Origin of the sequence: Paenibacillus sp. FSL R5-0908, from assembly GCF_038006245.1 — a bacterium.
Lineage (GTDB): Bacteria > Bacillota > Bacilli > Paenibacillales > Paenibacillaceae > Paenibacillus_AQ > Paenibacillus_AQ odorifer.
The window spans coordinates 2075666-2306351 of the sequence record NZ_JBBOUV010000001.1 but is presented as its reverse complement, the minus strand read 5'-3'; the positions used below and the strand labels follow the sequence as shown (position 1 = coordinate 2306351).

The 230686-nt window shown below is 44.4% G+C and carries 187 protein-coding genes, 1 pseudogene, 1 riboswitch and 1 other annotated feature (2 of these 190 cut by a window edge); of the genes and pseudogenes, 46 read left to right on the top strand and 142 right to left on the bottom strand.

All coding sequences use genetic code 11. From position 1 onward, the window contains the following. Positions 1 to 105 carry the beginning of an aldo/keto reductase family protein gene (locus tag MKZ09_RS10000; RefSeq protein ID WP_076202934.1) on the bottom strand. Its footprint begins 828 nt before the window's first position, so the window shows 105 of its 933 coding nt (coding positions 1–105); the start codon lies at positions 103 to 105; its stop codon lies beyond the left edge, outside the window. A gap of 174 nt (positions 106 to 279) precedes the next feature. On the opposite strand from MKZ09_RS10000, the gene MKZ09_RS09995 reads away from it, so the two are divergent. Then, positions 280 to 624: a winged helix-turn-helix transcriptional regulator gene (locus tag MKZ09_RS09995; protein WP_076202931.1), complete on the top strand. Its 345-nt coding sequence runs from the start codon at positions 280 to 282 to the stop codon at positions 622 to 624. A 602-nt stretch (positions 625 to 1226) separates the two neighbouring features. Here MKZ09_RS09995 and MKZ09_RS09990 read toward each other — a convergent pair. The 8 genes from MKZ09_RS09990 to MKZ09_RS09955 all read right to left on the bottom strand — a co-directional run bounded on the left by MKZ09_RS09990 (position 1227) and on the right by MKZ09_RS09955 (position 8448). Further along, positions 1227 to 2228, bottom strand: coding sequence for an anti sigma factor C-terminal domain-containing protein (locus MKZ09_RS09990; RefSeq protein WP_076202928.1), 1002 nt, complete (start codon positions 2226 to 2228; stop codon positions 1227 to 1229). Further along, complete coding sequence (locus MKZ09_RS09985; protein WP_076202925.1) at positions 2225 to 2716, bottom strand: RNA polymerase sigma factor; 492 nt, start codon at positions 2714 to 2716, stop codon at positions 2225 to 2227. The genes MKZ09_RS09990 and MKZ09_RS09985 overlap by 4 nt, the downstream gene beginning before the upstream one ends. 143 nt (positions 2717 to 2859) lie before the next feature. Continuing rightward, positions 2860 to 4074 (bottom strand): S-layer homology domain-containing protein, encoded by a 1215-nt coding sequence (locus MKZ09_RS09980; protein WP_179089530.1) that lies wholly within the window; start codon positions 4072 to 4074, stop codon positions 2860 to 2862. 200 nt (positions 4075 to 4274) lie between these two features. Then, on the bottom strand, positions 4275 to 5411 hold the full coding sequence (locus MKZ09_RS09975) for an ABC transporter permease subunit (RefSeq protein ID WP_076202918.1): 1137 nt from the start codon (positions 5409 to 5411) through the stop codon (positions 4275 to 4277). Positions 5412 to 5416: 5 nt separating this feature from the next. Then, positions 5417 to 6280, bottom strand: coding sequence for an ABC transporter ATP-binding protein (locus MKZ09_RS09970; RefSeq protein WP_076202914.1), 864 nt, complete (start codon positions 6278 to 6280; stop codon positions 5417 to 5419). Further along, the gene (locus tag MKZ09_RS09965) at positions 6270 to 7094 is read right to left on the bottom strand and encodes a hypothetical protein (protein ID WP_076202911.1); all 825 of its coding nucleotides are present in this window, start codon (positions 7092 to 7094) and stop codon (positions 6270 to 6272) included. Before MKZ09_RS09965 ends, MKZ09_RS09970 begins: the two co-directional genes overlap by 11 nt. Further along, positions 7091 to 7621, bottom strand: a complete 531-nt coding sequence (locus MKZ09_RS09960) for an RNA polymerase sigma factor (RefSeq protein WP_076202908.1) — start codon at positions 7619 to 7621, stop codon at positions 7091 to 7093. The genes MKZ09_RS09965 and MKZ09_RS09960 overlap by 4 nt, the downstream gene beginning before the upstream one ends. A gap of 455 nt (positions 7622 to 8076) precedes the next feature. Beyond that, the gene (locus MKZ09_RS09955) at positions 8077 to 8448 is read right to left on the bottom strand and encodes a hypothetical protein (RefSeq protein WP_076202904.1); all 372 of its coding nucleotides are present in this window, start codon (positions 8446 to 8448) and stop codon (positions 8077 to 8079) included. Between the two features lie 303 nt (positions 8449 to 8751). On the opposite strand from MKZ09_RS09955, the gene MKZ09_RS09950 reads away from it, so the two are divergent. The 3 genes from MKZ09_RS09950 (at position 8752) to MKZ09_RS09940 (ending at position 11581) form a co-directional block, all read left to right on the top strand. Beyond that, positions 8752 to 9660, top strand: coding sequence for an ROK family protein (locus MKZ09_RS09950; protein ID WP_076203268.1), 909 nt, complete (start codon positions 8752 to 8754; stop codon positions 9658 to 9660). Positions 9661 to 9697: 37 nt separating this feature from the next. Further along, positions 9698 to 10315, top strand: coding sequence for a sugar O-acetyltransferase (locus tag MKZ09_RS09945; protein WP_076202901.1), 618 nt, complete (start codon positions 9698 to 9700; stop codon positions 10313 to 10315). Positions 10316 to 10381: 66 nt separating this feature from the next. Then, a complete protein-coding gene (locus MKZ09_RS09940) occupies positions 10382 to 11581 on the top strand; it encodes an MFS transporter (protein ID WP_076134077.1) in 1200 nt (399 codons plus the stop codon). Positions 11582 to 11899: 318 nt separating this feature from the next. On the opposite strand, the gene MKZ09_RS09935 is transcribed toward MKZ09_RS09940, so the two are convergent. Then, positions 11900 to 12652, bottom strand: a complete 753-nt coding sequence (locus MKZ09_RS09935; RefSeq protein ID WP_076133907.1) for an HAD-IIB family hydrolase — start codon at positions 12650 to 12652, stop codon at positions 11900 to 11902. An 80-nt stretch (positions 12653 to 12732) separates the two neighbouring features. Here MKZ09_RS09935 and MKZ09_RS09930 point away from each other — a divergent pair, with 80 nt between their 5' ends. Next, positions 12733 to 13422 (top strand): Crp/Fnr family transcriptional regulator, encoded by a 690-nt coding sequence (locus MKZ09_RS09930; RefSeq protein WP_076133906.1) that lies wholly within the window; start codon positions 12733 to 12735, stop codon positions 13420 to 13422. A 16-nt stretch (positions 13423 to 13438) separates the two neighbouring features. Here MKZ09_RS09930 and MKZ09_RS09925 read toward each other — a convergent pair whose 3' ends face one another. The 3 genes from MKZ09_RS09925 to MKZ09_RS09915 form a co-directional block, all read right to left on the bottom strand. Beyond that, complete coding sequence (locus MKZ09_RS09925; RefSeq protein WP_076133905.1) at positions 13439 to 13777, bottom strand: hypothetical protein; 339 nt, start codon at positions 13775 to 13777, stop codon at positions 13439 to 13441. A 410-nt stretch (positions 13778 to 14187) separates the two neighbouring features. Continuing rightward, the gene (locus MKZ09_RS09920) at positions 14188 to 14661 is read right to left on the bottom strand and encodes an SMI1/KNR4 family protein (RefSeq protein WP_076202898.1); all 474 of its coding nucleotides are present in this window, start codon (positions 14659 to 14661) and stop codon (positions 14188 to 14190) included. A gap of 18 nt (positions 14662 to 14679) precedes the next feature. Continuing rightward, positions 14680 to 16857: an HNH endonuclease signature motif containing protein gene (locus tag MKZ09_RS09915; protein ID WP_341040814.1), complete on the bottom strand. Its 2178-nt coding sequence runs from the start codon at positions 16855 to 16857 to the stop codon at positions 14680 to 14682. 397 nt (positions 16858 to 17254) lie between these two features. On the opposite strand from MKZ09_RS09915, the pseudogene MKZ09_RS34400 reads away from it, so the two are divergent. Next, positions 17255 to 17392: pseudogene (locus MKZ09_RS34400) on the top strand (IS256 family transposase); the annotation flags it as partial. Positions 17393 to 17998: 606 nt separating this feature from the next. Here MKZ09_RS34400 and MKZ09_RS09910 read toward each other — a convergent pair. The 24 genes from MKZ09_RS09910 to essC all read right to left on the bottom strand — a co-directional run bounded on the left by MKZ09_RS09910 (position 17999) and on the right by essC (position 44781). After that, entirely contained in the window at positions 17999 to 18415 is a 417-nt protein-coding gene (locus MKZ09_RS09910; RefSeq protein WP_076208755.1) for a hypothetical protein, read from the bottom strand. A gap of 29 nt (positions 18416 to 18444) precedes the next feature. Then, positions 18445 to 18864, bottom strand: a complete 420-nt coding sequence (locus MKZ09_RS09905; RefSeq protein WP_076208756.1) for an EndoU domain-containing protein — start codon at positions 18862 to 18864, stop codon at positions 18445 to 18447. Between the two features lie 106 nt (positions 18865 to 18970). Then, positions 18971 to 19738: a transposase gene (locus MKZ09_RS09900; RefSeq protein ID WP_076208757.1), complete on the bottom strand. Its 768-nt coding sequence runs from the start codon at positions 19736 to 19738 to the stop codon at positions 18971 to 18973. Between the two features lie 551 nt (positions 19739 to 20289). Next, the gene (locus tag MKZ09_RS09895; protein ID WP_076208758.1) at positions 20290 to 20688 is read right to left on the bottom strand and encodes a hypothetical protein; all 399 of its coding nucleotides are present in this window, start codon (positions 20686 to 20688) and stop codon (positions 20290 to 20292) included. Positions 20689 to 20700: 12 nt separating this feature from the next. Then, positions 20701 to 22773 carry a hypothetical protein gene (locus MKZ09_RS09890; protein WP_341040812.1) on the bottom strand — a complete coding sequence of 691 codons (2073 nt, stop codon included), beginning with the start codon at positions 22771 to 22773 and terminating at the stop codon, positions 20701 to 20703. Positions 22774 to 22882: 109 nt separating this feature from the next. Beyond that, the gene (locus MKZ09_RS09885; protein ID WP_076135786.1) at positions 22883 to 23179 is read right to left on the bottom strand and encodes a WXG100 family type VII secretion target; all 297 of its coding nucleotides are present in this window, start codon (positions 23177 to 23179) and stop codon (positions 22883 to 22885) included. Between the two features lie 197 nt (positions 23180 to 23376). Further along, positions 23377 to 26604 carry a DUF5704 domain-containing protein gene (locus MKZ09_RS09880; RefSeq protein ID WP_081394414.1) on the bottom strand — a complete coding sequence of 1076 codons (3228 nt, stop codon included), beginning with the start codon at positions 26602 to 26604 and terminating at the stop codon, positions 23377 to 23379. Between the two features lie 96 nt (positions 26605 to 26700). Further along, positions 26701 to 27876: a copper amine oxidase N-terminal domain-containing protein gene (locus MKZ09_RS09875; protein ID WP_081389016.1), complete on the bottom strand. Its 1176-nt coding sequence runs from the start codon at positions 27874 to 27876 to the stop codon at positions 26701 to 26703. A gap of 88 nt (positions 27877 to 27964) precedes the next feature. Beyond that, complete coding sequence (locus MKZ09_RS09870) at positions 27965 to 28945, bottom strand: hypothetical protein (RefSeq protein WP_076135788.1); 981 nt, start codon at positions 28943 to 28945, stop codon at positions 27965 to 27967. After that, positions 28932 to 29483 (bottom strand): hypothetical protein, encoded by a 552-nt coding sequence (locus MKZ09_RS09865; RefSeq protein ID WP_076135789.1) that lies wholly within the window; start codon positions 29481 to 29483, stop codon positions 28932 to 28934. The genes MKZ09_RS09870 and MKZ09_RS09865 overlap by 14 nt, the downstream gene beginning before the upstream one ends. A gap of 14 nt (positions 29484 to 29497) precedes the next feature. Then, a complete protein-coding gene (locus tag MKZ09_RS09860; protein ID WP_076208273.1) occupies positions 29498 to 29860 on the bottom strand; it encodes a hypothetical protein in 363 nt (120 codons plus the stop codon). Further along, the gene (locus MKZ09_RS09855) at positions 29857 to 30390 is read right to left on the bottom strand and encodes a hypothetical protein (protein WP_076135792.1); all 534 of its coding nucleotides are present in this window, start codon (positions 30388 to 30390) and stop codon (positions 29857 to 29859) included. Before MKZ09_RS09855 ends, MKZ09_RS09860 begins: the two co-directional genes overlap by 4 nt. A 59-nt stretch (positions 30391 to 30449) precedes the next feature. Beyond that, a complete protein-coding gene (locus MKZ09_RS09850) occupies positions 30450 to 30953 on the bottom strand; it encodes a hypothetical protein (protein WP_076135794.1) in 504 nt (167 codons plus the stop codon). Between the two features lie 57 nt (positions 30954 to 31010). Further along, the gene (locus MKZ09_RS09845; RefSeq protein WP_076208271.1) at positions 31011 to 31514 is read right to left on the bottom strand and encodes a hypothetical protein; all 504 of its coding nucleotides are present in this window, start codon (positions 31512 to 31514) and stop codon (positions 31011 to 31013) included. 13 nt (positions 31515 to 31527) lie between these two features. Continuing rightward, on the bottom strand, positions 31528 to 33609 hold the full coding sequence (locus tag MKZ09_RS09840) for a hypothetical protein (RefSeq protein WP_076208268.1): 2082 nt from the start codon (positions 33607 to 33609) through the stop codon (positions 31528 to 31530). Then, positions 33606 to 35453: an ATPase, T2SS/T4P/T4SS family gene (locus tag MKZ09_RS09835; RefSeq protein WP_081389017.1), complete on the bottom strand. Its 1848-nt coding sequence runs from the start codon at positions 35451 to 35453 to the stop codon at positions 33606 to 33608. The genes MKZ09_RS09840 and MKZ09_RS09835 overlap by 4 nt, the downstream gene beginning before the upstream one ends. Beyond that, entirely contained in the window at positions 35446 to 36279 is an 834-nt protein-coding gene (locus MKZ09_RS09830; protein WP_143767394.1) for a hypothetical protein, read from the bottom strand. The genes MKZ09_RS09835 and MKZ09_RS09830 overlap by 8 nt, the downstream gene beginning before the upstream one ends. Before the next feature lie 6 nt (positions 36280 to 36285). Further along, complete coding sequence (locus MKZ09_RS09825; protein ID WP_076135801.1) at positions 36286 to 36855, bottom strand: hypothetical protein; 570 nt, start codon at positions 36853 to 36855, stop codon at positions 36286 to 36288. Positions 36856 to 36860: 5 nt separating this feature from the next. Beyond that, entirely contained in the window at positions 36861 to 37910 is a 1050-nt protein-coding gene (locus MKZ09_RS09820; RefSeq protein WP_076208263.1) for an SAF domain-containing protein, read from the bottom strand. A gap of 21 nt (positions 37911 to 37931) precedes the next feature. Beyond that, positions 37932 to 38285, bottom strand: coding sequence for a hypothetical protein (locus tag MKZ09_RS09815; protein ID WP_076135805.1), 354 nt, complete (start codon positions 38283 to 38285; stop codon positions 37932 to 37934). Positions 38286 to 38306: 21 nt separating this feature from the next. Continuing rightward, on the bottom strand, positions 38307 to 39767 hold the full coding sequence (locus MKZ09_RS09810; RefSeq protein ID WP_076208260.1) for a hypothetical protein: 1461 nt from the start codon (positions 39765 to 39767) through the stop codon (positions 38307 to 38309). Positions 39768 to 39794: 27 nt separating this feature from the next. Then, on the bottom strand, positions 39795 to 40046 hold the full coding sequence (locus tag MKZ09_RS09805; protein WP_076104573.1) for a hypothetical protein: 252 nt from the start codon (positions 40044 to 40046) through the stop codon (positions 39795 to 39797). Positions 40047 to 40066: 20 nt separating this feature from the next. Continuing rightward, on the bottom strand, positions 40067 to 40774 hold the full coding sequence (locus tag MKZ09_RS09800) for a hypothetical protein (RefSeq protein WP_076135808.1): 708 nt from the start codon (positions 40772 to 40774) through the stop codon (positions 40067 to 40069). Positions 40775 to 40794: 20 nt separating this feature from the next. Further along, a complete protein-coding gene (essC, locus tag MKZ09_RS09795) occupies positions 40795 to 44781 on the bottom strand; it encodes a type VII secretion protein EssC (protein ID WP_076208257.1) in 3987 nt (1328 codons plus the stop codon). Positions 44782 to 45363: 582 nt separating this feature from the next. Between essC and MKZ09_RS09790 the strand changes: the two genes are divergently transcribed. Further along, the gene (locus tag MKZ09_RS09790) at positions 45364 to 45699 is read left to right on the top strand and encodes a potassium channel family protein (RefSeq protein WP_076124810.1); all 336 of its coding nucleotides are present in this window, start codon (positions 45364 to 45366) and stop codon (positions 45697 to 45699) included. 117 nt (positions 45700 to 45816) lie between these two features. On the opposite strand, the gene MKZ09_RS09785 is transcribed toward MKZ09_RS09790, so the two are convergent. Both MKZ09_RS09785 and MKZ09_RS09780 read right to left on the bottom strand, forming a co-directional pair. After that, entirely contained in the window at positions 45817 to 46410 is a 594-nt protein-coding gene (locus MKZ09_RS09785; RefSeq protein ID WP_076208254.1) for an NAD-dependent epimerase/dehydratase family protein, read from the bottom strand. Between the two features lie 6 nt (positions 46411 to 46416). Then, positions 46417 to 46797: an ArsR/SmtB family transcription factor gene (locus tag MKZ09_RS09780; RefSeq protein ID WP_076135812.1), complete on the bottom strand. Its 381-nt coding sequence runs from the start codon at positions 46795 to 46797 to the stop codon at positions 46417 to 46419. Positions 46798 to 47063: 266 nt separating this feature from the next. Between MKZ09_RS09780 and MKZ09_RS09775 the strand changes: the two genes are divergently transcribed. Further along, positions 47064 to 47693 (top strand): LysE family translocator, encoded by a 630-nt coding sequence (locus tag MKZ09_RS09775; RefSeq protein WP_076135814.1) that lies wholly within the window; start codon positions 47064 to 47066, stop codon positions 47691 to 47693. Between the two features lie 135 nt (positions 47694 to 47828). Here MKZ09_RS09775 and MKZ09_RS09770 read toward each other — a convergent pair whose 3' ends face one another. From MKZ09_RS09770 to MKZ09_RS09705, 14 genes are all read right to left on the bottom strand, one after another. Beyond that, on the bottom strand, positions 47829 to 48437 hold the full coding sequence (locus MKZ09_RS09770) for a hypothetical protein (protein WP_076208252.1): 609 nt from the start codon (positions 48435 to 48437) through the stop codon (positions 47829 to 47831). A 115-nt stretch (positions 48438 to 48552) separates the two neighbouring features. Continuing rightward, on the bottom strand, positions 48553 to 49122 hold the full coding sequence (locus MKZ09_RS09765) for a manganese catalase family protein (RefSeq protein ID WP_076135817.1): 570 nt from the start codon (positions 49120 to 49122) through the stop codon (positions 48553 to 48555). 50 nt (positions 49123 to 49172) lie between these two features. Then, the gene (locus MKZ09_RS09760; RefSeq protein WP_036684069.1) at positions 49173 to 49439 is read right to left on the bottom strand and encodes a spore coat protein CotJB; all 267 of its coding nucleotides are present in this window, start codon (positions 49437 to 49439) and stop codon (positions 49173 to 49175) included. Between the two features lie 3 nt (positions 49440 to 49442). Continuing rightward, positions 49443 to 49661, bottom strand: a complete 219-nt coding sequence (locus MKZ09_RS09755) for a spore coat associated protein CotJA (protein WP_036684070.1) — start codon at positions 49659 to 49661, stop codon at positions 49443 to 49445. Positions 49662 to 49868: 207 nt separating this feature from the next. Continuing rightward, positions 49869 to 50894: an AI-2E family transporter gene (locus MKZ09_RS09750; RefSeq protein ID WP_076208249.1), complete on the bottom strand. Its 1026-nt coding sequence runs from the start codon at positions 50892 to 50894 to the stop codon at positions 49869 to 49871. 47 nt (positions 50895 to 50941) lie between these two features. After that, positions 50942 to 51436, bottom strand: coding sequence for a DedA family protein (locus tag MKZ09_RS09745; protein ID WP_036684072.1), 495 nt, complete (start codon positions 51434 to 51436; stop codon positions 50942 to 50944). Between the two features lie 7 nt (positions 51437 to 51443). Continuing rightward, positions 51444 to 51968, bottom strand: a complete 525-nt coding sequence (gene pssA / locus MKZ09_RS09740) for a CDP-diacylglycerol--serine O-phosphatidyltransferase (protein WP_076208246.1) — start codon at positions 51966 to 51968, stop codon at positions 51444 to 51446. Between the two features lie 42 nt (positions 51969 to 52010). Then, positions 52011 to 53765 (bottom strand): sensor histidine kinase, encoded by a 1755-nt coding sequence (locus MKZ09_RS09735; RefSeq protein ID WP_076135823.1) that lies wholly within the window; start codon positions 53763 to 53765, stop codon positions 52011 to 52013. Continuing rightward, on the bottom strand, positions 53762 to 54442 hold the full coding sequence (locus tag MKZ09_RS09730) for a response regulator transcription factor (RefSeq protein ID WP_076135825.1): 681 nt from the start codon (positions 54440 to 54442) through the stop codon (positions 53762 to 53764). The genes MKZ09_RS09735 and MKZ09_RS09730 overlap by 4 nt, the downstream gene beginning before the upstream one ends. 164 nt (positions 54443 to 54606) lie before the next feature. Beyond that, positions 54607 to 55965 carry a hemolysin family protein gene (locus MKZ09_RS09725; RefSeq protein WP_076135925.1) on the bottom strand — a complete coding sequence of 453 codons (1359 nt, stop codon included), beginning with the start codon at positions 55963 to 55965 and terminating at the stop codon, positions 54607 to 54609. 20 nt (positions 55966 to 55985) lie between these two features. Next, on the bottom strand, positions 55986 to 57122 hold the full coding sequence (yfkAB, locus tag MKZ09_RS09720) for a radical SAM/CxCxxxxC motif protein YfkAB (RefSeq protein ID WP_076208244.1): 1137 nt from the start codon (positions 57120 to 57122) through the stop codon (positions 55986 to 55988). Between the two features lie 221 nt (positions 57123 to 57343). After that, complete coding sequence (locus tag MKZ09_RS09715; protein ID WP_076208241.1) at positions 57344 to 58456, bottom strand: HD-GYP domain-containing protein; 1113 nt, start codon at positions 58454 to 58456, stop codon at positions 57344 to 57346. A 144-nt stretch (positions 58457 to 58600) separates the two neighbouring features. Then, the gene (locus MKZ09_RS09710) at positions 58601 to 59428 is read right to left on the bottom strand and encodes an undecaprenyl-diphosphate phosphatase (RefSeq protein WP_076124791.1); all 828 of its coding nucleotides are present in this window, start codon (positions 59426 to 59428) and stop codon (positions 58601 to 58603) included. A 73-nt stretch (positions 59429 to 59501) separates the two neighbouring features. Then, positions 59502 to 60941, bottom strand: coding sequence for a bifunctional metallophosphatase/5'-nucleotidase (locus MKZ09_RS09705; protein ID WP_076135829.1), 1440 nt, complete (start codon positions 60939 to 60941; stop codon positions 59502 to 59504). Between the two features lie 137 nt (positions 60942 to 61078). Between MKZ09_RS09705 and MKZ09_RS09700 the strand changes: the two genes are divergently transcribed. From MKZ09_RS09700 to MKZ09_RS09690, 3 genes are all read left to right on the top strand, one after another. Next, the gene (locus MKZ09_RS09700; protein WP_076208239.1) at positions 61079 to 61792 is read left to right on the top strand and encodes a molybdenum cofactor biosynthesis protein; all 714 of its coding nucleotides are present in this window, start codon (positions 61079 to 61081) and stop codon (positions 61790 to 61792) included. A 77-nt stretch (positions 61793 to 61869) separates the two neighbouring features. Further along, positions 61870 to 62910, top strand: coding sequence for an HD-GYP domain-containing protein (locus MKZ09_RS09695; RefSeq protein WP_076208237.1), 1041 nt, complete (start codon positions 61870 to 61872; stop codon positions 62908 to 62910). 776 nt (positions 62911 to 63686) lie between these two features. Then, positions 63687 to 63935, top strand: a complete 249-nt coding sequence (locus tag MKZ09_RS09690; RefSeq protein ID WP_076135838.1) for a DUF7667 family protein — start codon at positions 63687 to 63689, stop codon at positions 63933 to 63935. 261 nt (positions 63936 to 64196) lie between these two features. Here the strand turns inward: MKZ09_RS09690 and MKZ09_RS09685 are convergent, their stop codons facing one another. Both MKZ09_RS09685 and MKZ09_RS09680 read right to left on the bottom strand, forming a co-directional pair. Beyond that, complete coding sequence (locus MKZ09_RS09685) at positions 64197 to 66035, bottom strand: ABC transporter ATP-binding protein (protein ID WP_172628886.1); 1839 nt, start codon at positions 66033 to 66035, stop codon at positions 64197 to 64199. Positions 66036 to 66061: 26 nt separating this feature from the next. Then, entirely contained in the window at positions 66062 to 67822 is a 1761-nt protein-coding gene (locus MKZ09_RS09680; RefSeq protein ID WP_036684103.1) for an ABC transporter ATP-binding protein, read from the bottom strand. Between the two features lie 452 nt (positions 67823 to 68274). Here MKZ09_RS09680 and MKZ09_RS09675 point away from each other — a divergent pair, with 452 nt between their 5' ends. Continuing rightward, a complete protein-coding gene (locus tag MKZ09_RS09675; RefSeq protein WP_256719319.1) occupies positions 68275 to 68820 on the top strand; it encodes a hypothetical protein in 546 nt (181 codons plus the stop codon). Positions 68821 to 68914: 94 nt separating this feature from the next. Further along, the gene (locus MKZ09_RS09670; RefSeq protein ID WP_076135840.1) at positions 68915 to 69355 is read left to right on the top strand and encodes a hypothetical protein; all 441 of its coding nucleotides are present in this window, start codon (positions 68915 to 68917) and stop codon (positions 69353 to 69355) included. Between the two features lie 146 nt (positions 69356 to 69501). Here MKZ09_RS09670 and sufB read toward each other — a convergent pair whose 3' ends face one another. The 7 genes from sufB to MKZ09_RS09635 form a co-directional block, all read right to left on the bottom strand. Then, the gene (sufB, locus tag MKZ09_RS09665; RefSeq protein WP_036684335.1) at positions 69502 to 70899 is read right to left on the bottom strand and encodes a Fe-S cluster assembly protein SufB; all 1398 of its coding nucleotides are present in this window, start codon (positions 70897 to 70899) and stop codon (positions 69502 to 69504) included. Positions 70900 to 70923: 24 nt separating this feature from the next. Continuing rightward, positions 70924 to 71355 carry a Fe-S cluster assembly sulfur transfer protein SufU gene (gene sufU, locus MKZ09_RS09660; RefSeq protein ID WP_036684339.1) on the bottom strand — a complete coding sequence of 144 codons (432 nt, stop codon included), beginning with the start codon at positions 71353 to 71355 and terminating at the stop codon, positions 70924 to 70926. Continuing rightward, positions 71342 to 72568 carry a cysteine desulfurase gene (locus tag MKZ09_RS09655; protein ID WP_076135842.1) on the bottom strand — a complete coding sequence of 409 codons (1227 nt, stop codon included), beginning with the start codon at positions 72566 to 72568 and terminating at the stop codon, positions 71342 to 71344. Before MKZ09_RS09655 ends, sufU begins: the two co-directional genes overlap by 14 nt. Next, a complete protein-coding gene (gene sufD / locus MKZ09_RS09650; RefSeq protein WP_036684344.1) occupies positions 72565 to 73866 on the bottom strand; it encodes a Fe-S cluster assembly protein SufD in 1302 nt (433 codons plus the stop codon). Before sufD ends, MKZ09_RS09655 begins: the two co-directional genes overlap by 4 nt. A gap of 26 nt (positions 73867 to 73892) precedes the next feature. Then, entirely contained in the window at positions 73893 to 74675 is a 783-nt protein-coding gene (gene sufC, locus MKZ09_RS09645) for a Fe-S cluster assembly ATPase SufC (RefSeq protein WP_076135844.1), read from the bottom strand. A 280-nt stretch (positions 74676 to 74955) separates the two neighbouring features. Further along, positions 74956 to 75417, bottom strand: a complete 462-nt coding sequence (locus tag MKZ09_RS09640; protein WP_076135846.1) for a Dps family protein — start codon at positions 75415 to 75417, stop codon at positions 74956 to 74958. A 239-nt stretch (positions 75418 to 75656) separates the two neighbouring features. Then, on the bottom strand, positions 75657 to 75959 hold the full coding sequence (locus tag MKZ09_RS09635; protein WP_036684352.1) for a YunC family protein: 303 nt from the start codon (positions 75957 to 75959) through the stop codon (positions 75657 to 75659). A 214-nt stretch (positions 75960 to 76173) separates the two neighbouring features. Between MKZ09_RS09635 and MKZ09_RS09630 the strand changes: the two genes are divergently transcribed. After that, positions 76174 to 76701 (top strand): hypothetical protein, encoded by a 528-nt coding sequence (locus MKZ09_RS09630; protein ID WP_076135847.1) that lies wholly within the window; start codon positions 76174 to 76176, stop codon positions 76699 to 76701. Positions 76702 to 76777: 76 nt separating this feature from the next. On the opposite strand, the gene MKZ09_RS09625 is transcribed toward MKZ09_RS09630, so the two are convergent. Continuing rightward, on the bottom strand, positions 76778 to 77161 hold the full coding sequence (locus MKZ09_RS09625; RefSeq protein ID WP_036684358.1) for a DUF423 domain-containing protein: 384 nt from the start codon (positions 77159 to 77161) through the stop codon (positions 76778 to 76780). 170 nt (positions 77162 to 77331) lie between these two features. Here MKZ09_RS09625 and MKZ09_RS09620 point away from each other — a divergent pair, with 170 nt between their 5' ends. Further along, positions 77332 to 77793, top strand: coding sequence for a hypothetical protein (locus MKZ09_RS09620; protein ID WP_076124771.1), 462 nt, complete (start codon positions 77332 to 77334; stop codon positions 77791 to 77793). 783 nt (positions 77794 to 78576) lie between these two features. On the opposite strand, the gene MKZ09_RS09615 is transcribed toward MKZ09_RS09620, so the two are convergent. After that, on the bottom strand, positions 78577 to 79065 hold the full coding sequence (locus MKZ09_RS09615) for a hypothetical protein (RefSeq protein ID WP_076135849.1): 489 nt from the start codon (positions 79063 to 79065) through the stop codon (positions 78577 to 78579). A 200-nt stretch (positions 79066 to 79265) separates the two neighbouring features. Here MKZ09_RS09615 and MKZ09_RS09610 point away from each other — a divergent pair, with 200 nt between their 5' ends. From MKZ09_RS09610 to yhbH, 4 genes are all read left to right on the top strand, one after another. Then, positions 79266 to 79910 carry a methyltransferase domain-containing protein gene (locus tag MKZ09_RS09610; protein ID WP_076208719.1) on the top strand — a complete coding sequence of 215 codons (645 nt, stop codon included), beginning with the start codon at positions 79266 to 79268 and terminating at the stop codon, positions 79908 to 79910. A 118-nt stretch (positions 79911 to 80028) separates the two neighbouring features. Continuing rightward, complete coding sequence (locus MKZ09_RS09605; protein WP_143767409.1) at positions 80029 to 86766, top strand: DUF7507 domain-containing protein; 6738 nt, start codon at positions 80029 to 80031, stop codon at positions 86764 to 86766. Then, positions 86763 to 88448: a DUF11 domain-containing protein gene (locus MKZ09_RS09600; protein ID WP_076208720.1), complete on the top strand. Its 1686-nt coding sequence runs from the start codon at positions 86763 to 86765 to the stop codon at positions 88446 to 88448. Before MKZ09_RS09605 ends, MKZ09_RS09600 begins: the two co-directional genes overlap by 4 nt. Before the next feature lie 173 nt (positions 88449 to 88621). Continuing rightward, complete coding sequence (gene yhbH / locus MKZ09_RS09595; protein WP_076208722.1) at positions 88622 to 89785, top strand: sporulation protein YhbH; 1164 nt, start codon at positions 88622 to 88624, stop codon at positions 89783 to 89785. A gap of 1220 nt (positions 89786 to 91005) precedes the next feature. Here the strand turns inward: yhbH and MKZ09_RS09590 are convergent. From MKZ09_RS09590 to MKZ09_RS09565, 6 genes are all read right to left on the bottom strand, one after another. Beyond that, positions 91006 to 92511: an alpha-glucosidase/alpha-galactosidase gene (locus MKZ09_RS09590; protein ID WP_076135854.1), complete on the bottom strand. Its 1506-nt coding sequence runs from the start codon at positions 92509 to 92511 to the stop codon at positions 91006 to 91008. A gap of 118 nt (positions 92512 to 92629) precedes the next feature. Further along, complete coding sequence (locus MKZ09_RS09585; protein ID WP_076206358.1) at positions 92630 to 93547, bottom strand: AraC family transcriptional regulator; 918 nt, start codon at positions 93545 to 93547, stop codon at positions 92630 to 92632. A 167-nt stretch (positions 93548 to 93714) separates the two neighbouring features. Beyond that, the gene (locus MKZ09_RS09580) at positions 93715 to 95769 is read right to left on the bottom strand and encodes a methyl-accepting chemotaxis protein (protein WP_081389020.1); all 2055 of its coding nucleotides are present in this window, start codon (positions 95767 to 95769) and stop codon (positions 93715 to 93717) included. A 97-nt stretch (positions 95770 to 95866) separates the two neighbouring features. Beyond that, positions 95867 to 96709, bottom strand: a complete 843-nt coding sequence (locus MKZ09_RS09575) for a sugar ABC transporter permease (RefSeq protein ID WP_036684372.1) — start codon at positions 96707 to 96709, stop codon at positions 95867 to 95869. Beyond that, a complete protein-coding gene (locus tag MKZ09_RS09570) occupies positions 96706 to 98019 on the bottom strand; it encodes a sugar ABC transporter permease (protein ID WP_036684375.1) in 1314 nt (437 codons plus the stop codon). Before MKZ09_RS09570 ends, MKZ09_RS09575 begins: the two co-directional genes overlap by 4 nt. 107 nt (positions 98020 to 98126) lie before the next feature. After that, on the bottom strand, positions 98127 to 99458 hold the full coding sequence (locus MKZ09_RS09565; protein WP_076206297.1) for a sugar ABC transporter substrate-binding protein: 1332 nt from the start codon (positions 99456 to 99458) through the stop codon (positions 98127 to 98129). Between the two features lie 819 nt (positions 99459 to 100277). Here MKZ09_RS09565 and MKZ09_RS09560 point away from each other — a divergent pair. Then, the gene (locus MKZ09_RS09560; protein ID WP_076206299.1) at positions 100278 to 102023 is read left to right on the top strand and encodes an alpha-glycosidase; all 1746 of its coding nucleotides are present in this window, start codon (positions 100278 to 100280) and stop codon (positions 102021 to 102023) included. A 163-nt stretch (positions 102024 to 102186) separates the two neighbouring features. On the opposite strand, the gene MKZ09_RS09555 is transcribed toward MKZ09_RS09560, so the two are convergent. Continuing rightward, positions 102187 to 109944, bottom strand: a complete 7758-nt coding sequence (locus tag MKZ09_RS09555) for a pullulanase (protein ID WP_076206301.1) — start codon at positions 109942 to 109944, stop codon at positions 102187 to 102189. Positions 109945 to 110630: 686 nt separating this feature from the next. Here MKZ09_RS09555 and MKZ09_RS09550 point away from each other — a divergent pair. From MKZ09_RS09550 to MKZ09_RS09525, 6 genes are all read left to right on the top strand, one after another. Continuing rightward, a complete protein-coding gene (locus tag MKZ09_RS09550; protein ID WP_076126466.1) occupies positions 110631 to 111677 on the top strand; it encodes a LacI family DNA-binding transcriptional regulator in 1047 nt (348 codons plus the stop codon). Between the two features lie 222 nt (positions 111678 to 111899). Beyond that, complete coding sequence (gene pgmB, locus MKZ09_RS09545; RefSeq protein ID WP_076135860.1) at positions 111900 to 112556, top strand: beta-phosphoglucomutase; 657 nt, start codon at positions 111900 to 111902, stop codon at positions 112554 to 112556. Positions 112557 to 112875: 319 nt separating this feature from the next. Further along, entirely contained in the window at positions 112876 to 115194 is a 2319-nt protein-coding gene (locus MKZ09_RS09540; protein ID WP_076135862.1) for a glycoside hydrolase family 65 protein, read from the top strand. A gap of 88 nt (positions 115195 to 115282) precedes the next feature. Next, positions 115283 to 116965 carry a glycoside hydrolase family 13 protein gene (locus MKZ09_RS09535; protein ID WP_076206304.1) on the top strand — a complete coding sequence of 561 codons (1683 nt, stop codon included), beginning with the start codon at positions 115283 to 115285 and terminating at the stop codon, positions 116963 to 116965. Positions 116966 to 117109: 144 nt separating this feature from the next. Beyond that, positions 117110 to 117973 (top strand): AraC family transcriptional regulator, encoded by an 864-nt coding sequence (locus MKZ09_RS09530; RefSeq protein ID WP_170914210.1) that lies wholly within the window; start codon positions 117110 to 117112, stop codon positions 117971 to 117973. 151 nt (positions 117974 to 118124) lie between these two features. After that, the gene (locus MKZ09_RS09525; protein ID WP_076135865.1) at positions 118125 to 118976 is read left to right on the top strand and encodes a DegV family protein; all 852 of its coding nucleotides are present in this window, start codon (positions 118125 to 118127) and stop codon (positions 118974 to 118976) included. Between the two features lie 64 nt (positions 118977 to 119040). On the opposite strand, the gene MKZ09_RS09520 is transcribed toward MKZ09_RS09525, so the two are convergent. The 5 genes from MKZ09_RS09520 to MKZ09_RS09500 all read right to left on the bottom strand — a co-directional run bounded on the left by MKZ09_RS09520 (position 119041) and on the right by MKZ09_RS09500 (position 124262). Further along, positions 119041 to 120678 carry a PAS domain-containing protein gene (locus MKZ09_RS09520; RefSeq protein WP_076206307.1) on the bottom strand — a complete coding sequence of 546 codons (1638 nt, stop codon included), beginning with the start codon at positions 120676 to 120678 and terminating at the stop codon, positions 119041 to 119043. Positions 120679 to 120887: 209 nt separating this feature from the next. After that, positions 120888 to 121589, bottom strand: coding sequence for an ABC transporter permease (locus MKZ09_RS09515; protein ID WP_232061220.1), 702 nt, complete (start codon positions 121587 to 121589; stop codon positions 120888 to 120890). Next, on the bottom strand, positions 121573 to 122493 hold the full coding sequence (locus MKZ09_RS09510; protein WP_076206309.1) for an ABC transporter ATP-binding protein: 921 nt from the start codon (positions 122491 to 122493) through the stop codon (positions 121573 to 121575). The genes MKZ09_RS09515 and MKZ09_RS09510 overlap by 17 nt, the downstream gene beginning before the upstream one ends. Before the next feature lie 117 nt (positions 122494 to 122610). Continuing rightward, positions 122611 to 123546: a sensor histidine kinase gene (locus tag MKZ09_RS09505; protein ID WP_076206312.1), complete on the bottom strand. Its 936-nt coding sequence runs from the start codon at positions 123544 to 123546 to the stop codon at positions 122611 to 122613. Continuing rightward, complete coding sequence (locus tag MKZ09_RS09500) at positions 123546 to 124262, bottom strand: response regulator transcription factor (RefSeq protein ID WP_036684414.1); 717 nt, start codon at positions 124260 to 124262, stop codon at positions 123546 to 123548. The genes MKZ09_RS09505 and MKZ09_RS09500 overlap by 1 nt, the downstream gene beginning before the upstream one ends. Positions 124263 to 124407: 145 nt before the next feature. Between MKZ09_RS09500 and MKZ09_RS09495 the strand changes: the two genes are divergently transcribed. From MKZ09_RS09495 to MKZ09_RS09485, 3 genes are all read left to right on the top strand, one after another. Then, the gene (locus MKZ09_RS09495) at positions 124408 to 125379 is read left to right on the top strand and encodes a phosphodiester glycosidase family protein (protein ID WP_076206317.1); all 972 of its coding nucleotides are present in this window, start codon (positions 124408 to 124410) and stop codon (positions 125377 to 125379) included. Beyond that, positions 125376 to 126389 (top strand): bifunctional glycosyltransferase family 2/GtrA family protein, encoded by a 1014-nt coding sequence (locus MKZ09_RS09490; protein ID WP_076206319.1) that lies wholly within the window; start codon positions 125376 to 125378, stop codon positions 126387 to 126389. The genes MKZ09_RS09495 and MKZ09_RS09490 overlap by 4 nt, the downstream gene beginning before the upstream one ends. A 614-nt stretch (positions 126390 to 127003) precedes the next feature. Then, positions 127004 to 128395 (top strand): SpoVR family protein, encoded by a 1392-nt coding sequence (locus tag MKZ09_RS09485; RefSeq protein WP_076206321.1) that lies wholly within the window; start codon positions 127004 to 127006, stop codon positions 128393 to 128395. 114 nt (positions 128396 to 128509) lie between these two features. Here MKZ09_RS09485 and MKZ09_RS09480 read toward each other — a convergent pair whose 3' ends face one another. Beyond that, the gene (locus MKZ09_RS09480; protein ID WP_232061219.1) at positions 128510 to 129436 is read right to left on the bottom strand and encodes an AraC family transcriptional regulator; all 927 of its coding nucleotides are present in this window, start codon (positions 129434 to 129436) and stop codon (positions 128510 to 128512) included. Between the two features lie 558 nt (positions 129437 to 129994). Next, the gene (locus MKZ09_RS09475; protein WP_036684429.1) at positions 129995 to 131890 is read right to left on the bottom strand and encodes a PrkA family serine protein kinase; all 1896 of its coding nucleotides are present in this window, start codon (positions 131888 to 131890) and stop codon (positions 129995 to 129997) included. 194 nt (positions 131891 to 132084) lie between these two features. Between MKZ09_RS09475 and MKZ09_RS09470 the strand changes: the two genes are divergently transcribed. Further along, positions 132085 to 133059 (top strand): DUF2161 family putative PD-(D/E)XK-type phosphodiesterase, encoded by a 975-nt coding sequence (locus MKZ09_RS09470; RefSeq protein WP_256719235.1) that lies wholly within the window; start codon positions 132085 to 132087, stop codon positions 133057 to 133059. Positions 133060 to 134330: 1271 nt separating this feature from the next. Here the strand turns inward: MKZ09_RS09470 and MKZ09_RS09465 are convergent. Continuing rightward, a complete protein-coding gene (locus tag MKZ09_RS09465) occupies positions 134331 to 135548 on the bottom strand; it encodes an aminotransferase-like domain-containing protein (protein ID WP_076206323.1) in 1218 nt (405 codons plus the stop codon). A 144-nt stretch (positions 135549 to 135692) separates the two neighbouring features. Continuing rightward, entirely contained in the window at positions 135693 to 136349 is a 657-nt protein-coding gene (locus tag MKZ09_RS09460; RefSeq protein WP_036684433.1) for a response regulator transcription factor, read from the bottom strand. A gap of 284 nt (positions 136350 to 136633) precedes the next feature. On the opposite strand from MKZ09_RS09460, the gene MKZ09_RS09455 reads away from it, so the two are divergent. Both MKZ09_RS09455 and MKZ09_RS09450 read left to right on the top strand, forming a co-directional pair. After that, positions 136634 to 137041, top strand: coding sequence for a hypothetical protein (locus MKZ09_RS09455; protein ID WP_036684435.1), 408 nt, complete (start codon positions 136634 to 136636; stop codon positions 137039 to 137041). Beyond that, the gene (locus MKZ09_RS09450) at positions 137038 to 138102 is read left to right on the top strand and encodes a phosphodiester glycosidase family protein (protein WP_143767346.1); all 1065 of its coding nucleotides are present in this window, start codon (positions 137038 to 137040) and stop codon (positions 138100 to 138102) included. The genes MKZ09_RS09455 and MKZ09_RS09450 overlap by 4 nt, the downstream gene beginning before the upstream one ends. Positions 138103 to 138451: 349 nt before the next feature. On the opposite strand, the gene MKZ09_RS09445 is transcribed toward MKZ09_RS09450, so the two are convergent. The 8 genes from MKZ09_RS09445 to MKZ09_RS09410 form a co-directional block, all read right to left on the bottom strand. Beyond that, on the bottom strand, positions 138452 to 138706 hold the full coding sequence (locus tag MKZ09_RS09445) for an AbrB/MazE/SpoVT family DNA-binding domain-containing protein (RefSeq protein ID WP_036684437.1): 255 nt from the start codon (positions 138704 to 138706) through the stop codon (positions 138452 to 138454). 127 nt (positions 138707 to 138833) lie between these two features. Continuing rightward, a complete protein-coding gene (gene trmL, locus MKZ09_RS09440) occupies positions 138834 to 139298 on the bottom strand; it encodes a tRNA (uridine(34)/cytosine(34)/5-carboxymethylaminomethyluridine(34)-2'-O)-methyltransferase TrmL (RefSeq protein ID WP_076206325.1) in 465 nt (154 codons plus the stop codon). A gap of 124 nt (positions 139299 to 139422) precedes the next feature. Continuing rightward, positions 139423 to 140511 (bottom strand): 3-phosphoserine/phosphohydroxythreonine transaminase, encoded by a 1089-nt coding sequence (gene serC, locus MKZ09_RS09435; protein ID WP_076206327.1) that lies wholly within the window; start codon positions 140509 to 140511, stop codon positions 139423 to 139425. A 106-nt stretch (positions 140512 to 140617) separates the two neighbouring features. After that, positions 140618 to 141505 (bottom strand): hypothetical protein, encoded by an 888-nt coding sequence (locus tag MKZ09_RS09430; RefSeq protein ID WP_036684443.1) that lies wholly within the window; start codon positions 141503 to 141505, stop codon positions 140618 to 140620. 111 nt (positions 141506 to 141616) lie between these two features. Continuing rightward, the gene (locus MKZ09_RS09425) at positions 141617 to 144355 is read right to left on the bottom strand and encodes a GH36-type glycosyl hydrolase domain-containing protein (protein WP_076206329.1); all 2739 of its coding nucleotides are present in this window, start codon (positions 144353 to 144355) and stop codon (positions 141617 to 141619) included. A 29-nt stretch (positions 144356 to 144384) separates the two neighbouring features. Next, the gene (locus MKZ09_RS09420) at positions 144385 to 145221 is read right to left on the bottom strand and encodes a carbohydrate ABC transporter permease (RefSeq protein ID WP_036684447.1); all 837 of its coding nucleotides are present in this window, start codon (positions 145219 to 145221) and stop codon (positions 144385 to 144387) included. Further along, the gene (locus tag MKZ09_RS09415; protein ID WP_076126435.1) at positions 145221 to 146114 is read right to left on the bottom strand and encodes a carbohydrate ABC transporter permease; all 894 of its coding nucleotides are present in this window, start codon (positions 146112 to 146114) and stop codon (positions 145221 to 145223) included. Before MKZ09_RS09415 ends, MKZ09_RS09420 begins: the two co-directional genes overlap by 1 nt. A 127-nt stretch (positions 146115 to 146241) precedes the next feature. Next, a complete protein-coding gene (locus tag MKZ09_RS09410) occupies positions 146242 to 147612 on the bottom strand; it encodes an ABC transporter substrate-binding protein (RefSeq protein WP_076135882.1) in 1371 nt (456 codons plus the stop codon). 374 nt (positions 147613 to 147986) lie between these two features. On the opposite strand from MKZ09_RS09410, the gene MKZ09_RS09405 reads away from it, so the two are divergent. Next, positions 147987 to 149021, top strand: coding sequence for a LacI family DNA-binding transcriptional regulator (locus MKZ09_RS09405; protein ID WP_036684452.1), 1035 nt, complete (start codon positions 147987 to 147989; stop codon positions 149019 to 149021). Between the two features lie 676 nt (positions 149022 to 149697). Here the strand turns inward: MKZ09_RS09405 and glnA are convergent. The 17 genes from glnA to metA form a co-directional block, all read right to left on the bottom strand. Beyond that, complete coding sequence (gene glnA, locus MKZ09_RS09400; RefSeq protein WP_036684454.1) at positions 149698 to 151122, bottom strand: type I glutamate--ammonia ligase; 1425 nt, start codon at positions 151120 to 151122, stop codon at positions 149698 to 149700. 283 nt (positions 151123 to 151405) lie between these two features. Further along, entirely contained in the window at positions 151406 to 152452 is a 1047-nt protein-coding gene (gene aroF / locus MKZ09_RS09395; RefSeq protein WP_036684456.1) for a 3-deoxy-7-phosphoheptulonate synthase, read from the bottom strand. 263 nt (positions 152453 to 152715) lie between these two features. Further along, positions 152716 to 153672, bottom strand: coding sequence for a 4-hydroxy-3-methylbut-2-enyl diphosphate reductase (locus MKZ09_RS09390; RefSeq protein ID WP_036684457.1), 957 nt, complete (start codon positions 153670 to 153672; stop codon positions 152716 to 152718). 59 nt (positions 153673 to 153731) lie between these two features. After that, positions 153732 to 155198: a sensor histidine kinase gene (locus MKZ09_RS09385; RefSeq protein WP_076126425.1), complete on the bottom strand. Its 1467-nt coding sequence runs from the start codon at positions 155196 to 155198 to the stop codon at positions 153732 to 153734. Position 155199: 1 nt separating this feature from the next. Next, the gene (locus MKZ09_RS09380) at positions 155200 to 155889 is read right to left on the bottom strand and encodes a response regulator transcription factor (protein WP_036684461.1); all 690 of its coding nucleotides are present in this window, start codon (positions 155887 to 155889) and stop codon (positions 155200 to 155202) included. 105 nt (positions 155890 to 155994) lie between these two features. Beyond that, positions 155995 to 157668: a S1C family serine protease gene (locus tag MKZ09_RS09375; protein ID WP_076135884.1), complete on the bottom strand. Its 1674-nt coding sequence runs from the start codon at positions 157666 to 157668 to the stop codon at positions 155995 to 155997. A gap of 236 nt (positions 157669 to 157904) precedes the next feature. Further along, a complete protein-coding gene (locus MKZ09_RS09370; protein WP_036684464.1) occupies positions 157905 to 158558 on the bottom strand; it encodes a response regulator in 654 nt (217 codons plus the stop codon). Positions 158559 to 158561: 3 nt separating this feature from the next. Further along, positions 158562 to 159638, bottom strand: a complete 1077-nt coding sequence (locus tag MKZ09_RS09365; RefSeq protein WP_076126420.1) for a HAMP domain-containing sensor histidine kinase — start codon at positions 159636 to 159638, stop codon at positions 158562 to 158564. Next, positions 159639 to 160715, bottom strand: coding sequence for a cell wall-active antibiotics response protein LiaF (gene liaF, locus MKZ09_RS09360; RefSeq protein ID WP_305953777.1), 1077 nt, complete (start codon positions 160713 to 160715; stop codon positions 159639 to 159641). 236 nt (positions 160716 to 160951) lie between these two features. After that, entirely contained in the window at positions 160952 to 161095 is a 144-nt protein-coding gene (locus MKZ09_RS09355; RefSeq protein ID WP_156113077.1) for a hypothetical protein, read from the bottom strand. A 146-nt stretch (positions 161096 to 161241) separates the two neighbouring features. Then, positions 161242 to 161841, bottom strand: a complete 600-nt coding sequence (locus MKZ09_RS09350) for a 3D domain-containing protein (RefSeq protein ID WP_172628885.1) — start codon at positions 161839 to 161841, stop codon at positions 161242 to 161244. A gap of 385 nt (positions 161842 to 162226) precedes the next feature. Beyond that, complete coding sequence (gene thrS / locus MKZ09_RS09345) at positions 162227 to 164167, bottom strand: threonine--tRNA ligase (RefSeq protein WP_076135889.1); 1941 nt, start codon at positions 164165 to 164167, stop codon at positions 162227 to 162229. A 506-nt stretch (positions 164168 to 164673) separates the two neighbouring features. Continuing rightward, a complete protein-coding gene (locus MKZ09_RS09340) occupies positions 164674 to 164844 on the bottom strand; it encodes a toxin-antitoxin system HicB family antitoxin (RefSeq protein WP_036684471.1) in 171 nt (56 codons plus the stop codon). Between the two features lie 11 nt (positions 164845 to 164855). Beyond that, the gene (locus MKZ09_RS09335; protein ID WP_036684473.1) at positions 164856 to 165698 is read right to left on the bottom strand and encodes an SPFH domain-containing protein; all 843 of its coding nucleotides are present in this window, start codon (positions 165696 to 165698) and stop codon (positions 164856 to 164858) included. Positions 165699 to 166225: 527 nt separating this feature from the next. Beyond that, a complete protein-coding gene (mqnC, locus tag MKZ09_RS09330) occupies positions 166226 to 167362 on the bottom strand; it encodes a cyclic dehypoxanthinyl futalosine synthase (protein WP_036684474.1) in 1137 nt (378 codons plus the stop codon). Between the two features lie 627 nt (positions 167363 to 167989). Further along, a complete protein-coding gene (locus tag MKZ09_RS09325) occupies positions 167990 to 169162 on the bottom strand; it encodes a PLP-dependent transferase (RefSeq protein ID WP_076103991.1) in 1173 nt (390 codons plus the stop codon). 36 nt (positions 169163 to 169198) lie between these two features. After that, positions 169199 to 170119, bottom strand: a complete 921-nt coding sequence (gene metA, locus MKZ09_RS09320; protein ID WP_076126410.1) for a homoserine O-acetyltransferase MetA — start codon at positions 170117 to 170119, stop codon at positions 169199 to 169201. 115 nt (positions 170120 to 170234) lie between these two features. Continuing rightward, positions 170235 to 170364, bottom strand: a riboswitch (SAM riboswitch). 397 nt (positions 170365 to 170761) lie between these two features. Between metA and corA the strand changes: the two genes are divergently transcribed. After that, a complete protein-coding gene (gene corA / locus MKZ09_RS09315) occupies positions 170762 to 171697 on the top strand; it encodes a magnesium/cobalt transporter CorA (RefSeq protein WP_036684479.1) in 936 nt (311 codons plus the stop codon). Positions 171698 to 171783: 86 nt separating this feature from the next. Here the strand turns inward: corA and MKZ09_RS09310 are convergent, their stop codons facing one another. The 11 genes from MKZ09_RS09310 to MKZ09_RS09260 form a co-directional block, all read right to left on the bottom strand. After that, entirely contained in the window at positions 171784 to 172800 is a 1017-nt protein-coding gene (locus tag MKZ09_RS09310) for an HRDC domain-containing protein (RefSeq protein WP_076206362.1), read from the bottom strand. Positions 172801 to 173010: 210 nt separating this feature from the next. Beyond that, positions 173011 to 173892, bottom strand: a complete 882-nt coding sequence (locus tag MKZ09_RS09305) for an ROK family protein (protein ID WP_076206333.1) — start codon at positions 173890 to 173892, stop codon at positions 173011 to 173013. A 163-nt stretch (positions 173893 to 174055) separates the two neighbouring features. Next, on the bottom strand, positions 174056 to 174955 hold the full coding sequence (locus tag MKZ09_RS09300) for a 5'-3' exonuclease (RefSeq protein ID WP_076135939.1): 900 nt from the start codon (positions 174953 to 174955) through the stop codon (positions 174056 to 174058). Positions 174956 to 175015: 60 nt separating this feature from the next. Next, positions 175016 to 175381: an arsenate reductase family protein gene (locus MKZ09_RS09295; protein WP_076206335.1), complete on the bottom strand. Its 366-nt coding sequence runs from the start codon at positions 175379 to 175381 to the stop codon at positions 175016 to 175018. Positions 175382 to 175573: 192 nt separating this feature from the next. Beyond that, the gene (locus MKZ09_RS09290) at positions 175574 to 176560 is read right to left on the bottom strand and encodes an RluA family pseudouridine synthase (protein ID WP_076206337.1); all 987 of its coding nucleotides are present in this window, start codon (positions 176558 to 176560) and stop codon (positions 175574 to 175576) included. Between the two features lies 1 nt (position 176561). Further along, the gene (locus MKZ09_RS09285) at positions 176562 to 177128 is read right to left on the bottom strand and encodes a cob(I)yrinic acid a,c-diamide adenosyltransferase (RefSeq protein ID WP_076126402.1); all 567 of its coding nucleotides are present in this window, start codon (positions 177126 to 177128) and stop codon (positions 176562 to 176564) included. Between the two features lie 171 nt (positions 177129 to 177299). Then, positions 177300 to 177488 carry an aspartyl-phosphate phosphatase Spo0E family protein gene (locus MKZ09_RS09280; RefSeq protein WP_232061510.1) on the bottom strand — a complete coding sequence of 63 codons (189 nt, stop codon included), beginning with the start codon at positions 177486 to 177488 and terminating at the stop codon, positions 177300 to 177302. Between the two features lie 250 nt (positions 177489 to 177738). After that, positions 177739 to 178959, bottom strand: a complete 1221-nt coding sequence (locus MKZ09_RS09275) for an aminotransferase class I/II-fold pyridoxal phosphate-dependent enzyme (RefSeq protein ID WP_036683526.1) — start codon at positions 178957 to 178959, stop codon at positions 177739 to 177741. Positions 178960 to 178972: 13 nt separating this feature from the next. After that, a complete protein-coding gene (locus MKZ09_RS09270; protein WP_036683529.1) occupies positions 178973 to 179473 on the bottom strand; it encodes an Lrp/AsnC family transcriptional regulator in 501 nt (166 codons plus the stop codon). A gap of 259 nt (positions 179474 to 179732) precedes the next feature. Continuing rightward, positions 179733 to 180116, bottom strand: a complete 384-nt coding sequence (locus MKZ09_RS09265) for a spore coat protein (RefSeq protein ID WP_076126401.1) — start codon at positions 180114 to 180116, stop codon at positions 179733 to 179735. Between the two features lie 30 nt (positions 180117 to 180146). After that, the gene (locus MKZ09_RS09260) at positions 180147 to 180380 is read right to left on the bottom strand and encodes a spore coat protein (RefSeq protein ID WP_036683535.1); all 234 of its coding nucleotides are present in this window, start codon (positions 180378 to 180380) and stop codon (positions 180147 to 180149) included. 176 nt (positions 180381 to 180556) lie between these two features. Here MKZ09_RS09260 and MKZ09_RS09255 point away from each other — a divergent pair, with 176 nt between their 5' ends. After that, positions 180557 to 181807: an NAD(P)/FAD-dependent oxidoreductase gene (locus MKZ09_RS09255; RefSeq protein WP_076135895.1), complete on the top strand. Its 1251-nt coding sequence runs from the start codon at positions 180557 to 180559 to the stop codon at positions 181805 to 181807. 441 nt (positions 181808 to 182248) lie between these two features. On the opposite strand, the gene MKZ09_RS09250 is transcribed toward MKZ09_RS09255, so the two are convergent. The 3 genes from MKZ09_RS09250 to MKZ09_RS09240 all read right to left on the bottom strand — a co-directional run bounded on the left by MKZ09_RS09250 (position 182249) and on the right by MKZ09_RS09240 (position 185824). Next, entirely contained in the window at positions 182249 to 182794 is a 546-nt protein-coding gene (locus tag MKZ09_RS09250; protein WP_051491295.1) for a hypothetical protein, read from the bottom strand. A gap of 212 nt (positions 182795 to 183006) precedes the next feature. Beyond that, on the bottom strand, positions 183007 to 183426 hold the full coding sequence (locus MKZ09_RS09245) for a DUF350 domain-containing protein (RefSeq protein WP_036683543.1): 420 nt from the start codon (positions 183424 to 183426) through the stop codon (positions 183007 to 183009). A gap of 31 nt (positions 183427 to 183457) precedes the next feature. Continuing rightward, entirely contained in the window at positions 183458 to 185824 is a 2367-nt protein-coding gene (locus MKZ09_RS09240; RefSeq protein ID WP_076206339.1) for an endonuclease MutS2, read from the bottom strand. Positions 185825 to 185976: 152 nt separating this feature from the next. Here MKZ09_RS09240 and MKZ09_RS09235 point away from each other — a divergent pair, with 152 nt between their 5' ends. Then, a complete protein-coding gene (locus MKZ09_RS09235) occupies positions 185977 to 186324 on the top strand; it encodes a phage holin family protein (RefSeq protein WP_036683548.1) in 348 nt (115 codons plus the stop codon). Positions 186325 to 186394: 70 nt separating this feature from the next. Here MKZ09_RS09235 and MKZ09_RS09230 read toward each other — a convergent pair whose 3' ends face one another. Then, complete coding sequence (locus tag MKZ09_RS09230) at positions 186395 to 187330, bottom strand: diguanylate cyclase (protein ID WP_076206341.1); 936 nt, start codon at positions 187328 to 187330, stop codon at positions 186395 to 186397. 446 nt (positions 187331 to 187776) lie between these two features. Between MKZ09_RS09230 and MKZ09_RS09225 the strand changes: the two genes are divergently transcribed. After that, entirely contained in the window at positions 187777 to 188130 is a 354-nt protein-coding gene (locus MKZ09_RS09225; RefSeq protein WP_256715140.1) for a cupredoxin domain-containing protein, read from the top strand. 140 nt (positions 188131 to 188270) lie between these two features. On the opposite strand, the gene zapA is transcribed toward MKZ09_RS09225, so the two are convergent. The 3 genes from zapA to pheS form a co-directional block, all read right to left on the bottom strand. Continuing rightward, a complete protein-coding gene (gene zapA / locus MKZ09_RS09220; RefSeq protein WP_076206343.1) occupies positions 188271 to 190361 on the bottom strand; it encodes a cell division protein ZapA in 2091 nt (696 codons plus the stop codon). Between the two features lie 199 nt (positions 190362 to 190560). Then, positions 190561 to 193005, bottom strand: a complete 2445-nt coding sequence (pheT, locus tag MKZ09_RS09215) for a phenylalanine--tRNA ligase subunit beta (protein WP_076206345.1) — start codon at positions 193003 to 193005, stop codon at positions 190561 to 190563. Positions 193006 to 193124: 119 nt separating this feature from the next. After that, the gene (gene pheS / locus MKZ09_RS09210; RefSeq protein WP_076126387.1) at positions 193125 to 194159 is read right to left on the bottom strand and encodes a phenylalanine--tRNA ligase subunit alpha; all 1035 of its coding nucleotides are present in this window, start codon (positions 194157 to 194159) and stop codon (positions 193125 to 193127) included. Between the two features lie 60 nt (positions 194160 to 194219). Continuing rightward, positions 194220 to 194505: a binding site (T-box leader), on the bottom strand. Positions 194506 to 194770: 265 nt separating this feature from the next. On the opposite strand from pheS, the gene MKZ09_RS09205 reads away from it, so the two are divergent. The 5 genes from MKZ09_RS09205 to MKZ09_RS09185 all read left to right on the top strand — a co-directional run bounded on the left by MKZ09_RS09205 (position 194771) and on the right by MKZ09_RS09185 (position 202592). Then, a complete protein-coding gene (locus tag MKZ09_RS09205) occupies positions 194771 to 197332 on the top strand; it encodes a hypothetical protein (protein WP_076206348.1) in 2562 nt (853 codons plus the stop codon). A gap of 24 nt (positions 197333 to 197356) precedes the next feature. Further along, a complete protein-coding gene (locus MKZ09_RS09200; RefSeq protein WP_076206350.1) occupies positions 197357 to 198700 on the top strand; it encodes an efflux RND transporter periplasmic adaptor subunit in 1344 nt (447 codons plus the stop codon). Then, positions 198697 to 199395: an ABC transporter ATP-binding protein gene (locus MKZ09_RS09195; protein WP_076135911.1), complete on the top strand. Its 699-nt coding sequence runs from the start codon at positions 198697 to 198699 to the stop codon at positions 199393 to 199395. Before MKZ09_RS09200 ends, MKZ09_RS09195 begins: the two co-directional genes overlap by 4 nt. Continuing rightward, the gene (locus tag MKZ09_RS09190; RefSeq protein WP_111503141.1) at positions 199392 to 200564 is read left to right on the top strand and encodes an ABC transporter permease; all 1173 of its coding nucleotides are present in this window, start codon (positions 199392 to 199394) and stop codon (positions 200562 to 200564) included. The genes MKZ09_RS09195 and MKZ09_RS09190 overlap by 4 nt, the downstream gene beginning before the upstream one ends. A 414-nt stretch (positions 200565 to 200978) precedes the next feature. Further along, on the top strand, positions 200979 to 202592 hold the full coding sequence (locus MKZ09_RS09185) for a sensor domain-containing diguanylate cyclase (RefSeq protein ID WP_076206352.1): 1614 nt from the start codon (positions 200979 to 200981) through the stop codon (positions 202590 to 202592). A 61-nt stretch (positions 202593 to 202653) separates the two neighbouring features. On the opposite strand, the gene pulA is transcribed toward MKZ09_RS09185, so the two are convergent. The 7 genes from pulA to MKZ09_RS09150 form a co-directional block, all read right to left on the bottom strand. Next, on the bottom strand, positions 202654 to 205041 hold the full coding sequence (gene pulA, locus MKZ09_RS09180; protein ID WP_076206354.1) for a type I pullulanase: 2388 nt from the start codon (positions 205039 to 205041) through the stop codon (positions 202654 to 202656). Positions 205042 to 205420: 379 nt separating this feature from the next. Further along, a complete protein-coding gene (gene ptsP / locus MKZ09_RS09175; RefSeq protein WP_076126376.1) occupies positions 205421 to 207133 on the bottom strand; it encodes a phosphoenolpyruvate--protein phosphotransferase in 1713 nt (570 codons plus the stop codon). Next, a complete protein-coding gene (locus tag MKZ09_RS09170; protein WP_036683569.1) occupies positions 207126 to 207401 on the bottom strand; it encodes an HPr family phosphocarrier protein in 276 nt (91 codons plus the stop codon). Before MKZ09_RS09170 ends, ptsP begins: the two co-directional genes overlap by 8 nt. A gap of 98 nt (positions 207402 to 207499) precedes the next feature. Beyond that, positions 207500 to 209566: a glucose-specific PTS transporter subunit IIBC gene (gene ptsG / locus MKZ09_RS09165; RefSeq protein ID WP_076206356.1), complete on the bottom strand. Its 2067-nt coding sequence runs from the start codon at positions 209564 to 209566 to the stop codon at positions 207500 to 207502. Between the two features lie 265 nt (positions 209567 to 209831). After that, the gene (glcT, locus tag MKZ09_RS09160) at positions 209832 to 210710 is read right to left on the bottom strand and encodes a glucose PTS transporter transcription antiterminator GlcT (protein ID WP_076126370.1); all 879 of its coding nucleotides are present in this window, start codon (positions 210708 to 210710) and stop codon (positions 209832 to 209834) included. Positions 210711 to 211120: 410 nt separating this feature from the next. Beyond that, a complete protein-coding gene (locus MKZ09_RS09155) occupies positions 211121 to 212713 on the bottom strand; it encodes a flotillin family protein (RefSeq protein ID WP_269473484.1) in 1593 nt (530 codons plus the stop codon). Further along, positions 212713 to 213249, bottom strand: coding sequence for a hypothetical protein (locus MKZ09_RS09150; protein ID WP_042186148.1), 537 nt, complete (start codon positions 213247 to 213249; stop codon positions 212713 to 212715). Before MKZ09_RS09150 ends, MKZ09_RS09155 begins: the two co-directional genes overlap by 1 nt. Positions 213250 to 214293: 1044 nt before the next feature. Here MKZ09_RS09150 and MKZ09_RS09145 point away from each other — a divergent pair. After that, positions 214294 to 214512 carry a hypothetical protein gene (locus MKZ09_RS09145; RefSeq protein ID WP_143767329.1) on the top strand — a complete coding sequence of 73 codons (219 nt, stop codon included), beginning with the start codon at positions 214294 to 214296 and terminating at the stop codon, positions 214510 to 214512. 15 nt (positions 214513 to 214527) lie between these two features. Beyond that, positions 214528 to 214719, top strand: coding sequence for a hypothetical protein (locus MKZ09_RS09140; RefSeq protein WP_076205262.1), 192 nt, complete (start codon positions 214528 to 214530; stop codon positions 214717 to 214719). A 152-nt stretch (positions 214720 to 214871) separates the two neighbouring features. Here the strand turns inward: MKZ09_RS09140 and MKZ09_RS09135 are convergent, their stop codons facing one another. The 4 genes from MKZ09_RS09135 to MKZ09_RS09120 form a co-directional block, all read right to left on the bottom strand. Continuing rightward, on the bottom strand, positions 214872 to 216035 hold the full coding sequence (locus MKZ09_RS09135) for an iron-containing alcohol dehydrogenase (RefSeq protein ID WP_076205263.1): 1164 nt from the start codon (positions 216033 to 216035) through the stop codon (positions 214872 to 214874). Positions 216036 to 216198: 163 nt separating this feature from the next. Then, on the bottom strand, positions 216199 to 217779 hold the full coding sequence (locus MKZ09_RS09130) for a UDP-glucose--hexose-1-phosphate uridylyltransferase (protein ID WP_076205264.1): 1581 nt from the start codon (positions 217777 to 217779) through the stop codon (positions 216199 to 216201). A 54-nt stretch (positions 217780 to 217833) separates the two neighbouring features. After that, a complete protein-coding gene (gene galE / locus MKZ09_RS09125; protein ID WP_036680993.1) occupies positions 217834 to 218820 on the bottom strand; it encodes a UDP-glucose 4-epimerase GalE in 987 nt (328 codons plus the stop codon). A gap of 4 nt (positions 218821 to 218824) precedes the next feature. Then, on the bottom strand, positions 218825 to 220000 hold the full coding sequence (locus MKZ09_RS09120) for a galactokinase (RefSeq protein ID WP_076126360.1): 1176 nt from the start codon (positions 219998 to 220000) through the stop codon (positions 218825 to 218827). Between the two features lie 218 nt (positions 220001 to 220218). On the opposite strand from MKZ09_RS09120, the gene MKZ09_RS09115 reads away from it, so the two are divergent. Continuing rightward, positions 220219 to 221079 (top strand): AraC family transcriptional regulator, encoded by an 861-nt coding sequence (locus tag MKZ09_RS09115; protein WP_076134070.1) that lies wholly within the window; start codon positions 220219 to 220221, stop codon positions 221077 to 221079. A 92-nt stretch (positions 221080 to 221171) separates the two neighbouring features. On the opposite strand, the gene mgrA is transcribed toward MKZ09_RS09115, so the two are convergent. The 4 genes from mgrA to MKZ09_RS09095 form a co-directional block, all read right to left on the bottom strand. Continuing rightward, positions 221172 to 222170: an L-glyceraldehyde 3-phosphate reductase gene (gene mgrA, locus MKZ09_RS09110; protein ID WP_076205265.1), complete on the bottom strand. Its 999-nt coding sequence runs from the start codon at positions 222168 to 222170 to the stop codon at positions 221172 to 221174. Between the two features lie 107 nt (positions 222171 to 222277). Then, entirely contained in the window at positions 222278 to 223018 is a 741-nt protein-coding gene (locus MKZ09_RS09105; RefSeq protein WP_076134068.1) for an NAD-dependent protein deacylase, read from the bottom strand. Between the two features lie 34 nt (positions 223019 to 223052). Then, complete coding sequence (locus MKZ09_RS09100) at positions 223053 to 223817, bottom strand: HAD family hydrolase (protein ID WP_076134067.1); 765 nt, start codon at positions 223815 to 223817, stop codon at positions 223053 to 223055. Between the two features lie 34 nt (positions 223818 to 223851). Continuing rightward, the gene (locus MKZ09_RS09095; protein WP_076134066.1) at positions 223852 to 224595 is read right to left on the bottom strand and encodes an alpha/beta hydrolase; all 744 of its coding nucleotides are present in this window, start codon (positions 224593 to 224595) and stop codon (positions 223852 to 223854) included. A gap of 193 nt (positions 224596 to 224788) precedes the next feature. Between MKZ09_RS09095 and MKZ09_RS09090 the strand changes: the two genes are divergently transcribed. After that, positions 224789 to 225829 carry an acyltransferase family protein gene (locus MKZ09_RS09090; protein WP_076134065.1) on the top strand — a complete coding sequence of 347 codons (1041 nt, stop codon included), beginning with the start codon at positions 224789 to 224791 and terminating at the stop codon, positions 225827 to 225829. Positions 225830 to 225918: 89 nt separating this feature from the next. Here MKZ09_RS09090 and MKZ09_RS09085 read toward each other — a convergent pair whose 3' ends face one another. The 4 genes from MKZ09_RS09085 to MKZ09_RS09070 form a co-directional block, all read right to left on the bottom strand. Further along, entirely contained in the window at positions 225919 to 226866 is a 948-nt protein-coding gene (locus MKZ09_RS09085) for an ArsR/SmtB family transcription factor (RefSeq protein WP_076205266.1), read from the bottom strand. Positions 226867 to 227011: 145 nt separating this feature from the next. Then, positions 227012 to 228406 (bottom strand): family 43 glycosylhydrolase, encoded by a 1395-nt coding sequence (locus MKZ09_RS09080; RefSeq protein WP_076205267.1) that lies wholly within the window; start codon positions 228404 to 228406, stop codon positions 227012 to 227014. A 42-nt stretch (positions 228407 to 228448) separates the two neighbouring features. Further along, positions 228449 to 230197: a glycoside hydrolase family 2 protein gene (locus MKZ09_RS09075; protein ID WP_076205268.1), complete on the bottom strand. Its 1749-nt coding sequence runs from the start codon at positions 230195 to 230197 to the stop codon at positions 228449 to 228451. A 27-nt stretch (positions 230198 to 230224) separates the two neighbouring features. Continuing rightward, positions 230225 to 230686: the end of a glycoside hydrolase family 2 protein gene (locus MKZ09_RS09070; protein WP_111503127.1), read on the bottom strand. It continues 1320 nt past the right edge of the window; only the last 462 of its 1782 coding nucleotides appear in the window; the start codon falls outside the window, past its right edge — the gene reads right to left on this strand; it ends in the stop codon at positions 230225 to 230227.

Sequence of the window (230686 nt, the reverse complement as noted above, 5' to 3'; positions counted from 1 at the left end):
CTTAACAGCATTATCTCTTTCCACATAGCCTCCGTATGTCAGCCAGCTTCCCAAACTAATCTCACTGACTTTTAAACCGGTTCCACCTAATCTGCGATATTTCATAATAACTGCTCCTCTCCATAGTTCCGTGTTTGATTTTGGCAGGTTGCTTAGCACTCATATTCATTCTAGAATAGTTTGTATATAATAGAAAGAAGTGAAAATTAGTTTATTATATGATCTCTAGTGTAGTTACTATACTAGAGTATAGTAGCTTCACAAACAGGAGGAGATACCTTGAAGACAGCTAAATCTACTAATAATTATATCCCCAAAACCCCTGTTACTATTGAATGTAATGTTGAAAAAACACTTGAAGTATTAGGTGGAAAATGGGCCTTTCTTGTCCTCAGAGAGCTATTCGACGGCACGCAGCGTTTTGGGGCACTGCAACGAAAAATCACTAATGTGTCTCCCCGCGCACTGACCACTACGTTGCGCCATCTGGAGGAGCATGGTGTGCTTGAGCGTCACGTATTTCCGACTGTTCCTGTTACGGTAGAATATTCGCTTACTCCCAAAGGTCAGGATTTACATCAAATTTTGAAGGAAATGAAGCTGTGGTCCGCGAAATGGACTTAGCTTGAGCAGATTGTGACTGATGAAAAAAGAAGCTGTCCAAAAAGTAGAGAATTCTACTTATAGGCAGCTTCTTTTTAATAAATTGGCTATACAATGGATTCTTACTTTAACCCATGGGATATGTTCGGTGTGCGGTGTGCGGTGTGCGGTGTGCGGTGTGCGGCGTGCGGCGTGCGGCGTGCGGCGTGCGGCGTGCGGTGTGCTGTGTGTGATGCGCCGCGGTGTGCGATGTGTGATGTGCGCTTTAGTGTAATTGGGGAAATACTCCCTAAAAATAGCCGATATTCGCCAAAAAAGAGCATAATGAGGGAATTTCTCCCTAAAAATCGAGATGATTCGTTTATTTTTCACTAAATTAGGTAAATTACAGGGAGGTTTTCCCTAATTATAAGTTAGACGACCAGATATCTAAGAATAACAGGGAGAATTTCCCTAATTATAGAGTCGGAATGCGTATTTGGTTAACTAAAAACAACCGGAGATATCAGCGATTTCTGCGATCACGTCATAGACAAATTGCCGCTTGAGGTCAGCAGAGGCTGTCTTCTTTCGTAGAAAATCCACCTGTAGAACAACCCCTCCAACATTTTTACTATATTGATCTAATATTTATCCACAATCGCGCCGAGAACTGCCGTATTTACATAGAGTTTTCCTTTGAGGCTTTGCAGCTCTTTCGCAGTTCCAGTAACGACAACTCCCAATAGCTGTACATCACTGGCGTCCGGCGCCGCTTTATCCTTTTTCAAGTAATTCGAGATTCGCTCAAACTCTCCGTAATGCTTGCCCTTCATCTGAAGCCCATAGGTTAAGGATTGTAAAAAATCCTCTGGTTTCGGTTTAAATAACCCTTCCCATTCCCCACCGTAGCCATATACTTGTCTAGCAGATTCCGGTAAGGCATATTTATTCGGGCTGCTGTCATTCCTAATAAACTCAAGGTTCTTTTTATTGTCATACGTATCCACCCAATACCATGTCTGTGTCAAACCCGCCGGCAGCATCTTCTCTACCTCTGCCTGAGTGTAGCTTTTATCAAAAGAAACAGCCATTTCTATGAGCTTGCCAGGTTCCATTTGTTCGAGTGCAGGCAGGTCATTTAGCACTTTTTCGTTATAATTCACTCCAGGCACATAAAACATCATTTCCCGCTGACCATTTTGACTGTTATATCCTCGGTAGTATTCATAATTTTGCTGTGTCATTACCGGGTCAGGAACATTTATACTAGAGTATCCCCTATTAAGCAGAGAAAACCGGCTGCCCATATCGAAATACAGTTTTTTAGTATCCCATATGATGGGCACACCCTCAACAACTTTGTAAGTGCTCAGTTCAACTTTACCCGATAGAAACCCTAAATCAAGTTCAGTTCTCAACTCCTGAAGGTTAGGACTGCTAATCTTCATCATGATCCTCTCTTCATCCAAACCACGCATCGCCAACCAGCTTGTCAGATGGGCGTTACCCAGCATCCCGCCGAATAATACTATAACCGTCACCACTAGAGAAATGATTGTGTTTCGAATCATTGTTTTTCGTTTTGCCTTCTTAATTACTTTTGAAAGGTTCTGATCATCCTTTTGTTCCCATGGAGCTGTCATTCCACTTCACCTCTATACTTTTTTTGAAATTGCTTGCGGGCACGAAACAATACCGATTTCACTGTATCTGTCGTAATTCCCAGAAGCTCAGCTATCTCCTGATAGGACAGCTCCAGCTCATACTTCATAATAATGAGTTGTTTATGGAGCGGTAGAAGCTCATCCAACACTCTTTCGATGTCTTCCCGTTTCTCTTTTAACAGCACATGATCCTCTGGCAATTCCATATCGGGCACATCTACATAGTCAATAGGAATGACTATCCGCTTGCGTCGGCGGCACAGATCATAGTAGCGATTGATCGCTACTTTATATAACCATGCACTGAATTTGTTCTCATCAATGGAATCAATATACAAAAGAGCCTTATACACCGTATCCTGTACGATATCTTCAGCGTCGGCTGCAGGTGCCCCGAGACGAATCAAGTATTTTTGAATTTCTAACATTTTAGGTTGAAGTATCTGATGTAGCTGCCCGGGCTTCATCCTGCACCTCCCTTCGTATGTATAACGATAAAGTTCTCGGAATGTTAGCTTATGAGGTGAAAAAAATTATAAAAGAAAAGACGGCTGCCTCAGAAAGACATGCCGTCACATTTTAAAGAATGAATAAGATTCCAGTACAATTCCTATATATCCGTAGGATTCATTGCCTGCTGAGCTGTAGATATGAGTATGGTTTGAACTTTCAGAGATTGTTTGTCAATAATGAAGCCTATATAGAACCCACCCTCCATATTATCCATTTCAAAAGGTGACAATCGGGGCTCATACACTCCACCCTTGTTCTCAAACCAGTAACTCACTATAATCCCGTATTCGTTATCCACTGCAACGTATGTACCATATGCCTTTAGCACATCTTCCAATGTACTTACCCCAGGTCGAATATTGTTCAATGTACCTATGTGGATTGGATCAATGCGCTCATTATCTTTGTCTATTTTCCAAGCGTTCAGCCGACCTTCGGTATCATAATGTACAGATACTTCTTTATACATTTCATTATTGAATACATCTTGACCTGTTGAATCCCCGTAATGTTCCTCTACTAACATTCTTGAACTCCCAAAATCAATAAAAAGATTACGTCCACTATCCGTGATTCCGAAATCGCGATCAGTAACCGGAGCCGCTATAAAGTCCTTCAAGCCTGTACCCTGTTCTGGTAATGACGGTAAGTGACTCCGATCCGATCGTTCTTCTGGACGAGAATTTACAGTATATATTCCCTTAAGCTTGAGCATTCTCATCCATTGTATAGCCTCTGCTCTTGTAAGCGGGAGATTTCCTTTGAAACCTACTAGCGTTGGCTCCCCGGGAAGTGGAAGTAGAGAGTTACCCAGCAAATAAACGACGGAATCCGTGTCGTTGTAATTCATCCCTAGACCAGATACAACTAACCTTGCGGCGGCCATTCTGGTGATTGGAGTCGATCTTGCCACTGGATATTGTAGTCCAGTAACTGGATGATTCCACCACTTAGCCATTCTATACGGTGCTGCTGTCCATTCTTCGCCTATGCTAGTAGCCTTTGGATAGCCGAAAGAAAGATAAAATAATTTCAAAAATTCTGCTTCCGTAATCGGCTGATCCGGTCGAAAGCTCCCATCATCATAACCAACCATCAATTGGTTGCCCAACGCCCAGCGCACCCAAGGCTCGGACCAGTGACCTTGAATGTCAGTGAACAGTGAAGATGCCGGATCCTCCTCACCGTCCTCTTCCACTTCTTCATATGTCCCTGTATTCTCGTACGTTGTCGTGTCAGCATGAACTCTATAACTCACGTTGCCGCATGTCACAATTGTCCCTGAGATAAGACCTAGTACCAATAGCTTCATTATCTTCAATTTAATAATCCCTTTCGTTCTTATCGGTAAGGGGTTCCTGCTCTCTTTGTCAGGTTTATCGTGATTAACCCTTTATCTTAACTATCGGGTAAAAAGTCTAATTCCTAAATATAATGCTCTCCTTTTTCACAAGAAAAGCCAAAAAAGATCGCTCCCCTTCATAGCGGGAACGATCTTAACCTACCTACTACTTAGACCTTTAATCGACGTTCGAAAGCTTTGGGGATAAGCATTATAGCAAGTATACCTATGATTATCACCGAAAGGATTGACAAGGGTAGATGTAATATAGGGATGCCAAAAATGTTATAGGATACATATTTTTCGATTAAGGATCTGCTAACCATTACACCTGACGGTAAAAAAGAGATTATTTTGCCCAACATTCCAGGCAAAGAGAAAAGGGGAAGAATAACTACGAATGCTGCCAGTCCAAGACTGCTTAAGCTACTCCGACACAAAGCGGATATCAGCGCCGTCAATAACAATAGACCACATGCAGCCAGCAAGGTTACAGCATATTTCAGGGCAAATCCCTGCAGCTGGGTTAAGGCATATGGAGTCTCATCAAAATAAAAGTAACTATTCAGCGGGGCATTCCAGCCCACGAAGCCGAACGGTAAACAGGCCAGCAATGTGCAAATTCCGTAAAAAAGAGTAACCCAACTAAACGTAACTATAAATCCAGCTAATAGTTTTGCCGAAACAATCTTCAACCTTCCGTATCTACTAGATAGAATAAGTGCATCCATTCTATAGTTTTCCTCACCAGAGAACAAGGGTGCCAGCGCAAATACTAGAATAAGACCGATCAGAAGATCGCCGACGCCAGGCGAGCTTGAAAAAAATATATGTAATAAGTCCCAGTCCTCCGTTACATAAAACCCCCGTGGTTTTCCCTCCTCCAGCATGGAGAGCTTTTTAGTAACATCTCTTAGTGCATAAGATCCTGGTTCTTGCTTCTCTAATAAAACCTTCTGCTCTCTCAGCTCTGTTAAATTTCTGTTGAATTGATCTACCATATAAGCTGTACCAGCATAGTGTTGCTCCAGAATTCGTTTCATCTTCTCCTCTTTGGGCCAAGCGCTGTCTTCAGCATATTCTTCTTTGAGTCTAGGTGCGTATTTCAAAGCTAAATCTGGTTGAATCGTTCCTAGATGAGCGGCAATAGCTTCAGGCTTTTCCTTGTTTACAACCAATAGACTATCCGAACCGGATGGGTAGAAACTAACAAAACAAAAAATGGCTAATGCAATACTTCCAGCTATAGAAATCCAGACTCTGGGAATCATAATTTTACGTAATTCAAACATCACCAGACGTTTCATGTGTGTCATCCCCTCCGAAAATAATGCATATATACATCTTCTAATGAAGGATTCACCATCCGTGCATTCTCAACTGGCAAAGTCTTGCTGACTACCCGAACCACTAGTCCAGTATCTGTCTGCTGCACATTCACTACAGTTCCATTCTCTTCGATTTGAGCCAGCAACCGCCCGGGGACATGGGCCTCCCAAACCTCTCCTTGCAATTCATTGGTCAACTCCTTAATTGTTCCTTGACGAAGTAACTCTCCTCGCCCCATCAGTAGCACCTGTTTAGCTATATGATCAACATCAGAAACGATATGAGTAGACAAAATAACGATGCGCTCATTTGATATTTCAGAAATTAAATTACGAAATCTTACGCGTTCCGAGGGGTCAAGTCCTACTGTGGGTTCATCCAGAATGAGGATGCCCGGATTATTAAGCAATGCTTGAGCGATACCGAGTCTACGTTTCATCCCGCCGGAATACTTACCACATTTTTTATCCATTTCTCCGGATAGATTAACCATTTGAGCAAGAACCTCTATACGATCACTCGCCTCCTTCTTGGTCAACCCCTTTAGGGCAGCAACATAATACAAGAAATCGCGAGCTGAAAAATGATTGTACATCCCCAGTTCCTGCGGTAAATAACCTATCTGAGCCCGGTACTGATCCCCCATGTCATCTTTGTTTTGTCCATCTAAAAGTACATTTCCACGAGTCGGATACAGAACATCTGCAACAATACGCATCAATGTCGTTTTTCCTGTTCCGTTAGGTCCTAAAAGACCATAGACACCAGATGACATAGAAAGGTTGATCGTATTCAAAATTCTCCTTTTGCCGAAATCATGTACAATATTACATAGTTTAAGCTCCAATCAGAAACCCTCCTCTGCTCAATACTCTGGATTGAAACCTCATGGCTAGGATAAATACCACTGCTGACAGAACGCCCAGTCCCATTAACCAAAATAACTCGACCGACATCATCCAGCTCACTGCAAATTCTCCGGAAAATAAAATCATCCAAAAGAGAGGCAAACTGAAGAGTACGGTCGTTAATTGTCTAAAATTACGTATCAGCGTAGATAATACTGACGCTACCGCCGCATTGATTAGGATTGGGATGCACCATAGCAAGGTCATACGCAGCATAAACTCCTTTCCCCCTAAAGGGGTTACCATAGCAGTAACACTAAAGTTAATCATTAGTGAGATCAGCCCTGCCATAAGGAACCGAGCTTGCACATACCGATGCAACGGGATTCTAAAACTACGTGCGAGTTCTCCCATTCCACAGAGCGTATTCCGAGCCGTATGAGAGACGACCACCAGTAAAGGAATACAACCCACTATGGACAGAATGAACATAGGGCTAACTATCTCCGTAACACTCAGCACCAAATATCCTGCTACAAACAAGATCAGACCAAGCACAACCTCCTTCCACCATCCCTGTGAAAAAAGAATCCTCATCTGTAGCCGTGCAAATAGAGGAACGGGTGGGACTGGCGCAGGTAATGCCCGCTTGGATCTTCTCCACCTGCTCATGGCTTCTTCTGCAAAACCGTCAAGGAGTGGCGGCTCAGGAATGCACTCGATATAATTCACGATCTCCTCTACAGACTCTGCTGTTATCTCATCCTGTAAATTCAAATTGAGGTAATCTTGATGGTTATGTTTAACCCTCATTTTCCTGCTCCTTTCTTTAGGGATTGGGATATGTCCTCTTGCTTGGAATGCCTTAGTAAATCACGTAATTTAATAAGAGATCGACTTACCCTTGACTTCACAGTAGATTCAGGTTCATGAGTTACGGCAGCTATTTCTGTAAACGTAAATTCATATTTATACCTTAATAAGAGCGCATCCTTCTGTTCCTCTGGCAGTGAGCAAATCGCGGCGTATACCTGCTTAACCTCTTCACGAAGTAATATTCCTTCAAGAAAATCTCCTTCGACTGTAATTTCATCAGATAAGCTTTGATTCAACTCTGCTTGCCGAGCACTTTTGCTGCGAAAATAGTCAATGCAGACATTTTGCGCAATCGCCATCAACCAAGCTCGAAAACTCCCCTGTTTATTTTGATAGCTGCCAAGCTTGGCCCATGCTTTTTCATACACCGTCTGTGCAAGATCCCAGGCTAATTCGTCATTATGTATTTTCCATCTGATGAATCGATAAATATCACTATAGGTATGCCGAATTAATAATTCCACCGCTGCCTCATTGCCTTGCTGCGCTTCTGTGACCCATTTGTCCTCCCCGATTTAATTCCCCTCCTATCTACCAATCTACCAATCTACTAAATATAACGAAATCGCCTACAAAGTAGACGCATCACATTAAAAAGACCAACCAGAAGGTTCTGGCTGGCCGAATATAAATTTCCCCTAGATTATGTTCTCGGTTCAAATTATGAGTGAACATTTTCAGCATCTACCTTAGTGAATTATATAACATTGATTCTATTAATTTCCATATTGTACACTCATTACAAGGGGTCTTTTTGTGAAAATCTTCGGGAAAGGTGGATTATTCTTCGATGAAACAAATAATAAGGGTCACAATAGCCTCAAATACATGGCAAATGTGACCCTCTTATAATAAAAACTATAACTATCTTTTGGTTAAATATACAACAAATTGTTCATGCAACTCTAGTTCGGATCGTTTAAAGATCCCAGCCCTCGGAATTTAATTCTTGAAAAGTAGGAATAACAAGATTATGAATTTGCTCTGAAGTCGAATTTTTAATGAACTCATCAGGCATTTGTTTTACTTCGTATCCTGCAATCTCTTGACACAGCCATTTAGGAGCAAGTGGATTAATGTCACTGATTAACCACATTGTAAACAAGTGCAGCGTGGATTTAAGAATAGTTTCATACGTATGCTCTGACCCTGGATCCAAAGGAGGAACAATTTTCAATTTGTTTCCCTCAAAAGTGCCCATGAACCAATTAGGAGCGTCTACTTCACCAACAGCTTGATGAAAAGTTGGAAGATCCGGATAAACAGTGGATTTGTCATGAGCTCCAGACATTGTAAGAACCTCCTCTTGACCTTACATTTAATTAGACACCGCAGGTTGATTAAAAGCCACATGTCATTTCAAAAAAATCCATAATAAAAAACTGTCGATTGCTAGACAATTATATAGAGCCAAGTTATAGTATTGATAATACTTTTAATAACCATTTTCAAAAGTCTAGAGGTGAATAAAATAAACCAAATCGCAAACAATTCTATTCGTGTTAAAAAGATAAATCAGGAGCTTATCAAGCAGGCCTTGAAATCGATGAAAGAAGGAACCAAATCCACGATTGCAAGTGCCACCGGATTAAGTATTGCTACCTGCGGAAATATCCTAAATGAACTTCTGGAGACTGGTGAAGTCATTGAGACTGAACTGGAGGCTTCAAATGGAGGCCGACCGGCCAGACGATTTATCTATAACGCTGATTTTTCCTATATTGCATGTATCTATGCCAAAATTGAGGATGGCCAGAAATCCATAACCTATGCGGTGACCAATTCAGTCGGTGATCGTGTGGATCATGGATGGATGGAATTAGAGTACATAGATGCTGCAGCCATCGACCATCTGCTGGATACACTTATCCAACAATATAACAACATCAAGGCAGTAGGGATTGGGATTCCCGGCCTTGCTCACCAAGGTGTTATCAATATCTGTGACATTAAAGAGTTAATTAATGCTCCCTTAGAATCACTGCTCAGAGAAAAATACGAGCTTGAAGTCACGATTGAAAATGATATGAATCTGACCGTTTACGGATTCTATAAACAACAGGATTATGAAGAGGATAAAACCATTGCCGTAGTGACCTTTATCAAAGGAGCTTTTCCCGGAGCCGGGATGATGATCGACGGGCATATCCACAAAGGTAATACTAGATTTGCTGGTGAAGTCTCTTTTTTACCGTTTGGAATCTCGCGTGAACAGCAATTGAGTAGCTTGGACCAGACAGATACCTTCATCCCTTTGGCGGCTCACACTATATCGTCCCTGATTGCAATTATTAATCCAGAGACCATAGCTCTCACAGGAGAACAAGTCAAACAAGAGAATGTACAGCCGATTTATCAACGTTGTCTGGAAGTGATTCCAGAGGAGCATATGCCTCACTTAATTGTGCTGGATCAACCTGATGATCATTACATGAACGGATTAATTGCGATCACACTGGAAAGCTTAACCTACTCGTTGCAGCTGGTTGAGAAGCGCCGTTAAAACATAAAACTAACATACACTTCAGGAGGAACTACGAATGGCAACAAACAAAGAAAACATGATTGCAGGAAAGCTATATATGGCAGGCGGTGAAGAATTAGCAAAAGATAACAAAAGATCCAGAATGCTAACTCGTTTATTTAACAATACGACGGAAGAACAAGGTGAATATAGAGTAGAACTACTCAAGCAATTATTTGAGTCTACAGGAGAGTCATTATATGTTGAACCTCCTTTCCGTTGTGATTACGGCAGTAATATTACCGTTGGCAATAACTTCTACGCTAATTTTGACTGCATTATCCTTGATGTAGCTAAAGTAACGATTGGTAACAATGTTCTCTTCGGACCTAGAGTAGGCGTATATACTGCTGGTCACCCCATAGATGCGGATGTGCGTATTAGTATGCTTGAATTCGGTACACCGATTACCATCGGAAACAATGTGTGGGTTGGGGGAAACGCGGTAATCAATCCTGGGGTAAAAATCGGCAACAATGTAATCATCGGTGCAGGTTCAGTCGTGACTAAGGATATCCCTGACAATGTAATTGCGGTGGGGAACCCATGCAAGGTATTAAGAGCAATCACCGAAGAAGATAAGCAACACTGGGAAAAACTTAAAGAAGATTATTACAGGGACATCGAGCAATAAAGTAACCCGTTCTGGGAGGATCTTAATTTGAAAAAGCGCTTCGGGGGATTTAACAAGATTTACGCCATGCAATTGGCAACCATCTTTTTAGGATTTATAGTGTTTGGCATATCGGAAAATATTAAAGGACCTGCCATTCCGCGAATCCAATTCGACTTTAATCTGGACGAGAAACAGCTCGGCACCCTTTTATCCCTAAATGCATTAGGTTATTTGATCGCCTGCTCCTTTACAGCTGTATTGGTTAGGAAGTGGGGGATCAAGGCTGTCAGTATCATTGCTTTTGCATCCATGATATTCTCAGGAGTGTTAATCTATATCTCCCACAGCTACCCCTTTTTCTCAGCTTCGTATTTCCTGATGTACATCGGAAACGGAATGCTGGAGATTGGTCTTGCCATTTTGGGAGCACGCATCTTCGTAAAAAATACCGGGACGATGATGAACTTATCCCATTTTTTCTACGGATTTAGTTCAACCTTAGCTCCACTGCTGGCAACAGGACTCATGTCGGTAAGTATATTTGGCCATCCACTCGACTGGCGCGGAATGTATCTGATTATGCTAAGCTTATCTTTATTGCCTATTCTATCTGCCTTGCGCAGTACATTTCCGGGAGATGATCTTCCGCAAGAGGACCGGATCCCTTTAAAAACGTTGGTCCGCGATCCCGCATTATGGCTGATGGTGCTTATTCTTTCCTTCGGCGTGGTGTCAGAGCTTGCAGTAGGTGGATGGTTAGTGAATTTTCTAGAAAAAGCATACTTGTGGGATACAGTTACAGCTTCTGGTATGTTGTCCACCTTTTTTCTCTGCTTCTCGCTAGCAAGGCTTCTGCTGGGGCCGGTTACAGATAAGATTGGTTTCAATCTATCGCTTATCATCTTTTCAGCCTTCTCTGCCTTATGTACATTTGCTGCTATTTTGGGTGGGGAACAGCTCGCGTTTCTATTCGCGGCAGCAGGCATAGGTATCGCTATGATTTATCCAACAGTCATGGCGTTTATCGCAAAAAGGTATCCGCATGGCAGTGACACTGCCATCACCTTTACAGTTACACTAATGGGAGTCGGTAGCGTGATTGGCAACTATGCCATAGGTGCAGTAATCGAAGGTGTAAAGAGGCTTTACGGAGCAGAATCACAAACTGGTTTGCTACGTGGACTTCAAGCTGGGTATGGTTTTATCGGTTTATGTGCAGCTATATGCGCGATATCCGGTTGTGTTTTATATCGTTATTTAAATCGCCGCCAAGAACTTATTTAGAATAGTAATAGTTATCGCACTTATTTCTGCTCTTCCATGCCAAAAAACCTGCTGATTTTATGGCAGGTTTTTTGTTGCAAATAGCGACCAACCTCCTACCATCGGACTCAAATGTCCTTATTGGCTTCGAAATAGACAGAAATGAGGTTATTCGGACCCCAGAGTCGTTATTGAGTTGTTTTTGTGCAAAAGCCGCTGTCTTCTGACTAGATAACGCCTCCTGAGTCTGAACACTCCGCCTAATGAAGCTAAATCCTGAAATAGCGACTATACAGTCCGCAACAATGGCCTCTGAGCTGGTGATCACCATCCCAACAATTATCGCAGACCTCCCACCAGCTCCATTATTTTTCTAACAATCTGCTCTTCACTGCTACTAACCTTTTCCGTTGCAACTTCTCCCAAGGTTATATGATCGCCAACACAAACCGAATGTGCGGAATGTCTAAACATTTCTATATCATTAGCATCGTTACCAAAAGCAATAAATTGCTGCGGTTCTATGCCTAATCTCCTTAGTCCTGTCCATTTGTTCACACCTTGTGGACTTATATCCATAATATCTTCTTGTCCATGCTGGTAGATCACAATCGGCAGATTTTGCAGCTTATGTATAAGTTGTTCCCCGTTCAGACTGCTCAAAATAACTACCTTCACAATCTCATCCAGCTCTGATGGAGTTACATTTTTGGCGCGTTGTTCTGGATCTACATTTCTCCGGATGGGATGGTCTACAGAACCCGAATATGCATAGTCCCAGTGACTATCAATCAAATATGTTGCATCAAATTCTTCAATCAAATTCAGGAGGTTGTCCGCAGTCTGTGGGTCAAAATGTATCGTCGAAATAACCTCCCCACCCTTTGCAATAAACGCACCATTCCCGCCAACCATAGAAAAATGATGCATATGAGCAGGCAACACAGGCAATAAATCACGAATAGGCCGGGCTGACGCAAAAATAACCTCATGTCCTTTTTCAATTAGAGAATCCAAGGCTTGTACAATAAATTCACTCAATGGTTTGCCGCTAAAACAAATCGTCCCATCTAAATCAAAAATAAATTTCACAGTTAATAACCTCCCCTTTTTCTCTATATTAACGAGTTCATATATAATGGAAAGGACCGATGTCCAAAAAGGAGTAAACGATGAAATCTATTCATGATCCAAATCTGATATCACATTACATTACACAATTTAATCTAGACCAAGTATTCACGCCGTCAACACATGCTTTAATCCAGTTACTTGTCTATGAGCAGAATGAAATCATTTTGCGTGAGGGCGATGAGCTGGACGGAATTTATTTTCAAGTGGAGGGGCGTACCAAGGTTTCTTCTAGTGTGGGGACGGGAAAATCCTTGTTATTACGTTTCTGCTCACCCTTGTCATTATTCGGGGATATTGAATACGTGCAGGAGGTTGTGATCCAATCCCAAGTTGAAGCGGTACAACAAACCAGCCTCTTATTTATCCCGAAACAAAAGGTTGAGTCTGACCTAATGGATAACCACAGGTTTAAAGACTTGTTGCTAAAACATCTTTCTTACAAGCTTCTAACCTGCACGTCCGCATCCCGAACGAACTTGCTGGGCTCTGTAGAGGAAAGGTTTGCAAGTTATTTATTGACCATTCAACTCCAAAGGGAGTTTGGAAAAGAAATTCAGACACCCTATATCCCAGATATAGCTTCGTTAATTGGGACTACTCCCCGCCATTTAAACCGTGTTATTCAGCGGCTCACCGACATGGAAATTTTATATAAAGTTAAGCAAGAAATTGTTGTACTCGACTGGGAGCGTCTGGATGAATTATCTAACGGAATAAGATTTGAATAGCCTAAAAGCCCCTCATTTAATTGAGGATAAAATGATCGATGTCATCATAACGGATATCGATCTTTTCTCCGTTTCTTTTGACAAGATTTATATACAGAGGAGCTGCATCAACACTTCCCCCACCCACCAGCACATGGTAGTTTTCATTAATTTCATATTTACGGATGTACAAGCCTGAACCGACATCTTCAAAGGGATAACCTTCAAAATCCTTCCACGACAACGCCTCGCCTTGCTGAGCTAGATCCCGTATTTCATCCATGGATAATATCGCAGCTTTTTTATCATTACAGGCTGAAAGGATAATCGTCAAAGCAAACAATAACAGCATTATCAAGTTACGCTTACTTCTCATTCGTAAACCTCCAAACTCTATATTTTGTTATTTATAGGAAAATATAAGGTAATAATAACATAGCTTAGACTAAATGTTAAAAAGGAGTAAAGCCTTTTGGGGGTGCTTTACTCCTTTTGAAATCTTTATTTGTGAGGGATATTGGATGGACCCGCAAGCTACGACACCGGAAAATGAATATAAAAAAACAGGTCAGTCATGGTGGTATCTGACCATAATCGACCTGTTCTATGTAAGGCTCTAGCGTTAATTAGGTTACGCTTTTCAAGAATTTTCGTACGTACAAAGGAAATCAAGAGATTCTTGTTGCGGCATTACATGGGTTATACGTATTAAGGTTGAATAATGGATTCATTCGGCACTGAATAGGGCTAATCATCAATCACGTGCTAACATGAACTAAAATAGTATTACTCTTTTAGCATTTCAAAAAATTCTGATATATTTGTGGCGACATTTTGTGTTACAGGTGAAAATTCCTCTGACTCTTCGTGAAACCAAATAACTACAGTAGGTTCTTCTATTTCTCTAAAATCCAAACAAATAAAATCCCCTGAAAAAAGTGCTGCAATAGGAACTACATTCATCCCCACTAAATCTTCATTATCAGTTAATCTATCACCTATTTGTGTAATAATAACTTCAACATCATACCATCCATTAATAGGGTCAGACTCACTATCATTCAATATACAAAGAAACTTTTCAATTATATATTCATGTTGATTAAAACTAAACATATTTGTGATTGGTACAGCTCCATTATTATCCTTAATAAAACTCCTATAAGTCTCAGGAAATGAAACTCTCAAGCTTCGCTCAACTACATCTAATAATTCATCGGTTGGCAATGGAAGGACAATCGTATTAACATCCAATCTCACTTCTCTCACTTCCTATTCTTATCTTTTAGCATGCGCCCAACCACCTGGAGCTCTCCCACCCTGATGATTTATGGAATTATGTATACCAAAAGGTACTAATTCCATTCTACCGTCAATTTCAGAATGATGCCATGTTGTGCCAGGTGGGCGTTTTCCACCTGGAAGTTGTGAATCAAGCCATTGGAACTGTTGTGGATCAGACTTCTTCCAATAGTCTTTCGGCAACTGTAAAATAACAGGATTCTCATCAATCTTTATAATTAAATCAGCTTTCTCAAAATCAGGATGTTTTACACCAGGCTTCATAGGTACATCTGGTATTTTCTCTAGTTCCTTCGCTCGTTCTCTAATCAACTTAATTTGCTTTTGTGTTAGTGTATCTCCCCCTGGTACATTTCTCCACTTCCAAGGGACATTTGAATTAACTTTCTCTGCATACACTGTAGCATAATCATCTAATACTTCACCAAACTTTTTATTACCTGACAAGAAATCATCAATGTTTTTTGAATAAGACGATTTACTGCCACTTACACCATTACCCGTTCCTTCAACCGCCTTCACTTCCACGTCCTTTATTGAATGATTACTCTCACTCTTCCCTTCCATCTTCTCTCTAAAAATCCGATCCATTTCATTCTTAAAATTGATTTGCATCGGAGTCTGTGGAAGTGCCGGGGTATCTACATCTAGATTATTTATCTTGAATTGAAAACCTTCATTTGTGCTGAATGCCGGCAACGGTTTTTTTACCTCAAAATCTTTTACAGAATCTAACCCTTTTGGAGGCTTTAGACCTCCGCTTCCTGTAGGAAGCAAAGATTTTTCTACCGGACCATACAACAACGTTACCATTCCCAGACTGTTGAGCCAATGATCCGCTGACCATGCTTCGTCTGGATTAAATGCTCCTTTCGCCATCTCCACTGTTCCCAGTGTTAACCAATCCGCAAACTTCTCCTTTGAATCAAACATATGCTCTGATCGATCTTTGGCTGCTTCATATATCCCGACCGGAATATCTCCTGTTATGCCTAATGTTAACCAGTTGAAAAAGTCATAGGGGGAGTCTGTCGCCTTATCCGCACGAGTTCTTAATGTACCTACAAAACCCGTTCCAATCTCTTTAAAACTGTCTATTGATTTATAAAAGGCATTTTTAGAATCCTCAGGTTTTGCTTGATCCTCCGTTTTATTCTTTTTAAACAGATTATAGGAATCCAGTTGGGCGACTGATGAAGTCAATTTTATAACATCTCCCCAAGCCTTTCCACCTTGGTTTGTCATCACATGTACACCCAAACTTACTCCAGTAGCAATCATCTGTTCCATGGTGGTTTGAACGCCTTCCAGTTGCCCTTTTGCCCAGGCTCCCTTCTCCCCTTTTTCCATTGCCGTCCGTAGTAGCAACTGATACGTTTCATTCTGCACTAGTGGTATGCTTCTACTGGTAATCGACGGATCATAATCACATGCCTTAACCGCTGGTTTCTTAAAATAAGTGCTTAGATTCTTACCCGCCTGGTACCGGACCTCGTCTATACCCAAGGATTTCAGCTTCTTGCGTGCGTCTTCCGCTAGCTTATGCATTGCGTCCATTTGAGTCTGATTTCCAAACGCCTGATACACCTCATAGGCTGTCTGCGCCTTCGCGATCTGATCCCGCGCCAGGTAGATATCTTTCAGTTTACTTTGCGCGGCTATGGAGTCGATCGTTCCCAATCCTGACTTTTTAACAGTTGCCTGGAGCTTCTGCACCATAGGATCACTATTCAACTCATCCCAACCCATCAAAGTAGCAATTGAGGTGATCAGATTCGTGACCGCTTTCTGAGCCGTCATCGGGATAGAAGACTGCCCAATTGCACTTCCGCCCCCAAACCTTTCGAACATCCCCCCAAGAACACCGAACTGCTGAAAAAGTTGATTGGCCTGCCGCTTATTCTCATCCTGTGCGCCTTGAACACCTTTTATCGCGCCTCGAATGATGTCTTCCAATTTTTCCGCTTCCACCGTCAGTTCGTTGATAAGCGTCTGAGCTCGTATCAAATCTGAACCTAGCGGAATACCACCCCAGTTATTGGTCTGACCTCTCAGCTGCAAGTACAGCCGGTTGGTATCTTGGCTTACCAGTCTGATTTTTGTCTGCAGGCGCTCGACTTCATCTTCTTTAAATACCATTTTGTCCAATGCCATTTATGACCTCCAGTTCTTACACTTAGACCATCCAATGCACTACTTTTTTCGACCCCTCAGGTCTTTATGTACTACTTCATATTTAAAAACTTAAGTATTTGGAGCGCACACCTAACCTATATATCGGCGTAACTTCCCATTATTTTACTTTAAATCCTTTCTTTTTTATTTTTTTTAATTCTAATCACTGCTGTAAGAATAAGTAGATAGCAAAAAAACAGGTTGATTATAGTGGTAGCTCCCTATAATCAACCTATTTAACAGAACGCATAGGATTGATTCTTGTATCTGATGCTTTATATTATTCAATTAACATTGTTAGAAATTATTCAAAGTACATAAAATGAAAATAATAGAAGGGTTGGGGAAACACATGTGACTTTGGACAAAACAACAATTGCGGGAGTTTATCAAGGACAGTAATTTGGTTTCTGCAAAAAATGAGCAGAATGCCTTAAAGGATCTATTTACCGAAACGATTCAGGAGATGTTAGAAGCCGAAATGGATACTCATTTGGGCTATGGCAAGCATGAAGTCAGGGCGAAGCACACCAAACAGTCTCAACGGAAAGAGTCGGAAAACGGTAGTCAGTGAGTAGAGCAGGAAATCGTTATCCCTCGAGACTGTCTATAGTAGTTTGAGCCTCTTGCCGTTAAAAATCCATCGCACAAAACGTGATCTAAGAACAAATTAATTACCTTACCTGTATATGTTGACTGGTCGTCACCAGATTTCTTTCCTGCACCATCATCATCGTTACAAGTGTCAGTTATGTTACAGACAAAGTCCTATTCTTTGAATAACACCTTACTATAGTTGTCGTGCTATCCATCTTGAAAGGTGCGATTCTGTCTTCCTCTCCCTCACTATCGCCACAGGGTAATCTAAAGTTGCGAGTAAATTCGAAAAAACCGCAAGAAAGCGAACATAACAAAAAAACAGGTCAATCATGGTGGTATCTGACCATAATCGACCTGTTCAATGTAACTCAATAGCGTTATTTAGGTTATACTTTTAAAGCATCTGATGTGCGTACAAATAAAGTGGTGAAATCTTTATACGGGTATTACATGGGTTAAATGTGTTATTGATTAAATAATGGATTCTTTCGGCACTGGGTAGCCCCCACCAATAATATTGTCATCGGCTTTGTATCTTCTCCAGAAAAGCTTCAAATACTTTTTTTGTCGCGTCCCCTGAATTGGGGATTAACTCATAAATCCTCTGTAGAATTGAAGGATTTTTTAATATCCGTTTTTCACTTTCAGTACTAGTAAAACTTCTTAATGCATCAATACATATTTCGAATAACTCTTCATCTTCAGTACTTAGCAGTTTCAACAACATATTCAATTCATCCATGCTAGATTCATTATGCAAACAATATGCTAACTTTCTTTGCCACTCTATTGGCTTATTTAACACTCCGTTTGATAATTCTTCCCAATCCCGTGGGGAGAATTTTAACAGCATCGTCTGTGCAATTGAAAAACCTTCATCATACCAATAATCATCTGAGAAATATCCTGAAAGATAGTCATCAAATTCTGTAAACATTAAAAAACTCCTTTGGATCAGATTACAAGTTAAGGTGCTGTAAAACCACTTAGAAGTTGTGTAGCTCCTCCACCTGTTGGATAGCCAGATACAACATTTTCACCTATTTTAATAACTTCAACTTGAACACCATTAACAGTTCCTCTATGAAGAGTTGCACCATCCGAGGCACGAACTCCAATGGATGCTGTATTACCAGTATCTTTTATACCATTAATAATTTGCGAATCACTCCATGAATCTGGGAATAAAGTACTCGTTTTAATATTAGATAAGTTACCATCAAGAAATTGAGTAGTAAACTTAACTTTTCTTGTTCCATCTGCATTAACTGTTATTTCTTGAACTGCATAATTAGGATTTGCATTGTTGATTTGCGGAGAATGGCCACCGATCAACTCATTCTTCGTAGGAAGTTTTCTTTGCCCATCTAATATTTTCTTTTCCATTTCTGAACTAATTACAGAAGAACGAACATTACCCGTCCCCTAAGTAGTAATCTTAAAATCTACTAAAGGAAAGGTGATAACTGTTTTACCAATTACCACCATTATATCAGCTTGCTAGACGCTCTGTCAGAGGACTTGGTATGTAAGGTGTTTTGTTCTTCATCATGCTGTAAATGATGTTTACAAGCCTTCTCATGACGCATATGAGGGCTTGTTTCTTTGTTTTACCCTCTGCTAGCTTTCGTTGATAATACTCGTAGAATAAGGGATTGCGCAGTCTCTTGTTTTCCCCTTTGGCTACTTGAATTTGTTGAACGGCTAGGTTGTGGAAGATGCTGTTCAATACTCTATTTCCTTGTCCACTTGCTTGGTCTTTTCCCTTGCCGTCCGAACTAAAGCGTATTGGTGCGATTCCTGCGAATCGGGCTAGCTTGTCTCCGCTAGAGAAGCGGTGAATATCTCCAATCTCAGCGACTAGTTCTGCCGCTGTAACAATGTTAATACCATCCATCGACTCTAGTTTGTAGTCGGTTTGGACTAACACCTGACGAAACTGTTCCTCTGTCTGTTTGATTAGTTCTCTGCTTCTTCGCATGTCATGAACCATGTTAACGATAAGGAAGTCTCTGTATTCTTGGAAGTTTCGCTTCGTCTCCCCATCCTGCTTTACTAGTTCAAGTATTTCTTCTGCCTTACGGGTAGAACAAGTATTGTTACTCGCTTTACGTAGGTATTCAGCTAGTTCTTCGACCCCCACCGTTAACGCTTGATGGGGTGCAGGATACTTCTCCCAAAAGGCAAGGGCGGCTTTACCGTCTATGTCACAGAAGAACTTTTTGTAGGACGGATAGTGATAGCTTAGTTGTTGGTGCATCTGATTCTTTAAGCCACTGGCATGTTTGACATGTGCCGCCCCCTCCCGATTTTTTTCATGAATTTCGGGCTTAATTAGAGGGCAGGTGGCTAGCCTTATACGTTCCCTGCCTGTTCTATGTCAACTGGTCAAATTGTTCGTTCACTGTAACCATCGCGGCAAGTAGCCCATTCGTTGCGGACAATTTGCAGATAAGTCCTGACAATATTATTAGTCGGGCTATCCATCCTAGAAGGTGCGATTTCTTTCCTTAAGTTTTCACCGTCTTTATCGGGGTGGCGTATTCTACAGTTGCGTAGCATTTTCAAAAAACCGTGAGAAAGTGAACATAACAAAAAACAGGTCAATCATGGTGGTATCTGACCATAATTGACCTGTCCAATGTAACGCTAAATCGTTATTTAGGTTATGAAATTAAAGCATTGATGTGCGTACAGACATAATGACGAAATCTTCATACAAGTATTACATGGGTTATATGTGTAGTTGGTTGAATGTTGGATTCATTCGGTACTGGGTAGTCGCTACAGAAAGTAACAATTATAGCTTCGTCATCTTTTTTCTACAAGTAGTTCATTTCCATTTTTATTAAAGTATAACAAATAATTAGAATCACTCTCTTTACAATATTTCTCTACAGCGACATTAATGTTAAGTTTCATCGCGATGACCGACGAAATAATTTCAGCAATTAAATATAATCCATCTTCATCCCTTAATTTCATCCCAATAGACTTTTTAATACTGATCATGTAATTAAAATCGTCCTCGTAATCGTAATTATTCTCAGCAATTCGAATAACGATTCCCAGAACGCTACCTTCAAAGTATGTGTTATTAATAAATGAACTGTTTTCTCCCTCTACAGTACTTGTAATATTCAATTCGTTGAATATCATTGGTACTATATTATCTAAAGTTTCGTTAGAATCAAAAAATAGTGTTTCCATTTCTTCACTCACTCACTTTACTATTATATTAGTAGGATCACTTGGCAACGTGCTTGGTTGCCATCCCCCCGGTGTTATTTCTCTGCCAAGTATTTCAGACCATTTCTCAGACCAAGCTTTCAATTCAGGATATTTTTTCATTATTTTGTCTGGGTGATAAAACCCTGGTTGATTCTTAGATGCATTCATTCCGCTTAGAGGGCTTTTTAATTCAATTCCAAGGTCAATATCGCTTGGTTTCAATCCATTTTCTGCGGTTTCTCTGAATAATCCATTACCTTTGCTAGATACACCAGAAGCCGCACTTCCTCTAATTTGAATTGAATTTACGTCAAGTCCTGATTTATTTATAGCCTCCATTAATTCATCCATTGCTTGGTTATATTGTTTTGCATCTTTAAAGCCTCTTGGAACTGTTAAAGGAACATTACCCGTCCCCTCAACCGCCTTCACTTCTACATCCTTTATTGAATGATTACTGTCACTCTTCCCTTCCATCTTCTCTTTTAAAATCCGGTCCATTTCATTCTTAAAATTGATTTGCATCGGGGTCTGTGGAAGTGCCGGCGTATCTATATCTAGATTATTTATCTTGAATTGAAAACCTTCATTTGTGCTAAATGCCGGCAACGGTTTTTGTACCTCAAAATCTTTTACAGAATCTAACCCTTTTGGAGGCTTTAGACCTCCGCCTCCTGTAGGAAGCAAAGATTTTTCTACCGGACCATACAACAACGTTACCATTCCCAGACTGTTGAGCCAATGATCCGCTGACCATGCTTCGTCTGGATTAAATGCTCCTTTCGCCATCTCCACTGTTCCCAGTGTTAACCAATTCGCAAACTTCTCCTTTGAATCAAACATATGCTCTGATCGATCTTTGGCTGCTTCATATATCCCGACCGGAATATCTCCTGTTATGCCTAATGTTAACCAGTTGAAAAAGTCATAGGGGGAGTCTGTCGCCTTATCCGCACGAGTTCTTAATGTACCTACAAAACCCGTTCCAATTTCTTTAAAACTGTCTATTGATTTATAAAAGGCATTTTTAGAATCCTCGGGTTTTGCTTGATCCTCCGTTTTATTCTTTTTAAACAGATTATAGGAATCCAGTTGGGCGACTGATGAAGTCAATTTTATAACATCTCCCCAAGCCTTTCCACCTTGGTTTGTCATCACATGTACACCCAAACTTACTCCAGTAGCAATCATCTGTTCCATGGTGGTTTGAACGCCTTCCAGTTGCCCTTTTGCCCAGGCTCCCTTCTCCCCTTTTTCCATTGCCGTCCGTAGTAGCAACTGATACGTTTCATTCTGCACTAGTGGTATGCTTCTACTGGTAATCGACGGATCATAATCACATGCCTTAACCGCTGGTTTCTTAAAATAAGTGCTTAGATTCTTACCCGCCTGGTACTGTACCTCGTCTATACCCAAGGATTTCAGCTTCTTGCGTGCGTCTTCCGCTAGCTTATGCATTGCGTCCATTTGAGTCTGATTTCCAAATGCCTGATATACCTCATAGGCTGTCTGCGCCTTCGCGATCTGATCCCGCGCCAGGTAGATATCTTTCAGTTTACTTTGCGCGGCTATGGAGTCGATCGTTCCCAATCCTGACTTTTTAACAGTTGCCTGTAGCTTCTGCACCATAGGATCACTATTCAACTCATCCCAACCCATCAAAGTAGCAATTGAGGTGATCAGATTCGTGACCGCTTTCTGAGCCGTCATCGGGATAGAAGACTGCCCAATTGCACTTCCGCCCCCAAACCTTTCGAACATCCCCCCAAGAACACCGAACTGCTGAAAAAGTTGATTGGCCTGCCGCTTATTCTCATCCTGTGCGCCTTGAACACCTTTTATCGCGCCTCGAATGATGTCTTCCAATTTTTCCGCTTCCACCGTCAGTTCGTTGATAAGCGTCTGAGCTCGTATCAAATCTGAACCTAGCGGAATACCACCCCAGTTATTGGTCTGACCTCTCAGCTGCAAGTACAGCCGGTTGGTATCTTGGCTTACCAGTCTGATTTTTGTCTGCAGGCGCTCGACTTCATCTACGTTAAATGTAAGCTTCGTTGACGCCATATGATTCCCCCTTCTTGCTTTTAATAAAATTAGCTATGCAGCACTCTGCATAGCTAATTACAATTCTTATGTAGTGGGGCTCATGAAGTTTGATTTACTTAAAACTATATTAGAATTTTTGCGAATTCTTAACCGCAGCGGAAAGATCTTTATACTTTATAGATACATTATTCATATGATCTCCAAGATCCTGAAGCGACTCTGCAAATTTATCAAATGTCGGCTTCAATTTTTCCACCTTATCTGTAAAATCTTTTGCTGCATCATCTTCCCAAACACTGTTAAGATTTTTCATCGTAGTCATAACTTTTCTAATTAAACCGTCTACTTCCGTACCGTAATTTTTAATTATTTTCGCCTGTCCAGCTAATCCATCATAACTCAATGTAACTTTGGTTGTTGCCATTATTAACCTCTCCTTTAAGTGATTTTTTTATATAAAAATGAACTTAAAAAATACTTTTTAACACCCCAAAAGATCTTTCAAGTTCATTATTATAGCTCCGGTTTCCTTTATATAATTATCGGTCTTCAATGATACAAAGTTTATATTTAAATCCATTTAAAGATAAATAAAACATTTAAGTTATTTTTTTCTAAAGTTTATTTTGCCTGCCCCTGATAATCATTTCGTACAGAGTAATCTGATTCAAACAGAATGATATCCCCAGAGGAAAAAGAGAACGTTTGCCCCATTTCATCTGTGCTCCCAGTCATCTGACCTTCAATCGCCCACATGTTAGCAATAGGTGCCTTGTAGCCTAAAATACGAGTGTCGGCATCCCCATTTTTAACCGTATAAATTTCGAAATTTACCAGGATATAGCCGCCAGTGATAAACTCCTGCTCATGCCCATCTAGTGCCCCTCCATAATGATTCGCCAGGGTGACAATGTCTGTTCCTTTATGCAGGATGTAAGGGGCTATCGGCAGGTTGTATTCTCCGTACCAGTGTTGAACGCTCCGAACCGCCGCTATCGGATTCACTCCATTAGGGATATCAGTCGGCCCTACTAAGGTTCTCGATTTATAAGGTAGAAGCTCTAGGTTATAGCCTGTAGCGATTTTAGTTTTGCGCTTTGTATATTGCTGATAGAACTTCAGCCAAGAGGTGTTCTCCCGCTCCGCCTCGGACAGTATGTAATTGTACTCATAGCTTGCTGCCGTCGATAATTCACCACTCGATATATTTCGCAAGCCATCCGCCAAACGGTAGGTCCGAGAATAACTCAGCTTATCCTTGGAAGAGCCGACTCCGATCATTTTATTATTCGAACCGGAGATATCATAGTAAAGATCGACAGGTGTCGCTGCACCTCCGTTTTTCGGAATAAAATAGAAGCTTGGCTCGATCCGGATACCCTCGCCCGGCTGCCAAAGGTTCCCGATGGTCCGGAAGTCAAACAAGAAGGAATAGCCGTTATGCGGTACCGTCCGTTGCTCCGTAGGATGAGAACCCTTGCGGATCGGCAGCTGCCACTGTGGTTGTCCACTTAAAGCGGTCGGTATGCCATTCTCATCATTCCCTCCCGTATAGTACATCGTGTTGCTATGCTCAAGTGTCCCCACGCCAGTTCGAAACACCTTCTCAAACCGAAAATCACCGATGTCCCAAATCCGAAAATCGAACAGTCGACCGACGACCCCAATATTAAAACTCTCCGAAGCGCAGTAATTCGTCAAATTACCGTTCAAGTTCTCCTCGCAAAGATCCGATCCATCTGACGGGGCGTTTATAGCCCAAGACTGCGTATAAATGGTATAGTCGCCTTCATTCACCCAGGTTGGCATAGTAAAGGTCATGGACGGTGTTCCAACAGGGATGTAGATCCAGGTATTCTCTGGGTAATACTGGCTGCCCTGAAACACACCAAACGGAAATTGAATTCGCTTGTTTTTCGTGTATTTGGCATAATCCCGGTTGCCGTACCCAGGGATATTGAGATGCTGGCCACTCTCCGTAAAATGTATGGTGAACGGCCGATCCAAGATCAGCACTGCCCTAGTCATGTCCGGTGTCATACGTTGATCGAATGGGCGGTTATCGTCTGGAAGAAACGAGTAGTTGACGACCGGTGTGTGCACGGTGACGGAGTTAATCGGAGAGATCAAAAATTCCTGATCTCCGTTTCCCTCTACGTTCTCCGACAGCATCGTATAATAAATGGTACCCGTGCTGGTTGTATTCTGCCGATTGAGTAAACCACTATTGATCATCAACTGGCCCTCGTAAAGCACCTCGTCTCCGATGATTTGCGGATCAGGAATCCTCCCTGGGGTGGGCCCGGTCTTGTTAGCAACGGTATCATCCATAATCGTTTCCCCGTTAAATACTAGTCGGTCATTCTGCACCTCAGGATCTTTGGTCTGCATTTCCGCAAGGTCTGTGAGCACGTCTGTATCATCAACATCGTCAGGACCCGGTTCGTGGTCTCCACCATCTACCACTTCTGGCTTGAATTCTATCCCTCCCGTATCTTGGGGAACAACATGGTCTTCTACTTCTGTACTATTGGTAAGCTCAAGCGTCGGCGAACCATAATTATTAGGATATAGAGTGACTTCTCCTCCAGGCAGCGCATAGTTCTCCATCTGGGCACGATCGATTTGATAAACAGCTAACTGATCTACCTGCCAGTAAGTATATTCTTTTGGAGTCAAGTCAAAGGTATAGGTCTTATCAAATTTCCCTGTTTTAGGAAGCGGAGCTTGAGGAATCGATGTTCCATTTGGTCCTGGAAGATTCGGCTGCGCTTCCTCCCACTTCGTCGGATATGTAACTTTAACACTGCAGGAATAACGAATCTGACCTGCCATATTGGCGAAGGTATGTTCAAACAAATAGTTCTTTGCCCACACATTGGAAAATAAATTCTCAGAGGTGGGGATCCCCACCGGTGCATCAAAATGGCGTCCATTTGCTGTATCATCACCTAGAATTGCCCCGTTCGCATCCGGTTCCATAAATGACGTTTGCGGAGCAGCGATCTTGTTTGGCGGATCAATAGTATACTTACATTCGCCTGAGCCTTCTCCCTCGGTGGGAGGGCCACCAACTTTTTTGTAACTGGCCACCATTTTGACTCCACCTACATAAACCTTAAAATTACGCTGAACTAAGCTGGGATCATTCGAAGCTTTACTTTGAATATATAATTGATCGCTTGGCCTCAGAATCGGAGAAAGCCAAGATTGGTTAATTTGATATTCCTCTCCCTCGTATTGAACGGTCAGGGGAAAAGACTTTACAATGTTATAACCAGCCTTATAATTACCAATTAATTGATCGCTCACCACGATTCCGTTCGAAAGTTTAAGAATCATATTAACCGGATAATTTTCTCCCTGAAAGGGAACTGTGACATCGAAATATTGTCTCAAATCTTCTGGATGAGCCCAACTCTCTGAGTGTTTAATATCATACAACGTATGATAGGGTCCAGAAACTTGGATTGGGTTCGTTCTGGAACCCGTCACTACTCGCATTATGGCGCTAGCGTATAATGGAGTGCCTTCAGAGATGACTTGTTCCGCCTTAGCTTGTCCAATAGCGGCGAGCACTTCTGCTTTAGTCCATTCGAAGTTTGTAGTCACTATCCCATCTACAATAGTTTCTGATTTCACATGCCCCCCGCCATTATCTTGTAATTTAATACGTTGATTAGAAGGCAATGAGGTAGGGTCGCATTGCACTTCACCTCCATAGGCTCCAGAGGATGCACACGTTGGTTGGGTATGAATATACCAACCTACCGTCTGGAATCTTATACTCGAAGAGGCTTCATTGGAAGTTGTTGTATAAAGAAATGCCCCATCTTTAAACTTGGCCATAAAGGCAGCCTCTACAAGACTTATAAAAGGTGAAAACAATAAAGAATTTATTAGAATTAACAATAGACAACCGAGGCATTTACGCCGCATCTTTCATCACTTCACTTCATGAAGGGTAGTGTTTTCAAACAAGCTTGAGAGTGCATCTATATTAAAATGCTCACCTACTATAGGATTATAGTAATTCGTAGAGATACTTAAATCAGCATAACCCTCATACCAGACCCCTTTTTTTAATTTCTCGTGAAGTCTGAATTCAGCAAGTTTGAAGTATACGTCATTAAATAAATCCTTATACTCTGTAAAACTATTAATTCTGAATCGGAACATGGATCGAACACGGTAATCCCCGGTTCCTGGGTAATACAACACGGACGATTCAGGGTCAATTGCCCCTTCAATTTGAATCTTATTTTTCTTCACCCATTCGGCATATTCTTCAATTTCCTTCTCCCGGATAGAAGACGATTGATTCTCGTACTTAAAGGATTCTTTCGCATAGCTTGCCGGATTAATCGTTTTATAATCCACGTTCAACCGTAGATCAAACCCAATTTTCATACGTTTAATGATTTTGGCCATATCTTCACTCGTTAACTCTTTTTTGCTAAACACCTGCGCTCCAGTCTCAGCATCCCCAGCAGAGTAGTTTATGGTATGCCTCATTTCGTACATTTCATTCGGGATGTCTTCCAGAATGTATGGATAATCTTTATAGTTCTTAGGTAGGTTTGTCGTACGTATTTTCCTTCCAAAATAATCAAGTTCCCCTAAATCTTTACCCGGCGTGTGAATGTGCACACTTTGAGAAAATTCGTCCACCTCCACTTCTGCGGATAACAGATTAGAGACAACGGTTAATGGAATCATCGTCATTCCATCTTTTTGTACAACCATAGCACCAAGCGCTACTGGTTGCCCGTTCACTTTTGCAAAAGAAGAACCTACTGTCAGTACAATTTTGTTTTCTTTTTGCTGCAGAGTTAACGTTTTGTTTGCTGCATTCCAGTTAGCTTGTGTGCCGAGTTTTCCTGAAATCATGCGGAATGGGATCATTGTCGTCCCATTTTCTGAATAAGGATGTCCCTTTGTCAGTGGATATTTAATGCCGTCCATGATGACGTTCACTGCTTTGGCAGCTGTTCCTGCCGCTCCCGCTGTAGTAATTAACAACACTAAGCTTGCGAACACACAAATGACTATAGTCATGCCTCTTCTTGCCTTCTTTGATCTAATAATTGCTGATAGACTATTAAACTTAAAATTCCTCATGTTCTCACTCCTCCACAATGAAACTTTTTTAATCCGATGACCCTATTCTCCATATTTATCCAAATCAAATCTTTTACTCCAACATCTATCACCTAACCGCACAATCCTCAATAAAATACCCTTTTCGAGCAGCCTCCTCTGGATCGAACAGACTTTCTATAACAGTAACCCCCGGGGGTACACAGCTTTCTCCGTAAGCAATATGTCTCCCTGCTGAATTCCGGGTACCTATCAGAACCTTTCGTCGCATTACAGCCCCACTACCTAAGGAATATGCATCCAGCAGTTCTCCCCCAGGAAGTGGATAACCTTGAATAAAAGCCATGATCCCTACATCCTGTATGGATTGCTCCTGCAAGCCACGGGGAAGGGTGAACTGAATCGACAAGCCCATTCGTTTCACCAGCTCTAAATGTCTGTTAATGGCTGTTGCCAAGTCTTTTTCAACGAGTGATGTGATCGTACTCTGCCGGATTTCGTGAAATAGTTCTATAGAGGTCAGAGGATTAAGATTGGTCTCAGCCGCTAGGGTTGTATACTCCCCCTCATAGAATTCATTAGAGCTAGTATCATACACCCGCGCATTGTCATCCAAAGTGAAATAAAGCAAATTGCCATTCTGAAGCTTGTAATAATAGGGACGCTCAGGCCAACTCACAGGCTTAAGTTCATCCTTCCCGCTATTACTAGCCGTGTCGTCCAAAGTAACCAACGTATAGCCGCTATATCCAAACATCACCAGTGCGGGTATATGCATTTTTAAATTGTTCATTTCAGTCTGGTTGTTCTCCAGTCCAAATTTCAAAGCTAAATCACTGTAAAAAACACTTAGCACATCCTGATCCAGTTGCAGTTGGCGTTCCCGCCCATAGTGCACTGCTGTGGTAGTAGGCTGCTGTTCCAGTCGTGACAGATAATCACCAGCATCATCCACCGCGGCTTGAAAATCATCCGAATAGCGTTTATACATGTCCTGATTGAAGACCTGAAGATCTTCTCGAGTGTCGCCCATAAGAACAAGAGGAACGACCAGAATTAGAAAAACAAGCACAACACTAAGGGGCTTCACTTCGGACCATCCCCCCATACTTCAAATTGACCGGAATCATTTCACTATGAAAAAGCAACGCTCGCATCCGTGAGGCAAGTGTCGTCCCTTCAGATTCTAACCGGACATTGAACAGATCGCCTACATGCATGGTAAACCTTCTACCTGGATCATCTGCAGCCAGTAAAGTTCCTGAATGCGGATATAAGATTTCCAAAATATCCTTGCTGAAATATCCGTCATATCGGACACTAAAGCTGTTCTGGAATGTAGAATAATCATCAGGATTCGTATATAAGGGCTGTAAATTCTTTTTGTAATACTCCATTTGCACTTTAAAAACACCATATGAAGCATCCAAAGAATGAAGAAACAGCTCATAATCGGAAGTATCCACGTATCCTTTAGCACGAACGGTATCCACGAATTCCACCACAGCCGCATTGACCGCGAGCTTAGTATTCCTCTCTACAACTTCGGATTGACGGAATGCCGGATAGACTCCGAACACAAATGACAACAAAATTATAATAATTACACCTTTCAGCGCGTCTGCCATGCGGCTCCTCCTTTCTAGCGGGTGGCGGAGATTTCCGTAATCATCTCATCGGTTCGCGTGACTCTTAACTGATAAGCAGCCTCAGGCACTCCACGCAAATCCACTGCTGTAAGGTCCGTTTCCTCATTAATTGCAATGCCATCGATATATAAAATATATTCCCCCTCCAGTGCTGGAGGGATCATACCGATGACCTGCTCACCGCTAATTTTGTTCAAATCACCTGTCCCTTTGTAAGGTGCTGCTGCAACTGTCGGCAGCTCATAGTGCCTGTTTGGAACAGCACTCTCCATCTCCAGCCGTAAAAACGTAAATCCGCCGACAGCAAACAAGATCCAAGCAAAGAGGGTTAGTAGAAATTGAGTGCTAGTTTTCATTTAGTGGCTTCATCCTGATTAAATTCTATTAATCGAACCTCACCATTCTTATCCCTAAATACTTTTGCCTTAAAAAGAGACTGCGTATTTACATTGCAATTTTCAGCATTTTCAACACCTGTTTCGCTTTGATCCAGCATCTGAGACACACTATGTGATTCCACTGACGACTCCTTAACAAAACCACCTTCAGGATTAGTGTCACTTACTGTTGGAATGCCATAATAAGTTTCATAAGTATTTTCTGCATAAAATCCTTTCGTATTTACTCCAGTCTTTATCAGAATGGAAAATTGCGGACGTCCCTTATATCTCATTGCTGCATTAATAACATCCTGGCCAGAGACGTTCTTGTTATCATAACTGTTGAACTCCGCCTGATTAATCATTTGAGTCTGGGCCAGGGTCTGCTCCTGAGCTCGAATGAAATAATTATTAATGACCAGATAAATACTCACACCTGCGGCAATAATCAAAATTGTGACAATAATACCAATCACCCACTTCAATCCGGTCGAAATATTCTCCATGATCGCTCTCCTTACCGCTTATTTTTAAATTTTAAAAGTCGAATATAGATACAATAAATTTAGGGCTGTGTAAATACAATTAGCCTGACCTCTTCGTTATTATCTCTGAAAATCTCAGCGTGGAAGCGTCCCAGAGTATTAATGTTACAATCATCATTTTTTATATCCAGCATTTGAGAAACACTTCTGAATCCTCCAACTCCATCTCCATCTTTAGACAAGTCTACACTCCCACTAGAAGCTGGAACTGGATATTGAGCTCCATAAGTATTTTCCGCATAAAATCCTTCAGTTTTATTCTCCCCTGTATAAATCTTAATCGCGAACTGCGGACGTCCCTTATACCGCATTGCCGCATTAATCACATCTTGGCCGGATACATCCTTGTTATCATAACTATTGAATTCCGCTTGATTAATCATCTGGGTCTGGGCCAGAGTCTGTTCTTGTGCGCGGATGAAGTAGTTGTTGATAACCAGATAAATACTGACACCTGCGGCAATAATCAGAATGGTAACAATAATGCCAATCACCCATTTAAGTCCGGTCGAGATATTCTCCATGATGTTTCCTCCTCACCTTATTTGAAGCTAATTTTTATTTTATTGCTCTTAACGCATCTACTCCGCAACGAAAAAAATAGCTGCAATCCGCTCATTTTTATCTTTTATCAGCTTCGCTCTATATCTAGCTTGCGGACTAATATAATAATTTCCTGAAGCATTCGAAATTTTTTCTTCATCTACACCACTTTCGATTCCCTCCTTGAACTTCGCTCCGGAATAATCAAACGCACGGCAATAACCTTCTCCGCTTGGATTCATGCTAAATCTTCTTTCTGCCTCATTCTGACCATTGGCATAAGGTTTCTCAACGTATAGGCAGAAGCTTTGCTGCGATTCGTACCTCCGATAAGCTGTAAGAATCTGGGAGCCGCTGACAATCTGATTGTCAAATGCAGAATATTGCTGCTCCGAAAGCTCCCTAGCCTGTGCCGCTGCCTGGCTATTCGCCAATTCGACAACTGGCTGTGTCTTCCCCCACAAAAACAGACCGGATGATATAATGGCCAGCGTGATCAGAATCGATATCGTTGTTTTCAAAAAGCTTGCTATATTCTCCATGCCTGTATCTCCTTCACATTTTGCCAGTTACAACAGTCAGGTCACCCAGCTGCTGGAAGGCCATATAGACGAAGGGAAGCAGTAAATATAAGGTGAACGTTGCCTGCATCGGCAAGAACCCAAACATTTTACCCAGTGTACTTTTCCTACTGATGACCTTCTCATAGTGCTCCTTGCGTTGATCCATCGCGAATGCCCTCTCCGCATCCATATCATCAAACGCCTTCTTCACCGGAATCAGATCGGCTGCAACCTGCAAGCGGTCTGCGAGCCGTTCAAGGGGAACGAACCGTGCGTCCTCCTTCAGATTCTCAATGGCGCTCCAGCCTCCAGCCTCATAATCCAGCATGCAGCGCAGCAGCTGCCGCTCAAAAATGTAGCTGTAACGATGCAGCCACTCTATCATTTCGTACACGCTGATATTCGGAAATTGAGACAGCATCATTGAAAGCGTGTTGAAGCCATCCACCTCATTCTGCATTTCCCACTTTCGCAGCTGGGTACGAATGATTAAGTAAGCATCCGGAAGATAAAACCCTGCCACCGCCAGCCCAAAAGCCAGCAAAAGTTCATACCATTTGTAGTACTCCTCATGATATTGCTCTACCCTGTTCATTAACTGTGCAGCATAGGCATTCTGGTTCAGATTGTTCTGAAGGAAAGACTTATTCTCCGCTTTCTCCTGAATGTAGGGCAACATCTGATCCGGTGTAATCTCCTTCGCTACCAGTTCTCCAATTAAAGTCTGCTCAAAAGCGTACCGTTCCTCGCTCAGCAGCTTCTGAGATTCTGTCTGATTGCCCCCTGTTGTAATCTGCTTATTGGGGTGCAAAATGTTGTGCTTGATATTGGCATGGATGGAAAATTGAAGCGATACGATCAGCAGAAAGATAACTACTGCCGCTAGTGTTTTCTGCAAAAAGAAGGCATGTTGCGACAGCCCAGAGTTAGCATCCTTCAATTTGCCGGCTACCTTGAAATGAAGAGGCTCATGTTCTGCCGGAGTGATCCGATCCGCCAGTTTGAAAATCCATTTTTTCTTCAGGATCCGATTTAACCACTTCCCCTCATCTTTGATAGATTGAGTGTCTTCATCCACACCTTTGAGAATCCGCAGGGCAATAAACGATATTATGAACGTGATATAAAGTAAGATTAAAGAATATAACCCCCAGGCCGAATTGTAGTAATTAGATACAATAGGAAACATTCCCTCCGCCCAATTGCGGATTGGATCCAGCATGAATACCGGCGAAATGGCTACAAAAACAATACCGTATAACAAACGATCGATTCGCTCACGGCGATTAATATCCATATGAATCTCTTCTCTGATATTGCCAAGCATCGATAGATAAATCGAACGCTCCCCTTTATGGATATCCGCATCGCCATATTCACCTATTTTGTAACTCACTCCAGCTAGTTGCTTCATATAACGGTTAGGGGCAATCTCATAATATTTCTGCAGTTCATCTTCCGGGTCCACCGCTGCCAGAATTCCAGCAATCTGCCGAGCATGCACGGCTACCATTGGTTTCGAACGTTCCGCAGAATTCTCCAAGCTGACTTGCACCATATGTGTCTGATGATATTCATGGCGAATATCCAGAATCATGGACGATTGGTCATATAACATCTGCTTCACTAAACGCCCAATGAAGAGATCGCTAAGGACACCTCCAAGATAAACTGAGACTAGCATAATAGTCGCACGGCTTACCCACGATGAAGTCCAGAGGAATGAACTCAACGAAATGATCAGAATACAAGCAACAATCATTAGCGTTAGCGCAGCCGCACGACTTCTGATCATAATTTCATTGCCTGCATGAACCAAGGTCAGACGCGAGCGCATCCGGTGAAGAAGTTTCTTCACTAATGGCAGTTCATCAAGTACCGGATAAGTTTTATGGGCCTGCTCCAACCATCTTTTTTCCTTAGTTCTCGTTGGCAGCAGAGCCTTTAGCCGCCTTTGCTCTTGATATTGTGTTCCCTTCAATTTACGCTGCACTATATTAAGCAGGACAAGCAGGACAAGCAGTAGCACTCCTGAGGTTCCCAAAATAATCAACAATAGGTTTTGCAGATTCATGCGGATTGCCCCCAATACTTCTCAAGAAATGCAGTGAATTCTAGTGCATCCTCTTCATCCATATTTTTGCGCATCTCATCGATTTTACGGCTGCTGATCGGATGTTTGGCCACGTATTCTCCGGCTTCCCACACAATGACATCCTTATAATCATAGGAACGCCGATCTGTCATCCGGCCAAAATATTCGGTCACGGTATCCATAAAAGCATCCAGCTTGTCCGTAATATTCTCAGGATCCTTGTAGTTCTGAGGATATTCGAACTGGGGATCTGCCGGGATAATCTCTGTAATCCGTTCGATATATCTTTTCCCAGCACGTAGTACCAGATGAACGTTGAAACCAAGCGCCTCAACAACCTGAACCTCAGCAATTTTCTCATTACTGAAAGCTCCCGATGCGATAAGACTGTTGCGCAAAGCGCTGACCAAATTGGGCAGTGTTTTTCCGTGGTGTGTAAACAATGTATATTCAGAAGCTACCTGGGCTGCCTGAATCACATAACTGACCACACTATGAGTAGCCGCCTCTCCGACGATATTCACAGCGCCATCCGTTTTTTTCTGCACATCCAGCCCATCCTGCCCACTAACAGAGGGTGTTTCTCTAAAGGATAAAATATTTTTACCCGGATACATTTTTCTCGCCCAGATCTCGAAGGAGGTCTCCTGGATCCGGATATTCTTCGCATCAATATATTTGATCAGTGCCTTAAGCAGCGTTGTTTTCCCCGAGCCCTGTCTGCCAGTAATGGCAGTGACCTGATGGCCCAAGATGAGAAAAATAAGCATATCAATCGCAAGCTGTGCCCCTTGATCTTGGATCTGCTGATCCAATTCCACGAGCGAATCGTTAAATTTGCGGACAAAAAAAGCCCAGCTTTCAGCCATTTTGGGCCGCACAACCACGACCCGGCTGCCATCAGCCATATCGTTGATGATATAACCCTTCGATTCATTTAATTGCCCAGGATTACCAAACCCATAGATATTTTGGCAAACCCGCTTAAGCTCCTTCTCAGAACCAAAACTTAAGAATTCCAGGTGAAGCGACTTTCCGCGGTAGAACGTCCACACCGCATCATAGGATTGTGGAATAAAATGCTGCTGCTTCGTATATTCCAGAAAATCTGTAGTCTGCACGACATCAGGAGGCATGCCACTTGTTCCTCCATTAACTCCATCGATGTTCTGATCTCGAAGCTCATCAATAACGCCGAGCCCCTTATAAATTTGATAAGCTCTCTGAACAATAATTTCAATCTTGTCCTGGATGGACAATCTCGGCTGCTCTGACTGATAGATATGGCGGATCTGTTCTTCGGTGATCTTATACCCCTTAGATCCATCAGGCAGTTTTTGCAGTGTGTCCAGGCTATATTTGCTTACTATTACATTAAATGCATTCTGACCATGATCTTTTTTGAAAACATAAAGCAAGATATCGAAGCAATCCTGTGAAGTCAATCGATTCGTATGGCCGAAGCTGATAATCTTATCTACATTTCCTTCATCCAGACCGTAGGTCTGAACTAATAGATCCTTCATATAAAGCTTCACATATTTCTTAGCGGAAAGATCGCCGTGCATGCAACTTCGGAGCGCTTTCTGCAATTCCCTTCTCCGCGCCTTCCGACGGTTGTATTCCTCCTCACTTGGGCTTCCTTCATAAAGAGACGCAGCTATAATCTCCTCAAAAGCCCTTCTCAGAAACTGCACGATTTCATTCATATCATATTTCAGTTGGACGGAAGGTGGAGCAGCATCCTTACGTCTGCCCAGCCATAAGTACAGGAACACTCCAATAGCTATCAGGACTACAAAGATCAGAATCAGATTAATCATTCGCAGCATCCACTTCCGATACTGGAGAAATCTCCAGCATCCGGAGAATAAGCTGTCCCATATGTCGTACCGCCTCAGTGAAGTTTCCGTCCTCACTAAACTCCAGAAAACGGGATTTAGCTTCTCTTGCCTTCAATAAAAACTGAACAAAACGCCGTTCATTTTGAGCATCCATATAACCAATATGATGTGGGATAACACCTACTGCTTTTTTCTTCAATTCATACAGCTTAATAATTCTCTCTTTATTGAACCTGGAGCTGCGCTCATAAGCCCCAATACAATAGAGGACTGGCTTATGACTCGGCACAGGAGCTTTGTTTTTGTTCAAAAAATAGGAATCCAGACTTACCTGATTCTGATTTAGGTTAACCACAATCAAATCTGCCTGCTCCATAACCAGAGACACAACCTCCGGATCATCTTCGGAGGAGAGGTCCACAAATAACAAATCATAAAACCTGCGATAATCCTTGAAGATATGCGGAAGCAAGAGCTTTGTCTCATGTTTCTCAGCACTCATAGATCCACTAAGCAGTTCCAACCGATCTTTAAGAATGGACTCTGCATGATCTCTAATTCCTTCAGGTGTAAGCATTCCACACTGCACTAATCTCTCAATCGCATCCATACCACCTGTGGTCTTTGCAGATTGAAGCGTTGTTCTTGTCTGTGAGAACAAATGCTCAAGCACACCTTGCTCCAAATGCGTATGTGTCATTAACACGCGGATATGATGATCTAGCGCTATGGTAGCCGCAACAGCTGCCATATTCGAAGTTGTTCTCCCCTGCCCTTGAGCAGGTCCCCAGAAAGCCACTAGCACAATTACCTACCCCCGTTTCCTTGCATACTGCCACAGCTTCTTGATGTCTTGCTTTGGAACATCGCAAATTTCAATCAAAAAGTCATTTACAGCTTCGGCAAAATCCTTATCTACCTTAAGATCCACCCTTCCATCATGGACCCAATTAATTCTTCGCTCCGGACTACTGATGTAACTGATTTTCGAAGTAATCACTGGATAATATTTATCCACATACTTCAGCCCAAGTCCGCATTCTTCTTCTATGACAAGCAGTACAGTAGGCATCCGTTTCTGATCCAGCAACTTATCTACGTTCTCCATAGCCTGACGGTCATAGGTGGTCGCGAAGACAATAATCTCCTCCTCAAGACCCTCAGGATACCCATGATGCCAGTCATACAGAACGATATCCGGTTTGTCAGCTACGGTTGAATCTGCAATCTTTATACCAGACACTTCGCCTTCAAAATACTGATAATTCCTGCTGTTATCCGAAATAATCATGACATCGTTGTTGAAATAACTTTTCAACAGAATAGCCGCTGCCAGTATGAAATCATGCTTCTCGCAATCCCCTGCAACAACAATGTGCAAATTGGTCACTCTCCTTCCAGAAGACTGTCATCTGTGGCTGCTTCTTTATTCGTCACACCCGTTGAACTCTGGTCTGCACTTGAATCGATCGGCGCTTGATTGGTCCGATCTATCACTCCGTTCACGGATTGGCTGTCATCAACTTTTGCAGCCTCCTCTGCTGCCGCCGCTCCCTGCACAGCCTTTCTCTGGATCACACCACTGCCGCTTGGTGCCTGTGCTCCCACACGAATTCTATCTTCATCCTCCATAACTTCGAGCCGTTTCTCCAGTTCCTTACGAAGATTGGCAGCAAGACTCCACTTGGCCTGATCTATAATGAACGGATTATCCTTAATTACTCCAAGTACATCCAGATTAGGGACATAATTGACTACAGGTTCAGGCTGAAGCTCCGGTTCTACGTACTGTTTCATATAAAGCTCTGCGTTATTTATGTATGCATCCACCAGGGCAGCTTGCAGGAGCTGTGCTTCTTCTTCATTGTCATTAAAAAATGTATATTGATTCGCTAAATCTACGTCCTTCAGCGACTTCTTTCCTACTACTATGTAATCCTCGCCATTTGGGAAAACTATCCGAATATCTACGACATCTTTTTTCGTTAACCGAAGCGGCAGTTTAATATATTCAGTCTCTTCTTTTCGTTCTGATGGCTCCAATCTCGCTTCATCACGTACCATTTCAGTAGTTACCGCTGTGCCTGATAATGCATCAATCTTCAAGTACTTACCAACAATTGCTTTAGACTCGCTGATCAGATTATCCGGTGAGGAGAATTTGGGTAGCTTCTCTTCCATTACATCCTCAGCAGTAATCACCTCTCCAGCTAGCTTTGGAGATATCAATACATAGGCTGTTTGGGATTGGTCCATATAGCGCTGCAAGACTTCATCTTTATCATTCAGCTGTTCTTCATAAGCTGCCCGCTCGTCGATCAGCTTAGCGTTATAATGGCGATAAGTTGCAAACCATACCCCGGATGTGGCAACGGCAACAAGACAACCTGATAGGATCGTATATCTCAGTATTTTTTTCCGCTTACGTATTGCCACTTCAAGACCTCATTTCCATCCCTATTTAATTTTCCCTGTCGATTTTGCGGCTGCGGCCGCCGCTGCCGCTGCTGCCCGTTCGGAGGCTTGTCTTTCAGCTTCCTTAATTCTGGCTGCCTCTGCTCTCTCTTCCTCCACCTGCAATTTATCTGCATAGTTCATCATATTTGATTCAATTTGGGCTATGGCAGCTTTAAATTCGTTCATTTTCTTAATCCATTCCTCACAATGCTGCTTAAACTCTTCCCCACCCAAATCTACCCAATAACCAGACACTCCTGTGATTGCCGCTCTCATCTTATCGCTGCACTCCTGGGCAGGGGAGAGAAGTCGATGGCAATCAAAAGCAATGCCTCTAACCATACCTGAATTCATACCCAGCCTCCTGATTTATAATTACCTGCTCTCCGGAACGAATGAAAATCCTATGCCTATTAACAACAAGGTCACAAATAAGACCATTCCAACAATTCCCCAGAGCAACGTTTGCTTGCGAAAGAGCTTTTTCTGAACGGTCAGCAGCTTCATTACCCATTCAACAGCCGCTTTATCTGGATACAAAGGATCTTGATGTGCAGGCATCAGAGTCGTTTGAATTTCTGCAAAATCCTTTTTCAACATTTGTAATACTTCCTGATGTCCATTTTCCAGCAGTAACCTGCACCGCTTGCGCTCATAAGGGTTAAGGGTGTTCAGCTTCTCTTTCAGCAGTTCATACTTCCACATAGCCCCGTTGCCTACCAAAATAGGAATTTGCGAGTTCCACCACAGCTCGAGTCCGCTGGTGCCCTTCCGCTCCCGATGGATATCCACCCATAGAATGATATGCGTGAACTCACTGGCCAAAAGCTCCGAAATATCCCACGAATACCCTCTGCGATAGAAAGTGACTCCTTCATATTCGAACATGGTAGAAACCGAATCTTCTTTCTCACCCTTAAAAACAATCTGTTCAAGCGAACTGATTTCGGGCCTGTCATCTCCGCACACCAGAGGCTTCCAGCCCAGTTCTGCCAGACCCGCAGCCAGCAGAAAAGCCGCCGCACCTACATCTTCTTCCCCTCCGACACCACAAACTCCGATGACAAGTGGTACATTGCTGCCTAGAATTCTCGTACTTGCTGCTGGCATCGACTCTTCTTCTACCGGAATAGATTGTTCCAGACTCTCCAGCGTTTCCGCTCCGGCTAATGACGGGGTCTCCTTTCTGGCCGGAGGCCCCAGTCTAGGCGGGGTTGATCCTGCTGAAGAGCGAGGAGCAACGGAAGGTCTCCTGTTGGCGGCATCTGCTACAGTTCTGGAACCGGCCGCCACTGGCTGTGGACGGGTAAGCGACTCCACCGGTCTCGGAGGAGCAGACGGTGCCTCTTCCACTGCCGCGTCAGAAGCTGCTCTTGATGATGAGCCTTTAAACGATGCAAAAAGGCCTTTCTTTTTACCCAGGATATGATAATAATCCCTAGTAGTTTTTTTCTCTTTGATCCAGTTCAGAAAATCATCGCCCTGGAATTCCGTAGTGAACTGAAGATCATGTATGTTCATATTTACAAGGGTCCGTATAAATTCAATATCCGTTTGCAGCACCGGATCTAACTGAACAATCAGCCGCGTATGTTTAAGATATTTCCGGATCAGTGTCATGAAACTGATAATATCCGCAGCCTTGACCGGTGTGCCCAGCCCCGCACCGCCCTCCATAATTACAATGGATGAAGGATCGACTTCCTTGCTGCTGAAACCACTTATAAAACTATGTAATGTAGAATGTTTACCGGAAATTACATAACCCTCATGCTCCAGCGACCTGGATAGCAGCATTATAAGTTCAGGCGAGCAGACTAAGTGTACGCTTTTCATAGGAATCCTCCTTTACGATCTCCCAGCTCAATAGGGTAAAATACGAACTATGGCTCCGTCCCCTTGTATAATCTCTGCGAGAACAGCATGCGGCCCCAACTCCATCCATTCTTCGCCCGTACGGCTGGCTTCACATTTAAATTCCCAGTTATCCGGAAGCCAGTTGGCTTGCTTAAGTAGCTCGATACATTGCCCTGTAGAAATAGAAAGAGAGACTTCCAAATCCAAATACTTCTCTCTTTCACCTTTAAATACAAAAGTAGTCAGTGCAGTTGACATAGTCTGATCCCCCAGATTTGTTAAGCTTCTTGCAGCCAATTACATAACTCATTTACTACTGCAGGCAAGGATTGCGTGGTTTGACTGACGTCTTCTTCCACCCCACGCAGCAGCCACATTTGTTCTTCATGAATCAACAGGTTCAGTTCGCGAATCACCTGTGCCTCCTCAGTAATGCATTGGATTTCTGCCAAGGAAGTTATGAATGCACCTGCTTGAAGAGATTTCCCCACCCACGTTTCAAGATCTACTTCTTTATTTATCGCTTTTTGTAATTTTTCTTTATCGCTCAATTCCCACACTAAAGGGATTCTTTCAATGACCTGATACATCAGCTCATGTAGTGCATAAATCTCCTGAAGCTTATAGGTGTTACTTTCCGGCTGTTGCTCAAGTTCAAACCAAACTTCATCCTGAACAAAATAGAAGACCTTGCAAGTCTGCTGATTTGTATGCATAAGCTGGCAAAAATAAGATTTGCAACTGGATGCAACAGCGATACCTCTATGAAGCACTTCATTCACTTTGGCGAGCCCCACAAAATCAACCTCTAAATATCCCTTCACTTCCAGCGACCTCATCTGTGTATCCATTAGGGAGCGTAAATTGCGCTCCGATTCGCTTTTAAGATCGATTTCCAGACCTGGAAAACTGGTTCCTCCTATTAAAGCAGTTAAATAGATAATTTCTAAAGGATGCAATTCAAATATTTCACGAGCCGGCTTCATCGCTTTCTTCACCTGCTTATCTATAGTTCTGTAATCATTTTGAGGCGTGAAATGGATCCCTCTGTTAGCAGCATCGCTTCAGTATTGTCCAACACCTCGTTCAGCTCATGGTATTCCAAACCCTCGAGTAGTGGAGCATAAGACAAATGATCGTTGGGTCTTCCATCGGACAACAATGCATGTCCACTGTTAATCAGTTCACCCGCAAAATCAGTGACCAAATGCATTTGATTCAGTTCAAACGAATCGCTGCCGACCAGCAGCATTACACCAAGTCCACCTCCAAACCTTGCTATACGCTCCAAATGATCCAGTGAATCATTCTCCATCAGATCAAAAGCGGACTTAAGATGAGGCATTACAATGACAAGAAGCGGGTACTTAGACAGAATATACTCAGCCTCGTCAAATTCTTCGCGGTTTTGGACATCTGCAAAAGCTTGCCGGGCATCATTTTTCCTTAGTTGCAGCTGATCCACTAAGGATTGTGTGAGCTGTAAAAACTCTTCAGCCGTACTCATATAGCGGGTAATCGTTGAACTAACTTTCAGGCTTGGTATACTGACAACACCACTGTCAAACAGATGGAATTCCATGGTTAATTCGCCTGCCGATTTATCAAGAACTTGTATTAGGGCGTTAAATCTAAAGTCCACATGCTTCTGAGTAGTATAAGACACTACAAAATTGCTAACCTGCTTTACATTAATCTCTACCGGAAGTGTAGTATCCCAATCCAGCCCAAGCGGAACCAGATAATTCCCTTGCGGTTGTTCTTTAGGCACGCGTTCCAGAAGCTCTGCCAGTGAAAGCTTGTCCGGGATCACTGAAATTCCTACAGGATTATTCACACCTGCCACTGCTTTCATCTCCGAACTAATCCGGCGAAGAGAGGCAGCTATCTGATCATCCGAGCTGCCATCCACAGGAAGCGCGGTATGAAATTCCAGAATCCGGTTATCTTTGAGCAGTCCGCGGCCTACGGTATTCGTTGGCTCCATCCCTTCTGTTCTGCCCAGAATACTGGAATAATCCAATCTATCAGACATTTGATATACTAGAGCCTGCTTAATATTCTGGCTGATTCGGTAAGGATAAGAGTTTACAGCATTGGCAGCGAACACGAAGTATATCCCGTAATTACCGCCTTCACGCACCAACTTGGAAAGCTCTAAGATAAAGTCATCATAGGCTTCTGAGAATCCTGTGTAATTATCGAGCAGAATAACAATGTAAGGAACCTTCTCTCCAGTGGCCGCACTGTAAGAGACCAAATTGCTGATTCCAAGCTGAGAAAACTTACGTTTGCGTTCATCCAATTGGGACAACAACCAACTGATCAGTTTTCCAAGCTTTTGTTCATCCTCTGGAAAAATAATATCCCCTACATGTGGAAGCTCGTGGAATACTCCCAAGGTACGTGTACCAAAATCCAATATATAGAAATGAACGTAATCAGGTTCATATTTCAAGGCGAGGGACATGATAATGGTCTTTAACAGCGTTGTCTTACCGCTGCTCGGTGCTCCATAAACCAGTAAATGTCCGTCCTGATTAAAATTAATATCCAGATTGTATTGCTCCTGATCTGACGGATTATCAATTCGTCCAACGGTGGCAATAAGATTCTGATCTGGCTGCTTCCATGATTGCCCATCCCAGATCTGATTCTGATCCATAACATCTGCTAAAGTCATGGTCTCCGGAAGTGGAGGCAGCCACAGCTGAAAGGCCTCTCCGATCGATTGCTCAGCAGAAATGGCAGCTATATGATTAACCACAGCCTGCAGCTCACTCAGTTGCGAGGCATCATCACTGTTTTCCCCCTTCGGAATCAGGGCTCTGCGTTCACCACTTAGTGAAACGATATCTATCTTGGGACTTCCAGCCTGATCTGTCTCCCCTGCCTGATAAGGCGCTCCGCTCCAGGAGGATTGGAACAAAGTGAATACTTCATTATTACCAACTTGCAAATACCCACGGCCTTTTTCTTTGATCTCTGCTGCCTCCGTGCGTTTTAGCATCTCCTGACTATCCGAAGGTGTCTGGACCTTCAGGCATAATTTGAATCTGGAGTTACTCCAAATCTGGTCATCGACTACGCCAGAAGGTTTTTGTGTTGCCAATATTAAGTGAATCCCCAAACTTCTTCCGACCCGTGCCGCACTGACCAGCTCTTTCATAAATTCCGGTTGATCTGATTTAAGTTCTGCGAACTCATCCACCACTATGATCAAATGCGGCAAGGGAAGGTTAACTTCCTTATTGCGGTAAAGAACGATGTAATTATCAATGCTGGTCACTCCGGCTTCACTGAACAGTCGCTGTCTCCGTAAAAGCTCACTTTTGATGGAGGCAAGGGCCCGATTGATCTGATTACCACCAAGATTAGTGATTGTTCCCACCAGATGTGGAAGCCCAAGAAAAGCATTAGCCATTCCTCCACCCTTATAGTCAATCAGTACAAAAGCAATCTCATGCGGATGATAATTTACCGCCAGACCCAAAAGTAGTGACTGAAGCAGCTCGCTTTTCCCCGATCCGGTGGTGCCGGCTACTAGACCATGTGGACCATAGCTTTTTTCGTGCATATCGAACAAAAGAAATTTACCACCTGCCCCGAGGCCCAGAGGAATGGACATGGTACGGTTAGCCTGGTTTTTTGACCAGCGCTCCATTACGTTTAGAGACTCTACCTGCTCAACCTCAAAGCTCTCCAGAAAAGTAACCATTGGTGGGATATAGCTGTTATTTTGACCTTCTTTAATTCTGAGCGGAGACAAAGAACGGGCAAAAAACTCCGAATTTTTTTTATCCAGGGAATCGGCAGTGAAATAATCAGCTAAATGACTTAACAGCTGATTAGTATCTTTGCGAACCATCCCCTTACCGTCCTTAATTTCCAGAATAGCTTGGCAATTCAGCGGCAGCGCAACATCAATCTTCTCTGATGTAAAAATGCTGGTCACTCCAAGTGAAGCATTGCCCGAGAGCAAATACTTCATCATATCCGTGCTGTCCCACAGTTCAGGAGCAAAAACCAGAAAAACATAATGTGGGGTCTGCATTGGCTGGAGTCCATAACCATTCTTGCTGTTTTCTTCTCTTTTTCTAAGCTCCGGAAGTAATTCATCCGCAATATTGGAGGCATCAAAGGATGTTGTAGCCAAACTTCTCTGGCTTCGATTTTTATTCCATGTATGGGGCAGCCATTTTAACCATTCCCAGTGTTCTAGATCATCAGGCTGCATCACGCATATTACCCTTACATCATCGTAGCCTTGGTGTGTTGTTAAATGAACCAGAACAGCATTGAGGAAATCACGAACCTCCTGCTGTTTACCGTATATTCCGAGCGTATTAATACTCCTTAACGGTATGTAGACTGGAATGTCTCGTACAAAATACATCTCTTCGCATATTTTACTGGCGATTTCTTCAAGTGGGTTGTCGTCATCAATTGCTTTCGCTTTTGAGCTATATGTTGGCACCAGAGCAATCGGCTGGATTCCAGCACCAACACGGAGATTCAGAAAATCATCTTCAATTCCTGTTTTTTCCCACAGCTGCTTGCTTCTCCCCCGTACGATTTCAACACAAGATTGAATACTTGGATGGATATATGTATAGGCTTCTCGCTGCATACTCGCGGCACTTTGTAAATCATTACGAACCTGAAATAAGTAGTTGAGATATTTCTTTTCAAGTTTTTTGTTCTGTTCATGATGTTTTTTCACACTGGATTTATAATTTAAAATTGAAACCATGACCGTCAGAACAGTCATACCCATGGTTGATATCAGCATGGTAAATGACCTGGTCAATGTTGACATAAATATAGAGATGACTAACATCCCGATGGGGGGGACTATAATCGTCAACCATGAGAAGGTTGGTTTTCCCGATGGCCGGGCAGGATCCTCCAAAACCATTTCACCTTCCGGGTAATTTGGTTTAATTCGAGGGGTTCTTTGTACCTGATTGGTTAGCATTTCTTGAGCACTCATCTTTTTCATCACCACTGGATAGGAATTTTGGATTAACAAGAAATAATAGTGTAAATTTTAAATAAATTATAAATTATTTTCCAATTTAGGATATACATACTGCATTATCGGTTTGGAGACTGAATAGTTTATATTTTCCATAACATTTTTTGCTAAAATGGTTCAAAGATCCCCAATAAATAACCATTATTTTCATAATAGTAAAATTACTAGTGTATATAGATCCAGTTCTAAGGTCACCTCATCGTACTTTTCTTCTAGTTTAATTTAAGACATTTGGCACATTTACTTTTTCAAGGTTATCCAATACTCCTGTCCGCTTCCATTTCTAAATAGAAGATTTCAAAGCTTTAATTTAAAATCAACATTCCATAATAGATCCTATGAATCAGAATATTTCTATCAAATTGAAGGAAACTTATGCTCTTAGAAGGAATTTAACTTGGGAGAGAACCAGGAAATCGCTGCTGACTCTAACTATTTCTCAAAACAAATAAGCAACCTCGTAAGAGGCTGCTTGGTTTCAATAGTTTGACTACGATTTGTTATGTATGCTCTAATATAAATGAAGGGTGGAGCTGCATGTTATCATTTTTACTAACTTTAAAACGTTTATTCTCGGGCTTATGGAAAGCGCTCAAACGTAAAAATTTCCAAGCATTATTCTTATTAGTTTTGATGACGCTGTTGTCTGGAACCATTTTTTATGTCAAACAAGAAGGTTTGTCTGTCCTGGATGCTATTTATTTCTGCGTTGCAACGCTTAGTACCTTAGGTCATCCAACATTTGTTCCCCAGACAGCACTTGGAAAAATATTTACGATCGTTTACATTATTGCAGGCACAGGGCTGTTCTTGGGAATGATCGGGTATATCGCTTATGAACTGATCAAACAAACCGATAAAGATAACAATTAAATAATGGAATCCAAAACTCGTAATAGTATTAAGAGCCTTGTTAGCCGAAGCTAATGAGGCTCTTTCTTTTCAAATAATCGCTTATATACTAGTCCATAAATCACTAATATTATAGTATTAAATGCATATTTGTATAATCTGCTGAGCCAACTGATTCACTTTAATGGGTTTTAGATCCTTGTTGAAAAGACCTACGGCTTGTACAAAAGGAACCATGACAACCGCATCAGGACGATCCCCGTAAACCAGACTTGGTTTTACAATGCCGATATTTTTGCCGCTTGTAAGGGCGATATTCTCTCCTCTATGCTTGGATTCAAGAAACGGTTTATTTTTAAAGGGCATTCCCATCCGTCCTGAAATATAACATCCCTTGGGTATGTTCAATCTGCTCATAAGCTCAACCATAATTTTTACCGGCTCAGCATTTAGCTTTTCAAAATCCTCCTTGCTGTTTGCTGTAGCAGTGCCGACCATATCAACGATGGCATCCGCTTGTTGAGGTAACTTACTAATGTAAGAATCGATATCAAAAATATCGACAGACATCCATTTTATCCGATTGTGATTAACGAGGCTCGGTAATAACTTTCCAGGCTTTCCGTTTCGGGATACGCTGATGATCTGCACCTTAGGATCTTTTCTTAGCCATTCTTCCGACAAATGTGTTCCGATATAACCACTTCCACCTAACAAAATCACATTTTTCATCTCATGTCACCCTTCATCATCATTTATAGTTTTAGGATCTGATTCTGCTGAATCCTTGATGAACTCATCGATATGGTCAAACAGCCTTTTGAGTCTGAAAATATCACTTTTAAGTACATCCAAATAATAATAATTTTTAGTGCCTTCCTGATCAAAACCAATCAAATTAGCCTCTTTTAATACCTTTAAATGATGAGATACGGCTGGTCGGGATAAATTGGTTCTTTGTGTCAGCTCACCAACTCTAATTCCTTTTTCGCAATCACTTTCACCTTCAATCAAAGCAATAATGATGGATTGACGTGTCTCATCTCCAATGGCTGCAAGAGCTTTACTGCATTCCCCAAATTCCTCAGCCAGATTTTTTAAGCGTTCTTGTCTGTCCATAGGCTGCCTCCTTAGGTTTAATAGTTTAATCATATGAACTATTGTATATTAATTTTCGAGCCATAATTCATCGGTAAAGAAAATCAAGACCATTAATATTCATCTCTACCGATCCTCAAATAAATAAAAAAGACCGGCCTATTAGAGCGTCGAAAATTATAGAGCAAATTTGTAATAGATAAATTTGCTCAAAAGAATTGCCCCCTATTAATTCATGGTGTAAAATATACTTTCGTTTAATTTGATAAAGGGGGCTTTTAATTTTAATGACTTTATTTCTTACATACGTTTTGCTCGGCTTTTCCATCGCTCTCCCCGTAGGTACCATTACCATTGAAATGACCAAACAAGGCTTAAAAAATGGCTTTATGCATGGTTGGATTGTCGGCCTCGGGGGAATGACTATTGACCTCTTCCTAATTCTAGGCTTATACCTGGGTCTAGCCTCTATTCTTTCCATGCCTATCATACAAGTAATTATGTGGTTAGTTGGAGCTCTGTTCCTATGCTACGTTGGTTATGACAGCATCAAGAATGCAGATCATGATATTTCCGTTGGAGGAGAGAAGACGTCCAAATCACTATTCTCTTCTTACAAAAATGGGTTGCTAGTGGCGATCTCACCAGGAAACCTGGTATTTTGGGTTAGTGTCTTTGGTACCGTATTGTCCGACTCCTTTGACCGTACTAATACGGGCAGCTTTTTGCTCGTAGGATTAGGTATCCTGATTGGTATCCTGCTCCATGATATTGGCCTGATGACGATTGTATCCACCACACGAAAAGCAATGAACCGGACGGCTATTAAATGGGTGACTATCAGCGCAGGTGTTGTATTAATCGGTTTTGGAGGGTATTTCTTCTATCAATTCCTGCGGAGCCTCCATATTTTCTAACATAAAAAGCCGTTCTCTTATAAAAGAGAACGGCTTTTTATGTCTTTTCAAAACTGTATCAAAATTCCGAATCCTAATCTCTCCTCCTAACATCGTTCGCACCCTTTTGGAAGAGCATATTAATAAATCTCCATATCATTCAAAAGTGTTGGTTGCCTGCGCATCCGTCAGGATGATCAACCCGATCTTTCCGTCCTCATTATAGGTTGTTGAAAGCAGATATTTGGCTCTGAGTTCTTTTTTGGAGAGCGATTTAAAATCTGACGTATTTTCTTTTACTAGTTTCTTTGTTTCTGTATCGTAATAATACTCCAAATATTTCAAAGATTTCATACTTTCCGAAGCATTCTCTATCGCATATTTCTCTCCATATAACTCTTTAATTCTCTCTTTGTTCGTACCAACTTCAGCTCCTCGGGCAGTTTTATATGCCCCCTGAGATTCTCTTTCCAATGTTATGGCTACAGCCTTATCATGTCTGTAGATTACACTCACTCCTGAATCATATGTATACCAATTGGAAATTCCTTCATTTCCAGTCCCCAGAACCTTCTCCGCATTCTTACGACTCATGCCATAGCTGACTCTTTCCCTGCTGTTATCTACCTTGTAAATGGCCATATCCTGTTTGGAGAAAGTATCCGGCTCCATCTTAGAGACCTTAGCATTACCACTGCTGCAAACTGCCAGTACAAGAAGTACAGGTATTAATACTAATAAGGTATAAATTCTTTTACTTTTCAATAATTTTCCTCCTCTAGTTATATTCGCTAATATTAACACAGTAAATTTTAACCAACCAAGTAACTATCTAATAGAAAAATAAAAAAGCCGCCAAAATGGCGACTTCTTCTTTGAGTCAGAACACCCGCTTCTGATTCCGGTCATCAATAATAATCTGCACGGCTTCTTTAAACCGAATCGCATGGATAATCTCCCGCTCCCGCAGGAACTTAAGGCTATCCTGCAGGTCCACGTCATCCGTCATGTCAATCAGCCACTGATATGTAGCCCGAGCCTTTTCTTCAGCCGCAATGTCCTCATAAAGATCAGCCAGCGGGTCACCCTTAGCTTGAATATAAGCCGTTGTAAACGGTACGCCTGAGGCATTATTATAGAACAAGGCATGATCATGCGCTGCAAAATGTGGACCTAATCCAGCTTCCTCTAATTCGCATACCGAAGCATCCTTCGTCAGCTTGTAGATCATCGTGGCAATCATCTCAAGGTGAGCGAATTCCTCGGTTGAAATATCGTTCAACACGCCAATAACTTTATCTGGAATCGTGTACCTTTGATTCATATAGCGTAGTGCAGCGGCGAGCTCTCCATCTGCGCCTCCGTATTGCTCACTCAAATAACGCGCCATCCGGACATCACATTTACCCACCCGTACCGGATATTGCAGTTTTTTTTCGTATATCCACATTCGGGAACTTCCCTCCTCTAGAAAAATAGTTCCTTACGGTTATACTCCTCTTACACCTGCCAAGGCCAAGGGGGTTGATTCCATTCCCATGGACATTTAGAATAAGCGCGGCCAAAATTCTGCAGCGGACCATATAGCTCCTGAAAATGATTCGCTAGCTTAGTTCGTTCCAGCGTAAGCTGATTAAATTGTTCAATACTTCTCAGATCGTCAGGATGCGTATTTAGATATAAGTTCAACTCCACTAAGGCAAAATCAAGGGTCTGCAACTGTTCAAGCAATTCATAATAACGTTGGTCGCAAGGATTTGCCTCCATAGTCTATTTTCCTCCTCCTTTGCACTTGGATTCATACGGACTAAATAGTGCTGGCCAGAGCGTTCCATACTTCAGAGCCTCCTGCAAACTAAACTGTGGCAAATCGGGTGGCTGAAAGGTGATAAATTGATTGGGTGGAACTACATACGTCTTAAACGGCACCGGTGGGCAAGGATCAAACGGGCCCCTAAAAGGGGTATACCTCCGCAGCTGTGATTCCATCTTTTTTGTACCTCCTTTGTTCCTGTTCCTTCTTTAAAGACTCTGAACATTACTCCCTTAGCTAACTTATGACAGCAGGACACAATATAAAACGTTATTTACAAAAAAAGCCCATTAGCAATTTTTTTGTGCAATGTGCATGACAAATAAGCTGTCTCCGGAAAAGTACCGGAAACAGCTTATAACTTAGGTCTTTTAGTATTCAGCTTAGGGGTTCGCTCCTTTGAACGAATCTTCGTGGGTAATCTCAAGAATATCCAACATAAATACAAAGATAGGAATACCAAGAATAAGTCCCCAGACACCCATATAATGCTCAGAAAACAACAACACGCTAAAGGTGAAAAACATTGGCAAATTCATTTTTGTGGACATCAGCTTAGGATTCAAGAAATAGCCTTCGATAAAATGCAACACCGCAATAATCGCCAGCACATAAGTAACTGTTATCAGACCGCCGATGTTGTAACCAATTATTAAAAGCGGAATGAGCGAAATCAAAAAACCAACCACCGGAATGAGACTGAGCAGAAAAATCAAAATTGCTAGGGCAAATAAATACGGGAAGTTAAGCAGCCACAAGCCAATAACAGTAAGACAGGTATTGAACATGGCAATGAGAATTTGCGCTTCAATTACTTTCCCAAAGGAAACGATGAATTTTCGGCTGAAATATTCCAGATCTATATAAAACCAGGCAATCCTGCTCTCTCTCATCCTAGAAGTGAAACTGACGACCCGGTTCTTCTCCAGAATAAACACAAAGCTTAAAATGGTTGATAGAACGAAAGTTGCACCCCAGTTGCTAACCTGCAGCACATAATCGATGCCTCTTTTGATATAGGACTGATAGTTAAGGTCCCTGAGCATATCATACAAATATAATGTAATCTTGTTCTGCGGAAGATCCTCTGACTTGAGATTGGTGAGGAAGATGGCTAATTGCTTAATCTGCTCCAATACTTTAGGAAGATATTTTGCAAGGGCCAGTACAATCAATGCGATTAAAGCAAGGTATAAAATGACAATAATCACCTTACTGTTAACCTTCATGAATTTACCAATTCGTTTGCTGAGCACAATCTGAAAGCTGTTCATGACAAAAGCAATCAGAAACGTCAGCAGTACCAGATTAAGCATTCCTCGAACCATGTACAGCAGCAACCCAATAAGTGCGAGAATAAAAAAGCGTCTGGTAGTACTATTCGCGTAGAATCGCTTGAATACATTCATTGATCTTGCTCCATTCAATTGCGATTAATAATGTTAAACTTCAATGGCTATAAAAAGGAAAACTTAGCCCCCACAAAAAAGCCGATGGAAACAAAAAGAAGTGACCAGGTTAGCGCTCCTGCAGTCGTTATGAGTATATATTTTTTGAAAGACATAGCACTGATTCCAGAGATATAGCTCGATACATGCCTCAGACCGGGAATAAAATAAGCAATAAAAATCGCCCAGTTTCCGAACCGCAAAAACCATTTTTTCATACTCGCAAAACGCTTGGGTGTAAGGCCAACCCACTTGCCGAATTTTGCTACCACAGGTTGCCCTAGCCTTAGACCAATGGTATAGCTGATAAGCATTCCTGTGATGGATCCCATGAAACAAACCAATACAGAAAGTGAAAAATCCAAAACCATAACGGAGGATAAATAGCCTACAAACAGCATTAACACCTCATCAGGCACAGGAAGTCCGATAATCCCAAGTGCCATAAGGCCAAATATGGCTAAATATCCGTACTGTGAAATGAACTCTATAATCCAAGGCATGGTTGTATCACTTCCTGTTGAAGGATTTTTTAAGGGACGGAAATGGGATACGGCTGATCATCATTACGGACAGCAATGCCATTAATCCGATGACCAATCCTGGTTTCATACGATCATCTAGTAAAGAAATCATCGACAGAATGACTCCAGCAGCAGTAATGGGCATCCCCACGAACCCTTTGGAAGGCGCCGACAGATTAAATCTGGCCAAACGAAGTGCGCCACAGATCAAAAAGAAAACTGCAGCTGCCGGTCCAATCCAGTGGGCATCTTCTAACCTATACAACAAGATAAGGAAGGTAGGCGCTAAACCAAATGATATAATATCCGCCAATGAGTCCAATTGTTTACCGAATTCACTAGTACATTGCAATATTCTTGCCAGTAATCCATCCAGTACATCGCATATTGCCGCGAGCAATATCATTAATAAAGCTAGGCTATATCGTTCTTGAATCGTAAAATACAAGGATAGTGATCCTAGTCCCAAGTTTCCGAGTGTGCACGTTGAAGGCAACCAGTTCAATTTCATACAATTTCACCCCTTTCATAGCAGCATTTCTGTTGATTCGGTTTAACCTTCAAAGGTCACAGTAAAGCTGACACCGTTCTCCGTATTTTTCACTGTATAAAGACAAGCGTGCATATCTAGTATTCGCTTCGCAATGGAAAGCCCCAGACCCGTACCGCCTGTCATTCGACTGCGGGATGGCTCCGACCGATAGAACCGTTCCCAGATCTGCTCCAGCTGATCTTCAGGGATTGATTCTCCTATATTTTGAATAGTGAATACTATAGTCTGGGCATGACTCTCAATATTGACGGTGATAGAACTTCTTTCTTCCGCATGCCTGATAGCATTGGTCATGAAATTTAGCATAACTTGTTCGATCCAGTTCACATCCGCATAGACCGGTAATTCATTTGCAGGAATAATGATGACCTCCAAATGTTTTTCACTCAGCAAGTGGACCAGCTTGTCCGTCACCTTTTCCGTCAATTCACTTAACATAAAGGAAGTTTTCCGAAGTTTAATCGTGCCCGACTCCAACCGCGCTAGATCTAGCATATTTTTAACAAGAAACTCCATTTTATCGGCTTCCTCAATAATCACCTTAATGTAGTGATCCTGCTTGCCGGCGCTAACGCCGTCTTCCAAGCCTTCAGCAAAACCTTTGATAATACTGAGTGGTGTCTTCAATTCATGGGAGGCGTTGGCAAAAAAGTCCTGCTGCATGATCTCCATCCTTTGTTTCTGCTCCATATCCTCAACTAGCTGCTGATTGGCCTCTCTTAACTCTCGTAATGCAGAATCCAGACTTAGTGATAAGGTGAACATGCTGTTAGAAAGGCTGCCTAACTCATCCTTCTGCCGAATCGATGTGTCCCCTGTAAAGTCCAGAGAAACCATACGTTTGGCTATGTTATTCAACTTAATTAGCGGACGCGTTACCATTTTCGAGAAAAAGAGAGAAAGCACCAGAATCAGAACAAAACCACCCATTCCCAGATATAAAAAGAACCAACGTAACGCATCGTTCGAATCCTTAACTTCCTGTAATGAAGTGACTGTGAATAGTAATTCAATTTCTCCGTTACTTTGCTTCAGGGGCAGAATCACCACAGAATTGCGACTCCCACTCCAGGGAGCAACCCAGTCTTGTTTCTGTATTTTTAAATTTTTAAAGTCTTCTATCTGCGCTGGTGTCAAAGGAAACCATTCCTCAAGAGCCTCAAACAGTATTCCCTGGCGGGGATTCCATATTTTTAAATCAGGCAGTACAACTTCTGCAACAGTACCAGATGCATGAATCGTCCCAGTCTCTCCCGTCTCCCCTATTGTTCCGCCCCCTTTTTTTGTAATGCTTATGGGGTAGAGTATAACGGGTGAAGCACTGTCTTCATCCAGAAGTTCACCTTCCACGCTCAACTGATCATCTACTTTAATGTTTGCTGCTCTCAGTGAATCTCCGTACTGATTCATAAATAGGGATAAAGAAACAACCATACTCTTCCCGTCATCATCGATTAGCTTTATATGAAATGGATCTTCTGAATTCATCTTTCCATCCAGCTTCAAAATAACCATTTGTGTTTTATTCCGCAGCATAAACCGGACAAGCTCCTGAGAGGTTCGGGTGCTTCCCCATGGCTCGCTTATATATCTTGCCGCAAAGCTCTTAAGGTGTTTCTCCACGCGGTGCTCTTTTTGCTTCTGATAGAAATTGTCAAACAACAGCAATTGGCTTAGGATCACCATGCCATAGAAGCAAAGGAAAAAGATAACGGTCATCACAAACAGTTTAAAAGTAATTCCCCGTCTTCTCATGCCTCTTCCTCGAACATGTATCCTGTGCCAATTACCGTACGAATAAAACGTGATTCATAACCCAATTTACTTCGCAGCTTTTTGATATGACTGTCCACAACTCTGGAATCTCCTTCAAACTCAATTCCCCAGATCCGACTGAGGATCGTATCCCTTGAAATGACAATCCCTTTATTTCGTATTAAAAGCCATAAAAGATCATATTCCTTAGGGGTAAGCTCCACTTCCGCATCTTCTACCTCCAGCCGATGAGCTAAGGTATTAAATATCGCGGAACCAAATCTTATTATGCTAGATTCAGGCTGGTGGGTGCCTTCAACCCGTTTCATAAGTGCATTTGCCCGGGCTACTAGCACCTTTGGACTAAATGGTTTTGTAACATAATCATCGGCTCCTAATTCAAAACCGTAGATTTTGTCGTCATCTGTAGACTTGGCGGTTAACAAAATGATGGGTACCGCTGATTTCTCACGAACTTCACGGCACACTTCAAAGCCATTCATAGCAGGCATCATGATATCCAGAATCAGCAGATCCGGCAGCAGTGAATCAAACCAAACCAATGCATCTCTTCCATTATCCGCTTCAAGTACCTCCCAATCATTCTGTAAGAAATAATCAGATACCAGTTCACGAATACGAATTTCATCCTCAACGAGAAGAAGTTTCTTTTTCAATCTAGACCCCGCTTTCAAACAGTTAATAAACATTAGCATAGACGAGCGTTATGTCCTTTATGTGTCCACAAAAAACTCCCCCTGTCATGAGCCATACAGCTCTTGCAGGAGGAGTTCATTATATCCCTGATCAACCGGAACAATACGTTACAATTTTTAATAGGTTATTCTTTATCCTCATTCAGTTCTGATGAGGTTTCTTCGTCCTCGACACGTGGTTCCCGGTGGATATTAATTCTAGTGATACGCAATCTTGTCGATTCCTCGACTTCAAAAATAACATCTTCTACTTTGACACGTTTCCCTTTGGTTGGATTACCCTCCAGCTCCTTAAACAACCAGCCGCCGATGGAATCCACCTCATCGTCTTCAATCACAACACCCGTAAGATCGTTGACATCCTCAATCAGCATCCGGCCCTCAACAGAGATGTACTCCCCGTTATGTTCCACACTTGGACGCTCATCTTCGAACTCGTCATGCAGATCGCCTACGATTTCTTCCAGAATCTCTTCTGCTGTCAGCAAACCTGCTGTGCCGCCATATTCATCGACAACTAACGTCAGCTGAGCCTTATTCTTCTGCATAAAACGAAGAGTATGGCTGATCTCCATCGATTCCGGAACGTTAAGGATAGGCCGAACCAGAGTTGTAAGGTCATTCTGCTGCTCCGGGGGAGCAAATAACAGGTCGGTAATATGGATAAAACCGATAATACGGTCTTTATCTTCCAAGGCAACCGGATAACGCGAATGTCTCGTTTCGGTAATAATCTTCATATTTTCTTCTAACGAAAGATTGCTGTAAAGCACATCCATATCTGTACGAGGCAGCATGACTTCACGTGCAAGCAGATCTGAGAATTCAAAGATATTATCCATTAGTTTCATTTCATCTTTGTCAATGACACCACTCTTGGCGCTCTGATTCATCAGAATACGTATTTCCTCTTCCGAGTGTGCTGCTTCACTTTCATTTGCAGGCTCCACACCGACTAACCGAAGTAACGCATTGGCTGAAGCGTTCAGCACCCAGATAAAAGGCATGAACACATTATAGAAGAACATCAGGGGTGCAGATAACAACAGTGCCGAGCCTTCTGTTCTTTGAATCGCGAGCGATTTAGGAGCAAGCTCCCCAAGTACAATATGTAAAAATGTAATGATCGAAAATCCAATAATCACAGATACGGTAGAAATCAGGGTATGATCGGTGATCCCCATCTGGTACATTAAAGGTTCGACCAACAGCTCAGAAATCGCGGGCTCTCCAACCCAACCTAAGCCCAGCGACGCAAGTGTTATCCCAAACTGAGTGGCGGATAAATAGGAATCCAGTCTCTTATTAACTTTCAGAGCATATCCAGCCATTTTATTACCTTCACTGACAAGTTGGGTCAGGCGGGACTGCCTGACCTTAACTAATGAAAATTCCGCTGCTACAAAAATACCGTTCAATAATACGAGCACCAGAACCAGCAAAAGATTAAGCAATAATCTCCCTACTTCAAATTCCGTATGCACCACTTAACAACGCCTCATTTCTACAGATTGATCGCTTTTCTAGTTTTGAAGTCAACTTCCGGATAATACATATCAGCCACTAACAGATTAGGTCCGCAGCAGCCTGCTGCATCGCAGTGGCAGTTCACCTTTTGGTTCAGCGGGTGTTTAGTCTGCCAATCGATAAATATATCATCCAGCTTTTGGTTCTCGATGTTGCCAAAGGCTGCGATATCAGCGAAATCTGTAACAAAAACATCACCAGTAAACATGTTTACGTTCACTCGATTCCGGCCATCCGGATCATTGCGAAGGGTAACATTCTTCTCGGCGCGCATTCTGCTTATCAGCTTCTGGTCTTCTTCCAGAAAACTGCAAGCAAAAAACGGAAGGGTCCCAAACAGCATCCAAATCTCCGGATCACGGGTATCCAGTAGTTTATGGATTGCCGTCCGCATTTCATTCAAGGACAACACTGGCAGAGCCGAAGCAAAGCTTGAGTTGTACATAGGATGTACCTCATGCCGTTTGGCGCCCATATCGACAATCAACTTATGAATTTCAGGCAGCTTAGTATGTGTACGGTAATTAATCATAGTTTCCGCAGAAATTAGCATACCATCCTCACTTAGCCGTCGAGAATTCTCAATCATTGCATTATATAACCGATATGCACTTTCCTTTGAAACCGCATGCCCGCTGTTAGCAAAACCAACTTCATGAAAATCGTCTCCGTTCACATAATTAAAAGAAATATGCATAACGTCCAAATACGGAAGCAGCTTTTCATATCGAGCATACGGCATCGTCAGATTAGAATTAATTTGCGATCTAATCCCCCGCTCTTTGGCATACTTTAAGAGCGGCACTATGATATTATCCACCGTTCCAGCCAAGAACATAGGCTCTCCGCCGGTAATACTAATAGTCTCCAGATGCTCTACCTCATCTAAACGGTCCAACATATTTTTAAGCGGCAGCATATCCCCTTCTCTAGAGGTTAAACTATCACCTACCGCACAGTGTTCACACCGCATATTACATAAATTGGTTACTGTGAATTCCACACTCGTTAGCACATGGCGTCCATGCTTACGTAAAGAAGTAATGGGATCCCATGGATCGTAGCTTGGCGACAGCTCCTTCGGTGAAGATGTTAATGGTCTTAAAACATTCATTTGTACTAGCTCCTTTAAATCTTATTCCTATTATTAACCCATAATCATGAAGATTGAACGGTGTCTTATCCTATATCATACCACGTTAGTCAGAAAAACTGCACTTCGGATGTCTTTCGGACTGTCCTTACAAGCTTCTTCACTGTAAAAAATAATAGCAGCGAGACGAAAAATAGGCTTCCGCGAGTTATGCGGACAAGCCTAATCTTCTCTCTTCGCTGCTATGATAAATATTTTGGCGTTCCCACAGTATCGCCTTGATCTGCGACGTCAACAATAACAACGGAGAGGGCTTTTCCTAGATCCCTTTCGAACGGTACGACTTTCTCTCCTTCAGGCCCTGTAAGCACACGTACAATCGGTCTGTGAGGCGTACTTGGATCTATTTTGACAACAACTCCACTTTCACCCGTACTGAGCTTCACCGTAAGACCAAGAGGATAGATAGCCACACGGTCTCTAAATAACTCTAACTGCTTCTGCTCATACAATGTACCAGAACCTACATAAAGTGCCTCAACGGCTTGATGTGGCAGCATAGCCTTTTTGTAGACCCGGTTGGAGGTCATGGCATCGTACGAATCAGCCACGCCCAACCATTTGGCATATTCATGAATTTGAGGTCCTTTTAATCCCCGCGGATATCCAGATCCGTCAATGCGTTCATGATGCTGAAGCGCACAATGAGCCGCGAGCAGCGGGATATTCGGTTCTTCCTTGAGAATCTGATACCCGATCTCAGTGTGTGCCTGCATATGGCGAAACTCATCTTCACTGAGCTTGCCGGGTTTTTGAATGATTTTTATCGGGACTTGGGTCTTGCCAATATCGTGCAGCAGCGCACCCAGACCAATCACTCGAAGCTCCTCTTTGCTGTACCCATGCGCAATGCCAAGCACCAAAGTGTACAAGCAGACATTCAGAGAATGGACGTACAAGTAGTTATCAGCGGTGTGCATATCAAGCAGCATGATCATCGGATCTTCTTGTAAAGACAAATCATCCAGGATGCTATCCATGATCTTTGAGAATTTTTTATCCAGATGGTAGAATCCCTTGCTTATTCCTGAAGCGCCTGTCATTTGCTGAAACTGATTACGAATCACCTTCAGTGCCTGATTACGTGTCTCATCTTGAAGCATACCTATAATCTCAACATCGTCCGTGACAGAGTCCTCTATGTAAATATAACCGATGTCAATTCTTGAAAGCCTCTTGATCAATGCATCAGTAAGCTCCACCCCATCCGCGAGGAGAGTCAGACCTTCATCATTATATATTTTTTTACCTAATTTCATGCCTGCTTGAAGCTGATTCACGGATACTAAACGCACTTAGCTCACTCCTGCCTTTAACGGTAAAATGCTATTCTGTTTTGAAATCCTTGGGTCACACGCTTTGTCTATACCGTTTATGTAAAGATCAGACAGGTGCACCATGAAGAACAACGGCTGTATCTAGGTCTTTGCCTTCGGGCATTAACGCATAATAAACAACCAGAATATAGCAGCAAGAATAAATCTGTAGATCGCGAAATGCGTCAATCTAATCTTTTGAATCAATTTCATAAACAAAATAACCACTACATAAGCCACTACAAAAGAAATCAGAAATCCAATTACAAAATAACCAATTGTCTCACTAGTGAAGTTCTTATAAGAATCCAACATTTCATATCCGGAAGCCGCACACATGATAGGAATGGCTATAAGGAAGGAGAAATCCGCAGACGCTTTATAACTAACCCCACTCAACATCCCTCCGGAGATCGTAGATCCCGAACGGGAAAATCCTGGCCAAAGCACTGAAATAATCTGATACATCCCGATAGCCAGCGCCTGTCCGTAAGAAAGATCGTCCAGCTCATGCGCTGTAATTCTAATTTTGCGTCTGTTTACCCATTCTGCGATAATCATTAGAATCCCTCCGGCGACAAGCGCCCAAAGAACGGTTGTGGCTCCAAAGAGACTTTTTATAAAATCGCGGGCAAAAAATGCCACAGCTAGTGCTGGGGCAATCCCAAGTATTACATGGATTAAGTTCAAACGAGACGCCGGCATCACACCGCCTCTTCCTGAGTTCTTACGCCCAATGCCCAGCAAATTAAGCACACGCTCGCGGTAAACAAGCGCAATCGCCAATATTGCCCCTAGCTGAATAACGATTTCATATGTCTTCATAATCGAATCCTGCTCATCAAAGCCCAGAAGCTTCGAGGTCAAGATCATGTGTCCTGTAGAAGAAACAGGAATAAATTCAGTGATCCCTTCGACAATTGCTAAAATAATAGCTGTAATCGTGTCCATAATCTCCTCCTATTTTTCGGGAATCTAGCACTGTCTAAATGGAATCAAAAAGTATATCTTGTGAGCTGCAGGTTTACTCAGACTTGATCTGCCAGCGAGTGAGCATACATTCATCAAGACTGTCCGGACGCTGCAATTCCATCCCAAGCAGGTCGCGTAAAAAATGAGGCAGCAAAAATACAGGATCCTTCCCATTGGCGATCGTCTCATAGCCTGCACGGAAAGTAAACATGTCCAGCGTACCAACATTATACTCCTTATCATCCTCCAGCGGGTTTCCTTCGACAAAAACTGCAATATTGTTATCATACGGTATCTTCTGCGGATCGTACAAGATTTTTATCCCATCTACTGCTAAGCTGCCCAGATAATTCCCGCGAAAGCCATACCCAAAAATCACCTTATTATAAAATTCTTCAGTAAGACTCTGCTCCAAAGCTATGCGAATATCTAGGCCTTTCAGCTTGATTACGCAGGTGTTAATGGGAGAAGGACATAGGGCGTGCAGCATTCCCGCTGTAACCTCCCCTTCAGGCAAAAGTCCTAGAAGCTGACCTGTGTTAACTATCGACAAACTGGCGCCTGTAAATCTACGTACAGCTTGGGCTAAAAGATTGCCAAAAGGGGACTCTCCCTGCAAATTCAAAGGAAGCTCACGATCTGTGATCGCAACGGTCTGCTGAAGAGCCTCACGACCACGCTCCAAATGAATAGTAGCGGCAGGACCTACAATCTCTTCCTTCAGTCCTGAGTCAATCGGAATACATTCACCTGTCACCAGGCTGAATCCAGGTTGTCCCTCTCTCCGCTCAAATTGAAGCCGCCCGAGGTAACGCCCGAATTTTCCGGCTCCACATACAGCTGTTCCGTTAATCATGAGCGGTTCTTCCAGCATATGATGGGTATGTCCACCTAGAATAGCATGTACACCTTCCAGCCGCTCTGCCAGAATCCGATCTGCGGGAAGCCCCAAATGAGAAAGGATGATTAGAATGTCCACCTGAGGAGCTAGAAGAAGGCATTGTTCCCGAAGGGTTGTCTCGGGATCCAGAGCATCCCAGCCCAGCAAGGAATAAAATGAAGTAAATGCCGCTGTCGCTCCAGTCACTCCTATTCTGATTCCGTCCTTCTCCAAGATGGCATGACGCTTCATCCAGTGGGGAGGTTCCCCTGTTGCAGTCTCCACAAAATTACAGCATACCACTGGACACTGTAAACCGGAGAAAATAGAGGATAACATCTCCTGTGAGAATGTTAACCCCTCATTATTACCGATGGTTACAGCATCATATCCTGTTAAGTTAAGTACATCAATGTTAGCCTGACCCATAGTTCCTTCTGTCTCGACGGCTGCACGATCCATATGATCGCCAATATCCAGCAGCAGCACAGGCTCTTCTCCCGCTGCAGCTCTTTGTCTCCCGATTTCTGCTGCCAATGGACTCACCATTTCGAAATGGCTATGTATATCATTGGTATGAAGTATGGTCAGTCTTTGCGGCACATGCCCCATTAGCAACATTCCTCCTACCTGTTGAGCCGCTCTTTAATGAAGCAGCCGATGCATGATCTTATAGTGCCTAGCATAACATTTTCAGGCTCATTATGGTATATTGTAGACATTACAACATATTTCAGAGGTGAATAAGTATGCATATCACAATCCGTTTGTTCGCGGGTTTGGCTGAGATTATCGGTTCATCTTCTCTGACCTTTCATGCGACGGAGAATCCCTTAACCGCTGGGAAATTAAAAGAACTCCTTTCAACCTCTTATCCGGATGCAGCATCCCTAATTGGAACTTCTTTGGTCGCTATTGACCGGGAATATGCACCTGATGAAGCCCTCATCACCGAGTCTGCCGAAGTTGCATTAATCCCTCCCGTTTCCGGGGGAGAGAATGGTTCTTTGTATGAGAGCACTCCAGACGGCCTCTATAGCGTAACGGATCTGCCTTTAAATGCTGAGAAGCTTCTGAATGCCGTCCTCGATGCCAATCATGGAGCATCCCTGTTATTTGTAGGAACTACACGCGAAATGACCGGAGAACAACGCACAACAGCATTAGACTATGAAGCCTATATTCCTATGGCCTTAAATAAGCTGAAAGAAATTGGTGACGAGGTACAGAATCGCTGGAATGCACGCTGCGCGATTTCCCACCGCATTGGGCTTGTTGGTCTTAAGGAGGCAAGCGTTATCATTGCTGTCTCTACCCCTCATCGCGATACTTGTTACGAGGCTAGTCGTCTGGCCATTGAACTGCTGAAACAGACCGTCCCTATCTGGAAAAAAGACATCAATGAATCGGGCCAACGCTGGGTAGGCTCTGAACAAAAGGCTGCCGATTCCCTCCACAATTAATCTTCACTCCTTTTTCATTGAAAAATCTGCACTTTGTTGATATTCTGGATAAAATCGGATAAAAGGTGGCATAGGCATTGAGAGTACACGTCTCGGATCTAAAACCTGGTAATCACCTCAACTCGGACGCTTATAGTTCAAGAGGTCTGCATGTATTACCAAAGGGATCGCTGCTCCAGATAGATGATATCGCCAAGCTGATGCAGCATGGAGTTGATTATGTTGATATCCAGACGTTAGTGGAAGAACCTGCCCCATTAAGCAGACCTTCAATTATTCAGACGGTGACCACTAGTTTTGATACCATGATTGACGGCTTTGAGAATCTTTATATGGAAGCACTATTAAAAGGAAGCTTTAACCAATCCGTGGTTAACGACATTCTTCAGCCTTCGCTTCAATCGTTGGACAAGCAAAAGGATGTAGTCTCCCTGCTGCTTCTGCTCGATCGCGAAGATAATTATACCTACAATCACTCTTTGCAGGTAGGTATGCTCTCTTATTATATTGCAATCTGGCTTGGGTATTCCAAACAAGAATGCTATGAGATTGGACGAGCTGGATATTTAATTGATATTGGAAAATGTAGAATCTCACCTGCACTATTAAATAAGCCTGGGAAATTAACCGCGGAAGAATTCGAAGAAGTTAAACTACATACTAAGTACGGCTACGAAATTATCCGCAATTCTATGGATGACTCACATACAGCCTTGGCAGCCTTGCAGCATCATGAACGTGAGGACGGCTCTGGCTATCCTAATAAGCTAACCAAATCCGATATTCATCCTTATGCGCAAATTGCTGCTGTAGCTGACATCTATAGTGCGATGACTTCTAAACGCGTCTATCAGTCCAAGCAAGAGCTTATTTCTGTCCTACGTGAACTAAATGACCTCAGCTTTGGTAAGCTGAACGGCAGAACGGTTCAAGCCTTTATTCAGCATTTAATGCCTAACTTTATCGGCAAGCGAGTATTACTGAACACGGGGGACACAGGTGTGATTATCATGAACAACCCAGTTGATATTTTCCGTCCACTGGTAAAGATCGATGGATTATTTGTCGATCTAGCCCGCGAACGTAGCGTTACGATTGTGGAAATCTACATGGACTAGGGCGTTTCTTGAGGTCCTGCGTGCTTAGCAAAAGCTTCAGAGCTGCTGTTCGTACACTAAATCCCCCGGTTTGACTACGGGGGATTTTTTAGTTGTACTTTGTGCAACAGTATCCACGTCTAGCGAGCTTATGTCTGATTTAGTTGTACTTTGTGCAACAAAATCCACGTCTAGCGGCTGAATTGTGGATTTTGTTGTACTTTGTGCAACAGTATCCACGTATACCGAGCTGATGTCTGATTTAGTTGTACTTTGTGCAACAAAATCCACGTATAGCGGCTGAATTGTGGATTTTGTTGTACTTTATGCAACTAAATCCACGTCTACCGAGCTGAATTGTGGATTTTGTTGTACTTTGTGCAACAGTATCCACGTATATCGAGCTGAACTGTGATTTTGTTGTACTTTGTGCAACTAAATCCACGTCTAGCGAGCTTATGTCTGATTTAGTTGTACTTTGTGCAACTAGAATTAAGGAAAATACCCTAAATAAGCACATTTCTCGAAAATAGCTGCACAAAGTGCAATTAACAGTATTTTTATAACGAGAATGGTGGTTTCTATTGTACAAACTGCAACTAAAGATTGGTTTCCTGATTACTCCTGAACATCCCCCGATTTTCACCTCAATTTGATTCCTTCTGGCTTTGTAGATAGTTCCTCCTACCCTCAACATAATAAGACCCTTCAATTTAATTATCTGACGTAACGTTTGAATTTCTCTTCTCATGGTGAGACTAATATGTGGTTTTAAAATGCTGTAGGAGGAAAAAAGCATGCTTCCAGTCCATGAACGCCTTGCCGAGTTGTTCACCCTGAGCCGTAGACGACAGCTTACTGCTGCTGAGGAAACGGAGCAACAACAGTGCCTGCAAATTAATGCTACCTACTGCTATGAGATGGCCCGATTACAAAATGAAATCCTATTAGCGGAACAGACAACTGATCTACAATGGCATCAAGACATTTGTGCACAAATGTTTGAGCTGCGTGTGACGGGCAGGGTATCCAAACGCCCCAAATAACTGAATCATAGAAATCTTACCCTGCTGCATTATGTTGAGCTGTTCTGCTGTTCTTCCGTTCTCCCATTCTGCCGTTCTGCCGTTCTGCCATTCTTCGGTTGCCTTCTCCCGTAATACCTCTGCCTTATTCCACTCTACTCTGATCCACCATACCCCGGCCACATTAATCACTATATCCCTATAAAAAACAGCCCACCCCGCAGTTGCCTAAGCAACGGGAATGAGCTGTTGTTCTGTTCTGTTCCGTACTGTACTGTCGGTCTATAAGAAGCGGAATTGCGCTTCGATCAGACCGTTGTATACCCCATCACGGGAAGTCAACTCATGATGGTTTCCTTCTTCTTTAATCTCTCCGTGATCGAGGACGACTATTTTATCCGCATGACGGATGGTAGAGAGTCTGTGGGCTACGATAAAGGAGGTTCGGCCTTGAAGCAGGATTTTGAGTGCCTCCTGGATCTTCAGCTCCGTCTCCGTATCAATGCTGGCAGTTGCCTCATCCAGGATTAGAATCCGCGGATTTGCCAAAAGCGCCCGGGCGAAGGAGAGAAGCTGACGTTGTCCCATCGACAACGCGCTGCCGCGCTCTTCCACCTCAGTCTCATACCCTCCGGGCAACTTCATAATAAAGTCATGGGCATCCACGGCTTTTGCGGCATTTTCCACTTCTTCATCTGTAGCCTCCAGACGGCCAAAACGGATATTATCCCGAATCGTTCCCGAGAAAATAAAGGTATCTTGCAGCACGATTCCGATCTGCCTTCGCAGGCTGTCTAACGTAACCCCGCGGATATCTTCACCGTCTATCGTGATTCGGCCGCTCTTAATATCATAGAACCGGCCAATCAGGTTAATGATCGTACTTTTACCAGAACCTGTATGACCTACGAGCGCGATCGACTGTCCTGCTTGAACATCCAGATCAATACCTTTTAATGCAGCCCGGCCTTTTTCATATTCAAAAATGACCTTTTCAAAGTTAATATCCCCACGAATCGTTCCCATTGGCTTAGCACCAGGATTATCTTGCACCGCCGGTTGCTCATCCAAATATTCAAAGATCCGTTCCGAGGAAGCCATTGCCACAAGCAGCTGATTGTACATCTGCCCAAGGCGATTAATCGGGTCCCAGAAGTTGCTGACATAAGAGCTGAATGCTACCAGCATACCTACAGTGAGTTCTCCAGATTGGATCAGATAAGCCCCCAGCCAAAAGAGGATCATTGTTCCAAAACCACCTGTGACCTCAATAATCGGACCGAACGCCTGGTTCATCGCAGAGGCTTTGTTCCAGGATTTTTTGCTGTCGGTATTCATAACATCGAAATAATTCATGTTTTCTTGTTCTTGGGTGTAGGCTTGTGTGACTCTGATTCCCTGAATCGATTCATTTAAATGAGAATTAATTCTGGAGTTCTTCATCCGCACATCCTGCCAAGCGATCCGAATCTTTTGGCGCAGCTTAGTTGAAACAAAGAACATAATCGGAACCGTAACCATTACTGCAAGACCTAGCTTCCAGTTGATCACTAGCAGAATAATGGTAATCCCCATAAGCTGCACACAGTCAATCATCAGATTGACAACCCCGTTTGTGAACAGATCCTGCAGAGAGTTGATATCATTGGTTACCCGTACTAATACCGAACCTGCCGGACGTTTATCAAAGAAGTTAAAGGAGAGCTTCTGAATATGCTTGAACAAATCTGATCGCAAATCATAAATCACTCTTTGGCCTATGATGTTCGTGTATTTAATCCGGTACACTCCCGCAATCCATTGAATCAGATATAAGACGATTACCCCTGCTGTAAGCGAATAAAGCAGTGATAAGCTGGGATTCCCCACCTTTGGCGCAATCGCACGGTCAATGGCTAAACTTGTTAGGAACGGGACGGTCAACTTCGTGATGGTTCCAAGAATCATCATGATGGACACCAATGGAAGCATTTGCTTTGCATAAGGCTTCATGTACCCGAACAGTCTGGTGAATTGCTTCCAGTCAAAAGCCTTATCGATGACATCATCATCTTTGTATACAAAACGTTCATCCAGCTCTTGCTGCTCGGCTGCTTTATTTTTTGCTCCCGTAGCGGTCATTGGTTTGGCTTCAAGTTTCATATGCCTCACTCCTCCCCTCTTCCGGTCGCTCTGGCCAGATAATCAGCATACTGTATCCGGTATACATCCTGATAAGGACCCGGCACTTCAATTAGCTCTTTATGGGTACCACGCTGCTGTACATGACCTTCGTTCATGACGATAATCTGATCCGCATGGCGCAAGGAGGAGATCCGATGGGCAATAATAAGTGTAGTACGCCCCTTCATGACCTCTTGGAATCCGGCTTGAATCTCGTGCTCCGTCTCCATATCCACAGCGCTGGTCGCATCATCGAGGATAAGAATCCGCGGGTTCTTAAGCAGGGCTCTAGCGATGGCAATCCGTTGCTTTTGTCCACCGGAAAGTCCCATTCCGCGCTCACCCACCACAGTGTCATAACCGTCTTCCATCTCCATGATGAAATCATGGGCTTTGGCAAGTTGTGCAGCTCGGATAATTTCTTCCATACTTACATTTTTCAACCCATAAGAGATGTTGTTGCGAATTGAGGAGGAGAACAGGAAGGTCTCTTGAAAGACCGTTGCAATCTGAGAACGCAAGCTGCGAACATTGTATTCTCTGATGTCCATCCCATCCAGTGTGATGCTGCCTTCATTAACGTCATAAGCACGCATCATCAGCTGTGTAATGGTCGATTTACCAGAGCCCGTACCTCCAAGGAACCCTATAACCGCACCAGATTTGGCCTCAAAATCAATGTCTGTAACCGCAGGCATTTTGTTCCCATAAGCAAATGTGACGTGATTAAACGCTACATCTCCCTTAACCTCAGAAGGTACCAGTTCACGGGCGTTCTCTTTATCCTTCACATCAATATTCTGATTAAGTACTTCCAATACACGTTCTCCCGATGCTTTGGACTGTGTATAGTTATTAATATGGAATCCAAGACCCCAAATCGGTCCAATGATGTACCAAATTAAGCTGAAAAAAGCAACCAGTTCGCCTAATGACATTTTCCCCTTAATAACTAACGTTCCGCCTACTCCAAGCAGAATAGCTGCACTGATCGATGCTAAAAACTCCATCGCCGGAAAAAACTTACTCCAGAGCTCAGCGGCAAAAATCTGGTTATTCTTATAGCGTTCGTTGCGGTGTGAAAATTTTTCTACTTCATGAGCCTCTCTCGCAAATGATTTGACGGTGCGCACACCCGTGATATTCTCCTGTACAGCCGTTGTCAGAGAACTGAGTGCAAGACGCATCTCTTGAAAGGCCGGGTGAATCTTAGACTCGAATTTTAGCGCAATAAACGCCAGAATTGGCATCGTAATCAAAGTTACTAAAGTAAGCTGCCAATTGAGTGAGAACATCATAATCGAACCAAAAATGACCATAAAAAAGACATTCAGCAACTGAGCAAAACCGAAACCGATAAAGTTACGAATCGCTTCCAAATCTCCGGTTAGCCGGGACATCAAATCTCCCGTTTTCGCGGTATCATAATAACGGAAAGATAGGAATTGCAGCTTCTCATAACAAGCATTACGCAGCCGGTATGCAAGAAAGTTACCTAGCCGTCCTCCAAAAAATCCATGTGCAAACTGCAGGCATGCTTTTACTATTACTACAGCTAACACGCTCAATGCGAGCACTGGCACCTCTGTAAACTTAAGTGGCACAATAACATCATCGATCAGCTTTCTTAACAAATTGGGGGTTATCAGCCCCACTGCAGTTGCAGCGGCCAAACATATAATCGAAAGAATCAGAAAATGCAGCTTCTCCCGATAATAACCGCGCAGTTGCCTGAGAACATCCATATCTCTCCTCCTTAAGGCTTACTTAGTAAGCATTTTTTTGTATAAAGCCAATGTTACATCGTAAGCCAGCTTTTTTTAGCGCTTACAATTTAGTGACTTTAAGCAGTGTATCATCCCTAATTTAATGCGGCAAAGGGGAGAATTGCGCGTTTTTGCGGTTATTTCGGAAAAAAGCAGCATCTACATGATATAAAGGACCCTCGTTATCTTAAAATGCTCGTGTTTCCTCCTTAATCCTGATGAATTAAGAATCTACAAGATTATTGTAATCATCGTGTAATATTAGGAGGACCTTTATTCGGTTTTTTGCATAATTATTGGGATTTATTCCGGGATACGAAGAGTTCACTTTTTCGCCGTCTTAAATTTGTCTCAGATGTAAAACTTTTACCACAATTTACCGTAATATAGTAATACAACACTTTTTACTTATATTATGGAGGGGAACTATATTGAAAAAGCAGCTTATTTTATCTTGTATTATCGCCATTATCCTTCTTTCAGGGTGTAGCAATACAAATAACAATAACCCTACGGACGCAAACACACCGATCAACGAATCTAAAAACTTGTTTAATTTCGGGGAAATCTCCTCAAAAACTGATACAGCACCCTCACCTGAAAAAACGCTAAGAGAAATAAGCAATTTTGTTATTGCTGACATTTGGAATGTTGGGTTTGTAGATGTTATCTCATACACTAGAAGTGGTACAAGCAGTACAGGAGCGAGCATGGACATTGACTTTACGATCGAACAGCTTGGCAAAGCCATGGAAGAGAAAAAAGAATACGATACATATATGAATAAGTTAGATACAAAGTATGATTCTATAAAAAAAATATGGGCCAAGCTTTCACCAGAAATTGATCTTTTATATAAACAGATCCAGGAGACACCTCCAAAAGCAAACGATAACAGCTTAAAACTTGATGCAGGTAAATTCAATCAATATTCAGAGGCTTTTAGTAAAGAAGTGAATGATCTGGTAAAACAGTAAATACCGCAATTAAAAACCCCACCAATGATTTGGCGCCATTCTATTCTTTCTCTCATAAAATATAAGATCTACAATGAGAGGTTAGGTGAATAGGATGAGTATACAGTTTCTTGATATGCGGATTTCACAGGGCAGCACTATGGATGCACAAAGTCTTAATTTGGTTCGTTCAGGTGCAATTTTCGGTGACATTGGACTTCAGACAGTAAATGTTACCCCTGCCAATGCAGGCTTAGTGAGAGTCACATTGAATGCTTTTGCCAGACTTAGTGTTGATGTCAGCATTATAGTTCAGAATGATGTTACTTTTAGTATTTACCGCAATAATGTATTAATTTTCAGTACAACCTACCCCGGAAACATTAATAATACAACGACCCAATATGAAATGGTCGGAATAACCGCTGTCGACTATCCGCCTTCGACCGATGTGCTTACTGGCCAGATCCAATACACCATTGTAGCATCAGCGATTAGAACGGCAGCTCTGGGAGCCAGATCCTTCAGTGGAATTGCCGTTGCCGGAAATGGATAATTAAAATATTAAAGGTGTGTCCCCGGAGCATTCGGGGATTTTTTCAATTGTGCCCATAAAAAAGCATCCGCAGAAAAATATCTACGGATGCTTTGAAGAAATATATAAGCGTTAGGAGGACAAGCCTCCATTCCTAAGCGCTCTTATTAACCGATTGAACCTTCCATCTCAAACTTGATCAGACGGTTCATTTCGACCGCATATTCCATCGGCAATTCTTTTGTGAACGGCTCGATGAAGCCCATGATGATCATTTGAGTCGCTTCAGCTTCTGTGAGGCCACGGCTCATCAGGTAGAACAGTTGCTCCTCAGAAACTTTAGACACGGTTGCTTCATGCTCAAGAACGATGTTATCGTTCATGATTTCATTGTAAGGAATAGTATCCGAAGTGGACTCATTATCCAAAATCAGCGTATCACATTTAATGTTCGATTTCGCACCTTCTGCTTGACGGCCGAAGGAAGCTAGACCACGGTAAGTTACTTTACCGCCATGTTTACTGATGGATTTCGATACAATGGTGGATGTTGTATCTGGAGCCAAATGGATCATCTTGGCACCCGCATCCTGATGCTGGTCTTTACCTGCTACCGCGATGGATAGTACTGAACCTTTAGCACCACGGCCTTTAAGAACAACCGCAGGGTATTTCATGGTCAGCTTGGAACCGATGTTACCATCGACCCATTCCATAGTAGCATTCTCTTCTGCAACCGCACGTTTCGTAACGAGGTTGTAGATGTTTGGAGCCCAGTTCTGGATTGTGGTATAACGAACGCGAGCGTTCTTCATACACAAGATTTCAACAACCGCACTGTGCAGAGAGTTCGTGCTATAGATTGGAGCAGTACATCCTTCTACATAGTGCACGAAGCTGTCTTCATCAGCAAGGATCAAAGTACGTTCGAATTGTCCCATGTTCTCGGAGTTAATACGGAAGTAAGCCTGCAAAGGAACTTCACATTTCACACCTTTAGGAACATAGATAAAGCTGCCGCCTGACCAAACTGCACTGTTAAGTGCGGCAAATTTATTATCGGTTGGAGGGATGATCGTCCCGAAATATTTTTTCAGAAGCTCTGGGTGCTCACGCAATGCAGTGTCGGTATCTGTAAAAATAACTCCTTGATCTTCAAGGCTCTTCTGCATGCTGTGATAGACTACCTCAGATTCATATTGTGCCGATACGCCGGCGAGGAACTTCTGTTCCGCTTCAGGAATACCCAGCTTATCAAAGGTTTCTTTGATTTCGGAAGGAACTTCTTCCCAAGTCTTCCCTTGCTTCTCTGAAGGTCTTACATAATATTGAATATCCTCGAAGTCCAAATCATCCATATTGCCGCCCCATGTAGGCATTGGCATTTTACGGAACTGCTCCAAAGATTTCAAGCGGAAGTCAAGCATCCACTGTGGTTCATTTTTGATCGCTGAAATTTCTTTAACAATTTCGGCCGTCAAACCTTTACCAGACTGGAATATCGACTTATGCTCATCACGGAACCCGTACTGGTATTCTTCCATATCAGGCGCTTTCTTAGCCATGGTGTCAGCCTCCTTGTTCTACTGTTATTTATGTTGCTCTTCTTCGTCAATTCCTTTACGAAGTGCGTTCCAAGCCAGTGTTGCGCATTTGATCCGCGCAGGGAATTTATTCACACCCGAAAGGGCTTCAATGTCTTCGTAATCTCCAAAATCCACATCTTCACCCTTCATCAGTAAGGAGAAGTTATCAGCCAGTTCAAGCGCACGTTCAACCGTTTGTCCTTTGATCGCCTCAGTCATCATCGAAGCCGATGACATACTGATCGAACAGCCTTCACCATTATAACGGGCATCCTTTACGATTCCATCCTCTACCTTAAGCTGAAGAGTAATACGGTCACCACAGGTTGGGTTATTCAGTTCAATTTTTAGAGCATCATCTTCAAATGAACCGCGATTTCGAGGACTTTTATAATGATCCATAATTACGCGTCTGTATAAGTCATCCAAGTTCATAGCCGAAGTACTCCTTTGTCTTGATTAAAGCGTCCACCAGTCGATCTACATCCTGCTCGTTATTATACAGATAAAAGCTTGCACGTGCTGTAGAGCTGGCTTCCAGCCAGCGCATCAGCGGCTGACAGCAGTGATGCCCGGCGCGGATGGCAATGCCTTCCGCATCTAGCACTGTAGCGACATCATGCGGGTGAACGTCACCCAGATTAAAGGTGACAACGCCGACTTCACGATTTCGAGGACCATAAATGTTCAGACCCTCGATCTCTGACAGACGTTGCTCTGCATACGCTGCAAGAGCTTTCTCATGGCGGTGTATCTCATCCAAACCGATTTCTTGTAAGAAATCAATGGCTGCACCTAAACCAACAGCACCAGCTATGATCGGCGTACCGCCTTCAAACTTCCAAGGCAGTTCTTTCCATGTGGATTCATAAAGACCCACATCATCGATCATCTCACCTCCGAATTCGACAGGCTCCATGGCTTCGAGAAGTGCTCTCTTACCATACAAAGCGCCAATCCCAGTTGGTGCGAGCATTTTATGACCTGATAATGCATAGAAATCACAATCCAGATCCTGCACATCGACCTTCATATGTGGTGTGCTTTGTGCACCATCTACGACAATTACTGCACCATGACGATGAGCAATAGCCGCAAGCTCTTTAATAGGATGAGTTACTCCCATAACGTTGGATACATAAGCAATAGCAACGATTTTGGTTTTATCTGTAATCGTCTGCTCGGCAGCTTCCAACGTAACCGTTCCATCAGGTTGCAACGGTATATATTTTAATGTAGCACCTGTCTTCTTAGCGAGCTGCTGCCATGGAATCAGATTACTATGATGCTCCATTAAGGTGATGACGATTTCGTCGCCTTCACCCACAACAGAGGGTCCGTAAGAAGAGGCCACAAGATTTAAGGCTGTAGTTGTTCCGCGTGTAAAGATAATTTCTTTAGTGCTGCGGGCGTTAATAAACTTAGCTAGCTTCTCCCGGGCTCCCTCGTAGGCATCGGTTGCTCGGCTGCCTAAAGTATGGACGCCACGGTGTACGTTGGCGTTATCCCACTCATAATACGATTTGACCGCCTCAATTACTTTCCGAGGCTTCTGTGAAGTAGCAGCACTGTCCAGATAGACCAGTGGATGTCCGTTCACATTTTGGTTCAGTATGGGAAATTGCTCCCGGATGGCGTTGCTAATCATTGCACTAACTTCCTTTCCACAAGAGATTGGAGCTGATTGCGCAGTCCCTCCAGTGGAATTTGTGACACAACAGGAGCCAAGAAGCCATAGATGATCAGAGTCTCTGCATCATGCCGTGTAATTCCGCGGGACATTAGGTAAAAGACTTGCTCGTGATTGACCTGTCCTACGGAAGCGGCATGGCCGGCTGTAACATCATCTTCATCAATAAGCAGAATCGGATTGGCATCACCACGGGCTTTTGGACTCAGCATCAATACTTTTTCCGTTTGCTGGCCATCCGCTCTAGTAGCACCTTTCTCAATCTTGGTGATTCCGTTGATGATAGAAGTAGCAGAATCACGCATAACTGCACGAGTGATCATGTCACTTGGTGTGCTTTTGCCAAAATGCTGAGCTTGAGTGGTGTAATTCAGTTTCTGTGAACCCGTACCTACTGCAATTACTTTAGCATCGGAGCTAGAACCGTTGCCTTTAAGCACAGACTTGGTATCACTCGCAGTATCTCCGTAGTTCATCTCACCAACAATCCATTCGATGACTCCGTCATTCTCAACAACCGCCCGGCGATAAGTTACATCTGTAGTATCTACACCAAGCTGATGCACTGTAGCATAACGAACTTTAGCGCCAGCGCCCACGAATACCTCTACCGCACCATTGTGTAGTCCAGCTTCTTCTTTATCCGATACGTAGTTATCTACATAGGTTACGGAACTGTTAGTATCAGCTACGACCAGAATGTGTGGAACAAAAGTCGCTTCCGCATCATCCGTTAACAGCACTGCTTGAAGCGGAGTTTCAATAACAACATTCTTAGGAACATAGAGGAACACTCCGCCATTCCACAATGCAGCATGAAGCGCCGCGATAGAATGCTCGTCTGGCTGAATGGCTTTATGCAAGTAACGTTGAACCAAATCTCCGTGTTCTTTAACAGCTGTCTGTAGATCTGTAAAAATAACACCCTGTTCTGCAAGTTCAGGAGCGATACGTGTATATACTGCACCAGAGTTGCGTTGAATAATCAGGCTGCCTTCCTCCTGATCCTTGATCAAGGAAGAAATAGATGCAGGTGCATCACTTAGTGAAGCAAAAGGTTCACTTGCTTTATAGCTACCATAATTATTGACATTCCAACGATCAATCCGTGTCTTCTCTAATTTAGGCAGTGTCAGAGTAGCTGCCAATTCTAGTGCTTTCAAGCGGCTTTCTTTCAGCCAACCCGGTTCGCCGCTGCTGTGCGATAATTCGCTCAAGCGTTCGGCATCCACCGGAAGAATGGTCTGTGTCGTCATAGTGGTCTCCTCCTTCCTGGCGTTTCTTACGCTTCTTGCCCTACAGTTTCATCTTCAATTCCAAGTTCTTCTTTAATCCATTCATAACCCTCTGCTTCCAGACGCTGTGCAAGCTCTGGACCACCGGATTTCACGATTCTACCTTGCATCATAACGTGAACATAATCAGGTTTGATGTAGTTCAAAAGACGTTGATAGTGGGTAATAACTAAGAAGCCGCGTTCTTCGCTCCGCATGGAGTTTACGCCTTCAGCTACAATTTTCAAAGCATCAATATCAAGACCGGAGTCAATTTCGTCCAAGATCACGATTTTTGGATCCAGCATCATCATTTGTAGAATTTCATTACGTTTCTTCTCACCACCGGAGAAGCCTTCGTTCAAGTAACGGTGTAAAAACTCAGGGTTCATATCTAGTTCTTTCATCTTTGCTTCCATTTGGCGAATAAAACGAATCAACGAGATTTCGCTTCCCTCTTCACGACGGGAATTAATGGCAGAACGCAAGAAGTCGGAGTTAGTTACTCCAGAGATTTCGCTTGGATATTGCATTGCAAGGAAAAGACCTGCACGTGCGCGTTCATCAACAGCCATCTCCAGAAGATCTTCACCCTCAAGAGTTGCAGTTCCATCAGTTACTTCGTATTTAGGATGACCCATTAGCGCCGAAGCCAAAGTACTTTTACCTGTACCGTTTGGTCCCATGATGGCGTGAATTTCGCCACCTTTCATTTGAAGGTTAATCCCCTTCAAAATTTCTTTTCCCTCAATCGTCGCTTTAAGACCCTCAATGACAAATTCTGCTGCCATAATATTATTCCCTCCATTGATCGATTTGCGAAATCAAAAGTTGTATTGAAACAGGATAATCCTGATTCCCAGCACAATTAGATTTTATATCACATTATAATTATTATAAATTGAATCACAATGATTATCAATGATTCTCACTAATTTTATATCAAACCTTGTTTTTTTACAAATTTCTCTTTAGCTAATCACTTGTGACTCAGAGAAGATTTTTATTAAGTATAAGACTAACGCAAAAATAAGACTTCCCGCAGGAAGTCTTATTCAAACTGCTTAATGCTTAGCTAAGAAATGAACGTAGCATCCATTGGTGTTTCTCTAGATCACTACGGATTTTAATGAACATATCTGAGGTTGGCTGATCCTTAGTTTCTTCGGCAAGCTCGATACCTTCTGTCAGCTCTTCAGAAATGGTGGCGAAGTCTTCAATCAGAGACTGAACCATTCCCCGTGTATCTTCCTTACCTGTAGCTTCTTGAATTGTAGCTAATTCCAAATATTCTTTCAATGTTGCTGCCGGACTGCCTTTGATGGTTAGCAAGCGTTCTGCTACTTCATCCATTTGAAGGGTTACTTCATTATATAATTCCTCAAATTTCACATGAAGGGAGAAAAATTGTTCTCCTTTGACATACCAATGAAAGTTATGAATTTTTACGTACAGGACATTTAAGTTAGCAACCTGACGATTCATGATCTGTTCCAGTGAAGTTGTATTTACTTTATTCGATGCTTTAGCCATGAGATGATCCCTACCTTATCCATTATATTTACCGGTTACTATTTCCTTCGTCCGGTAGTAACTTGTCTATTCTTAATTTACCCTTTTACCTGTAATACGAAACAAGGAGAAGCCTTCCATAACACCTTTATTTGTACTAGCATGAGCAAACACACACCTGATTATGCTTAAATGTGAATACTTGCACACAAACAAAAAGGGCCTAAGCCCCGTTTGTTTGGAATTGTTAAATTTTCCGGTCAGACCATAAGAAGTAACGCTTCCGCACCCGTCATACCTGGTACGATGCCAAGACTCTCTGCTTCTATCGTTACAGACTCCAACGGGGCAGCTAAAAGCTGGGCAAGTGTCCGTACACCCACCGCACGAGCCGCGATGATATGCCGATCACTAAGTGTTTCATTGAGGAGACCGACATCCAGTGCACCGCACATAATATAACCTCGGTTCGTGCTGATGGAGAGCAGTGTAGTTTTGGGAAGCTTAACCTCTACCCCGATCAGCGTATGTTCACCTACTGTAATAGGCTCCATAGTAACCAATAGCAGCACCTCCTTTTTTTCACTATCCACGTTGTATATGTATGCTAATTTTGCTGTGGGTGTGCTGACGGTAGTCCTATGCCTAGTATAAAATACAGTATAATAGTCCCTATTCCAGTAGTCCTGGGTATATGAATATTGCATGTTTAATGTTATAGTTAATTACATTCCTGTAACCATTCAGAGATGTTCTAAACGAAAAGCTGGGGGATTTATGGACGAGAAACTACAACGCACAGACGGCAATTATTTATTTAACGTCGACATCCTGATTAATGCCCGTACCAACCCGCTTGCACTGCAATTTCTGCTCGAAATGTTGAACAATAATGACCATATCACAGATTTCAACATTAACTCCGGTCTTGAATTAGGGAGAACCATTGACAGCTTGCTACGCTCCGCTAAACTTGCTTTGAATCAAAACTCTGCTCCTCCCATTTCATTAAAGCTGCCTCCAAAATCCATGAAGAAGCAGCTGGATACACCGATAAAAAAACAGGCAGAAACGCCTGCACAGCAAACGGCCATTGAAACGCCAGCTGATGCATACGGGAAGATTCGTCAGTATATTCAGAATAATCAATTGGTACGTTTACGAGCGAACCGGTACGGGAAACAAGTGTCCATGCCCTGTCGTATTTTAAACTTTGATGAAGCAGCCAACTCTATAAGTGTCTACCATGTGGATGAGAAGCAGGTGTACAGCTTTAATCTAAATGAAATCGACGAGTTTCTGTAAGCGCATGCGTTACAAGCCAATAAGCACCCTCCCTCTTTGGGGAACGGGTGCTTATTGGTCTTTCTTTTCTTAACAACTAAGACGACGTTTTACGTGAAAACCCCTCTATCGCAAGGCATAACCAGCCAATTATAAAGCATACCCCACCGATAGGTGTAATCGCTCCTAGCACCTTAATTCCGGAGATACTCAGAACATACAAACTGCCAGAGAACAAAATGGTACCTGCAATTAACAATCGACCCGCCCAACGTAATCGGGCACTTTCGCCCCATTGGCCCACAGCCAGTGCGATGAGAATTACCCCCAGCGCATGTACCAAGTGATACTGCACGCCAGTCTCATATACCTTCATATAGTCTTCACTAATAACGGGTTTTAGTAGATGGGCACCGAAAGCACCAATTCCCACTGCCAGCATTGCTAGCACAGCCCCCCAGGCCATAAATTTCCGTTGCAAATGATTACACCCCCTTAATTTTAGACTCATTCTATCATAACGTAATGCCAGTTCCTATTTCCAGCAGTCATTTTTAAATTCGCCTCATTCAGGGGTTGCTTTTTTAGCATCAATATGAAAAAGTGGATATTAACAACAATTTCATTCTAATCTCTCAAGGAGTGCAAACCATGGACTTAAATTCTCTGTCAAAATCAGACGTACCTGCGGCAGAGGTAGGAAATCCCAACCCTCATCCGGATTACCCAAGCGCTGATTTATCATCTACGCATCAAAAAGTAGAACATGATCTTCAACATTCTGGACCTGGTATTGCTTCATTCATTATCTGTCTCGTGTCGATCATCGGCTATGCAGCCATCTTTATCTCTATTATAATGAAGTCTTCTTCATTGGTTAATGAGAATTCCGAACTATTAAGCCAGTCCTCGCAATTCATAATGCTTCTAGGATTAACGGTTATTATTCTGGCTGCTCTAAATGTAATCGGTGTAGTCATCGGCATCATTGGGCTTTCCATTCGGAAACGTCGCAAGGTGTTTGGCATTATTGGCACGATAGTCAATGGTGTTATTATCTTACTCTTTATGCTGCTTATTACAACCTTCCTAGTCAATGCTGGAACGCTTTAAGCTTCTTTTAAACATGCCAACTTCATTAAAAAGGGTATCCCAACAACTTTAAGCGGGTTGTGAGGATACCTTTATTTATGTATGAATCTAAAATCTGCATTAGGGAGTCCTCATCCTCATCCGCGTCTTACGGACACAGATGACGTTATTTACGTTTTTTTCGCCTTTGGAGCACAGTTTCGGACCCCAGTGTCGCTATTACATCGAAAAAGGATCCTATTGAGCGGTTTTTATGGCAATAGCTGCGATGGGTCCGATAGCGAATCAAATCTGGGGAAAAGCTGCGTTTAAGGGCTGCTGGGTCCGATAATAATGATTGCGATGATAATGATTGCGATGATGCTAATTCCGATGATGCTGGATCCTATCCCTCATCCGCGTCTTACGGACACAGATGACGTTATTTACGTTTTTTTCGCCTTTGGAGCACAGTTTCGGACCCCAGTGTCGCTATTACATCGAAAAAGGATCCTATTGAGCGGTTTTTATGGCAATAGCTGCGATGGGGTCCGATAGCGAATCAAATGTGGAGAAAAGCTGCGTTTAAGGGCTGCTGGGTCCGATGATGCTGAGTCCAATATAGGGGCTACTAGTTCCGTTAGTGGTCTGCTAGATCCATAGTGTGGCTGCTAGATCATAATGGTGCAGCTAGGTATGCGGACTGTGATCGACCAAACTAAGTTTATTGTTTGAGCAAGAACTATGTTTAAAAAATACGAGGGTGTCCCAGCAACCACTATATGATTGCTGAGACACCCTCTACTTGCAAATCAATACATTCAATTATTTTGCTAGAGCCAGCTTTGTCAGCACACGCTGCTTGACGGACGGATCGCCCTCCACTGCTTTTTCCACATATTCAATAACTACGGAATCATCTGAATTCAAAGTATCAAGTATACTCTCCATTCCAGCTGAAATCTCAAAAGCGGTTGGACCTTCTTTTGTCGCAATCTCAACGGAATGACTATCTATTTGTCCGATATAAACGGCCGTCATTTTTATTGTTTTACCTTCTGCTTTTGGAGTAGAACTAGGTTTAGCTGTGCTCGGATTTTCGGTTGGTGTGGCTGTACTTGGGTTCTCAGTGGGTGCGGGAGTGCTTGGAGCTTCTGTAGGCTCAGCTGTGCTTGCGCTCTCGGTTGGTGTTGGAGAAGGTGTTGCAGTCGGTTCTCCTGAAGTCTGTGCCGAATTATTCCCACCGCAAGCGGTTAAGGCAAATGTTAAGGCAGCAATCGCTGCTATGGCAGGTATTGAACGTTGTTTTTTCATGTTGAGTGCCTCCTCTATGTGGCGATTATTTTCAAAGTCATCTTCATAAGTATACTCTTATAACGTTAACCACTCTATGAAAGTTTCATATGAAGTAATTTTAGATAACTTCCAGCCTCTAGTAGGCATCCGTCGGATGCAGGCTACAGCGGTATTAATACAATAGTGTGAGCCTGATTTATCCCAAAGGAGTGAGCCCCTTGAGAATCGATATCGGCTGTGGATCTAATAAGGAAGCAGGTTATCTCGGGATCGATCGGATCGCGGGTCCTGTTGTAGATATTGTCTGTGATATTTGCCAAGAGATTCCTCTCCCTGACAATAGCGCCGAATTTGTTATGGCTAGCCGTGTACTGCCTTATGTGGACAATTTATTCGCAGCCATGGCGGAAATTCACAGAATTAGCATCCATAAAGCGGTTGTTTGCATTCTAGCACCGTATGCCCACAGTTTTGCCCATATGTCCAACCCTGCCTTCAAGCAGAAGTTTGACGAATATACCCCCCGGCATTTTACAGGATCCTTCTTCCAACCCCCATCCGGTCCAGTATGCCCAGCTATTCCAGACTACCCTGTACCCGTACCACCCTTCGATTATCGCTTGCTGCGGATGGAGTTATTCTATCAACACCCTTATGAAGATCCTCTTTACGAAACTGAAGAACTAGAAATACTAAAGACCCTCCAAGCAAATGTAGTGCATGAAATCATGTACCATTTTGTCGTAGTCAAGCACAATATCACTGATCAGGAGCTGGAGCTGATGAGCAGAAGTCATTATCCTGAACCTCATGTTCTTGTCGAACGAAGACTCAAATCACAAAACAGACATTTTTTTCTATAATTTTAAGATGGGACATACACTAATACCCATTTTGTGTCATAGGCTAACATACAGGTATTAACTGTGCCGTCCTTACTATGGGACGGTTCACTTTTGACCATAACCAACCTCGAAGGAGGTGAGAATCATTCCACTAGTCGTACGGGCAACGATCAATGCGACCGGTGCTATCACATTTACCGGCAACACGCTTGGACTTAGCCGCTCCGATACGATCGGAGTGCCAGGGACACTAGACAGCATCGGTGGCTTTACTACTGTTAATACTTCATCAACATTTGGTACCTATCCTAGCGGAACTACTAGTCTTTATACAAGCAACAGTTCAGCAGCCATACTAGTCCTACCCTCAGGCAGCACCGTACTGTATGCGGAGCTAATCTGGGGCGGTACCTATATTAACGGAAATGTAAACCTTAGTTCGGCAATTAACAACCCTGTCTCCTTCATAACCCCTGCCGGCACTACATTCAGTGTAACTCCCGATTCAGCAACGAGCAACGTAGTCGATTTGGGAGGTGGTGCATCAGCATATGTTCGTTCCGCCAACGTGACCAGCATTATCCAACAAGGCGGCGCCGGCACCTACACCACTGGCGGTGTAGTGGGTACGATTGTTATACCTAGTGATTCCACAGCCAACCATGCAGGCTGGACATTAGGCGTAATCTACCAAAATACAGCCTTACCTTTTCGCAATATGTCCCTACGGGCAGGTGCAATACTGGTACAGGCAACCTCAGCCCCAGTTTCAACTACGATCACAGGCTTCGCAACACCAATTACAGGTGCGCTTGGCGGCAGAGCGTTATTCAGCGCGCAGGAGGGGGATGCCAACCGTTCGGGGGATCAAGCGTTATTTGGTCCAACCTCTGCTACACTTGTTGCTTTATCGGGACCTAATAACTTTGCCAACAATTTTTTTGCGTCGCAAATTAACAATGATGCAGGTAACCTAAACACAACGGGTACCTTTGGAAACCGCAACCAAATAAATGGAAATCCAGGAACCAATATTATCGGTGGTCGTCAAGGCTGGGATATTACCAATGTTGACGTCTCCGCACGGCTGATAAACAATCAGTCTTCAGCTGTATTACAATTAACCACCTCAGGCGATGCTTATGTACTCAACGGTAATGCCATACAGGTTGATATCAATGCTCCAAAAATAAACCTCACTAAAAGCGCTAATGTAGCCGGCCCCATAGTCGGTGATACGGTAACTTATACGGTGACTGTCAGTAATACAGGAACAGCGGGAGCAGCAAGTGTCGTTTTATCAGATGCGCTGCCGGCAGGATCCACTTTTGTAACTGGAAGCGTAGTCGTTGCTGGCGTCTCTAAACCTACTTTTGATATTACGACAGGAATCTCACTAGGCTCATTAGCATTAAGCAGTTCAATAACAGTTACATATCAAGCCAAAGTTACTTCACTACCACCAAGTCCGCAAAATATCGCTAATACCGCTAATGCTGCCTTTACATTTCAAAGTGTAGCCGGAGGCCCTATCATGACCGGGGTCATTCCATCTAATACAGTAACCTTACCTGTATATTCACCCGTCCTTAACATTGTGAAATCAGCCAATACCACCAATGCTACGGTTGGAGATCAGATCACCTATACTCTTCAAATCACGAATACAGGAAATATCGGCGCGGTAACAACACTTACGGATAACATTCCTTCAGGCAGCTCTTATGTCGCAGGCAGCTTCACCGTAAATGGAAATCCTGTCGCTGGCAACCCTGCCACGGGGATTGCTATCGGTACAGTTGCAGCCGGTGGCAGTTCTACTGTTCAATTTCGGGTCATCGTGAATAGTCTTCCCTCACCACCGCAGCTGGTTGACCAAGCAAGCGCCGCTTATACGTTTCAAGTTCCAGATGGACGAACGGTAGCTGGTTCAGCCTCGTCCAACACTTTGTCTATTCCCGTTACAACCCCCAATGTTACTGTAGTCAAAAGTGCTGGATTCGCCGACGTAACTGTCGGAGATATACTGCTCTACACCTCAGTAATCAGCAACAACGGAATTGCAGCAGTTACCAACGTTTCACTCTCAGATACCATCCCTGCGGGTACATCGCTGGTCCCTGGAAGTGTTACTGTCGCCGGTGTATCACAACCCTCAGCTAATCCTGGAACAGGGATTTCAGTCGGTACCATCGCTCCAGGAAGCTCCGTCGCAGTCACTTTTCAAGTCAACGTTATCTCATTACCAAGTCCCGCTCAGCTATTGAATAAATCTAGTGCCTCTTTTAGCTCGGGTGCTTTTACTGGCATTTCAGTCTCAAACACGACTACAACTCCCGTATATCAGCCTGTAATCCAAATTGCAAAAAGCTCGAATGTTTCCAGTGCAACTGTAGGCGGCAATATTCTTTATACGTTAAATGTTCAGAATTCTGGAAATATCGGGGCGGCTGTAACCCTGAGCGACAATATTCCTTCAGGAAGCACCTTCGTCTCGGGAAGTGTAACTGTTAACGGTGTTGCTAGACCTGCTGACTCTCCACTTACAGGAATTAACTTAGGTACTTTAGCTTCAGGGGCAGCTGTTGCTGTGACTTTCCTTGTCTCTGTGCAATCTCTGCCTGCTCCACCTGTTCTGAATAATCAAGGCAGCAGCAGTTACACCTACCAATTGCCAAGTGGAAGATCATTCTCCGGGACCAGTCTATCCAATACCCTAACCATTCCGGTCTCCGCTCCAAACATTACACTAACCAAAACTGCAAATCTAACTAATGTAGCGGTTGGAGAAAATCTGACTTATTCAGTCGTAGTGTCCAACCCAAGCAGCGTCACTGTTACTAACGTTGTTGTCTCTGACCCTATTCCTACGGGGGGAGCATTTGTAGCAGGCAGTGTGACTGTCAACGGTTCGACGGTAGCAGCGGCTAACCCAAGTACAGGTATAGCCATCGGAAGTATCGCCGCGGGCAGCTCTGTCACGGTGTCTTTTAGAGTGAATGTCGCTTCCTTGCCAAGTCCAGCACAGTTTACAAACAGAGCCAGCGCCTCCTTCACCTCTGGAGCGTTCATCGGTTCTTCGCTCTCAAACACAATAGTAACACCTGTATTTCAACCCATCCTTAGTATGGTCAAAAGCGCTAATGCAGCTCAGGCATCTGTAGGGGGATCTCTCTCATACTCCATCCTGATCAGCAACACCGGGAATATTGCAGCTACTCTATTAGTAACTGATATCCTGCCACCCCAAGCTGTGTTTGACACGAATAGTGTAATTATTGGCGGAACACCTTTGCCCGGATATAATCCGGCAACTGGCATTCCAGTTGGACCGCTCGCTCCTGGTGACAGTGTCACCGTAAGTTTTTTGGTCACGATAACAGCCCTGCCTCCATCACAAGTATTGCTAAACTCTGCTTCAGCGACATATAACTTTACCCTTCCAGACGGGCGTCAGCTCGGAGGAAATGTAGTGTCCAATACGCTCTCTGTCCCAGTGTCCGCCCCTAACGTCAGTGTTGTAAAAAGCGTAAACGCTGCTACTGCTGTTACTGGTGATATCCTTACCTTTACCTCTGTATTGACCAACAACAGTATTGCAACAGTAAGCAATATCATTCTCAGCGATCCTCTGCCTGAGAATGTAGCTTTTATTCCCGGAACCGTAATTGTAAGTGGCACTACCCTGCCGCTAGCAGTTCCGTCCGCCGGCATTCCAATCGGTAGTTTGAGCCCTGGCGCCACAGCTACCGTAACATTCGAGGTGAGGATAACGATGCCGATACCATCACAGATTAACAATCAGTCGTCTGTCAGTTTTACATCCGGTGTATTCTCCGGTTCTTCTTCATCTAATATCACAACTACACCAGTTATTCAGCCCCAAATCTCCTTAGTAAAAAGTGCCGCTGATGGAGACGGCGATTTCGATGCTCTGGTCGTCGGTGATTCTGTCATCTACACAGTGCTTGTTAGCAACACAGGTAATCTGGCAGCAAATCTTACGCTAACTGATAACATTCCAGCAGGTACAGTTTTTGTTCCTAATAGTGTCATTGTAGGTGGTATGCCTCAACCCGGATCAGCCCCAGATACAGGGATAGCTGTAGGAAATGTCGCTCCTGGTGCCAGTATTGCAGTCAGCTTCACCGTTGATATCATCTCCCTACCCACACCGCAGCAGATTAGTAATCAGGCTTCAGCAAGCTTTACCTTTACTCCACCTGACGGTAGACCGTTATCTGGGACTGCTGTGTCTAACACTGTAACATTACAAGTCTCTGCACCTAACATTGTCGTTACCAAGAGCACCACATCAACCTCAGTTGCTGTTGGTGAAACGGTCACTTACAACGTCAATTTAACTAATAATGGTATAGAATCTGTTACTAGCGTCTTGCTCAATGATCCTACACCGGTAGGAAGTACTTTTGTAACAGGCAGCGTGTCTGTCAACGGAGTTCCATTCCCGAACTTGAGTCCTGCTTCGGGGATATCTATCGGCACTCTAGCAGCCGGTGCATCAGCGCTGGTTACTTACAGTGTTACCGTCACCTCTGTCCCTCCTACAGCTTCACTCATCAATCAGGCATCCGTTACCTTCACTTCTGGCGTTATTTCAAGCTCCACTTTTTCCAATACCGTTACTGTCCCTGTGTTCCAGCCGAACATTGCCGTAGTCAAGAGTGCTAGCACAGCCAATGCTACGGTTGGCGATGCCGTTAGCTACAAACTAACAGTGAGTAACACTGGAAACTATGCTGCTAATTTAACGCTGACTGATAATATTCCCGCAGGTACCACCTTCGTTCCGAATAGCGTGCTCATCAATGGACTCCCTTTAGCGCAAGCGGATCCTTCCACCAGAATTGCAGCTGGAATAATACAGCCTGGAGGAACGACCGTAGTTATTTTCACGGTTGACATCACTTCATTGCCTAGTCCTCAGCAACTGGTCAATCAAGGAACCGCAGCATACAGCTTCACCTTACCCGACGGGCGTACACTTAATGGGTCTGCACTTTCTAACACCGTCACTATTCCGGTCTCCTCACCTAATATTGCTGTAGTTAAAACTACAACCACAACATCAACTACAGTCGGTGACACTATCACTTATTCCATAGCTTTAACTAATAACGGTATTGCCACTGTAAATAATGTGGTCTTCACAGACGCACTTCCTGCCGGTACCACCTTTGTGACAGGCAGCGTGCTAGTGGACGGTGTGCCTCGTACAGGAGTCAGCCCAGCTACTGGAGTAACCCTAGGCAGCATAGCTCCTGGTGTAACCGTAACTGTTGCTTTTACCGTAAATGTAGTTTCACTGCCGCCTACCGGATTGTTAAATAATCAGTCAACAGTCAGCTTCACCTCAGGTGTTGTCTCAAATGTAGCCTTCTCAAATATCGTCACGACGCCTGTCTATCTACCTATCCTTGCAGCAGCAAAAAGCTCTAATTCAGTCAATGCTACCGTTGGGGATACGATTACTTACACTATAAATGTGACCAACACAGGTAACTATGGAGCTTTAGCAACCCTGAGTGATACCATTCCTGCGGGCACAACCTTTATTCCAAACAGTGTACTCATTCAAGGCGCTCCTGCACCAGGAGCAGATCCGGCTGCTGGCATCCCACTGGGGGTAATCTCCGCGAATGGAAGCCTGTCTGTAATGTTCTCAGTGCTTATCACAACATTGCCGGCAAGCCAACAGCTGCTCAATCAAGCTTCCGTAGCGTTTGCATACACACTTCCAGACGGGCGGACATTTAACAATTCGATCAATTCCAATACAACAACAATTTCAGTATCCTCACCGAACGTTATCGTCACTAAATCTTCGACAGCTACCGATGCCGTTGTTGGCGATACCATCACTTATAACCTCACTGTTACCAACAGCGGAATAGCAAATATCAGTAACGTTAACCTCAGTGATCCAATACCTGCGGGCTCTAGCTTTGTCACTGGCAGTGTGACCGTTGATGGCACTCCACGCCCTAGCGCCAACCCAGCGAACGGGATCTCGCTCGGTACTCTTGCACCGGGAGCATCTTTCCAAGTTTCGTTCAACACGATTGTCAATGTGCTGCCTAATCCTGCAACGCTTAGTAATCAAGCTTCCGTCAGTTTCACCTCTGGTGCATTCTCAGGATCTTCATTCTCAAATACACTTGTTGTTCCGGTATATCAACCTATCATTGTAGTTGTCAAAGGGGCGGACAGAACCGCCGCAACTGTCGGAGATACGATTACTTATTCCTTAAATGTAACGAATACTGGTAACCTCATAGCAAATGTAGTTATCACCGATACCATCCCTAACGGAGCTGTCTTTGTTCCAAACAGCGTGCTCGTGAATGGGGTACCACAACCAGGATCAGATCCGTCTACTGGTTTAAGCATTGGGGCGTTAGCTCCAGGAAGCACAGTAACAGTGACGATTACCTTACAGGTTACTATTGCGTCCCTGCCTTCACCACAGCAATTGGTCAATCAAGCTACAGCAAATTTCACATTCACACCGCCAGATGGACGTTCACTCACGGGCTCCTCTGTCTCAAACGTCCTTATTATCCCTGTATCTTCACCGGACGTAAGTGTGGTTAAGAGCACTACTTCTATTGATGCGGTTGTTGGCGATATCATCACCTATACGATTGTTGTCACCAACTTAGGGATTTCACCAGTCAATAACGTCATCATGGTTGACCCTATCCCAGCTGGCAGCCAGTTCGTAACGGGAAGCATTACCGTAGATGGAGCTCCACGTCCTAGTGGCAGCCCGGCTTCGGGAATCGCAATTGGTACAATTGCTGCAGGTGCCTCTTCAACCATTACCTTCCAGGTTCAGGTAGTAGCATTATGATTCCCGGCTCACGTACCCAACCTGTCGTAACCAATCAATCCATGGTACTCTTCAACTCGGCAGCGGGTGTTGACGGAATTGTCTACTCCAACACCGTTAACACCCCGGTCGTGGGCCCCGTGCTTTCATTGCTGAAGAGTACAGATAAACTCCACGCCTCTTTAGGCGACACTTTGGTGTATACCATTACAGCCAGTAATAATGGAAATACAGATGCTTTATTGACGGTGTTTGACATTCTTCCAGAAGGTGTATCCTTTATTTCCAACAGTGTGCTCAGAGACGGTGTGCCTCTTCCGGGGGCAACACCGTCTTCAGGCATCCCCCTTGGTTCTATTGCACCGCAGAATCAAGTGAGCATCGCCTTTCAAGTCGTCATCATTTCCCTGCCGTCTTCCCTAGTGCTGCAAAATAAAGCGCTAGGCCGGTTTTCTTTTTCCACACCGGAGGGAAGAATCGTTAAAGGAGATCTATTTTCAAATTCCGTACAGGTTTCTTTACGCTCCTACCAGCTCTCGACCTCTTTGTCTGCAAGTACTCCGACTTCTTTTATAGGGGATGTAGTAACTTATACCTTGCGGCTTACGAATGAAGGCAACAGCCTTTTAACTCAAATCAACGCAATAATTTCTATTCCGGACGGGGCGGTGTTTATACCGGGGAGTGTCATCGCGGGCGGGATTTATAACCCTGATTCAGATCCGCTGCAGGGTATATTACTCGGCTCGCTGGAGACAAACTTGAGTGTAGATATTACTTTTCGTGTCCGAGTAACAGAGATTCCTCCTTCCTCAAGCTTAACCAATAGCGCGGTTGTCACCTATTCAGTCGATGAGGATCCTATTACAATTGAAAGTAACAATGCGGTTATCTCACTTGTCCAAGCGGGAGTCACCATTAGTAAAAAAGTGGATCATGTTACAGCAGCACCGGGCGACAATTTGAGATACGAGCTTACAGTAACGAACAACGGGAATCTGGCCGTAAATGCAGTCCTAACAGATGCTATACCTTCAGGTACTCTTTTCGTATGGGATAGTGTTCTCTTAAATGGAGTGTTGCAAAAAGGTGCACGACCAGCAGAAGGCATCCAGCTAGGTACTTTAAGAGGCGGAACTACAGCCGTAGTAGTTTTTCAAGTGAGTATACCTGCAGCCATTAACATTCATGAAATCGCAGCCGTACAAAACCATGCTAGCGTTCAGTATACCTTTGTGCTTCCAGACGGACGGACCGTACGACAAACCTCTCGTTCCAATACAGTTACCACCCTAGTAGTCACACCTGTCATTTCACTGGTAGTCCATGCAAAACCAACTATTGTAGAAGCAGGTGAGCGAGTCCAATGCTGGATCTCACTAACCAATAACGGAAATTGGCCTGCGGAAATATCTCTGAATCGTCTAACCCCGGAAAAATGTTTTCTTGATCCCAACAGCATTGTAATTGATGGAGTTCCGAATCCACAATCTTCATTTACCGGCACCTTGCCGCTGGGAATAGTTAATGCTGCATCTATGGTTAACATTCATTATTTTATCCAGGTGAGTGAACAGGTAATGGGTCGTTTCCTTAGGGGCTCCGTAAATGCTCAATACTCTTTCAATATGGATGGACGTAACTACTCTGGCGAAAGCCAATCTAACAGTTTTGTGTTGACCGTAGATGAGATCAGTGAATAAGAAATCACATATCCCTCATCCCCATGAATATACTTTAGTTACAACCCCAAAACATCCCCACAAAGTGAGGCTTTGCTTTCTATGCGTACTCAGGTGCTTTGCGGGGGATCCAAATATATACTTTTCAAAAAATTCCCTCAATCAACATTCATATTCCATGGGAGGTGGTCATCCTGTCGCAATCATCCGGTCCCTTTTCCTTCGTAGTCTCAAAAGAAGACTGGTCCCTTCATCGTAAAGGTCATCAGGATCAGGAACGCCATCAGCAAAAGGTCAGAGAAGCCATCAAGGATAATTTACCTGACCTCGTTACCGAAGAAAATATTATTTTGTCAGGCGGTAAGCAGATTGTGAAGGTTCCGATTCGCAGTCTGGATGAATACCGGATTATTTATAACTTTCGTAAACAGAAGCATGTAGGTCAGGGGGACGGGGAAAGTCAGGTCGGCGATGTGCTTGGGCGCGATTCACAATCGGCACAGCCCGGTAAAGGAGAAAAAGCAGGCGATCAGCCCGGTCAAGACACCGTGGAAGCAGAGGTCAACCTGGAAGACCTGGAGGACATTCTCTTTCAGGATATGGAATTGCCTCATCTGAAGCCTAAGAATAAGGAAGAGATCGAGGTCAAATCCATTATTTTTAACGATATTCGTAAAAAAGGGATGATGTCCAACATCGATAAAAAACGTACGCTGCTGGAAAATCTTCGACGCAATGCAAGCAGCGGAAATCCCGGCATACACTGTATCAGCCCAGATGATCTGCGCTACAAAACATGGGATGATATAAGAACACCTCATTCCAATGCGGTCATTATTGCGATGATGGATACTTCAGGTTCGATGGGTTCATTTGAAAAATACTGCGCCCGCAGCTTCTTCTTCTGGATGACCCGTTTTCTGCGCCGTCAGTATGAGAAGGTAGAGATTGTCTTTCTCGCCCACCATACGGAGGCTAAGGAAGTCAGTGAGCATGATTTCTTCACCCGTGGCGAAAGCGGGGGAACGATTTGTTCCTCGGCATATCAGCGAGCGATTGAAATTATCGATAGCCGCTACCCGCCTGCGCAGTACAACATTTATCCATTTCACTTCTCTGATGGTGATAATCTCACCTCCGACAACGAACGTTGCGTGAAGCTGATCGGAGAACTGCTGAAACGAAGCAATATGTTCGGCTACGGTGAGGTGAACCAATACAATCGAAGCAGTACCTTGATGTCAGCTTATCGCCATCTGAAACATGAACAATTCATGCATTACGTCATTAAAGACAAAAAAGAAGTGTATCAGGCGCTGAAGACTTTCTTTAGTCCAAAGGGTACGGTTAATTCTTAATCCCCCACTCCAAAACGCGGGTGTCCCCAAAGCCAAAAATGGCTGATGGAACATCCGCGTTTTTGGCGTCTCACCTTCTTGAGCAAAACAACAAACTTCGTAAATAGCGTCATCTAAGTTCGCAAGTATCGGGGGATGGACGAATTGCCCATCTAAGTCCGCAAGTATCGGGGGATGGACGAATTGCGTCATCTGGGTCCGTAAGATCAGGAGATGCGTCAGAATAGTATTTAGGGCAACTTTGGGATTACTGGGGGCTCGGCGCTTCCGGACACAGATGACCTTATACGTAGCTTTATCGCATATTTGGCTTGCTATCGGACCCCATAGCTACTATTAGCACGAAAAACACCAAAAACGAGCCTCATTCTGAGCAATAGCTGCACTGGGGTCCGAAATCATGCTCCAAAGGCGATAAATTGCTAAATAGTGTCCTCTGGGTCCGTAAGTATCAGCGGAGGGGCAAATTGCCCATCTAAGTATCGGGGAATGGACGAATAGTATCATCTGGATCCGCAAGCATCGGGGAGGGACGAATAGTGTCATCTGGGTCCGATTCGGGCAACTGTGGGATTACTGGGGGCTCGGCGCTTCCGGACACAGATGACCTTATACGTAGCTTTATCGCATATTTGGCTTGCTATCGGACCCCATAGCCGCTATAGCCATGAAAAACACCAAAAACGAGCCTCATTCTGAGCAATAGCTGCACTGGGGTCCGAAATCATGCTCCAAAGGCGATAAATTGCTAAATAGTGTCATCTGGGTCCGAAAGTATCGGCGGAGGGGCAAATTGCCCATCTAAGTCCGTAAGTATCGGGGAATGGACGAATAGTATCATCTGGATCCGCAAGTATCGGGGGAGGGACGAATAGTGTCATCTGGGTCCGAAAGATCAGGGGATGCGCTGGAAATCCAATTCGGGCAACTGTGTGGAATTACTGTAGCGCTCTGCGCTACGGTATAGATTAAAAAATAAGCCAGTGAAATTAAACTACCTTTCTTATTTCAGTTACATAATAACTCCTACTATAAACCTAATTTCACAATTTGGATCCGCCCGATAAACTTGTACTCCCCAACCATGTCAGCTTGTTTTCGTAAGCTATGACTGCTGTTTTGTTTTTCCCCGCTTAGATTCCCATCATAAAAATAACCTCCAACCCCAAACTCTGGAATGTGGAGGTTATTTATAGTTAAAAAACGTTCACCGCTACACCCTAATGAACCTTCTCTCTATCCTTGCCTTTATCAGACTCACCAGCATTTTTGTTCGCTGCTTCCCGGTCCTGCATCATCTCATCCACCGTCTTCACCTTCAGGCGAGCAGCGCCCTCGTTGTTAGCGTTCGTTGGGATAAGCTCTCCTGAAGCCAACCGCTCCTTGGCTTTAGCAATAGCTTCGCTGTATTGAGGCAGCCACTGTTCCCCTGCGACGAGCATCTCATCGACCATCTGCCAGATTTCTTTTGGATTACATACGGCACCAACGAGTGGGTCCATCATAAATGCCTGACGTAACAGCTTATCATCGCCGTGTACAGCTGCCTCAACCGCCAGACGTTGCACTGAAATACTGACGTTGCAAACGGCGGCAGGCCCAAGCGGCAATTCGCCTACCAGCGGCATGGAGATCCCGTTCCGGTCCACATATCCCGGTGCTTCGATAATGGCGTCCTCTGGTAAATTAGAGATTACGCCATTGTTCACTGTATTAAAGTGCCCCCGGTACACTCGTCCCGTTTCCAACCCTTCTATAATATAAGAGCCGTGCTCTTCCCCGCGATTCTCCTTCGTATACTCCAATGCCGGGTCTTTCATCCAGTTGGGGAAATCGGTCTCGAACCAATTCCGGCCTTCCGTGCAGACACGCAGATAACCGCCAGTCTCGCCGTTAATCCAGCTCCCCAGATCGATCCAATCCATAATTTCATCACTGCGTTTACGGTACCAAGGCACGTACTCACTTAAGTGTCCATTGGATTCTGTACTATAGTAGCCAAAACGACGTAGCATATCGATCCGCACTTTTTCCGTACGGCTGAATTCCGGATGTTTCTCAAAAGCCTCTAAAAGACCTCCGGTCAGATCCTTCCCCTCATGACTTGCGGAAATATACCAGGTCTGGTGATTGATGCCCGCACAGATAATATCAACTTCGGATTTCTTAAGACCATACACGTCTGCAATTTGCTGATGCCCATGCTGTACACCATGACATAGACCAATGGTCCGAACCCCACCATATTTATTGCAGGCCCACGTCAGCATAGCCATCGGGTTCGAATAGTTAAGCAAAAGCACATCCGGTGCTGCCATCTCCCTAATATCACGGCAAATATTCAGCATCTCCGCAATTCCGCGTTGCCCGTACATGATGCCACCCGCACATAGAGTATCTCCCACACACTGATCGACTCCGTATTTTAAGGGAATGTCCACATCCGTAGCAAAGGCTTCAAGCCCACCCATCCGAATAGTACAAAATACGTACTTGGCATCCTTCAGCGCTTCTCTGCGATCCGTTGTCGCCTGAATTTGTATATTTAAACCATTCTCCTTAATATCACGCTGGCATAGCTCCGTGACCATCTCCAGATTGTGGCTGTTAATATCCATAAATGAGACTTCGATATTTTTAAATTCCGGTACAGTTAGTAAGTCCCGCAACAATCCACGGGTAAATCCAATGCTGCCTGCCCCTATAAAAGACACTTTAAATGACATGGTTATCATCCTCCGGTAATGAATTGGTTGTTCCTGTCCATTGTAGCAAGGGACCTGAGGAAAGCGTAACCAATATCATGACCTCTTTTGAAATAAGGTGTCAAAAATCCTAACCTATCTATTGAAAATCATGCTCTTCATAACTCCAGGCGTGACGCTCAATGGAATTGCGGAATTCTACAGGCGTGCAATCGGCGTATTTTTTAAAAAGGAGGTGAAAATATTGCCTGCTGCTAATTCCTACGTAATCTGCAATTTCAGCAATCGGGATGTCGCTCTGCCCAAGCAGCATCTTCGCTTTCTCCATTCGCAGCATATTTAAGTAATCGCTGAGTGTCCGACCCGTATGGCTCTTAAAAATTCGATGCAAATATCCGGGATGCAGATTAACTGCGGCAGCGATGTCCTTAACCTGAATGTTCTGGTCATAGTTCTGATGCAGGAATTCGATGCTCCGGCGCACATAAAGCTGCGAGGGCTGTTGGCTGGTATGAAGCTGCTCTTGCCGAAGTCTGGATAATCGCAAAAGAAGCTCACAAAATAATAAATCAACCATACTCCCCCCTTTCCCGCCGCTCTGATCAAGCTCTAACACAAGTCCCTTTAAAACATGATAGATTTCCTCCGGATCAGGCATTACTAAACTGGAAAAAGGAAGCTGCAGCATTTCTGCGAGCGTCGCTTCTTCACGGGCAAGCTTGCCGATAGAGGGTGCAACCCCTCTATATTCCATGAAGCCAAATTCCACATTTAGCATCCGACAAGGTGCCCCCTCTTCAACAATCAGCCTATGCGGAACATTCGCGTCTAGGATGATCAATTCTCCCCGCTTCAGCCGAACTCTCTCTTCTCCTCCTGAGCTTGGACGGACATCCACGATACAACTTCCTGAGATCAAATACATGATTTCCGTTGAATTATGCTGATGGTAAGACATATTGTAGTTATTCCACTGTTTATAATAGTAAGCAAAAAAATGAGGACTATAATCTCCCTCGATTAAAACCTGCTGAAAAAGACTCCCGCTAGGACTCAGATTTAAGTTCGTCAATGGATCACTACTTTCTTCATTTATTACTTAATACAAGTGTATCCCTTTAGCCACTTCGAAGACAAGATAACGTCCGATAGCGATCAAATCAACAAAAACGAGCAGCTCTCCATTATATTGGAAAATTGCTCGTCTCTATTAGAGTATTATTGTCATACTTGAAAAGAAACCAAAGAGTGCTTGAGATCTGCGGCCAAACCCTCCAGCTTTTCCGATAAGGCAACCAATTCCTCACTAACCGTGAATTGCTGAGATGACATAGAAGCTACCTCCTCCGTCGAAGCAGTGGTTTGCTGGACGATGGAGCTTACGCTGGCCATGGATTCACCGAGTTGACGCTGGAACTCAATCAGTTCGAGGACAGAAGCAGAAGATTCACTAATATGTCTCATGAAATGTTCCATTTCCTCTTTGACACTCGCGAATATCGTTGACGACTCTCTTACAGAAGAGATTTGTTCACGGAACTTAGGAGCGGCTTCATTGATATCCTTAACAGTGTTCTCGATATGTAGACCAATCTCTTCCGTGATCTTGGAGACCGATTGAATCGATTCATTCGACTGGTTAGCGAGCTGCCTGATTTCATCAGCAATCACTATGAACCCTCTACCTGCCGCACCTGCTCTAACTGCTTCTATGGTAGCATTTAGCGCCAAAATATTAGTTTGCTTATTCACAGCAATCATAGGGCTGAGTATACTGCGAATTAAATGGGTGCTTTCTCTGAGCTTAGTAGAATTATCTTGAATTCGATTGATCATCTCTACCGTAGACTCACTCTGCTCTACCAGCAGCTTCATCAGCTCTGTACCTTGATTACTAACCTCAATGACCCGTTCTGCTGAATGGTCCATGACTGTATTTATTTCCGTCACTTCACTCATTTTGCTGCCGATAATCTCAACATTGTGATAACTGCGTTCGGCTTCAACAGCGAGGCTGGCTGACCCCACTGCAATCTCACCTGTAGCGGTCGCAACCTCTCTGGCATGGAGGGAGATTGTACCTGATGCTTGCACTAATTGTTCCGAGGTAAGGAGAACCTCATCTGCCGATTTCCCGCTCTGCCTTGCAAGCAAGGAGATCTGTTCCATCATTTTATTAAAGCTGTGACCCAAGCGGCCAATCTCGTCCTTGCCCTTAAAATGGGTTCGCACCTGTAGGTTCCCACGCTCTCCTTCTTCCATCAAGACTGCCAGCTTACCCAGCGGACGCCCTACCAAACGAACAAGAATATAACCAATTAGCAGTGCTATTAAGGCTGCCGCCAGCACCACAGAAAATGTGATATATAAAAGCTTGTCCGCAGACTTGGTAAAATCACTAACAGGAGCATACCCCATAAGCATCCACTTGGCAGTCGCCAAGGGCTGGTATACAACAAGCTGAGGACTTCCGTTCTCATCCTCCGCTGTAAATGAATGATTTTGCTCTTTCCCTTGTTCTTCTGAAACTTTTATGTAAGAGGGTTGACCCAGCTTGGCATGATCCGCACCATACACAATGCTGCCATCTGCACTCAAGATACGAATTTCACCGGTCATCCCAATCTGAAGGTTAGACAGCATTTCAGTCATGGCCTTCCCTTTCACTTCGATTAGCATGTAATACTCCGCTTCGGGATGTAAAAGATTACGCAGCAATCTCCCCATAGTTAAGGATGGCTCAGTATAAGCATCAAAAAAGCCTTTCTCACGAACGGGAAACCAGACTGGCTCTCCTTTAGCTGCGGCAATTTGCTCTAATCTTGCGGAAATGCCTTCATCACTACGAATCCCACTTATACCGGTAGATTTATAAGATTCTGATTCTACCAAGCTCTTGGATACCAGCCTGACGCCATACATCCGCTCATCCGACCCTTTTACCAAATCCAGCTTTCTGCGAATCCGATCTTCAGCACCGGCTTTGGCCACAGTTGTAAGCTCGCCACTATTTATTTTTTCTAAATCACCCTTTAATACAGAGTCGAGTGCAAACTGTCTAGATAGCGCCTCATACTCTGCCAGCACAAAATCCAGCTTGTCCGCTGCCTGAACTACAGATTGTGTGGAGGCTGCAGCAACCTCATTCGTAATGATATTTTTAGCGGCAAAATAGGAAGTCAATCCTAGCACGGAGGATAAGAGAACTATAGAACTAAATAAAATAACAAACAGTTTAACCCCAACAGATTTAAAATATAGAGTCCAGGATTTTTTCATTAAGTTCACTCCCCATGACGAAATAAGGGTACAGCCCTCCATTTCTGTATAAAGGCTGTACCCTGATTATTTATTAGCATGAAGCGAGCGAATGGGTTTACCCCTTACTAGCTCCTGCTGTCAAGCCATCTACTAGCAGACGTTGCAAGAATACAAACAAAATCATAATTGGAATGGAGATCAAAACCGCACCCGCAGAGAACAAGGTAAAGTTAGTGTTTTGATTGGTGTTAACCATATCCCACATCCCCACTGCGACTGTCCAGTTCTCCTTAGTCCGCAGAATGAGTCTCGCAAAAATGAAGTCTACCCACGGTCCAACAAACTGAGTCAGCGCCATATATGTGATCATAGGACGTGACAAAGGTAAGATGATTCGCATAAATATTCCGAAATTGCTCGCCCCGTCAATACGAGCGGCCTCATCCAAGGAACGAGGTATCGTATCGAGGAACCCTTTGGCGATAAAGGTCCCCCCCAGCGGCGCCCCAGCCGCATAAACGATAATTAACGCAATATGTGTATCCAGCAAATTAAACTCTTTAAGCAGCATATAAATAGCGATCATACTCATAAAACCAGGGAACATACCAAGAATCAATACGGTAGATAACGCTGTTTTACGCGCTTTAAACCGGAATCTGGATACGGCATAACTGGTTAACAAAGTAAGAACTACCCCGATAAGCATCGAGAACACAGCTATTTTCAAGGTATTGGCATACCAAGTCCCAAACATATAGCTGGGTGATGTGAACAATTCTCTGTAATGTGATAAAGTGAATTGCTCGGGAATAAACGTTTTGCTGTACAATGATTTACCAGGTCGGAAAGAAGCTAAAAGAATCCAAAGGGCAGGATAGAGTGCAGCTATCGACAAAGCAATCAAGATAATATAACTACCTGCTAAGCGAATAATGTTCGCGACTTTTCTGCTCATTGGATCATATCCTCCTCTTTAAATGACTTTGTCCGGCGGTAATTGTACAGGGAGAATGAAGCGACAATGATAAAGATAATAATCCCTATTGCCGAAGCCATGTTGTTTTTATTCTGATCTAGCGTTAATTTGTATAACCAGGTTACTAGCAAGTCCGTAGAACCGGCATATTGATAGTCACCATTTACCGGACTACCCCCAGTTAATAGGAAGATTGCGTTAAAGTTGTTGATGTTACCTGCAAACTGCGTAATCAGGGTTGGTGCTGTGGAGAACAATACCATCGGCAACGTTACGATACGGAACTTCTGATAACCCGATGCTCCATCCACCTCAGCAGCTTCATACATATCCCGTGGGATAGTAGTCAGAACGCCCATGATAAGCAGCATAGAAACAGGAATACCTACCCACATATTAACGATAATTACGGTAACCTTAGCCCAGAATGGGTCAGTCAGCCACGGTAATCCATCCAATCCAAAATACCCCATGTATTGATTGATAGGCCCGAATTGACCGTTAAATAAGTTACGCATGAGCAGAAGCGAGATTAACTGTGGCACAGCGTAAGGCACAATCAGAATTACTCTCCACATTCCTTTGAAGCGAATGCCCTTCTGACTCACCAGCAAAGCGACCAACAGTCCTCCGAAGTATGTAGTAATGGTTGAAAGAACTGCCCATATAATTGTCCATGTTAATACACCATAAAAAGTGTGGCTCCATGTCTTAAGGACCAATAAATTACGAAAGGTCTGAAATCCAACCCAGTCCACCAATTTGGCGGGTGGAAGATGATCAGGTGCGGAATAGTTCGTAAAGGCCAACAGGATCATGAAGATAATTGGCATAATCGTAAAGAATAGAACACCAATGCCCGGCAAGACTAGAAACGCTTGAGCAAACTTGTAATCCAGGATATAACGAACACTTTGTTTAAAAGTGTTTGCCTGAAGACCGTTATCACGTTTTTCTCCAATCTTGTAAGCATCTCTGATATTCAAATACCACGCGATAATCAATAGAATAAGAATAAGGATGGTGATCAAGCTTTGGATCATAATATAAATCGAGTGATCACCGGTAACCATCTTGGCGATCCCCTTCACTTTAACCAGACGACTCGGATTCTCTCCTAGTGTTACGATGCCCCATAAAGAGTTGGCAAGGTTCTCAATAAAATAAAAAACGGCTACAGCTTCTACGGCTAAATATAATATTCCTTTGACGAATTGGCGGTTATATATTTGTCCCAATCCCATAAAAATCGTCGACAGTATTGCGGCCCTCGTGCGATGTCGTTGCATTTCGCTTCCGTTCTCCTCTCCGAGTGAAAATAAGAAGCTGCCAGCCGCTAAACATGCGGCGGGCAGCTTGATTCACTGTATGCTGTTAAGACAGTGAATTATGATCCTTATTGAGATGCACTGTTATTCAAATCTTTGATTTGTTGTACAGCTTTGTCCATTGCTGCTTTTGGATCCCCATTTTTATCCCAAATTTCTGGAAGGGCAGCATTTACTGGACTCCATACGTTACCCATTTCAGGGATAGAAGGCATCGGTTGGGAGTTCTTAGCTTGTTCTGCAAAAACGGACACATAAGGATCGCTAGAGATCTGTGGATCAAGAAGCGCCTCGTTGTTTGTAGGAACCGAACCAATCGTTTTGTTCAGTAACAGCTGAGCGTCTTTGCTTGAAGCAAAATTCGCATACAATTTAGCAGCATTCGGATATTGAGTAAACGAGTTAACTGCGAAAATTTTAATACCAGAGAATGTAATTGCTGTTTTGCCATTCACTGTAGGAATTGGAGCAATACCAAGGTTGTCACCAAGAGCTTCTTTGTATCCTCCAAGCTCCCATGGACCTGTGATATCCATAGCTACATCACCAGAGTTGAACAAGCTGCGTTTGATATCACTGTTGATATCACCACTCTTAATTGGCAATGCTTCCTTCAATTTCACAAATTCTTTAAGTCCTGCAATTGCGCCATCGTTAGCAAGACCGATATCATCTTTATCCGTACCATCCTTACCGAAGAGGTATCCGCCATCGGAAGCGATAAACATGTAGTTGAAGTACAAGTTTCCTACTTCCCACATAATCCCATATCTATTTTTCGATTTATCCGTGAATGTTTTGCTGAATGCAAGAACATCATCAAATGATTTAGGTGCTTCTTTAACAAGCGATTTATTGTAGAACAATGCATAAGTTTCTGCTGCTCTTGGGTAACCATACAATTCGCCTTCGTACGAAGAGCCGATAATCGAAGCTTCGGTATTGTTAGCTTTTGTTTCTTCACCGAAGACATCGTTAGGAAGAACCAAGCTCGCGCTTGCCGCTTTACCTAAGTTATCGTGAGGAATAAGAATAACGTCTGCCGCTAATCCTGAAGGACCATCTTGAGTAAGTTTAGTTACTTGATCTGGTGGTGCCAATTCTTCAACCTTGACTGGAACGTTATATTTTGCTGTGAACTGTTTAGCAATCTCATCTGCAAAAGGTCTTTCTTCTTTACTTTCCCATACCACTAGAGTTGCGCCATCTTCAGGTACGATTTCATCTGTTGCTGCTGCATCTGTGCTCTCTGGCGCTGCAGTCTCTGTAGTAGCGTTATTAGTAGCTTTTGCTGCGTTGTTGCCCCCGTTGTTCGCACTGTTGTTGTTCGAACCGCATGCTGTAACGGACAGAGCCATTGAGAAAGCTGCGGTGATAACCATCATTTTTTTCAATTTCATTACTTTAACCCCTCCCAATTTTTAAAAACGTAAGATGGAAAATAGTAGTGCTGCAATCTGCGCAAACGATTTCAGAAAGGCTAAAAAAAAAGTTCTTCTTTTAGCTTGCTCCTTCTGTATCTGCATTTCACAGGTAAGAAAGCGCTTCATTCATGAGTACATCATACAACAGTAACGATTGTTTTTAAAAACGTTTGCATATACTGTATTAGGTCATTTTCCATTATTTGATATACATTATAGGCATATATCTCCATTTTTCACATGATATCTTTTAATTAGTCGATAATTCATGTGTTTAATATTGGAATATCTATTTTATTTGCCCCTAATATGCCACATTTTCTCTATTTCAAGAGATTTCTCATAAATTGCCCATCACAATCCTCGTTTGCTTTAGTGAAATTTAGTGCAATGGTTTGAACAAGAGTATTGAAAGCCCTTTTATTCCATGCTATAATCCAAAACGTTAAGAGGCTGTCCAGCATGAAGCACAACATCCCTTGTCTGCCTCCTGTTCTATATAATTAAAAGGCAATGTTACTTATCAAAGGTACAACCTCGGGCAAGCTACTTCGCGGTGGTTGTGCCTCTTTGTTATGTGCTACTCTGCTACTGATTTAGTGCATGTTGCATAAAAAACTGTGCAACCAATAACAATAGCGACATTCTACATTCCACGCGCTCTGTGGAGTACCGTCCGGGAATAGTTTATGCTTTCGAGGAAGTAGCGCTAACAAAACTTAGCGTATGCTTTCGAGGTGGTTTTGCCGAAGTGTTCGAGGAAGTAACGCTAACAAAACTTTAGGAGGATTTATCATGTTACTGGAAGCAGTGTATCATCGTCCGCGGTTAAATTGGTCTTATGCCTATAATGAAAGTACGATCCACCTGCGTCTACGCGCTAAAAAAGGGGATTTAACAGAAGTGTTCGCCTTTGCTGGAGATAAATACGCTTGGGATACCACAAAAGAGCTAATTCCCATGACCCTCTTCACCTCCGATGCTATGTTTGACTATTGGGAATGTGCTTCAGTACCTCTCTACCGCCGCTTGAAATACGGCTTCTTACTTCAAAAAGATAACGAACGAATTTGGATGACCGAAAGTGACTTTCAAACGGTGCGGCCGGAAAACCCAAACAAGCTGTTCGAATTCCCCTTCATTAACCGCGTTGATGTATTTGCTCCGCCTGCCTGGGTAAAGGACGCTGTTTTTTATCAGATCTTCCCAGAACGCTTTGCAAATGGCGACCCAAGCCTTGATCCGGAAAATGTTCAGCCATGGGGCTCCGAACCAACACCAACCAATTTTTTTGGCGGCGACCTGCAAGGGGTTATTGATCATTTAGATCATCTTAACGAGCTTGGGATCACTGCTATTTATTTCACACCTATCTTTGATGCAACTACTAATCACAAATACGATACAGAAGACTATATGAAAGTCGATCCGCATTTTGGAGATATTGAGACTTTAAAAAAGCTCGTCGATAGCTGCCATAAACGTGGGATCCGTGTCCTGCTAGATGCCGTATTCAATCATTCTGGCAAAACCTTTGCACCTTTTGTGGATGTTCAAGAAAAAGGAGAAGCTTCCGCCTTTAAAGATTGGTTCCATATTCGCAAGTTTCCGCTTCAGATTGAAAACGGTGTCCCTACTTATGACACCTTTGCTTTTGAACCGCTAATGCCAAAGCTAAACACAGAACATCCTGAAGTTAAACAATACTTACTGAAAGTCGCAGAATACTGGATCAAAGAAGTCGGGATCGATGGCTGGCGTCTGGACGTTGCCAATGAAGTGGATCATGATTTCTGGCGGGAATTCCGCAAGGTGGTTAAACGTGCTAATCCTGAGGCCTACATATTGGGGGAAATTTGGCATGAATCTGCACCTTGGCTAGAAGGCGATAAATTTGATGCCGTTATGAACTATCCTTTCACTGACGCCGTCCTTGACTTCTTTGTGCATGGCACTCTTGATGCTGAAGGATTCGCCAATTCCATTGGTAAACAGTTATCACGCTACCCGCTACAGGCTAGTGAAGTTGCTTTTAATCTGCTGGACAGCCACGATACTCCACGACTGCTTACGCTGGCTGCTGGAGACAAAAACAAGATGCGATTAGCAGCACTGTTCCAATTCACCTTCATGGGCACTCCCTGTATTTATTACGGTGACGAGATCGGCATGGACGGTGAAGGTGACCCTGGTTGCCGCAAATGCATGGAGTGGAATCCAGAAAAGCAGGATCGTGAGCTCTTCGAGTTCTATCGTCAGCTTATTCAAATACGCAACGACCACCCTGCTCTCCGCACAGGTACATTTACATTCCTGGAGGCAGGACAACAAGGCAGCAAACTAGCCTATGAGCGCCGGCTGGATCTGCAGACGATTGTGGTACTAATCAACAGTGAAGAGACCGCTCAGACCTTCCGTATTGACGTAGACGAGCGGGATTGGGAGAACTTGTTTACAGGCGAAACACTGCGCACAGAACGCAGCAAGCTGATCGTGAAGATGCCTGCCTATGGATTCACTATCCTAAAGGCAATCATCTAAAAGATTTCTTTTCTTCCCACTGCCCAGCCATACAGCATAACAAAACAGGGTATCTCGCAAGCGATAATCGCTTCGGGATACCCTGTTTTCTTTTGGAGAATTCTAAAGTGCTAACCGCTGCTCAAACTAAGGTGTGCCAGAATTCAGCACACCTTAGTTCGGCCTACTTGCTCAGCAGCGTATAAATAACCTGTGCGCTTTCTGCGCGGGTCATCCATGCTTTTGGAGCGAATTGATTGTTCTCTCGGCCTTGCAGGAGTCCAAGGTCTGCTGCAGTCTTCACATAGGGTTCCGCCCACTTGCTAATACTTGAAGCGTCAGTAAATGCCGTAGAACCTACTAGTTGAGGTTCAAGCTTTTTACCAGACTTCACTTCAAGTGCGCGGATCGCCATGACAGCCATTTCCTCACGGGTAATTGAAGCATTCGGCGCAAAAATATTATTACTCCGTCCACTAACAATACCCAGCTTAGTAGCTGTGGCTACATATGAGGCATACCATGCATCTGACCTGATGTCAGTAAACAGGTCCTGCCCTTCCGCTTTTAAGTCAAGTGCACGCACTAGTAGTGTTGTGAATTCTGCACGGCTAATATTACTTTTCGGATCAAACTCAGAGGTAGTGACCCCTGACACGATTTGTTTGGCGGCAAGTGATTGAATCGCCTTAAATGCCCAATAGGTTGCAGGAACATCCTTGAACGACTTATCGATTTCAAGCACAGCATACTTACTGAAGTGTGTGACTTGTGCCGTGATCACCTCTCCATTCAGCTGTCCTCCCACGTACTCTAACCCGCCATTATCACTTAAATAATAGATTCCGATTAAGTCTTTGTTGAATTGCCCTTTAATCTTGAATGAAATCGTAATCGGCTCATCGAACTGCTTAATTACAATCCGAGTACCGTCTTTCATCAGCACGCTAAGTCTGAATTCAAATACATCGGAAAGAGAGCTAACATGAGCACTATCTTTGTTTAAACCGTCTACTATGACTTTCGCAGCAGTCTGCGCCAGTGGGTTCAGTTCCAGCAAAATTTGGGCACCTACCCCATCCATACCTGAAGCTAAACTTGGCATTGTACTTAAAAGCTGGCTAGGGATAGTAACTAACAGATCTCCCATTTTAAACACAAGATCATTAGTTCCTAGTATTTGTGCAGCTTGTAAAGGTAAGCGTACCGCTGTCTTACCTGTAGCAACATCAATTTGCACCTTGCCTTCTTTACCATTCTTCAAGCTATCCTCATTCACAACCTGAGTATCCGCTGGCGGTGTAGGGCTAGGGTTAACAACAACTCCAGAGGTTGGTGCCGCTGTAGCTTCTGGCGTTGGTGTCACCTCAGGCGACGGTGTTACTTCTGGTGCTGATGTTGGCGTCGACGTTGGTGTCGGCGTTGGTGTCGGTGTCGACGTTGGTGTCGGCGTTGGTGTCGACGTTGGTGTCGGCGTTGGTGTCGGCGTTGGTGTCGGTGTCGACGTTGGTGTCGGCGTTGGTGTCGGTGTCGGCGTTGGTGTCGGCGTTGGTGTCGGTATAACATCCGATACCTCAGCCAAAATAACCGTGCCTCCATCATCTCTGCCTGGCAGATCAATATTTACCTTTTGATCTTCGGAAACCATGTATGTCTTGCCGCTGTATTCATCGGTTACCGATGAATTGGCAGCAAACGGTACTGGAATCGTGACAGAACTCTCACTAGTTTTAGTATTGATTACCGTCACTACGTTCTCATCTTCATATGATTTGTTGAAAGCCAAATAACCTGAATCATCTGAACCTGCGAGCTTCGTGCGCGCACCTTTGGAATACACTTTGGAGTACTTCGCACGGATATTCAACAGCTTTTGATAATGGTCATGTAGTGGCTTCTCTGCCGTCAATTGATCCCAAGGCATATCCTTACGGTTCTCACTGAATTGACCTTCAGACATATTTCCAGCATTGCTGCCTGAATTACCCAGTTCTTCACCGTAGTATATTACCGGCTGTCCTTTGGCGGTAATTTGCAGAGCTGCAGCAATCTTCAGCTTGCCTTTATCGCCTCCCACATAATCAGACAAGAAACCATTCTCATCGTGACTGCTCAGGAATTGAGCCATCATCTTCGTATTGTCGATCTTCAATTCACGTTCCTGCAGATAAGCATCCACACTGTTTACCTTACCATTTGCAAAATCTCTGGCTGCATCTTTAAATCCAAAGTCAAGCAGACCATCCATCTGGCTAGTTTCGAGCATTCCACCATTGTTATCAATGGTTCCACCGAAGTATTCGCCAGTCATTTTGAAGTTTGGATCCATCGCTGTCAGTGCATTTTTAAAGGCTTTCCAAGTCGTATCGTCCACGTGTTTGACCGTATCCACGCGGAAATAATCAATCGTGTCTCCACGTTCCGTACGTGCGTTGTCTAACCAGCCTGTTTGCCAAGCGATAATTTTTTCACGAACGGCTGGATCTTCCGTCTTGAAATCTGGCAGGAAAGCAAGCTCACCCTTAATTGGATCTGTATCTGCGGATACACCATCCGTGCGCAGCATCCCTTCGAAACGTGCTTTATCCTCAGCTGTAATTGTCGGATAGGTATCTTCAGCTTTCAGACCGTAACCCGTATGATTGAGTACAACGTCAACCATGATCTTGATGCCTTTGTCATGCGCCTTTTCGATCAGCTCCTTGAAGGTTGCCATATCGCCAAGATGCTCGTCGAGCTTGGTAAAATCTTTTGCCCAATACCCATGGTATCCATATTGTTCGCTGCCAAAGTCAACGCCTTTGTTAAAATCAATATTATCTACGATTGGCGTGATCCATAACGTGTTAATCCCTAGCTCTTGCAAATAATCGAGATTCTCGATCATCCCCCGGAAATCTCCACCATGATAAGCTTCCAGATGATCTTTATTCACATTCTCATTATTCGTTGGGTCACCGTCTTTAAATCGGTCTGTAAGCGCGAAATAAATTCGAGCCTCATCCCAATCAAAATCCAGCTTATCCCCTGTATAGGTTCTTGCTTTTACCTCAAGTGTAGCCTTTTCCTTATGTGCATTGCCGTATTGGTCTACGAGCGTAATCGGAATATCCTTGATGCCCGCTGACACCGTGTCTTCCACAGCAACCGTTTGTTTCAAGAGTTCCGTATCCAGCTTAACTTTGCTAGGTCCCCCAAGATTGGTTAAATCCATATATGCTTCAGAGTAAGTTACTTCTTCCGAAGAGGAAGCGTGGATGGTTACAACAGCATTCTGATTGGATGTGACTGCCTCTGGACTTACGGATGTCGTAATCGTAACGACAGGCTGATGATAATCAATAACAGATTCATCATTCACCGTATTCTTTGGATCCGTAATTTCGGTAGTGACGCCGTCTTTAGTAATCAAAAAAGTATATTTATACATACCTTCTTTTAAATCAGCCAGTGTGTAAGTGAACCACTCGTTAGCCGGATCATAGATCATTGGATACGAAGTGCCGTTCACTTTTACTTTAGCAGCTGTTATTGCGTCCATATTTCCATTACGGAACAAAGCGTCGTCGCGGTATCTGAAAGTAATCGTTCCATCTTTTAAAATAGGGCCGCTAATACTTGGTTTGATATCAAGCTCTTTAACCATACTGGTTACATACACCTTAGTGAACGGTTCACCAGGGGTCAACGGTATGACACGATCGTCCGGGTAGTCTTGTTTTCCCGTGTTCCAATCCGTACCTTTGCGCAGGACAAATCCAACGCTTGTTGCATTCTCCGCAACCTCAATCAGAACGCTCGCTGTGCCATTCTTAAAGGTTGTGAAATCAATCTGGTCATTTTTAGCTCCAGTGTTCCAAACCCAGATATTCCAATCCTTATAGTCCTTATCGCTACGGGTATAAGTGAATTGAACATATCGTTTGTCAGTAACTTTAACGGTAACGGGTGTAGAAATACCTTCATAAGTGATAGTAAGGGTTGCCGTTCCTAGCCCAACCGCTTTGACTAGACCTTTATCAGTTACTGTAGCCACTTCAGGTTTATTGGAGAGGTAAGTAGCCTTCTTAGTAACATTACTTCTGCTATTGTCATCATATTTCGCAAAAACAGCGGTTTGATGCGTATTTCCTGCTGCCAGCGTGTAACTTGCACTATCTGTCTCCAAAGAGGTAAGCGTAACTGGTGCAGCTTCCTTTTGAATAATCACGGCCGTCAAAGGCTCTAATGTAATTGAATTTGCTGTCAAAACAAAACCTGTCTGCTGCGCAGCCGGTATCGCTGTAACACCAGCTTCATCGTTGTCCACAAGCACCTGACCACCCGTCAAATCCTCAGATAAGGTCAGTTTTCTAGTTGTGCTGTCACCATTCATGAAGACATAATAGATGCCAGTTCCATCTGTTGCTTTGTTGGAATAGCCGATGACAAGATCGTTATCCTTCATTTCTGGAGCAGGGATCAGGTTAATGTTAGAGTCAACCAAATCCTTATCGCCCAATCGGAAGGCATCCGTTGATTTTCTCAGCTCCATCAGACCCGACGTATATTTTCTTGTCGTGTTCTGTACCGGGAACTTAGATTCATCCGTTGCTTTGGCCCAATCAAACATGTTAACTGCATCCGATGAATCGTAAGAATCATGAATGAAATAGCCAAACGATTGGTTGTTGTTGTCAAACATCTCTGTGAATTTATCCTCAGGATCCGTTGTGCCCTTCCACTGCTTAGTCCGCCCATATTCCTGACCGGCATGGATAAAGGCTGTACCTTGAGAAGTTAATACGAGCATATTTCCTAATCTGATCCGCTGCTGAATTTCAAGCTCATTCTCAGCAATATCCGGATCCTTCTTGATCGATTGTGCTATGACATCATGAAGTGTCAGATTATCATGAGCTTCGATGTATGGGACGATATCACCCGGATCATCTGCTGGTGTATTCGAAGGTTGAGCTTTGATATTGTCCAAGATTGTAGCGATCGGACGTGCTCCACCGGTAATAAATCTAGGCTGACCTTCGGAACCATAACCAGACTTCAATTCATTACGGAATTCATCGGAGAAAACACCGACACTATCCGTTTTGTCCATCCAATCCTGATCTGCACCTTGCCCAGCGAGAGAAGGATCAGCCGCGGCGCCGCCGAATGTTCTCCAGCCTTCACCAATAAAGAGTGCCTTCGGATTCACTGCTGCCGCGGCATCATAAGCATGCTGAACAGCATCAGCTGTCGCATCACCCATCATATCCCAGCGCATTCCATCAATCTTGTACTCTTCAAACCAATATTTTACCGAATCAACCATCAGCTTCTCAGCCATTTTATGGTTGGTGGCTAAATTGTTGCCGAACCCCCCAATAAAGTTGCCGTTTGCATCTTGGAAGGCATAGTAATTAGGTACGATGTCGTTTAAAAATTCTTTTTTAGCCATGTGAGTATACACTACGTCCAGAACGACACCCATTCCAGCTTCATGCACGGCATCAATCAAACCTTTTAATTCTTTAATCCGCTCTTCTGGATCGGCAGGATTCTGCGAATAAGCCCCGTCCGGAGAGAAATAGCTGTGAGGATCATACCCCCAGTTGTATTCATTGTTTTTTGCGGAATAATCTGGCTCTCTAGTCCCCATCTTCGTCTCATCCCCGTAATACCAAGCCATCACAGGAAGCAACTGAATATGCGTTACACCAAGCGATTTAATATAATCAAGTTTCTTTTCAAAAGCGCTATAAGAACCCCATCTTTCCCCACTCAAACTATCCTCGATCGATACATCCGATGTAAAATCTCTCACGTGGACTTCGTAGATGATGGCGTCCTCACGTTTTTCATAACCTTTTATATCAGCATACCCGAAGGTGTCAGGGTTCGTCTGGCTTAAATCAACGATAGCCGCTTTGCCCACTGTATCCCCGCCAGCACCAGCAGCACCTGTGGTATCCACAGTAAATACCGCCATTGATTTAGCATAAGGATCAAGGACCTTATGGGTTACACCGTCATTCGTTACTTCGTATTGATAAAAGAAGCCCCTTACATCTGTTGCCGTTGTGCCTGTCAAATCAGCTGGCTTCAGCTGGACTGACCAAACCCCTTGCTCGCCGAGTGTTAAAGCAACACTACCCACTTGCACGTTAGAGTCATTCTTATCGTAAAGATTTACAACGACTGCACTTGCTTTAGGTGCCCATAATTTTAATGTTGCTGTTTTGTCAGTATTATACGTAGCTCCAAGATCGTCTCCAGAATAATTGTACATTTCATCAAGCATTCTCCAGCCACTTGCGGCGGAGACCGTTTTACCTGAATAGGTAACGCTAAGCGGAACCTTTTCCAGATCAAAAGCTTCTGTATCCACTTCGATTGAAGTTTTGCTTGTAAGGGTTACAGCAGTAATCGGGACTGCAGCACCCTCTTTATCCTTAACTGTAATTGCTGTCTTTAAGGCTACTGGATCCAAACCGTCAGTCAGTGTGAAGCCGAGAAGAATTTTGCTCGTCGACAACACCTCTGCGGATACTAAACCAATTGGTGTCTCTCCAAACGGAGAAACATAAACATTGTTGTCTCCTTCTTTAACCCATAGCTGATTGTATCGATCCAGCAGGCTAAAGGTTTTATTGTCACCGTCCTTATCACCGTTCGAAGGTTTCATCACAATAAAGCCGATTTTCTTCGCGTTCTCAATAAGTGGAACATCAACATATGCACCATAACGATCTGTTTGATCTGCCACAAAAGGAGTAGCTCCAGACGGCCAATTTTCGGATTGGGCTACGACGTCATCCCACAGCCACAGTCCGTATTGATCATGATTTGTATCAGCTCTCATATAGTGAATTCGCACTGTATTCGGAGCAAGTGCAACTGGTTCATACGGTGTTACATCATTTGAGCCTTGCTTGATCCAAATTTCATTCGTCTCAGGCGTGTTAATGGCAAAGAGTTTATCCCCTTCATCCTTAGCCTGAGTGACTCGGTTTACCACAAGGAACGAAATTTTCTTGGCCCCATCCTTCACTGGCACGTCAACATAAGCACCATAAGAATCGATTTGCCCTTCAGGAAATGAAGTTGCACCTGTTGGCCAATTTGCGGAAGGGGATTGAACATCATCCCATGTCCATAATCCCTGATTCTCATAGTCACCAGCTGTCCGATTGTAGTGAATACGGATGTGTCCAGCCGGAACAGGGGTAACCTCAACAGGTTCAGAAGGAATTTTATATTCTGCTGTCACACTGCCATCCAGTGGATTAAATTTAAAGGTAACTGGCAGATCTGAAGGAAGACTCAGTTTATTAGCAGTTTCGGGATACAATTGATCCCCGGCTTCACCGTCTCCTGGAACAGAAACTTGGTAGGTGTAATCTCCCTTAGGAAGGGTAGCCACCGTACTGTAAATATCATCAAAATCAGGATCAGATAATGTACTAAGTGCTTCTGCCGGCAGGTTTCCTGTCAATCTTGGCAGTTTAGCGGAAGCAATCGGTGTGTAATATGTGGAATCGGCTATTTTATGAGTTAAGTCATTATAATAAAAGGTTACGGCAGTCTCTGTTTCCAGTTTGATATGGATATTCTCCCCATCATTGGTCCCCTGAGGATTGGTGTAACTTGTGAATCCATAATTCTCATCCCATAAATCATTAAGAGTGACCTTGTAGTTATATTCCCCTGCCGGCAGAGTGCCTGTAAAAGAATATAGGCCATTATCTGAATAGGTCATTTGGGTAACTACCGATGTCTCATCCCAATCCTTACCCGGTGTTTCCGCACCTGTCGATGTAAATTTAGACTGCAGATCCCCGACCAACACAACCTTTGTCGTTGCTGCTGTAACATTAACAGGATGTAGTCCAAGACCAGAGAACACGAGAGCGATGATCATAAAGATCGCAAAAGCCCTCTTCCCCCATAAAGTTATTTTCATTTTTGCAAAACCTCCCATAATTTGAATTCCTTTTTGCAAGCGGATACATGATTTCACAAACCCCACCAATTTATGAGAGTATTAATCATGCGTATTCCTTCTGAAGGTGAAGAAGGTCTATATGTAGGGCTCGTCAAGCCAATTCAACGCTGTCACCATCCTTTTATCAAAGTAAAAGCTTGTTACATCATGTCGAAATTAGTGCAATCGTTTGCAAAAAGCTATGCACAAACACTAGTCCATAAAACCCATTCGTTAGTGCAACTGATTATAGCCTAAAAATACCCAATGAAAACGCTTGCTGTATTTTGATTTACATACTAATGCCGAATTTACGGTATTGTCAACCAGTATTTTCTAAAATAATAGCTCAATTTAAAGCCGCAATAAAAATGAAACTTGTTCTTCCCTTCCTTTCAGCTAAGTTCTTGCATCATTTAAGCCATACGTTTGCATTCAGCGAATGCTCTTTTCACAAAATCCAGACCGCATTTATACATATTAAGATCAAAATTCCCGAATCATTCATACTTTTTTGGTGAAAAGCAACAATATTACATTGAAATTTCTTGTGTTCCTTCCAAAAGTAGCAATTTCCTCCTTTTGAATGACTTTATCTATTTACAATTTAGAACTCTTAGATTAATATTACTGTGTAAAGCAAACGGTTCCATAAGGAGGTTTCAATGACAGTTACCATTAAGGATGTGGCCAAGAAAGCGGGAGTATCTCCCTCCACGGTATCCCGGGTATTGTCCAACCATCCCAGAATCAGCCTGGAAACTTCCCGCAAAGTTAAAGCTATTATGGAGGATATGGGCTATACCCCTAACATGATGGCTAAGAGCTTGGTGTCGAAAACTACTAACAGCATCTGCTTCAGTCTTCCTAAACCTGCTGAAGAGCTGTTCTCTAATCTGTTTTTTATGGAATTAATTCGCGGGATCGTTACACAAGCCAGCCGTTCCGGTTATGATGTGTTGATAAGCTCCGGAGCGAACGAGAAAGAAGAACTGGAAGCCGTTTCACGACTTCTGAAGGGTCGCCGTGTTGACGGCGTTATTCTGCTTTACTCTCGTACGGATGATGCCGTTATTGATTTTCTAGAGAGCAACGATTATCCATTCGTGCTTGTTGGCCGAAGTGATAAATATGAGAATATTTTATCAGTCGATAATGATAATGTGATGGCAGCATACGATGCTACGAACCACCTCATTTCCATGGGGCATAAACGTATTGGTTTCGTAAGTGGACCACCTAATCTAATCGTTTCTCGTGACCGTCTCGCCGGATATCGTAAAGCATTGCAGAATAGCGGTTTAGAAATGCGGGATGAATGGATTGTAGAGGGTGAATTTCTACAGGATAGCGGCTACAGAGCGATGTCTTTTTTCATGAATTTGCCGAATCGACCCACTGCGCTGGTAGCGGTGGATGACATGGTATCGTTCGGAATTTTACGCGGGTTGAACGAACTGAAATACAAGGTTCCAGACGATCTCGCCATTGTAAGCTTTAACAATATTCCATTATCTGAATTATCTAGTCCTCCGATCAGCAGTATTGATATAGGTATTTATCATCTTGGCTACACCGCATCACAAGTACTTATCCAAAATATCAAGAGTCCGGATAACGGTTCAGGTCATACTAACCGATTTGTTATTCCCCATCGTCTGATCGTGAGAGAGTCATCCATGCACTCTCTGGCAAAGCATGAAACCGAATGAATAAGTGAAGCGTTTATTCGCTTCATTTATTTTTTGAAAATCTGTACAAACGTTTGCGCTAAATCATACAATACTTAATGATCCAGTTCTTTATGGGTGATTTCTAGGATCTTAGGTTAGGATAAACTTACACATCTTAATCAAAGTTTAAACGGTTTAATAAGATTCTAATACGGCATCCGCTGGATCACGACGCTGTCAAAACTTTTAGGAGGTACTACAATGTCGGAAATTAAAGCCTGCTTGTTCGACTTGGACGGAGTAATCGTCGATACAGCAAAATACCATTATATCGCTTGGAAAGAGCTTGCAGATGGACTGGGGTTTCTTTTCACAGAACAAGATAACGAACGTCTTAAGGGAGTCAGCAGAACGGCTTCACTAAATATTTTGCTGGAAATCGGCGGACTAACGATTGATGAAGAAGAGAAAGCTAAGCTTGCAGAACAGAAAAATAATCGTTATGTCGAATATATTGCGAAAATGGACAGTTCTGAGATTCTGCCAGGTGCGCTTGATTTCCTAAAAGAGTGCCGCGCGAATGGCATCAAAGTCGCTCTCGGTTCTGCCAGTAAAAACGCAATGACGATCTTGAATAATACCGGATTAACCCCTTACTTTGATGCAATTATCGATGGAACTCACACTAGTGCTGCTAAACCAGATCCGGAAGTGTTCCTGTTAGGAGCCAAAGCACTGGATGCCGCACCTGAACAATGTGTAGTCTTCGAAGATGCAGAAGCGGGAATTGAGGCGGCTACCCGGGCCGGTATGTTCAGTGTTGGCATTGGTTCGCCGGAAACCCTCAGTGCAGCGAATATTGTGGTTCCATCGCTCGCTCATATGAGTGTGTCCATGCTCAAAGAATCTTTTGCATAAATATAGTGAACATAATGAACTCAAATAGTACTGATTTGAGTTGTTATGGACATTCCTACCAAAGATTAAATGAACTAATAATTAATCGTTAGCTTTCTGGTGAGGAAGTGACGGAGAGGAATTTGGGAACTGTAGAAGCATAACGTTCGCCTTTATAATCAGATTTCATCCGCAAAATGTGGTTTAAATATAGAAATCTGATTATAACAGCGATCGAAAGTCCAAAGATTCATCGCAGTCACTTTTATATCACCGGAAGTTTAACAAAAAATTTGTTCATTTTATATATCCCCCTAACATATTTAAAGGAGCGGTTATCGTGAAACAATATTTAACAATTGATGAATGGTCCATTATTGAGGAATCCTTTGATCCACAGACGCAAGAAATTTCTGAAAGCGTATTTAGTCTTGGTAACGGATTTATGGGTGGCCGGGCCAATTTCGAAGAGCAATATAGCGGCAACAGCCTGCAAGGCAGCTACATGGCTGGCGTCTACTACCCTGACAAAACACGTGTCGGCTGGTGGAAAAACGGCTATCCTGAATATTTTGCCAAAGTACTTAACAGCACGAACTGGATCGGTATTAACATTGATATCGAGGGTACCCCCCTTGATCTGGCAAAGTGCACCGTTTCCGAATTCCGCCGTGTACTTAATATGAAAGAAGGAACGCTCTCCCGTAGCTTCACTGCCACTCTCGAAGATGGTAAGGAAGTTAAAGTAGAAAGTATCCGGTTCGTCAGCATGACTCGTCAAGAAATCGGCGCGATTCGCTATTCCATCATTCCTGTCAATTTCTCAGGCAAGATTACGATTACTCCTTATCTTGATGGTGATGTCAAGAATAAGGATTCCAACTATGACGAGAAATTCTGGAATGAAGTTGAGAAACAAGCAGGACCTGATCATGGACATCTCACCCTAAAGACTAAGAAACTCGACTTCCATGTCACCTCTGCTATGGCTTTTGATATCCTTGTCAATGGTGAGAAGTTAACTGCCGAAGCAGAAGCGATCGAACAAGAGAAATATGTAGCCAGCAAACTGGACGTAACCGCACAAGCGGGCAATCAAATCGTCATTTATAAATATGTAGCCAATGTTACTTCTCGGAATCACGGTTTGGGACAATTGGTCGACGCTGCCCAAACTGCTCTGCAAGCTGCTAAGGAAGCCGGGTTTGTAACTCTTTTGACCGAACAAATTGAAGCTTGGAGAGAAAAATGGAAAGAAAGCGACATCATCATTGAAGGTGACGTTTCGGCTCAGCAAGCGATTCGCTTTAATATTTTCCAACTCAATCAAACTTATAATGGTGAAGATGACCGCCTGAACATTGGCCCTAAAGGCTTTACCGGTGAGAAATACGGCGGCAGCACTTACTGGGATACAGAGGCATATTGCGTTCCCTTCTATCTCAGTACGGCGGACTCCTCCATTGCCCGCAATTTGTTGATCTACCGTTACAAGCACTTAGAGAAAGCCAAAGAAAATGCCCGTAAGCTTGGATTCAAAAAAGGTGCCCTATACCCAATGGTTACTATGAACGGTGAAGAATGCCACAACGAGTGGGAAATTACATTTGAAGAAATTCACCGGAATGGTGCCATTGCCTACGCTATTTACAACTATGTGAACTACACCGGAGACAAGGCTTATCTGGGACAATATGGCCTTGAGGTTCTCGTGGAAATCTCCCGCTTCTGGGAAGAACGTGTTCACTATGCATCACGCAAAGACAAATACGTAATGCTCGGCGTAACGGGCCCGAATGAGTATGAGAATAACGTTAATAATAACTGGTATACGAACCGTATGGCTTCGTGGACTATGGAATACACCATGGAAGCACTGGCTTACCTGCAAGAAAATGAGCCTACTCGTTACGCTGAGCTAGTTGACAAACTAGGGCTGCAAGAGAGCGAAACTACAAAATGGAAAGACATCATTGCTAAGATGTATTATCCTGCGGATGAAGAGCTGGGTATCTTCTTACAACAAGATGGCTTCCTGGACAAAGAGATCATTCAAGTCAAAGATCTGGAACGTGAGCATCTGCCACTTAACCAAAAATGGTCATGGGACCGTATCCTGCGTTCTTGCTTCATTAAACAAGCAGACGTTCTGCAAGGATTATATTTCCTGGGTGACCGTTACGATATCGATACAAAAAAACGCAACTTCGACTTTTATGAACCGATTACTGTTCATGAGTCCTCCCTTTCCCCTTGTATCCACTCCATTCTAGCCAGTGAGCTGGGATATAAGGATAAGGCCTATGAAATGTACTTGCGTACTTCAAGACTGGATCTTGATAACTATAACAATGATACAGAAGACGGCTTGCACAGCACTAGCATGGCTGGTACTTGGATGTCGATCGTACATGGTTTCGGCGGACTCCGCGTACATGACGGCAGACTGACACTGAGCCCATCTAACCCAGGTCACTGGACCGCTTACTCTTTTAAAATCATGTTCCGCGGCTCCCGTCTGAAAGTAAGCGTTACGGATGCACAAATTACTGTTACGAATGAAACTGATATCCCTGCTTCTATTACTATCTACGACAAAGAATATACCGTAAACGGACTAAGCAGCATCACTGCCGATAGCAATTCCGTCACAGTATAAAACTTACACCCAAGAGACCCTTGAAGCTTAAAGCTTTTGGGGTCTCTTTATTTTTTAGGAAGATAACTTATATAAGGAGTGATTATGAATGAACAGAACCTTTTGGAAAGAAGCCGTTGTCTACCAAATCTATCCCCGCAGTTTTCAAGATAGCAATGGTGACGGGATTGGAGATCTGCAAGGAATCATTTCACGTCTCGATTATTTGCAAAAGCTAGGTGTCGACGTAGTTTGGCTGTCACCTGTATTTAAATCGCCAAATGATGATAACGGTTATGACATCAGCGATTATCAAGATATTATGGATGAGTTCGGCACATTGCAGGATTGGGAAGCATTACTGACTGGATTGCACGCCCGTGGTATAAAACTGATGATGGACCTTGTAATCAATCATTCCTCAGATGAGCATCCTTGGTTCGTAGAATCCCGTTCTTCAAAAGATAATCCATATCGCGATTATTACATTTGGCGTCCGGGTGGACCAGATGGTGAGCGCCCCAACAATTGGAGTTCTGTATTCAGCGGCCCTGCTTGGGAACTGGATGAAACCACTGGTGAATATTATCTGCATCTGTTTTCGCGCAAGCAACCGGATCTCAACTGGGAGAATCCGCAGCTGCGTGAGGAGTTATACAAGATGATCACCTTCTGGCTCGACAAGGGTGTGGATGGTCTACGAATGGATGTAATCAATATGATTTCCAAAGTGGAAGGTCTCCCTTCCTCCCATAGAGACGGTCTCGCTCCTGGTGAACTTGCCTGGGGTGGGGAATATTATATGAATGGTCCACGTGTTCACGAGTTTTTACATGAAATGAATGACAAAGTGTTATCCAACTATAACATTATGACTGTCGGCGAAACTCCTGGCGCTACAGTCGAAGATGCCATCCTTTACACGGACGAGGAACGCAAAGAGCTGCAAATGGTGTTCCAGTTCGAGCATATGGATGTGGACTCGGGTCCTGACGGCAAATGGGACGTAGCCCCGTGGACGTTGTCGAAGCTGCGCGATATTCTTCATAAATGGCAAGTGGGTCTGGCGGATAAGGGTTGGAATAGTCTTTATCTTAACAATCATGACCAGCCACGTATGGTCTCAAGATTCGGGGATGACGGTAAGTATCGCGTGATCTCTGCCAAAATGCTCGCTACCTTATTGCACACGCTGAAAGGGACACCCTATATTTATCAAGGTGAAGAAATCGGGATGACCAATGTAAAGTTCACAGCCATTGAACATTATAAAGACATTGAAATCCTCAATATGTATCGCGAAAAGGTTACCGAAGGCGGCGCTGATCCTAACAGCGTGCTAAACGCTATTCATATCAAAGGCCGTGATAATGCGCGCACTCCGATGCAATGGGATAATTCTTCAAATGCCGGCTTTACTGAAGGGGAGCCGTGGCTCAAAGTTAATCCGAACTACAAGGAAATTAACGTGGAGCAGGCCCTGGCAGATTCAGATTCCATCTTCTATTATTACCAAAGGCTGCTTGCTTTGCGCAAAAAAAATCCGATCATGGCTTATGGCGAATACAAGCTACTTTTGCCAGAGCATGAGGATATTTATGCCTATACGCGTACTTTGGATGACGAGAAGTGGCTGGTGCTGCTCAATTTCAATGAGGTTCCACAGACTGTTGATCTTTCCGCAGAGCTAAGTAAGGCTAAGGAACTTATTATTGGAAATTACCCTGATGAAGCACCCTCACGGGAATTATTACGACCTTATGAAGCAAGAGTGTATCGATTGAAAGACTAACTTTGTCTATCTTCCTGAGTTATACTATTTAGGATGATTTTTATGAGATTATCCTTCTGCCTGCTACCTGTCATTAGAGAGCACGGAATAACAGGATTTTGCACATGCAGCCTGATAGTATGAACTTAAAGGGAGATGACGGACTTGGAATGGCTTATCCGCATGAAAGAAGCTTTAGATTATATGGAGAGCAAGATGGAGGAATCTGTGACGATTGAAGAAATCGCAAAGGTTGCTTACTCCTCCCCCTTTCATTTCCAGCGCATGTTCAATATGCTTACCGGAGTATCTATTAAAGACTATATCCGTAAGCGCAGATTAACTCTGGCTGCACAAGAGCTTGCTATTTCTAAAGTTAAAGTGCTGGATGTTGCACTGAAATACGGATATGACTCGCCCGAGTCGTTTGCCAAAGCATTCCGCAAGGCACATGGAATTACTCCTTCTGCTGCGCGGGAGTCAGGGGTACAGCTCAAGGCTTTCCCTAGACTCTCCTTCCATCTATCACTGAAGGGAGATAAAGAAATGGACTACAGAATTGAGAAAAGAGACGCTTTTAATGTTATCGGACTAGTAGAGGAAATGACAACGAAGGATGGGGAGAATCTGCGCCGCATCCCTCAATTGTGGATAGAAGCTAATGAAAATGGTACGTCGGATAAGCTGATTGAGCTCGGTGGAGATAAGGATTTATTAGGCATCTGCTCTGACATGAACCATGATAAAGAAACCTTCTCCTATTGGATCGCTGTCGAAGCTACTCCAGAGACTGATGCACAGGGCTTTGCTTCTACAACAATCCCAGCTGCAAGTTGGGCTGTGTTCACCTCAGTAGGGCCGATGCCTGATGCGATCCAGCAGGTATGGGCACGCATTTTCCAGGAGTGGTTCCCTTCCACAGGCTACGAGCATACAGGCGGACCTGAGTTTGAGCTATATCTTCCAGGGAGACCAGACGCAGAGGACTATCGCTGTGAGATATGGATCCCTGTTACGAAAAAAGAATAGAACTAAAAAGACTATCGAAATCCCGATAGTCTTTTTTCTTGGGATTGCCTACTATTTCATTTTGAGAATTGGCATAGTCTTGGTATAATAAATAGATTATATAGTTCTATAATGATTATTGTCATCCGAATTATCGGTGAAGGAGAATTTCATGTCTACTGTAAAAATATTTTCAGACAGCACTTCCGATTTACCTCAAAAGTGGAAGGATACTTATGACATCGGCATCGTTCCTCTTTATGTAGTATTTGAAGAAGGTACCTACAAAGATGGTGAAGATATTACACCCGAGGAAGTGTATCGCCGTGTAGCCGCTAGTGGAGTATTGCCGAAAACGGCAGCACCTTCGCCAGCAGATTTCATTGCTGCATTTCAACCCGTGATTAGCAGCGGACAAGATATTGTATATATCAGTCTCTCCTCTTCACTATCCTCTACATATCAGAATGCACTTTTGGCTGCCGGGGAATTTCCTGAGGGACGCGTACAGGTTATAGATTCGCAAACCTTGTGCGGAGGCATTGCCCTCCTTGTTATGAAGGCTGTCAGAGCTGCTGAAAAAGGCCACTCTGCCGTAGATATTGCAGCTATGCTAGAGCACAGCCGCAGCCTTGTGGAAACTGAATTCGTTGTGGATACGCTAGATTACTTATATATGGGTGGACGCTGTTCAGGCATGCAGAACTTCATCGGTAGTCTGCTCAAAATCCGTCCTGTTCTTAGACTGGTAGATGGAAGCATCATACCTACCAGCAAAATCCGTGGCAAAAAAGAAAAAGCTGTGGAACAAATGCTTCAGAACGCTTTGGTTCATGTCGATCGAATGGATAATGAGTTGCTCATCGTGGTCCATACTTTGGCGGAAGAAGATGCACTCTATCTGGAGGCGGCACTACGAGAGAAAACTCAAGTTAATGAAATCGCAATTCTCCATGCGGGTTGTGTAATTGGCAGCCATTGTGGGCCGCATACTGTAGGTCTCATGTATATGCTTCAGGACTAATAACACACAAATCTCCGGCCATTGCTTCTTAAGCAAATGGACCGGAGATTTGTGTGTAACCCCCCTAGTTTGAAGTTACTTCCAGCTCTATATCTTCTGCTCTGCAAGGCAGCATAAAACGAAACGTAGAACCTTGATTCTCTTCACTTTCTACAAAGATCGTCCCACCCATCAGCTCCACAAGCTGCTTGCAAATAGCCAGTCCCAAGCCTGTGCCTCCATATTTACGGTTTATGGACGGATGCAGCTGTGAGAAAGATTGAAACAATAGATTGAGTTTGTTACCGGCAATTCCTACACCTGTATCCCGCACTGAAAATTCCAACAAAAATTCTTGTTCATCAGATAGTGGAATGTTCTTCACCGATAGGGTCACGCTCCCACGTTCAGTGAATTTCAGTGCATTGCCTACCAGATTCACGACAATCTGCCGCAAGCGGATCGGATCAGCAATGATTATGGTTGGAACGCTAGTATCCATCCACCACCGTAATGCCAGCTTCTTCTCTTCCGCTTTCGGTGCAAATAAATCAATGACGTCTGAGATCATCTCGCGGAGATCAAACTTCTCAGATTGTAGTGACATTTTACCCGCTTCCATCTTGCTGAAATCAAGAATGTCATTCAAGATCTGTAATAACGTATAACTACTGCTGCGTAAAATCTCGGCATAACCTCGCTGCTCTTCTCCAAGTTCAGTATCCAACAATAGATCAGCCATTCCGATCATTCCGTTCATCGGTGTCCGAATTTCATGGCTCATCATCATTAAGAAATCAGATTTAGCTTGCGCTGCCTGCTCTGCTGATTCTTTAGCACGAATGATTTCTCGCTCATTCGTAATATCACTGAAGGCAATAACTGCACCTGCGATCACCCCTTCATCAATAAGAGGTGCCACCCGGTAATTAACAAAAAAACTGGTGCCATCCTTACGCCAGAAGATCTCATCATCTTTCTTGCGGATGATTCCATCCTCTATCGTAAGACTAATCTGGCAATCAGGCGTCGAATAGCGCGAACCGTCACCTTGGATATGATGGATATAATCCATAAGCTTCAGACCCATCAATTCTGTAGGTTGATAGCCTAGCATATCTGCTGCCTCACGATTAATAAATAGAGCGCGCCCCGTTGTATCTAGCACAAAGATTCCCGCAGAGACGGAATTCAGAATAAGACTCGATTGTTGATCCTTCACAGCTACTATTGAGCTATCTTTGGAGCTTATCTCCACTTCGCCCGTGATAGGTAATTCAGGATCTAAGTTGTCCGCTAATTCATCTAGCCAGTCTTGTAACAATTCCGCATGTAAAAGAGCGCTTCCGTTAGCCACTTGGGTAATCGCGAATACCCCGGCGATCCCTTCTTCCGTTCTGATGGGTAAAAGTTTAACGCCTACGCAATCCGAGCCTTTTTTGGGATTCTCTAAATCTTGTAGCTCAAAGCTTGAGGAGTTCCCCTGCAGAGCAGCCTCAAAACTAGCAATATTGCCAAGATTTTTTCTCTTTGCTGATATCGGACTTGTATTTTGCAACTTCGCTTCTGCGTTCAAGCCTAGATGAAAAGTTCGGTTGGTTCCTACGCAGCGACCTTGTCTATCCAGAACGAATATCAAATCAGGATGTTGGTCATATAACGATTTATAAGCGCTCTCTTCCGAAAGCAACCGTCTCAGAATGGACGTCCAGTCTTTATCCACAGTTCACATCCCCTCAGGCTCTCTCATCCATTATCATTACCCCTAAACGAGCAATGTTCATCTAAAATTTAAAATATATTTCATATCTATTATATCAAAATTACGGAAATCAGTCGTAGATAAACGTCAAATCCCCCCTTTATAACCCCAATCACGATGCTTTTTCATCGTTACAAAAGGGTTATAAAAGGGGGTGAATTCCGAACCTATTAGGCTATATCTTTATGTTCAATGTTGCGAATAGCCATATAGGCAATACCTGCTCCTAGCAAACCAAGTGAGATCGACACCGCCGCTAAATTACCTAAGCGAGCTTGATCAAATCCCCCAGAAATTAAGGAGGTAACTAACACAGCTGAGACGATGGTGGCAGGGACCGATTTTTTCTTCATTCCAAAGTACAATGGGATTAGAGCAATACCCGCTGCGTAAAAAGCGTTTGCGCCTAACTTAATCAGCTCTGAAGTGATTACATGAAGGGTCAGTTCACCCGGAATAAGCCCTGCAAAGGAATTGAATCCTATTAGGATAGCGCCGACTACAATGTCTGCCACGATAATGGCCACAAATGTGAAGGCGAACACTATCAATATTTTCGCAGTCATCAGCTTTTTACGTGAGATAGGATACATGAAGAGAAGCGTAATGGTGTTGTTTTTATACTCATCAATCACCAGCTTGCTAATAATAACCGAAGCGAAAATAATATAAGCAGCCTTTACAAAAACGAACACGCCCTCAAACAACTCTGCATATGAAGCAAACGACGGTTCACTCTCATTTTGATCAACGAATAAAACCATAATCATAAAAGCAAGAATCGCAAGATTGACGATTGCTGCACCTGTAAGAAGCGTTTTTAGCTTATTCTTCCGAATCTCCAAAGATATTAATTTAAGCAATGCCTTCACCCCCAATCAATTGCAGAAAATGATCTTCCAGCGTATGTTGTTTTTTGCTGATACTTTCAATTTCCACATCTGCTAGCACTAACGCCTTATTCAGATCACGCTGTGAGATTCCACCGTCATATATTCTTACTGTAATATGGTCCAATACTTTGAAATTAATGAGCCCAAGCTTATGCTCCAACACATACACTGCTTTATTAATCTCATTCGTAACCACTTCGATATATTCAGTATTTTGGCCACGAATGGAATCCATCGCCACTTCTTCTACCAGAGCACCCTGCCGGATCACACCGATCGTATCAGCAATCTGCTCTATTTCACCCAGAATATGACTAGATACAAGTAACGTCATTCCATATTCACGGCTAAGCATCCGGAACACTTCACGCATCTCCTTGATTCCCACGGGATCTAGCCCATTAATCGGCTCATCCAAAATGAGCAGCTCAGGTTTCGTCATGAAGGCTCTGGCAATACCCAGACGTTGCTTCATCCCAAGTGAAAATTGCTTCACCGGCTTTTTATCGACACCTGTGAGCTTTACCAGCTCCAGCGCTTCACCAATCGCTTGCGGATCATAATAGCCCATGTACTCTCCGTGCAAAATCAGATTTTCTTTGGCTGTCAATTTATCATAAAACACTGGATATTCAATGATGCAGCCCATCCGCTTCAGCATTTCGTAAGAATGCTCAGTCATTTTTTCATTAAAAAATTCAATTTCTCCACTCGTAGGTTTAACGAGGTTTGTGACCATTTTCATCACGGTAGTTTTGCCAGCACCATTGGGTCCAAGAAACCCGTAAATTTCACCTTGCTTAATATTCAAATTCACATTGCTGACGACTTCTTTACCTTGATAGGTTTTCGTTAAATTTCTTGTCCGAAGTATTGTAGTCAATTCCGCGCTCCCCTTTGTTTTCGTCTCGTCTTCCTTAGTTCTTATTGTACACAGCAGAATTTTCTTTTTTATTACTCATTTCTTACGAAAATCTTAAGCTGCGCACAATTCTATTCCTTAGAAGCGTAATCTGCGAAAAGTAAGGGTAAACACCGTTCTCACATACGGCTGGCTAACCAGTGTAATCGTTCCATTCATTTGCTCCGTTAATCTTTTGGTGATCGTCAGACCTAGACCGCTGCCTTGATAAGCCCGGTTTCTTGAGTCTTCCAGCGTATACAGACGCTCAAATACTTTATCTTGGTGTACTTCACTGATGCCTTTTCCCCGGTCCCACACCTCTATGTATACTTTGTTCTCATCACTATAGAGCTTTAATCCTAATACGCCCCCAGCGTCGCCATAAGAAATTGCGTTTGATAACAGATTGGACAATATTCGGTCAAGAGCCTCTTCATTTCCCATGAAGTAAACAGCCTCATCCGGAATCTCAATCTCCACCTCACTGCCCTTAGCGCTGAGGATATCATAGAAAGAAAGGATGTTGCGTCTGCATACTTCACCTGCCTCAACTCGTGAAAGCGCAATTTCCCGATCTCCAGATTCCAGCTTGGACAAATCAAAAAACTTGTTCATCAGCTGGATCACTTCATTGGCTTTTTGATGAATCATCTTCATCATCCGTTCCCGTTCCCCGGCCGGCAAATGCTCATCCTGCTGAATGGTCTCAATATAACCAAGCACAACCGTTAGCGGAGTCTTAAGATCATGAGAAATATTAGACAGCATATTACGCATGGATTTCTCCAGCCTTACGCGCTCAATGCTTCCTTTATGATTGATATCCAGCAGCCGGTTCAGGTCAATCAGTACGCTCTGCAGCTCCAAGTTACCGCTGAACAGCAGCAATCTTTCATGTGAGCCTTCCTCCATAATGCTGCTTAACTTGTCATGCATATATCGCAAATCATTAGAAGCTTTACGCGAATTCTGATATTGCCACACAATAACGGCGAGTAAGAGCACAATGACAACACCTAGCACCGCAATCATTATAGCTGTTCTCCCAGCTTATACCCGATGCCCCATAACGTCTTAATGTATTCGGGATGGGAGGGATCGTCTTCTATTTTTTCACGCAATCTTCTCATATGTACATTAATGACATTCTCATCCCCGAAATAATCATCCTCCCATACGCTCGCATAAATCTGCGCTTTGGTAAATACTCGGCCCGGATGCGTCACAAACAGCTTAAGAATATGAAATTCCTTCGACGTTAGCTTTACTTCTTCCCCATTCTTCAACGCAGAGAAGTTGTCTAAATCTACAGTCAATCGGCCAATGGAGATCATTTGCTTCACCGGAGCTTGATCTTCCACTTGGATACTGGGAGATGCATAACCTGCACGACGGATCGCTGCCTTCACCCTAGCCGCTAACTCAATCATAGAAAAGGGCTTCGTAATATAATCATCTGCCCCAAAGCCTAATCCAAGCGCTTTATCTACATCACTGTCTTTGGCAGACATGATCAACACTGGAACCAGACTCCCCGCACGGATAGTCTGAAGAATGTCAGTCCCGCTACGCTTCGGCAGCATAAGGTCTAACAGTACAAGATCAAATGGACCCCCGGTCCGAAATGTTCTCTCCGCTACTTCACCGTCAAATACAGCTTCAATCTCATAACCTTCTTTTACCAAATAAGACCTGACCATTTCACTGATTGCTTCGTCGTCCTCAATCAGCAGCACACGCTGTGGCATGTCCAAACCTCCCCGTAGTCGAAAACCTCTTCGTTAAATTATACCAATTTCCCAGAGCGCTTACTATTTCAGTTTTTATTTCAGTTTCATTAAAGGTAGCTCAGGTATTATGGCCTTAACAACTTACAAATGAGGTGATGCTTCAATGTTGAACAAGAGAAGTAAACAAGCCTGGAGCTTCAAACGAAAACTGCTGATCGTCATGATCATTGTCCTCCTGCTTCTCGGCACAGTGATATATAGTCTGGCAGATCGTTACTTAATCGAACATGTCGAAGTCGTGGTTGCGGGAGATACAGCTACAACTAGCAGCTCAGGAGCTACAGCCGTTACGGCTGCCGAAGTTAACGCAACCTCTGACGACTGGAATTACTCCAGCGATGATATTCAGATCCAGATCGACCAAGTGCAGACCGGTTCCGGATCAGACCAAATCACTTATTTTGTCGCTGATGTCGTCTTCAAGGAAGCGAGCAGCCTGCGCACTGCCTTTGCCGACAACAGCTTTGGAACAAACATCACTGAGGATACCTCGGACATTGCTTCCGCGAACAATGCGATTTTTGCCATCAACGGTGATTACTATGGCTTCCGCAATGACGGAGTGATTATCCGTAACGGCACGGTGTATCGTGATGATCCTGTGCGGGATGCTATGGCGCTGTTCGATGATGGGACAATGCAAACCTATAACGAGGAAGAGATTTCTTCCTCTGAACTGCTGGCGCGAGGGGCCACCGATACCCTTTCCTTTGGTCCGATTCTGATTCAGGACGGGGAGATTGCCAGTGATTTCAGCAATGTCAAAATCGATACCAACTTCGGCAACCATTCCATCCAGAATGCGAATCCCCGCACCGCAGTGGGTATGATCGCACCAAACCATTATGTGTTTGTCGTAGTTGACGGGCGCAATGAAGGGTACAGCCGTGGGATGACCCTTACTGAGCTAGCCGATGTAATGTCCGACCTTGGCGCCACAGAAGCCTACAATCTGGACGGCGGTGGTTCATCCACTATGTACTTCATGGGACGGGTCGTAAATAATCCACAGGGCAAAAACAAGGAACGGGGCGTCAGCGACATTCTTTATATCAAGGAGGGTGCAACATCATGACTATACTGATCCCAGCCTATGAGCCAGATGAACGACTGCTCGATTTGATTTTACAGCTGCATAATTTCCAGCTTGAACCTATTGTTCTTGTGGATGACGGCAGCGGCCCGCACTACCATGGAATCTTCGATATGGCCGAAGCATTCGGCTGCACTGTCCTAACCCATGAAGTCAACCTCGGAAAAGGACGTGCTCTGAAGACAGGGTTCCAGTATATTCAGGAGGCTGGTCTGCCGGATTATGTAGTCTGCGCCGATAGCGACGGCCAACATCTGCCTTATGATATTAACCGGATCGTTGAATCTCTGCAGAACCAGACTACCCCGGGAATCGTACTCGGCAGCCGCCGGTTCACCGGAACGATTCCTCTGCGCAGCCGCTTCGGCAACTCGGTAACCCGGACGGTCTTTTCCTTAACTACAGGCACTAAGATTTATGATACACAGACTGGCCTGCGCGGCTACCCTCTACCAATGCTTGATTGGCTATGCCAGATTCCCGGTGAACGGTTTGAATATGAAATGAACATGCTGCTGACCGCCCATAAAGAGGGCTACACCATTACGGAAGAGTACATCGATACTGTCTATCTGGACGATAATAAATCATCCCATTTCCGGCCTCTGATGGACTCCTTCCGGATATACCTGCCGATACTGATGTTCAGCACATCTTCGCTACTGTCAGCTCTGCTTGACTTCACACTCCTATTCCTGTTCCAAAGTCTCAGCCATAACCTATTCCTGTCCGTCGCGGCCGCGAGATTGTGCAGCTCTGTCTTCAACTATTCTATGAACCGAAAATATGTCTTCACGGGCGGCAAACGCTCCAAGATTCAGAAGTCGCTTCCCAAATATTTTGCGCTGGTGATCCTCGTGCTGCTATTCAACTATGGACTACTCTATTTCTATAATGAAAAGCTGATTATACCGCTTGTCGCCGCCAAGCTACTGACCGAGGCTTCAATCTTCCTATTTAGCTATTGGGCGCAACGGAGGTTTGTGTATTGAGGGTTTCGGAACTCTGAGGAAGGTTACGTTCTCTGAACGGCTTATGCTCGTGTGGTGAGCAATCGGGAATTTGTGAAGCACTAATTGGACACTTGTGGAGTACTTTTCGAACACTTATGGAGTACTAATCGGATACTTGTGGAGTACTATGGGTACCTATGGAACTGCTCCTCGAACTCATATGGAGCTTCTATCGGGCACCTATCGGACACAGATGACACTAATCGCAGTATTATTCCACTTTTGGTATGCTAACGGACCCCATTGCCGCTATTGGTAAGAAAGACACCACATATGAGCCTCTTTTTGTGGGATAGCGTCTGTGGGGTCCGAAACCCTGTTCAAAAGGCTGGAAATTTGCAAATAACGTCAGCTGAGTCCGAATTCACCGAGAAGGGTGCCGATGATAGAATTCGCATACAAAAAAAGCTAGTGCTTCCTTCCAATAATGTATACAAAATCACATTATCTTCACTCAGAAATACAGAACGTCATACACTCATCTTCTCTCCCATATACTTAAATGGAACAGTCCCGGACGTTGTCGCGGAACCTTTGCAGCCTTGTCAGAATAGGTTGCAGCATAAGCCCAAGCTGGAGGGAGAGAAAGATTCATGCCAAGCGAAGAAATTAATGCGCTAGAGCGGGCCATTGCCGAGATTACGGAAATAGCCACTGGCTTCGGTTTAGATTTTTATCCCATGCGTTATGAAATATGCCCCGCAGATATTATTTATACATTCGGCGCTTATGGAATGCCTACACGATTTGGACACTGGAGTTTTGGAAAAACCTTTCATAAAATGAAATCCCAATACGACTTCGGACTGAGCAAAATATACGAGCTCGTTATTAACTCCAACCCTTGTTATGCCTTCCTGCTGGATGGAAATTCACTGATTCAGAATAAGCTGATTGTTGCCCACGTGCTAGCGCACTGTGATTTTTTCAAAAATAATATGCGTTTCTCCATGTCCAACCGAGATATGGTCGAGAGTATGTCAGCTACAGCAGATCGGATTGCCGGTTATTCTGTAACCTACGGTACTGATGCTGTGGAGAGCTTCATCGATTCAGTGCTGGCTATCCAAGAGCATATAGACCCCAGTCTGATCCAGCCACGCAAGCTGGGCAAAACTCACCTACTGGAAGCTAAGATGAAGGAGCTCAAAGATGCCCCTCCAGGCGGCTCGAAATCATCCAATCCTTATGACGAATTATGGAATTTAGATAAAAGCAATACTGGGCCACAGGAAGCACCCTCTGGAAACCGTGCTTTCCCCCCTGAGCCAGAAAAAGATATGGTCTGGTTTATCCAGCAATATTCTACTGTTTTGGAGGATTGGCAACGCGATATCATGACGATGCTCCATGACGAAATGCTCTACTTCTGGCCGCAGATGGAGACGAAGATCATGAACGAAGGCTGGGCTTCCTACTGGCATCAGCGCATCGTTCGCGAACTAGATCTGACCGAAGAGGAAACTGTGGAATACGCAAAATTGAATTCATCCGTCGTGCAGCCCTCACGGCAAAGCCTGAATCCTTACTATCTGGGGCTGAAAATCTTTGAGGACATCGAACGCCGCTGGGACCGCGAGAAAATATTTGAAGTACGTGAACTGGAATCCGATACCTCCTTTATCCGCAGCTATCTGTCGAAGGAATTGGTGAACGACCTCGATCTTTATGTTTTTGAGAAAAAAGGTCCCGAATGGAAAATCACCGATAAAGCATGGGAAAATGTACGCGATCAACTGGTGCTCGCCCGGGTCAATGGCGGGTCTCCTTACTTGGTCATTGAGGACGCAGACTTCGAGAAGAATGGTGAATTATTTATAACTCATCGCTATGAAAGCATCGAGCTGGATCTGAAGTACCTGGAGCGCACGCTCCCTCACATCTACTCTTTATGGGGGCGGACGGTTCATCTACAGACGGTTGTGGAAGACAAAAAGGCGCGGTTTTCATACGATGGCAAAAAGGTGCAGCGGAAGTTTATTTAAACTAAAAAAAGCGGCAGACCTAAACGGGTATTAACACCCTGGTCTGCCGCTTTTTGCTTTGGCTAAAATGAGGATTCAGATTCTTAAGCCTATGCCTCAAATGTTGCGTTCAGACTATTCAGTCAACTTTTTCACAGGAACGTAAATCTCCATCACTGTATCTGGCCGCGAATGGCAGCGTTCATCGTAAAACTCAAAATCCAGCTTAGTCTCGTCATAAACGTAACCACTGTCCTTAAACCACTCTTCGAAGATGTACTTCCAGCTGCTTTTTATGACTTGGGCAAACTCTATTTGTTCTGTATCCGTTGAAGTATCCACTGGAGGTGTTGTAAACACGGCATATTCGGCTTCTGGCACATCCATCGTCAACATATCAGCTTCTACCTTGGAGTAGTCCTCAACAATAACACCCAGAAGATAGGTGGCATTGCCGTTATCTGAAGACGGAATACATAAACCAACTTCTCCGTGTTTAGGCGGGTTTAGTATTTTATACATTTTGGACTCCAGGTTTTCACCCTCATAATGGCTCCAAAAAGAAGCAATATCCTTAGTGTACATACTACCCGCAACATTAGTTTGGATACCATAACCAGCCACCCTAAAAGCTGGCTTACGAACAAAAACAGGATTCATAATATAACCTCCGATATCAAATATTGAATTTCCTTTACTAAACCCATCCATCCGCGCTGCATATTGTGTCGGACTATAACCAAAGGTTTTGCGAAAAGCTTTAGTAAAGCCACTTTGTGTTTCAAAACCATAGTCCAGCGCAATATCAATGATCTTTTTTCCAGCAAATAATTCAATTGAGGCTAAGGATAATTTTCGGCTCCGCACATACTCCATCACAGACATTTCTTTGCACAAGCTGAACACTCGGCAAAAATGATACACCGAATATCCGACCTCCGTCGCTATTTCTTCCACCGTTATATTTTCTTTGATATGAGCTTCTATATATTCAACACATTTTTCTATATCTTTACTGTAATTCAAGTGCAGCACCAGCCTTTCCCCGTACGGTGATTTCATTATATCAACTGCGCATGAGATGGACTGTTCCTGTTTTGCTGAGCTGCATTATTGCCTGTATAAAAAAACAGAGCCATTGATCCTCCATTTACAAAAAGGATCACAACTCTGCGTATTCTTAGTCACCATCATTTTGGTTAAGCCTCGAAGTAGACAACGCTGGATTCACGTAACCTACTTACACTTCCGTTCAGTTGCTCCCTACGACTGACTAAAGACCCAGATGACGTTATTTGCAAAAATATCACCTTTTGAGCGGAGTTTCGGACTCCAATGCAGCTATTACTCAAAAAACGGCTCATATTTAGGGTTTTTCCTGCTAATAGCGACCATGGGGTCCGATAGCCTGCTAAATATGCTCAAAATCTACGTTTAGGGTCACCTGTGTCCTTTAGCGACTTCCTATGCACAACAGCCAAATTAGTCAGACGGGTGGCGGCGTTTAGATCAACATTAGGAGGGGAAAAGGAGGAAGATACAACATGGAAGGGCAAAAAAAAGAGTGCTCCACAGCCATTTTCATGGCTTTTGGAACACCCCGCATAAATGAATTCTTTTTTAACGGTTAAGCAGACTTCCCACGTATTTCAGCAGCTCATTGGCGCAGATTGGGCAGTAGTGATGTCCATCAATAAGTCTGGCGCATACCTCATTGATTCGTTTGAGCTGACTTTCATCAGGTGTTTTGGACGAGGTGGTGATTTTGACAATATCTTTGAGGTCTGTGAACAGCTTTTTCTCAATCGCTTCCCGCAGGCGGTCGTGGTTGTTGTACTCGAATTTCTTCCCTTTGCGTGAATACGCGGAAATACGGATCAGGATCTCTTCACGGAATGCTTTTTTTGCATTCTCAGAGATTCCAATTTGCTCTTCAATCGAACGCATTAACCGCTCATCCGGCTCCATTTCCTCATCCGTCAGCGGATCACGAATTTTCGACCAATTGCAGAAGGCTTCGATATTATCTAGATAATTCTCAAAAAGTGTCTTCGCAGATTCCTCAAAGGAGTAGACAAATGCCTTTTGTACTTCGCTTTTCGCTAAAATATCATATTCCTTGCGGGCAATGGAGATGAAGTTCAAATAACGCTCCCGCTCCTCTTTTGTAATTGATGGATGCTGATCCAGGCCATCCTTTATCGCCCGCAGGACATCCAGTGCGTTCATGCACTGCAGATCTCCTTTGATCAGAGCGCTGGAAATGCGGTTGATAACATAACGTGGATCAATCCCGGACATGCCCTCATCTAAATACTCCGTTTGCATCTCCTTAAGATCAGCCTCTTTATAGCCTTCGACCTCTTCTCCATCGTACATCCGCAGCTTTTTAATCAGATCCATACCTTGTTTTTTGCTTTCTTTAAGACGAGTTAGGATGGAAAAAATAGCAGCGGCACGCAGCGCATGTGGTGCAATATGCACATGACTCATATCACTCTGGGCGATCAGCTTCGCGTAGATTTTTTCCTCTTCCGAAACTCTGAGGTTATACGGAACAGGCATAACAATCATACGGGATTGGAGCGCTTCATTCTTTTTATTAGAAATAAACGACTTATACTCGGTTTCATTTGTATGAGCAATTATCATTTCGTCCGCACTTATCAACGCGAAGCGGCCAGCCTTGAAATTGCCTTCTTGCGTCAGTGACAGCAGGTTCCATAAAAACTTTTCGTCGCATTTGAGCATTTCCTGAAATTCCATCAGCCCACGGTTAGCCTTGTTCAACTCACCATCAAAACGGTAGGCACGCGGATCAGATTCCGAACCAAATTCAGTAATGGTCGAAAAATCAATACTTCCTGTCAAATCAGCGATATCCTGAGACTTCGGATCAGAGGGACTAAAGGTACCAATCCCTACCCGCTCTTCTTCTGACAGAATAACACGCGTCACCTTAACCTGCTCAATGTCGCCAGCATAATCATTTCTTAGACGCATCTGGCAGGATGGGCACAAGTTGCCCTCAATACGTACACCAAGTTCCTTCTCAATCTCCGGACGGAGCTCCAACGGGATCAAATGCAGCGGGTCCTCATGCATCGGGCAGCCTTCTATTGCGTATACCGCACCCGCATCTGTCCGCGAGTACTGTTCCAAACCACGTTTAAGCAGCGTGACCAGGGTCGATTTCCCCCCACTGACAGGTCCCATCAATAACAAAATCCGTTTGCGTACATCAAGCCGACGTGCTGCAGAGTGAAAATATTCCTCGACCAACTTTTCGACTGCACGATCAAGTCCAAAAATCTCCTGTTCAAAAAACTTATACCGTTTGCGTCCGTTTATGTCCTCTACGCCGTGCGACTTAATCATGTCATAAACGCGGGAGTGAGCGGTTTTTGCGGGAGAGGGGTCTTTTCTCAACAGTTCTATATACTGCTTGAAGGTGCCGCTCCACGCCAACCGGTCGTTCTCAGCCCGATACGAAGCTATACGCTCAAAAATGTCCATTGCTCGCTGCCTCCTCTTGCGCTCCTACTTGCTCTTCTACTTGCTCTCCTATAGCGTTAAAAAGTGTATTACATACCTATGCGGCAAGCGCGGAATAGTTGACCTCTTTTTTACTGTGCTATAATAGAGAATCAGAAAATGGCTGTAAAACCTTATTAGGAAACCCGAAAATAAAGGCCTACGGGAGTGACAAGATGGCGGTACGACATGAAACGGAGCTATATGCTCCTTTGAAGATTTTTTTTGAAAAGCAGGGTTACAGCATCAAAGGTGAGGTTCGGACCTGCGATTTGGTGGGGATTCGGGAGGACGTTGAGCATCCTCTGATCGTGGAGATGAAAAAATCATTCAATCTCGCCTTGCTGCTGCAAGGGGTAGAACGGTTGAAGCTCAGTCCCACCGTCTATCTCGCAGTGGAACGTGTCCGTGATAAAAAAGGAGCGGTGAACCAGCGCTGGGGCGAACTTAGCGGATTATGCCGCCGGCTCGGTCTTGGGCTGATCACTGTTATCTTTTATAAGACCAAAGCACCGCTGGTCGAGGTGCTCGTAGAGCCAGACGAGAAGCCGCCTGCGCAGCGCAGCAATAAGCGGCGGCGCGAGCGCCTGCTCTATGAGTTCCGCGAGCGCAGCGGAGACTATAACACCGGCGGCAGCACGCGCGTCAAGCTCGTGACGGCCTACCGCGAGAAAGCGCTGCGTGTCGCGCTTTCTCTGCAAGCAGCGGAGGCGGACGCCGCCGTCGCTGCAGAGAAGGCAGCTGCGAAGGCTTCGCTCGCAGCTGCCAAACGTTCAGCGGCGGGCACCGCTGAACAGGTTCCGGCGCTGAGCTCAGCGCCGGAGAGCCGTGCTGCCGGGGACGCGGCAGCACGGGAGGCAGCGGCGGCAGGCACGCGAAGCGGTGCCCCTAGCGCTGCCTCAAGCACGCTTCCAGCGGCCGTATTGGCCGCAGGAAGCGCTCCCCGCTCGGCCGGCATCACTCCGGCCGAGCTGCGGAAGCGTAGCGGCGTACCCACCGCCGCCGCTATGCTTCAGAACAACTACTACGGCTGGTTTCACCGGGTAAGCCGTGGGCGTTACACCCTGACCCCAGCTGGTCATGCGGCGCTGGTGGAATATGCCGCGATAACAAGCGGCGTACCCAATACCAGCAATCATCCCATTAATTAGCTAACCTAGCCTGGACAGTCCTTCTATCGATTATTTCTTTTTAGTCGGGTCTTACTCTTTTAGCTCGGTTCTAATCATTTACTCAAACTTTAAACTTATTATTCTGATGCACACATAACATGTGTACATAACGCCAAAAAGCATCCCAACTACGGGATGCTTTTTCGTATGTCTAATCTTATTTAAATCCTATCTCTGTGCATTCCATGTTCTTAACTTACACTTAACATATTAGTATCTGGAGCGTACCACGCTCTATCTACACTCATATCACATTTAGATTACGTTTTAATACACCCTAGTATCTCATACGTGTCATGTCTTATTTCACTCATATCTCATGAGTATCTCATACGTACCACATTTAGATTGCATTCTTAACACATTAGTATCTTGCTCATCACATTCAGATTGCATTCTTAACACACTAGAATCTCGTTCGTACCACGCTCTATCTCATACATACCACATTCGTATTACATTCTTACCACGAGTTTAACTCGCTCTTCCCACGTTCGTAAATCATTCTCATCACATTAGTAACTCATACGTACCACGTTTGCATCTCACTCTTATCACGTTCATATCTCATGCGTACCTCATCCTACTCTACATGACTGTACTTAACTAACTTATTTACAATCTTCGAACACGAGCGCTATATACTAATTACCATTTTCTCTACTCTTGTTTTAACATGCTACTCTTGCTGAATTATTCACATTAGAACCCCTATGCTACATTCAACATCCACTAATACTAAATCATTCAAAGCAAAATAAGCTTTAAAAACACCCTTCCGAAAAGGGCACACTAAGTTATTAGGGAAATCCTCCCCAATATTCTTCGATTCACACGCTAAAAACCATATTTTAGGTAATTTTTCCCTGATTTTCGCCAGATTTACCCCTAAAATGGGGTATCCCTTGATTTTTTAGGGAGAAATTCCCTAAACAGTCCATTTTAGAGTTCAAATCGACCAGTTTTAGGGAGGATTTCCCTAAATAATCTCACAGCACGCACTTCGTCTTGCCCAACGTGTCATTCTATCCTTGTTGTAGCTCTAAGAGTGTCTTGTATTATGTTTGTTCATCCGTCAGCTCATCTGTCAGTCCACGTATCTGTCTATTCATCCACCTATGCATCTTTCCACAGTCCGTCTATTCATCTCTACGATAAATCCTCAATCGTCCTGACCCTTTATTCATTTCACTCGTACTTCATCATTTCCATCATTTTCATCATTTCATCCACAACTTTCATACCACTACCTAACTCCGGGCTGTGAACTCCTTAACCGCTTCGCTCATAAGGTTCATGCCAAGCAGCAGCTCATCCCGGCCGGGATGGCTAAAGTTAAGGCGAAGGTGATTGCTGACTCCATCTACACTACATAACGGACCTGGCAAAAAAGCCACTCCCTTACCTAGCGCACATTTGAGCAATGCCATAACATCCATTCCCTCTGGTGGTGCGACCCACAGGAACATGCCTCCTGATGGAAGATCATAGGAGCTGCCCTTCCAAGCAGGCCGCTTGAGCAATTCCACCATAAGCTTCAGACGGGTGTTATACTCTCGATTCAGCTGCGCGATATGCTCACGCAGATCAAACGCAGACACATCCAATAAATGATGCAGCAGCCGCTGATTTAATGCGCTCGACTGCCAATCGGCCATCTGCTTAGCCGCAGACATCATTCTGATCAAGACTCGGCTGCCTGCCGCCCAGCCCGTCCGCAGCGCGGGCGCAACGGTCTTGCTGAACGAACCGATATAAAGCACGTGTCCGCCATCGCTGATATTTTCCAGTGCATACAAAGACGGATATCTTTTAGCCTTTTGTTCACCCTGCTTCTGGAAGTGCAAATCCCCATAAGAATCATCTTCCACAATCAAGATGTTATATGCGATACATAAATCCAATACTGCGCGGCGTCTCTCCAAACTCCATAAAATGCCGCTTGGATTAGTAAAGCTAGGGGTTGCGAACAGCATTTTCGGCTTATGCAGCTCGATCTGGCTCCGCAAATGCTCCGGATCAAGCCCGTCCAAATCACCCTGTACAGGAATAATAACGGCCCCCTGCATCCGAAGAGTCTGCAAAAATCCTGGAGAGGTCGGATTTTCTACTAATACACGATCTCCTGGATCAATATACACCCGCGACAACAAATCAATGGCTTGCTGGCTACCCGTTGTTAGCAGAACTCCACCCTCATCAACATTTACCCCTTTTTCTTTAAGCCAATCCCCAGCAAGCCACTCCCGAAGCGGTCCGTACCCTGCAGGATCACCATATTGCAGTGCTCCCGCATCTGCTGAAATCACCGTAGATGCTGCTTCAGCAAGCAGTGACAATGGGAATAGTTCTTCCGCTGGTAATTCTTCAGCTAGCGATATCATGGAGCTTCTCCGTGTTTGGGTGCGGATACTAAGAAGCGATGACGACAACAATGTGTGTGCGCGAGCAGAAAATTCGTAAATCATGCGAAATCCCCCTTCCCTGTTACCAAGTAGAAACGGCTTCGTCATCCTCATCCAAGGATGGGATGGTTACCCATTCAACATGATATTCTTACTTCTACTCCAAGAATATTCCACCCCATACGTCATTATGTCGTAAAGCGTGGGTTAGGCGTAGATTTGCCTGTTTTGTCTTGAGAAGAGCGCGAATTTCTCAATCGCTTGTGCCCGGGTCGAAACATCGAGCTTTACATAGATTTTGCGCAAATAATTATCAATGGACCGACGGCTTACCGCAATTTCAAGCGCAATTTTATCGTAGGTAATCCCTTGAACGATTCGCTCCATGATAAACATCTCTGTCTCCGTCAGTTGCAGAACATCATCTAATCCTTTAAATGTCGAAATCGGCCAAGCTCCTTTTTCAATCCATTCCAACGGCATTGAAAGAAAACCCTCCCGTAAACCCAGGATCAGCTGTAAAAGCTGACGGGGAGAAGCTCCCTTTGAGAATATCCCGCTGGCTCCTAGTTCTACGAGGGGCTGAAGCAGTTCTCGCCCGTCTTCATCTGTCATCACGACAAAATGTGAGTTTGGTGAGCTTTTTTTCATATTTAACAGCACACTCTCAATATTCCCCTCAGGCATATGATAATCTACTAGCACTAGCTCGGGATTTTTTTCCCTTACGATGGTAGCGCCTTCGTCCCAAGTGGAATACATTCCCAGAACCTTAAGCCCCTCTTCCTCTTCCAAAATCAATTTTGTCCCCAGCATACTTGTAGGATGACACCCCACAATGACCACCTGCCAAACCTTCATCATTAATGCCCTGACCCCCTGCTCTATATATAATCATCTAGAAAGGAAAGCGCCGCAGCGTTTCCGGTTAAAACGCAAGCAAGGCTGTATGATGACTTGTCTGTATAATCTCTAGCTGGTTACCTTGTGTACGTCTATCAGAATTCCAATCTATAGAAATTGTATCGCAGTAGTTTAATAGGATGCAATTACTTTTTCTAGTTTTCATACTCTCTTACATTTTTGCGAATCTTGTCAAAGTCTGATAGAATGGGGACTTGAAAAAAAGACCAACCCGAGGTGATAAAATGCAACCGCTAGCGGAAACGTCCCCGGTACGCTCGCGCTCTACTACTGCGAGAAACGGCCCTTCCGTAAAATGGTTTTTACTGTTCTGGATTATGATGATCGGACTCGGCGTATATGCTGTATACAGCTACACGAACCATCTGAAGCAACAAGTGCTAACCGAACTTAGTACTCAGAGCCAGCAGCAGCTTACCGTTTTGAAGACCGACTATGAAGCAAAAATTGCCGTTCTCTCTGAAGAAGTGAAGGAATTGCAGAATACAGTGCAAAGCTTTAACGAACTATTAACCTTCACTAAAGATAATGCTAGTGCCAAGACAGATAACAGCAACAAGCTATATACGCAATTGAGTGAGGTAAGCAAACAGTTAGAAGCTTTGAAGAAAGAAATGGATCTGATCAAATGATGACGCCTGTCAAAAGAGTAAATCGCTTCTTCATGCTTCTAACTGCACCGTTCATAGGCTTGTTTATATGTATGTCGTGGTATCGGCCACCGCTACAGCTAGACCTTGATGTAGGACAATTCACACCAAGCGCTGGGCCAGTGAATGAAACAGCTTCCTTAAAAAAAGAGCTGACTCTGGCAGAGGCCTCCGCAGCTTACACCATTGATGCTGTCAGCGCTAGTGCCAAGCTATATAAAGAGACTACCACTACGATGAATAAGCTGGTCGAAACAGCAAAGTCTCAGGCGAACCGGCCTGAACTGATCTATAACCGCAGGATTTCAGCCAAGCTTGGAATACCTTCAGAGATTGTTACCAGCGACCGCATAAGAGTTGAGTTATATCGATTAAATCCAGGAAACTACAAAGCTTATGCGTTGAAAATCAAATTGAAGGACCCGACCGCTATGAAGATGAGCTTGGCGGAGACAGCCTCCGGTGCGGAAACTACTATGCATGCCGTACAGCGTAATGGGGCTATTGCTGGTATTAATGCAGGCGGCTTTGCAGATCAATCCGGAAAACGTTATCCCTTAAGCACAACTGTAGTGGATGGAAAGTATTTATACGGTTTTGAGCCCACGTACAAGGACCTAAGTTTTGTTGGGCTGAACAAATCCGGGCAATTAATCGGCGGGAAATTCTACAGTCGCGCACAATTAGATCAGCTTGATCCGGTATTCGGCGCCACCTTTGTACCTGTCCTCCTTAAAAACAACATCAAAACGCCCATACCCGAAAAGTGGAAAACATCCCCTAATCGGGCACCACGTACCGTGATCGGCAAATATAAAGATGATCAGATCCTGCTTTTTGTAGCAGATGGATATAATGAGTATGGCAGCTCTGGTGCACAGCTGGAGGAGATTCAGAACAAATTATCGAATATGGGTCTCGTAGATGCTTATAATTTAGATGGTGGTGGATCTTCCTCATTGATCTTTAACGGAAGAGTTATCAATAAACCATCCGATGGAAATCTAAGAGCTGTGCCAACGAATTTCCTGTTTTTTAAATAATATAGTAAATTGTCTATGTAACATATCACATTTGCGTTTATTTTTATTAAATTGCAGGTTATAATCTTGATAACGAATACATTCGCTATTGGAGGTGCCAGTATGTCGTTCTCATTAACCTTTTGGATCGTAATGTTCGTATTTGTGTTATTTATGGTCGGCATCCTTACCTCATCTTACAACGACGACAAAACAAAAGGCCTATAAAGCCGATATGTCCCTGCAGCCATTTGGTGCGGGGGCATTTTTTTCGTATACATAAAAAAACTGCCCTCCAAGTAGAAGAGTTCTACAAAGAGGACAGTTTTTTTATAAGCTCTTGGCTGTCAAAATTCAAAATATGTACTTCTTAGGCATGTCTTGGCAATTGAGTCATTTCCGAAAGGCATGCAGAACAAATATAACGATCTTTATATTCGCTTACACCATCCATTGATCCACAGAAAACACATTTTGGACGGTAACGCTCCAAGATGATATGGTCACCCTGTACCAAAATTTCAACCGGGTCGCCTTCATTCATCTGATACCTTTTACGCAGGGACTTAGGCAGAACAATTCTACCCAACTGATCCACTTTGCGAACTACACCAGCAGGTTTCATAACTAACGTACACCTCTCCTGTTCAAAAAAAATTATTTAGTAGCTACTACTTATTTCGGCTCTTTCAATATATTTCGTTACCTAATTGTCGAATCCTGCTGAAAAAAATAAAAAATTTGTCTTTTTTTTAAATAAGATTAGGGAAATCCAATTGTCGAAGCGCCTCGTACACAATAATAGCTGCCGAATTTGATAAATTCAGAGATCTCACAGCATGACTCATTGGCATGCGCATTTTTGTTTCTTTGCCTGCTTCTAGAATCTCTGCAGAAAGCCCCTTCGTTTCCTTGCCAAAAACAAAAAAATCGCCATCTTGGAACTCAAAGTCGCTGTATCTTTTCTCTGCTTTCGTCGTTGCGTAAAAGAAACGCCCCTCGCTATATTTCTCCAAAACCTCAGCAAAGGAGTCGTGATATTCAATAGTAACAGCATGCCAATAATCTAATCCTGCTCTTTTTAATGTAGCATCGTCTGTACGGAATCCGAGTGGGCGAACCAAGTGAAGATGAGTGCCTGTAGCGGCGCAAGTACGCGCAATGTTGCCAGTATTGGCCGGAATTTCCGGCTCGACTAATACGATATGGAGTGCCATTATATGGTTCCTTCCTCTCTAAAGGCTTAATAGCCAGATGTTTTACTCTAGTGCCTAACCATAGCTTCTCCAAACAAACTGAAAACCTTCCACCAAGAAGGCGGAAGGTTATAGATAGAATTCATTAACCTTGAGTTTGCCGGAAATGGTTCATGAAATCGGATAGTGCTTTTACACTTTCGTAAGGAACTGCATTGTAGATGGAAGCACGCAAGCCCCCAACACTGCGGTGACCCTTTAAGCCGACAAAACCTTCCAGTTCAGCAGCTTTGACAAACTGCTTTTCGAGTTCTTCTGATTGCATCCGGAAAGTAACGTTCATAATAGAGCGGCTGCCTTCTTCTGCAACGCCACGGTAGAAACCGTCACTTCCATCGATGTGATCATATAATAGACCCGATTTTTCAAGGTTCTTGGAATGGATGCCAGCTAAGCCGCCTTGCTCCTCAATCCATTTTAATACTTCGTTCACCATATATACAGAGAAAGATGGAGGTGTATTATAAAGAGAGTTATTCTTATAATGAGTGCTGTAACGCATGATAGTAGGAATGTTAGAAGGTGATTCTGCAAGCAATTCTTCTTTCGCGATAACTACAGTCACGCCTGAAGGTCCAAGGTTCTTTTGTGCTCCGGCATAGATCATTCCGAATTGGTTCACATCGATTGGACGGCAAAGTATATCACTAGACATATCCGCGATTAACGGAATCGAGCCTGCATCCGGAAATTCTGCATATTGCGTTCCTTCAATGGTCTCGTTGGAAGTAACATGAAGGTAAGCAGCATTCTCCGCAGCTTTGATCGAACTTAATTCAGGTATAGCCAAGAATTTCTTATCTTCGGAAGAAGCAGCAACATGAGCGCCTCCTACCAATTTGGCTTCTTTATAAGCTTTATCTGCCCAGCTACCTGTCATTACATAGCTACCTACTTGGCCTTCGGAAATTAAGTTCATAGGGATCATTGCAAACTGTGTGCTTGCTCCGCCTTGTACGAACAATACCTTATAGCCCTTCGGATTGCCGAGGAGCGAAAGCAGACGTTCCTGCGCTTCATTATGCACGGATTCGTAAATTGCACCACGGTGCGACATCTCCATGATAGACATTCCACTTTCCCGGAAATCAACAAACTCCGCTTGTGCGCGTTCCAGTACCGTAAGCGGCAATGCTGCCGGTCCGGCATTAAAATTGTATGCTCTCTTATTCAAAACTGCTCCCCACCCTTTCTCTCCTATCAATATGGATATGGTTATGATAGCAATATTCTCCCGCACCAGCAAGTATAATTATTCACATAAAAGGTTAAGACGGTACTCATTTCGCAGTGAAAAACCGGTAAGATCGGCGCCAGCTCTTGCTTTGACGCGGTAAAAGACTAATGTTCACAAATACTTCAGGAGAGACCACATGACCTTCTCCCCACAGGGCCATACGTTCTACTGGAAAGTCCCCACTCTCTCGCACGCCTGTTCCACTAGGCTTATGAACCAACTCCCAGGTGAACTCATTTTCCTGACCTTCCCAACCGCTCAACTTGCAATAAAAGGGTTTATCCGGTTCCTTTGACCAAGTAAGAGTATTCCCGGATACCTCTAGCAATTCTTTCGTATAGGAGGATTCTGGTTCTACTACCTTGAGTTCCCTCGGAAGACGCAGTTCAAAATCCTGCCCAATATTCAACCCATCGATTCCGATGAAGTTGTGAATATATTCCTCCGTATGGAAAGGCTTTTGCCCTTTGTTATGCAATTCATATGCAATTGTTAATTGATCTCCCTGTAAAGAAATCGTTTTGGTTAGCTGCACAGCATATCCGTTGCTTTCCATTGGGTGGATCGTATATGTGACCGCATCATTCCCTGCTTCAACATCCTTACTAAAAGAGGTTAAGGGGAACTCCTCATTGAAGCTGTATAATGGGGAATTTCCTTTTTGTAACAATCCGACTCCGATTTTTGGAAACCAGCCTCCGATTGGCGCTTCATCATATCCAATTGCCCGGGAAATGCCAAACTCATTACAAAGCCCCTTGCCCCCAGTTCCTTCGCCTGGCTTTAAGCTTTCTGGCACACAAAACGTATGTTTCCCTTCTTCTAATGTCACCTGTGTAATAAATCCTGTCCAGTCAAAACGAGTGCCCTTATACTCTCCGATATCAGCGATATCGACAGTTAATATGCCATTTGACAGTCTGCAACCCATACCTAACGCGCCCTTTCGTTCATTGTTACAATGAATAAATATTCATTATTGAAAAAAACGTCTGCAGCCGCTATGAATAACGGTGCAGACGTCTTAAAATATCGTATAAAGCTACGCCAATGTCACTTCAATCAAGTGGCATTTCTCTGTCTGCAGAGAGAGCAACTCTTCACGTGGAATAATCGCACTTCCTGAGCCGCGCTGCAGCGTCACCTCGCTGCCATTCAGGGTAACAGAGTGTATTTGGTACTCCCCGTAGTTTAAGCTTCCTGCGGCTTTATAGACCACTTCAAACTCGCGATCCGCAAAGATTGTCTTAATAGAGGCTTTTCCCTCGGAATCAAACTGCTCTTTAACAAGCTTTGGTTCCAACAAAAGATCACCTAGCTTACCCTTTACACCAAATACTTCAGTCACCATAGTTAACAGCAGCCAGCTTGCTGATCCTGTTAAATACGTATACATCCCTCTGCCTTGCTCGTTAATATACTCAGGAATTCCTGGGTATATGCGGGCTTTTGCAAAGTCAGTACTTAAGCTGTACAGAGATTCCAATACTTTATGTCCTTCTTTCACATATCCGCGTTTATACAACGCATTGCCATACATGATGGTCATGTGACTGAACATAGCACCGTTCTCTTTATGTCCAAAAGCAAAGCCAAAGGCGCGACCCAGATTTTGCTGGATCCCGCCGAAACGGGAATTAAGTCTGTACCCAATTTTGTCATCCAGTAGGTTACGATCCACGGCGGCAATGATATGAGGAATTTGCTCTGGCGCAGCTGCATGACCCATCAGCGGGAATACTTGACCTGTAAGCGTCATTTGAACGCCTTCTGCAAATTCTCCTTCCACTTGTTCTCCATCATTATTATAATAACCGTTAAACCAGCCTCCACCGTGTTCACTTTCCACCCACTCATTGCGGCGCAAGTGATTAAAGATCCACTCTGCTTTTTGTTCCAGATCGTCCGCTACTGTCTCTATGTCGAGTGCTGCACGAATACCGCTGACTTTGTTCGGAGCGGCAGCATAATAGTGATTAAGTCTTTCATGCTTGCCTGATACAGATTCATAATCCACTTGCTCACCAAGCGAATCTAGCAATAGTTTCATTTCTTCTGCCAATTCAACTGTCTCTTGCCCTTTAGAAGTCTTTAGCGTACGCAGCACACGAGAAATATCCAATAAGTTACTTGCGTAGAATGCTGTGAAAGCTACACTCTCACCCCGGTCTGCGCCCATATCAAGACCATCATTCCAGTCTGCGCCCTCCAGCAGGATATTATTGTGCTCTCCAACATTAAAGAACGGAACCAGATTTTGCAGCAGGATATGCTCCAGAATCGTACCTTTATAAACCTCACCAGAAGTTGTTCTGAGATCACTTCCTAGCGAGGTATCCCATGAAGTATCGCGTTCCTTACAGCGACTCATAAAGGTATCGCGGAAATACGTCTGTTCCTGCAATAAGAAATCAAGATCACCACTCTGATCCAGATATAACATAGTCGTTAAGAACGGCCAAGCTCCATGATCCATCCACACGCGCGGGATGTTGTTACGGTCGGCAATAAATTCACCAGGCTGTTGACCGATAATAGTGGCATTACTACCATCTATTCTTACCCCAGCGTAGTTGTTCAGCAGTAAGCTGCGTACTTCAGCCGGTTCCATAATAAGAAGTGCTAGACAATCCTGCCAAAGATCCCGCCAGCCACGTCCGCCTCTTCCATAATCATGATAAGGCAAGAAGGAGTTACCATAAAGTCTTCTAAGCACGGGTTGAATCGTAACCCATTTCATCCATTGGTCAGCATCTGAATCACCGGTATGAAATTCTACCATATTCACTTTATCTGCCCAGAAGGCTTTAGTTTCCTCAAGCAAATGATCAAAAGCTTCAGATGTACCATATTTGTTCATCAAAGCATCCACGTCAATTCTCTCGTTATGGATCGCCATAACTACTATATAAGAATGGCTGTCACCAGGAGACAGAGTAAGCGTCTCGTAACGAAGACCCCCGATAGCCTCATATCCCTCTCTTTGTACGCCTCCGCCCTTGCCAATCTCCGGCGTGTTGTTCAGGATAACAGCTTCCGGCCAATCCAGGCTTCCACCTTCTCCAATGAACTCCTCCTGCACCGGAAAGAACCCCGCAGGTTGACTGCCGTCACCCTCTGCACCAAATACTCCATAAGAAGTGTGATTGATGCGGTGTCCCCGCTCATCAAAGGAGAGCGCAGGCTGAACCTCAACACCATAGGGTGAAGTATAGATCCGGTTAAGCAAAGAGGTTACATGTCTATGATCGCGCAGATCATCCGCCGAACGCGCGTAGATCGGAACTACCGCTGTCGGTGTCAGCGTAATAGCCTCTGCTGCTGTATTCGTCAACGTAACCTTCATTAATTCGACTTTATCATTACCACTTGGCACAAAGCTGGTGATTTCAGCTTTAACACCCATCTCTGCGTTACAACGCGTTACGCGTTGCCACAGGAAACCAGCCTCTAGTACTGCTTCATCAGTAGAAGATGTATAGAAATCGGCATTTTGCTTAGCGGAGTTCCCCACTGCCGACCAAGCTCCCTTGCCGTCTACGTATACCCAGAAGTTGCGAGAAGCCCGCGAATTATGCAAATCTTCAACAGATAATGGCGGTGTTAAAAATGTATTATGACCTGTGGTAACCTGTCCATGAAGTTTTGGAGTTACTGTCGACATCATTCCCCCTTCATTCACTAGAGGGAAATATAGAAAACTGCTGCGATCCGGTTGCTGAAGCCTGAATTCCCCATCATTACCAGTGAATTCGAAGCCATGAATTTTATTACGATCCATTCTCTCCATCCTCTCATTTACACAACTACTTAAGCTTTAACCGCACCTGCCAATGCACCGTCAACGATATACTTTTGAATGAAGGTGTATAGGATGATAAGCGGTGCAGATACGATCATGATCCCGCACGCCAACATAGGCCAGTTGTTCCCGTATTGACCGCGGAATTCTTTAAGCCCGAAGGTGATTGGATAGTTTTCTGGACTCGGTAAATACATGACCGGCCCCACGAAGTCATTCCAGATACTAATTGCTGTTAGAATAACACCTGTAGCAATTACTGGTTTCATAAGTGGCATGATGATCTGGAACAAATAACGCATATATCCAGCGCCATCCATACCTGCTGCTTCATCCATCTCCCGGCTAATTCCTTTGATGTAACCTACAAACATCATGAACACGATACCCGTTCCGCCTGTTTTAAGGAGAATGTAACCCAGCTTCGTGTCATAACCTACAAATCCTAGCTCCTGTTTCATGGTAAGCATCAGCTTGAACTGTGCGACCATTGGATTCGGCAGGAACTGAGACATCAAGAAGAACAAATAAATAAATCCGCTCCACTTCACATAATTTCTCGCCACCGGGAAGGCCCCGAATAACGAAACAATTAGGGTCAGCACTGTTGCTACGGCTGTATACAGCAGACTGTTTAAGAAATAATTAGAGAAATTACCCTGTAGCCAAGCTTCTTTATAATTATCCCATTGAATACTTTTTACGAGACCGATAGGATCTAACAGATATTCTGTAAAGGACTTGAATGAAATATTGATTACAAATAACAACGGCATGATATACAAAACAAGCAACACTGCAATCAGAATATAAGAGAGAGTTTTGGCGGTTTTGGAATCCTTCATTAATATTCCACCTCTCTCTTACGCATTTGTTTCACTGCAAATACTACAAACACCAGAATCATAAGGAACTGAACCACGGAAAGCGCGGAAGGAAGTCCCATCTGTAGAGAACCACGGAACGTCTCTTTATAAACGTCATATGCCATCGTTCTTGTGTTAAAGCGACCGTCCGTAGTTGCGAGAATAATATCAAAGGTGGACATCGCACCGATAATAGACAAAATAATGTTAATCGTAAAGGATGGAGCGATAAGTGGGAATGTGATATTTTTAAAAGATTGCCACTTCGTAGTTCCGTCTATATATCCAGCCTCATACAAATCTTTCGGTACGGATTGTAGTCCCGCAAGGAAAATCAACATCGAATATCCCATATACATCCAAATTTGCGTAAATATAATATAACCGAACGCATGAGTGAAGCTTCCAAAGAACATATCTTTATAACCGAACAAAGAATCATACAGTTGGTTAACCGGACCACTCAGCGGATCGAACATCATGCCCCATACCAGTGCAACTACCGCCACACCAAGCACAACCGGTAAAAAGAATACCGCGCGATAGAAATAATCGCCTTTCAGCTTCTGATTGATAACTACGGCCATAAGCAGACCGACACCGTTCTGTACAATGGTTACAATGACCATGAAATAAATAGTACGTATAATGGAATCCCAACGCTCGCCTGAATTTCCTGAGTAAAATACATCATAATAATTGTCAAGGCCTACGAAACTCATCTTGCTTCCAGGAACGTTAGTGATATCTGTAAATGAATAGATGACCGTCATCATAGATGGGCCAAAATAGAAAATTACATACAATGATAATGGAATCATTAGCAGCAGAAGCGGTATATATCGTTTAAAACCTTTCCCGAACGGATACATTTCTCTCACCTACCCAATCCTAATTCAATAAAATGATCGGGGCCTGCACAAAACAGACCCCGAAGCTGTAAAACATGTTTGGTGTACAGTATGTTGTAGATTCTTTTTTATTTATCGGGATAGCTACTTATTTAGGTGCTGCTGCTTCCCATTCTTTTTGTTGTACGTCTGCAAGCTCTTTAGCGGTTTTAAACTCGCCGCCTGGTGCCAAATACTCAGTGTGAACGCCTTCAGCTGCAATGTGCTCACCAACGTTATCACGGTTAATCATCATAATTTCATAAGCAAGCTCGAAATCTCCAGTCATGTATGGAGCAAGTTCTTTGTCAATAAAGTCACTTTCAGTGGCAATATTGTCTTGTGTAGGCAAGAATCCTGCTGCTTTAACATATTCTGTGTAGTTTTCTGGTTCAGAGAAGAATTCCAGCCATTTCAAAGCGCCTTCTTTGTTCGGGCCTTTTTCTGCTGCATACCAAGTTACATCGTATTTACCGACAAGAGAATTATTCTTAGCAGCATCTTCTGTAGCTGGGATCGGGAAGTAACCAAATTTCACATCTGGATTTGCTGCCGCGATCGTAGGAGCATCCCAAGTTCCGTCAGCAATCATAGCTGCTTTTCCTGTTGCGAAAAACGAAGGTGCTGTTGCATAGTCGATACCCAAGAAACCGTCGATGATGTAGTTATCTTGAAGCGTCTTCATTTTCTCCAATACTTCTACAGCCTCAGCATCGTTAAATGCCGAAGTTCCCTTCCAAACGCCCTCAATCCATTGTTGTTGGTTGCCGCCACCCAGAATCTTAGCTTGCAAACCGAACACTGGCAATTTCAATGGCCATACGTCTTTACCAGCCACTACGATTGGAACAATACTCTTAGCTTTCAATGTATCTAGAACACTAATGAACTCCGTCCAAGTTGTAGGTACAGCCAGACCGTTTTGTTCAAAAATTTCTTTATTATAGAAGAATCCTGACATTGCTACTTTACCGGTTGGGATTGCATACACTTTATCTTTATAAGTGCCGGCTTTAGCAATATCATTCGCATTGTAGTTTTTAACGAAAGCTTCGTTGCTCAGATCAGCAATCAGTCCGGAATCAATCCATTGTTGCCAGTCTGGCACTTTCGCACCTGGTGTCCAATCTTTCGGGGACAATCTCATACCGGATAGATCGGCAAGAACATCTACGTCACCAGCTGTAATTCTTGCTCTTTGTGCTTGTTTGAATTCATCATCCGGACCCGTGGTTGTGTACTCCACTTTGTATTCCGGATATTTTTCTTCAAACTTTTTATTGATTTCTGTAATCACCTTGTTAATATTCTCTTGTTTCCAGTGTAAGATCTTAATCACTTTCTTATCACCAGATGCAGGCTTGTTTGTTCCGCTGCCCGGAGTAGCCTCACCATTCGCGTTGTTATTGCTGTTTCCACATGCTGCTAATGAGAGCACTAGCGCTGAGCTCAACAATACCGCAGAAAGCTTCTTTACCATTTTGTTACCCCCCAGATAATTTGTTATGACCCTTTAACGAAACCACATGCTAATTTCTGAAAATCACGAAACAGTAAGGACGATATCACAGAAAGCGGTTTCGGTGTTTTTATTATTGCATCGTTATTTGTCTTTGTAAAGTCTTTTTTCTTTGTTCATTTTTGAACGTTTTTTGAACCGATTATTCAAAAAAACCTTTAAAACCAAGCATAATCCTAGTTTAAGAGCAATATTCCATTGACTATAATCTTATTGAACTATAAAATAAGTAACGAAACTATTTCGTAAATCATAAATTCAAGTCATAAAAAATAGCCTTGAGTAGATTTTAAACATATATTACGGAACATTTTTCACTATAAGGGGGACTTAATTTGGCCTACAGCATCAAAGATATAGCGAAAATTGCTGGAGTTTCTGTTTCGACAGTATCCAAAATCATTAATAACTACAGTGATATTTCGGAAGATACCAAGACAAGGGTTCAACAAATTATAAAAGAAACTGGATATACCCCCTCCAATTCAGCTAAAACATTGGCTACGAAATCGTCTAATCTAATCGGAGTGATCTTTGCCGGAATGCTGAATGTCGACTTTACTCACCCTTTTTTCATCGAGGTGCTAAATTCATTTAAAAAACAAATGGGACTACTAGGTTACGACCTTATCTTTTTTTCCAATGAAAAATTCCAAAGTGGCGATACTAACGATTATCTTGCCCGTTGCCAGCATTTTAATGTAGATGGGTGTGTGCTTCTATCCGGACAGGAGCTAGAAACCTCTATCAGCGAACTAGACAACAGTGCAATTCCATGTATCGGCGTAGATTTAAAACTAACCGGTGACAACTCTGGTTTTATCATGTCGGATAATTTCAAAATGTCCTCCAAAGTGGTGGAACACTTTTACTTACTGGGCTATCGAGAGCTTGGCTACATCGGCAGCTCCTCAGATTCAGACATCTCCAATATGCGCGAAAGTGGTTATCGCAAAGCTCTTGAAGATTTAGGACTGCCTATTAACGAGAGCTGGTTCTTAAACGGAAGTAACTTCTTTGAGGCCAGCGGGTATGAGACGATGCGTAGAATGATTGAGAATGGAAATTTACCTAGAGCGATCTTCGCGGCGTCCGATCAGCTTGCTATAGGGGCGATGCGCGCCCTTAAAGAGGCTTCTATCGCTGTTCCTGAAACTGTCGCAATTATTGGCTGTGATGATATCGAGGCCTGCAATTATACAACCCCCCTATTGACTACCATCCGCCAAAATAAAGATAAGATCGGTCGCCTAGCAGCTCTAATGCTATATGATCTAATAAACAACCAATCCGGCACGAGTTCTTTCAGCGTGGAGCCAGAGCTTATCATTAGAGAGTCCTGCGGCGCTCCTGAACGGGGGCTAGTGTAGTCTTTCTGTGAGGTAAACGAATAGCAAAAAAAGGGCTGTCCCAAGCAGCATTTTGTGGCTTGGTGACAGCCTCTTTTATGCTCTTAACTTGATGCCCAAATGATTCTATGGGCGCACCTAGTGTTGCTCCGAATGATGCAATAAGTGAAGCACTTATAGAATAATTGGGGAATTACTCCCTAAAAATCAGAGATTTCTGTTCATCGTACTTATAATTAGGGAAAACTTCCCTGAATTTCGGCCTATTCGGTAACTAATGGAGGAATCACCCTAATTATTAGGGAGAAATTCCTTGATTTCATTCATTTAGAGCAAATATCGGCTATTTTCAGGGAGTTTTTCCCTAATTAGTTTAAATCCACTCTGTGCATTGCACAAACACAGAATGCATATCGCTCACCGCCCATAGTCCAGCGTCACAGATACCCCAAATCAGCTACTGCTAGCCGTACGAAAATCACACATAACAGTCACCCGCCAACCACCCCAATAGCATGGAACACTACTCATAACATAGAGCACTACTCATAGCTTAGAATACTACGCGTAGCATATAGTCATAGGGCACAATAAAATCCATTACTTGTCCTAATCCATAAAAAAGAAGCTGCCTCAAGTAGAATTCTCTACTTTTGAGACAGCTTCTTTTATTATAAAGATTATAATAGCACGAATCTTATAGGTCGAAGTACAGGGCATATTCATGTGGATGAACACGAATCGCTACCTCTTGTGCTTCAGAACGTTTCAGAGCAATATAGTTATCGATGAAGTCCTTAGTAAATACGTCGCCTTCTGTTAGGAACTCGTAATCAGCTTCCAAAGAATCAAGCGCTTCGCTCAGGCTGCCTGGAACGCTGCGAATTTTTTCTTTATCTGCATCAGACAATTCATAGATGTTCTTATCCAGAGGACCATAACCCAGTTCCTGCGGGTTAATCTTGTTCTTAATTCCGTCTAGGCCCGCCATCAGCATTGCGGAGAATGCCAAGTAAGGGTTAGCTGTGGAATCCGGTGTGCGGAATTCGATACGACAGCCTTTTGGTGTCACAGCTGCTACTGGGATACGAACTGCTGCAGAACGATTTCCTTTGGAGTAAACCAAGTTAACCGGTGCTTCATAGCCAGGAACCAGACGTTTAAAGGAGTTGGTGCTTGGGTTAGTCAAAGCGATCAATGCTGGTGCATGGTACAAAATACCACCGATATAATGAAGAGCCATTTCGCTCAAGTTAGCATAAGCGCCTTTTTCGTAGAACAAAGGAGTGTCTCCGTCAAAGATGGATTGATGCACGTGCATTCCGCTACCGTTATCTCCGAACAGCGGTTTTGGCATGAAGGTTGCTACCTTGCCATACTGACGTGCAGTGTTTTGTACAATATATTTATAAGTCATGAGATTATCAGCAGTTTTCTTCAAGGTATCAAAACGGAAGTTAATTTCCGCTTGACCTGCAGTGGCTACTTCATGGTGATGACGTTCAATGCGTAGTCCAACTTCAGCAAGCAGACGGCACATTTCACTGCGGATATCCTGTTGGGAGTCAACTGGTGCTACAGGAACATATCCACCTTTAACGCCAACTTTAAATGCTAAGTTGCCGCCCTCTTCTTTACGACCCGTATTCCAAGCCGCTTCTTCAGAATCTACGAAGAATGAGGATCTGTTCATGCCACTTTCGTAACGAACATCGTCAAAGATAAAGAATTCTGATTCAGGTGCAAAGAATGCAGATGTACCTACTCCGCTTTTTTGCAGGAATTCTTCTGCTTTCACAGCAATACCGCGAGGATCGCGCTCATAACGTTCGCCATCAGGAGTGAAAATGTCGCACATCACGTTCAGCGTTGGATGAGCTGTAAACGGATCTATGAATACACTATTCGGATCAGGCATCATAACCATGTCTGATTCTTCAATACCACGGAAACCTTTGATGGAAGAACCGTCGAATGCTACCCCATTTACAAAAGTTTCATCTTCCACTTCAGAAGCTGGCAGAGAGATGTGGTGGGCACGACCACCTAAATCTACGAATCGAAAATCTACCCACTCGATATTGTTCTCTTTAATTGTTTGCAACACTTTTTCAACCGACATGAATTTTTCCTCCCCCAAGTTCCGAACATTAGGCCGCTCACAGTATGCAAATGTTCTTGTTTTAATTTTTTTTGCTGTCGTAATTATAAATCTCATACCTAACATCGTCAATGCTTATGTCAGGTATTTCTTTCAGCAATGTAAGATATTCTAACGCTTTCGTGAAATCTGTTATTTTCGCATATTTTCATGTCACATTTATTTTATCCAACTCCAAAAAAACCCTCTTTTCCCACTAGGTCGCGGGTTAAGAGGGCTTCCGAGGAAGCTAATAGATTAAATTTTATAGAGCCGAAACCGTTTCTGGCGAAGTAGAAAACTTACGTCCAACAATTGGAGCCAGCTTTTCCAGATCCTTAAGCAGGTTATCAAACTGATCAGGGAATAACGATTGAACACCATCACCTGTCATGGAATTGTCCGGATCTGTGTGCATTTCGATAATTAGCCCATTTGCGCCAGCAGCAACAGAAGCTTTGGCCATAGGCTCAACTAACTCACGACGACCGGTTCCGTGACTTGGGTCAGAGATTACTGGAAGATGGCTTAAGCTTTGTAACACAGGAATAGCCGATAGATCCAGCGTGTTACGAGTGTAGGTCTCAAATGTGCGAATACCGCGCTCACAGAGCATTACATCCTTATTACCGCCTGCCAAAATGTACTCCGCTGCATTGAGCAACTCATCGTAGGTCGCACTGAAGCCGCGTTTTAAAAGAACAGGTCTGCCACAGGTCCCCAGCTTGCGCAGCAAATCAAAGTTCTGCATATTCCGTGTACCCACCTGCAGAATATCCGCATGCTCCGCACAGATATCAACATACTCTGGTGTCATAACCTCTGTAATGGTCAACAGCCCATGACGCTTTCCTGCTTCAGCCATCATAGTCAAACCTTCTACACCTACGCCTTGGAAGCTGTACGGTCCTGTACGGGGCTTAAACGCGCCTCCACGAAGTACCTGAGCACCAGACGCTTTAACAAGCCGGGCGATCTCATCAATCTGCTCTGGAGATTCAACAGCGCAAGGACCGCCCATGATCACCAGGTTTTCTCCACCAATCTTCACACCCTTGATATCAATAATCGTATCCTCAGGATGGAAATCCCGGCTGGCCAGCTTGTAGGATTTGGAGATCTTTACGACGTTCTCTACACCCTTCATTTGCCGTAAATGCTCGGCGAGCTTAGGAGTGACGCCTCCCACTAAACCTATCACCGTGTGATCTGCTCCTCTGGAGAGATGCACCTGCAAACCTTCTTTTTCGATTACAGCAATTATATCTTTAACCTGCTCTTCCGGTGTTTGATTTGATGTAATGACGATCATATTTATAACTCCCTCTCTACACTTAAATTTATAATAATTCCGCTAGATACTATCGCGCTACGACGCGTGTTCGCTTTTAAGCTTTTATGCTTTTAATCACTAAAGTAATTCTACCTCAAAAAACGATTATAGTCAATCTATATTCTAGATTCCTATGTCGGAAGCGTTCTTTCGATAAAAAAGAACACTTAACCTCGACTGACGAAGTTAAGCGCTCTTGTTGCAGCGTTCATAATATATAAGTTCGAGCCTAGCCCATTACATTAAGTAGTACTTGCACTCTTATTCTTAACCGGTGGAAGCAGCTTCGCCATATTCACTGTACGTTTGATCTCCCACGTCTCCGGATTAGCCGAATCATACTGATCTAAATAGTTAATCACTTCTTTGGTGATAGGTGTAGGTGTGGACGCGCCAGAAGTGACGCCAACGATATTCACACCCTCTAGCCATTCTGTTTGGAGTTCAGACACATCAGAAATACGATGGGCAGGAACCCCAGCGATTTCTTCCGACACCTGTGCCAGACGATTAGAGTTGTTGCTTCGCGGATCACCGACAACAATCACCAGATCACATTGCCCCGCTTGTTCCGCCACAGCCTCTTGACGTACCTGGGTAGCCATACATATCTCATTATGCACTTCAGCACCTGGGAAGGTCTCTAGAAGCTTTTTCATAATATGTTTAATATCCCACTGGCTCATAGTAGTCTGATTTGTAATGACGATACGTGAAGAAGGGATGGATAACGTAGCAATCTCATCTTCTTTTTCAATCAGATGCACATGCTCAGGGGCAATACCGACAGCACCCTCCGGTTCCGGATGGCCTTTTTTGCCGATATAAATGACCTCATAACCGTCATCTACTTTTTCCTGAATAAGATCATGTGTCTTCGTGACATCAGGACAGGTGGCGTCGACCGTAGTCAGACCCTTGTCCCTAGCCATCTTACGCACCTCAGGAGAAACCCCGTGTGCAGTGAATATAACGGTCCCACTATCCACTTTATCCAGAATATCCAGACGATTATGTCCGTCCAAAGTAATAATGCCATCATCTTCGAACGAATTCGTGACATGACTGTTATGAACAATCATACCCAGTATATAAATCGGCCGGGGAAGATCGAGATTTTGCGCAGCCTGCCGTGCCATAACCATTGCATCGACAACTCCGTAACAATATCCCCGGGGAGAGATTTTAATGACTTCCATGAGTTCACCAGCTTTCTGCTTTCATTGACCTCTGTAATAGGACACTTCTAAATTATACCCTATTCCAGCGGCGGAGCAAAGAGAAGCGGTAACCAGATGACAAAAGTGGTACCCTCACCTTGGCGTGTAACAACCTCCACAGACCCACCATGCTCGTCAATAATCCACTTAGCAATGGATAAGCCAAGCCCAATCCCTTCCGTAATTCCACGCGATTCATCTGCACGATAGAAACGGTCAAAGATATATGGAACCTCATCTTTATCCATACCAATCCCTGTATCAGTGATCCGAATGCCAATCTGATTCTGATAGAAGAGGGTATCCAAACTCACGATGCCTGAAGGCGTGTACTTAAAGGCATTATCAATAAAAATAAAGAGCATTTGCTGTAGATAATCTTTATTCCCAACTATATATTTACCATTTAAGACTGACATATCACCTGTAACCCACTCGGCTTGACGGGGCAGGAAAGAGGCGCGGCGCGCAATCTCATTCATCATCGGTTCCAGTGCCACGGGCTCTATATCAAAAGTACGTCCAGTATCCGCACGCGCGAGCGAGAGCATATCCGCTACCAAGCGGCTCATACGCTTAGACTCGTCTGCGATATCCTGCACCGATTCAAGCGATAGCTGGCGAATCTCAGCTTCACTCATCTTCCCTTCTCCGGGTTCCATCTCCCAAACCTTTTGCAGCAGATCAATATTTCCGCGAATCGTAGTGAGCGGTGTCCGAAGCTCGTGTGAAGCATCTGAAACGAAACGGCGCTGAGCCGCATACGAATCCTCCAGCTCTGTGTAGAACCCTTCCATACGCCCAAGCATACTGTTAACGGTCTCAATAAGTCTTCCTATCTCGTCTGGCGGCCCATCGTATTCAATACGCGAGCTTAAATCATTCCCCGTCTGAATCCCATTCGCAGCTTCAATTACTTTGCCGATTGGACTCATGGATTTGCGCGCAAGGAACAAGCCGAAGGTAAATGCCGCGATCAGGGTAGCAAAAGAACCTACGAGTAGTATATTTTTTAAACGCTCCAAGAGCTTGTCTTCCGAATTTGACGGTGTTGCCACCTGCAGAAGGGCCACAGGGCTCTTATTCAAGTCATATATCGGTATCTGATAAACCATCAAATGATATCCGCCAAGCGTAGTCTGTTTGAACCCGTGAGCTTTATCAATATCTTCCAGTTTCGGAACATCGAATTGGATATCTAGATAATGCAAGTTCTCGGACTTTTGCAGGTTCTCATTATTATAGATGTAGGTTTGCACCAGAATATTTGCTTCTTCCAGTTTGTTGCCGAAGAAGGGGTTAATGCTCACACTTTGCAACGAACCGTCATACGCCCAGTTGGGATTGAGGTTGGTTACAAGCTGCTCACCCTGTTTTTGTATACGATCCTTCAAGTCCCCATAAGTATTAAAATAAACAAAACCGTAAATTGCGGCTGATAAGGCCAGCAGCATAACGGCCAAAATCCCTGAATACCAAGCAGTCAGCCGCAATCTTATAGACATGTTAGTTGTCACCTCTTAGAATGTAACCGGCACCCCGGATCGTTTGAATGAGGCGTTTACCGCCATGCTCCTCCGTCTTTTGACGTAGCATAGCTATGTATACCTCAAGCACATTAGATTCACCGCTATAATCATAACCCCATATTTTATCCATGATCAGATCCCGTGAAAGCACACGTTTCGGATTCTGCATAAAAAGATGAAGCAGCTCAAACTCCTTCGCTGTTAGCTCCAGTCTTTTACCGGCGCGTGTAACCTCACGTGAATCCACATCCAGCGTAATATCTTCATAAGAAACCGCTTGCTCTCCACCTTCGCTTTGCTCACTCTTACGCCGAAGCAGCGCACGTACACGTGCAAGCAGTTCTTCCAGCGCGAAAGGTTTAACCAGATAATCGTCCGCACCCAGATCAAGCCCTTTTACACGGTGCTCAATTTCATCCTTCGCGGTAAGCATGAGAACAGGAACATTACTGCCCCCTTCCCGCAAACGGCGACATACTTCAAAGCCATCCACCTGAGGCATCATTACATCCAAAATTACCACATCCGGATCACTGCTCAAGATTGCCCGTAATCCATCCGCTCCATTCACCGCTGTTTTCACATCGTAACCTTCAAAAGCTAAACCTCTACGCAGCATAGAAATAATCTTTTCGTCATCATCAATAATTAGAATATTCGGTCGCATCAAGCAGCCCCCATTGTTCAGTTCTTTTTATATATTGTAGCAGTTTACATCACAATTAGACAAAAACGGAAGGGTCGCCCCTTCCGTGTGACTTACCGTCCGGTATTATTGCTGCTGACTTTGTTGTGTAGTCGTTGTATCAAAATCATTTTTGTTGCCGATGGTAACTGAAAGATCCATGGTTTTACCGTCGCGCACAACATTTAATGTTACTTTGTCACCAACTTTTAACGTTTGAATGAAAGTAATCAGATCTTGGTTGGTTGCATACTTCGTTCCATTCGCACCGGTAATGATATCGTAAGGGCGCAGATCAGCGGTATACGCTGGGGATTTATAGATAATATCTGCAACCACAGAACCTTCTTTAATATCCGTACCCATTTGCTTAGCAACCTCATCTGTAATCGTCATAAGAGTTGCACCAATGAAAGGTACTGGCTCTTTCGGAATGGCTTGGTTGGCTTCCAGTTTATCTACGACTTCTTTAATCGTATTCACAGCGATTGCGAAACCAATACCTTGAGAATCCGTGCTGACGGCTACGTTCATCCCGATTACCTGTCCATTCATGTTGAGCAACGGCCCACCTGAGTTACCCGGGTTGATAGAAGCGTCGGTTTGCAGTAGGTTTTTGTAATTACGAGTTCCACTGCCATCTTCTTCGTTAATATCAATACTGCGTCCTTTTGCACTAAGCACACCGGAAGTTACAGTATGGTCGAAGCCTTGTGGGTTACCGATAGCAACCACTTCTGAACCTACCTTTATGCTATCCGAATCTCCAAGTGCTACGGTAGGGAAATCACTATCTCCTTCAATTTTAAGCACAGCCAAATCCAGATCTTTGCTAGAGCCTAACAGCTTAGCTTCATAAGGCTTGGTTACGCCATCCACAGTGACTTGGATTACATCGGCATTGTCAATTACGTGCTGGTTGGTCAAAATATAACCGGATTTCTCATAAATGAAGCCTGTTCCAATTCCATAAGGGATAAGCTGTGATGAAGAATTCGATCCTGATTTGGAATCCTGTTCATTTTGTGAAGAACCATTTCCACTGTATTGATCCCCGAAGAAAAATTGTGAGAAGGGATCACTCAGATTCGGACTGGATGAGCTTCCATTACGCGAATTAGATTTCACTAATGTCTCAATCTTAACGACTGCTGGTCCTACCGCATCAACAACGCCTGTCACATCACGAGATCCAGTCACCAAGGATGTAGTAGAAGTAGAAGGTGTAACACCTGCACTCTCGCCCGTTGTCTTCGCCGTTCCATTCGTTCCCGAGCTAGCAACCGTTGTAGCTGTATCTCCCGTAAACCAGTTACCTCTATCGGCCATATACATTGAACCCGAGAGAACGACCATACCGGCTAAGAACGATACCAGCACTGTTTTTAACGAGCTTTTTGGTTTTTTATTATATTGCCAGCCGCCGCCACCTTCAGAACCGCCACCGCCATTCCCTCCGCGTCCACCACCATTGCCATCATAGCCAGTGGTGCGAAGCGATGTATTATATGGTAATGGCTTTACAGGCTGTGGAGGTGTAACCTCGACCCGTTCTGGCTCCATGCGATTGTAGTGCTGCGCGCCTCCGTCAGCGTTATCCTCATCTTTGTTCAAAGATTTAAAAGGTCCGTAAGAATAGTAGTATGATGAGGAGCCTGTTTCAGATGTAGTATTATTATTGCTGCTATTGTTATTATTGTCCCATTCCCGATCTGGTGCTGGTCCATTGTCGCGATTGAAGTTGTTTTTGTTATCGTCCATGTTTATCTTTCCTCCTGCTTCCTGTCGCCGTGACAAGGATTAATTTGTTTTCATGTTCTTATTTTGTACTTTAAACCTTAAGGTCACATTAAAAACAATTTAAGCGCAGATAAAAGATATAGGCAAATGGGAGGAGATTAGGCAGGAAAGTAAAAAAAGAAGCTCGGGCGCGCAAAACGTCGCGGTCCGAGCTTCTAAAACCATTTCAAATAGTAATGCACCTTAGTCTACAAGTCCTACCCCTGAGCCCAGCCCTTCCGATGAGCGTAAATAGCCAACTGGGTACGGTCATCAAGCTCGCATTTCATCAAAAGATTGCTGACATGCGTCTTCACTGTCTTGATGCTGATATGCAGCTCCTCACCGATATCCTTATTGGTCTTGCCCTCAGCTATAAGCAGCAGGACCTCCTTCTCACGCTCCGTTAAACCGGAGGAATCACCTTGCACGGTGCGCTGGCGAATACCACGGGTCAGCGCCTGTGACACATCCCCCGTCATGACTGGCATGCCGCGGTAAGCCCCTTGCAATGCGTAGATTAACTCTTCTGCCGACACTGTTTTGAGCACGTAGCTGACTGCACCAGCCTCTATAGCATCTACAACAAGATCATCCTCCAGGAAGCTGGTGAGGATCACGATTTTGAGACCAGGAAATTCAGCCAGCACTGCTCTTGTGGTCTCGGCACCATTCATCACAGGCATCATCAAATCCATCAGTACGAGGTCAGGCAGACCTTCATGTCCACCAGCACGCAGCATCTCCAGCGCCTCTTGTCCATTCGCCGCCTCACCGATGACCTCGAATGTAGGCTCCAGCATTAGATAAGTTTTGAGGCCCATCCGTACCATATCATGATCATCTACGAGCAACACTTTTATGACACTCATGCTCTACTCCTCCTCGTCCTGTGTATCTGTTCCTAACGATCTATTCTGCTCTAATTCTGGATTTCCTTGAACAAACTTAGGAATATGTACACGGATCGTCGTTCCCGCACCCTTGCGGCTAATAATCTCCACTTGCCCGCCCAGTTTCTCCGCGCGTTCGCGCATGGTGGTTAGACCGTAGGAGCCTTGTTTTTGCTGCACATGTTCAAAACCTTGACCGTCATCACTAATACTCAGCACAACTTGTCTTGATCCTTCACGAAGAGATAGACTAACCAGTCTAGCCCCGGCATGCTTCACAATATTCGCCATCGCCTCTTGAATAATCAGGAACAGCTGATGTTCGATTGCTTCCGATAACTCGCCCTGAAGTTCGAGCTCCTTCATTCCTTTTAAGCCATTCTGGCGGCAATAATCGGGAAACCATTTTTCCAGCGCCTCGAACAGATTTCGACCTTCCAGCTCCACCGGACGCAGTTGTGCAATTAGTGCTCTCATTTGTTTTTGTGCCATCTGAGACATTGTAATCAACTGGTCCATGACCATTTGACCTTGAGCTTCATTGACCTTCAGCACTTTAGGCAGCGAAGAAGCCGACATATGGATGGCAAAAAGCTGTTGGCTCACCGTATCATGCAGATCCCGGGCCATACGTCTTCTTTCCTCCAACACCGCACTCTCCGCTGCCTGTTCCTTCTCAATAACCTCTTGTTCACCCAATCGCTGTAGAAGCTGCATCTTATTCTCGACCGTATCCATCATAACATTAAACTCGTGATACACTCGGGCAAAAGACTGATCGTCACTTTCTGGCATCCGTACGGACAGATTTCCTTTGGCGACCTGCAGCATATTCAGATCCAGATGATCAATCCGGCGCTGAATCCGCTGGCCTGCCATATAGCCGATAACTACAGTGAACAAAACAATCCCGAGACATAAGTACAGCCACATCCGATAATCCTTCACTTCGATATAGCCAAGGCAAGTGCCTGCATACATCAATCCAGCGCTTACCGCTCCAGTGAGCAAAAAGTAAAACAACAGCAACCATTTGGTATTACTGAAGATTGTCCCCATCTAACCCACCGTTTTAACTTTAATGTCACCTATAAATGCACTTACATTTATACGGACTTTTTTGCCTGCTTCTTTATAATAAGGAGTCTTGCACTGTACACTGCTCATAAACCCACTGCGAGACTGATCCAGAACTTCCATATCCCCGATAAAAGAACTGCTGTTCACCGAGATGCCAAGATCCATATCATTCGGAATGTAGACTTTAATGTCGCCTATAAAAGCGGAAATATTAATCCTCGTTTCGCCGTAAGCAATCTGTGCGTTCGTCAGATCCAGTACGGTATCGCCGATAAACTGCGAGATATTCGTGTTCTTCAGTTGGAAATGCTCGCGCCCCATGTGGACATCTCCGATAAAAGCAGAACGATTGGTCGATTCCTTTTGATTATTTGATTCATGGAATTCCTCATGCCATTTACCATGTCTATGAGCATGACGCTCATGACGTTCCTGACGTCTGCGCTCGTGTCGTTCCTGCTTCTCTTGCCAACGTGCTTCAGCACTGGACTTGTAAGATCCTGTTTCGTCCTCATCATCTTCTTCATCTTTTTGAAGGTAGTCCTTCCAGTCGCGTTGACCAGAAGCCTTGCCGAATTTTTGCTCAAATTGTTCATCAAGTGTGGAATCCAGTGGTTTGGGCGGCTCCACATCTAGTGAGCTTTTTCCTGAAGGAAAGTGGTCTGGTGGTGACGGTGGAGCTGATGGCACAGGTGGTACTGAACCGCGTGGTTTAAAAATCACATAAAGTCCGCCGCCGATCAACATAACTGGAATGAACATTTTGAAAAAATCCCCGGCCGAAATATCGAACCAATCTAAATTCCGTCCAAGGAAAAACACTCCGATCGCCAGAAAGAAAAATCCGCCGATAGGTGAAGAACCTTTGGATTGCCCATCCCCTGTACCTAAAAGCCGGTTCATTCCCATTAGGATCAAAATTACCGGCCAATAATTCGAAATCAGGTAACCTAAGCTGAAATCAGTGTAACCTAATTGTCTCAGTAGAAACATAGCTCCAATCCCTATCAGGATCAGGCCGCCTAAAACTTGGCTGGTGAACCTTCTTTTCATCATTCATTTCCCCTTTAAAGTAGTGGAACGCTCTCTTCTTCAATCTTATAGCCTTAGTCTACAGGAATGAAGTGCTGAGAAACAGCGGCGAGAGAAGGAACTTCCCCTCAGTCTCTAGACTGAGATGAATGGGATAAAATTCTATTTACTTCATTATATATGAAAAAAGACTGTCCCTCAGTAATTAACTGAATTGGACAGTCTCTTTTTTTCAGCAGTCTTCTGCTTCAGTCAGCGCATTATTGTTGCGGTTTCTGAGCTGGTTTAGAAGTATTTCCACTTTGCTTAGTAGCGCCGTCATTCTCAACAGCAAACTCAGCATTGTATTTTTCATTTGGTGTTTTGTAATTTTCTTGTACTTTAGATTTCTTGTTATTGGCCACGGAATTCACCCCCTTTTCTCTTATGCAGCATAGAATATGCTTACTAAGAGAACATCTCGGAAGAGGCAATTGCTTTGCCCCAGTCCGTATTATGGCAAGGTGATGTCACTATTATGCATGACCAAGTGAAAATAAGTTCAATCCCTTTAAATGGATTCTTCGAGCAGGGATTGCGGTACTGCTTTATAAGTCTCAATCGCTTGGCTCAGCTTCTTCAGCATGACTTCCGTACAAGTCCCGTTACCACGCTTAATAAGTTGAACTACAACTGATTTTTTGCCCCATTCCTTATACACCTGTTTCGTAGTAGCAAAATACAGATCAATCTTCCGCCCTTTAATAGCCGAGCCGGTATCAGCAACTATGGCGTATCCATAGCCCGGTATATAAAGAATACTTCCCAGCGGCAAAACCTTAGGGTCCGCAGCAATGGTTGAGACTGTATTTTTATCTCTGCGCACTTTTACCCCTGAATAGGTAATTCCATATTCGGGATGCTTAGATGTTTTACCTGTAGATTCATAACCCGCAGTATAACCAGTCGCCATCACTTTCATCGAAGTAATAATCTGGTCTTCCGCAGGTGCGGCTACAGGAATAGAATTTGGTAACTGTTTTGAAGATCCGCTGCCACCGTTTGTTTTAGTGGTTGGAGCTTTGGTGCTCTGCGGTGCCTTCGTCGCTGCTGGTTTATTTTTTGTTGTTGCAGGTAATATAGGTGCGACGGAATGCGCCTCGTTTGACATTAGTGTGGCGCGGCCAGTCGCAAGAATGACCTTATCATCTGTGGTTCTCATAAACACAGAATTAGCCTTGGTATATTGCAACTCGTTCGATAGCGTTTTGTTAATACCCGTGTGCTGTAAAGTGTCTCCTGTCCCAATGGCCCCTACTGCCTGTTGCTTAGATTCTGGAATGATTCCAGCAGCGGTCAATAGCAAAACGATGGTGACAAAAAGACACCAAAACCTCTGAAATATGCCCATTTTGTTCATGTGATAAACCTCCCCCTTATTAGCGAAGGTTTCCCGATTCACAAAATTTTATACATGAAGATCAGAAGTTGATCCTCACGGGCATATAACAGAGGTCTTATTTAGACGTAATTTTGGTGTTGTTAATTACAAAAAATTAGGAGATCACACGATCAGCAATTTCCTGAGACAAGAGCTCAATCACTTCTTGAAGCGGCTTAGCTCCAATGTCGCCTTCCCCGCGTTTACGGATGGAGACCGTCTGAGCGTTCATCTCATTCTCGCCAACTACGAACATGTACGGCAGTTTCTCAAGCTGAGCTTCGCGAATCTTATAACCCAGCTTCTCATTGCGGAGATCTGCTTCAGCAGAGATACCACGGCGACGCAGCTTGTCTGTAACTTCCTTGGCATAATCGTCGAACGCTGTCGATACAGGAATTACTTTAACCTGTTGTGGAGATAACCAAAGCGGCAGCGAGCCCGCAAAGTTCTCTAACAGGAAGGCAACGAAACGTTCCATTGTACCCAAGATTCCGCGGTGCAGAACGACTGGACGGTGTTTTTGACCATCATCGCCGATATATTCCAGTTCAAAACGTTCAGGCAGCAAGAAGTCGATTTGTACAGTAGACAGAGTCTCTTCTTTACCTAATACAGTTTTAATTTGCACATCAAGTTTAGGACCATAGAATGCAGCTTCGCCTTCTGCTTCGTAGAACGGCAGTCCAGCTTCCTCTACAACCTCACGCAACATCCGCTGTGCAGTTTCCCACATTTCGTCATTTGCATAATATTTCTCAGTATCTTTAGGATCACGATAGGACAACCGGAAACGGTAGTCATTAATACCAAAGTCACTGTATACCTGTTTAATCAATTCGATTACACGAATGAACTCGCCTTTAATTTGATCCAGACGGCAGAAAATATGGGAGTCATTAAGAGTCATCGAACGCACACGGTGTAAGCCAGTCAATGCGCCTGACATTTCATAACGGTGCTGGATACCAAGCTCAGCAATGCGGATCGGCAGATCGCGGTAGCTGTGCATCGAGCTCTTATAAATCATCATGTGATGCGGGCAGTTCATTGGACGAAGAACAAATTCTTCATTGTCGATAGTCATCTTAGGGAACATGTCCTCTTGATAGTGCTCCCAGTGTCCTGAAGTTTTGTACAGCTCAACATTACCCAGAACTGGTGTGTACACATGCTGATAGCCAAGACTTGCTTCCAGATCTACGATATAACGCTCCAGAATACTGCGCAATTTGGCACCCTTAGGCAACCAGATTGGCAAGCCTTGTCCTACCAATTGATTAAATGTAAAGATTTCAAGCTCTTTACCAAGCTTCCGGTGATCGCGTTTCTTCGCTTCTTCAAGCAGACGAAGATGCTCATCAAGCTGAGCTTTTTTAATCCAAGCTGTGCCGTATACGCGTTGAAGCATCTTATTCTTGCTGTCGCCGCGCCAGTAAGCACCGGCTACATTCATCAATTTAAAGACTTTGATCTTGGCAGTCGACGGCACATGCGGTCCACGGCATAGGTCGAAGAATTCACCTTGTTCATAGATAGAAATCACGCTATCTTCAGGCAATGCCTCGATCAATTCCAGCTTGTAAGGATCACCTAGCTCACCAAAAATTTCAAGGGCTTCCTTGCGGCTAACTTCTTTGCGCACGATCGGCAGGTTCTCCGAAATTATGCGGTCCATTTCCTTTTCGATTTTGAGCAAATCTTCAGGATTTAGAGGATGTTCCAGATCCATATCGTAATAGAAGCCATCTTCAATGACCGGACCTACACCAAGCTTAACTTCTTTTGTTCCGAACAAACGTCTAACCGCTTGAGCCATCAAGTGAGCTGTACTGTGGCGCATAACCTCCAGACCTTCAGGTGAATCCAAAGTTACGATCTCTACCAGTGCGCCCTCTTCAAGGGGAGTAGATAAATCTACCACGATACCGTTCAATTTCCCCGCTGCTGCATTTTTGCGCAGGCCACTGCTAATAGAAGCTGCTACATCATCAATACTGCTACCCTCTGCGTATTCACGGACAGAACCGTCCGGAAGCTTAATACTTACTGACATTGCTAATTCCTCCTTCATATAATTAAGCCTAACGGCCCTTTAACCTTTGCGGAACAATAACATCCACGCACACAAAAAAACGCCCGTCCCGCAAAGGGACGAGCGATTACACCCGTGGTTCCACCCAAATTCGATTCTCTCTAGCCTCCCTTGAAACCTCAAGCGGAGCAAAGATAGAATCCTTCGTAAGCATGGAGTAACGACCATGAACCGGCAGCTCTTACTATCCCATTGCAGGGAATTCAAAACCGCAGCTACAAAGGGGTAAATCGAAAGCAGGATGCCGGAGGAAATTTCAGCCTAAGTTTCCTCTCTCTGAACGGTCCAGAACAATCAACTCATATCTTCGTCAATGCTGTTAACGTGAATTATGGAGTAATTATAAATCTGTCCTCTCTGACAGTCAAGTCAGAAAAGGGTCCAAAATGATAGAAGCTCAGGCAGAAGACACACATAAGGACTGTTCTGGCAGCCAATACATGGATGCCGAAACAGCCCTTCTATGGTTATTCTTCTCGCCGTTTTTTTTCAGGTAAGCGGCCTGCACGTTTCAAAGACTCACGCAACAAGTATTCGATATGTCCGTTTACGCTGCGAAATTCCTCTCCCGCCCATCGTTCCAGCGCCTCATGCAAATCCGGATCAATCCGCAGTGGAAAGCTTTTCTTGGCCGCCATGATGCACCGCCTTAGTACAACGAGCCGGCGTTAATGACCGGACTCGCTCCGCGCTCCGACACGATCGCAACCATCAGATTATTAATCATCGCCGCTTTGCGTTCCTCATCAAGCTCAACTACGCCACTCTCTTTAAGCTGTTTAATCGCCATATCAACCATACCCACGGCGCCTTCAACAATGATTTGACGAGCGGACAGAATTGCAGATGCTTGCTGACGTTGCAACATTGTACTGGCAATCTCTGTGGAATAAGCCAAGTGTGTGAGCCGCGCTTCAATGACTTCTACACCAGATATCGACAAACGTTCTTGCAGCTCGGTTGCCAATTCTTTAGCAATCTCATCTGCATTGGCCCGCAGGGACATGCCCGATTCATTGAAGTTATCATACGGGTATTTACTGGCCACATGACGCAGCGCTGTTTCACTTTGAATTTCCACAAACGCCATATATTTATCTACATCAAAAAGCGCTTTTGCAGAGTTAATTACCTTAAATACGATAACTGCAGCAATTTCAATCGGATTACCTTCCACATCATTAACCTTCAGCTTGACACTGTTAAAGTTACGTACGCGGAGGGAAACCGTCTTGCGCAAACTAAATGGAATGACTGCAAACAAGCCACTTGTCACGATAGTCCCTACATATTGCCCGAAAAAGGTAACTACGACCGACTTATTGGGCTGCACAACCGTAACACTTGTACATAATACCCCAGCTACAACGAACAGAATGACTGGCACTGCGACATACTCTTGAACCGCACCATAAATTCCCCCAGCTAAACAAACTGCAATTAAGGCGAGAACCCAAAATCCACTGACAGGACGAAGCGTTTTCTCTTTCATAAAAGCACCCCCACTAGATATTCTTTTGATATGATTATGATATCACTTTTGGATAATAATGTGAATGGATAAAAAGAAATAAAAAATGAATTTATGTTCACATTTATATAAAGTTTCGTTTAAAAAGGCGTACTCCACACCAACCTTAGTTTGTGTAGTTAACCTTAGTTCATAATGTTCGTATACCTCAGCTCTATGGACACTAATGCTCTTATACGCCACATTTTCCGATATCCCCCATGCTATCGGACCACACAGTCGCTATTGCACTAAAAACCAGCCTATATGAAGCTTTTTTCAAGGAATAGCGTCGCTGGGGTCCGAATCCCGACTCAAAAGGCGCTGAGTCTGAGAATAAGGTCCACTGGGTCCGTACGCCCAGCGGATGATATAACAAGCGAAGATTCAGTTGTGTTCTGCAATGAGGCTTGCAAATGATCGTAATCCTAATCTTACAAAAAAACGCTTGATGCTCATTAATCCACTGAAGGATTAACAAGCATCAAGCGTTGATTAATTAATATATATTAGTTCTGCATTACAAAATCATTATCAATCTTCGCATTAGGATCATCGAACACCCGCAGAATATCATAACGTGTATTCCGCTGCGCTGGAACTTTGCCTGCTTCGCGAATCAGCTGAGTGATCGACTCGATGTTTACCTTGTAAGTCGCACCCGCCGAAGATACTACGTTCTCTTCAATCATTGTGCTGCCGAAATCGTTGCAGCCATATTGCAGGGAGAGCTTGCCGACCTCTGGCCCCATAGTGACCCAAGAAGATTGGAAGTTCTTAATATTATCCAGCACAAGGCGGCTGATCGCTACCGTCTTCAGATATTCCTCAGGCGTTTGTCTGTCCAGCTTCAGGTTGGTATTGTCCGGCTGGAATGTCCATGAGATAAAGGCCAAGAAACCTTCAGAATCATATTTGTTGGCAATACACTCATCCTGAGCCTCACGTACACGTAGTAAGTGCAAAGCTCGTTCTTCCATACTTTCTCCAAGCCCAATCACCATTGTCGCTGTGGTATTCATACCCACTTTATGTGCCGTCTGCATTACATCCATCCACTCGCGCCACGAGCCTTTTAGCCGGCTGATTTTGCGGCGTGTACGGTCATCAAGAATTTCTGCGCCTCCGCCTGGCAAGGAATCCAGACCCGCAGCATGAATTTCACGAACCACTTGTTCCAGCGGTAATCCTGACACTTCCTTCATCTTCATAATCTCCGCAGGAGAGAAGGAGTGCATTGTAATCTCAGGGAAACGTTGCTTAATTCCGCGCAGTATATCTGTATAGTAGCTAAATGGAAGGTTAGGATTAGTTCCACCTTGCATAAGAATTTCTGTACCATTAACAGCAATCGTTTCAGCAATTTTTTGATAAATCGCCTCATCTGGCAACACATAGCCTTCATCCGAGCCTGGTCTGCGGTAAAAAGCGCAAAAACGGCAGTACACATCACATACATTCGTATAGTTAATATTACGGCCAATTACAAATGTAGCTAATGGGTCCGGATGCCAGCGTTCCATAATAGTGTTTGCAGCAGCACCCATTTTCTCAATTTCGTTGCTCTCGAATAGTCGGATGGTATCTTCCAATTGGAGACGGTCACCCCGCAGGGCTTTATCCAAAATAAGATCTATCGCACTCATCGTTCGCATCCTCCTTTTAAACCCTTAGGGATATGGTAGATTCACAAAATCACAAGAAAAATAACGTTGTCGTCCTTTAGAGATAACAACCGTTTCTCATAGTAACATAAGGATAAAGTAAGTATGTAACTTATACCTTATATTTTAATAAATGAACAGTTCATTTCCTCATCGTATCACAATCTGAACAGCTTGAAAAACTTTTTACTTTCTCAGCAAGATACCATCCAGCAGAAAGAGTCCTTACATTGCTGCTTGCACCCGGTGAATCAAAATTCCTTGAGTCTGTCGGACACAGATGACGTTATTAGTTAGTATTTAGCCTTTGGAGCATAGTTATGGACTCCAGCGACGCTATTCCTTGACAAAAGACTCATGAAGGCTGGTTTTTTAGCGCAATAGCTGCTGTGGAGTCCGTTAACATTCCAAATGTGTAATAATGCTGTGTCTAAGGTCATCTGTGTCCAATAACGAAAAGGCCAAAAAGAAGAGCTATCCCAGCAGCCAATTCCCGGCTTATGAGACAGCTCTATTTCATCCTCCGTCTAACACCAGCTCTAAATCAACGGTGAGATAGATCCTCGATATTTTCCAGCAATTCAGTGCCGATCCGGGTTGCCGTTACTTTTACTTCGTTTCGATTTCAGCCCGCGCAGCCTCCAAAGCATGACCAAGATCAGCAATTAGATCCTCCGCATGTTCAATGCCGACCGAGAAGCGCAGCAATCGATCATCTACACCCACCGCATTCCGAATCTCCACAGGAATGTCCGCATGCGTCTGTACTGCAGGATAGGTCATTAGCGATTCAACCCCGCCGAGGCTCTCCGCGAAGGCAATAAGCCGGATATGACGAAGCAGAGGCTCTACGTATCTGGCATCTTTTAATTTGAAAGAAAAAATTCCGGTATTGCCCGAGGACTGGCGATTCTGGATTTCATATCCCGGATGATCCGGCAGGCCTGGATGAAACACTTCCGCAATCGCCGGATGCTCTTGCAGATAGCGGGCAATTGCTAATGCATTACTCTCGTGCCGTTCCATACGCAGGGCCAGTGTCTTCATGCCTCTCATCAGCTGATAACTGTCTGTTGGCCCAAGCACAGCGCCAATAGAGTTATGTAGAATCGCTATTTCAGCGGATAATTCAGCTCCTTTAGATACAATAAGACCAGCAAGTACATCATTGTGTCCGCCCAAATATTTGGTAGCACTATGGACTACAATGTCCGCACCTAATTCCAGAGGACGCTGGAAAAATGGAGTCAGCAGTGTATTGTCTACAATTGTGAGCAGCCCATGATGGCGGGCCCAAGTAGCAACGGCTGCAATATCCGTAACCATCATCAAAGGATTCGTTGGCGTTTCAATAAATATTGCCTTCGTATTTGGAAGACGTGAAGCCTCAAGCGCATCCAAATCATTCGTATCTACATAGGAAGCAGTGATTCCAAACTTGGACATAATTCGTTCCAACAAACGATAGGTCCCGCCGTAAAGATCCAGCGAAACGATCAAGTGATCGCCTTGCCCAAACAGGGTAAATATGGTTTGAATAGCTGCCATCCCAGAACTACAGGCAAAACCTGCATCACCAGACTCCAATTCCGCAGCCGCGTTCTCCAGTACGGAACGGGTTGGACTTTTGGTACGGCTATAATCGAAACCTGTGCTCTGCCCAAGCTTCGGGTGACGGAATGCCGTAGCATTATAGATAGGAAAATTAATGGCTCCGGTAGCCGGATCTTCTTGTGAACCTATTTGTGCCAGTCTGCTTTCAATCCTAAGTTTGTCGTCCATGATAAATGCCTCCTAAATTGTAATGTAGCGCTGATCTTAATAAACAATCGGGTCGATATCGTAAGGTGTCTCTTGATATACATAGTAATTGAGCCAATTAGAGAATAATAAGTTGGCATGTGCACGCCACACTGCAGGAGGTGTTCTTTCTGGATCATCTTTAGGGAAATAGTGTTTCGGCAAGGCCATCTCCATGCCTCTCTCCAAATCACGATCATATTCCCATTTCAAGGATAACGGATCGTATTCGGAATGTCCGGTCACAAATATTTGTTTGCCGTCGGTCGTAGCTACTAGATACATACCAGCTTCTTCGGATTCCGCCAGAATCTGCAGATCTGGATTGCTCTCAATATCTTCGCGGGAGACATCGGTATGACGGGAATGCGGTACATGGAATACCTCGTCAAAGCCGCGCAGCAATTTAATGTTATTTTGATTAATCGTATGGGAGAATACTCCAAAACATTTTTCAGGCAAAGCCACTTTACGAACACCAAAATGATGATACAACCCTGCCTGTGCCGCCCAACAGATATGCATGGTCGAAGTCACATTATCCTTGCTCCATTCAAAAATCTCTTTTAGCTCTTCCCAATAGGATACTTCCTCAAACTCCATTTGCTCTACAGGTGCTCCTGTAACAATAAGACCATCCAAACGGCGGTGGCTGATCTCGTCGAAAGTTTTGTAAAAGCTTCTCAAATGCTCAGCAGAAGTATTCTTAGAAGTATGTGAGCGTGGGTGCAGCAAGGTAACGTCAACTTGTAGCGGTGAATTTCCTATTAAACGCAGCAATTGAGTCTCCGTCGTTTCTTTAGTCGGCATGAGATTCAGAATAGCAATCCTTAGTGGACGGATATCCTGATGGAAAGCCAAACTATCATCCATCACAAAAATATTTTCACCGGATAGTATTTCTTTTGCTGGTAAACTGTCGGGAATTTTAATTGGCATTGTCTTTCCACTCCTTAACTGTATTTAGGTTATGTTGTCAAATCGCGGCTATCTGAACAATAAAAAGACCTTTCTCGGAAAACGAGAAAGGTCATATCTACTGTCATATGCGCCTCTCTCATCTGCCAGAAACTTTTGGACGGGGTTTAGTCGTCAACAAAGTTCCGCAAGAATTAGCACCGTGCGTTCACACGCCGGTTGCCGGGTTTCATAGGGCTAGTCCCTCCACCTGCTCTTGATAAGATTTAGCTGTATTCAATTAAATTTCTTTAAAATTTACTTTAAATCATGAACCTCCTTTTCGTCAAGTCCATACAATGCTGAAGTAGCCTCAAAGTAACAATAAATTTGCTTGAAAGAGGCATACTCCGTTGTTATACTAGACAAGTATTTCATACCTGAACGAAAAGAAGAGGTGAGAAGAAGAATGGAAGGCGACCCGAGCTCGCAATTAAGTGTACAGAATGAGCAACCACACAGGATAATCATCAGCTTGCCGGCGGCGGGAGCAGTTCTTCTTCATGCCCTCGAATCGTCATTCGGCCTCTTGTATTGATTGTAACGCCGGCCAAGCTGATTTTTTTCTCTGTGCTTAATTAGCAGTCCCTGGTGAAGACCCGGGGATAGAAGGAGTGGAATCAGATGAAAATCCGGCTGGTGAATGCAGGGGTTTTTACACCTATTGATGAAATTGATGAAACATTGACACCCCCAACAGAAGGGTTCTATTGGATTGATGCAGATGTGGAGGATTTGGAGCTGCTTCAGCCCCTGTTCAACCTGCATGATCTCGCTGTTGAGGATTGCCTTAGTGAAGAGGATCAACGTCCAAAGATCGAAATATACGAAAGTCATTACTTTATTGTTGTAAACAGCATCCGCTTTGATGATGAGGAGATCTTCCTGCGGGCGCTCAATATATTCTTGGGCAGACATTATATTATTACTGTAACGAAACAAAAGATTCACGAGCTACGCGTCCTGAAGCCCATGTTATGGGAACAAGAGGTTAGCGAACCTGACCAATTCCTTTACCTGCTTATTGACCTTGTCGTAGATAATTATTTCTCCGTAGGTGACCGAATTGAAGCCCGGATTGAGAAGCTTGAAGAGGATATTCTAATGCATACCAAGAAATCTCATCTGAGTGAGATTATCGGTCTTCGAAGTGAAATCTTATGGTTAAAGAAGATGCTGGGACCACAGAAAGAGGTTATCAATACCCTGAACAAAAAAGACCTCCGTCTGATTGATGATCAGCTGCAGAAATATTTTAGCGACATTTATGAAAATGCAGTTAAAATATCAGAAACTTTTGAGACGTACCGCGATCTCATGGGCAACTTACGTGAGGCCTACCAATCCAGTATCGCCAACCGCGCCAATGAAATTATGAGAGTATTTACCGCGATTACAACGATATTCATGCCTTTGACCGTAATTACCGGAATCTATGGGATGAACTTTGATCATATGCCTGAATTGCATACGAAATACGGTTATTTTGCCGTGATAGGTCTAATGTTGACGTTAGGCTGTGGGATGCTGTATGTATTCCGCAAGAAAGAATGGCTATGAAAATAAACGGACGAATAGGTAAGACGAAGGCCCTTTAACCCTATGGTGTAAGGAAGCCTTCGTCTTTTTGATATGAGAAAAAGCTACTAGAAACTGGTCGCCATGTCCACTTTAGGAGCTTGCTCCCGCCGGAAACGAATGCGCATCAGCCGTAGACGTTCATAATAGCTATCCAGCCCTTCTGCTGCTGAAAAATCCTCCCCATACACCTTATGCAGCACTGGCTTTAGAAAAAGATCTCCTACCTCTACATAGGCATTCCATATCGCCTCCTGCTCATTCTGCGGCACATTTTCCAGTTCTACCTCGATCAGTTTCTCCACGCAATAACCTTCTCTTTCCAGCTCCTCTACCGCTTCAATCAGTTCGCGACGGTTCACTCCACTGTTCACCTTAAGCTGTTCTAACCCTAACCCATTCTCGATCCCTTGCAGCAGAATTCGCCGTAATCGCAGTCTTTCTAGCTGTTTCTTATATTTGACCTCTTTCTGTTTATAGAGCCAGGATACAAAAGAGTCCTCCTCAATTTCTTGGTGTACCCAATTCAAAGGAAAGGAATGTTCCCTTGCAGCCGTAGAGGTTATAGCCAACCAATCCGTACCATATTGGGCTACCTTTCCTTCCCCTACACCAGGGATCTGCAGCAGCTCCTCTGGTGTATGCGGCAAGAAAGTGCTTATCAAACGTAACAAACGATTGCTGGCAAGAATGTAAGGGGCTTTCCGTTCACTAGAAGCTCGGCTGCGGCGCCAAGCACATAACTCCTCATAAATAGCTTCGTTCCCATTATATTCACTGTAATATTGCAGCCTTAGCTGCTCGTGATTACGCCCAGTAAGGCCGTCTTCTTCATGAAATACGCCATCAATCAACGGCCGATAGCCATCCCCCATCTTCACCGCCAGCTCATGCCTGTAAACACAAAGCATTTCATTCCATGAACCCCCCGCGTACCACAAATGCTCCTGCGTCTCCTCACCGCCTGAAAAATCACGCCAGCCCAGGCTCCACACTCCTTCTTCCTCTCCAATCCATAGCTGAGCGAACACCTCTTGATCCACCCCAGATATTCTGGATAAGCGATTCATAAATACAATTTGCATATTCATCCCTGCCTTTCTCGTCTTCAGCAAGCACTATACCTACCGGGTCTGAGCTACTCTTCGCTGGTGTGAATCCCACATTGTCAGACTCGGAAAACGCAAAAAAGCACCCCTCTCACGATAAACGTGAAAGAGGTGCTCCCTCATTAAATGCTATACTGTTAGATCCTACAATACCATATATTTCCTAACAGTCAATATCTTTTTATACTAGTTTCTTGCCAAAGCTAAGGTTGCCAGTCCAATCGCACCTGCAAGTCCTGCATTATCTCCAAGCTGCGGTGGCACAACGTAATTATCAATATCGGTATTGAGCGCTGGATGCTGAACATAACCTTTAAGCAGCTCTTGCAGCTTAGTACGGATTAGCGGGAACAAGTGGCTTTGCTTCATGACACCACCGCCCATTACGATTTTTTCGGGAGACAGAATCAGCACGTAATTCATAAGTGCATGTGCAAGATAATGAGCTTCCATGTCCCAAGCAGGATGATCTACAGGCAGCTCGCCTGCTGGTTGCCCCCAGCGTTTGCCAATCCCCGGACCTGCGGCTAACCCTTCAAGGCAATCGCCATGATAAGGGCAGTAGCCCTCAAACGTGTCCTCTGGATGTCTGCGAACTAGAATATGTCCCATCTCAGGATGAGACAATCCATGCACCATCTGACCTCCAACAACTGCTCCCGCTCCAATGCCTGTCCCAACCGTAATATAAAGGCAGCTGTCCAGACCTTTAGCCGCTCCCCATTTACTTTCCGCAAGCGCTGCACCATTCACATCCGTATCAAAACCGATCGGCACGTTAAATTGCTCAGCCATGGTACCTACCAAATTATATTGTCCCCAATGAGGTTTTGGTGTCGTTGTTATGTAACCATAAGTAGGGCTGTCCAGCACGGGATCAATCGGTCCAAACGATCCAATACCAAAAGCTTCTACATTCTTCCCATTAAAATAGTCGAGTACGAGTCCCATCGTTTCTTCCGGTGTTGTTGTCGGAAAGCTAACTCGGTCCAGAATGGTACCGTCCTCATAACCAATTCCGCATACAAACTTCGTTCCGCCTGCTTCAATCGCTCCCAATAACTTCATAGCAACTATCTCCCTTCTCCATTAAGCAATAATCCGCCATCCAGTGTAAAAATAAAAAATAATATAAAATAAAACAATCAACAGCCCTTATTATACGTTGGATGAAGCGCTATCACAATAATAAAACTCCCTTCATGCTATTTTGCATGAAGGGAGACTATTGTTAACCCAGATCACCTAACTCAATCTGTACAATTCCCCGTTCGTCCTGCACCTCAGCGATCAAATGCATCAGGCTGCCAAATTCCAGTTCTTGAAATTTACGCGCGGCTGTTTCCCGCTGTAATTGCCATAAAGCTTCTGCCAGCTCACAGACCACAGGCACATCACAACGGATTTCAGCCAGCTCTCTTGATAGATGCAGCATATCAAGGTCGGCTTCAATTTTGGACCGTACACCTTTGGGGAGCAAGTGAAGGTTCTCAATTACACCTTCAACTGTACCGTATTCCGTTAACAGCTTCAGCGCGGTTTTCTCACCAATCCCTTTTACACCAGGGTAATTATCACTTGTATCGCCCATAAAGCCCTTCAGGTCAATAACCTGTCTAGGAGTTAGACCTTTATCCTCAAGCAATTCTGCAAGGTCATAAACTTTATAGTTGGAGCGTCCTTTTTTCATAATGACGACCTTAACATTCTCATCAATAAGCTGCAGCATATCATGGTCACCCGTCAGAATGTAAACCTCAGAATTATCGCTGTAACAGGATGCTAGCGTACCAATGCAATCATCTGCTTCATAGCCGGCAAGACCGATGTTTGGCACACCTAGCTCAGCCACTACTTCTTTTACTAGATCGAATTGCGGAATTAATTCCAGCGGAGCTTCGATCCGGTTGGATTTATATCCATCATATTTCTCGGTACGGAACGTTCCTTTACCCATATCCCAGCAGCATACGACATGAGAAGGCTCAAACGCACTTACTGCATCAAAAAAATACTGCAAAAATCCATATACCGCATTCGTCGGTAAACCTTCTTTTGTCTTGCGAATATATCCTCCATAAGAGGTCGCATAAAAGGCCCGGAACAGCAGAGCCATTCCATCTACAAGCATTACCCGGCCCGTTGTATCTGTTCTCACTTATAAACCTCTCCCTTGATCGTTGTATTGATATTAAACATTAGTCCAAGTATCGGCATATTGGTCTTCTTTGAAGCCCACCGTAACTTTAACTCCATCGGTGACAATCGGACGTTTGATCAGCATCCCGTGGCTTGAGAGCAGTTCTAACTTCTCCTGTTCCGTAAGCTGGGGCAGCTTGTCCTTCAAACCTAATGATTTATATACTTCACCGCTTGTATTAAAAAACTTCTTCAGCTCAAGGCCGCTGTTCGCGAGTAGCTCACGCAGCTCGTCAACCGTAGGTGGCTGCTCTGCGATGTGCTGAAGCTCCAGCTCATGATCTTGTCCCTGCAACCATTTCACTGCGCTGCGGCAGGTGCTGCATTTGGGATATTGATATACTTTTAATTTGCTCATGCTGCGCTCCTTTAATAATCGGCTAATAATATCGTAACTACGGGGAATGTCTGGACTTCCGGCCGCTGTTGTCTACAGATTTCTTCAATTTTACCGTTTAACACGGTTGAAATCCGAGGAAAAAGGCGGTCGCTATCGCTCCTACAGTTCAATCTTCCCCTTCGCCACTCCATCGCCTGAATCATAATTTTATCACAAATCCGCTGTCGGACCTTGCTCCAATATTTTCTCCAAGTCTGCCATGTCAGGTGGCAACGGGGCTTCGAAAATCATTTCTTGCAGAAGCACCGGGTGCTTGAACGTTAGACGGACTGCATGCAGTGCCTGACGCGGTATGGAAGCGTCGAGTGCTGCAACGGTCTCCAATTGCTCGCTTTGAGTAGAAGTCAATTCTGGTAGATTGTACAGCTCATGACGGTACATGCTGTCCCCAATTAGCGGACAGCCGATGGAGGTCATATGGACCCGAATCTGATGCGTACGCCCACTCTCCAGCTTTAGTTCAACTCTAGAGCCAGCTGAATACACCTGCTTAACCTCATATCGGGTTAGAGAAGGATATCCATCCGGTGTCACGATACGCCGATGTGGCTCTTCAGGATCACGGTCGATAGGGCCGTCGATATCACCGGATAACTCCGCAGGAACCCCATGAACAAATGCAGCGTAACGCTTATCCACAGTACCGGCAATCATTTGCTCGGAAATATGCTGATGGCTGTAAGGATTTTTGGCGATCACTAACACACCGGAGGTCTCCTGATCCAGACGGTGAACAGGCCGGAAACGGAAGCGTTCATTCTTCTGCGCCCAATAATAAACCACGCCATTGGCAAGCGTGTCGGTGTAATGTCCATGAGTTGGATGAACTATAATTCCCGCTGCCTTGTTAACCACTAGCAGATGTTCATCTTCAAATAAAATCTCAAATGGAATCGGCTGCGGCAAAATATCATCCGAAGTCTCCGTTTCCATGCGAATCTGCACAGTATCTCCTGCCTTAACATGTACACTAATGTACACACGTTCACCGTTTAATGTAATCCCTTGCTCCGTCTGCTTCAGGCGAGAGAGCAGCTTGCGTGAGACATCCATCCGTTTGTGCAGGATGGTCTTCAGCAGGAAGTCATCCTCTTCAGGCGGTATGATATAAGTAATGGGTGAATAATAGCTTGTCATATTAGTCTCGGAACACCTTTTTACTGCGGATGTATTCTACATCAGTAATCCCTGACCGTGTATTAGCCGTTCTAGCCAAAGCAAAAAAATAATCTGACAATCGATTGAGATAAATCACCGCTTCTGGGTTAATGTCCGCAGTTCGCCCTAAGGTAACCGCCCGGCGTTCTGCACGACGGCAAACCGTGCGGCACACATGTAGAACCGAAGCCAGCTGACTACCTCCTGGCAGGATAAATTTCTCAAGTGGCGGATTCTCCTCTTGTAGAGTATCTATCCAGCCTTCCAGCCGCTGAGCCATCTCACTTGTCACCATATATTGACCACCGTCAGCAAGTCTAACAAATGCTAAATCCGTGCCGCAATCAAACAGCTCATGCTGTATTTCGAGCAATTGCTCGCGGACATCGTCGAAATTATCACTTTCCATCAGGCTTCGTGCTTGCCCTACAAAACAATTCAGCTCATCGATCGTTCCGTAGGCCTCGACGCGGACATCATCCTTGCCGACCCGGCCGCCAATCACTGAGGTCTGACCTGCATCACCTGTACGTGTGTAAATCGCCATGGTTTAAGCCTCCTATCCATTCTTAAAAAACATATACTGATAGTTTAAGCTTTCTGCTATAAGGAAGGCAATAAAGATAGCAAATTAAGAGTATACACAAAAACACCATCATTAGTAAGAGTGAACAACAAAAAGAGGACCCTAGGGTCCTCTCAAGAGCATTCAGCAGCACTATTTTCCAGCTGGACGCCCCTTCATGTACTCATTTATTTTGAGGTCCAATAAACTGCTAATTTCAATCACATTATCCGAAGTGAATGATTTTTCCTGCAGGAAAAGCTGCTCCATCTTGCTGCGGAGTATTCTAATTTCATCTTCCAGAGAGAGTATGCGAGCAGAAGCATCACCCTTGGGGGGTATTTTCCCATTTCCAGAGAAACATTTCCCGCCATAGGAAGGTAAGTAATAATCGGCGCTAAGCACAATCATCCCTCCCAAAAGTATTATTGAGCGCGTGCTGCAAAAGAGCATAAAAGTTAAATAAAGCAACTTTAAAGCAACGCTTAGTTCCAGAGTAAATGGATCCTTGTAAGTTCTATTATAGGGGCTAATTACTCTCAAAGTAAAATAATACCATAGGATTGTATGATCGGCTATAGTTCAATTTTCACTAATCCGTTCTCTCACGTGTAAGCTTTGTGACAAAAGCACCAATGCGTTCTACTGCCTCGTTCAGTTGGGATACTGATGTGGCGTAGGAACAGCGCAAGTATCCTTCTCCACCTAATCCAAAGACACTTCCAGGCACAGCTGCAACCTTGTATTCAAGTAAAAGCCGCTGAGCAAATTGATCAGAGGTCAGCCCTGTCTTGCGCACGCTTGGAAAAGCGTAGAAGGCGCCCTGCGGCTCATGGCACTCCAGCCCCGCATCTCGTAGGCCTTTGACGATCAACCTCCGCCGTTGGTTATAAGAATCCACCATCCGGTCCTTCTCTTCCATCCCATTGGTCAGCGCTTCAAGTGCAGCCACCTGTCCCATAGAAGGAGCACACATCACTGTATACTGATGAATCTTAAGCATTGCAGCGATTAGATCCGGGTGACCACAAGCATACCCCATCCGCCATCCCGTCATTGCAAAAGCTTTGGAGAAGCCGCTAACCAGAATCGTACGGTCTATCATGCCTGGTAAAGAGGCAAAGCTGACGTGATTAATACCATAAGACAACTCGGCATAAATCTCATCTGAAATCACTATAAGATCATGTTTCTCTACTACCTTAGCAATCGGCTCCCAATCTTCTCGGGTCATTACACTTCCCGTAGGATTACTTGGGTAACACAAAATCAGAACCTTGGAGCGCGGAGTGATTTTGGCTTCCAAGCTTTCCGCAGTAAGTTTAAAGTTATTCTCACCAACCGTTTCAATACCTACAGGTATCCCTCCACCAATTGCGGTAATCGGCGAATAAGAGATATAACAAGGCTCAGGAATCAGAATTTCATCCCCCGGTGAAATCAGCGCACGTAGTGCCAAGTCGATGGCCTCACTTCCGCCAACGGTTGCTATAATTTGATTGGCAGGATCATATTCCACAGCAAAACGGCTGTGTAAGTAATTCGCGATCCCTTCCCGCAGTTCAGGCATCCCTGCATTGGATGTATACCCTGTAAACCCTCTTTCCAGCGAATAGACGCAAGCCTCTCTGACATGCCAGGGGGTCTTGAAGTCAGGCTCTCCAACTCCCAAAGAGATGATATCCTTACTGCCTGCAGCCAGATCAAAAAACTTGCGGATACCCGAAGGTTGAATTTGCTGTACCAACGGGGCCAAATAAGAATCCATTGATTTGCTGTCTTCTCCAGTTAGCTGCGATTTATTCGTGATCATATGATTACTTCCTTTATGGAGAGATCATCAGACGGTTGTCTTCCTCATGCTCTTCGAAGATGATCCCGTCCTGTTTGTATTTTTTAAGGGTAAAATTCGTTTTGGTTGAAAGTACTGAATCAATTGGAGACAGCTTCTCAGATACAAAATTGGCCACTTCACGTAAATTCCGGCCTTCCACTTCCACCAGAAGATCATAAGCACCAGACATCAGATAAACTGATTTGACCTGTGGGTACAGGTAGATTCGCTCGGCAATCCCTTCAAAACCACGCCCTCGTTCAGGCGTAATCTGCACCTCAATCAGTGCGGTTACCTTCTCATCGTCCACTTTATCCCAGTTTACAACGGCGGCATATTTTACAATGACATGATCTTTCTCCAACTGCTCAATCGCAGTCTTCACATCTTCTTCTTCCGCGCCAAGCAGCGTTGCTAAAAGTGCAGTAGATCTTCTCGCGTCTTCCTTAAGCAGTTCCAGCACTTTCCTCTTAAGCTCGTTCATTTCCTTCATGCCTTCCCTCCGGATAGTTCGCCAATGACGGTACGCTATTAATGCGTCGCCCCGCGAAAAGAGTTTAATACTAATATGACATGAAATGTGCATCTCTGCAAACAAAATAACCCCATAGGAGCTCCCATGAAAGGCAGAGTTTACATAGCACATACACAAAAAAACAGAAAAAACGCCCGTTCTACCGGATTTAACCAGTAAAAACGGGCGTTAGCTCCACACAAATGAAGCGATTTGCTTCATTCGCCAACCATCATGGTTACATTAAATGAGAAGGCTGATGTTGTCCGTTAGCCGGGATATGAGCATTCTGAGCGTATGCGCCAAATTGCCCGGTTTTTTGTTGAACAAATTGCCCTGTTTGCTGTTGCATTTGCTGTGCGGTTTGAAGCTGCTTGTCCACATCTTGGCGCAATGCTTTTGCAGGTGCAGGATACATATTCAGTTGAGACATATGCGTGTATAAATCACCCTGGAGTTGCAAAGTGTCCATGGTCATAGTGTTAAAAACCCTACGAACGGCTGGACATGCTGATTCTGTAGCAGCTGTAGCATATTCGCGTACGGTCCGCTTCAAATCACACAAAATGGTGTTTAGTAAATCCTCATCCGGCATAAATGCCCCAGTATTTTGCGCGTTCATTAAATAACCTCCTTAGAATTAATATTGCAATTATTGTGGGCTTGTTGGGGCGTATTGTTGATGTTGTTGGATTAACTGAGTGAGCTCAGTCATGTGTTTGGTGTGATTTTGCATATGCTGCATACAAATTTGACGAACTTGTTGATTCTGTGTTGTCGCAGCCGTTGCTGCACATTGCTTAAGAAGCAAGTCCTCATTAGAGATGGAGTCAGCGATATATTCCAATTCCTTACCACTTAGCGCTTGCATTTGCGTTGATTGCATTTGTTGTAGTCCCTCCTTGTAGTTGATTCATACAGGCTTTAGTATGCCGCTTATGTCCGCGATTTATTTGCTGAAAGGCACTAGAGAGTTATGACAGAAATAAGAACATACCGCGAATGAGACGATAAAATGCCGCCAATACTAAATCACGGCACGAATGAAGGAGCGAACAATTCATGAATTTAAATAGTGGAAATACACCTTGGTCAAGCACTTTACAGAACCCTCCAACTTACCCCTCTTTAGAAGGTACTATTCATTGTGATTGCCTGGTTGTAGGCGCCGGAATGGGTGGGGCAATGGCCGCCTATCGCTTGTCCTTAAGTGGAGCAGATGCTGTTCTGATCGAAAAAAGACGTGTCGGCAGCGGCAGCTCGCATGCTAACACTGGACTTTTGCAGATTTCCAACGATAAATCATTAACCTCATGTATGAACACCTTTGGGCAAAAGAACGGTCTGCTCTTTTATCAGTTATGCCAAGCTGGAGTCAGGAACATTCTGGACCTGCCGGACAAGCTCGATATCGATCCGCAGATCATTCCTCGCAGCAGTCTTTTATATGCCAGCACTCCAGAGGATGTACCTGCATTGCGGGAAGAATATGAGAATCTCGTGGCTAACGGCTTCGATTCTGAATTCTGGGAAGAGGATAAGATTGCAGCTCTGTACTCTTTTTCAAAACCAGCAGGACTTTATTCACGTGGGGATGCTGAAGCGAATCCTTATCGAACGGTGCATAGCCTAATCGCCAAGGCAGCCTCGAATGGCGTCCGCGTCTTTGAACAGAGCGAAGCGAAACATTATGAGTTTACTAGGGATGGCGTGATTTGCCACACAGAAAATGGCCGGATTATTGCCAAGGATGTTATTTTTGCAATGGGTTATGAAACACAAGAGTTCAAAAAAGACCGGGGCGCTGAGCTGATCAACACGTATGCAGTGATGACCAAACCTCTAAAGGATTTTCCAAAGTGGCATGAGCGTAGCCTGCTGTGGGAGACAGCCCGCCCTTATTTATATTTTCGGACAACCCCTGAAGGCAGGATTATTGCGGGAGGTAAGGATGAGCAGCTGACAGACCCCGAACGTCGTGAGGTCCGGGTGATTTCTCAAGGTCAAAAATTGCTCGAAGAGCTTGAAGCCTTATTTCCAGAAATTAAAGGCATTGAGCTGGAGTACTCCTGGGGTGCTGTGTTCGGTTCTACTCGTGATGGACTTCCATATATCGGCCCACATCCAAAGTTCCCTCACTGTTACTTCATCGAGGGCTACGGAGGCAATGGGACGGTGTACAGTATGATCGCTGCGGAGTTGTTAACGGATACGATTGCCGGCAAACATCGGCCTGAGTTAGATTTATTCTCACTCACCCGGTCAGCCAAACCCTCTCCTTCTAAGAATTTGGACGTGATGAAACAAAGCTGATTTTTGTAGAAAATAAAAACGGGGCTGGCCCACGTAGCCGCTTCACGGCTTTTGGGACAGCCCCGCTTTTTATTAAATTGACTGCTTCAATCGTAAATCCATCATCCCATGGAGCTTACGGACTCAGTTGACGTTATTTACATGTTTTTAGCCTTTAAAACAAGGTTCGGACTCCAGTGATGCTATTCCTGGAAATAGGCCCAAATATAGGCGTTTTTCAAGCCAATAGCTGCACTAAAGTCCGATAGCATTCCAAATATCGGATAATGGTGCGATTAAGGTCGGCTGTGTCCGTTAGCGGGTTACTATGAGCATCCTACAGTGATTACATATACGCACGCTTCCGACAATGGACAACGGTCAAGTAAAGTCCAAAAAAGAAGGGGCGCAACCCAGCAGCTATTAGCTTATGGGACCGCCCCTTTTTTTATATACTTATTCTTACGCCTGAGCGTTGCTCAAATTGCGTACGAGCTGAATCCGATCTTCCTGTGCCAGACTGTGCTGAACATGGAAGCAGGAAGGACATACGTAAACATTGAGTGAGAATGGAGCGGTTAATACCGACTTACCTAGTGTAGCTGGAGCAGACGGCTCAAAGCTGCTCACAGGCTGCTTACCCGCAAGAATAGTGAGCTCATGACATTGAGTACATTCCGGAGCTTCCTCCTGAATGGCTAGAATAGCTGAGACACTCTCTTCGTACTTGTTCAAGTCATAATCATCACCGAATTGATTAAGCGTATTATAGATTGGAACTACACTGTCTTTATCAGGCTCTCCCCAAAGATCATCATCATTAACAACCTCTTGTTTGGGTTCCTCTACGACTTCCTCTACCTCTTCTTCTTCGATGCCGTCAATCCCAACAGTGACCGTACGGTATCCGCTAAGCTCATTGTTACAGTGAGGACAATTCTCCTCAGGTCCAAATTCCTCGTCCCATACAATTTCAGTATGACACCAAGGGCATACAGTTGTTTCCATCTTTATAATCTCCTTCATACTTTCACTTTTAAATTTAATTCATCATTAAATAAATAATACCGGCTGCTATAAAAGCAATTGCTGACAGAAACAGAACTCGGGTGAGAATCTTCATGATTTCCTCCTAAGATACCCCACAAAGAGTGGGACTGCTCAATTCAAAGCTTGTCCAGATCCATAATCCTTTGCAGGGTGTCCTTATAAGGACGGATTTAAAAAATAGCCGCACCTATTACATAAGACAACGATACCGAGATCAGCATGGCAATAAGTCCAACAGCACGGTTATCCGCAGCGATCTCCTCGTCAATAGAGAATACAGGGGTCAGAAATTCAAATAAAAAATAGGCAAGCAGTAGCAGCAAAAAACCGACGACGGACCACTTCATTGTCTCGTAAATTGAAACACCTGCTTCAATACTGAAACGCAGTACGTTGCAAATTCCGAAGATTTTGCCGCCTGTGGCCATTGCCACTGCCAGGTTTCCCTTACGTATTTCTTCCCAGCAATTATATTTCGTTACCATTTCAAAAAAAGACAGAAATACAACCAGCCCAAGAATCGCCACTGCAAAGTAGCCAAGCAAGGCACCTAGCGGATGACCCAGCAAAAGATCAATATCTTCTTGCACGCTTTCCCCTTCTTTCTGCCGGGAAATCCCGCTATTGCAGCTCAGCCACAGTTACGCCCGCGCCGCCTTCGTTATAATTCCCGAGCCGATAACTCTTCACATGCTTGTGCTTGCGCAAATATTCCTGAATTCCTGTGCGCAACACACCCGTTCCTTTACCATGAATGATGGCGATTTGGCCCAGATTACCTAAAAAGGCTTCATCGATAAAACGATCTGTCTCCATGATAGCTTCCTCCAGGTTAGTCCCGCGCAAATCCAGTTCACTGCGAATGTTCTCATCACGGGAACGTTTGACGGTTGTCGCATGGCGAAGGGCCGTTGGCGCAGCTGTTGCTTTCGAGGAGAGCAATTCCAAATCATCCAGCCTTACCTTCATCTTCATAATGCCAAACTGCACCAGCGCCTCTTTACTACCGCTTAGCTCCACCACAAAGCCCTTTTGGTTCAAGCTGTCGACTTTCACTTCATCTCCAGGACCAATTGTCCGTGGGGCCTTGGTAGTCTTGCGGGTAGCAGCCTTCTTGCGCGGTGATGGCTCAGCTTCATCCAGACGTCGCCGCGCTTCAATCAGCTTATGCTCTTTAACTGAAGCTCCTTCTTCCATTGCCAAGCGGCGCAAATCACTGATAATTTCTTCAGCTTCCTTACGCGCTTTGTCCAGGATCGCGCTGGCGTCCTTCTCTGCCTTCTCGAGGCGTTTCTCGCGCTGGCTTTCCAGCTTTTCAAGCTCTTGCTGTTGTCTGCTGCGCAGCTCTTCCACTTCGCGGCGGATGCCCTCTGCACGTTCATGCTCCTGTTCCGCTCCCAGCCGATTCTCTTCGAGAGAAGCAATCATATGCTCCACGCGCAGATCTTCTTCCTTCACTTCACCGCGGGCATGCTCCAGAATCGCATGAGGCAGGCCTAGACGCTCGGCAATCGCAAAGGCGTTGCTTCGTCCGGGTACGCCGATTAACAAGCGATAGGTTGGGCTAAGGGTCTGGACATCAAATTCCATACTGGCATTGATGACTCCCTTACGCTCATAAGCATATGCTTTCAGTTCGCTATAATGTGTTGTTGCGACCATCCGGCATTCGATCCGGTGTATATGCTCCAGAATGGCAATTGCCAGCGCGGAGCCTTCTGCCGGGTCGGTTCCAGCACCCACCTCATCAAGCAGAATAAGGCTCTTAGGAGTCATTCTACGCAGAATGGAGATAATATTAGTCATATGACTAGAGAAGGTACTCAGACTTTGCTCGATGCTCTGTTCATCGCCAATATCAGCATAAATGGCATCAAACACACACATCTGGCTGCCTTCCTCTGCTGGAATAAACAAGCCGGACATCGACATTAAGCTTAACAAGCCGATGGTTTTGAGGGTAACGGTCTTACCACCTGTATTCGGTCCGGTTACGATAATTGAGCTGTATTGATTGCCCAGCTCCACGTCCAAAGGAACCACATGCTCAGCTGGAATAAGCGGATGCCGCCCTTTGCGCAGCTTAAGATAACCGCGGTCATTCATACGCGGCTGAGTAGCCTTCATATCACGAGCAAGACGCGCCTTGGAGAAGATGAAGTCCAGTTCTCCCAGAATATCAATATCGTAGGTCATTTCTTCCGCAATGTCGGCTACAAGTGCCGTCAGCCTGTGTAAAATGATCTCGATTTCCCGTTCCTCACGCAGCCGTGTTTCACGAAGTTTATTATTCATCGCCACAATAGACTCTGGCTCGATAAATAAAGTCGCTCCTGATCCAGACTGATCATGTACGATACCACCGAAATGGGCACGGTACTCCGCTTTTACAGGAATAACAAACCGATCACCACGAATGGTTACCAGCTGATCCTGCAGCATTTTTGCTACAGAAGACGAACGAATCATCGAATCCAGCTTCTCTCGAATTCTGGTCTCTCCTCCGCGCAATTCACGGCGAATGTTAGCCAGCTCAGAACTTGCTGTATCAAGTACATCAGCATTCTCGTCTATACATAAACGGATGGCATCTTCCACATGTTTTTGCTCCGATAAAACATCGCTCAGTGAGAACAGGAGCTCAATCTTTTCTTCCTCATGCATAGCTGCCAGGAAACGTTTGACTCTGCGTGCGCCGCCAATGGTATTTCCAACGGCCAGCAGCTCAGTTGTTCCCAGCATTCCGCCTATAGAGGCACGTTTTAGTGCAGCTCGAATATCGCTTACCCCACCGAACGAAGGAATGCCCTTCAGGCGATCCACATTAGCCGCTTCATCCGTAGCTTGAAGCAGCTTCTTCACGCCTTCGAAATCGCCGGAGGGCCTTAGCTGCTCCGCAGCCAATCTCCCCATGGGGGTTTGCGTATATTGCATTAATTTATTTAAAATCTTGCGATATTCAAGCGTATGCAAAATTTTGTCGTCCAATTACAGTCACAGCTCCCTTCATAGATGTTTCCATTATACAGAATTCAGGTCAATTTCGCTATTTGGGTCTTATTTTTAAGCATAGAATTACGTAATAAGGTCACAATAAGAACTGCACATATCCTTAGCATGGGCCAAAGGAGGTTAGTACAGTGAATTTCTTAAGTCATGTTGGTCGTTTTGTGGTCGCAGCGCTTGTTCTGATGGTTGTTGGCTGGATTGTTCCACAGTTCACGGTTGGTGGGTTCTGGAGCGCTCTAATCCTTGCACTGGTGATTGCGCTACTCGGCTGGGTAGTCGAAGGAATCTTCGGCAAAAAAGCAACGCCTTTCGGTCGCGGTATCGTCGGCTTTATTGTCAGTGCGGTAGTTATCTGGGTCGCTCAATTCGTAGTCAGCGGAGTCAGCGTATCCATTCTGGGTGCCATCTTAGCAGCTCTTGTCATTGGGATTATCGACTTGTTTCTGCCGGTATCCACTCCATTTGAGGCCGCTAAGTAACAAAAGCTCTTCACAACACAGAACCCCCTATTCCGGTTCTTCTCCGGCAATAAGGGGTTCTGTGTTGTTTTTATGCAAAAGACACAATCTCCTCTTTATGACTCTCCGCACAGTTGACCACTCTGTTCTTGCCTTGTTTTTTAGCGGTATAGAGCGCTTTGTCTGTTTTACGAAAGAGAAGCTCTTTCCCATCCCCAAGCTGATAATCACAAATTCCAATGCTCACGGTGATCGGCCTATTCCCAGCCTGCAAATGTTCAATTTGAGCAATATTTTTCCGTAATTTTTCTACTGCTTCATAGGACTCCGAGAAACTTTTGTCTGTAAAAATCACAGCGAACTCTTCTCCGCCATACCTAGCCGCAAAATCATTTAACTCAATCATGCCGCCTACCTTGTCCGCTATCACCTTAAGCACAAGATCTCCAACCCTGTGTCCGTAGGTATCATTTACTTGCTTGAAGTTATCAATATCGAAAAGGGCCAGCTGTAGCTGAAGGTTGTTGCTTTCACATTGCTCCAATAATGAATCCAAATATTCATGAAAGGTTTTATGATTATAGAGTCCAGTGAGTGCGTCTATTTTCAGCAGCTTATCCGAAATAGCCCTCTCCACCATTAGATCTTGGCCCGTCTTGGTTAATCTTTCCAAATTAATACGCGCTTCACGAGCACGAATAATTACTGCAATAGCCATCAGCACAAATACCAAAAATACACACTCTACCATCAAGAATTCAAGCAGCGGTTTATGTAGGAATGGCCGTTCCAACCCAAAATATACCCCGGCATAAAACACAATACTAAATAACCCCATTATGTACAGGAGCTTACGATCAAAATAAATAAGAGCAACCATAATCGGCATCATAAGTGTCATCTGAGCACCGTCAACAAAAGGCTCTAATACAAAATACATAAGGTAGGACACTAAAAACCCGCAGCTAACCACCCCATATTTAGGGGACTGTTTACTATAACGCAGCCACAGCTCCGCAGTAATCATAAGGACCACAATTATTAAATTACAGGCTATGAATAAATGCCATAGATTTGTGTCCAGGTTGTTTTTATTTGGAGTCGGTCAATATTCGACAAAAACAGCAACTGTGAGATTAATAAAAGAATGACTACCATCCAATAGCCTTTTAAGATTCTACGGTGCCAAACCTCTGTACTTAGCGCATCGTTAATACTTGTAATATGTATCCCCTACTTTTATACGTTAATGTAATAGCTTTCATTATAATAAATTTTAGTTATATTTTCATCATTTTTTTGCAATTTACGACAAAGTTTGAACAGTCTACCTGTTCACATATTTTTCACATTTCATCAAAGCGCTTACTTAAATTTTAAGTTATGATGTCTACATAATTGTCACATTTTCACTATGCTTGGACTTCTTGGGAGGGGATTTAGATTATTAAAAAATTTGCAATTCTACTTTCAATGGTGTTCGTTATAGCACTTACAGCCTGTGGTAACAACAATGATAGTGCTGCGGGCAATGCTAACACATCGGAGCCGGAAATCGAGGCAGAAACAGAACTCATAATTACAGCTACAAATTACAGCTTTGATCAGGAAGAATATCATCTAAAAAAGGGTGTTCCCGTCAAAATTATTTTTAAAAATGATGACGGCAATCACGGTATCCTTATTCCAGAGTTCGAGCTGCAGCTTAATGAAAAAAAATCCTCAAAGGTGATCGTACCCGAGGAAGCTGGAACTTTCGAAATGACCTGCTCCATTATGTGTGGCTCCGGACATAGCGGAATGAGAGCTACAATCATCGTGGAATAGATTACACATAAACAGCCGATTATTAGGGATTCCCCCTGATTTCGGCTGTTTTTTTTTAATTTGAGCTCATTAATAAAGAGAGCTGACCCGAAATAGATCTCTCTACTCATCAGGTCAGCTCTCTTACTTGCATCCGGCACTCAACTGTCTTGCTCGATCAGTTGAATCCATTCATTATATTCATTTTGTAGCTTGGCATATTCCTCTTTAAGGTTACGATGCTCATCTGTCAGCTTGTCAAGCTCTTCCTGACGCATTTCAAACTGGAGCTGCAACAAACGAAGCTGTCCTTGAACCATTTCATAGCTTTCACCAACTTCACCTAGCTGCTGAAGCACCTCGCTACGTTCACGATCAATAGCTTCCTGTTTCATCTCAGCCTCGCCGGCCTCCTGCTGCCAAATGTCGATCTCCTCACGCAGCTTCGCTTCGAGATCCGTCCACTGCAGCTGCTGTTCGGATAGTTCCTCGTACTTATGCTTCCAGGAAGCTCCGTACGCCTCTGCTTCCTTCAGCACTTCCTGTTGCTCAGCAACAGCAGCAGCAGCTTCACGACTAGCTTCAGATAATTCTTCTAAGCGTCGTGTTGCCTCTTCGCCTTCTTCCTGCAACAGTTGATATCTTTCCTGCAGGCGTTCCCCTTCTTGCAGTACATCGTCGTATTGAGCAATCAATTCCTCATAACGAACACGAAGCGCAGACAGTTCCTTCTGAACCTGCATACCTTGCTCCCGAAGTACCGCTGTTTCGCGTTCTGCATCTGTACGAAGCTGAACCTCCTGATCCAGCTGCTGTACTAATCCATCGGCTTGCCCACGTAGCATGTCGATCTCTTTCTGAAGCAACACGGATTTCTCCTCAGACTCCAGCAGATTCATTTCCAGTTCACCAATATCTTCCATGCGTTTATCCGAAAGCTCCTGCCAGTTAGCCGCCTCTGCTGCTGATCCCGCAAGCTCTTCCTGTACACGGTGCAGATTCTCACTCGTCTCCTGTAGTGACGCTCTTAGCTCTGTAGCTTCATTCTGTGACAGTTGATAACGCTGGCGTAACTCTTCCAGCTCCTCATTCAACAGTGTGCCCAGCTCAGTAGCCGTGCGTAGCTCTTCACTGAGCTGTTCTTCACGTTTAACAATCGCTTCATATTGTCCAAGAAGCGTCTGTCTTGCATCTCGCTCACTCTTAAGACTGGCTTCAGCCGCACGTAATCTGGACTGAAGCTGCCCTGTCCCACCACGAAGCTCAGCCAGCTGTTTCTCCAGCTCTTGAATGTTTTGCTTATGTCTATGCTCTTGAGTGCCTTGTGACTGGCGCAGTTCCTTATTCTTGGTTTGCTCCCGCTGCAGTGCTTCACGTTCTTCCGCCAGCTCTTTGCCCAACTTCGCTTTGGTACTCTCAAGCTCCTTACCTAAGGTCAACTTGGTATCCTCAAGCTCTTTACCCAGCGTCAATCTGGTATCTTCGAGTTCTTTACCTAATGTAGACTTGGTAACCTCAAGCTCTTCCTCCAGTGTTGACTTGGTCTCGGTCAGCTCAAGCTGCAGAGCAGACAGCGTATCTGCCTTCTCCTTGGTCAACGTCTCCCGGATGTTCTCCAGCTCTTGCAGATGAGCAGCCTTCTGCTCCTCCAGCTGCTGTAAGCGGATGGCTTCCGCCTTCGCCAGTTCCTGCCGCTGATGTTCACGATTAGCTGCCTGCTCTTCTTCGTAGCTTGTCCGCAGTGCTTGCAGCTCTATCTCGCGTTCAAGCAACTCTTCTTCCAGCTTCTTGCGTGCGGCTTCCACAGCTTGCACTGCCTCCTGAAGCTGCTCCGCATGTACCTTGCGTTCATTCTCCTGAATCTCCAAATGCCGCTTACGTTCTTCCTCCGCAGCAGCAATCAGTCGCCCAGCCTCTTCTTTGGCCGCAGCTTCAAGTCGCTCGAATTCTTCCTGCCGCTCCCGCTGTACCTCCAGCAGGCGAGATACTTCCAATCGCAGTTCACTGCGTTCACCTGTCATCATGTTAATTTCATTTTTGAAGTCCTGAACCTGAATAGCCTGCTCCGCCATATGTACAGCTGCAAGCACCGCTATACGCGGTGTGTCCAGTCTGGTGTGAGATTTAGAAATCGTGCGCATATGTTCATCAACATAACGGGCCACTTGTTTCATATATTCAGTACTGCTTCCGACGAGTTTATAGGAAGTTCCGTATATCTCCACGGCGACACGTGTCCGGTCCATAGCCACAGTTGTGCCCTCCTTTGTATGTGTGCGGATTCTAAGCTAGTTTCACTTCTTCTATTGTAGCTTTTTTGGTAAGCATTTGGCAAAATCCCTAATATTCAATAGATTATGGCTGATATTCTCCGCTTTGCACTCTACCTAGAAAAAGCCGCAGCGAATCTCAGTTTCTAAATGGATTCGCTGCGGCTTTACACAATTCCTGCTACTTTCTTAATTCTGCACCAAAAGTTTGTTGAAGAGAGGCTAATACCTTCTCATGCACCTCTCCTACTTCCTCATCAGTCAGTGTATGTTCACTATGACGATACAGCAGTGAGATCGCGATGCTCTTCTTTCCATTTTCCAGCTTACCGCCAGTATAAACGTCAAATACCTGGACGGACTGGAGCAAAGTGCCTCCGTTATCGCGGATGGAAGCCAGCAGATCGCCCGCTGGTACAGCGGAATCCACGACCACAGCAATATCCCGTTCCATTCCCGGGAAACGCGGAAGCTCATTATATTGCAAACGGCTTTGCGCACTTTCATATAACGGCTGCAATAAAATCTCTGCCGCATAAGTATCCACCAGATCCAGCTGTCTTTGCAGATCTGGATGAATCTGTCCCATCGTTCCGATCTTCACACGGCCCTCGTTTCCGAGTAAATATACCGACGCAGAACGCCCAGGATGATATCCTTCTGGACTATCTCCCACGTAGATAATTTTGTCAGTCAGCCCTAAATGAGCAAATACCGTTTCCAGCGCACCCTTCAAATCAAAGAAGTCCACAGGCTGTGCCGAAACATTCCATTGCTTCACTGTTAAGCTTCCGCTAAGCAGCAGCCCCAGCACCGGCAGTTCGCGTGGCTGGCGAGTCAACTGTTCTTCATCTGTGAAGAAGACGTTGCCGATTTCAAACAATGCCAAGTCGCTTTGACGACGATTGGTATTGTAGCTGGCAATATCCAAGAGTTGCGGAAGAAGGCTGGTACGCAGTACGCTGCGTTCTTCACTCATCGGCATAGCCAGTTTTACCGCTACTGCTCCTTCTGATAACTCAGGGAACATTGTGCTTTGTTGCGGCTGGATGAAGGAGTAACCCATCACCTCTTGGTAACCGCCATGTGACAATAGGCGACGCAGTTCACGACGGAGCGCTTGCTTGTGAGTTAGTGCTCCTGGCGTTGTAATTCCTTCAATTAGAGTCGTTGGAATATTGTCATACCCGTACAGGCGGGCAATTTCTTCAATAAGATCAACATCGTAGCTGATATCGCCACGTCTGGTTGGAACTTGAACTTCAATCAGCCCTTGTGCGGTATCTCCGCATTTGAAATGTAGACGGCCAAACAATGTCTTCACTTCCAACAAAGACAAATCTGTTCCCAGATAACGATTCAGTTTCTCTAAGGACAAGGTGAGAACCTTCTCTTGGACAGCGTCAGTTCCTGCCTGCACGATGCCTTCATGGACCGATCCGCCAGCATAACGTGCAATCAGTACTGCTGCACGGTTCAATGCAGGAATAACTGCACTTGGATCCACTTCCTTCTCGAAACGAAGGGAGGCCTCAGAGCGAAGTCCCAATTGACGCGAGGTTTTACGAATCGTTCCTCCATCAAACTTAGCAGATTCCAGAACAAGGTTTACCGTCTCAGCAGTAACCTCTGTATCCCGTCCACCCATTACTCCGGCCAGACCTACAGCTTTTACTCCATCAGCGATAACGAGCATTTGCGGCTCTAACTTACGCTCTTGACCGTCAAGTGTAACCAAAACTTCACCTTCATGGGCAAGACGAACGCCGAGTTCTCCACCTTGTACTTTATCTGCATCAAAAGCATGCAGCGGCTGTCCATATTCCAGCATCACATAGTTGGTAATGTCCACGATATTATTAATTGGACGAACCCCAGCAGCCATCAGACGATTCTGAATCCACAGCGGTGATGGTGCAGGTTTAACACCTGCAATATAACGAACTGCATAATGGCTGCAGTATTCTTCATCTTCAATCTTGACGGAAATGGAATCCGCAGCAGGACCACTGATCTCAATTATTTCGCTTTTTGGATCAGGTAATTTAACTTCACGCCCAAGAATTGCACTTACTTCATAAGCAGCACCAATCATGCTGAGGCAATCTGAACGGTTCGGAGTCAGATCGAATTCCAGAATCTCGTCATCTAAGCCGAGGACCTTGGAGATATCCTGACCAATCTCTGTCCCTTCAGGCAGCACAAGAATACCTTCTTGTTGCTCTTTTGGAAGCAATTTATCATTCAGTCCCAATTCTTTGGCCGAGCAGATCATTCCTTGCGACAGGACACCGCGCAGCTTGGCTTTTTTGATATCCAGTCCTGGCAGCTTTGCGCCAACCATTGCTACAGGTACAGTTTGACCTGCAGCTACATTTTTTGCACCGCAAACGATTTGTAGATCCTCATCTTGGCCCACATCCACGATACATACGTTCAGCTTGTCTGCATCAGGATGTTTTTCCTTTGATTTCACATAGCCGGTTACGATGCCGGAAATGCCTTTATTGCGGCGCTCTACGCCGTCAATCTCAATGCCGGCAGCGGTAATCTTCTCCGCTAGCTGTTCGGCGGTTACTCCTTCAATCGATGTATAATCAGCCAACCATCCGGTTGATACTTTCATATCCGCTCACTTCCTTTATGTTTCAGATGTATTTATTTCACTGTTGTTCGCGCTGCTTCCTGTGGGAGAACGCTCCAAAGCCATTCTCCAGCCACTATCAGCCAGCGCGCCCACAAAAACTAAACGCCCTTGAACTGCTTCACAAAACTCATGTCATTACTATAGAAATGACGGATGTCATCGATGCCGTATTTAAGCATTGCAATCCGCTCTACACCCATTCCGAAGGCGAAGCCGCTGTACTCAGCAGGATCATAGCCACCCATTTTCAGTACATTTGGATGCACCATACCGGCGCCAAGGATTTCTAACCATCCGCTTTGCTTGCAAAGTCTGCAGCCATCGCCGCCACATTTGAAGCAGCTTACATCTACTTCAACACTTGGCTCCGTGAATGGGAAAAAGCTCGGACGAAGACGAATGCCTGTATTCGGTCCAAACATCTCCTGCACAAATTGTTGCAGGGTGCCCTTCAGATCACTCATTCGAATGTTACTTCCAATGACCAAACCTTCGATTTGGTGGAACTGGAAGGAATGCGTTGCATCATCATCATCACGGCGGAATACTTTACCCGGACAGATGATTTTAACAGGAGCTTCACCGTTCATAGCCTGCATAGTACGAATCTGTACCGGCGAGGTTTGAGTGCGCATTAACAGGTCATCCGTTAAATAGAAAGAATCCTGCATATCACGTGCCGGGTGATTCTTAGGCAGATTTAGAGCTTCAAAGTTATAATAATCGGTCTCTACTTCCGGACCTTCAGCTACACGGTAGCCCATGCCGATAAAAATATCCTCAATCTCCTGTACGACTCTGCTAAGCGGGTGAATGCCCCCTTGCTGCATACGGCGACCCGGTAAGGTTACGTCTACTTTTTCAGCCTGCAGACGTTGCTGGGTTTCCTGCTCTTGAAAAGCCTCCTGCTTCGCGCCGATAATCTCCTCAATAGCACTGCGAACCTGATTCGCTACTTGCCCTATTACCGGACGTTCCTCAGCACTAAGTCCTCCCATACCACGCAGAACCTCTGTAAGCTCACCTTTTTTACCGAGATACTTCACTCTTAGATCATTTAATACCTGCGGATCCATAACCTCCTGCAGCTTAGCCAGCGCTTCAACCTTCAATGCTTCCAACTTCTCTTTCATGGCCGTGTACAGCCCCCTTCAATCATTGTCTAGTTCAACAAAAAAAGGCCTTTCCTCCCGGTAAGGGACGAAAAGACCGTGGTACCACCCTTGTTAGACAAGCTGATCTGTTCCCCTTAAGAGCTTCATTCCCTCTTTTGGCTGGACAGATACCTATCTCACTTTATACAGAAATAACGGTCTGTGACCGGTATCCCCTACCCTTCCCTATTAGACAGCTTAAGGAATTCAGGGAACTGCTCCGGAGTGAACTTCGACAGCTCTGCTTCTTAGAAACGCTCTCAATCCGCGGCGTCTCCTCCCTGTAAGTCAGGCACTGTGTACTCTTCTCCATCACTGCATTTCACAATTCATGCTAATTGTCAGGTATCTCTTTACTACAAGAGATATGTCTCTTTATTATATGCAAAATCTGTCGTTTTGACAAGCTGGACAAAATTAGGCTAATTTTTATCTTCTTTTAAGCTGGCTTTAAGCTTCAGAGCCATTTTCAGAACTTTTTTTCAGCTAACATTCAGCGGAGCTTGATAATTTCCATTACTAGGAAGGCTTGCTTATCCACTCAGGTGCACCTTCGCAGACTATTAACTATCCTATTGGGAGGAAATCAAATGCATGGACGGAGAAAAAAAGTAGCCGCGGTGCTGCTAAGCACAGCTGTGCTTAGCCAGTCTGCGGCGTATGGAGCTCATGCCGCTTCGGCCGGGACTACATCCACCAAAGTTGCAACAACAGCTTCCGTATCCGCTCTGGATAAACTAGGCTCCATAGCCTTGAAGACTAACATCAGCGCAAAGCTGACGGATGTCAGCTTATTAACTCAGGATGGCGGAAATATTCTTACATACACACTCAGCTACTCTAATGGAAGCAACGCTAGCCTCAATCTGGTGGACTTTTTCTCCAAAGTAACTACTAGCGGCGGTACAGTTATTCAAGGAAGCCCTATTACCAGCAGTGCAACCATCCAATCCATTGCCGCGAAAAGCAGTCAATCTATCACCTACTATGTAAACATCGGCAAATCCACCTCTTTAAACGGGGTCAAAATTTCATTGTACGGATGGGACTTCAACACCACCGATTATCAAAAAAAGCTAGGGAACTTCACCGTACCAACAGGATATTCACAAGCTGTCGCCAGAGGGCAGAGTAAAAAGATCACCCTAAACAATCTCCCTGTAACCACCAAGGCAGAGAGCCTGCAAATTTATAAATATAACGGTAAGGTCTATGCCAAGGTTGGCGTTAGCTTCACTAATCAAGGAACCAAGGTACTCAGTGATACTGGACTTAAAGGATACCTCGCTTCCGCTGGAGGTTCTGTATTTGAACTCGCACTTGATGACACCAGCACCAGCTATAAAGTACAGCCACAAGAAAAGAAGACGATCTACTATTTGACGGAAATCCCTTCTTATATGAAGACAGACAACATGTCGCTGCAATTTGCCGGAGAAGATGCCTCATTAAAAATAGCGTTGCCGGTTGTCGCCTACAACCTCCCCGCTGCAACAACACCGGATCTTGTCGTAGCCAGCAATGTCACGAAGAAGCTTACAATCAGCAATAATACAGTCGAAACACAGCTGAAAACGGCTAACGTCTATGCTGACAATGGCAACGCAAAGTGGACTCTACAGTTCCGCATCAAAAATAGCGGCAACAAAGCGGTGAATGTGCCTGCCTATGAACTTGCTATTAAAGCCGCTGAAGGGTATAGCTTTCCGGTGGATACGAAGGATTTTGCCAGCCTAACATTGAAACCGCTTGAAGAAAAGATTATTGAACTCAGCGCAGACGTACCACTCACACTCAACCAAGGAACATTGCAGCTGCAAATGACTGAGCCGGCTGCTGAAGGCAAGATCATTTTTCCTGCCGCCTATTATCAGATTCCTTACACGCTGCAAACTAACAATTGGCAGGACACGGAATACCCCATTGAGAACAGTCACGGTACATTTGTTGTCAAAATTGCAAACATTCAAAGACTCCCTTGGTCTGAAAAAGACCAGATCGTGGCTAAAATCAACATCCGCAACACTAAATCAACCTCTGTTCAGCTTCCTACGCTTACAAGTGTCATCAAAGCTGGAGAAAGTGACATCAGCAGCACTTCCCAGGTTGTCTCAGAAAGTACGCAAACCATCCTCGGTCCAAATGAATCGGCTGATGTGTATGTCGTAGCCAATGTTCCTTATAGCTATACTTTCAATCAATTAAAAATCACCCTGCAAGAAACTTCAGGTGAAAGTAAGCTTAACTTCCTTTCTCTAAGTACTACCCAACTGGACAGCCGAGTACAGAGTGTTGCAGCAGAAAATTCTTTCCATCTTGAGCTTGAAGGTAAAAAAGCGGAATTACTTGTACGCCGGACTCTCGTGTACCCAGGTACAGATTCAAATATCTTGTACACAGAACTGGAAATGAACAGTGAGGAATCGCGTAAATCCGAACAGGCTCAGCTCGTAGCCTATTACAAAACACAAGACAATCAATATTATGAAGCCGAAGTCACCCAGTCCAAAACCTCCACAGGTCCTAACGGAAAAAGCCTGGTCACCCTCTGGAGTAAGCTCCCTCTAGGTATAGATCCAGCGAATCTTGTCCTTTATATCGGGGAAGGTGTTTCAGAAGGCAAGCTTACCGCTCCTGGCGGCCAATCGACGGGTTACATCAATACGGTATCACTTGGACTGAACCAGCTGGGGGTGGAGCCCAAAGGCAATCTTTTGAACGTGGAAATGTTTCCTTATACCCTATCCGTTACAAATGCAACCGCCACCGTCACCGCTGGTAAAGATACGCTCAGCACTGTCCTAACCTACAACATGTCAGCCAGCACGCTTTATGAATCAGGCACCTATGAACACAAACTGGTGTTGGAGCTGATTGACCCCTTAGGACAAAGCATGGAAAAACCATTAACGCTTGGCACAGATCTACAATTAGGTAACTTCAAGTCGTACACCACAACCTTCACAAGCAGCCTTTACAAAACACTGGGTGGCGGCGCAATCCGGTTGAATCTATACGACGAATTCCAAGGCCATCGAAATCTGCTGGGAACACAAACCTATGTTGTCACTTATCAGGCGGCATCAACGACTTCGAACAGCAACTCTACTTCTGGCACAGATCCAGACACCAGCAATGCATCCGGCAATTAATATGATGAGCTATGGAGGATAGAAATGAAGAAGAAAAAAATAGTGTTCTGGACTCTTGGAGTAGTAGTTGTAGCCACAGCAGGAATGCTGGTTTATACATTGTTACCTGATAAGAACAGTCAAGCCGCTGAAGTGCCTGTTAATACAGCTAGCGTTACAAAGGGCGATATCGTAGTTAGTGTATCCGGAGCCGGCTCCGTGATTGCTACAGAAACTGGTAAAGTAAAAACGAAGGACAGCGGGACCGTAGCTGAGGTTCTTGTCAAAGAGGGCGATCTCGTGAAACAGGGCCAGACTTTGATTACCTTTGAAGGCAATGATCTGAGTGACAATCTCAAGCAGGAGCAAACTTCACTTGCCTCACTTGAGACCGATCTTGAGGACAAGCAGGAGCAATATAAGAAGCTGGCCGTGGCAGGTGCAGCAGAAGATGAGCTGGCAAATGCCAAACGTTCGATTGAAAAGGCCAAAACCGACATTTCGGCGCAACAGGAAAAAATAGCTTCTGTCCAAGAAGATATGCTTCCTCCTGATCCGTTAACGGCTCCTATTGACGGAACTGTAACGACAGTTAATATTGCAAGCGGTGAAAAAGCCATGGACGGCTCTGAACTCATCGACATTACCGATTATGCTAATTTAAGTGTAGTTGTGCAGGTGGATGAGCTTGATATTCCTACTGTAAAGCTAGGGATGCCTGCCACTATTTCATTGGATGCTCTGCCTGATACAGAATTCAAGGGCACGGTTACGAAAATAGCTAATGAGGGCACCGCCTCAAACGGTGTCTCCCTCTTCGATGTTACCATAGGTCTAACAAGCTCCGAAGGTGCTCTTGTCGGAATGTCTGCGGAAGTTTCAGTAACCACTGCTGAGAAAAAGGATGTATTAACAGTACCTATTGAAGCTGTACAAGAAAGAAACGGAAAATACACAGTTTCTATTCCTCTAGCAGCGGGTTCAGCCGCAACTTCCAAAACTACTGGCGAGGGCCAAGCACCAATGCCTAGCGGGGCTCCTGATGCTCGCGGCAGCGCTATGCCCAGCGGGGCTCCTGATGCTCGCGGCGGCGCTGCCGGTGGAAGAAATCGCGGCAATAGCTCAGGACAGATGGTCACTGTCGAAGTGGGTCTCCATGATGAGAGCAGCATTGAAATTGTCAGCGGACTCCATGAAGGGGACCAGGTGATCATCCCTACCGTAATCTCTACGAAAACCGGAACAACCAGCACGGAAACGGAAACTAGAGGCGGTATGGGTGGCGCTGGCTTCGGCGGCAGTGGCTTTAGTGGGGGTGGCGGCTTCACCGGAGGTGGCGCTGGTGGTATAGGCAGCGCACCAGGTGGTGGCGGAGGTGGCGGCAGATGAGTGCTTCAGCACCTCTGATCGAAGTTCACGACATGTCCCACGGCTACACAATGGCCGGAGAAACCATGACGGTCCTAAATAGCCTTTCCTTTACAATTGATCTGGGGGAGTTCGTAGCTATTATTGGTCCCTCCGGTTCTGGTAAATCAACACTCATGAATATGCTTGGTTGCCTCGATATCTCCGATGAAGGAAGTTATCTTCTAGATGGACAAGAGGTTCGCAAGTTATCCGACAATAAGCTCGCAACGATCCGCAATGAGAAGATCGGCTTTATCTTTCAGAATTTCAACCTACTCCCCAAGCTGTCAGCCATTGAAAATGTGGAGCTTCCATTGATTTACCGTGGCCTCCCCCATCGGGAAAGAAGACAACTAGCACAGGAAGCACTCATTAAAGTAGGGCTGGAGGATCGGATGCATCACCGCCCTTCTGAGCTTTCGGGAGGACAGCAACAGCGGGTAGCGATTGCCCGGGCTATGGCGGGATCTCCCCCTATTCTACTCGCCGATGAACCAACCGGGGCACTGGATACGCGAACGGGGCAGGAAGTCATGCAAATGATACGTGAGTTGAATAAGCAAGGACATACCATTATCCTCATCACACATGATCTGGAAATAGCTAAACAAGCGGAGCGGATTATTCGTATTCAGGATGGCAACCTCGTGGAAGATCGGAGGAATGCGGGGTGAAATTGTACCAAAGCATGCGAATGGCCCTGAAGAGCATCAACAGCAGTAAGGTTAGAGCTTTTTTAACGATGCTTGGGATTATTATTGGAGTCTCTTCGGTCATCATTCTTGTTTCTGTTGGGCAAGGAACTACTTCACAGATCACAGAGCAGCTAAACGGACTAGGCACAAACCAACTTACTGTAAACATTACTGGCCGTGGGGCGACTACCTCTCTCACCTATGAGGAAGCCCTTGCTCTAGGGGATATAGAGGGCATAGCAAATGTAGCACCTGTAATCAGCGGCAATGCTACAGCCAAGAATAAAACGGACAACGTTAGTGTAACTGTAGAAGGAATCACCCCCTCTTATGAGGAGGTTAAGGATTTTCATGTACAGGCGGGCCGCTTCTTACTTGATATTGATAACGAATACCGGCAAAAGGTAGCGTTGATCGGTTCAGGTACGGCCGAAGATTTATTCGGTACAGACAATCCTGTAGGGCAAAAGGTCCAGTTAAACGGAATTAGCTATAAAATCGTTGGGCTTTTAGAAACAAAAGGCTCCAGTCTAAGTGGTTCCAACGACGATATCATACTCATTCCTATAAGCACTGCAGAACGCCAATTAAAAAGCAAAGGCGTACGTTCCATCACCATTAAGACAACTTCAGCAGATACTGTAGCAGCCGCAAAAGCAAAACTGGAAAGTACGCTTGATGCTAAATTCAATTATGCGGATAATGCTTTTAGCGTGTTTGACTCTCAGGAAATGCTGGAAACTGTCAATTCCACAACAGATACACTTTCCATGGCGCTTGCAGGCATAGCAGGCATCTCGCTTTTTGTCGGCGGCATCGGAATCATGAACATCATGATCGTATCTGTCAATGAAAGAACACGTGAGATTGGTATCCGTAAAGCAATTGGTGCCAAAAAATTCGATATCCTCGCTCAATTCATGATTGAATCCATCGTGCTCAGCGGTTTGGGTGGGGTGCTCGGGGTCGGCATTGGTGTCGCGGGCAGTTGGCTGCTGGGTAAATACTCTGCACTTACTGTTTCCATTGCTTGGGATATGGTACTGATTTCTTTTATTTTTTCCTTACTCATCGGCGTGATTTTTGGAATGATGCCTGCGAACAAAGCCGCACGACTTCGCCCCATTCACGCACTGCGTAACGAATAATGTATGATTAGCTGTCCTATAGTCATTAAGATGACTGGGGGCAGTTTTTTTTCAGCAGCTGTAAAAGGTATCATTTATGATCGAGTTGGGTAATAGGAACCATCGGTTTGAATATAGATAATTCAATAGGCCCACACACTAAACTTTAAATTTTGTCTTTATGATTATTATCTGAGTAAAGATTGCTCTATAAGCAGCACGTCCTATATACTTGATATACTAGAAACTACCATTTACTCACACGTACACTTTCCTATGTTTTTCCACTATGTATACAACACCTCTTTTATCCCAAAAGCACCTTCAAACATCAGTGAATGAAATAAATTACGCCTGACCATAGATTGCGTTCTGCAGGTTCTACTTAAGCAGCAATAGATTTTCTTAATCATCTTATACAGGGAGAAGATGACTGTGGCAGGATTCTTTGAGTTCAAGGTAACACGCAAACTATTCTATGTCTTCGCTGCAATCTCCGTCCTTCTGGTTGGGATCAGCGTCGCCTCGCTACTCTATTTAAATTACACGATTAATAGATTGTCAGATTCTCTTTATGATGATATATATCAGAACTCTAAGCTCATACTGAGCGCCGATCGTGATCTGCATCAAGCCGCTGTAGCCTTACAAATCGCAATAGGTCCAAACCTAACAGCCGCGGAAGGTGAACAGTTCACTCAGGAATTTACAGATAATAATCTTCAGGCACAGGAACGAATAAGTCTAGCAAGATCAAATATCAACGCTATAAAAAACCCTTACAGTGATATGAAACAAAGTGGAATTATCCTTTCCGAATTAAAAAACGAGCTCAGCTCCTTCGAAACTACCATTTTCAAATGGAAAAATTCAGGGCATACGCTAATAACAGAACGGACGAAGAGCAGCTGGAACCCGGATTCATATTCTGCGCTCACCCTAAACTCGCAATTCAATGAAGCTAGAGCACATCTCGATCAAGCAGAGGACTTGATTGGCAACTACGCTTTGCAAGTAACGGATGGTTTTGAGGATAAAAAAAGCGCTTTGTTCTCTCTTTATTCACTCCTCTTATTTGTGTTTCTCTTAGTTATTATTTACCTTGGACGCAAAATCATCTGGCTCCAGAATGAAATGCTGGAAGAACAAACACTTTATCAGCTTATCGGTGAAACCATGTCTGATTTCATTATTTTGACGGATCCCAACGGGTTGATTCTATACGCTTCTCCCTCACACTCCAGTATTCTAGGCTATGTGCCTAAAAAAGGAGATCCGTTATCCAACTACATACGTGAACCGGAAATTGCCTGGGCTAAATTAAAAAGTGTTGTTCAGGGAACTCCGCGTATTTCTGAACTGCGCATGCGCGGAGCAGAAGGCCAATGGGTATGGCTTGAAACTAAGGTGTCACCTGTTCTCGGCAGCCGTAAATTCCCAGCACAATTTATGCTGTTATCTCGGGAAATTACCCAGCGAAAACAATACGAAGAACGACTACATAAGCTAGCTTTCTATGACCATTTAACAGCGATTCCTAACAGGGCTCATTTCAAAATGTATATGGAGAACCTTATCACCCAACCCGAAGGACGGAGGCAAAATATTGCGCTTGCCCTGCTGGACTGTGATAGATTCAAGCAGCTAAATGATACCTTAGGCCATCTGGCTGGAGACGAATTTCTTCAGCTGCTCTCCCGTGAACTCCAGCATACGGTTAAAGGAATAGGTCAGGCCTTCCGGATCGGCGGAGATGAGTTCGCCGTTGTACTGCATCGATTCACTTCTCCAGAGATGCTTGAAGAAACACTGCAGCGGTTACTTAAACTGTTCAACAAGTCTTGGTCTGTTGATAACGGGTCCAGCTTCCACACCTCCGCGAGTATCGGAGTCGCTTTATTTCCTGAACACGGAAGCAGTATTAATGAACTGCTGCGTGCCGCCGATTTGGCGATGTATCGCTCTAAAGACCATGGTGGCAATAAAGCCAATCTCTACTACGAGCTTGTGGATGAAGGGTTGGCTAACCAGACCATTGTAAAACCATAAGAGCAAATAAAAAGCTGTCTCAGGAAAATTCAACCCTGAAACAGCTCTTTTTGTATGGCCTCTAACTGCTTAACCGAAGATGATCTTCTGAAATTTCGTCAATCTCCTGATCACGATCCCGAACTAAGACCTTGGTTAACTCTCCATTCGTAGAACAATCTATGAAACGGTCTCCGTCTCCATCTTTTTCTTCCCAATCATTAAGCCGCAAAATATATCCGATGGATTGGGTATCTGGCAGCACTTCGATACGGGCTACTGCACGCCCGTTCTCCATATAACGGAAATCGCATTGTCCATCCTGGATTCCTGTATCCCAAACCCAAAGATTCCAGCCTTGGTAATTCTGATCTGGGCGTTCATAGTGTATTTCGATGATTTTAGAGCGTGGGGCTGGCTCACCACATTCATCATAAAGGACCATCATCGACAACCCTTCCACCTCTACCTCATTGCCTTCGATTCTGCGGATAGCGTCTATCCCGGCACGGGTATGGTCTACTACTACGTTCCAACTATCAGCAACCTCAGGAAGTGATACCGGCATCCGGTCATTATTAGCATTGAAGACAACGGTAATATTGTTCCAGAGATCGCCTCCTGCATGGCTTCTAAGCAGATACGATACTATTCCGCCATCACAACGCAGAAATTCTAATGAGCGTTCAATTTCCTGGCGGCCATGCAGACGAAATGCGGGATGTGTGCGCCGTAGCTCAATCAGGCCTTTATAATATTGAAATACGGGCTTAAATGTGCTTTTCATATTCCAACGGATCGAGTTGACCGCATCACCGCTGCGGTAGCTGTTATGATCTCCAAATTTACTGCGCAGGAGCTCATCTCCAGCATGCAGGAAAGGAATCCCCTGCGATGTCAGAATAATTCCGTTAGCAAGTAAGGATCGACGTACAGTTTCATTACCGAGAATATTCTCCTGATCTACATTCACGTATGGATTGGCAAGGGCCACTGCATCTTCCAGATCTTCGTTATCCATGTTAGCGATTACCGGAAAATCAGCTTCCTGGCTCCCTCCTTGAACGATAAGCATCTTATCCCATAAATTCAAATTATCATGGGCAGTTACATAGTTCACCGATTCCACAGGCGAGTCCGTAAACTCATGAATTGCTCCTTTAATTCCGGCTGCAATAGCACCTTCTTTGCCGTATTCGCCTGTCACGAACCCTCTTCCGAAGCCATCACTATCCCCTTTGATCGCTGAACGGAAGTTATCGTTGAAGACAGCATAGCCCTTGCCCCGTTGTACACCTTTTAGCGTTTTAGTGGCCAGCGGAGAATCTCCACCCGTCCAAGGTTCACCGTAAAGCAACAGATTCGGATTCACTTCTAGCCGAAGCTCTTCCGTAATCTCCCGCATGGTAACACTGTCCATCAGTCCCATTAGATCAAACCGGAAACCATCCATATGATATTCCGAAGCCCAATAAGATAAGGAGTCCTTAATAAATTTACGGACCATCGGACGTTCTGTAGCCAGCTCATTGCCAACCCCGGAGCCATTCGACAAACGTCCCGTAAAATCGCGGCGATAGAAATAATCTGGGACAAGCGGCTCAAAGGGGCCATTCTCCACAGCATACGTATGGTTGTAAACGACATCCATAATTACCGCGATCCCGCGGCTGTGCAAGGCCTGCACCATCTCTTTAAATTCACGAATCCGCAAGCCAGGATTGGCAGGATCTGTGCTGTAAGATCCTTCAGGTACATTATAATGCTGGGGATCATACCCCCAATTGTAGTCCACATTAGCTATGGAGAAACCCCGATTGACCACCTTCAGCTCATCCACGGTCTGAAAATCAAATACCGGCATCAGATGTACATGGGTAATCCCTAATTCAGCCAGATGATCAATCCCCACGGTATTTCCTGCCGAATCCTTTAATCCAAACTCGGTAAATGCTTTGAATTTACCCTTATAATGCATACCTGAGCTCTCATGTGAGGAGAAGTCACGAACATGCAGTTCATAAATCACTGCGTCGGCAGGATGCTGTAACGGAGGCGCTACATCCTGATCCCAATGTTCTGGATTCGTATCCTGCAAATTAACGATTGCTGATCTTAAACCATTTGCAGATACCGCTGTTGCATAAGGATCTACTGCTTCCGTCACATTGCCATCTGCAAAAACAGCACGGTACATATAATATTTCCCTTTTAGATCACCTGATAACTTGGTCTGCCACACTCCACCATTACTACGCTGCATATATACAATACGACCATTGTCCATAGCACTCTTAGGTGACTCCGTATTCAGTTGATGCCCACCTGTTTCGTAAAGTACAAGGGACACAGCAAGTGCCGTAGGGGCCCAGACTTTAAATACACTGTACTCCGTTGAATACGTCAAGCCTAAATCCTTGCCCTCGTAGACTTCCATCATCAATTCTGCATTTATATAATTTTTACTCATGAATTAACACCATCCTATGGCTCCCCACGTAACCTGTGGGGTTGCTTATAAGTCCATATATTACCAATTTATTTCATATTAATACTTGCACAGCGCTGCAAGTCGGCAAACGGAGTATAAACTTTCTATGGATCCTTACTATTATATGTACGACATATTTATAGGTTTGGGTTCCTTATCGACTTTATGCTCATTACTAATACTATCGGTATAGACATCTGCGCAATAAAGAAAATAAACAGTGAACAGTAAATAAGGTCGAATTATAGAAAATTATAGGTTAAAAAACATAAAAAAGCCGACCTCCAGCCATCGGAAGTCGGCAATAGTAGTTGGAAAACAGTAGAACGCTAAAACGGATTAATGCATGCGTAAAAAGTTACTTAGCGATACTTTGAACAAGCGCAGCGACTTCTTCAGCCGTGCCAAGCTGCAACGCTTTTGCAGCCAAATCCTTCATGTCGGCAGCCGACAATTTAGAAATTTGACTACGTGCTGGCAAAATGGAAGTTGCACTCATGCTGAATTCGTCGAGACCAAGACCCAGTAGCAGCGGAATAGCTGTTGCGTCACCAGCCATTTCACCACACATCCCCGTCCATTTACCTTCTGCATGCGCTGCATCAATTACATTTTTGACCAAACGCAGGATGGCTGGATTGTAAGGCTGATACAGGTAAGATACCTGTTCATTCATACGGTCCGCAGCCATTGTATATTGAATAAGATCATTCGTACCAATACTGAAGAAATCAACTTCCTTAGCAAACTGGTCAGCCAGTACAGCAGTTGATGGAATCTCAACCATTATGCCGAGCTGAATGTTGTCTGATACTTCCTTACCTTCTTCCCGAAGCTTAGCTTTTTCTTCGAGCAAAAGATCACGCGCAGCACGGAATTCACCAAGCGTAGCTATCATAGGGAACATAATGCGAAGATCCCCGTGAACACTCGCTCTTAGTAATGCGCGTAATTGAGTACGGAAAATATCCTGACGATCCAGGCAAAGGCGGATCGCACGGAAACCAAGGAAAGGATTCATTTCCTTCGGAAGGTCAAGATAAGGCAGCTCTTTATCGCCACCGATATCCAGGGTACGTACGACTACCGGCTTACCCTTCATGTTCTCAAGTACAGTACGGTAGGCGTTATATTGAATTTCCTCAGAAGGCAGCTTATCGCGACCCATGTAAAGGAACTCAGTGCGGTACAGACCTACACCTTCGCCACCATTCTCAATGACACCATTCACATCATTCGGTGTACCAATATTGGCAGCTAGCTCAACATGTTTACCGTCTGCTGATACTGTAGGTTCGTCGCGAAGCTTCTTCCATTCTGCGATTTGCAAGTCGTAAGCTTCCTGCTTGCGAGTATACTCTGCCACTTCAGCTTCGCTAGGATTGATCAGAACGTCTCCATTCAGACCATCGACAATCACCAAATCGCCAGAATTCACTTCTGACAGAACCGTTTTAGTTCCAACAACCGCTGGAATTTCCAAAGAACGTGCCATAATCGCAGAGTGGGAAGTACGTCCACCAATGTTCGTTGTGAAGCCTTTAACGAACTTACGATTAAGCTGTGCTGTATCCGATGGTGTTAGATCTTGAGCAATCACGATTACTTCTTCACTGATTTCTGCAGGACTTACATAATGAATGCCCAGCAGGTGGTTCAGCAAGCGCTTGGTAACATCACGCATGTCAGCTGCACGTTCCTGCAGATAGGCACTCTTCATATTTTCGAACATCTCAATGAATTGTGTAGCCACTTCGTTTAGCGCATAGTCCGCGTTAACCGATTCCTCACGGATTTTATCAATTACAGGATTGATCAGCTCTGGGTCATCAAGAATAAGCAGATGTGATTCGAAAATCTCAGCCTTCTTCTCCCCCAGCTCTGCCAAAGTACGCTCTTTAATCGTTTGCAGCTCCACTCTTGATTTGGCGAGTGCATCATTCAACTTAGCGACTTCTGCTTCAGTATCACTGATACTTGTCTTCGTAATCGTATAATCCGGATGTTTCAGGATAAAAGCACGGGCTACTGCAATCCCTGCTGAAGCCGCGATTCCTGAAATCTTATTCATGGATTTCCCCTAGCCCTTCTTTAATCATTACTTCTTGAAGAGCGTTCAAAGCTTCTGCTTCTTCGCTTCCTTCAGTAATCAAAGACAAAGTATCTCCAGCTTCAAGACCCAATGACAATACGCCAAGAATGGATTTCAAAGTTACTTTTTTACCTTTAGCTTCTGCAAATGCTTCTGTACCTTTGAATTTTGTTGCTGTATTTACCAAGGCAGTTGCTGGACGTGCGTGAATTCCATCTTCATCGACAATTCTGAATGTTTTTTGCATAATATTATCCAACTCGCTTTCTGTTATTAAAGTATTTTAAATTTATAGTGAAAGCTTCGCTTCCTTGTATAAACAAGGAAGCATCGGCCCTTGCACTTTTACTGAATCGTAATGATGTCTTGGTCTCCTATAGAAACCTTACCCGGCTTTTTCAATGTTACAGAAGAGCCTTCTGGTAAATTCGAGAAAATAACAGGTGAGATTACAGAAGGTGCATGTGCTTTTACATACTCTAAATCCACTTCCATAATCGGTTGTCCAGCCGCTACAAGATCGCCCTCTTCAACTAATACTGTGAAGCCTTGACCTTTAAGCTTAACCGTATTAACCCCAATATGAACAAGCACTTCCTTGCCTCCGTCAGACATAATACCGATGGCATGTTTGCTCGGGAACACGTTAAATACCTTACCGTAAACCGGTGAAGCAATCTTCCCATCTTCGGATAGGAACGCGAAGCCGTCGCCCGTCATTTTTTGGGAGAATACTGGATCTGGTACCTCTGTGATATCCAACAATTCACCGTTTACTGGAGATACGATATCTTCCTTGATAATCGCTTCACCAGCTTCACCTGCCTGTTGTTCTTCTTCTGGCTCTGGAGTAACCACTACTGGAGCTGCTGAAGCCGCAGGTGTCTTTCCGTTAATCACATCTTGGATCTGCGATTTAATCGTATCTGAACGTGTGCCAAAAATCGCTTGAACGTTATTACCCACTTCGAGCACACCTGATGCACCAAGTTTCTTAAGACGGTTCTTGTCTACGCCTGCCTTATCTTTAACTTCAACACGAAGGCGGGTAATACAAGCATCTAGATGAGTGATGTTTTCTTTACCACCTAGAGCGGACAAAATGTTCCGCGGCAGATCATCACCTGCTCTGGAGACAGACTCCGTATTCACTTCTTCTTCATTCGTATCTTCTTCACGACCCGGTGTCATAAGATTGAATTTGCGAATTACAAACCGGAAGCCGAAGTAATAAATTAAGGCAAGGACCAGACCTACCGGGATGACCAGCCACCAAGCTGTGCGGTTCGGGATAATACCGAAGAGCACAAAATCGATAAAGCCACCCGAGAATGTCATACCGATTTTAACATCCAGAATATGCATAGTCATAAAGGACAGACCTGCAAACACAGCATGTACAGCGAACAGCAATGGAGCCACGAATAGGAACGAGAATTCGAGCGGCTCAGTAATCCCTGTCAAGAACGATGTCAATGCCGCGGAAATCATCAAACTTCCGACGATCTTTTTATTCTGAGGTTTAGCTTCATGATAGATAGCCAATGCCGCTGCTGGAAGACCAAACATCATGAATGGATATTTACCCGTAGTAAATGTCCCTGCTGTGAAGTCTACTCCATCGCGAAGCTGCTGCATGAAGATCCGTTGGTCACCACGTACCAATTCTCCTGCTTTATCAACGTAGGTACCAAATTCATACCAGAATGGAGAGTAGAAAATGTGATGCAGTCCAAAAGGAATGAGCGAACGTTCGATCGTTCCGAAGATAAACGCTGCAAGCGTTTTGTTCGTATCAATCATACTTTGTGACACATAGTTCAGACCATGTTGAATGGGTGGCCATACTATTGTCAGTAACAAGCCCAAGATTAGAGCTGTTACCGCCGTCATGATCGGTACGAAACGTTTACCTGCGAAGAAACCTAGGTAAGAAGGAAGCTCAATTTTGAAGAATCGCTTGTACATGGCCGAAGCCAATATACCGACGAGTATACCTCCAAACACCCCTGTTTGCAGTGTTGGAATCCCTAATACGCTGGCATACGAGAAGTCGCCTTGGCTCAGCACGTAATCATTAACGCCAATAACTGTACCCATCGTAATGTTCATTACGAGGAAACCGATAATGGCAGCTAGACCCGCAACACCTTCACCCCCGGCTAAACCTATCGCAACCCCCACCGCGAAGAGTAAGGCTAGATTATCAAATACAATTTGTCCTGAATTCATCAATACGTTGGCAACAGCCTGAACAACATGGTTCTCCAGTGCTGGAACATATTGCAGGAAGTCTGGGTTTACCAGCATGTTACCTATTCCAAGAAGCAAACCTGCCGCAGGCAGAATAGCTACTGGAAGCATCAGAGCTTTACCAACTCTTTGTAAAACACCAAACAACTTTTTAAACATTTAGGTTACTCCTTTCATTAATTTCACTAAAACAGATGCCAAAAAAGGCATGAGCAACACAGTATAGAAGTTGTAATCTAACGTTATCGTTAGATTGCCCCAAGAAGGGGGTTAACAACCAAAATACTGTAATTCACTCATGCCTGATCGAATCAGTTACACGCTCGATATTCTGTTTTGTTGATGACAGTGAACATTGTAGCATCGTTTTTTTTAAGTAGCAAGCGTTTTTTTTGAAACCATGATTTGTTACAACTTTTGCACTTTAAGGAGCTTCACCATTCTTATCCATATCTTGTTCGTCCACTTTTTTCTGGGCAATACGCTGCAGGTGAATCGTCAAATAACTTACCTCAGCTTGATACACGGGAATTCGCACACGCTGTTCGATAATTTTTGTTAATTTCCAAGCCAACGAATACATCTCAGGATACTCCCGTTTCATGAGCCCATCCAGGGTTGAGGTCTCTTGTACCGCCTCTCCACGGCGTAATCTTTCTAGAACGAATCGCAGATGGGTTACCAGTCTTGAGTAATCAAGTGAATCACGTGGGATTCGATAGTCCAGATAATTTTCGACTAATCCAACCAGCTCTCCAATCAAGAGAGAATGTTGTCTAACCTCAGAAATTTGCCTATTACTAAGTGCGCTGACAATATGAAGAGCCACAAAACCTATCTCATCCACCGGCAATTCCACGCCCATAGCCTCATTGATCCGTCCAATCGCATATTCTGCCATCTTATATTCCTCAGGATAAATCTCCTTAGTTTCATACAAAAATGGATTATGAATTGGGATATCTTGTTCAAAACGACGGATAGCAAAAGAAATATGGTCGGTAAGTGCAATATGAATATGCTCATTAAGCGGCTGACGGCTACAATGCATAATATGTAATACTATTTCTTGAACGACCTCAATCAACTTCTCATCCACTTGGGGAAGAAGCTGTTTATATTGTTCCTGTTCCTCCTGGCTGCGAAGAATAAACATCTTCTCCACGGAGGATAGATTAATCTGATCACGCAGCTTGCGGTTAAACCCTATCCCTTTACCGATAACTACAACCTCGGAATATTGAGGATGCTGGGCAATGATAACGTTGTTATTCAACACCTTCGCCACTGTTATGCTACTCATTTTTGACACCTCTTTTATTTCTAAACACCTAACTTCCAGCAGCATACGCAATAAGAGATCGTACGATGAATACAAGCTTTGCTACCATCATAACACCAAGAATTGCATATTAGAAGAACACTCTGTGTCCTTACTAAGCTAGTAGATCAGAGTGAACAGCCTTAAAGGCTTTTATTTTACCTGAAAAAATCTTTAAACACCAGTGAAAGCGTCGATGTCTATATATACAATAATTCCCACGGGATGCCGATAAGCTATACGCTTCATCAAAAATCACCTGTAAACGCAGGAGCTTTTTATCATGTTGTCTAATTTAGATCAAAACAGATCAAAACATAAAGATTAAGGTATGACCAGCAGCTTTGCCAGTCATACCTTAAGTAAATTAAATCAATATAAATTGCATTAAACTAATTTTCCTTTTGTTCAGGCACAGAAGTTAAAGTGTCGCTGGCTGTACTAGATGTTACTGATGGCTGAATATATGTTGCAGGTGTAGCTGGTGCAACAGGTGCGACTGGTGTAACTGAGGCTCCTTTGCTTCCGGAAGCTTTAGTGGTCAACCCCTTGATCAGTGCCTCTACATCAATCCCTGAGACGCTCTTCAACATCTCTGGAGCGGTGGACATTAGCTGAGTCACATAATTGCTGACCCGGGCTGCACCTTCCCCGTTACCGGTATCTACAACGGTAAGTTTATCAATAGATGCCAGCGGCTTCGCAATTTGGCCAGCCAAATCAGGCAGCATTTTGACGATGATATCGAGCACCGCTGCTTCGCCGAATTTCTGGAAAGCTTCCGCCAGTTTCTCTTTGGCTTCTGCTTCCGCTAGACCGCGCAACCGGATAACCTCAGCATCCGCTGTACCTTTAGCCAGCTCTGCATCCGCCATCGCTTGACCTTCAAGGCGCTTCTGCTCAGATGTCGCTTTAGCTTGCGTCTCAATACTATATTGCAAGGCATCTGCCTCACGCATTCTCTTCGCCTTATCGGCTTCCGCCGCTTGCTCTACTGCATAACGATCCGCTTCTGCTTTTTTCTTCACTTCAGCATCATACTGCTTCTCGCGAACTTGAATTTCTTTGGCTTGCAAATCGATTTCACGTTCCTTACGTACCAGCTCAACTTTCATCTGTTCTTCAACAACGGTCTGCTTTGCACGTGCCTCTTGAATATGATAAGCCTGGTCGGCTTCCGCTTTCGCTGTATCCTGATCCCGTTTAAACGCAGCCACCTTAAGCTGGTTTTCCTTGGAGGCTTCGGCAATATTCGTATCCCGCAGCAGCTCAGCTTTTTGCCCTTGCTCTTCTGCGTTTGCCTTTTGAATTCTTGCATCCCGCACTGCTTCTGCTTCAGCAATCTCTGCATCCCGCTTCACAGCAGCTATCCGCGGTTTACCTAGTGCCTCTAGATATCCATGTTTGTCTCGCACATCCTTGATGGTAAAGGAAACAATTTGCAGACCCATTTTCTTAAGATCACGTGCCGCCACGCCTTGAACCTCTTGCGCAAAGCGGTCACGGTTACGATATACTTCCTCAACCGTCATCGAACCGAGAATGGCCCGCAGATGACCTTCAAGAACTTCTTGTGCTTCGCTCTTCAGTGCTTCAATCGGTTTGCCCATAAATTGCTCAGCAGCTGTCGCCACATCTTCCGTTGAGCTACCCACTTTAATGATCGCTACACCGTCGGCAATAACCGGAACCCCTTGTTCGGTGTATACCTCCGGGGTCGTCACATCAAGTTTATGAGAAAGAAGCGACATAAATTCAGCCTTCTGAAAGACTGGGAGTATAAAGGCCCCGCCCCCGCGTACAATCTTTATTTTACGACCAGAACCATCGTCTGAAATATGATTTTTCCCCAAGAACGACCCCGTTACGATCATCCCTTCATCGGGTCCAACCGTTTTGTAACGTGCCCAGAATGCGATACCTAGCACAAACAAAACAGCAACGACAACAGCAGGGACTAACAAATACTCAGGAATACCGAACATTAAAGATCCACTCCTCTTCTCTTTTCGAATTCTGATACCAATGCAACGCCTTCTCTAACCTCCACTACAACAACTTTAATCCCTGCTGGAAGCAGCTCATGATCAAAGCTTGCTGCCGTATGCAGGCTATTGCCGGCGCCAAACTTTACCATAATCTCACCATAACCAGTGGCGGGAACAGGAATTGTGATTTCCCCAATCTTGCCAGGCAGATCACTCATTGAGAAACCATTGGACATTTCGCTTTTTTCCATGGGCTTAACCACCCCTAGATACATAAGTACTCCCAAAAAAGCGGCGGCTAACAAAGACAAAGCAATGATCGCCCCAGCTTCCAGAGCGCTGTACCGGGTTAGAAGAATGCCCGCTCCGCCGAACACGGTTATTCCTCCTGCCAATACGGTGGGATTCAGAAAATCTACGGATACGAAATCAAAGACCCCATGCAAGGCATCTCCGATCACATCACCCACCAGGACGCTGACTATGGCAAATATGACGCCTAGCGCCAAGCAGCCTAAATACAGCGTTTGCATTTTTATTTCCTCCTGTCTTCAATCAGGACTGTCATATTACATTAAACGTACAAAGTAGGTCCTTGGTTTCACAATCTTTGGATATTCACCCAAATAAGTTCCATTCAGAGGATAAGCATGCTCACATTGGCACTATTTTATTACATGTGCTGGGGTTGTCCTAAAGGACGTCCAATAGTTGCTGAGGCGCTGATTTTTGTTGGTAACACTCGCACGCGTACGAAGAGGCTATGCTGTTTACGCGCCTTCGGCCCAACGGACTCAGCAGACCCTATTCGCCGTTTTATCCGACATTTGGTATGCTATCGGACCGCATAGCCTCTATTGGCATTGAAACCAGCAAATATGAGGTCATTTCGAAGCAATAGTGTCTCTGGTGTCCGAAAACTTGCTCAAAAGACTGAAAATTCGCATATAACGTCAGTTGGGTCCGTAGGTAGGGCGTATATTGGAAGAGGAATCCGTCGTGTGGGGATATTACAAACACTAGTTGGTTGGGTAACACTCTCGCGCGTATGAAGGGGCTATGCTGCTTATGCTGCTTATGCTGCTTATGCTCCTTCGGCCCAACGGACTCAGCAGACCCTATTCGCTCTTTTATCCGACATTTGGTATGCTATCGGACCGCATAGCCTCTATTGGCATTGAAACCAGCAAATATGAGGTCATTTCGAAGCAATAGTGTCTCTGGTGTCCGAAAACTTGCTCAAAAGGCTGAAAATTCGCAAATAACGGCAGCTGGGTCCGTAGGTAGGGCGTATATTGGTAGAGGAATCAGTTGAGGGAGATTACAAACACTAGTTGGTTGGGTAACACTCTCGCGCGTATGAAGCTATGCTGCTTATGCTCCTTCGGCCCAACGGACTCAGCAGACCCTATTCGCCGTTTTATCCGACATTTGGTATGCTATCGGACCGCATAGCCTCTATTGGCAATCAAACCAGCAAATATAAGAGCATTTCCAAGCAATAGTGTCTCTGGTGTCCGAAAACTTGCTCAAAAGGCTGAAAATTCGCAAATAACGGCAGCTGGGTCCGTAAGACTTTGGAGGACGGTCGACGGATTAGATTACGGGAACGAACAGTGATAGATGAGGAGCGGTCAGCGGCAGTGGGTATCTGTCAGCCGCAGCGGAGTTCGGACAACGGCAGCGGAGTTTCGGACAGCCGCAGCGGAGTTCGGACAACGGCAGCGGAGGTTCGGACAGCCGCAGCGGAGTTCGGTCAGCGGCAGTGGGTATCTGTCAGCGGCAACGGAGGTTAGTCAGATGCAGTCGAGGTGCGAACAGCGGTAGCCGGAGGTACGGACAGCGGCAGCGGAGGTTTGGACAGCCGCAGCGAGACACGGTCAGCGGCAGCAGAGTTCGGACAGCCGCAGCGAGACACGGTCAGCGGCAGCAGAGTTCGGACAGCCGCAGCGAGATACGGTCTGCGGCAGTGGAGTTCGGTCAGCGGCAGCGAAACCTTGTGATGAGAGCGACAGAAAAGTACCGTAAGAGGAGCAAGTCACACTAGACCATAAACACCAAGAAGCGATTCCTCCATAACGAGGAATCGCTTCTTTGACATGCTTTTGCGGCTTCTAGAATAAAGAAATATGGTCTCTTTTCGTAGAAGAGTTACTTACAAAGCCATTCTATAGATCTCAACTACATCTTCACGCTCAAGCTTGCGGAAATTACCAAACGCTCCGAAACGAACAGCCTTGTCAGCCATACTGCCGATCTCGCTGTCATCAATATCATAATCACCGAGCGTCTTCGGCGCACCGATGGAATCCCAGAAATTACGCAGAGCCTCGATACCCTCCAGCCCGATTTCTTCATCAGTTTTGCCAGCAGGTTCAACTCCGAACACATTTACTGCAAGCTGACGGAAACGCGCAGGATTTGTGCTGAGGTTATATTTCATCCATTGCGGGAACAGAATCGCCAAACCTCCGCCATGTGGAATATCGTATACAGCCGATACTGCATGCTCGATATTATGAGTCGCCCAATCTCCGGCGAAACCCATGCTGACCATTCCGTTAAGCGCCATCGTACCACAGTACATGATGGTCTCACGCAGCTCGTAGTTATTCAGATCTTCGATAAGCTTCGGCGCAGTTTCAATTACAGTGCGCAGCAAAGTTTCACAGAACCCGTCTTGTACCGGTGTATTGCCGTCTGTATGGAAATAGTGCTCCAGTACATGTGACATGATGTCCACCATGCCATAAACGGTCTGATCACGTGGCAGAGAAAAAGTGTTCTCTGGATCAAGAATCGAAAATGCCGGGTAGGCATGCACGCTGCCCCAGCCCATTTTTTCCTTAGTAACCTCGTTTGTGATTACGGAGCCATTATTCATTTCGGATCCCGTAGCAGCCATTGTCAGCACTGTGCCCAGTGGAAGCGCGTCTTGGGCCGCTGCTTTACGCTCTACAAAGTCCCACATATCACCATCATATTTCGCTCCAACAGCAACAGCTTTTGCGCAGTCCAATACGCTCCCGCCCCCTACTGCGAGAACAAGGTCAATATTATGCTCCCGGCACAGCTCTACGCCTTTATGTACTGTGGAAAGACGTGGATTGGGTTCTACTCCAGAGAGTTCAGTCACTGTAGCGCCTATTGAACTCAGCTCAGCAACTACTTTTTCGTACAGACCACTGCGCTTGATACTGCCACCACCGTACATCAAAAGCACATTTTTACCGTACTTAGGAACCTCCGTCTTCAAAGCTTCAAGGGTACCCTGTCCAAAAATCAGCTTGGTAGGATTATAAAATTCAAATTTACGCATATGTGTAAACCTCCAGTAGTTAATTCATAATGTCTTACTTCTTCGTATTATAAACCTCTGTTTACCCGCATTCAAATTAGGTGGCTGGATTTCGTCATCCCGAATAAAAAAAGATGCCCCAAGCCCATAGGCTTGAGGACATCTTTAAATCCAAATTCACTTACTACAAAGCACCGAAGCTTGTTACAAAACGGCGGAAAGCTGCTTGACCTTCTGGAGTCCGTTTGTAAACGCCAGCGTGTTCAAGAATATGTGTAAACTTGATGCCAACTTCGTTCTGCACAATCTTGAGCGCTTCCTCGTGTTGCAGTGCAGTTCCGAATCGCTCCACCAGCTCCTGAATCCAAGCCGCATGCTGCGCAAGAGAATGACTAGGGTCATTCTTCACCGCTTCTAACAGCGCTTGATCTCCTGCAAGAATACCTGCGATGGAATCGAGTTCTTCCTTCAAACGGCCCGGCAGAATCGCCAGTCCCATAACTTCGATCAAACCGATGTTTTCTTTTTTGATATGATGCATTTCCCGGTGCGGATGAAAAATCCCTTCAGGATATTGCTCATTAGTCCGGTTATTCCGCAGCACAAGATCCATCTCGAAGCTGCCGTCCTCGGCCCGGCGGACGATAGGAGTAACGGTATTATGAGGTTGCACTTCACCGTCAACCTCACTAAAGGCTAGCACTTCCGCCTCTGGATCGCTGTAGGCTTTCCAAGCTTCATAAAGCGCATTTCCGCATTCCAGTAGAACGGCAGGATCTTCTCCATTTAAGCGCAATACGGACATCGGCCATTTTACGATATTAATGCTGACACCCGGATAAGATGCATGTGTAAATGTATCTTCCTTAGGCGCTTTTTGAATCGGGAACGTGTGGCGGCCGCCCTGAAAATGGTCATGCGTCAGAATAGAGCCGCCAACAATCGGCAAGTCTGCATTTGAGCCAATAAAATAATGCGGGAATGATTCCACGAAGCTAAGCAGCCGCTTCAAGGTATCCTTGGTAAGCTTCATGGGCACATGATCATGATGGAATACAATACAGTGCTCATTGTAGTAAACATATGGCGAGTATTGGAAGAACCATTTTTCATTATTCAGGTTAAGCGGAATGATACGCAGGTTCTGGCGCGGCGGATGATTGATCCGTCCGGCATAACCTACATTCTCACGGCACAGCAGACATTTCGGGTAGACTGGCGGCGGGAGCAGCCGAGCCATTGCGATTTCCTTCGGATTTTTCTCAGGCTTGGACAAATTGATCGTCATTTCAATGTCTCCGTATTGCGAATCCTGCAGCCAATAGACATTCTTCGAGATCCGATCCATCCGAATATAGTTCGAATCAATGCTCAATTTATAAAAACGGTCTGTAGCCGCGGAGATGCCTTTTTCAGCAGTCAGACTATAGAACTCAGCATTTACATCCGAAGGACGGGCCATGAGAAGTCCCATAATCTTGGCATCCAGCAAGTCACGGTAAGTGTCACTATTCTCTGGGATCAATCCGATTTCAAAACCATAATCAATCAGTGCATCGAGTGGAGCCTGCGGCCCTTCCAATGGACTTTGATCGATGTCACCTACATGCGGCTCACTGAACCCGAACTGTTCGAGCAGCACATTACGGCTATAATCTTCATCGGATGGAGCTATGAGCTGCTGGCGCAGTGCGAACAGAACAAGCTGCTCAATCGCATGTAATGCTTTCTGGCCAGCAGGCGTAATCTTATTCTCGTTGTGCATTTTAATTCTCCTTCAGTAGGGTCTCAAGTTCAAGTTAAGCTAACCTAAAGTCCCTTATTCTCCGTATCCTTGCGGATTGGCAGAGTGCCAGTTCCATGCACTTTGAATGATATCTTCCAAATCTGCATGCTGCGGGTTCCATCCAAGGACGCTACGCGCTTTGTCGGAGGAAGCTACCAGCACAGCCGGATCGCCGGCACGGCGTTCTTGAATGACTACAGGAATTTCAAGTCCAGTAACCTTCTTCGCCGTTTCAATCACCTGTTTTACCGAGAATCCAAGTCCATTGCCCAGGTTGAAAATATTGCTGCTGCTTCCGCTGCGCAGGTAAGTTACCGCACGAACATGGGCGTCAGCCAGATCGCTGACATGGATGTAGTCGCGAACACAAGTACCGTCTTCTGTAGGATAGTCATCTCCGAAAACTGCGATACTGTCACGTTGCTTCAAGGCCGTTTGCAATACCAGCGGCACCAAATGACTTTCTGGACGATGGTCTTCACCGATTTTGCCACTGGCATGTGCGCCAGCTGCATTGAAGTAACGTAAGGCTACGTATTTGATGCCCAGTACTTTGTCAAACCAAGCCATCATCCGTTCCATGGTCAGCTTAGTTTCTCCATACACATTGGCTGGTTCAGTGCGGTCTGTTTCTTCAATTGGCACCTTTTCCGGTTCGCCGTAGGTTGCGGCTGTGGACGAGAATACGATCTTGTTCACGCCAGCTTTTTGCATAGCTTCTAAAAGACACTGTGTACCATATACGTTGTTGTCGTAATATTTTACAGGGTCCTTCATGCTTTCCCCGACCAAAGAGCTTGCAGCAAAATGGATAACCGCTTCAATCTCATTTTCAGCGAACAGCTTACCCAGCAGTTCTTTATCACGCAGATCACCTTCGTACAGCTTGCCACCCAGCAACGCCTCACGATGCCCTGTTAGCAGATTGTCGATGACCACCACTTCTTCACCACGATCCAGCAGCTCCGCTACAGTATGAGACCCAATATACCCTGCTCCACCTGTTACTAAAATCGCCATCTGATTACACTCCCTTCAATTCTTGGACACCATTACCGATGCCGCAAACATAGAACTCGCCAACCAAACCAGATCTTGTGGTATAGGCTTCACCAACTTCACGAATAAAACGTTCTATATCATCTTCATGTACCAAAGATACTGTACAGCCTCCGAAACCCGCGCCAGTCATACGGGAACCAAGTGTGCCTGGGATACGCCCAGCTTCTTCAACCATAATATCAAGCTCTGCACAGCTAACTTCATACAAATCGCGCAAGGACGCATGCGAATCATTCATGAACTGTCCAAACTGCTTCAGATCATTGTTTTTTAATACCTCAACGGAATCTAGCACGCGTTGATTCTCTTCCACAACATGGCGAGCGCGGCGTCTTACAATTTCGTCTGTGATTTTATCTTGATGTGCTTCGAACTGTTCACGATTAAGCTGTGCCAGATAAGCTAGTGAAGGCACTTCTTTTTGCAAAATAGCCAATGCCTCATCACACTGCTGACGGCGTTCATTGTACTTGGAATCTACAAGCCCTCTGCGTTTGTTCGTGTTGCCGATAACCAATTTGTATGAACCTGTGATGAACGGTACCAAATTGTACTCAAGTGTGTCGCACATCAGCAGAATCGCATGATCACGTTTGCCGTTAGCAACTGCGAATTGATCCATTATTCCGGAGTTTACACCTACGTACTGGTTCTCAGCACGCTGGGACAAAAGTGCAATCTCAACCGTGTCTGTATCGCCACCTTCGAGAGTCAGGAACGCATAAGCAGTAACAACTTCAAGAGAGGCCGAGGAGGACAAGCCTGCTCCATTCGGAATATCGCCATGGAACAGCAGATCGTACCCTTTGGATACTGGGGTGCTTTTCTTATCCAGCTCAACCATTACCCCAATCGGATAGTCAATCCATTCACCCGTTTTGGCTTTGCCAATTTCGCTATAATCAATAGAAGCTTCGTAAGGAAAATTAGTTGATGCAAAATTCACTTTGCTGTCACTACGTGGACGCACAATCAGCGTTGTACCGAATTCCAAAGCTGCGGGAAGTACATACCCGCCGTTATAATCCAAGTGCTCCCCGATGAGATTGACACGACCTGGTGCATAAAACACCTTAGCCTCTTCCCCGCTCACCCCATATTTTTCAATAAATTTGTTATTAAGTTCCTGTATGCTCATTAATGCCACTCCATCCTTTCGCTGCTTCAGCCAGTGGGAATTAGTAAAGCGTTCTTTATGTACTCATTATAATAGATTCATTCATCCTCTGATAATGCAATCATGTGTGTAATGTATGGATAAATGTGACTTCCCATAATATAATAATTACATATATTACTGTTACTCTCTAAACTATAAGCCATTAAATGACATTAACACAAGAAAGGCTGTCCCAAATGGAGCATACTTATTCCGTAGGATCCAATCCAGTGTATTACGATAAACAGAACCTTCATGTACTGTTTGCCGGCCAGAGTCAGACCCTGCCCATGCATCAAGCTGGACCCAAGATCTATGATTATTATTTGCTGCATTTCATAGAATCTGGCTCGGGCGTTTTCCGTACAGAACATCATAAATATGAGTTGGGTAAAGGAGACTGCTTCTTGATCCATCCGGGACAATTAGTCAGTTACGTCTCGGATAAAGACCAGCCCTGGTGCTATCGCTGGGCAGCTTTTACTGGCAGCGAAGCTGACGATCTGGTGCTGCAGACAGGGTTCACACCACAACAGCCTGTGGTGACTACAACAGATGAAAGCCTCATTCCGGGTGCCCTGTCCAGCATCATGCAAGCCTTCAACGCCAACAAAGAGAGTGCCCATCTGACTTCGCTTGGGTATCTCTATCTCATTGTCGGCGAAGCAGCAGATTTGCTCTCTTCCTTCTCCCGTCTGCCCGGCGCAGAATCACAGGTTAAGCGTACTGTGAAGCAAATGATCCACTACATGGCTTCTCAATATGCGCACCCGGTCTCTATTGAACAAATGTGTGATACGCTGGGTTATAATCGAGCCTACCTGTCCCGTGTATTTAAGCAAGAGACCGGATTATCTCCGGTGACCTATTTGCTGAAGCTGCGGATTGAAAAGTCCAGACAGCTGCTGCGTGAACGACCGGAGCTGTCCGTGGAACAGGTAGCAGCATCTGTGGGGCTCACCGATGCTTTATACTTCTCTCGCCAATTCAAACGGTTTTGTGCCCAGTCACCGACGGCTTACCGGATGACTACAACGAGACAAGCAGAGAAACCTTAACGTTAGTTTGCCCTTTAATCCATAAATCCACCATACAACAACAGCCCGCCTTCCTTAACGTAAGGAACCGGGCTGTTACTGTGTTCAATATACTATAGTTCTGTCTTTAGAATCGTTTCAATCCGCTCTAACTCCTCTGGACTGAAATCAGGATTAGCTAAAGCAGCTATATTCTCTTCAATCTGATCCACTCTGCTTGCTCCAATTAGGGCAGAAGTAACCTTACCACCCCGGAGTGTCCATCCCAGTGCAAACTGAGCCAGACTCTGTCCTCTCGAAACCGCAAGCTGATTAAGTGCGCGAATCCTCCGCTGCACCTCCGGTGTAATCCGGCTCTCATTCAAGGCGGCAGACGGCTTGGCAGCTCTTGACCCTTCTGGAATACCATTCAAATATTTGTTGGTTAACAAGCCTTCAGCCAGGGGTGTAAAAGCGATGCTTCCTACACCACTATGTTCCAGTACATCCTGTAAGCCGCCCTCAATCCAACGATCGAGCATAGAATAACTAGGCTGATGGATTAAGAGCGGTGTGCCCAGGCTTTGTAGAATGCTGAGGGCTTCAGCCGTCTGCTCCGCATTATAGTTGGATAGTCCTATATATAAAGCTTTGCCAGAACGTACCGCATAATCCAACGCCTGCATGGTTTCTTCAAGCGGTGTTTCCGGGTCTGGACGATGAGAGTAATAAATATCAACATAATCTAGGCCTAGCCGCTTCAGGCTCTGATCCAGACTAGCCAGCATATACTTACGTGAACCCCATTCGCCATAAGGGCCGGGCCACATGTTATACCCTGCTTTTGTAGAGATCACTATTTCATCACGATAAGGAAACATATCATTGGCAAGAACTTTACCGAACAGCTCTTCTGCTGAACCAGCTGGTGGACCATAGTTGTTGGCCAGATCAAAATGGGTAATTCCAAGATCAAAAGCACGAGTGATCATTTCTCTGCCGTTCTCGTAATTATCGATCCCACCAAAATTCTGCCATAATCCTAATGAGATTGCTGGGAGCTTGAGACCTGAGTTCCCGCAACGATTATAACGCATGTTGTCATACCGTTTATCATCTGCTACATATACCATTGCCTATCCCTGCCTCTCATTACACGCTGTTGTGAGCCTACCTTATCTTTAAACTTCTGAGCGTAATAATAATCTGGCAAGAGAAACCAAAGGACAGCTTTTTCCTCCTAGCTTAATAGATCCTTGACACTGCCCATTACTTTTCCAATTCGATCTGTAATCAGCAGATCCGCTTGATCATCATAAGGTGTGGGATCTCCGTTCAGCAGCACCGTACGTTTGCCCCGGAAATAAGTCACCAGACTGGCCGCAGGCTGAACCGTTAGCGAGGTCCCACCAATAATAAGCATATCTGCAGAGGCAATCGCTGCGACAGAGCCCATAAGCACGGAATGATCCAATTCTTCTTCATATAAAACCACATCCGGCTTGATAATTCCGCCACATTCCGGGCAGCGTGGAACGATCTCAGTCATTTCCAGCAGTTGATCCAGCCCGTAATACCGTGAGCAGTCCATACAATAGTTGCGATGGATGGAACCATGCAGCTCTAGGACACTACGGCTGCCCGCCTGCTGGTGCAGGCCGTCAATATTTTGCGTAATCACCGCTTTCAGCTTCCCCTGCTGTTCCAACTCCGCTAGCAGCTGATGCGCACCATTCGGACGGGCCTCTGGATGAATCATTTTACTGCGGTAAAAATCAAAAAAAATGTCCGGTGAGGACATAAAAAAAGTTCGGCTCAGCATCACTTCAGGTGGATAAGGTGAATTGTGCTGAGTTTGATATAATCCAGCTGCGGAGCGGAAATCGGGAATTCCACTCTCTGTAGACGTACCCGCCCCTCCGAAAAAAACGATGTTGTCACTTTCTTTGATCCAAGAAGCAAGTGTCTGCAATTGATCCATGCTAAGTAGCACATCCTTTCCTTTTATTAGCTGATCAGTAAGTGATCCAGAGCTCATTAAAACCGGAAATGATTACATCTGCATCTATTAGGTGCTTCCCATCACCACTGGCGGAAATCCCAATTGCGAGGCGAAGCCCTGCACCTTTACCTAATTGCATATCGGCATTACTGTCCCCAATAATAATCGTCTCTTCAGGCGAAAGCCCTAGCTCCCGGCAGGCCAATTCAGCCATTTCAGGAGCTGGTTTTCCGCTTTTGACTCTGTCCCTAGTGACTACCGAATCAAAATAGCCTGCCACATTAAGCCATTCCAAATGCTCTCCGGTGGTCTTTGCCCCGTCGGAGGTAACCACGCCAAGCTTAAGAGATGCCGCAGAGCATTGCTCCAAAAAAGAATGAAGTCCCGCTAAAGGCTGTGCCATACGGCGTCGGCGTAATTCATACATCGCGTTTTTAGTTATGCTTTTCACACGGGTCAGTGCTTCATTCCAAGGAACTCCTGCTGCATATAGCTGCCATGCGAGTACACCGTAACTTTCTTCCTCTGTAGCCATGGTAAGCGGCCCCGCCGGGTCGTACCCTATTAACTTCCCTTGCGGATCATGTTGCGTACCCAGCACCTTGCTGCGCTCTACAATAAATCCCGCTCCCATGATCGCAAGTTGATCTTCCAGTCCAAGCAGCACAAGCTCCGCCCAATTCCCCCAGGTGGCTAATAGATCGAGTAATGTCCCGTCTTTATCAAACAATATTCCGGAGCAGGGAACGCATTCATCGTTAATGTGTAATACTGGCATGAATTGTTTCCTCCCTCTGTTGAATGACCCGTAACTACCTCAGATTTCCAAGCCAATCCAACAGGGCACTTACTGTGCGACTCCGCTGTTCTTCCTCGGATATTGTGGCTTCGCCGTCCCCCTTCTGAGGCCCGTAGCTGCCAAATTGCGCATGATTCCCACCTACGATTGAACTATAAACTGTATTATCTGGCAGATAGGAGCGGCCTTTGTTATAGCTGTCTCTGTCAATCACTTGATCCTCAGTACCCACAACCGATAACACTGACAAAGTAGTCTCTCGTAGACTGCCCTTTTCATCTGGATAAGAGGCTAAGAAAAATACACCTTCCAGCTGGTCCGTATGCTCCATTGCGTAACGTGAGGCCATGACACCCCCAAGTGAATGTCCACCCAGCACAAAAGATTGCTTCGGATGCACACGAATAATCTCTTCTGCGGCATCCCCCTTCGTTACCGCTAAATTAAACGGCATTTTGGCGATGTAGAAGGGATGCCCTGCAGCAGCGACACTCTTCGCAAGAGGGGAATAAGCTTCCGGTTTAACCAAAGCCCCAGGATAAAATATAATCGAGGCGCCTTTAGTAATGGAAGGTTCGAACGAAATCCAATTATCATTCTGTTCGACGGTAACTCCACCACTTGAAATCAGTGCGGTTTCGGCTTCTTGAGCCGGTGCATATGGCGTCAAATACTTCCATATCAGCAACCCGGCTACAACTAAAATAATCAATACAAAAATAGCGGCGCGACGCTTAGTTATTCTTCTCTTCAACATGTTCCACTCCCAGATGTTAATGCATATAAAAATTATAGTGGAATCCCTCTATTCTAACAACCTTCAACACATCGCCACATTTCGCACACATGATAACGCTTTCCTTTGTGACTTAATTCACAATTAAATCAAAGAAAATCTAGTATTTTAAAATTAAATTAATTTGCATACAGCATAATTTGGAGGCTAAATCATGGTAGGGGAAAACTCGCTGGAAACGCGCGGAGAAACCTTTTTTCTCAACCTGCGTTTTATGCTTATTATCACTGTTTTTGCCGGTAATGCAATTGAACCTCTGATTAACAAAATGAGCGGAATACACGGATTATATATGTGGATTTTCAGCTTTCACATGCCGCTGTTCGTACTGGTGACCGGCTATTTCGCCAGAAAAAGCCTTGCCGGAACTACCGGCCGTAAAATGCTGCTGCAAATTGGATTGCAATACCTCATTTTTCAAAGCTTATATTCCGCACTCGACATTTCCCTCTTTCATGTAAGCAACATCCAGCATTCCATTTTCGCACCCTATCTGCTCCTATGGTTTCTGGCCAGTCATGCCTGCTGGCGCCTCCTGATGCTCGGTATGAGCAGATGGTCCATAACCGCTAAGCTCCTCTTCGCTGTAGCAGCGGGGGTGGCTGTCGGATATCTCCAGCTGGACGGTGTATGGTTTAGCATCAGCCGTACCTTTGTATATTTGCCTTTTTTCATTATCGGCTATCATTTCTCCTTCGAAACCTTCGTCAAGCTCTATCAGAAATATATCAAAATCTTTGCAGCAGCAGCCTCCGTTCTACTCCTTGCCATCATGGCCACATGGGGAGCAGGATTTCCCTTTGGCTGGTTATATGGCAACATGACCTATATGCAGCTTGATGCCAATGTATGGTATGCAGGCGTATACCGCCTGGGACTGTACGGACTACAAATTGTCGCTTCACTTGCTTTCCTCGGTCTTGTACCTTACGGAGCGAGCCGCATGACCGACTGGGGACGCCGCACGTTGTATGTTTTCCTGCTTCATGGTTTTATCGTTCGTCTGGCTGCCGTTTCCGGGATTTACACCTATATTGGCAATGCTGCTGGGGCAGTAGTCCTGCTGCTCACCGCCTTATTATTCACCGTATTGCTGGCTCAGCCGTCAGTTAAACGGCTCTTTCACCCGCTGGTTGAGCCGTCCGTTGACTGGATGATCACCCTTCAGCGTGCCGCCCTACGGCGCACACTCTAACTTTACATCCAGAACAAACAAAGCAAGGCGGTTCCTTGGATACGAAGATTCGTTTCCGAGGAACCGCCTTGCTTTGTTCATCTCCTAAGCTAAAGTTCAACTTCATCCTGATCCATGGTATATTTTACCTTCATCATAATATGTTGTTCATAATCGCCAAACTGGCGCCCGAACAGGTTAAGTCCGCCTTGATGAACTGCATCAGGGTTGATTCCAATGCGCAGCCGCAATTTGGGGCTCCGGTTAATCAGAAGATCATTTAAGGAAACATTCGACACCTTCTCCATATCAAGTGTCGTCTTTTCATGGTCAACACGCCAGGTCTTGAGAAACCCGTATTGTGTAGATCCATCCCACCACCAGTTCGGATTCAGCTTGCCCCGCCGGTCACCGAAATCACCGGGACTGGTCCACATGCCAATCTCTGAACCATTCACCCATACAGAGATGTTCGAAGGCCAGTTCTGGTCATAATTCGGAGCTTCCGAACAGATCTCCATGGATAATTCCAGCGATTCAATTTGTGCTCCGGAGGGGATATCCATAGGCAGCAAATATTCCAGGAATCCTTTGCGGAGCCAGATCAGCTGAGCGTTGACATGTTTAGGGTGATAAAAACTCGACGGTTCATCTTCTTTGATAATAAGACCCTCACTATTAGCCATTCCGCAAGTAGGAGATACCTCACAATCGCTATAATGGCCGATCGGCATCTCTACTTCATAGACATGAGTTAATCCCTTTGACATCGGCTCTTTCAAATTCAAGGCAATATGAAGATCATCATAATTCCGGCTGCAAACTTTCATCGCCCCGCGTGAAGCCGGAAGCAATTCTGTATGAATTAATTCTGCTGCTTCTAACACTTTAATATTGCTTGCTACCGTCGACACTGGAAGCTTCAGCCTCTCAGCGATTTCAATAATATTTAAGTTTTTGGAGTTTAAGAGCCGAAGAATATCAATCCTAGAACGAGTTGATAAAGCATGCGTTACTGTGACTAATTTTTCCGGGTCGTTTAAGCTAAGTTCCAGCACAAATCAGCTCTCCTTGTATCCTAATAATTATCCTAATCTTACTTCTTAATGAGATGAAAAACAATTACACCTACAGGCCTTTTCACCTAGAAATGACCTCCGGAAAACCGGAAGCCATTTCATATGTCTCTTAGGTTTGTTCGATTCACAATGGCTTAATATCAATGAAATCAATTTCTCCGTAACCTTCGCCTTTGGTAAAACGAAGCTTGTTCATGCCTGCTTTCAGTTGAATCCGGGCTGTGGACAGCCCCCAATTCTCCCACCCTTTATTGGTGATATAGAATGGGCTGGAAGGTCCTGCATTGACACTAAGCTGAAAATTCGACCAATTCCCGCCAGCCGTTCCATTCGCCGTTCGAGCCAAAAGAATATATTCGCCTGCGGCTGCCGCATCAACCGAAAATTCTACATAACTGTCCGGCGTATCAATATGACCCGCCTTAAGCCCACCCGAGCCCTTGGGACTCGAAGAGGCATAGGCATCGCCGCCAAATGTCCCTTTTTCCGCTTCGTAGCGGGTATGCATGGTTTCACCTGAAGGCAAAGTTATCGGAAGATTAGGTTCAACGGGAATGCCCAGATTAGGTGTATGATCAGCATTCCAGCTGAATTTCTGCATTCGCACCTCGCGGTTCCAGCCAGCGTTGTTGTATTTGGCGACATGGTACATGATCCAATCCTCTTGGCCGTCAGGAGACTTAGTAAACGAATGGTGTCCAGGTCCATAAAGTCCATTGCCTGAAGAAAAGATAGGCTGATTGCGTTTATTCCATGATGCCGGATTTAACAGATCACTGGAGATGTCTGCGGTGATCAGTCCCAGACAATAATCATTAGTCCAGCTTCCACTTGCCGAGTAAACCAAACTAATGACTTCTCCATTTATAATCACCTGTGGTCCTTCATTCACATTTGGGGAATGATTCGTTTCCCAGCTATACGTTGGTCTTGAAATCTCTACGCGTTCGGAATCAATGGTCCAGGGATTACTCATATGCGCGATATAGAGATTCTGCCGCACATTAACATTCCCCTCCCAGCCGGACCAGATAAAATACAGCTCGCCGTTCACTTGCAGCACAGTACCGTCTATAGCCCACTTATTGCTTGAATCTGTGATCTGGCCTTTGTACTGCCAAGTTCCCTGCATCGGGTCTGCCGCTGTGTTCTCCATTACATGCATGCGGTGGTTTACGTTATCTCCGTCGTCCATCGCATAGTAGATATACCAAGCTCCGTTTATATAATGTAGCTCAGGCGCCCAGATGCCGCTACCGCCCGTGTTGACAACTTTAGTAGGCGCTGCATCAATAGTGGTCAACTGGGCTGACTTCCAGAGGGTAACATTGCCACCTGTTGTTTTGGTGAAATAATAGAAGCCATCTGTATGTTTATACACCCATGGGTCCGCCCCGTCCTGCATAACCACGTTGTAAAAGTCATTATGATCAGAGACTGCAAGAGTCACCTTCCCCATTGGAAGAATAAGAAGAACACTTAAGGCGACCAGACATTTTTGCCGGAAATTCACTTTCATAATCTATCACATTCCTTTCGAATGAATAGTTACGTAGCGCCTCTAATCTTCAATTGCAGCCTTACGCGCATTGATGCGGCGGATACGCTCGGGGTCGAACTTCGGCTGTCTGTCATAAGTGTACAGTCCATTGACTTCCTGCTCCACATCGTACAGCTGGGTATAGCAGAATCCAAACATCAGCGGATGATCCAATAGAACATTCGTCAACCCCTCGTAGCGTTCGATAAACATTTGCTCTGAGGTCGGTCTGTCCCCATACCCCCATGATTTTTCATCTTTCTGCTGCGGGTTCCACCAAATTCCGCCATACTCGCTGATGAAGTAAGGTTGACCTTCATACGTTTGGCGATCCGGGAAGGTATTGAATACTTCTCCGCCACTTTTCATCGGTTCATATCTGTCCCGGAACGTCTGCGGATTCTGGTCATAGTCATGAAGATCGAAGATATCTGTAGCCACATGGAAGTTGCCGCTTGTATCAATTACTGGACGTGTTGGATCCATACGTTTTGTTACGTCGTAAACAATCTGGAGCACGGGGTTATGCTGTTTCACACCGTCCCGGTCCCAAGTCTCATTAAAAGGGCACCAGCCGATTAGCGCGGGATGATTGAAATCACGCTGTATACCTTCGAGCCATTCCGGCAGGAAGTGAGTCAGGCTATCCGCTCCAGTAATATTTAGCCCCCAATTGGCATGTTCTCCCCAGACAAGATAACCTAATTGGTCAGCCCAATAAAGATAACGCGGCTCAAAGATCTTCTCGTGAAGCCTCGCGCCATTGAAGCCAAGCCCTATTGAGATTTCGATGTCTCTGCGCAGATCTTTATCAGTAGGAGCGGTATAGATTCCCTCCGGATAAAAACCTTGATCCAGTACTAACCGCTGAAATACGGATTTCCCATTGATCCGGAATGCCATCCCATCCAGTCGTACCGTGCGGAGTCCAAAATAAGAATGGACCACGTCACTCTCCCGTCCCTGACTATGCAAGGACAACTTCAGGTCATACAATCTGGCGTTTCCAACTTCCCACAAGTGAATCTCTGATAGTGGAATCGTAAGTTTTATAGAGGTTCCGGAAACGATCACATTACTGTCCCCAACGGGTTTGCCGCCATAAAGAGCAGTAGCGCTAAGCGTGTCTCCCGCTGCGTTCCCTTGTACCTTCATTTCGAGGTGCACACAGCCATTGTCGGGATCAGCGACAACTTTCAGATTAGACAGATAGGTTTCAGGGACTTGCTCAAGCCATACCGTCTGCCAGATTCCTGTAGTGCGTGTATAATCGCAGCCGTGCGAATGGAACTGTTCACTCTGCTTGCCCCGTGGCTGTCGTCCCGATCGAACGTCGTCTTCAGCATACACAGTAATCACATTACTGCCCGCTAAAAGATTAGAAGTAATATCAAAGCTAAACGGAGTATATCCTCCGCGGTGCGTACCTACGGATACGCCGTTCACCCAGACCTCCGCCATATAATCAACGGCGCCAAAATGAAGGATAACTCTGCCATTTATCCAGCTCTCCGGCACGTTAAATTCCCTTTTATACCATACAGCAGCCATAAAATCTTTATATTCTACACCGGACAGCTTGCTTTCCGGACAGAAGGGCACAGTAATTGTCCCTGAGAGATTATGTTCGTTAACAGGGTATCCGCGTTCCTTCCCACTTTTGCCATGATCAATTTCGAATTGCCACTGGCCGTTCAGATTGATCCACTCTGGTCGAACAAAGTCAGGGCGGGGATATTCAGGACGCGGAAGCGTTGCTTGTTGTGTCATGGTGTAACTCCTTTTAGTAAATGTTATTTATTGGATATGCATCATGATGTTGCGGATCGCTTCAAGCGGAGCTTTGGGCTGTCTATCATAGGTGAGCAGTCCGTTAATTTCCTGCTCGACATCCGTCAGCTGAGTATAGCAATACCCTTGGATCACCGGGGAAGTGAACATCGGGTCAACAACAGCCTTGAGCTTCATCAGGAAATCCTCTTCGTTCTCTGCCCCAGAATAACCCCAGCCCTCCCACTCACTTTTCTTGAAGGCAATTCCACCAAACTCGGATACGAGAATCGGCTGGCCTTGATACGAAGCTCCACCGACAAATATTTTGCGGTTGGCCGGCATCGCATTTACAGAAGATTCTGCCGTGGCATATCTCTCCTCCAGCACTGCCTGATGGCTCTCATAGTCATGAATAGTCACCAAATCTGTAGTCATATGCTCCCACCCATCGTTATACACAACAGGTCTCATCTCATCCAAGGATTT

What these genes read in the sequence shown, in the direction of transcription:
- MKZ09_RS09990 (WP_076202928.1), bottom strand. Translation starts at nt 2,228, where the DNA reads ATGACAGCTCCATGGGAACAAAAGGATGATCAGAACCTTTCAAAAGTA.
- MKZ09_RS09985 (WP_076202925.1), bottom strand. Translation starts at nt 2,716, where the DNA reads ATGAAGCCCGGGCAGCTACATCAGATACTTCAACCTAAAATGTTAGAA.
- MKZ09_RS09980 (WP_179089530.1), bottom strand. Translation starts at nt 4,074, where the DNA reads ATGAAGCTATTGGTACTAGGTCTTATCTCAGGGACAATTGTGACATGC.
- MKZ09_RS09975 (WP_076202918.1), bottom strand. Translation starts at nt 5,411, where the DNA reads ATGAAACGTCTGGTGATGTTTGAATTACGTAAAATTATGATTCCCAGA.
- MKZ09_RS09965 (WP_076202911.1), bottom strand. Translation starts at nt 7,094, where the DNA reads ATGAGGGTTAAACATAACCATCAAGATTACCTCAATTTGAATTTACAG.
- MKZ09_RS09955 (WP_076202904.1), bottom strand. Translation starts at nt 8,448, where the DNA reads ATGTCTGGAGCTCATGACAAATCCACTGTTTATCCGGATCTTCCAACT.
- MKZ09_RS09945 (WP_076202901.1), top strand. Translation starts at nt 9,698, where the DNA reads ATGGCAACAAACAAAGAAAACATGATTGCAGGAAAGCTATATATGGCA.
- MKZ09_RS09940 (WP_076134077.1), top strand. Translation starts at nt 10,382, where the DNA reads ATGCAATTGGCAACCATCTTTTTAGGATTTATAGTGTTTGGCATATCG.
- MKZ09_RS09930 (WP_076133906.1), top strand. Translation starts at nt 12,733, where the DNA reads ATGAAATCTATTCATGATCCAAATCTGATATCACATTACATTACACAA.
- MKZ09_RS09925 (WP_076133905.1), bottom strand. Translation starts at nt 13,777, where the DNA reads ATGAGAAGTAAGCGTAACTTGATAATGCTGTTATTGTTTGCTTTGACG.
- MKZ09_RS09915 (WP_341040814.1), bottom strand. Translation starts at nt 16,857, where the DNA reads ATGGCATTGGACAAAATGGTATTTAAAGAAGATGAAGTCGAGCGCCTG.
- MKZ09_RS09910 (WP_076208755.1), bottom strand. Translation starts at nt 18,415, where the DNA reads ATGTTTACAGAATTTGATGACTATCTTTCAGGATATTTCTCAGATGAT.
- MKZ09_RS09905 (WP_076208756.1), bottom strand. Translation starts at nt 18,864, where the DNA reads ATGGAAAAGAAAATATTAGATGGGCAAAGAAAACTTCCTACGAAGAAT.
- MKZ09_RS09900 (WP_076208757.1), bottom strand. Translation starts at nt 19,738, where the DNA reads ATGCACCAACAACTAAGCTATCACTATCCGTCCTACAAAAAGTTCTTC.
- MKZ09_RS09895 (WP_076208758.1), bottom strand. Translation starts at nt 20,688, where the DNA reads ATGGAAACACTATTTTTTGATTCTAACGAAACTTTAGATAATATAGTA.
- MKZ09_RS09890 (WP_341040812.1), bottom strand. Translation starts at nt 22,773, where the DNA reads ATGGCGTCAACGAAGCTTACATTTAACGTAGATGAAGTCGAGCGCCTG.
- MKZ09_RS09885 (WP_076135786.1), bottom strand. Translation starts at nt 23,179, where the DNA reads ATGGCAACAACCAAAGTTACATTGAGTTATGATGGATTAGCTGGACAG.
- MKZ09_RS09880 (WP_081394414.1), bottom strand. Translation starts at nt 26,604, where the DNA reads ATGGCCAAGTTTAAAGATGGGGCATTTCTTTATACAACAACTTCCAAT.
- MKZ09_RS09875 (WP_081389016.1), bottom strand. Translation starts at nt 27,876, where the DNA reads ATGAGGAATTTTAAGTTTAATAGTCTATCAGCAATTATTAGATCAAAG.
- MKZ09_RS09865 (WP_076135789.1), bottom strand. Translation starts at nt 29,483, where the DNA reads ATGGCAGACGCGCTGAAAGGTGTAATTATTATAATTTTGTTGTCATTT.
- MKZ09_RS09860 (WP_076208273.1), bottom strand. Translation starts at nt 29,860, where the DNA reads ATGAAAACTAGCACTCAATTTCTACTAACCCTCTTTGCTTGGATCTTG.
- MKZ09_RS09855 (WP_076135792.1), bottom strand. Translation starts at nt 30,390, where the DNA reads ATGGAGAATATTTCGACCGGATTGAAGTGGGTGATTGGTATTATTGTC.
- MKZ09_RS09850 (WP_076135794.1), bottom strand. Translation starts at nt 30,953, where the DNA reads ATGGAGAATATCTCGACCGGACTTAAATGGGTGATTGGCATTATTGTT.
- MKZ09_RS09845 (WP_076208271.1), bottom strand. Translation starts at nt 31,514, where the DNA reads ATGGAGAATATAGCAAGCTTTTTGAAAACAACGATATCGATTCTGATC.
- MKZ09_RS09840 (WP_076208268.1), bottom strand. Translation starts at nt 33,609, where the DNA reads ATGAATCTGCAAAACCTATTGTTGATTATTTTGGGAACCTCAGGAGTG.
- MKZ09_RS09835 (WP_081389017.1), bottom strand. Translation starts at nt 35,453, where the DNA reads ATGATTAATCTGATTCTGATCTTTGTAGTCCTGATAGCTATTGGAGTG.
- MKZ09_RS09815 (WP_076135805.1), bottom strand. Translation starts at nt 38,285, where the DNA reads ATGAATTCAGGTATGGTTAGAGGCATTGCTTTTGATTGCCATCGACTT.
- MKZ09_RS09810 (WP_076208260.1), bottom strand. Translation starts at nt 39,767, where the DNA reads ATGAAAAGCGTACACTTAGTCTGCTCGCCTGAACTTATAATGCTGCTA.
- MKZ09_RS09805 (WP_076104573.1), bottom strand. Translation starts at nt 40,046, where the DNA reads ATGTCAACTGCACTGACTACTTTTGTATTTAAAGGTGAAAGAGAGAAG.
- MKZ09_RS09800 (WP_076135808.1), bottom strand. Translation starts at nt 40,774, where the DNA reads ATGAAGCCGGCTCGTGAAATATTTGAATTGCATCCTTTAGAAATTATC.
- essC (WP_076208257.1), bottom strand. Translation starts at nt 44,781, where the DNA reads ATGAGTGCTCAAGAAATGCTAACCAATCAGGTACAAAGAACCCCTCGA.
- MKZ09_RS09790 (WP_076124810.1), top strand. Translation starts at nt 45,364, where the DNA reads ATGTTATCATTTTTACTAACTTTAAAACGTTTATTCTCGGGCTTATGG.
- MKZ09_RS09785 (WP_076208254.1), bottom strand. Translation starts at nt 46,410, where the DNA reads ATGAAAAATGTGATTTTGTTAGGTGGAAGTGGTTATATCGGAACACAT.
- MKZ09_RS09780 (WP_076135812.1), bottom strand. Translation starts at nt 46,797, where the DNA reads ATGGACAGACAAGAACGCTTAAAAAATCTGGCTGAGGAATTTGGGGAA.
- MKZ09_RS09775 (WP_076135814.1), top strand. Translation starts at nt 47,064, where the DNA reads ATGACTTTATTTCTTACATACGTTTTGCTCGGCTTTTCCATCGCTCTC.
- MKZ09_RS09765 (WP_076135817.1), bottom strand. Translation starts at nt 49,122, where the DNA reads ATGTGGATATACGAAAAAAAACTGCAATATCCGGTACGGGTGGGTAAA.
- MKZ09_RS09760 (WP_036684069.1), bottom strand. Translation starts at nt 49,439, where the DNA reads ATGGAGGCAAATCCTTGCGACCAACGTTATTATGAATTGCTTGAACAG.
- MKZ09_RS09755 (WP_036684070.1), bottom strand. Translation starts at nt 49,661, where the DNA reads ATGGAATCACAGCTGCGGAGGTATACCCCTTTTAGGGGCCCGTTTGAT.
- MKZ09_RS09750 (WP_076208249.1), bottom strand. Translation starts at nt 50,894, where the DNA reads ATGAATGTATTCAAGCGATTCTACGCGAATAGTACTACCAGACGCTTT.
- MKZ09_RS09745 (WP_036684072.1), bottom strand. Translation starts at nt 51,436, where the DNA reads ATGCCTTGGATTATAGAGTTCATTTCACAGTACGGATATTTAGCCATA.
- pssA (WP_076208246.1), bottom strand. Translation starts at nt 51,968, where the DNA reads ATGAAATTGAACTGGTTGCCTTCAACGTGCACACTCGGAAACTTGGGA.
- MKZ09_RS09735 (WP_076135823.1), bottom strand. Translation starts at nt 53,765, where the DNA reads ATGAGAAGACGGGGAATTACTTTTAAACTGTTTGTGATGACCGTTATC.
- yfkAB (WP_076208244.1), bottom strand. Translation starts at nt 57,122, where the DNA reads ATGAATGTTTTAAGACCATTAACATCTTCACCGAAGGAGCTGTCGCCA.
- MKZ09_RS09710 (WP_076124791.1), bottom strand. Translation starts at nt 59,428, where the DNA reads ATGGACACGATTACAGCTATTATTTTAGCAATTGTCGAAGGGATCACT.
- MKZ09_RS09705 (WP_076135829.1), bottom strand. Translation starts at nt 60,941, where the DNA reads ATGGGGCATGTGCCGCAAAGACTGACCATACTTCATACCAATGATATA.
- MKZ09_RS09700 (WP_076208239.1), top strand. Translation starts at nt 61,079, where the DNA reads ATGCATATCACAATCCGTTTGTTCGCGGGTTTGGCTGAGATTATCGGT.
- MKZ09_RS09690 (WP_076135838.1), top strand. Translation starts at nt 63,687, where the DNA reads ATGCTTCCAGTCCATGAACGCCTTGCCGAGTTGTTCACCCTGAGCCGT.
- MKZ09_RS09685 (WP_172628886.1), bottom strand. Translation starts at nt 66,035, where the DNA reads ATGACCGCTACGGGAGCAAAAAATAAAGCAGCCGAGCAGCAAGAGCTG.
- MKZ09_RS09680 (WP_036684103.1), bottom strand. Translation starts at nt 67,822, where the DNA reads ATGGATGTTCTCAGGCAACTGCGCGGTTATTATCGGGAGAAGCTGCAT.
- MKZ09_RS09670 (WP_076135840.1), top strand. Translation starts at nt 68,915, where the DNA reads ATGAGTATACAGTTTCTTGATATGCGGATTTCACAGGGCAGCACTATG.
- sufB (WP_036684335.1), bottom strand. Translation starts at nt 70,899, where the DNA reads ATGGCTAAGAAAGCGCCTGATATGGAAGAATACCAGTACGGGTTCCGT.
- sufU (WP_036684339.1), bottom strand. Translation starts at nt 71,355, where the DNA reads ATGAACTTGGATGACTTATACAGACGCGTAATTATGGATCATTATAAA.
- MKZ09_RS09655 (WP_076135842.1), bottom strand. Translation starts at nt 72,568, where the DNA reads ATGATTAGCAACGCCATCCGGGAGCAATTTCCCATACTGAACCAAAAT.
- sufD (WP_036684344.1), bottom strand. Translation starts at nt 73,866, where the DNA reads ATGACGACACAGACCATTCTTCCGGTGGATGCCGAACGCTTGAGCGAA.
- sufC (WP_076135844.1), bottom strand. Translation starts at nt 74,675, where the DNA reads ATGGCAGCAGAATTTGTCATTGAGGGTCTTAAAGCGACGATTGAGGGA.
- MKZ09_RS09640 (WP_076135846.1), bottom strand. Translation starts at nt 75,417, where the DNA reads ATGGCTAAAGCATCGAATAAAGTAAATACAACTTCACTGGAACAGATC.
- MKZ09_RS09630 (WP_076135847.1), top strand. Translation starts at nt 76,174, where the DNA reads ATGGACGAGAAACTACAACGCACAGACGGCAATTATTTATTTAACGTC.
- MKZ09_RS09620 (WP_076124771.1), top strand. Translation starts at nt 77,332, where the DNA reads ATGGACTTAAATTCTCTGTCAAAATCAGACGTACCTGCGGCAGAGGTA.
- MKZ09_RS09615 (WP_076135849.1), bottom strand. Translation starts at nt 79,065, where the DNA reads ATGAAAAAACAACGTTCAATACCTGCCATAGCAGCGATTGCTGCCTTA.
- MKZ09_RS09600 (WP_076208720.1), top strand. Translation starts at nt 86,763, where the DNA reads ATGATTCCCGGCTCACGTACCCAACCTGTCGTAACCAATCAATCCATG.
- MKZ09_RS09590 (WP_076135854.1), bottom strand. Translation starts at nt 92,511, where the DNA reads ATGTCATTTAAAGTGTCTTTTATAGGGGCAGGCAGCATTGGATTTACC.
- MKZ09_RS09580 (WP_081389020.1), bottom strand. Translation starts at nt 95,769, where the DNA reads ATGAAAAAATCCTGGACTCTATATTTTAAATCTGTTGGGGTTAAACTG.
- MKZ09_RS09575 (WP_036684372.1), bottom strand. Translation starts at nt 96,709, where the DNA reads ATGAGCAGAAAAGTCGCGAACATTATTCGCTTAGCAGGTAGTTATATT.
- MKZ09_RS09570 (WP_036684375.1), bottom strand. Translation starts at nt 98,019, where the DNA reads ATGCAACGACATCGCACGAGGGCCGCAATACTGTCGACGATTTTTATG.
- MKZ09_RS09565 (WP_076206297.1), bottom strand. Translation starts at nt 99,458, where the DNA reads ATGAAATTGAAAAAAATGATGGTTATCACCGCAGCTTTCTCAATGGCT.
- MKZ09_RS09560 (WP_076206299.1), top strand. Translation starts at nt 100,278, where the DNA reads ATGTTACTGGAAGCAGTGTATCATCGTCCGCGGTTAAATTGGTCTTAT.
- MKZ09_RS09555 (WP_076206301.1), bottom strand. Translation starts at nt 109,944, where the DNA reads ATGAAAATAACTTTATGGGGGAAGAGGGCTTTTGCGATCTTTATGATC.
- MKZ09_RS09550 (WP_076126466.1), top strand. Translation starts at nt 110,631, where the DNA reads ATGACAGTTACCATTAAGGATGTGGCCAAGAAAGCGGGAGTATCTCCC.
- pgmB (WP_076135860.1), top strand. Translation starts at nt 111,900, where the DNA reads ATGTCGGAAATTAAAGCCTGCTTGTTCGACTTGGACGGAGTAATCGTC.
- MKZ09_RS09535 (WP_076206304.1), top strand. Translation starts at nt 115,283, where the DNA reads ATGAACAGAACCTTTTGGAAAGAAGCCGTTGTCTACCAAATCTATCCC.
- MKZ09_RS09525 (WP_076135865.1), top strand. Translation starts at nt 118,125, where the DNA reads ATGTCTACTGTAAAAATATTTTCAGACAGCACTTCCGATTTACCTCAA.
- MKZ09_RS09505 (WP_076206312.1), bottom strand. Translation starts at nt 123,546, where the DNA reads ATGATTGCGGTGCTAGGTGTTGTCATTGTGCTCTTACTCGCCGTTATT.
- MKZ09_RS09500 (WP_036684414.1), bottom strand. Translation starts at nt 124,262, where the DNA reads ATGCCACAGCGTGTGCTGCTGATTGAGGACGACGAAGCAATCAGTGAA.
- MKZ09_RS09495 (WP_076206317.1), top strand. Translation starts at nt 124,408, where the DNA reads ATGTTGAACAAGAGAAGTAAACAAGCCTGGAGCTTCAAACGAAAACTG.
- MKZ09_RS09490 (WP_076206319.1), top strand. Translation starts at nt 125,376, where the DNA reads ATGACTATACTGATCCCAGCCTATGAGCCAGATGAACGACTGCTCGAT.
- MKZ09_RS09485 (WP_076206321.1), top strand. Translation starts at nt 127,004, where the DNA reads ATGCCAAGCGAAGAAATTAATGCGCTAGAGCGGGCCATTGCCGAGATT.
- MKZ09_RS09480 (WP_232061219.1), bottom strand. Translation starts at nt 129,436, where the DNA reads ATGAAATCACCGTACGGGGAAAGGCTGGTGCTGCACTTGAATTACAGT.
- MKZ09_RS09475 (WP_036684429.1), bottom strand. Translation starts at nt 131,890, where the DNA reads ATGGACATTTTTGAGCGTATAGCTTCGTATCGGGCTGAGAACGACCGG.
- MKZ09_RS09470 (WP_256719235.1), top strand. Translation starts at nt 132,085, where the DNA reads ATGGCGGTACGACATGAAACGGAGCTATATGCTCCTTTGAAGATTTTT.
- MKZ09_RS09465 (WP_076206323.1), bottom strand. Translation starts at nt 135,548, where the DNA reads ATGATTTACGAATTTTCTGCTCGCGCACACACATTGTTGTCGTCATCG.
- MKZ09_RS09460 (WP_036684433.1), bottom strand. Translation starts at nt 136,349, where the DNA reads ATGATGAAGGTTTGGCAGGTGGTCATTGTGGGGTGTCATCCTACAAGT.
- MKZ09_RS09455 (WP_036684435.1), top strand. Translation starts at nt 136,634, where the DNA reads ATGCAACCGCTAGCGGAAACGTCCCCGGTACGCTCGCGCTCTACTACT.
- MKZ09_RS09450 (WP_143767346.1), top strand. Translation starts at nt 137,038, where the DNA reads ATGATGACGCCTGTCAAAAGAGTAAATCGCTTCTTCATGCTTCTAACT.
- MKZ09_RS09445 (WP_036684437.1), bottom strand. Translation starts at nt 138,706, where the DNA reads ATGAAACCTGCTGGTGTAGTTCGCAAAGTGGATCAGTTGGGTAGAATT.
- trmL (WP_076206325.1), bottom strand. Translation starts at nt 139,298, where the DNA reads ATGGCACTCCATATCGTATTAGTCGAGCCGGAAATTCCGGCCAATACT.
- MKZ09_RS09430 (WP_036684443.1), bottom strand. Translation starts at nt 141,505, where the DNA reads ATGGGTTGCAGACTGTCAAATGGCATATTAACTGTCGATATCGCTGAT.
- MKZ09_RS09425 (WP_076206329.1), bottom strand. Translation starts at nt 144,355, where the DNA reads ATGGATCGTAATAAAATTCATGGCTTCGAATTCACTGGTAATGATGGG.
- MKZ09_RS09420 (WP_036684447.1), bottom strand. Translation starts at nt 145,221, where the DNA reads ATGAAGGATTCCAAAACCGCCAAAACTCTCTCTTATATTCTGATTGCA.
- MKZ09_RS09415 (WP_076126435.1), bottom strand. Translation starts at nt 146,114, where the DNA reads ATGTATCCGTTCGGGAAAGGTTTTAAACGATATATACCGCTTCTGCTG.
- MKZ09_RS09410 (WP_076135882.1), bottom strand. Translation starts at nt 147,612, where the DNA reads ATGGTAAAGAAGCTTTCTGCGGTATTGTTGAGCTCAGCGCTAGTGCTC.
- glnA (WP_036684454.1), bottom strand. Translation starts at nt 151,122, where the DNA reads ATGTCGGTTGAAAAAGTGTTGCAAACAATTAAAGAGAACAATATCGAG.
- aroF (WP_036684456.1), bottom strand. Translation starts at nt 152,452, where the DNA reads ATGATCGTCATTACATCAAATCAAACACCGGAAGAGCAGGTTAAAGAT.
- MKZ09_RS09390 (WP_036684457.1), bottom strand. Translation starts at nt 153,672, where the DNA reads ATGGAAGTCATTAAAATCTCTCCCCGGGGATATTGTTACGGAGTTGTC.
- MKZ09_RS09385 (WP_076126425.1), bottom strand. Translation starts at nt 155,198, where the DNA reads ATGTCTATAAGATTGCGGCTGACTGCTTGGTATTCAGGGATTTTGGCC.
- MKZ09_RS09380 (WP_036684461.1), bottom strand. Translation starts at nt 155,889, where the DNA reads ATGCGACCGAATATTCTAATTATTGATGATGACGAAAAGATTATTTCT.
- MKZ09_RS09375 (WP_076135884.1), bottom strand. Translation starts at nt 157,668, where the DNA reads ATGGACGATAACAAAAACAACTTCAATCGCGACAATGGACCAGCACCA.
- MKZ09_RS09370 (WP_036684464.1), bottom strand. Translation starts at nt 158,558, where the DNA reads ATGAGTGTCATAAAAGTGTTGCTCGTAGATGATCATGATATGGTACGG.
- MKZ09_RS09365 (WP_076126420.1), bottom strand. Translation starts at nt 159,638, where the DNA reads ATGGGGACAATCTTCAGTAATACCAAATGGTTGCTGTTGTTTTACTTT.
- liaF (WP_305953777.1), bottom strand. Translation starts at nt 160,715, where the DNA reads ATGATGAAAAGAAGGTTCACCAGCCAAGTTTTAGGCGGCCTGATCCTG.
- MKZ09_RS09350 (WP_172628885.1), bottom strand. Translation starts at nt 161,841, where the DNA reads ATGTCAAACGAGGCGCATTCCGTCGCACCTATATTACCTGCAACAACA.
- thrS (WP_076135889.1), bottom strand. Translation starts at nt 164,167, where the DNA reads ATGTCAGTAAGTATTAAGCTTCCGGACGGTTCTGTCCGTGAATACGCA.
- MKZ09_RS09340 (WP_036684471.1), bottom strand. Translation starts at nt 164,844, where the DNA reads ATGGCGGCCAAGAAAAGCTTTCCACTGCGGATTGATCCGGATTTGCAT.
- MKZ09_RS09335 (WP_036684473.1), bottom strand. Translation starts at nt 165,698, where the DNA reads ATGAAAGAGAAAACGCTTCGTCCTGTCAGTGGATTTTGGGTTCTCGCC.
- mqnC (WP_036684474.1), bottom strand. Translation starts at nt 167,362, where the DNA reads ATGAGTGCGATAGATCTTATTTTGGATAAAGCCCTGCGGGGTGACCGT.
- MKZ09_RS09325 (WP_076103991.1), bottom strand. Translation starts at nt 169,162, where the DNA reads ATGGACGACAAACTTAGGATTGAAAGCAGACTGGCACAAATAGGTTCA.
- metA (WP_076126410.1), bottom strand. Translation starts at nt 170,119, where the DNA reads ATGCCAATTAAAATTCCCGACAGTTTACCAGCAAAAGAAATACTATCC.
- corA (WP_036684479.1), top strand. Translation starts at nt 170,762, where the DNA reads ATGAAAATCCGGCTGGTGAATGCAGGGGTTTTTACACCTATTGATGAA.
- MKZ09_RS09310 (WP_076206362.1), bottom strand. Translation starts at nt 172,800, where the DNA reads ATGCAAATTGTATTTATGAATCGCTTATCCAGAATATCTGGGGTGGAT.
- MKZ09_RS09305 (WP_076206333.1), bottom strand. Translation starts at nt 173,892, where the DNA reads ATGAAGTTATTGGGAGCGATTGAAGCAGGCGGAACGAAGTTTGTATGC.
- MKZ09_RS09300 (WP_076135939.1), bottom strand. Translation starts at nt 174,955, where the DNA reads ATGCTTGTAGATGGAATGGCTCTGCTGTTCCGGGCCTTTTATGCGACC.
- MKZ09_RS09295 (WP_076206335.1), bottom strand. Translation starts at nt 175,381, where the DNA reads ATGAGCAAATTAAAAGTATATCAATATCCCAAATGCAGCACCTGCCGC.
- MKZ09_RS09290 (WP_076206337.1), bottom strand. Translation starts at nt 176,560, where the DNA reads ATGACAAGCTATTATTCACCCATTACTTATATCATACCGCCTGAAGAG.
- MKZ09_RS09285 (WP_076126402.1), bottom strand. Translation starts at nt 177,128, where the DNA reads ATGGCGATTTACACACGTACAGGTGATGCAGGTCAGACCTCAGTGATT.
- MKZ09_RS09275 (WP_036683526.1), bottom strand. Translation starts at nt 178,959, where the DNA reads ATGATCACGAATAAATCGCAGCTAACTGGAGAAGACAGCAAATCAATG.
- MKZ09_RS09270 (WP_036683529.1), bottom strand. Translation starts at nt 179,473, where the DNA reads ATGAAGGAAATGAACGAGCTTAAGAGGAAAGTGCTGGAACTGCTTAAG.
- MKZ09_RS09265 (WP_076126401.1), bottom strand. Translation starts at nt 180,116, where the DNA reads ATGAACGCGCAAAATACTGGGGCATTTATGCCGGATGAGGATTTACTA.
- MKZ09_RS09260 (WP_036683535.1), bottom strand. Translation starts at nt 180,380, where the DNA reads ATGCAATCAACGCAAATGCAAGCGCTAAGTGGTAAGGAATTGGAATAT.
- MKZ09_RS09255 (WP_076135895.1), top strand. Translation starts at nt 180,557, where the DNA reads ATGAATTTAAATAGTGGAAATACACCTTGGTCAAGCACTTTACAGAAC.
- MKZ09_RS09250 (WP_051491295.1), bottom strand. Translation starts at nt 182,794, where the DNA reads ATGGAAACAACTGTATGCCCTTGGTGTCATACTGAAATTGTATGGGAC.
- MKZ09_RS09230 (WP_076206341.1), bottom strand. Translation starts at nt 187,330, where the DNA reads ATGATTACTGCGGAGCTGTGGCTGCGTTATAGTAAACAGTCCCCTAAA.
- MKZ09_RS09225 (WP_256715140.1), top strand. Translation starts at nt 187,777, where the DNA reads ATGGTGTTCGTTATAGCACTTACAGCCTGTGGTAACAACAATGATAGT.
- pheT (WP_076206345.1), bottom strand. Translation starts at nt 193,005, where the DNA reads ATGAAAGTATCAACCGGATGGTTGGCTGATTATACATCGATTGAAGGA.
- pheS (WP_076126387.1), bottom strand. Translation starts at nt 194,159, where the DNA reads ATGAAAGAGAAGTTGGAAGCATTGAAGGTTGAAGCGCTGGCTAAGCTG.
- MKZ09_RS09205 (WP_076206348.1), top strand. Translation starts at nt 194,771, where the DNA reads ATGCATGGACGGAGAAAAAAAGTAGCCGCGGTGCTGCTAAGCACAGCT.
- MKZ09_RS09200 (WP_076206350.1), top strand. Translation starts at nt 197,357, where the DNA reads ATGAAGAAGAAAAAAATAGTGTTCTGGACTCTTGGAGTAGTAGTTGTA.
- MKZ09_RS09195 (WP_076135911.1), top strand. Translation starts at nt 198,697, where the DNA reads ATGAGTGCTTCAGCACCTCTGATCGAAGTTCACGACATGTCCCACGGC.
- pulA (WP_076206354.1), bottom strand. Translation starts at nt 205,041, where the DNA reads ATGAGTAAAAATTATATAAATGCAGAATTGATGATGGAAGTCTACGAG.
- ptsP (WP_076126376.1), bottom strand. Translation starts at nt 207,133, where the DNA reads ATGAATAAGATTTCAGGAATCGCGGCTTCAGCAGGGATTGCAGTAGCC.
- MKZ09_RS09170 (WP_036683569.1), bottom strand. Translation starts at nt 207,401, where the DNA reads ATGCAAAAAACATTCAGAATTGTCGATGAAGATGGAATTCACGCACGT.
- ptsG (WP_076206356.1), bottom strand. Translation starts at nt 209,566, where the DNA reads ATGTTTAAAAAGTTGTTTGGTGTTTTACAAAGAGTTGGTAAAGCTCTG.
- glcT (WP_076126370.1), bottom strand. Translation starts at nt 210,710, where the DNA reads ATGAGTAGCATAACAGTGGCGAAGGTGTTGAATAACAACGTTATCATT.
- MKZ09_RS09155 (WP_269473484.1), bottom strand. Translation starts at nt 212,713, where the DNA reads ATGTTCGGTATTCCTGAGTATTTGTTAGTCCCTGCTGTTGTCGTTGCT.
- MKZ09_RS09150 (WP_042186148.1), bottom strand. Translation starts at nt 213,249, where the DNA reads ATGCAAACGCTGTATTTAGGCTGCTTGGCGCTAGGCGTCATATTTGCC.
- MKZ09_RS09135 (WP_076205263.1), bottom strand. Translation starts at nt 216,035, where the DNA reads ATGCGTAAATTTGAATTTTATAATCCTACCAAGCTGATTTTTGGACAG.
- MKZ09_RS09130 (WP_076205264.1), bottom strand. Translation starts at nt 217,779, where the DNA reads ATGCACAACGAGAATAAGATTACGCCTGCTGGCCAGAAAGCATTACAT.
- galE (WP_036680993.1), bottom strand. Translation starts at nt 218,820, where the DNA reads ATGGCGATTTTAGTAACAGGTGGAGCAGGGTATATTGGGTCTCATACT.
- MKZ09_RS09120 (WP_076126360.1), bottom strand. Translation starts at nt 220,000, where the DNA reads ATGAGCATACAGGAACTTAATAACAAATTTATTGAAAAATATGGGGTG.
- MKZ09_RS09115 (WP_076134070.1), top strand. Translation starts at nt 220,219, where the DNA reads ATGGAGCATACTTATTCCGTAGGATCCAATCCAGTGTATTACGATAAA.
- mgrA (WP_076205265.1), bottom strand. Translation starts at nt 222,170, where the DNA reads ATGGTATATGTAGCAGATGATAAACGGTATGACAACATGCGTTATAAT.
- MKZ09_RS09105 (WP_076134068.1), bottom strand. Translation starts at nt 223,018, where the DNA reads ATGGATCAATTGCAGACACTTGCTTCTTGGATCAAAGAAAGTGACAAC.
- MKZ09_RS09100 (WP_076134067.1), bottom strand. Translation starts at nt 223,817, where the DNA reads ATGCCAGTATTACACATTAACGATGAATGCGTTCCCTGCTCCGGAATA.
- MKZ09_RS09095 (WP_076134066.1), bottom strand. Translation starts at nt 224,595, where the DNA reads ATGTTGAAGAGAAGAATAACTAAGCGTCGCGCCGCTATTTTTGTATTG.
- MKZ09_RS09090 (WP_076134065.1), top strand. Translation starts at nt 224,789, where the DNA reads ATGGTAGGGGAAAACTCGCTGGAAACGCGCGGAGAAACCTTTTTTCTC.
- MKZ09_RS09080 (WP_076205267.1), bottom strand. Translation starts at nt 228,406, where the DNA reads ATGAAAGTGAATTTCCGGCAAAAATGTCTGGTCGCCTTAAGTGTTCTT.
- MKZ09_RS09075 (WP_076205268.1), bottom strand. Translation starts at nt 230,197, where the DNA reads ATGACACAACAAGCAACGCTTCCGCGTCCTGAATATCCCCGCCCTGAC.